The sequence below is a fragment of the Micromonospora sp. SL4-19 genome (genome assembly GCF_047921475.1).
GTDB lineage: Bacteria > Actinomycetota > Actinomycetes > Mycobacteriales > Micromonosporaceae > Micromonospora.
Genome location: NZ_JBLROB010000001.1, coordinates 171,914 through 399,410, shown reverse-complemented (window position 1 = coordinate 399,410; position 227,497 = coordinate 171,914). Strand labels below are relative to the sequence as shown.

Here is a 227,497-nt window from a genome sequence, read left to right as displayed (position 1 = left end):
CCGAACGCGGAAACCGTACGGATCGTCGAGGCGAGCCGGCCCACGGCGGTGAGCTGCCCGGAGTTGCGGGCCAGCGAGGCGCGCAGCAGCTCCAGGTCGGCGATCAGCTCGGCCGAACCCCGGTAGTCCCGCCCCGGCACGTGCATGGTGCCGGTACGCAGCCGCTCCCGGGTGTTGGCCAGCTTCGCCTTCACGCATCGCGCCTTGAGTCGGTACGGCTCCTCGGCGTTCACCCGGCGGAACCGGGGCGCCACCTCGGGCAGCGCGTCCAGGTCGGTGGCGAGGCTGGCGGAGAGGTCCAGCGAGACAGCGCGTAGCCGGCGGGAGACGGAGACCTCGCTGATCAGCTCGTCCATCGCCTTCTCGGTGGCCTCGATGCCGTGCTCGTGCTGGATCCGCAGCACCTCGCGGGTGACCGCGGGGGTGACGAAGGGGTTGCCGTCCCGGTCACCGCCGATCCAGGTGCCGAAGGTCAGCGGGCGGGCGGTCGGCGAGGTCTCCACGCCCAGGGTGCGCAGCGTGTCGGCGAGGTCGTCGAGGACCTGCGGGGCGGCCTCCGCGTAGAGGTCGCGCAGGTAGTAGATGGCGTTGCGGGCCTCGTCGGTCGGGTCGGGCCGGTCCAGCCGCAGCTCGTCGGTCTGCCACATCAGGTCCAGCAGCTCGGCCAGGCGCCGGTTGGCCGGCCCCTCGTCGCTGGCGCCGTAGAGGATCGCGTTGGCGGTCTCGGCGTCCAGCTCGTCGGCGACGGCGCGCAGCTTGGACAGGATCGAGCGGCGGGCCGCCTCGGTGGGGTGGGCGGTGAAGACCGGGCGGACCGCGAGCCGGCGGGCCGCGGCAGCGATCTCCTCGGCCGCCACCCCGCGTTCGGCGATCATCCGGGCCGCCTGGTCCAACCAGCCGCCGTGGATGGCCCGGCGTCGACGAAGGTCGCGGGCCCGGTGCACCTGCTCGGTGATGTTGGCCAGGTGGAAGTAGGTGGAGAAGGCCCGGGCCAACTTGGTGCCGGTGGTGACGTCGAGTCCGGCGAGGCGCTGGGCCGCGGCGGGGGCGTCGGAGCGGACCTGGGCGCGGATCTCCTCGACCAGGTCGAGCAGCGGGCGGCCCTCCTGCCGGGCGAGGGTCTGCCCGAGCAGCCTCCCGAGGCGGCGGATGTCGGCCCGCAGCGCAGCGTCCGGGCCGTCGTGGTCATGCTGGTCGGTCACGGTGCGCTCCTTACGAGAGTACGAAGGACAGCGCTGTCCGACTCCCTGGATCGTATCCGCGTACGGCCCGACGGCAGGAGGGGGACCACGTGACGAAGTGCACTCTCGGACGAGCGCCCCTGCTCAGCCATCGGCGACCGGCCTGTCGGCAGCTGTCGAGCGGGCCCTCGCGGCGCGGATCCTCCGTCGGTGCGCCTGGAAGACCGCCGAGGTGGCCAGCCCGAGGATCCCGAGCACGGCCCAGCTCAGCAGCCCGACCAGCGGCCAGCGCCCGGACCGCCAGTCGAAGTAGACGGCCGACTTGAGCAGGTCGGTGGCGAGCCCGGGAACGTTCCACCGGTGCATCCCGCGCAGGAAGGTGGGCAGGAACTCCGGTGCGTAGATGCCGCCGGAGCCGGGATTGCCGAGCACCACCAGCAGCAGGATCACCAGCCCGGTGCCGAGCAGCCCCAGCCACCCCTGCACGGCCGCGGCGACCATGCCGGCGGCGAACACGGTGAGCGCGCCCACCAGGGCGACCGCGACGACATCGTGGTCCCAGATGTACATCACCGGCCCGACCAGGACCGCGCCGATGATCCCGAGCAGCACGGAGTGCACCGCGAGGGTGCCGATCCGCAGCGCGGCCCGGGGCAGGCTGCGGGGTGCGGTGCCGAGCGAGATGCCCAGCGCGGTGGACGCCAGGTAGCCCCCGAGCACCAGGCCGACCGCGAGATAGAACGGCACCAGCCCGCGCGGGTCCTCGGCGGAGACGGGCACCGCGTCGGTGACCTGGAGCGGCAGGTTGGCCTGCCGGGCGGCCTGGCCGAGCACCTGGCCGACCAGGTCGGTGGCGGCGGGCGCGGCCGCGCTGGCCGTGGTCAGGGTCAGGCTGCCGCCGGGGCCGGAGTGGAGCACCGCGTAGACCTCGCGGGAGGTCAGGGCGTCGATGGCCCGGTCCTGGCTGTCGTACCCGACGGGTTTGATCGTGTGGGTCCGCGACCGGACGGCGGCCAGCACGGCCTCGGCGCGTTGGTCGCTACGGACCACGCCGACCGGGACGTCGCGCGGGGTCGGCTTGTGCAGCGCCCCGACGTACGCCGCGATGAACGCGGTGGCCAGGGCGAGCGTGCCGACCAGCAGCGCCGCCGCGCGCGGCAGCCAGTCGCGTACCGGAAGCTCCCGCCCCTGCTCGCCCACGTCGCCAGCCTAGGGCGGCGCTTCGCCTGGGTTGGTGGTTTCGCCACCTGAGAAGGTGCCCGGCGGCGGTGTGCGCCGTCACCCGGTCGAGGTCGAGCGGACACCCGGAAAACCCACTGGTGGGGGTGGATAGCGTCGGGGCATGACGTCGTTGCGATATCCCGCCAAGCCGAAGCCGGGAGACCGGGTCGCCGTGGTCTCCCCGTCCGCCGGGCTGCCGGGCCTCTTCCCCCACGTGTACGAGCTGGGGGTGCGCCGGCTGCGCGAGGAGTTCGGGCTGGAGCCGGTGGAGTATCCGACGACCCGGCAGACGGGTGCCGAACCGCGGGACCGGGCGCGGGACCTGACCGCCGCCTTCGCCGACCCGACGATCACCGCCGTGCTGGCCACCGTCGGCGGGGAGGACCTGATCACCGTCACGCCCTACCTGGACGATGCGGTGCTGCGGGCCAACCCGAAGCCGTACTTCGGCTACTCGGACAACACCAACGTCCTCAACCACCTGTACCGGCTGGGGAACGTCGCGTACCACGGCGGGTCGGTGATGGTGCACCTCGGCCGGCCCGGCAAGCCGCACCCGCTGACCTTCGACTCACTGCGCGCCGCCCTCTTCACCTCCGGCTGGTACGACCTGACCCCGGCTGCCGACTGGGGTGACCAGCCGAACGACTGGCGGGACCCGGCCACCCTGGCGGACGAGCCGGTGATGTTCCCCGGCACCGGGTGGCGCTGGCAGGGGCCGGCGACCGTGGTGCAGGGCCGCGCCTGGGGCGGGAACCTCGAGATCCTGCACTGGCTGCTGGCCACCGACCGGGTCGGGACGGTGGCGGACCACGCGGGCGAGGTGCTGATCATCGAGACGTCGCAGGAGTTGCCCTCGGCCACCGAGGTCTTCCGGATCCTGCGCAACATGGGCGAACGCGGGCTGCTCGCCGGCTTCCCGGCCGTGCTGGTCGGTCGGGCCAAGGCGTGGGAGTTCGACCGTCCGCACACCATGGCGCAGCGCCAGGAGTTCGTCGACGCTCAGCGGGACGCGGTTACCCGGGCGCTGGCGGCGTACCACCCGGACGCCGTGGTGGTCTTCGACGTCGACCTGGGCCACACCGACCCGCAGTTGATCATTCCGTACGGCGGGGAGGTCCGAGTCGACGCGGTCGAGCGCCGCATCTCGGTGCGCTACTGATGAGCGACTCGCGGGCGTACCCGGTCCTGCGTACCTCGGACGTCGACCGGGCGCTGCACGCCGTCGGCCATCTGCTGAACGTGGCCGACCTGCGCAACACCGAGGTGGAGCTGTGGGCGCGTACCGGGCGGCACTCAGGTCTGCCGCGTTACCTCGACGCGTACGGCCATTGGCTGGGGGCCGATGGGGAGGACCGGATGTGGGTGGACGCGGCCAGCGAGAAGGAGACCGGACCGCAGGACCCGGCGGATCCGCGGGTCGACGTCGATGTGCAGGTGCGCGGGCTCGGCCTGGTGGAGGGGCATTTGGCGGAGACCGTCGGGCCCGACCAGGCGTACGTGCAGTGGTTGCTCAACGCCTGGCCGGCGGTGTGCTGCCTCGACCTGGGGCGGCAGGCCAAGCACGCTCACGTCCAGTTGGTCCTCAACGCCTCCGACATCTGGGCGACCGAGCCCGCCGACGGGCATACGGTTTTCGTGCATGTCGGCGGCCGTGAGCGGGAGGCGGACCGGGCCGAGTGGCTGGCCCGGCGGGCCGGCCTGACCGTTATCGGCCCCAGTCGGCACGGCTTCTGACCGGTTCCGTCCTGCTGGTGGGCTGAGCTGTCAACGCTCAGGCGTGGAGCACGGCGAATGCGCGGACCGGGAAGGTGCCCATGCCGGCCACCCGCGGGGGCGCGGCGGTGAACCGGAAGCCCTCCGGGGGCAGGGCGGCCAGGCCGGTCAGGTGCTCCACGATCGGGATGCCGGCGGCGAGCAGGGTGCTGTGTGCCGGGCGTTCGCCGGCGGCGGCCGGCGTCATGTCGTCGATGTTGATCGAGTCGATGCCGACCAGGGCCGCGCCCGCCTCGACCAGCCACTCCGCGCCGTCCCCCGTCAGGTAGGGGGCGTCGGGGCCGGCGTACCGGTCGGTGCCGAAGTGCGTGTCCCAGCCGGTGTGCAGCAGCACCGCCCGCCCGGCCACGTCGTACGGGGCGAGCATCAGCCGGTCCACGGCCCGGGTGCCGGCCGGCGCCCGCACCACGATCCCGGGCAGGTCGGCGAGCCGGTCCAGCGGGACCCCGGTGAGGTCGGCGCCGTTCGCCCAGCGGTGCGCGGGGGCGTCGACGTACGTGCCGGTGTTGGCGATCATGTCGATCCGGGCGACGTGGAACTCCACGCCCGGCGCGTACCTCAGCCGGGACTCCTCCCGAGTGAGCCAGTCGGTGATCCGGGGCGGCTGCCAGCCAGGCAGGGTGGTCATCCCGTCGGTGATCACGTGGCTCAGCTCGACAAGTCGCCGGCTGCCGCCACCCGGCGGGACGGTGACTCCCCGGCCGCCCTTGTGCGGCTCCTCGACGACCGTCTTGTTGGTGATCCGCACATCGGCGACCATGAGCAGCCCGAGGTGCCGGACGAGGAGCGCGCCCAGCGTCACGTCGTCGATCTCCGGGCCGGCGATGTCCAACCGGAAGCCGTCGGTCCGCAGCCCTCCGCCGTTGGCGAAGCCGACCTCCGCGTCGAACACCGCCCGGTATTCAGCCATACCGCCACCGCACCACGCTCACCTGCCCCGGTCAAGATCCGTCCCCCCCGGCGCGGCGCGGAAGGGCGGGGCGGCTGGGGCCCGGAATGTCCGGGGAGGGGGATAGTCTCGATGGGTGCACCCCCCGTCCGGCCGGACGCGGGGTCGTCGTCGTGCGTCGACCTTCCTGGAAGTGATCACAGATGCTCACCGGACTCTTCTCCGCCGCCCTGGCCGACCCCGGGCTGGCCCGGGCGCGTGACCTGGCGCGCTCCGGTGCCGCCCAGGTCGACGGTCTCGACGTCACCGCCCCGGCCGCGCTGCGCCCGTTCGCCGTCGCCGCGGTCGCGGCCGACGAGCCCGTCGGCGGCGCGGGGCGCCCGGTGCTGGCGGTGACGGCGACCACCCGTGAGGCCGACGACCTCGCCTCCGCGCTGGGCAGCCTGCTGCCGCCGGAGCAGGTGGCCGTCTTCCCGTCCTGGGAGACGTTGCCGCACGAGCGGCTCTCGCCCCGATCCGACACGGTCGGGCGGCGGCTGGCCGTGCTGCGCCGGCTGGCCCACCCGGACTCCGCCGACGCGCAGGGGCGTACGGGACCGCTGCGGGTGGTCGTGGCGCCCGTCCGGTCGCTGCTCCAGCCGCAGCTCAAGGGGCTCGGTGATCTGGAGCCGGTGCAGCTCGCCGCCGGCGACGAGGCGGATCTGGAAGAGGTCGCCCGCCGGCTCACCGACATGGCGTACGCCCGGGTGGACCTGGTCACCAAGCGCGGCGAGTTCGCCGTGCGCGGCGGCATCCTGGACGTCTTCCCGCCCACCGACGAGCATCCGTCCCGGGTCGAGTTCTGGGGCGACGAGGTGGAGGAGATCCGCACCTTCGCCGTCGCCGACCAGCGGACCATCGAGGGCGTCCCGCAGCTGTGGGCGCCGCCCTGCCGGGAGCTGCTGCTGACCCCGTCGGCGCGGCGGCGGGCCGCCGCGCTCGCCGATGAGCACCCGGAGCTGGCCGAGATCCTCGACAAGCTCGCCGAGGGCATCCCGGTCGAGGGCATGGAGTCGCTCGCCCCGGCGCTGATCGGCGCCGACTCGATGGAGCTGCTGCTCGACTGCATGCCGCCCGGCACCCACGTCCTGCTCTGCGACCCGGAGCGGATCCGCACCCGGGCGCACGACCTGGTCCGTACCTCGGAGGAGTTCCTCCAGGCCAGCTGGGCCGCGGCCGCCGTCGGAGGCCAGGCCCCGATCGACCTCGGCGCCGCGGCCTTCCGCAGCCTGGCCGACGTACGCACGGCCGCCCGCGCCCTGCGCCAGCCCTGGTGGACCGTGGCGCCGTTCGGCCTGGTCGAGGCGGAGGCCGCCCCGGCCCGGCAGCCGTGGGAGGACGAGCCGACCGAGGTCGACATCGCCCCGGACGACGCGATCGCGGTGGCCCTGGCCGCCCAGCCCGCTCCGCTCTACCACGGCGAGACCGCGCGGGTGGTCGACGACCTCAAGCGGTGGGCCGGCGAGGGCTGGTCGATGGCGCTGGTCTTCGAGGGCCACGGCCCCGCCCAGCGGGCCGTCGAGGTGCTCCGCGACGCCGGCCTCGGCGCCCGGCTCACCGAGGAGGTGCCGGCCGCGCCCGCCCCCGGCGAGCTGCTGGTCTCCTGCGGCTGCCTGACCGCCGGCTTCGTCGACGAGGCGTCCCGCTTCGTGCTGCTCACCGGCAACGACGTCACCGGCGGCCGGGGCGCCACCACCCGGGACATGCGCAAGATGCCGAGCCGGCGGCGCAACACCATCGACCCGCTGGAGCTGCGGGCCGGCGACCACGTGGTGCACGAGCAGCACGGCATCGGCCGGTACGTCGAGCTGGTGCAACGCACGGTCAACGGCGCGAGCCGGGAATACCTGGTCATCGAGTACGCCCCGAGCAAGCGCGGCCAGCCCGGTGACCGGCTCTTCGTCCCCACCGACCAGCTCGACCAGCTCTCCCGGTACGTCGGCGGTGAGCAGCCCACCCTGCACAAGATGGGCGGCTCGGACTGGCAGAAGTCCAAGGCCCGGGCCCGCAAGGCGGTCCGGGAGATCGCCGCCCAGCTCATCCAGCTCTACGCCGCCCGCAAGGCGTCCAAGGGGCACGCGTTCGGCTCGGACACCCCGTGGCAGCGGGAGCTGGAGGACGCCTTCCCCTGGCAGGAGACGCCGGACCAGCTCGCCGCGATCGAAGAGGTCAAGCGGGACATGGAGCAGACCGTCCCGATGGACCGCCTGATCTGCGGCGACGTCGGATACGGCAAGACCGAGATCGCGGTCCGCGCGGCGTTCAAGGCGGTGCAGGACGGCAAGCAGGTGGCCGTGCTGGTGCCCACCACCCTGCTCGTGCAACAGCACTACAACACCTTCGCCGAGCGGATGAGCCAGTTCCCGATCGCCATCCGGCAGCTCTCCCGGTTCCAGACGCCGAAGGAGGCCGAGCAGACCCTGGCGATGGTCGCCGACGGCACCGCGGACATCGTCATCGGCACCCACCGGCTGCTCCAGGCGGCCACCCGGTTCAAGCAGCTCGGCCTGGTGATCATCGACGAGGAGCAGCGTTTCGGCGTCGAGCACAAGGAGCACCTCAAGACCCTGCGCGCCTCGGTCGACGTGCTGGCCATGTCGGCCACCCCGATCCCGCGCACGCTGGAGATGGCGATCACCGGCATCCGGGAGATGTCCACCATCGCCACCCCGCCGGAGGAGCGGCATCCGGTGCTCACCGCGGTCGGGGCGTACGACGACCGGCAGGTGGCCGCCTCGATCCACCGTGAGCTGCTCCGTGACGGGCAGGTCTTCTACCTGCACAACCGGGTCGAGTCGATCGAGCGGGCGGCCCGCCGGCTCCGCGAGCTGGTGCCCGAGGCCCGGGTCGCGGTGGCGCACGGCCAGATGAGCGAGGAGGCGCTCGAGAAGGTGATGGTCGGCTTCTGGGAGAAGGAGTTCGACGTCCTGGTCTGCACCACGATCGTGGAGTCCGGCATCGACATCCCGAACGCCAACACGCTGATCGTGGAGCGGGCCGACCTGCTCGGCCTGGCCCAGCTGCACCAGATCCGGGGTCGGGTCGGCCGGGGCCGCGAGCGGGCGTATTCGTACTTCCTCTACCCGCCGGACAAGCCGCTCACCGAGAACGCGCACGAGCGGCTGGCCACCATCGCCCAGCACACCGAGCTGGGCGCCGGCATGTACGTGGCGATGAAGGACCTGGAGATCCGGGGCGCGGGCAACCTGCTCGGCGGTGAGCAGTCCGGCCACATCGAGGGCGTCGGCTTCGACCTGTACGTCCGGATGGTGGGCGAGGCGGTCTCCGCGTTCAAGGGCGAGCACCCGGAGGAGGAGACCGAGGTCAAGGTGGACCTGCCGGTCGACGCGCACCTGCCGCACGACTACGTCGGGGTGGAACGCCTGCGGCTGGAGATGTACCGCAAGCTCGCCGAGGCCCGCGACGAGGAGCGGCTGCGCGAGGTGGTCGCCGAGATGACCGACCGCTACGGGGAGCCGCCCGCTCCGGTGCAGAACCTGGTCGCGGTGGCCCGCTTCCGGCTGCTGGCCCGGCGGTACGGCCTCACCGACGTCTCGATGCAGGGCAAGCACATCCGGTTCGGCCCGCTGCCGCTGCCCGACTCGAAGCAGCTGCGGCTCAAGCGGTACCACCCGGATTCGGTCTACAAGCAGGCGCTCGACCAGGTCAGCGTGCCGCGGCCGAGCACCCGCCGGGTCGGCGGCGAGCCGCTGCGCGATCAGGCGCTGCTGGAGTGGTGCGCCCAGCTGCTCTCCGACGTGCTGGGTGAGCCGGCGACGGCCCAACCGGCCGGGGCCCGGGGGCGGTGAGCTCGGCGGGGTGGGCGGCGTCACAGCAGCTTGCCGGGCATGAGAGAGTGGCCGGCATGCTTGCTCGCCGTCTCATCGCCGTCGCCAGCGTGGCGGTCGGCCTCGTCGCCCTCTCCGGTTGCCGTACCGAGCCCGGGGTCGCCGCCTACGTCGGTGATCACCGCATCACCGAGGATGCGGTGACCAGCCTGCTCGACGAGCTGAGGGCCAAGATGCCCACGCCCAGCCCGGAACCAGGCGCCAGCCAGGAGTCGACTGCCAGCCCCGAGCAGGCCGCGCCGAGCCGGCCGCCGCTGCCGTCCCGCAGCCAGGTGGTCACCAACCTGGTGCTGCTCGACGTGTGCCAGCGGCTCTCCGCCGACAAGGGCTACCAGCCGCCGGCGCGGGCCACGGCGGAGCAGATCGCGCCGCAGCTCGGCGTCCCGGCCGACACCGCGTACGCCGAGCGGGTGGCCGAGCTGGCCACCTGTATGAACGGCCTGCCCGCCGAGTCGGTCGCGCCGACCGAGCAGGACTTCGCCGACGTGCTCGCCGCCGGCAAGGCGGCCGGGGTGATTCCCGCCGAGGTGACTGTCCAGGAGGCCGCCGCCCAGCTTGACGGTGACCGGCTGCGTGGGGCCCTGGGCAGCAAGAAGGTGCTGGGTGAGGCCGTCGCCGGATACCAGGTCACGGTCAGCCCCCGGTACCGCCCGCTGGAGATCCCGCTGCTCAGCTTCTCGGCCGAGTATGCCGCGGTGAGCGTACGGCTGGGTGAGCCCGGTTCCGACTCGGTGATCGACGTTTCCACGCCCGAGCCGGAGGCCACCCCGTCCGCAGGCACGGTCGCGCCCTGAGCATGACCGCGCGGATCGTCCTGCTGGTCACCTCGCCCCGGCTGCCGGCCGGCCTGCTGACCGCGCCGGCCTGGGACGTCGTACGCTCCGCGCCGGTGCTGGCCGGCGCGGAGAGCGAGCTGACGGCGGCGCTCCGGGCGGCGGGCGCCGAGGTCACCGTGCGGGGGACCGAGAGCGCCACGCAGGCGCTGCTCGACGCGGTGGCGGCGCACGGCACGGCGGTCTGGCTGGCCGGGCCGACCGGTGACGAGGCGCTGGCCCGGGAGCTGGGGCTGCGGCTGGCCCGCCAGCCGGGCCTGGCCGAGTTGGAGCTGATGTACGGCTCGTGGGACCCGCCGGGCGCCCGGCTGCTCGACGCGGTCGAGGTGATGGACCGGCTCGCCTCACCGGGCGGTGACCCGTGGAAGCGGGCGCAGACCCATCGCAGCCTCGCCGGTTTCCTGCTGGAGGAGTGCTACGAGGCGTACGACGCGATCAGCGCCGACGACACCGACGCGCTCCGCGAGGAACTCGGCGACGTGCTGCTCCAGGTGCTGCTGCACGCCCGCCTCGCCGAGGAACTGCCGGACGGGAAGCGCTGGACCGTCGACGACGTGGCCGGCGGCCTGGTCGACAAGATGGTCCGGCGCAACCCGCACGTCTTCTCCGGGGAGAAGGCCGGCTCGCTGGAGGAGATCGAGGCGAGCTGGGAGCGGATCAAGCGGGCCGAGAAGGCGCGCGAGTCGGTGCTGGACGGCATCGCGTTGAGCCAGCCGGCCCTGGCGCTCGCCGCGAAGATCCTGGACCGGGCCGGCCGGATCGGCCTGGCGGTGCCGCCACCGCTGGCGGAGTCGCAGGTGGATCCGGAGGCGCGGCTCGGTGCCGGCCTGCTGGCCACGGTCGCCGCCGCCCGGGAGGCCGGCATCGACCCCGAGGCCGCCCTCCGCCGCGCCGCCCTCGCGTACGCCGACGCCGTCCGCGCCGCCGAAGCCGGGGCGCCGGGAGATCGGTAGGGTCGTCGGCATGGAGTCGTTCGTGCCGCTCGCCGAGCGGATCGTCGAGGCGTTGCTGGAGAGCCGGCCTGGGCTGGCCACCGCAGCCGGGGACCACCGGTACGACGATCGACTGCCCGACCTCTCCGCCGACGCGCTCGCCGCCGACCAGGCGATGCTGCGGGACGCGGCCGACGCGCTCTCCGAGATCGACCCGGACTCGCTCGACGTCGAGGAGCGGGTCGACCACGCGCTGCTCAGCAGCATGGTCGACCAGGGGCTGTTCGAGCTGACCGAGATCCGCGCCCACGAGTGGGATCCGTTGCGGCACAACCCGGGTCCGCTGCTGCACGCCATGCTGGCCCGGCCGTACGCGCCCGTCGAGGAGCGGCTGACCCAGCTCGCCGGGCGGCTGGCGGCCGTACCCGACGCCCTGGCGACCGCGCGCGCGACGCTGCGCGACATGCCGCGGATCCACGCGGAGACGGCGGTCGGCCAGTTCACCGGCACGGCGGCGCTGATCCGCGACGAGTTTCCCGCGTTGCTCGCCCAGGCGCCGGCGCTGTACGACCGGGTGGAACCGGCGGCGACCGCCGCGATCGCCGCGCTGGAGGAGTTCGTGGCCTGGCTGCGGATCGGCCTGGCCGCCGACGCCGGGCCGGGGCGCGACCCCCGGCTGGGCCGGCGGCGCTGGGAGGCGCGGCTCTGGCACACCCTCGACACCGAGCTGAGCGCCGCCGAGATCCAGCGCCGCGCCTGGGACAACCTGGACCGGGTGACCGCGGAGATCCGCGAGGCGGCCGTCGAGCTGGTCGGCGGCCCGGCCGACGACGCGACGGTGCGGCGGGCGCTGGACCTGCTCGCCGCCGAGCACCCCGACGACGCCACCATCGTGGACCTCGCCTCGGTGACCCTGGACGAGGCGACCGACTTCGTCCGCGCGCACGACCTGGTCAGCCTCGTCGACGATCCGTGCGTGATCCAGGAGATGCCGGAGTTCGCCCGGGGCGTCGCCGTGGCCTACTGCGACTCGCCCGGGCCGCTGGAGACGGCGGACGTGCCGACCTTCTACTGCATCGCGCCCACTCCGCTGGACTGGCCCGCGCAGCGGGTCGAGTCGTTCTACCGCGAGTACAACGATCACATGATCCGGAACCTGACCGTGCACGAGGCGATGCCCGGTCACTTCCTCCAGCTCGCCCATGCCCGCCGGTACGCGGGCCCGACCCGGGTCCGGGCGCTCACCGAGTCCGGGGTGTTCGTCGAGGGCTGGGCGGTCTACACCGAGGAGCTGATGGCCGGCCTCGGCTTCGGCGGCCTGCCGGTCCGGCTCCAGCAGCTCAAGATGCAGCTCCGGATGACCATCAACGCCCTGCTCGATCAGCTCGTGCACTGCGAGGCGATGCCCGAGGCGGAGGCGATGGCGCTGATGATCGGGCGCGGCTTCCAGGAGGAGGGCGAGGCGGCCGGCAAGTGGCGCCGGGCGCTGCTCACCTCCACCCAGCTCTCCACGTACTTCGTCGGGTACAGCGAGATGGCCGGCATCGCCCGCGCCCGCCCCGACGGCGTGTCGGTCCGCGAGTGGCACGACGCGATGCTGGCGCACGACTGCCCGCCGCCACGGCACCTGCGCACCCTGCTCGGGGTGTGAGGAAAGGCCCCTTCTGGCGCCTCGGGCCGAGCAGGGCCCTGTCAACCCCTCTGCGCGCGGGCGGCGACCGCGTCGATCAGCCAGCGCGAGATGGAGTACGCCGGGGGCAGCTCCACCGGCAGGGCGTTCACCGGGAACCAGCGCGCCTCGGTCAGTTCCTTCGCGTCGACCACCGGCTCGGCGTGCGGGTCCACGACGGTGGCGGTGAAGCCGGCGAGCAGGGTGCCCGGCCCGGAGATCGCCCAGGGCTGGCTGTCGACGTAGGCGGGCCGCCCGATGGTCAGCCCCACCTCCTCGTCGACCTCCCGGTGAGCGGCCGCCTCCAGCGACTCGCCCGCCTCGACGAACCCGGCCACCAGCGCCCACAATTCCGTCGGCCCGTACGCGTGCCGGACCAGCAGGAGCTCGTCGGGGCCGCCGGCCCGGCCGGGGCGGGTGATCGCCACCAGCACCGCGACGGAGAGCGGCAGCGGCACGTAGTGGTCGCAGCCGGGGCAGCGCCGCGCGGTCTCGCCCGGCACGTCGGCCAGCTCCGCCCGGCACGCCCCGCACCAGCGGTGCGTACGCCGCCAGGTGACGACGGCGAGGGCCCGCCCGGCGAGGGTGGCCAGTGGCTCCGGCAGCTCGGCGGCGATGGCCCGCCAGCCGCGCCAGCGCCCGGGCAGCGCCTCGGCGTCGACCACCTCGGCGGCCCAGGCCGGCACCCCGTCCAGCGTCCCGACCGGCACCCAGGCGATGCCGGAGGGCAGCTCGCCGATCCGGGGGAAGTGCCCGTCCGGGCCGGTCAGCAGCCTGCGCCCGGCCACCGGCAGGGCCAGGTCGTCCGGCGCGGGCGGCCGGCTCCGGTCGGCGCCGGGACGGAAGCCGCCCCGGGCCGCCGCCGCCCGGATGCCCGGCGCGTCGGCTGCGGCGCCGGTCCCGGCCGGGGCGCCTGCTCCGGTGTGGCCGTACGCGGTCGGGGCTTCATCGGGCCCGTCGGTCACGACGTCGCCGAGCGGCGGTCCACCACGCTTGCCCCGGCCGGTACGTCGAAGGCGGCCGAGTCGACCGTGTCGGTGTACCGGCTCAACGTGACCTCCGCCGGCTTGCCGTCCAGGGATCCGGTGAAGCTGCCCAGCACCCCCTCTGTGGTGACGCAGGCGGCGAAACGCTCCCCGGCGCGGGTGACGTCGACGCAGGTGGCGTGGTGCCCGGCCAGGGTGGTGTCGCTCTGCTCGATGGTCGCCTCGGGATCGAGGGCGGCGCCGGTCAGGAGCCGGATCACCGCCGGTGGGGTGACCAGGCCGTGCTTGCGCGACTCGGTGTAGACCACCACGGACGGCTTCCCGGCGGTCAGCACCGGCGGTGACACGATGCAGGACATCCGTCCGCCGCTCTTCTCACAGCGCGTCACCGCCTGCTGGGTCACGATGATCTTGCCGTCCGGCCAGGTGTACGCGGACCGGAGCGGCAGCTCGGTCTGGGCGATCGAGGCCGTCTGGCCGCCGGCCAGCTGGTAGTCGGCGGCCCAGGTCTGCTCCAGTGCCCGATCCATCCGGGCGGCGAGGTCGTTGACCAGGTCGGCCCGCCCGAGCGCGGTCCCGGCGTCGCCGAGGGCCTGACAGCCGGTGACCGTGAGCGACGCGATGACCGAGGCGGCGAGCGCGCGGAGATTCGTCGAGGCGGCGGGCATGGCGCCCAGCCTTGTCGATCGGGGCAACCTCTCGCAAACCCGTTGCCGGTTGGCACCCGAGAATTCGGGAATGTCCGTCCAACTCGCCGTCCGATGAGGGGTTCGAGTGCGGCTTGGTGGGCCGGTGGGGCGCCGGGTGGAGGCGTGCGGCCCGCCGCCGCCCGATACGCTGCGTTCAACACCTGCCTCAGCCGCACCGTCGCGGCCCATACCGGACCGGAACACACAAACGAGGAGCGACTCAGTGGCAACCATCGAGGGAATCGTCGCCCGGGAGATCCTGGACTCGCGGGGCAACCCGACGGTCGAGGTCGAGGTCGGGCTCGACGACGGCACGATCGCCCGCGCCGCGGTGCCGTCCGGCGCCTCCACCGGCGCGTTCGAGGCGATCGAGCTGCGCGACGGTGACAAGGACCGCTACCAGGGCAAGGGTGTCGAGAAGGCGGTCGCCAACATCGAGGACAAGATCGTCGACGAGATCATCGGCTATGAGGCCAGCGAGCAGCGGCTGATCGATCAGAAGATGCTCGACCTCGACGGCACCGACAACAAGGCCGAGCTGGGCGCCAACGCGATCCTCGGCGTCTCCCTGGCGGTGGCGAAGGCCGCCGCCGGCAGCGCCGAGCTGAGCCTCTTCCGCTACCTGGGCGGCCCGAACGCACACCTGCTGCCGGTGCCGATGATGAACATCCTCAACGGCGGCGCGCACGCCGACTCGAACGTCGACATCCAGGAGTTCATGATCGCGCCGATCGGCGCGCCCACCTTCCGCGACGCGCTGCGCTCCGGTGCCGAGGTCTACCACGCGCTGAAGTCGGTGCTGAAGAAGAAGGACCTGTCGACCGGTCTCGGCGACGAGGGGGGCTTCGCCCCGAACCTGCCGACGAACGCCGCCGCGCTGGACCTGATCGCCGAGGCGGTGGAGAAGGCCGGTTACCGGCTCGGTACCGACATCGTCTTCGCCCTCGACGTGGCCGCCACCGAGTTCTTCGACAACGGCGCGTACACCTTCGAGGGCAACGCGAAGACCGCCGAGGAGATGAGCAACTACTACACCAAGCTCGTCGGCGACTACCCGATCGTCTCCATCGAGGACCCGCTGTCGGAGGACGACTGGAGCGGCTGGGCCACGCTGACCGCGGCCCTCGGCGACCGGATCCAGATCGTCGGCGACGACCTGTTCGTCACCAACCCGCAGCGCATCGCCCGGGGCATCGCCGAGAAGGCCGCCAACGCGGTGCTGGTGAAGGTCAACCAGATCGGCTCGCTCACCGAGACGCTGGACGCGGTGGACCTGGCCCACCGGGCCGGCTTCAAGTGCATGATGAGCCACCGCTCCGGCGAGACCGAGGACACCACCATCGCCGACCTGGCGGTCGCCCTCGGCTGTGGCCAGATCAAGACCGGCGCCCCGGCCCGCTCCGACCGGGTCGCCAAGTACAACCAGCTCCTGCGGATCGAGGAGGAGCTGGCCGACGCGGCGCGGTACGCCGGTGCCGGCGCGTTCCCGCGCTACCGTTCGGCCTGAGCCGAGAGCTCCGGGGGAGGGGTGTGACGATGCAGCAGCGCCGCACACCGGGTGGTCAACGACCCGCCCGCCGGCCGGGTGGGGCCCGGGTCCGGTCGTCGGCCCGCGACGGCGGCGTCCGCGCCGAGCCGCGCGCCGCCGGCCGGTCGCCCGGCGGTGCCCGCGGCACCGACGGCGTACGCTCCGCGAGCCGCCCCGCGGCGGCTCGGCGTACGGCGGCCGGCGGCACGGTCAAGCGGCTCACCGCACCCCAACCCCGGCGCTTCACCGGGCGCGCCACCGTGCTCTTCGCGGTGCTGATCGCGCTCGCCCTGGCCTACACCTACCCGGTCCGGGTCTACCTGGACCAGCAGGCGGACATCGCGCGGATGGAGGCGTCCCAGGCCGACCAGCGCAAGCTGATCGAGGACCTCTCCGCCGAGGCGGCCAAGTGGCAGGACCCGGCGTACATCGAGACCCAGGCCCGGGAGCGCTTCTTCATGACCCGGCGGGGGGAGACCCTGCTGGTGGTGCTCTCCGACCCGGCCGGGGCCGCGAAGGACGCCGGCAAGGGCGCGCGGTCGGGGCCGCCGAAGCCACCCGATCCCTGGTACGGCACCCTGTGGTCGAGCGTGCAGGCGGCCAACGCCGAGCGCCCCGACAAGTGAGCATCAGCCCAGCACCCCGACGAGCGACAGGCGACACCGTGAGCGCGAGGAGTGAGCCGGGTCTGCGAGCCCCGCAGTCGCGAACGAAAGGCGACACCGTGAGCGTCGTACCACCGCAGGACCCGGCGGCGGACTCCGTAACCCCGCCGGAGCGGCAACCGGCCACCGAGGCCGACCTGGCCGCGGTGGCCGCGCAGCTCGGACGCCCGCCCCGCGGCACCCGGGCGGTGGCCCACCGCTGCCCGTGCGGCCTGCCCGACGTGGTGGAGACGACGCCCCGGCTGGCCGACGGCACGCCCTTTCCGACGCTGTTCTACCTGACCTGCCCGCGCGCGACGGCGGCGTGCAGCCGGCTGGAGTCGGCCGGGCTGATGAAGGAGATGGCCGAGCGGCTGGCGGCCGACCCCGACCTGGCCGCCCGCTACCGGGCCGCGCACGAGGACTACCTGGCCCGCCGGGAGGCGATCGGCGAGGTTCCCGAGATCGCGGGCATCTCGGCCGGCGGCATGCCCGGGCGGGTGAAGTGCCTGCACGTCCACCTCGGGCACGCGCTCGCTGCCGGGCCGGGGGTCAACCCGTTCGGCGACGAGACACTGGCGCTGGTGGAGAAGTGGTGGGCGGCCGGCCCGTGCGTGGACGTCACCGCGGCGGAATGACGTGACCGCCGTCGACGAGATCGTGGTCCGCCGGGCCCGCACCTCGGACGTGCGCGGCATCCGTCGGCTGGTCGACACCTACACCCACGACCGGCGGCTGCTCAGCAAGGCGACCGTCACGCTCTACGAGGACGTGCAGGAGTTCCGGGTGGCGGTGACACCGGGCGGCACGGTGGTCGGCTGCGGCGCGCTGCACGTCATGTGGGAGGACCTGGCCGAGATCCGTACGGTGGCCGTCGACCCGGCCTGCCGAGGGCACAAGATCGGGCACCGGATCGTCGGCGGGCTGATCGACGCGGCCCGCGAGTTGGGCGTGGCCCGGATCTTCGTACTGACCTTCGAGACCCGGTTCTTCGGCTCGTTCGGCTTCCGCGAGATCGACGGCGCGCCGGTGCCGCAGCCGGTCTACGAGCAACTGCTCCGCTCGTACGACGAGGGCGTGGCCGAGTTCCTCGACCTGGAACGGGTCAAGCCGAACACCCTCGGCAACACCCGCATGCTGCTGCGCCTGACGGCTGCCTGACCGGCTCGGCTCGCCGGTTGTTCCTCGCCGCCGAGCACCTTGCCGTGCGGTCCGCCCGCCGAGACCCCCGCCGGCCGACCGTCGGGCTCCGTCGACCGCGCTGCCGTAGGGTTGCTGCCGTGACGACGCGCGTGGCCGCCATCGACTGCGGGACCAACTCGATCCGACTGCTGGTCGCCGACCTGCCCGACCCGTCCGCCGGCCCGCAGGCGCCGCTGGTGGACCTGAGCCGCCGGATGGAGATCGTCCGGCTGGGCCAGGGCGTCGACCGGACCGGCCGGCTCGCCCCGGAGGCGATCGAACGCACCCGGGTGGCGCTCGCCGGCTACGCGGCCGAGATCGAGAAGCTCGGCGCCGAGCGGGTGCGGATGTGCGCCACCTCGGCGACCCGGGACGCCGCCAACGCCGAAGACTTCCGCGCCATGGTGGAGCAGACCCTCGGCGTCGCGCCCGAGGTGGTCACCGGCGACGAGGAGGCCCGGCTCTCGTTCACCGGTGCGGTGCGTGGACTCCCCGCCGACGCCGAGCCGCCGTACCTGGTGGTCGACATCGGGGGCGGGTCGACCGAGTTCGTGGTCGGCACCCGCGAGGGTGGGGTCGAGGCGGCCGTCTCGATGGACATCGGCTGCGTCCGGATGACCGAGCGGCACCTGCACGGCAACCCGCCGAGCCTCGACGAGATCGCGGCGGCGCAGGCCGACATCGCGGTGGCGGTGGACCGCGCCCTGGCGGTCGTGTCGGGACGCGAGGCCGCCACGCTGGTCGGGCTCGCCGGTTCGGTCACCACCGTGGTCGCCATCGCCCAGGGCCTTCAGGAGTACGACCCGGAGCGCATCCACCACGCCCGGGTGTCGTACGACCAGGTCGCCGAGGTCACGGCCGACCTGCTGGCGAAGACCAGCGAACAGCGGCTGGCCATCCCGGTGATGCACCCCGGCCGCGCCGACGTGATCGGCGCGGGCGCCCTGGTGCTCAGGGTGATCATGGAGCGCGCCGGGATGCCCTCGGTGGTCGCCTCCGAGCACGACATCCTCGACGGCATCGCCTGGAGCCTCGCAGGAGCCTCGGGATAGGTGGTTTCCCCTCGTACGGGCGGTATGATTCCCATATGGTTACCACGGTCAATCTGCCTGATGGACTGCATGAGCGGCTCAAGCAGCTCGCCGAGCAGGAGCACCGGTCGATGAACGCCACCATCGTTGTGGCGGTCGAGGAGTATGTCTCGGCCCGCAGTCACCGTGCCCGTGTGCGGGATCTTGCGCGGGAGGTTGCCGGGCGTGACGCCGAACTGCTGCGCCGGTTGGCGGAGTGATCAATTATCTCGAGGTCGACGACCTCGTGGAGATCGCCTCGATCGTGTTGGGGGAGACGCCCCAGGTCCGTGATGTCGGTCTGCTCTCGTCGGCGGTGGTCCGCCCGGCCACCGTGGCGTTCGGCCAGGAGGCTTACACCGATCTCTGGAGCAAGGCCGCCGCGCTGCTGCACTCGGTCTGCCTGAACCACGCCCTGATCGATGGGAACAAGCGTCTCGCCTGGGCGGCGGCGCGGGTGTTTTTGGCCCTCAACGAGGTGCCGATCCGGGATGTCGACGTTGATCAGGCCGAAGCTCTCGTGATGTCGGTGGCGAGCGGCACCCTGACGGAGGTCTCTGACATCGCCCGCGAGCTGCACAAGCTCTATGTCTGATCCATCGCACAATTTCTGTCGCAGCTGCCGCACGGCATCGCCTGGAGCCTCGCGGTGGGCGGTGACTGAGTGCCCCCTGTCGTCGCAGTGAGCCGCCAACGGCTCACTGCGACAGCGACGGGGCTAACGGGGCCAGTCCGACGAGCGCCCGGAACGGCCCGACAGCGAGCCGGCCCAGTCCGAAGCGCCGGACCCGTCCGAACCGCCGGTCCGAACCAGCTCCGGCTCGGGCTTCCTGCCCGGGGTGTTCAGGCCGAGGCCGTCCACGCCCAGTGGGCGGTCCCCCTGCGTTGTGGACGGGAGGATCTCGTCCGGTAGCAGCGCCGCGTCGGTTTCGGGCTGAGGCCACCGCTGCCACCGCTGGATGCTCACGACCCCGACGAGCAACAGCGCGCCCACCAACAGCGCCGTCCCGCTGCGGAGGGGGGCCGCCAGATCGACCTGGTAGCCGCCCAAGGTTGGTTTGTGGTCGAGCAGTCGCATCAGCGAGGCCGGGCTGACCAGCAGGCCCAGGTAGCTGCCCGCGTAGGCCAGCCCGGTCAGCGTCGCGCCCAGCGGGGAGAACCGGAGCGTGGCGAGGAGCCCGAGCAGGATCCCCGCAGCGGCCAGCACCAGCGCGGGCCGAACGAGATCACCGCCATCCACCGTGCCGCCGTCTGGTACATCTGCGAACGCCTGCGCCGACCGGGTCTGGCCGAGGGCCAGGAGGATCCAGGCCAGCGGACCCACGATGGCCGCGGCGATCACGGTTCCGATGTGTCGCATTCGGGCAACCTACCGATCTCTTTGGTGGATCAGCAGGCTTCATAAGCGAAACTTAATCGCCGGCAAAGAACGGATCCGCCTGCGGCCGGCGGATCGTCACGTTGCGGACTCCGCGCGTGACGCAGCGCCGCCTAGGCTCACCGAATGACCGTCAAACGCATCATGCCGAACATCCGCTCCGACGACTTCGACGGCAGCCGCCGCTTCTATCGGGAGCTGATCGGCCTCGACGGCGGCGACGGCCTCGACTGGATCCTCTTCTTCCGTGGACCGACCCGGGAGGTCCAGCTCTCGGCCATGAAGCTGGACGTCAAGGCGGGCGTCCACCCCGACGTCTCGATCGAGGTGGACGACGTTGACGACGTGCACCTCCGATGCGTCGCGGCCGGTGCCGAGGTCGTCTATCCGCTCACCGACGAGCCGTGGGGGCTGCGTCGATTCTTCGTGCGGGACCCGAACGGCGCGATCATCAACGTGACCCAGCACGACGAGTAGCGCCCGGCATGGCGGCGGTCAGGCGCTTCAGGTGGCGAGGCTACCGTTTTCTTGACGGTATTCCGCAATCCACAGTACTGTGCGAAGTGTGGATACGACGCAGCTCCTGAAGGGCGTGCTCGACCTGGCGGTTCTCGCCGTGCTCAAGGACGAGGACGGCTACGGTTACGACATCCTCCGCCGGCTGCGTGAGGCGGGGCTGGAGGAGGTCGGCGACGCCTCGGTCTACGGCACCCTGCGCCGGCTCTTCGCCGCCGGCCTGCTGACCACGTACGTGGTGCCGAGCGAGTCCGGACCGCACCGCAAGTACTACGCGCTCAACGCCGCCGGCCGGGACCAGCTCGCCCGCTCCGGCAAGACCTGGCGCTCGTTCGCGACCACCATGGACGCGCTGCTCGACGATCGGGGGATGGCGGCATGACCGTCACGGAGCAGGAGATCACGGACTACGTCGACCGGGTGCGAGCCGCCCTGGCCGACCTGCCGCCCGACGTTCGCGACGAGTTGACCGAGGAGCTGCCGGAGCATCTGGCCGAGGTGGCGGCCGAGACCGACGGCGCGCTGGTCGACCGGCTGGGCGAGCCGGAGGCGTACGCCGCCGAACTGCGGGCCGCGGCCGGGGCGGACGGCCGCGTCGACCGGTCGTCCCTCGACAACCGGCTCGCCGCCGTCCGGGCCCGCCTCGCCGTCCGGCTGCGCCGCGTCGACAACCGCCTCGGCCCGCTCCTCGGGTACGGCACGGCGAGCGAGTTCCTCCGCCCGCTGCGCCCGGCGTGGTGGCTGGTCCGCGGCTGGCTGGTGGCGTTGCTGGTCTCCGCCGTGCTCGGTGAGCCGTCGGGGCTGCTCCCCCGACTCAGCGGCAGCGTGCTGGCCGGTCTGTTCCTGCTCGCCGGCACGGTCCTCGCCTCGGTCTGGCTGGGCCACCGCTCGGCCGGCTTCCGGGGCTGGCCGCGCCGTCTGCTGCGGTTCGGCACGGCCGCCCTGCTGCTCTTCTCCCTCGCCATGCTGGTCAACGTGGACCAGCACGCCAGCTCGGACGAGTTCGCCTCTTATCACGAGGTCTCGGTGGGCAGCCCGTACGACTCGGTCGAGGACGTCTTCGTCTACGACGAGCAGGGGCGCCTGGTGCCCAACGCCCGGCTCTTCGACCAGAACGGCGTGCCGATCCGGCTCGGCTACCCCACCTGCGTCGGCCCCGACCGCGCGGCGGGCCCGCCGCGCAACGTCTACCCGTACTGCCCGGAGCAGGCCCCCTTCGCAGCGCCGGTCCCGGCGCCGCCCACAAGCGCGTCACCCACCGCGACCCCGACCGGGACCGCACCGGCCACGCCGGGCAGCGTGCCGACCGGGACCGCGCCGGCCGCGCCGGGTGGGTCGCCGATCCCGACGGCTGGTACGCCGGAGCCGACGCCGCCGGTCCCGGAACCGACCCGCTGAGAATGTCCCGAGGGGTGCCCGTCGGCCGACGGGCACCCCTCGGTGTGTCCATCGTGGACTGATCGCCCGGGGGACGTCGACGCGGCCGAATTCACTGCCGCTACGGTGTCGTCTGCCCATCGATTCCCACGAAAGGACCGCAGTGTCAGAGCAGGCCGCCCTCGCGCCCGTATGGCCGGAAACCGGCGCCGTCAGCGCAACCGCCCCATCGTCCCGCCTCGGCGCCGTGCTCGGGGTGGTCGTGCTCCTGCTCGGCGTGGCGGCAGCCCTGCTGGTGGGGCTGCTGATCCGGATCGGGCCGGGCGGGGAGCTGCGCGACGCGTTCGGCGGCGGCGACGGCACCGCCGAGGCGAAGGCCGGTGACTGCGTCGCCGAGCTGCCCATGATCGCCGGCATGGAGGCGAAGCCGGCCGATGACGCCCGGGTGGTCGGGTGCGGCTCCGCCGAGGCCGCGTACTCAGTGGTCGGCCGGGTACAGGACGCGTCGGCGGCGCGGAATCGCTCGGCGAGCGCGTGCGAGCCGTATTTCCGCCCCGGCGACGACGGATACCTCCTCTACCGCGTCGGCGACGGCGACGGGTACGTCCTCTGTCTTGTCCGAGGAGCGAACGGGAGGTGAATGCCACTGTCCGCGCGTCTTCCCCGGGCCGGTGACGGCGTGGCACGCTACCCGCACGTAACACCCACTGGGCGACCAGCCAACGATGACTGACCGCTAGGAGGACGGGTCAATGGGCGAGATGGTGAGCTTCACCGGCAACGGGGGGACGAGCGAGGGGTATCTCGCGATACCCTCCGGCGGTGCGGCCAGCCCGGCGGTCATCGTCATCCAGGACTGGTGGGGTCTGGTGCCCCACGTCCGGGCGGTGGTGGACCGCTTCGCGGAGGCCGGCTTCGTCGCCCTGGCGCCGGACTTCCGGCATGGCGGCCCGGCGAGCCGGCCGAGTGAGCCCCGGCAGATGCTGAACAGCACCCAGATGGACGAGGCGGCGACGGACATCGCCGCCGCGGCGGAGTACCTGTCCGGCCGGCCGGAGGTCGCCGGCAAGGTGGGGTGCGCCGGGTTCTGCGCCGGCGCGAGCCTGGCCCTCTGGTCGGGGACGTTCTCCGACCGGATCGTCGCCACCGCCGGCTTCTACCCCCGCCTGCCGTGGGAGGGGATGCGCACGGACTGGGCCGACTACGCGGGCAAGGAGGCGCTCATTCACTGCTCAGAGGCGGACGGCACCTCCGCCGCCGACGGGGTGCAGAGCGTACGTCGGGCCATCGAGGCCAGCGGGGGCGCCTGCCAGACGTACGACTACCCGGGCACCGCGCACGCGTTCTTCAACGAGGACCGGCCGGAGCACTTCGACCAGCGGGCCGCCGCCACCGCCTGGGCCCGCACCCTGGAACTCTTCCGGGCCAAGCTTGGCTGAGCCGCGTACCCCCGAGGAGGTGGTCGCCCGCGCCGCGCGGGCGACCGACCTGGCCGACCTCGACGGCGCGGTGAGCGACTGCTTCGCCTGCCCGCGCCTGGTCTCCTGGCGGGAGGAGGTCGCCCGGACGAAGCGGGCGGCCTTCCGTGACCAGGAATACTGGGGGCGACCGGTGCCCGGGTTCGGCGCGCCCGACGCGCGGATCGCCATCCTCGGTCTGGCGCCGGCCGCGCACGGCGGCAACCGCACCGGCCGGATCTTCACCGGCGACCGCTCCGGCGACGTGCTCTTCGCAGCGCTGCACCGTGCCGGGCTGGCCAACCAGCCGACCAGCGTCGCCGTCGACGACGGGCTCACCCTGCCCGACACCCGGATCTTCTCCGCTGTGCGTTGCGCGCCGCCGGACAACAAGCCCACCCCGATCGAGCGGGACACCTGCGCCCCCTGGGTGCACCGCGAGGTGGCATTGATCCGGCCCACCCTGCGGGTCGTGGTCGCGCTGGGCGCCTTCGCCTGGGCCGCGTGGTGGCCGATCCTGCGGGACGTGTACGGCCAGCGCCCGCCCACGCCGCGACCGACCTTCGGCCATGGGGCACACTGGTCCCGCACGTCCGCACCGGCTCTGCTCGGCTGCTATCACGTAAGCCAGCAGAACACCTTCACCGGGCGGCTGACACCAGCGATGTTGGACGACGTGTTCGCCCGGGCGAAGCGGCTGGCCGGGGTGGACTGACGACTGCGTAGGGCGGTGGGATGGACCTCGGCATACTGCGCAGGTGGTGGCCGGTCGCGGCGGTGACCCTGCTGCTGGCCGTCGCCGCGCTCGCGGCCGGGCACTCCGCGGTCGGGGCCAGCCGGATCCCGTCCGCGGTGGACACCATCCCGTACGTCGAGGAATACCCTTCCGCCGAGCCGGATCCCTCACCCATGGCCGATCCCGGGGAAATGGGGGAGCCGTCCTCCACCGAGATTCCCCCGTGGATCCTGACCGCCGCGTTGGTCGTGCTCGGCCTGGCCGTTCTGACTGCCATCGGGTACGTCCTCTGGACGGTGGTCAGCGGAGCGTTGCGGCGGACCACCCGGGCCATCCCGACACAGCGGGCTCGGCGTACCGCCGAGGGCACCGCGCGGGAGGTGGTGGCCGCACTGGACGCCGGCCTGGTGGACCTGGACGACCGGTCCACCGACCCGCGGACCGCGGTGATCGCCTGCTGGGTCCGGCTGGAGGAGGCCGCCGAGGAGGCCGGTGTGCCCCGGCTCCCCGGGGACACCCCCACCGATCTGGTCAGCCGGCTGCTGCGCGGCGACCCGGCGGCCGGCGTCCCGGCGATCGTCAGCGCCGACGTGCTGGACGGCTTCGCGCACGTCTACCGCGAGGCCCGGTACGCCACCCACACCGTCGACGAGCGGATGCGCGACCAGGCCCGGGCCGCGCTGCGCCGGCTGCGCGGGGAGCTGACCAGCAAGGTTGACTCATGACCGCGCGAATCGGTGTGGTGGTGCCATGAGCACCAGCATCGACGACCTGCTGTCGTTCGAGGAGCCGGCCGAGAGGCCGTCCGGCTCGCGGGGCGGACGCGCACGCTGGGTGCTGCGTACGCTCGCGGTCATCGCGGCGATCGTTGTGGTGGTCGTGGTCGGCCTGCGCGCGGCCGGCTTCCAGATCTCGCTCTGGATCATCGTGGCGGGCGCGCTCGCCGTGGTCGCCGTACGCCGGGTCACCGCCGCGTTGTCGCCCCCGCCGCCGCCCCGGGCCGGTGGACGTGCCCCTGCCGGTGAGGAGCCGGACACCTGGAACTGGGCCGCCCGGGACGCGCTGCGCGCCGCGGTGAACGGCTGGGCGTGGCCGCTGGACTGGTCCAACACCCGACCGGAACGGTTCGCCAGCGTGATCCTGCCCCGTCTCGGCGAACTGACCGACGAGCGGCTGCGCCTCAAGCACGGCGTGACCCGAGAGTCGGATCCCGTTCGCGCCCGCGCCCTGCTGGGGGAGCGGGTCTGGACGTTCCTGGAGACCCCACCCCGCCGCACCCCGTCGCCGCGCGACCTTGCGGTGATCGTCGCCGAACTGGAGAAGCTGTGATGAACGACGTGGACCGGAGCATGCCCCCCGCCGAGGTGGGCCGGCTGGCCCAGGCGGTGCTGGACGCGGTCGGCACGGTCGTGGTCGGCAAGCGGGATGCTCTGGAGCTGGTCCTGTCCGGCATCCTGGCCGGCGGCCACGTACTGCTGGAGGACCTGCCCGGCCTGGGCAAGACGCTGACCGCGCGCTCGTTCGCGCAGGCCCTCGGGCTGGACTTCCGTCGCCTCCAGTTCACTCCGGACCTGCTGCCGGCCGACGTCACCGGCTCCTTCCTGTACGACCAGCGCAGCGGCGACTTCTCGTTCCGCGCCGGGCCGGTGTTCACCAACCTACTGCTCGCCGACGAGATCAACCGGACCCCGCCGAAGACCCAGTCGGCGCTGCTGGAGGCGATGCAGGAGAAGCAGGTCTCCGTCGAGGGCGTGACGTACCGGCTGGACGAGCCGTTCCACGTGCTCGCCACCGCCAACCCGATCGAGTACGAGGGCACGTATCCGCTGCCCGAGGCGCAGCTCGACCGGTTCCTGCTCCGGGTGTCGTTCGGCTACCCGAACCACGAGGAGGAGTGGGACGTGCTGCGCCGGCGGATCGCCCGCCGCCGCGAGGAGGCCGAGATCACTCCGGTGGTCGACGCCGGCACGCTGCGCGCCATGCAGGCCGCGCTGGAGGACGTGGTCGTCGAGGACTCGATCGGCCGGTACATCGTGGCGTTGACCGCGGCCACCCGGGAGCACCCGTCCGCGTTGGTCGGCGCCTCGCCGCGCGGCTCGCTGGCGCTGCTGCTGCTGTCCCGGGTCCGGGCGGTGCTCGCCAACCGCGACTACGTGGTGCCGGAGGACGTCAAGGCGGTGGCGGTGCCGGCGCTGGCCCACCGGATCACCCTGCGTCCGGAGATGTGGCTGCGCCGGGTCGATCCGTCCTTCGTCGTCGGTGAGGTACTGGAATCCACGCCCGCCCCGGCCAGCGGCGCGCTGCCCAGCTACGCGGCCGGGCACGCCGGGCGCTGATGGCCGACCGTCACGAGCCGGCGAGCGGCTGGGCACCCACCGGGGCGCTCGGCCGGGCCGTGCTGCTCACCGGGCTGCTGTTGATCGCGGCCGTGCTGCTCGGCCGGATCGACCTGGTCGTGCTGGCCACGCCGTTCGCACTGGGCACCGCGTTCGGGCTGCGTCGCCGGCCCGCCGCGCTGCCCGAGTTGGAGATCGGCACCGGGGACGCGCACCTGGTCGAGGGTTCGCCGATGGCTGTTGCGGTGGCCGTCGCCAACCCGGACATCGTGTCGTACGACCTCGCGGTGGTCCGGACCCGGATGTCGCGCTGGCTGCGGGTGGAGAAGGTCGGGTTCGGTGGGGCCGGGGTGGACGTGAGCCGGTCCGGTGGTGCCGACCGGCCCTTCGTCACCTCGGTACCGCACGGCACCGCGGTCGACGTGGAGCTGACCGGGACGGCGCTGCGGTGGGGCCGGCACCCGATCGGTCCGGCCGGCACCCGGGTCGCCGTCGCCGACGGGTTGCTGGTCTCCCGGGCCGTGGTCACCGAGTCGGTCCGGGCGCGGGTCTATCCGATGACCGAGCCGTTCGAGGCGGTCGAGGCGATGCCCCGGGCCGCCGGGCTGGTCGGCGCGCACCACTCCCGCCGGCCGGGCGAGGGCGGCGAACTGGCCGGCGTACGGGTCTTCGCGCCCGGGGACCGGCTGCGCCGGATCGACTGGCGGGTGTCGCTGCGGGCCCGGCAGCTGCACGTGGCGGCCACCCTCTCCGACCGGGACGCCGAGGTGGTCGTGCTGCTCGACGTGCTGGCGGAGGCGGGCCGCTCCGGCGGCGTACGCGGTCCGGCCTCCGTGCTGGACACCACGGTCCGGGCCGCCGCCGCGATCGCCGAACACTACCTGCACCGCGGCGACCGGGTGGCGTTGCAGGAGTACGGCCCGGCCGCCCGCCGGCTCCGCCCGGCCACCGGGCGCCGGCAGTACCTGACCGTGCTGGAGTGGTTGCTCGACGTCAAGGCCGAGCACTCCCCGCACGAGCCGTACGACCAGGTTTTCGGCCCCCAGCTGCTCTCCTCGGACGCGCTGGTGGTGGTGCTCACCCCACTGCTGGACGAGCGTTCCGCCCAGATGCTGGCCCGGATGACGAGGGGCGGGCGGTTCGTGGTGGCGGTGGACACCCTGCCGGCCGACCTGCCGATGCTCAGGGACCGGGGCTGGGCCGAGGTGGCGTACCGGCTGTGGCGGCTGGATCGGGACACGATGATCAGGCAGCTCCGCGAGCACGGCGTGCCGGTGGTGCGCTGGGCCGGCGCCGGCAGTCTCGACCAGGTGCTGCGGGACGTGGCCCGCCTGGCCACCGCCCCGAGAGGTGGCGTGCGGTGAGCGCGAGGAATGCAGCGGAGCGGAGTCCCGCAGTCGCGAACGAAGGCGGGCACCGGTGAGCGCGAGGAATGCAGCGGAGCGGAGTCCCGCAGTCGCGAACGAAGGCGGGCACCGGTGAACGACATGGTCGAGGCGCTGAACGAGCGGATGCGCGCCCTGCGGTACGCGGTCAACCGGCTCAGCCCCACGCCGCTGCTGGTCCGTGCCGGCATCTTCCTCACCGTGCTGGTCGGTCTCCTGGTCGCGTACCCCCAGGAGGCCCTGGTGCCGCGGGGCCTGCTGGCCCTGGTGGTGGTGGCGGTCCTTCCGGCGGTCGGGCCGCGCCGGCTCTGGGCGACCTTCGCGGCGCTGGTCACGGTCGGTGGCTGGCTGGTCGCCACGCTGGGCTTCGACCGACCGTCGGAGCTGTGGCGGCTGCTCGCCGTGGCAACCCTGCTCTATCTGGCGCACACGCTCTGCGCGCTGGCCGCGCTGCTGCCGCTCGACGCGGTGGTCGACCCGGACGTGGTGCTCCGGTGGTTGACCCGGGCCGGCGGAGTGGTGCTGGCCAGCGCGGTGCTCGGCACCGTGCTGGCCTGGCTCGGTGGGGTAGGTGGGGACCGTGGTTCCCAGGTGGCGACCGTGGCTGGCCTGCTGGTCGCGGTGGGGCTCAGCGCGTTGCTCGGCTCGCTTCTGCGTCGCAGATAGCGGGAACGCACCGGGACGTTGCGCAGGTCACAGGGGTTGTGCTCGGTCACAGAAGGGGGTCTCGACCGGGATTAGCTGAGCCCCCCGGGGAAAGATAGATGATGTGAATCCGAAGCGGATCCTTGTCGTGGGTGCCGGGCACGTCGGCCTGTACGCCGCTCTGCGCCTCTCCAAGAAGCTGAGCTCCCGTGAGGCCGAGGTCATCGTCGTCGACCCGCAGCCGCACATGACCTACCAGCCGTTCCTCCCGGAGGCTTCGGCGGGCAACATCTCGCCCCGGCACGCGGTGGTGCCGCTGCGGCGGGAGCTGCGCCGGTGCACGGTGGTGGCGGGTGCGGTGACCCGGATCGACCACGATCGGAAGACCGCGACCGTGCAGCCGATCAGCGGCCCGACCCGGGAGATCCAGTACGACCACGTGGTGGTCGCCCCCGGCTCGGTCTCCCGCACCCTGCCGATTCCCGGCCTGCACGAGCACGGCATCGGGTTCAAGACCATCGGCGAGGCCGTCTTCCTGCGCAACCACGTGCTGGACCGGCTCGACGTGGCGGCTGTCACGACCGACCCGGAGGTCCGCCGGCGCGCGCTGACCTTCGTCTTCGTCGGCGGCGGCTACGCCGGCATCGAGGCGCTCGCCGAGATGGAGGACATGGCCCGGGACGCGCTGCGCTACTACCCGGAGCTCCAGCCGGAGGAGATGCGCTGGGTTCTGGTCGAAGCCACCCAGCGGGTGCTGCCCGAGGTCGACCGGGACATGGGCGCCTACACGGTGCAGCAGCTGCTCAAACGGAACATGGACATTCGGCTGGACACTCGCCTCGAATCCTGCGTCGACGGGATCGTCAAGCTCTCCGACGGCGACAGCTTCGCCACCGACACCATCGTCTGGACGGCCGGCGTCAAGCCGTCGCCGATGCTGGACGCGACCGACTTCCCGCGCGACGAGCGTCGTCGGGTCACCTGCCTGCCCACCTTGCAGATCGTGGACGGCGACCGGGCGGTCGAGGGCGCCTGGAGCGCGGGCGACTGCGCCGCGGTGCCGGATCTGACCAAGGAGCCGGGCAACTTCTGCTCACCGAGCGCCCAGCACGCGGTCCGGCAGGCCGGGCGGATGGCCGACAACATCGTCAACGTGATCCGCGGGCGGGAGCCGGTCAACTACAAGCACAAGCACGCGGGCAGCGTGGCCAGCCTCGGCCTGCACAAGGGCGTGGCGCAGGTCTACGGCGTGAAGATGACCGGCTGGCCGGCCTGGTTCATGCACCGCACGTACCACATGTCGCGGATCCCGTCGTTCAACCGCAAGGTCCGGGTCGTGGTGGACTGGTCGCTGGCGTTCTTCCTCAAGCGTGAGGTGGTCGCGCTGGGCCAGCTGCACGATCCGCGCGAGGAGTTCGCCGAGGCGTCCCAGCCGGTCGGCACGCGCCGCTGAGCTCGCAGGCGAGGGCCCTTCCCGTTGGGGGAGGGCCCTCGACCGTGTCCGGGTTCAGAACCGCCAGGTCCAGGCGTCGGCGATCCGGGTGCCCGGGCCGAAGAGCTGCTCCAGCGTCCGGCGCAGGGCCTCCGCGTGCGGCGCGTCATCGGTCAACGCCACGCAGGAGGCGCCCCAGAAGCGGACGTCCCGGACGGCCTGCCGGCGCTGCTCGTCGCCGATCGTCGGCGGCACCCCCTGCTTGGCGACGTCGGCCAGCAGGGCCGAGGTGGGGCGCTGGTAGGTGCCCATGGCCGGCGAGCCGTTCCTGCCGTACGGGCCGATGAAGAAGCCCTCGGGCATGCCGAACGCGGCGTTCGCGGCGGTGGCCCAGCGCATCGGCCACGGGTCCTTCGGGGTGGCCGTCGGCACCGGCACCAGCACCCCGCCCGGGCGTACGCACTGCCGCCAGTGGCCGGCGGTGACGAACTCCGGCAGCGCCGGCCGGTCGGCGGTCGGCAGCGGCGCGGGGAGGACGCTGAGCAGGCTCACGCCGACGGCCAGCGGGACCAACCGCCGGGCCCGGCCGCGTTCCGCCATGGCCCGGTCCACGGCGAGGGTCAGCAGTGTCCCGACCAGTGGGAGCACCGCCAGGGCGAACCGCGTCGGCAGCGCCCCGTCCACCACCGGCAGCCCGGCCAGCAGGGCGTACGGGGCTGGCAGCGTGGTCCGGCTGCCGGAGACCACCACCTCGGGGCCGAGCGACAGCACGCCCATGACCAGTGCTCCGGCCACGCAGGCGACCACCAACGGGCGGCGGCCCAGCCAGACCACGCAGGCGACGGTGACCAGCAGCAGCGGCCAGCCCAGGAAGGTGTTGAACTCGGCTGGGCCGGTGGTCAGCCGGGACGAGGCGTCGCTGCCCAGCACGGAGAGCGGGGACAGTGCCGACCAGCTGGTCAGGTCGGCGGAGTAGTAGCCGGGGCTGAACATCCCTTCGGAGACGCCCTGCGGCCCGCCGAACTGGTACCACAGCGGGTACGCCAGCACGACGAGGGCGAGGCCGGCGGCCACCATCAGCCCGCCGGCGAACGTGGACAGTGCCCGGCGCAGTAGCGCCCGATCGGCCGGGCCGTACGCGACGGCCATCACCAGCAGGGTGACCACGGTGAGGAAGAGCACCTCCTCGCCGATGAAGATCTGGACGGTGACCGTCGCGGCCAGCCCGAGCGCCGAGGTGGCCATCCGCCGGTGGTCCGGCCCGTCCGGCCGGTCGGCCGGGTCGGCGGCCCGGAGCAGCCGGACCACCAGCCAGACGATCACCGGGACCAGCCACTGGGCGGTCATGTGCAGGTGGGCGTTGGTCTGCGACACGATGCCGGGGCCGAAGCCGCAGAGCGCTGCGCCGAGGCCGGCGGCGAGCCGGCGGGCGTGCAGCGTCCGGGTGAACAGCAGGTACCAGGCGATCGCCGTGCCGGCCAGGTTGCCGGCGGCCAGCAGGGCGAAGGTGACCGGCGCCCCGAACGCCCAGGTGACCGGGGCGAGCAGCACCCCGAGCGCGATCACCGTGGTGTTGGCCATCAGGTTGACCCCGTCCGGCGCGTTGAGCCGGTCGGTGAGCAGGCTGAAGTCGCCCAGCAGGGCGCGCGAGTCGACGGCCAGGAACCACTCGTAGAGGGTCTGGTCCGCCGGGTTGAGTGCGAGCATCCGCTGCCCCGGGGCCGGCCACAGGCCGTGGGTGAGCCATCCGGCGAGCAGGGAGAAGAGCAGCCCAGCCAGCAGGTCCGCGCGGTGTCGGGCCACGGTGGCCAGCAGGCGGGCGGTCCGGGTGGGACGGGCGACCGCCGGATCGAGGCGGACTGCCTGGTCGGGGTCGAGGGCCGTACGGGCGGCGCTGGTCACGGCCTCGACCATAACGGCGGGGCCCGCGTGGGGTACGCCAGCGCGCCGCGCAACGACTACGGTGAGACTGCGCCGCCGCGCTTCGACGCGTCGGTGTCACCCGCCCGGGTGGTGGAACGGCAGACACGGCCGCCTTAAAAGCGGCTGCCGCAAGGCGTGCGGGTTCGAGCCCCGCCCCGGGCACGAGACTCTCAGGTTTCCCACAGCTTCGCGCCGGGCGCGGGGGTGTGAGCGCCGTTTACCCTGGAGGATGCACGTTCACGTGCATCGACCCCCTGAGGGAGGCCTGAGAAGTGAAGACCTCGAACCCGGTGCTCGCCCGGCTCGGCCAGGCGGCCGAGCGTGAGCGGGCGGCCGGGTACGCCCAGCCCGGGCCATACGGTCAGCCCGGATACCCGCCGCAGCAGTACCAGCCGTACCCGCAGCAGCAGCAGCCGTACCCGCCTGGTTACGGCTACCCGACAGCTGCACCCGCCACGACCTCCATGACCCTCGACGACGTCGTCGTCAAGACGGTCATGATGCTGGCGATCCTCGGTGCCGCCGCGGCGGCCACCTGGACCCTCGTGCCGGACCAGTTGCTGGGCCTGGCCTGGGGCGGCGGTGCGCTCGTCGGTCTCGTGCTCGGCATGATCATCTCGTTCTCCCGGATGGCCAACCCGGCGCTGGTGGTGGTCTACGCCGTCGTCGAGGGTGTCTTCGTCGGCGCGGTGAGCAAGGCCTTCGATCACCTCTACGAAGGCATCGTGCTCCAGGCCGTGGTGGCGACCTTCGGTGTCTTCTTCCTGATGGCCATGCTCTACAAGGCACGGGTCATCCGGGCCACCCCGAAGTTCATCAAGATCATGATCGCGGTCATCGGTGGCCTCTTCGCGGTCATGATGATCAACCTGGTGTTCTCCCTCTTCGGGGTCAACACCCACCTGCGCGACGGCAGCCCGCTGGCCATCGGCTTCAGCCTGGTCTGCATCGTGGCCGCCTCGCTGAGCTTCGTGCTCAACTTCCACGAGATCGAAGAGGGCGTCCGGATGGGATTGCCGCAGCGCTACGCCTGGACGGCGGCGTTCGGCATCGTCGTCGGCCTGGTCTGGCTCTACCTGGAGGTGCTGCGCCTGCTCAGCTACTTCCAGGGCGACGACTGACCGCCGCCTGACCTGGCGACGCCCGCCTGCCGCGACCGCGGCGGCGGGCGTCGTCGTTTGTCCGGCACCGTTGAGCCGCCCGGGGCAGAGTGGGAGCGGGGTGCGTCGGCGAGGAGGTCGCGGTGCGGAGTACCAACCCGGTGCTGACCCGACTGGACGACGTCGGCCGGACCGAGCGCCAGGTACTCGGCGCGGCCGAGACGATGACCGTGGCCGACGTGGTCAGCCGGACGGTCGGCCTGCTGCTGCTCACCGCCGCCACCGCGGCGGTCGCCTGGGTGTTCGTGCCGCAGGCGGTGTGGATACCGGCGGCACTGGCCGGCAGCTCCCTGGCCAGCCTGGCGCTGGTGCTGGTCATCTCCCTGAAGCAGATCACCAACCCGCCGCTCATTGCCGCGTACGCGGTGCTGCAGGGGGTGCTGCTCGGGGTGGCGAGCCGGGCCTTCGAGCTGGTCTACCCGGGGATCGTGGTGCAGGCCGTGATCGGCACCTTCGGCGTCTTCCTCGGCATGGCGCTGCTCTATCGGGCCCGGGTGGTCCGGGCCACCCCGCGCCTGGCCCGGCTGGTCGTCGGCACGCTGCTCGGGATCCTGGTGCTCGGCCTGGTCAACCTGATCGCCTACCTGCTCACCGGGCGACAGGGGCTGGTGGTCTACAGCCTGACCGCGCGGGTGGGCTGGCTGCCGTACCTCTTCTCGGTGGTGGCGATCATCGCCGGGGCGCTCAGCTTCGTCCTCGACTTCGACCTGGTCGAGCGGTCGGCCCAGGCCCGGCTGCCCCGCCGGTACGCCTGGTTCTGCGCGTTCGGGCTGCTGGTCGGCTTGATCTTCCTGTACTGGCAGATCCTCCGCCTGCTCAGCTACGTCCGGCGCTGACCGTCCGACAACTCCAGCTCGGCGCGTCTGCCGCCGCGCCGCGACCTGGAGCCGTCGTAGACTCGGCCGCGATGAGCGCAGCGGAACTGGACCGGGCGGTGGAGCTGCTCGTCCGTCAGGTCGGGCACTGGCAGCAGCCGCGCTGGTCGGCGGTGGCCGAGGGCGGCAACGTGTCCCGGGCCGACCTGGTGCACAAGCTGGTGCAGGAGATCGCCAACCTGGCGGCGGACGCGGAGGGCGAACCGCGCCGGGAGGTGCCCCGGCTCGGCAACGACCTGGTCCTGCCCGACCAGCTCCGGGTGGTCGCCGCCGACCTGGTGGCGGCCGGTCCGCCCAACACCGTGACGGCCCGGGCCGCCGCCGCGGTGGCCGCGACCCGCTCCGTGCTCTAGATGATTGAGTCCGAAGTTCGGGCTGGTCAGTGGTCGTACGCGATGAGTGATCGTCTTCTTGGTGCGCCGATGTTGGTGTTGTGCCAGATGCAGGTGGCCATCGCGAGGAGGCGCTGGCCGACGCGGGCGTAGATGCCGTGTCGGCGGCGTGCTCCGTGTTGTTCGAGGCTGAGCTGGCCCTTGAGCGTGTCGAAGATCGCTTCGATCCACTGGCGCATGCGCAGCAGGCGCCGCTCGGCGGGGCTCGGGGCCGGGTCGCCGGTGTTCTTGCGGGCGGGTCGGACCAGGTGGACACCGAGGTCGTCGAGGAACGTCTCGAACGCCTGGCCGGCGAAGCCCCGGTCGGCCAGGATCACCTGCCCGGACTGGACGAGGCGGTGGTCGACTTCCAGCAGGGCTGCCATGACGTCGCGTTCGTCGAGTTTCGGGTGGGCCAGGCACCAGGTCACCGGCATGCCTTCGATGGTGGTGACCAGGTACAGGCGCATGCCCCAGAAGTAGCGGGTGTGGGAGGCGCAGTAGCCGTAGCCGGCGTCGCCTGCCAGGTCGGAGCGTTTGGCGGTCTCGCGGGAGGCTCCGCAGGGCACGGGCGTGGAGTCAACCAGCCGCAGGATCGGTACGCCGGTGGGGGTGTTCTCGGCCAGGTGCCGGATCGCCTTGGCGATCAGCGGGCCGGCAGCTCGTAGCCGTTTGCCGTATCCGGACTGGTCGGGAATGTAGGGGAACAGGTGACGCAGATGCTTGCGGGCGTAGCGGATCCAGTGCCGTTCACGGGGGAAGTCGAGCAGGACCTGTGCGATGGCCAGGCACAGCAGTTCGGCGTCGGACAGCAGGGGCGGACGACCGATCCGGCGACGGCCGATGACGTGATCGTCGAGGAACACGTAGAGTGCGGTCAGAAGGGTATCGAGGTCTGTCTTCACAAACTGACATCGATACCCTTCGCCATGCCTCAGTCAAGCCCGCCCTGCCGTACAGCTCAGACTTCGGACTCAATCATCTAGGTCTGCGGCGCGCACCGCCGCAGCCAGCGCCGGACCTTCCGCCGCCGGGCCCGGTCCCGCGCCCGGACCAGACCCGGCACGGACTGGTCGGCCGCCACGGCCTGCCGGGCGTGCAGCACCCCGTACGTGAAGGCGTTCTCGCCCTCCGCGTACGCCCGCTCCGCCTGCCGGAGCAGCACCTCGCGGGTCACCACCGAGTCCTGGTGCGCGCCGAGCAGGTCCTGCAGTTCCTTGAGCCGCGCCACCAGCCGGGTGGCGGGCTTCCCGACGGCCGGCTCGCGCACCTCCACCGCGTACCGGGCCGCCTTGTCCGCCTTCCGCGCCTCGTGCAGCGCCAGGTCGTCGGTCCCGCCGGTCGCTTCTCGCTCGGCGCGTCCGGCTGACAGCGCCCGGTCCAGGCGTTCGTCCGCACGGGCCACCGCGCGGCGTACCCGGCGGGCCACCCAGCGGGCGTCCACGGTCCGGGCGGTCGGCCCCTCCACCAGCGCGTCCAGCCGGCGTAGCAGGTCGGTGTAGCGGCCGGAGTCGAGCGCCACGCGCAGGTTGTCGAGGGCGGCGGCCAGTTCGGCGGCGAACCGCCCGGCGAGCCGTGCCGCGACCGGGCCGAGCACCAGCTCGTCGGGTTCCGCGCGGACGGCGTCGGCGAGCCGGGCGGCCATCACCTGGCCGTCCCGGACCGGCCCGAGCTGGCCGCCCAGCCAGCGCAGTTCGGCCCGCAGCCGTTCGCTCTCCCGCCGGTCCCACAGCCCCCGGAAGGTACGCAGGGTGGAGCGCAACCGCCGGGCGGCGACTCGCATGTCGTGCACCGCGTCCTCGTCGCCGCTCCGCGCGCCCGGGTGGTTCCCGATCAGCGCGTCGCGCTGGGCGGTGGTGTAGTCGAGGACGGGTGCCGCCCCCGGGTCGGCGGGCGCCAGCCCGGCGGCGGCGAGCCGGCGGCCGAGGGCGCGGTGCGACTTGGTGACCGGCACCGCTCGCGCGCCGGCCTCGCGCAGCCGTGCGTCCACCGCGTCGAGCAGGGCGTCGTCGCCGTCGACCAGCTCGACCTCGACCTCGTGCCAGGCCTGCCGCTCGCCGCTGACCAGGTCGTGGGCCTCGACGCTGTCCTCGGCGACCTCGGCCAGCGTGCGGCCGGCCTCGTCGAGAAGGCGGCGTTCCCGGCGGCTGGTGGCGATCCGGGCGGCCGGGGCGACCGGTCGCCCCCGGGACGCGGCCCGGAACAGTGCGACCAGCTCGGGCGGCGGGTCGCCGTCCGCCGCCCCGGCGGGGAACTGGTATTCGGTGCGGGCACCCCCGACGGCCCCGACCTTGAGGTGCCAGCCCGCGTCGTGTCCGCCGGTGCGTCGGCGCAGCGCGAACCCGCTGCGGGCCAGCCGGAGGTCCGCGGTGTCCAGGTAGACGGCGTCCAGGTCGAGCACCGTGGCGTCGGACGTCGTCGCGATGCCACCGCACCCCGTCAGGTCGGGCAGCCGGAATCCCTCGTCCCCGGAGTATTTGAGCTCCCGTTCCACCACCGTCGCCATGGCGCCTCCGGTACCCGGGTCAGTCTCCGTCGAATCCGTTCAGCTCAGCCGTTCGAGCACCATGGCCATGCCCTGGCCACCGCCGACGCACATGGTCTCCAGACCGATGGTCCTGTCGTGCCACCGAAGGGCGTTGAGCAGGGTGCCGGTGATCCGGGCGCCGGTCATGCCGAACGGGTGACCGACGGCGATCGCGCCGCCCATCACGTTCAGCTTCTCCTCGGGGATGCCGAGCTGCCGGTACGACGGGATGACCTGGGCGGCGAACGCCTCGTTGATCTCGACCAGGTCGACGTCGTCGATGGTCATGCCGGCCCGCCTGAGGGCCTGCTTCGACGCCTCGACCGGACCGAGGCCCATGATCTCCGGCGACAGTGCGGTGACGCCGGTGGAGACGATCCGTGCCAACGGGGCGAGGCCGAGGTCCTTCGCCCGCTGCGCGCTCATGATCACCACGGCGGCGGCGCCGTCGTTGAGCGGGCAGCAGTTGCCGGCGGTGATCCGGCCGTCCGGACGGAAGACCGGCTTGAGGCCGGCGACGCCCTCCAGGGTCACCCCCGGGCGCGGGCCGTCGTCGGCGCTGACCACGGTGCCGTCCGGCGTGGTCACCGGGGTGATCTCGCGGGCCCAGAAGCCGTCGGCGATCGCCTTCTCGGCCAGGTTCTGGCTGCGTACCCCGAAGGCGTCCATGTCCTCGCGGGTGATGTCGTGGACCTGGGCGAGGTTCTCCGCGGTCTGCCCCATGGCCAGGTAGATGTCCGGGAGCTGGCCGGCCTCACGCGGGTCCGTCCACGTCTCGGCGCCGCCCTGGGCGCGGGCCCCGGAACGCTTGCGCGCCGCCGCGAAGCGGGGGTTCTCCCAGCCGCCGCCGACCAGCGCCTGCGCCTCGGGTGGCAGGGTGTCCGAGTTGCCCCGGGCGTACCGGGAGACGGTCTCGACCCCGGCGGAGATGAACACGTCGCCCTCGCCCGCGCGGATCGCGTGCATGGCCATCCGGGTGGTCTGCAGCGAGGAGGCGCAGTATCGGGTCAGCGTGGCGCCGGGCAGGCCGTCCAGGCCCAGCAGGGTGGCGACCACGCGGGCCATGTTGAAGCCCTGCTCGCCTCCGGGCAGCCCGCAGCCCAGGTAGAGGTCGTCGATCGTGGTGGGATCGAGCGCGGGCACCTTGTCGAGGGCGGCCTGGACGATGGTGGCGGCGAGGTCGTCCGGGCGGACGTCCCGCAGGGAACCCTTGACCGCCCGACCGATGGGGGAGCGGGCGGTGGTGACGATGACGGCGTCACGGGGCGACTCAATCGGCATGAACCAACGTTAACTCGTGGGTAACTTGCCGTGGAAGCTGGCCGTCGGGCGGGAAATTTCACCCTCGCCGGGCGGGTCAGTGATGCCGGGAGGCGACCGTCGCCGCGGCCCCGACGGCCGGTAGCAGGGCGTGTGCCCAGACCCGGTAGCCGTCCGCGGAGGGGTGGTAGCCGTCGTGGCAGAGCGTCCCCGCGTCCGCCCGGAACACCGGGCCGGTCTCGGTGGCCAGGTCGACCACGCTGCCGCCGGCGTCGAGCACCGCCGCCGTCTGGGCGCGGGCGATCCGTCGCCCCGCCCAGCCGAGCACCTGCCGCAGCGGGGACGCGACCGCGCGGACCGCGCCGAGATCGGGGCAGGTGCCCACGACCACCTCGACGTGCGCCTCGCGCAGCCGGCGTACCGCCGATCCCAGGTACGCCGCGGCGTCCGCCGGCCGGGCCATCCCGGTGGCGTCGTTCGCCCCGATCAGGATCACCGCCACGTCGGGACGCTCCCCGAGCAGCGCCCGGGCCACCTGGGTGGCCAGGTCGGTGGAGCGGGACCCGGACACGCCCACGCAGGACAGCTGCACCCGCCGGCCGGTCGGCCCCTCGGCGAGCAGGTGGGCCAACTGGCCGCCGATGGTCTCCTCGAAGCGGTCCACCCCGACGCCGAGCGCCGAGGAGTCGCCGAGCAGCACCAGTCGCAGCGGGGGCGCTTCCGCCCGGCCGACCGTGGCGCGCAGCGCGAGGCTCAGCTCGGGCTGGGCGTACTGGCGGTTACGGGCGGCGATTGCCTGGCCGGCGAGGATGGCCGCCCCGCCCACCGTGCCGGCCACCAGGGACAACGCGGCTGCCCGGCCCAGCCGGACCACAAGCTCGTTACGCTGCGTCATGACGGCACCTCCCCAGTTCCGGCGGCGCGGGCCGGTCCGCTCGCGGCGCCGACCGCTGCCGCCGACGCTGCTGAAGGGCGCCGACGTGAGCGTGACCCGCGTTGTGCCTGCTGATGATGCCCCCGCTGCCCCGCTCACGCCAGCCCCTCAAGGGTCGGAGACTCGGTGGAGTCGGGCTGCGGCACCGCGCCGACGCCGAAGAAGGCGCGCCGTCGAAGCTGCGCCCAGCGCCCGCCGGGCCCGTGGTCGCGGCCCCGAACCTGGGTGCCGCTGACCTCGGTGCCGGCGTGCCGGGCCGCCTCGACGGCCGCCTCCGGGAGCGACCGCACGCCTTGCCGGGCGGCATGCAGGGGCCTGCGTTCCTGACCGGTGTCGAGCGCGGAGAGCACGGTGGGCAGCAGCGCTGCCGCGGCGACGGCGTATCCCTCGGCGGACGGGTGGAACCGGTCCCAGGCGAACATCCGGGCCGGCTCCGCGGCGAACCGCGGACCGAGCAGGTCGCCGAGGGAGACCGTCCAGCCGCCCGCCTCGACCACCGCCACCGTCTGGGCGGCGGCGAGCTGACGGCTCCAGCGGCGGGCCAGCCAGCGCAGCGGCGGGTGGATCGGCCGGATCGCCCCCAGGTCGGGGCAGGTGCCGACGACCACCTCGCAGCCCGCCGCACGCAGCGTGCGGACCGCGTCGACCAGGTAGCGCACGGCCACCGACGGTGACGTGCGGTTGGTGACGTCGTTGCCGCCGACCAGGATGACCGCGATGTCCGGCTCGACCTCCAGGGCCGACTCGACCTGCGGCTTCAGCCCGGACGACAGGGCGCCCACCACGGCGAACCGGTGCAGCCGCACCGGCCGGTGCAGTCGGCGGGACAGCCCGGTGGCCAGCAACGCGCCCGGCGTCTCCCGGCGGCGGTACACGCCGTAGCCGGCGGCCGAGGAGTCGCCGAGGACGACCATGGTGACCGGTGGGCCGGGGAGCTTCGCGCCGTATACCCCGTCGCAGCGGGGCGGGGGCGCTTCGGCCATCGGGATGGTGCGCCGGGCCTGCCGGGCCTGGCCGAGCAGCACCCCGCCGGTCGCCACGGTGGCCGCCACGGTGGCGCCCGTGCCGATCGCCGCCAGGCGGGCGATCCGCCGGACGTCCCGCCAGCTGGCAGGTGCGACGGAACCAGCGTCCCCCATGAACCGACATTATCGCGCCGCCCCGACACCCCGCGCTCCACATGATCGGGTGGCTGGGGAACGGCGGTCCGGGGTACCTGTTTGGCGACGGTGGCGCGCACTTGCGCCGGCACCGCACGCTGGTGGAGGGGAAAGGGGCGACGAGAATGGGTAAGACGTTGAAGCGGACCGCGGCCTTCGCCGCGCTGGCCCGGGCACTGTCGGCGGGGGCACGGGGTGGCCCGTCGGTGGGTGCCCGGCTGACGGCACTGCCCCGGATGATCCGGGCCACCATGAAGGGTGAATACGACGGCGGCCTGCGGCTGGCCCTGATGACCGCGGCCACGGCGTACATCGTGTCCCCGATCGACCTGCTGCCGGAGATCCCGCTGGCGGTCTTCGGCCTGGCCGACGACGCGGTGATGGTCACCTGGCTGGCCGGCAGCGTGCTCGCCGAGACCGAGCGGTTCCTGGAGTGGGAGGCACGTCGCAGCTCCGTCATCCCCGGCCATGTGGCGCCCTGACGGCCCGTACCCTGGGCGACGAACAGAAGTCTTCCCGGGCCGCCGTCGCGGCGGCGCAACGAAGGGCACAACGAGGTGCAGTACTACGACAACGTCGTCGAGCTGATCGGCAACACCCCGCTGGTCCGCCTGCGCAACGTCACCGAGGGCATCCAGGCGACCGTGCTGGCGAAGGTGGAGTACCTCAACCCGGGTGGTTCGGTGAAGGACCGGATCGCGCTGCGGATGGTGGAGGACGCCGAGAAGGCGGGCATCCTTCAGCCCGGCGGCACGATCGTCGAGCCGACCAGCGGCAACACCGGCGTCGGGCTGGCCCTGGTGGCCCAGCTCAAGGGCTACAAGTGCGTGTTCGTCTGCCCGGACAAGGTCAGCCAGGACAAGCAGGACGTGCTGCGCGCGTACGGCGCCGAGGTGGTGGTGTGCCCGACCGCCGTCGCGCCGGAGGACCCGCGCTCCTACTACAACGTCTCCGACCGGCTGGCCCGGGAGATCCCCGGCGCCTGGAAGCCCAACCAGTACAGCAACCCGGCCAACCCCCGCTCGCACTACGAGACCACCGGGCCGGAGATCTGGCAGCAGACCGGCGATCGGCTCACCCACTTCGTGGCGGGCGTCGGCACCGGCGGCACCATCTCCGGCATCGGCCGCTACCTGAAGGAGGCGTCCGAGGGTCGGGTCAAGGTCATCGGCGCGGACCCGGAGGGCTCGGTCTACTCCGGCGGCACCGGCCGGCCGTACCTGGTCGAGGGCGTCGGCGAGGACTTCTGGCCGGAGACGTACGACCGGACCGTCGCCGACGAGATCGTCGAGGTTTCCGACAAGGAGTCCTTCGAGATGACCCGGCGGTTGGCCCGCGAGGAGGGGCTGCTGGTCGGTGGCTCCTGCGGCATGGCCGTGGTGGCCGCCCTGGAGGTGGCCCGCAAGGCCGGCCCGGACGACGTGGTCGTGGTCCTGCTGCCGGACAGCGGCAAGGGCTACCTGTCGAAGATCTTCAACGATCAGTGGATGGCCCGGTACGGCTTCCTGGACAACTCCGGCACCGAGCCGACCGTGGCCGACGCGCTCAGCGGCAAGCCGGGCGGCCTGCCCGAGCTGGTGCACGTCCACCCGACCGAGACGGTCCGGGACGCCATCGACTACATGCGCGAGTACGGCGTCTCCCAGCTCCCGGTGCTCAAGGCCGAGCCCCCGGTGGTCACCGGCGAGGTGGCCGGCTCGATCGCCGAGAAGGACCTGCTCGACGCCCTCTTCACCGGGCAGGCCCACCTGCACGACATGATCGAGCGGCACATGGCCGAGCCGCTGCCGATGATCGGTGGCGGGCAGCCGGTCAGCGAGGCGGTCGCGCTGCTGGAGAAGGCCGACGCCGCCCTGGTGCTGGTCGACGGCAAGCCCAAGGGCGTGCTGACCCGGCAGGACCTGCTCGCCCACCTCGGCGCCCGCTGAGTCCACCGATGAGGGCCGCTCCCGACGGGGGCGGCCCTTTTCGCGTCAGCGGCCCCGCTTGTGCCTGACCGGGATGGCCCTCACACCTCGCGGCTGTAGCGCAGCTGGGGAGCGAGTGCCGTGCCGATGTGTTCGTCCCGCTGCTCACCGGTGGGGGACCAACCGCCGCGCTCGTAGAAGCGCCGGGCGGGGCCGTTCTCCCGGAGCACCCAGAGCACCGCGTGCGCCCACCCGCGCGAGCGCATCGCCGCCAGCGCGTCGATCATCAGCGCCCGTCCGGTGCCCCGGCCCTGCTCGTCCGGCTCCAGGTGGATCGCGTTGAGCAGCCCGGTGGCCGGGTCACCCTGGTCGTCCGGGCCCAGATAGCTGAACCCGACCAGCCGGCCGTCCCGCTCGGCCACCGTCATCCGGTGGTCGTCGTGTTCCCACGCCCACCGCTGGACCCAGTATCCGCCCATCGCCTCCGGCGTCGGTTCGGCCAGCGCCTCCGCCGGCAGGAACGAGGAGTATGCCGCCACTCGGGACCGCTGGTGCAGGGCGCCGACCGCCATCAGGTCGTCCTTGGTCGCGGGCCGGAGGGATACGGTCACCCGGCCGAGGCTACCCGCCGCGGCGGCACCTGGACGGTCATCAGGTCCTCGGCGATCACCAGTTCGCCGGCGAAGTGCTCGCGGGCCTCGTCGGCGAATCGGCGCGGATCGGAGTACCGCTGGGAGAAGTGGGTGAGCACGAGCGTGCGTACCCCGGACTCCGCCGCCACCCGCGCGGCCTGCGCCACGGTGAGGTGGCCGACCTCGGCGGCGACCGCGGCCTCCGACTCCAGGAACGTCGACTCGATGACCAGCAGGTCGGCGTGCTCGGCCAGCGCCCACACCCCCTCGCAGAGCCCGGTGTCCATCACGAAGGCGAACCGCTGCCCCGGCCGGGTCACGCTCACCTCGTCCCGGGTGATCCGGCGCCCGTCCAGGTCGAGGTGGCCGACGCGGAGCAGCTCCCCGACCGCCGGGCCGGCGATGCCGTACGCGGCCAGCTTCTCCGGCAGCATCCGGCAGCCGTCCGGCTCGATCAGCCGGTAGCCGTACGTCTCGATCGGGTGCCGCAGCCGGCGGGCCTCCAGCGTGCCGATGCGCGTGCTGATCCGCTGCCCGTCGGTGTCGATCGGCTCGACGGCCAGCTCGGCGGTCTCGTGGAAGCTCGCCGCGTGGTGCAGGCGGGCGAAATAGTCGGCACCGCCGGCGGGGAAATGCACGGCCACCGGGTGTGGTACCCGGTCCAGCGAGAGGCGCTGGATCATGCCGGGCAGGCCCAGGCAGTGGTCGCCGTGGAAGTGGGTGACGCAGATCCGGGTGAGGTCGGTGGCGGAGATTCCGGTGTGCAGCATCTGCCGCTGGCTGCCCTCGCCCGGATCGAAGAGGAGCACCTCGTCGTCCCAGCGCAGCAGGTAGCCGTTGTGGTTGCGCTGTCGGGTCGGGGCCTGGCTGGCCGTACCGAGCACCACCAGCTCGCGCATGGACACGGCGGATCTCCCCTGAGCATGAAGCGACCCCCGGGGTTTCCGCGCTCGCGCGGGCCGGCTGGACTGGGCCGGCGCCCCGGGGGTCGGGTGGCTGTCGTGGTTTCGCCGTACCGCTGCCACACGGTCTCGACGATCGTGCCTGGTGCCCGCCTCGTGGCGGACGGGATCACTGTCGAGGACAGCGGCTAGCGGACAGCCACCTCACGAGTCCGATTGCTATACAAAGCTGGACCACCTCCTTTCCCGTGTACCGCCACGCTATCCACTTCCGCCGGACCCGGGCAACGGATTTCGATCACAGACCTGGCGGGGCCTGCGGGACGACGGCCAGGGCATCGACCTCGATCCGAACCGCGGCGTCGCCGACTTCTGTCGAAATCGACGAAAGTTCGGTCTTCTCCGCTCTATCTTCTGTCCGTCCCGAGCATTACTGTATGCGCCAAAGCGGTAACTCTGAGGACTCTGCTCTCTGCATCACCAACGTGCCCAGCAGTCCGGTGCGCACCGTGCCGACGCGCCCTCGTGAGGTGAAACCTTGTCCGTCCTGCCCGCGTTCCGCCGAAATGCTCCTCGGTTCCTGCTCGCGCTGGGCCTGACCGGCGCGTTGACCGTGCCTCTCGCGCCGTCCGTGGCGGCGGCCGACCGCATCCCCCCTGGGGTGCCCCATCCCTCCACCGCCACCGGCGCGAGCGTCGCGGCCCCGCTGGTCGCGGGACCGATCGCCAACACCTCCGCCGTCGGGCATCCCAGCCACGGCTACCCCTTCCTCGCCACCGACGTCGATCTCGCCGCTGTCGGCTACGTCGAGCAGGAGTTCTTCATCTCGGGCACGGCGACCCGCTACGCGACGCGGGGTACGGACACCGCGGTGGTGACCAGCACCGACCACCCGTACGCCACCCGGATCATGGTGCGCCGGCCGGTCTCCGACGCGAAGTTCAACGGCGTGGTGATCGCCGAGTGGAACAACGTCAGCAACCAGTGGGACCAGGAGGTCGACTGGTTCCAGTCGCACGAGCACCTGATCCGGCAGGGGTACGCGTGGGTCGGCGTCTCCGCCCAGCGGGCCGGGCTGCACTCTCCGACGGGGCTCAAGGCGTGGAGCCCGGCCCGCTACGGCGCGTTGGACGTCACCGTGGGCGGGACGGTCACCGACGACAGTCTCTCGTACGACATCTTCAGCCAGGCGGTGAAGGCGGTACGCAGCCGGACGGGTGTCAGCCCGCTCGGCAAGCTGTCGTCTCCCCGGTACGTGATCGCCACCGGTCACTCCCAGTCGGCCGGGCGCCTCGCGAACTACTACAACGGCATCCAGCCGCTGGCGAACGTCATCGACGCGGTCGTCCTGCACGGTGGCGGTGGAATCCTCCGTACCGACCTCACCACGCCGGTGTTCCGGATCAACTCCGAGGGGGACGTGGCGAGCGGGATCCTCTCCGCGGCGGCCCGGGCCCAGGCCGACTCGCCGGTACTTCGTTCCTGGGAGGTGGCCGGCGCCTCGCACGGGGACTGGAAGCTCATCACCGACTACGGCCCGTTGCGGAAGCGGGACATCGGCAGCTACCCCGGTGGCTACCCGGGTGAGCCGCAGACGTGCGCGCTTCCCTCGCTCTCGCGCGTCCCACAGCACATGGTGCAGAACGCGGTGTACGACCACACCGTCAACTGGGTCGCGTACGGGGCGCAGCCGCCGACCGCGCCGAAGATCCAGATGACGGGCACCACCCCGCCGGCCGTCGCCCGCGACGATCTCGGGCTCGCCCTCGGTGGCATCCGGCTCGCCCAGCACGAGGTGCCGCTGCGGATCAACAGCGGCAGCAACACCGGACCCGGCTTCTGCTTCCTCGACGGCAGTTCGGTGCGTCTGACCGACGCGCAACTCGCCGCGCTCTACCCGACCGTCGAGTCGTACGTGGACGAGACCGTGGCGGTGACGTTGGCCAACGTCAGGGCCGGCTACCTCCCCGAGGGGACAACTCGCGACCCGGCCTGGTACTCGGACATCCACCACCTCATCGCCGAGCACGTCGCTGCCGGCCGCATCACCGAGCAGGTCGCGGCCAGACTCGAGGTCCACCTTCGGCCCGCCGAGCGGGCGGGCACCGCCGGCCACATGCGCCCCGCGATCGTTCTGCTGGGGCACGTCGCCGACCAGGCGGAACGTTCGATCACGGGTGACCCGGCTGCCCGCGACGCGGTGCTCCGGGAGACCGCCGCGCTCGTCGCGCTCCTCGGCGAGGCGGAACGCATGGCCCGGTGAGCGGCAAGGGGCAAGGGGAGGGCTCTGGTCAGTCGACGCCGATCGGGCCCTCCCGCGGGCCCTCCTCGGAGGCCGGCTGGACGGCCAGCGACGGGAAGTCGGCCAGGTCGCCCTCCGGCTCGGCGTCCCATTCGGGGAAGACCAACGGGCTCTGCAGGTAGAGGCAGAGCAACCGGGCCAGGTGGTGCAGCCCGTCCAGGTGGGTGCGCTCGTGGCCGTGGGTGGCGTCGACGCCGAAGCCGAGCAGCGCCACCCGGGCGTGGGCCCCGGCCTCGACCGCCGCGGCCACGTCCGAGCGGTAGTAGTCGAAGACGTCCCGGACCAGGTCGACGCCGTGCTCTCGGGCGATCGACGCCAGGTTGCGGGTGAGGTGGTAGTCGAACGGGCCGACCCCGTCGCCCATGGCCAGGGTGGCCGCGTTCTCCCGGGACTGCTGGCCCGGGGCGACCACCGCCGCGTCCACCGAGACGATCTCCGCCACGTCCGGGTCGAGGCCGTGGCTGGCCCCGTGCCCGATCTCCTCGGTGACGGTGACCAGCAGGTGCGCGGTGACCGCCGGGGTGACGCCCGCGTCGACCATCGCCTTGAACGCGGCCAGCACCGCGGCCACCCCGGCCTTGTCGTCGAGGTGCCGGGACTTGACGTAACCGCCGGGGGTGATCGCCGGGTCGGCCAGCAGCGCGACGAAGTCGCCCGCGTCGATGCCGAGGGCGCGCAGGCCGGCGACGTCGGTCACCGGCTCGTCGACGCGTACCTCGACCAGCTCCCAGCCGACACCCTGGAGGTCGACGGCCTCGTTGTAGCGGTGCCCGCTGGCCTTCAGGGGCAGCACCTGGCCGGTGATCACCCGGTCGAGGTCGTCGGTGAAGATCCGGACCTGGGCACCCTCGGCGAAGCGGGCGCTGTGCGTGCCGATCGGCTTCAGCTCCAGCCGGCCGTTCTCCTTGAGCCGCTTCACCATGCCGCCGATGGTGTCGGTGTGCACCACGATCGCCCGGTCGGCGCCGGTCGCCCGCGGCCCGGGCAGGCAGGCGCTGAGCGCCCCGCGCCGGGTGAGCGTGGAGCTGATACCGAGCGCGGAGAGGCGTTCGCCCACGTACTGCTGGATGTGGTCGGTACGTCCCGACGGGCTGGGGATCTCCAGCAGCTCCACCAGCACCTGGCGGAGGTAGTCGAGGTCGATCGCGGGCGGCCGTGGGCTCACGTGGTGCCTCCCGTACCGGCGGGCGACCAGAGCCGCTGTGGCCCGCGGGTGCCGGGGAAGAGCAGGTCGACGAAGCGTTCGGCGGTCGGCTGCGGTTCGTGGTTGGCCAGGCCGGGCCGCTCGTTCGCCTCCACGAACACGTGCTCCGGGCGGTCGGGGGATCCGACCAGCAGGTCCAGCCCGGTGACCGGGATGTCCAGCGCCCGGCTGGCCGTCACGCACGCCTCGGCGAGGTCCCGGTGCAGCTCCGCGGTGACGTCGTGGATGGTGCCGCCGGTGTGCAGGTTGGCGGTCCGGCGTACGGCGAGCACCTGCCCCTCGGGAAGCACGTCGTGCATCCGGTGGCCCGCCTCGGCGACCACCTCGCGGGTCATGTCGTCGATCGGGATCCGGGACTCACCCCCGGTGGCGCCGGCTCGGCGCCGGCTCTGCCGCTCGATCAGCTCGGTGACGTCGTGCACTCCGTCCCCGGTGATCTGGGCGGGCCGGCGGACGGCCGCGGCCACCACCTCGTGGTCGATGACGATCACCCGTAGGTCCTCGCCCTCGCACTGCTCCTCGATCAGCACGTCCGGGCAGAACCCGCGGGCCAGCTCGACCGCCGCGGTCAGCGCCTGCGGCGTACGCACTCCCACGGTGATGCCGTTGCCCTGCTCGCCCCGGGCCGGTTTGACCACCAGCGGGCCGACGTCCCCCAGAAAGGCCAGGTCGTCGGCGTCGCCGGTGGCGGTCCGGCCGCGTGGCACGGACAGCCCCGCCTCGGCGAGGATCCGCCGGGTGACCCGTTTGTCGTCGCAGCGGCTCATCGCCACCGCCGAGGTCAGCTCCGACAGCGACTCCCGGGTGTGGATGGTCCGGCCGCCGTTGGTCAGCCTCAGCTCACCCCAGTGCGGATCGGTGACCTCCACCCGGATGCCGCGCCGCATCGCCTCGTCCGCGACGATCCTCGCGTACGGGTTGAGTTCGTCGTACCCCTGCGGGGTGGCGGGGAGGAAGAGCCGCTCGTTGATCGGGTTCTTCCGCTTCACGCACAGCGTGCCGGTGCGGCGGAAGCCCAGCCGCTCGTACAGCCGGATCGCGCCGGAGTTCTCGGCCAGCACCGACAGGTCCACGTACGCGCGGCCCCGCGCGTCGAGCCGGTCGGCCAGCGCGGTGAGCAGGGCCTGGCCGGTGCCGGGCGGCGCGGTGTTGAAGTCCACGGTCAGGCACCAGAGGCTGGCCCCCTGTTCCGGGTCGGCGAAGACCGCGACGTGGTCCACCCCGGTGATGGTGCCGACCACCTCGCCGGCAGCGTCCTCGGCGACCAGGTGCAGGAACCGGTCGTCGCCGGCGTTGTCGACCAGCACCTCGACCGGCGCGGGGACCATGCCGTTGCGGGCATAGATCCGGTTCACCGCTTCCGCGTCGTCGGCGTCGCGCAGCGGCCGGATGGTCAGGCCGGGGATGTCGCCACCGTCGGTGGCGGCCGGCCGGCGCTTGCCCAGCGACAGCCGGTAGGTCAGCGACGGGTCGATGAACAGCTCGTCCGGGAGCCGGGACACCAGCACGTGCGGGTCGCGCAGGTAGATGCAGATGTCCCGGGCGCCGTCCGCCTCGGAGCGCAGCACGTCGGCGACCTCAACCTGCTCGGTGAAGGTCTGGCCGAAGACCAGTCGGCCCCAGCCGCAGTCCAGCACCACCCCGCCGGAGGTGGGCTTGCGGCGGGGCGCGGGGGTGCCGGGCGCGACCGGATCGCCCCCCGGGCCGACGCGTTCCCAGCGGCGGCCGGGCTCCCGCTCCCGGTCGATACGGGCCGTACCGATGACGAGGGTGTCGGCCACGGTCAGTCGATTCCGTGGCTCTGGAGCCACATTTCCAGGAGTCCGAGTTGCCACAGCTTGTTTCCGTTCAACGGGGTCAGTTCGGCGTTCGGGTGCGCGAGCAGCGCGTCGACGTACTCCGGGCGGAACAGGCCGCGGCGGCGGGCCTCGGGCGCGGAGAGGGCGTCGCGTACCCGGTCGAGGAGCTCGCCCTCCAGATGGGTGAGGCCCGGCACCGGGAAGTAGCCCTTCGGGCGGTCGATCACCTCGTGCGGGAGGAGCCGGCGGCCGATCTCCTTGAGCACGCCCTTGCCGCCCTGGGCCAGCTTCAGCTCCGCCGGGCAGCTCGCGGCCAGCTCCACGAACTCGTGGTCGAGGAACGGCACCCGGGCCTCCAGGCCGTGCGCCATGGTCATGTTGTCGACCCGCTTCACCGGGTCGTCGGTCAGCATCACCTGGGTGTCGATCCGCAGGCCGGCGTCCACCGCGAGCTGCGCCCCGGGCCGGGCCAGGTGCGCGGCGACGAACTCCCGCGCCGGGTCGCCGTCGGCCAGCCAGGCCGGGTTGAGCACCCGGGCCAGGCCGGCCGCGTCGCGGTCGAAGAACGCCTTCGCGTACGTCTCGAGCGCGCCTTCCCGGTCGACGCCGGCGAGCGGCGGGTACCAGTGGTAGCCGCCCAGGATCTCGTCCGCGCCCTGGCCGGACTGGACCACCTTGACGTGCCGGGACACCTCCTGGCTGAGCAGCCAGAAGGCCACGCAGTCGTGGCTGACCATCGGCTCGCTCATCGCCGCGACGGCGGCCTCCAGCGGCGGCAGCAGGTCGTCGGTCGGCACCCTGATCTGGTGGTGGTCGGTGCCGAACGTCTTCGCGACCAGGTCGGACCAGACGAACTCGTCGCCCTCCCGGCCACCGACCGCGTCGAAGCCGATGGAGAAGGTGGCCAGGTCGGGCTGCCCCTCGCCGGCCAGCAGCGCGACGACCAGGCTGGAGTCCAGCCCGCCGGAGAGCAGCACACCGACCGGTACGTCGGCGACCATCCGGCGGCGTACGGCGGTGGTCAGCGACTCCAGCAGCGCGTCCTGCCAGTCCCGCGCCGACCAGTCGGCCCGCTCCGGGAGACGGGTGAAGGAGGGCTCCCAGTAGACCCGCTCGTGGGTGGACCCGTCCGGTTCGTACACCCGCACGGTGGCCGGGGGGAGCTTGGTGACGCCACGCAGGATGGTCCGCGGCGGCGGCACGATGCTGTGGAAGCTCAGGTAGTGCGCGAGGGCCACCGGGTCGATCGTGGTGTCGATCCCGCCGCCCGCCAGCAGCGCCGGGAGGGTGCTGGCGAAGCGGACCGCGCCCGGGGTCTCGGCCAGGTAGAGCGGTTTGATGCCGAGGCGGTCCCGGGCCAGCACCAGCCGGCCGGTGTCCCGCTCGCTGATCGCCACCGCGAACATGCCGACCAGGTGGTCGACGAAGTCCAGCCCCCACTCGGCGTACGCCTTGACCACGACCTCGCTGTCGCCCGAGGAGAAGAAGCGGTGGCCTCTGGTTTGGAGTTCGTCGCGTAGCTCACGGTAGTTGTAGACGCAGCCGTTGAAGACGGCGGTGAGGCCGGCGGCGGGGTCGACGAGCGGCTGACCGCTCGCTGCGGAGAGGTCGATGATCTTCAGGCGGCGATGTCCCAGGGCCGTCGGCCCCTGGGACCAGACTCCGCTGTCGTCGGGCCCTCGGTCACTCATCGTGGCCGCCATGCGCTCGACCGCTGCCACATCGGCAGGTGAGCCGTCACGGCGGAACTCTCCGGCAAGTCCGCACATGCCGGCCCATGCTGCCAGAGGCCGGTGCGATTCGCCGCTTGAGCTGATGACGATTGGCTGATGCACTGCTATTATCCGCGCCCGCGCGGTTTCTTCGGCGAGGCGGTTGCTGAACGTCACGTGGTCACCTTGGCTCCCGCCTCGGTGCTGCCAGTCTGGCCGGATTCCCGGGCCGCCTCCTGTGAGGTATGTCCCAGTAGCGGAATGGCCTTTCTGTGGCTTATGCCGATGGAGGGCAGTCGCTACGGTACGGACACCGACACCGCCCGAGGAGGTGAGCGCGCGAATGCCGTCTCCCGATCGCCCCGAGGACGAGGAGGAGATTCCACCCCAGTTCCTGGACTTCGCGGGCCGGCACGGTCTCGTCGGCTTCTACACGCCCTGGGCGATCCTCCTCTGCCTCGGCTGCTATCCGATGCTGGTCGCGGTGATGTCTGTCGGCTCCCCCGAAGACCACGAGCTGGTGTTGGGATGGGGCGGCGTCGGGCTCCTGATGTGGGCCGGATCGCTGGTGGCCTTTCGCCGCAAGCGGCGCGCGGACGAGGCACGAATGGCCGCCTACCGCCAGTGGCGGGAGAGCCAGGAACCGCCGCCGTCACCGGGATGGGACCGGATCCGGCGGTTCGACGGCCGGATCGCCGACGTCCGCAGCGACCGGCAGGCGACCGGCTACCTGTACGTCAGGGTTGACGAAGTCACCCGCGGTGACGGCCGGCGAGAGCTGTCCGTGGACCTCAGCACCGTGCTGGCCGACGCAGCGGAGCCGGGGCGGTGGCGGTTGGGAGGTCGGGCCGACGTCGACCCCGATGCTGTCCGCGAGGAACTCCGGACCGGGGTCGTCCGCTGGTTCGGGGAGCACCTGCACGTCGTCCGCTGGCTCGACGCGACCGAGGCGGAGACGGTGGCCGGCACACACTTCGGCTGACCGGCCACCGGCCGCCGAGCGGCTGGCTCGGCGGCCGGTGGCACGGCTCGAAGATGTTCAGCCGGCGGTACGGGCCACGCCGACCGGGCAGCTCAGCCCGTTCGGTCCGTGGTTGCAGTACCCGTTCGGGTTCTTGGACTCTGGCGCAGGGTGTAGTGCTTCGAAGCTGGGACCTCCGACTCCCCACTCACTCCGGGCTGCGGCCGAACCGTCGGACCTCCTGGGGCCAGCCGCATGCTTCCGCGAGCTTGCCGGCCCACATCCGGGCTGTTTCCTCGTCGGCCACGTCCACCACCGTCAGCCCGCCCAGCCACTCCTTGGTTTCGACGTAGGGTCCGTCGGTGAACATCAACGTGCCACTCGTGGCGTCGGCGCTGAAGACGGGGCCGTCTTCCTCCAGTCCCCCGGCGAACACGTAAGCCCCGGCTGCCTTGATCTCGTCCACGACCGCCGCGGCGAGTGGCCCACGCCCGCGGAACCACTCCTCGGTGTGGTCACCAACCCACTGCTGGTTGAAGTAGATGAGGTACTCGGCCATGTCTGCTCCCTCGTCCCGGGCGGACCCGTCGTCCACCTCCATCTTCGCTACGAACGGCGTCGGGCGGATACGACACTCAGGCCGGAAATTTCCAGACCCCAACACGGAACAAGGCCACCGGGTCGGAACCCAGTGGCCTTGCCAGTTACCGCAATGGGTGGTCAGTGAGCGGCGCTGGACGTGCGGGCCACCCCGACCGGGCAGGTCATGCCGTTGGGGCCGTGGTTGCAATAGCCACCCGGATTTTTGGACTCTGGCGGACGGTGAGGTACTTCGGGGGCCCGCAGCGAGGGCTCCCACCGGCTCGTTCAGGACCGCTGCGATGATGCGGGCGTGGACATCGACGAGATCCGGGCCGCGTTCGACGATGTATTCGATCAAGCCATCGTGTTCCACGGCTTCGCCGACTACATGCGTGACTACGACGTCTTCGTCTACGCGACCGCCGACCCCCGCACCGGAATCACGCCAAAGCACCTGAGGTACCGGTTCAAGTACTGCGTCCGAGCCGTGGCCACGTCCGCCGTGCCGCCTGAGGTCTGGATGCGATCACTGGACGAGCGGCTCGTTGACTATGAGCAGGGCGTCGACCTCGACGGCTACGTGTGGGGCGTCAAGTGGCAGGTGCTGTACCCGGGAATGAAACTTCTGCGGGACTCGCCTGACGCAGAGCGGTGGTCACAGCTCCTCGATCTTCCGTTTCACGAGGCCATTATCGAGACGAATGGCCACAACATCTCGCTAGTCTTCTCGGACCTGGCCGTCGACACGGTCGACCGTGGGTACGCACCGTTCGTGGTGGCTGGAGGGGGACCGGACTTCAAGATCCCCCTCCCGTAGGTCGCGAGACGCGCTCAGTGCGCTTCGGTGACCCGCGCGACTCCGACCGGGCAGGTCAGCCCGGTCGGGCCGTGGGTGCAGTAGCCGTTCGGATTTTTGGTCGGCGCCAGGTACTGCTGGTGGTAGTCCTCGGCGAAGTAGTAGTCGCCGAGCCGGGCGATCTCTGTCGTGATCTCGCCCTTGCCGGCGCGCGCCACGATCGGCGCGAACGCGTCCCGGGACGCCTGCGCGGTGGCGAGCTGATCGTCGGTGGTGGTGTAGATCGCCGAGCGGTACTGCGTACCGACGTCGTTGCCCTGGCGCATGCCCTGGGTCGGGTCGTGGTTCTCCCAGAAGACCTTGAGCAGATCCTCGTAGCTGATCCGGGTGGGGTCGTAGACCACCTGGACCACCTCGGCGTGCCCGGTCATGCCCGAGCAGACCTCCTCGTACGTCGGGTTCGGGGTGCTGCCACCCGCGTAGCCGGCCGAGGTGGTGATCACGCCGGGGAGGGTCCAGAACAACCGCTCGGCGCCCCAGAAACAACCCATCCCGAAGACGGCGACCTGCGAGCCCTCCGGGAACGGGCCCTTCAACGGGGAGGGGAGCACCTCGTGCCGGTCGGAGATCGGCATCGCGATCGACCGGCCCGGCAGGGCCTGGTCGGGGGTGGGCAGCTCGGCCTTCATGCGGCGAAGGAACACGGTGGGACTCCTCTCTTGCCTCTCCCAGCGTGCAACACCGCCGGTCCCCGCTTTCTTACCCGCCCGTGCCGTGCTCAGGCCAGGGCGGCGGCGATCCGTCGGGCGAAGTCGGTCGCCTCGGCGTCGTCGGTGTAGCGGGTCCGCGGCCAGAAGAAGCCGCGCAGGCCGTCGCCCTTCGTGCGGGGCACCACGTGGGTGTGCAGGTGCGGGACGGACTGGGAAACCTTGTTGTTGACCGCCACGAACGTCCCGCCGGACCCCAGACCGGTCTCCACGGCCACGATGAGCCGCTGCACCAGCCGGAAGTAACCGGGCAGCGCCTCGGCCGGCAGCGTGTCGAGGGTGACCAGGTGGGCGCGCGGCACCACCAGCACATGCCCCTTGAAGACCGGCCGGGTGTCCAGGAACGCCACGCCGTCCGGCTCGTCGGCGACGGTGAACGCGGGCACCTCGCCCGCCACGATCCCGCAGAACACGCACCCGCTCACCGCGCCAGGCTATAGCGCCGGTCTCCGGGTGACCCGCGGCCGGGTTACAGCCGTCGAGACGGGAGGTCGGACTAACGTCTCGGGAATGAGTCACGGCTTCGAGACGCTCGCGATCCACGCCGGCCAGGACCCGGAGGCCCGCACCGGCGCGGTGATCCCACCGATCTATCAGACCAGCACCTACGCCCAGGACGCCGTCGGCGCGCCCCGGCAGGGCTACGAGTACAGCCGCTCCGGCAACCCCACCCGGGACGCGCTCCAGGAGTGCCTGGCCGCGCTGGAGGGCGGTCCGGTGGGACTCGCCTTCGCCAGCGGCCTGGCCGCCGAGGACACCCTGCTGCGCACCGTCTGCAAGCCCGGTGACCACGTGGTCATCCCGGACGACGCCTACGGCGGCACCTACCGGCTGTTCGCCAAGGTCGCCGAACGGTGGGGGCTGGACTTCACCCCGGCGAAGGTCTCCGACCCGGACGCCGTGCGGGCCGCGATCCGTCCCGGCACCACGAAGATCATCTGGGTGGAGACGCCGACCAACCCGCTGCTCGGCATCGCCGACATCGCTGCCCTGGCCGCCGTCGCGCACGACGCGGGCGCGCTGCTGGTGGTCGACAACACGTTCGCGTCGCCATACCTGCAGCAGCCGATCGCGCACGGCGCCGACGTGGTGGTCCACTCCACCACCAAGTACGTGGGCGGACACTCCGACGTGGTCGGTGGCGCCCTGGTCGCCGCCGACACCGGGCTCGGCGACCAGCTGCGCTACCACCAGAACGCGATGGGCGCGGTCAACGGCCCGTTCGACGCCTGGCTCACCCTGCGCGGCATCAAGACCCTCGGCGTACGGATGGACCGGCACTGCGACAACGCCGAACGGATCGCGGCCTATCTGGACAGTCACGCCAAGGTCGGCGAGGTCCTCTACCCGGGCCTCCCCTCGCACCCGGGGCACGAGGTGGCCGCCAAGCAGATGCGGCGGTTCGGCGGCATGATCTCCTTCCGGGCCGCGGGCGGCGAGGAGCACGCCGTGCAGATCTGCAACCGGGCCAAGCTCTTCGTGCTCGCCGAGTCCCTCGGCGGCGTCGAGTCCCTGATCGAGCACCCGGGACGGATGACACACGCGAGTGCTGCCGGCTCGCCGCTTGAAGTTCCCGGCGATCTCGTGCGACTGTCTGTCGGCATCGAGACGGTCGACGACCTGCTCGCCGATCTGGAGCAGGCGCTGGGCTGACCGCTGGCTGGGGAGGGTGGCCGTGCAGGAGTTCATGCCGACGACCTGGGTGGGGGCGACCGCCAAGCAGATCGCCCGGGGCGTACGCCGGGGTGACGTCTCGGCCACCCAGGTCGTGGCCGACCACCTGGACCACATCGCGCGGGCCGACGCCGAGCTCGCCGCGTTCCGCACGGTACGCGGCGGGGAGGCGATCACCGAGGCGGAGAAGGTCGACGAGCAGGAGGACCTGGCCAACCTTCCCCTCGCCGGGGTGCCGGTCGCGGTCAAGGAGAACACCCCGGTCGCCGGGCTGCCGACCTGGCACGGGTCGGCCGCCGTGCGTACCCCGGTGGCGGAGGCCGACCACGAGGTGGTCCGGCGGTTGCGCGGCGCCGGCGCGGTGATCCTCGGGGTGACCCGGATGCCGGAGCTCGGCCTCTGGGCGGTGACCGACGACGAGACGGCGGTGACCCGCAACCCCTGGGACCGGGGGCGTACCCCCGGCGGCTCCTCGGGTGGCGCGGCCGCCGCGGTGGCCGCCGGGCTGGTGCCGATGGCGCACGGCAACGACGGCCTCGGCTCGATCCGCATCCCGGCGGCCTGCTGCGGCCTGATCGGGCTCAAGCCGGGCCGGGGTGTGGTGCCCTGCCAGCTCGGCGCGGAGGACTGGTTCGGCCTCACCGAGCACGGCGTGCTGACCGGCACGGTGGCCGACGCGGTGGTCGGCTTCTCGGTGCTGGCCGGGCGCCGTCCCGACAAGCTGGAGCAGCCGCCCCGCCTGCGGGTCGGCGTCTCGCTGCGCTCCCCGGTGCGTGGTGTTTCGCCGGACGCGCCCAACCGGGACGCGGTGGCCGCCGCCGGCCGGCTGCTGGCCGCCGCCGGGCACGACACCGTCCCCGCCGATCCGGTCTACCCGACCCGGCTCGGCCTGCAGGGGATCGCCACCTGGTTCGCGGCGGCCGCCGCCGACGTGCAGGCCGCCGGCATCGAGCGCCGTGGTCTCCAACGGCGCAGCCGCCGGCACGTCGCGCTCGGCGAGTGGGCGCAGCGCCGGGGGTACGTCCGGGAGGCCGACCGGCGTGCCTGGCGCGAACGCTCGGTGGCCTTCTTCGCCGACCACTCGATCGACCTGCTGCTCACCCCGGCGTTGGCCGGGCCGCCGCCGGAGGCCGCCGGCTGGTCCGGCCGCTCCTGGTTGGCGAACATGAAGGCCAACATCCGGTACGCCCCGTACGCCGCCCCGTGGAACATCGCCGGGCTGCCCTCGATCGTGGTGCCGATCGGCCGCCGCCCGGACGGCCTGCCCGTCGCCGTGCAGTTCGTCGGCCCGCCCGGCTCCGAGCTGCTGCTGCTCGGCGTCGCCGGCCAGTTCGAGATGCAGGCGCCCTGGCAACGGCACGCGCCCGGCTACCCCCGGATCGGAACGGGGTCGCCGGCGCACGCATGATTTAGCGTTCACCCCCAACGCGCGCCTTGGACGGCCGTGCCGGCCTGGCCGGTTTACCCCGGTTGGCCCACGCCCGGTGCGCCCGCCGGGTATGCCCCGCCGTATCCGGCGCAGCCCGTCACCGGGCCGTCGCCGCAGGTGGTGGCCGATCCGACGGCGGCGTCGCCGCAGGTTCCGCCGGGGGCGGGTGGCACGATCGGGGCATGACGGAAATGGTCGGTCTCGCCGACGTACAGGCCGCGCGGGAACTGCTCGCCGGCGTCACCCGCACCACCCCCCTGGAGCCCTCCCGGCCGCTGAGCGCCGCGCTGGGCGGCCCGGCGTGGCTCAAGTGTGAGAACGTCCAACGCGCCGGGTCGTACAAGGTGCGCGGTGCGTACCTGCGGATCTCCCGGCTCTCCGCCGAGGAGCGGGAACGCGGCGTGGTCGCGGCGAGCGCCGGCAACCACGCGCAGGGGGTGGCGCTCGCCGCCGGCCTGGTCGGCACCCACGCCACCGTCTTCATGCCGGTCAACGCGCCGCTGCCCAAGGTGGCCGCCACCAAGGGGTACGGCGCCACCGTCGAGCTGGTCGGCAACACCGTGGACGAGTCGCTGGTGGCGGCCCAGACCTTCGCCGACCGGACCGGGGCGGTGTTCATCCACCCGTTCGACCACCGGGACGTCATCGCCGGCCAGGGCACGGTGGCGTTGGAGATCCTCGAACAGTGTCCGGACGTGCGGACCATCGTCACCGGGGTGGGCGGCGGTGGCCTGATCTCCGGCATCGCGGTGGCGGCCAAGGCGCTGCGTCCCGACGTACGCGTGATCGGGGTGCAGGCGGCGAGCGCCGCCGCCTTCCCGCCCTCGCTCAAGGCCGGCGAGCCGGTGCGCCTGCCCGCGTTCTCGACCATCGCCGACGGGATCGCGGTGGGCCGTCCCGGCGAGCTGACCTTCACCCATGTCCGCAAGTTGGTCGACGAGGTCGTCACCGTGTCCGAGGAGGACATCTCCCGGGCGCTGCTGATGCTGCTGGAACGCGGCAAGCAGGTGGTGGAGCCGGCCGGCGCGGTCGGGGTGGCCGCCCTGCTGGCCAGGGTGGTCGAGGTGGAGGCGCCGGTGGTGGCCGTGCTCTCCGGCGGGAACATCGACCCGCTGCTCATGCTCCGGGTGATCGAGCACGGCCTCGCGGCGGCCGGCCGCTACCTGCGGTTCACCGTGCGCTGCTCGGACCGGCCGGGTCAGCTCGCCTCGCTGCTCCGTGAGATCGCCGAGCACCGGGCCAACGTGGTCGACGTGGAGCATCAGCGGGCCAATCCGCGCCTGCGCCTCGGCGAGGTGGAGGTCGCGCTCTCGGTGGAGACCCGCGGCGTGGAGCACTCGGACACGCTGATCAGCGCCCTGCGGGCCAGCGGCTACCAGGTGGTCTTCGCCGCCGAGGCGTGATCGCGCCCCCGGGGCCCGGAACGACGCGACCGCCCCGGCCGGGAGGCTGGGGCGGTCGGTGTGGCTCGGGTCCGAGGAGTCTGTCAGCCTCGGTCGGGTCGGACCCGAGCCATCCGGCGCGGGTCCGGTTGGCGGTTAGCCGGAGAACGGCTCGAACTTGACGACGGTCACCTTGATGTCGGCGCCGCTCGGCGCCGTGTAGGTGCAGCTCTGGCCCGCCTTGCCGCCCAGGATCGCCTGGCCGAGCGCGGACTCGGGGCTGTAGACGGTGAGGTCGGTGGTGGAGGCGATCTCCCGGGAGCCGAGCAGGAAGGTCTCCGTGTCGTGGGCGTCGTCGTCGAAGTAGATCGTGACGACCATGCCGGGCGACACCGCGTCGGCTGTCGGCGCCTCGCCGACCTTGGCCGTGCGGAGCAGCTCCTTCAGGTAGAGGATGCGGCCCTCCGCCTTGCCCTGCTCTTCGCGGGCGGCGTGGTAGCCGCCGTTCTCCCGCAGGTCGCCCTCCTCGCGCCGGGCGTTGATCTCGGCGGCGATGACCGGCCGGTTGGCGATCAGCTCGTCGAGCTCGGCCTGCAGACGGTCGTGTGCGTCCTGGGACAGCCAGGTGGCGGGCGCCTCGTTGCCATTCGTGGACACAGGCGATCTCCTTGGTAGTGCGGGGCTGGCTGACAGGTGAAACCACCAAACTACCAGTGCCGGACCCGTCTGGGTGCCGTCGATGATCCGGGGTGCCGGCGGCGGGACCCCGGGTAGGCGTTCGGCAGGTGGGTGCGGTCGGGGTCAGGCGGCCGGCCGGCAGCGCAGCACCTCGCCGATGAACGGGCGGGCGGTGGTGGGCACCTCGTGCCGGGCCGTGACGTGCCGGTCGCCGGGCCGGGCGGTCACCGTGACCTCGGCGTGGCCCACCTCGGCGCCGTCGTGGGAGCGGGCCCGCAACAGGCAGGTCGCCGAGCCGCCCGGGGGCACGGTGACCCGGAAGTCGACCACCACCCGGGAGTCGGTGATCTCGGCGTAGGTGATCACGTCGGCCCGGTACTCGGGGTCACCGTACTGGTTGTAGAGCTTCGTGGCGACCAGGCCCAGGACCGCCAGCAGGACGGCCACCAGCAGCGCCAGCAGGACGGGGCGACGGTGCCCCGGTTCCCGGCGACGGCCGTAGCGGCCGGGCGGGAAGACCGGCGCACCCGGTGCGGTTGTGGCGTGCGTCTCGCTCACCGGCGGGTATCTCCTGGCGTTGTTGTCGGCGGCATCGGCAAGAATGGCAGAGTCCATCTTCCCAGCCCGGCGCTGAGTCAAGGATGGCAGGTCGGCCTCGTCGCCGGCCGGCCGACACGGGGCCTTGCGTGGGCGCGGGGGAGGATTCCGGCAGGTCAGCCGGTCGGTCCCGGGCGGGTCCGGCCGACGGGCACAGACGAGGAGCGCCGAAGGTGGCAGAACAGCTACGTCTCATGGCCGTGCACGCCCATCCCGACGACGAGTCGAGCAAGGGTGCCGCGACCATGGCGAAATACGTCGCTGAGGGGGTGGATGTCCTGGTCGTGACGTGCACCGGCGGCGAGCGGGGCAGCGTGCTCAACCCCAAGATGGACCGGCCGGACGTCTGGGCCAACATCGGCGAGATCCGCCGCGCCGAGATGGACGCGGCCCGGGCGATCCTCGGCATCGAGCAGGCCTGGCTCGGCTTCGTCGACTCCGGGCTGCCCGAGGGCGATCCGCTGCCGCCGCTGCCGGAGGGCTGCTTCGGCCTTCAGGACGTCGAGGCCGCCGCCGTGCCGCTGGTGCGGCTGATGCGTCAGTTCCGCCCGCACGTCGTCACCACCTACGACGAGGATGGCGGCTATCCGCACCCGGACCACATCATGACCCACAAGGTGACCGTCGCCGCCTTCGAGGCCGCGGGCGACCCGGAGCGCCACCCGGAGCTGGGCGAGCCGTGGCAGCCATTGAAGCTCTACTACGACGTCGGCTTCTCCAAGGGCAAGATCATGGCCCTGCACGAGACCATGCTCGCCGCCGGCCTGGAGTCGCCGTACGAGGACTGGCTCAAGCGCTGGGAGGACCGCCCCGACAAGGGCCCCCGGATCACCACCCGGGTCGAGTGCGCCGACTACTTCCCGGTCCGTGACGACGCCCTGCGCGCTCACGCCACGCAGATCGACCCGGACGGCTTCTGGTTCCACGTGCCGATGGAGCTTCAGCGGCGCGCCTGGCCGACCGAGGACTTCCAGCTCGCCCGCTCGCTGGTGGACAGCCCGCTGCCGGAGTCCGACCTCTTCGCCGGGGTCCGCGAGACGTGCCATGCCCGCTGATTCCCCGGCGGGCTACGCTGGTTGGCAGCCGCACATCGGAGGAACACCATGCTGACCGCCACCGCCCAGGTGCTCGCGGAGAACAACTTCGGTGACACCCGCACGGGTGGTCTGGCCGGACCGATGGGCCTCTTCCTCATCGTGCTGCTGGCCACCGCCACCGTCCTGTTGATCCGCAACATGAACGCCCGGCTGCGCCGGCTGCCGGACCAGTTCCCGCGGCAGGGCGGCCCGGCCGAGTCGAGCCGGACCGACGCGACGGCCCCCGATCCGACAGACGGCATCGTCCCGCAGGAATCATCCACGAACGCTCCCAACGGCTCCCAGCAGCACCGGAACGGGTAGTCGGCACGTGAATCACGCCGAAGCCGGTCGTCGCCCCCTGTTGCGACCACCGGCTTTGGCTTAGCCTTCCGCCGGGGGACCAGAAGTCCTCGAGCCGTGCGCGGGAGGAGGGCGCCGATGTCCGTGGCAGCAGTGGCCGCCCGCCGTGCCCGCGGACCGTCGGTGGACAGGGTGGGTCCGTGATCCCCGCCAGGGACGGTCATCCCCCCGATCGGCTGGGCCTCCGTGGCACGCCGACCGGAGTGCTCCTGCTGGCCGCCGCCGTCGCGGTCACCGCCTTGGTGGCCGCCGTGCTCGGCCTCACCGTCACGGCGTCCCTGCCGCCGGACGACCCGCTGCCGGCCCCCGTCAGGTTCGGCATCGCGGTCGCCGCGTTCGCCGTGGCCCAGCTCGCCCGCCTGCGTTTCCGCACCGCGTCGGGGATGGTCAGCATCACCTGGGGCGAGGCGGCTCTCATCGTCTGCCTCTATCTCGTACCGGCCGGCTGGCTGCCCGGCGCGGCCCTGCTCGGCGCCGGCGTGGCCTGGACCGCGATGTCCCTGTTCGCCGACCGTCAGCCCGCGCTGGAACTGGTCCGGATCGTCGGGTCGCTGACCGCGGCCACGGCCCTCGCCGCCGCGGTGGCCAACGCGCTCGGCCGGCCGCTGCTCGCCGCGCCGACCCCGGAACTCGCCGTCGCGCTCATCGCCGGCTCGGTGACCTATCTGCTCACCACCGCCTGGCTGGGCGGCGCCAGCCGCGCCCTGCGGCACGGCATCTCGATCGGGCCGCCGGTGCTCGCCGCGCTCCGCGGCAAGCTGCTCATGTTCGTCGGCAACGTGGCCGTCGGCCTGGTGGTGGTCGCGCTGCTGGAGCTCGACGTCCGTTGGTTGCTGCTCCTCCCGCCGCCGCTCTGGCTGCTCCAGCAGACCTACCGCCACCGGCTCCGGGCAGACCAGGAGCGGCGCACCTGGCGAGTCTTCGCCGAGGCCACCGCCGCGCTCAACCAGCTCGACGAACGGGGCGTGGCGACCGCCGCGGTGACCGGGGCGCTCACCCTCTTCGGCGCCCAACTGGTCGAGGTGGACGTGGCCCGGGGCGACGGCCGGTGGCGGCGCTACCGGGCAGACACCGGCGGCCAGGTACGCGACCGCGAGGTGAAGCCGCCGGCACGTACCGAGCCGAGCGAGCAGGAGTTGGTCCGCGCGCTGACCGTGGGCAGTGTCCAGGTGGGACGGCTGCGAGTCCACTTTCCTCGATCGGCCCCGCCGGACCCCCGGGAACGGGACGCCGTCGCCGCCTTCGGCGATGCCCTGGCCGCCGCCCTGCACGACGCCGCGACCCACCGCGAGCTGCGTCTGGTCACCGCCCGTTCGTCGTACGAGGCGGTGCACGACCAGCTCACCGGGCTGCTCAACCGGGCCGCGATGCTCAGCAAGGGCGACAAGGCGCTGCGGCAGCACGCCCACGACCACCCGGTGGCACTGCTGCTGCTCGACATCAACCAGTTCAAGGAGGTCAACGACACGCTCGGGCACGCCGCCGGCGACCAGCTGCTGCGGCTGACCTCGAACCGGCTGGCCGCCCTGGCCCGCCCGGGCGACCTGCTCGGCCGGCTCGGCGGCGACGAGTTCGCGCTGCTGCTGACCGCGGTCCCGGTGGTCGACGACCGGACCGCCCCGCTGGCGTACGCGCTGCGCCAGGCCCGGGAGATCGCCGAGCGGCTCGCCGCGCCGACCGAGGTGGCGGGCGTACGGATGTCCGTCGAGGTGGCGGTCGGGGTGGTGGTCGCCGACGCGGGCACCGCCGACCTGACCGAGCTGCTGCGCCGGGCCGACATCGCCATGTACCAGGCGAAGGAGGGCGGCGGCAGCGTCGCCGCGTACGACAGCTCCCGGGACGCGGCGAGCACCGACCACCTGGCCCTGCTCGCGGAGCTGCGGGAGGCCCTGAAGGCCGATGACCAGCTGGTGCTGGCGTTGCAGCCGGCGGTGGACCTGGCCACCGGCGCCCCGACCGGGGTGGAGGCGCTGATCCGCTGGCGGCACCCGCGGCGAGGCTGGCTCGGCCCGGCCGACTTCATCCGCCCCGTGGAGAACAGCGAGCAGCTCGGCACCTTCACCCGGTATGTGCTGGACAAGGCGCTGGCGGTGGCCGCCGGGTGGGCCCGCGAGGGGTTGGAGCTGCCGATCTCGGTGAACCTCTCGGCGCGCAGCCTGCTCGACCCGCGGCTGCCGGCGGAGATCGGTGAGGCGCTGCGCCGGCACCAGGTGCCGGCGCACCGGCTGGTGCTGGAGATCACCGAGACGGTGGTGATGAGCGAGCTGGAGGTCATCGACGAGGTGCTCGCCACGCTGCGGTCGATGGGGGTGCAGCTCGCCGTCGACGACTTCGGCACCGGGTTCTCGTCGTTGACCTTCCTGACCCGGATCGCCGTCGACGAGCTGAAGGTCGACCGTTCCTTCGTCATCCGGATGACCGACTCACCGGAGGCGGCGGCGATCGTCCGGACCACGGTCGGGCTCGCCCACGAGCTGGGGCTGCGGGTGGTGGCCGAGGGGGTGGAGACCGCCGAGCAGCGGACCGCCCTGGCCGAGCTGGGCTGCACCGCCGCCCAGGGTTACCACTTCTTCAAACCGATGCCCGCGGACAAGATCGGGGCGGTGCTGGGGTCGCTGCTGGACACCGCCCGCGGCAACGTCTTCCCGCTCCGCGCCGACGGCGCCTCCTGACGGAGTCGGGGTTAACAACTTCTGCGCAGTGTGATGCGCTTGCGGAAACGGACGGTGGGGCGGTAAGTTCCTACTGCCTACGGGACTGCGGCTTCCGGTAACGGTGGTCTACATCAGGCGGCGTGAGCCTGCCCAAAAAAGCCGTGCCCCGGGCGGCATGCAAAGCAGAGGCGGACCCGGGGCTTACGGGGCCACCGTACCACGCCAGCCCATCCGTGCAACCCCTCCTGGACGGAGTGACCGAGCATGACCTCTGCCGACCTGCCGGGCTGGATCCGCCGGGCGTTCTCCGCGCCGCGGATGCGTCCATACCTGACGATTACCAACGATGACGACCGTCAGGCGGTGGCACTCTACTGGTGGAACATCGAGGTCTCGGCGGCTTTTTACGGTCCGCTCCACTGCCTGGAGATCGCGTTGCGTAACGCGCTTCACGATCAGCTCAGCGTCGGGTACGACCGGTCCGACTGGTGGATGTCGGCCCCGCTCACCGACCACGGCGCACGTCTCGTGCAGGAAGCCGAGCAGAAGTGTCGGCGTCGGTGTCGCAATCGAGGATTGGTTCCGCCGACTGCGGACGATGTGGTGGCGGAACTCAGCTTCGGGTTCTGGGTTTCCCTGCTCAGCAACCACCATGGCTCGTTGTACGACCGCCACCTGTGGGTGCCGACCCTACACAAGGCGTTTCCCCGCTACTCCGGGCCTCGCGCGAGCCTGCACGAGGCATTCGAGACGATGCGGCTGCTGCGCAACAGGATCATGCATCACGAGCCGATTCACCACCGCGACCTCGTTGCCGACCATCGGAAGCTCTACCGTCTCCTAGACGCGATCGACGGGGTGCTCGCCATGGAGGTACGAGTGTTCGACCGGGTACCCACTGTCCTGTCGAGACGAGAAGACGTGCGGTCCTGCGTCGCGCAGCCCTGGTTCTGAGGACAGGCATGGACTCGCGACCAGGCTTCCTCACGCGCTCCGAGATTGCGCAACTCGCCGGCGTCGAACGGCCCGCCGTGACGAACTGGCAGCGCCGGTACGAAGACTTCCCCCAACCTGTGACAACACCGGACGGGGAGCATTTTCGGAGCGACGAGGTGATCGCCTGGCTGTCGCCGCGGCGGATTCCCGCCAAGGTGCTGCGGCCGGACGAGGCGCCGGGTACCACGTATGGGGATCGGCTGGCCGCAGGTGGGCCGGGGAGCGGGCAGCGGCGTTCCGTGCCTTCCGGCTCCCGCAGTCCGAATCTTTCGCACGGCCTAACCTCCTTCCTTACCGACCTGCCACGGATGGCGGTGCGAGACAGCGGGTACTGGCACGTCCTGCTGGCACTTGCCTTCGTTCGACGGTTCCGGCCGGTGGCGTGGCAGCATCTCGCGTTACGTCCCGAACCGTCAGAGGTTCGCCACGTCCTTTCGCGCGCTTTCGCCGCAGCGGAGTTGCCGGAGGCGTCGCGGACCGCGGAACGGCTGGTAGCCGTCACACCTGTCCTCGGGCATTCCCTGACGCGGATCATCGGTCTGCTCGGGGACATTCCCGTGCCGTCGGTCGGCGGTCCTGGCGCGACCGGTGAGGACGAGTTGACCGAGCTGTTCGACTACGCCTTCGATCGGTTGGCCGACGAGGTCAGATACGCCTTCGTCACCCCGCGGTCGATCACCCGTCTGGCCGCCAAGCTCTTGGGCCCAATCACTGGGGGAGAACGTTGCTTTGATCCCTTCTGTCGTAGCGGGGAACTGTTGGTCGAGCTCTTACGGCACGCGGTGGACCTCTCTCCGAAGCCGTTGAGGATTGATGGGTCACATCCGTCTTCCATCATGGTGGAGTTGGCTCAAATGAACGTCGCCATGCACAGTTCCGGCGAGTTCTCGGTCGGTGCCATCCGGCAAACGAGCGAGCTCTCCGCCGACGGCTTGGCTGATGTCGTCGTCACCAATCCTCCTTTCGGACTCCTGGCCCGCGATGAGGCGGAGGCGGAGCGCTTTGGCCCCTCCCGCCGAAGGGAGATGATCGTGCTGCAGTCAGCGGTCGCCTCACTCGGCAGCAACGGCCGCGGGGCGGTCGTCATGCCCAATGTCGCTGCCTTCAGCCGAGCCTCGGCCGATCGGGCAGTACGGCAGGCGCTGATCGACGCAGGAGCGGTGACCGCGGTGGTGGCACTGCCGTCGAGCCTCTTTGCCGAGACCAATATAGGTGTGACGCTCTGGCTCGTACGGAGGCCGACGGGCCAGCCGAGCGACGTGCTTTTCATCGATGCCCGAGCGGGCGGTGCTATGGCGTCCAGGAACCGTAGGGAGCTTCGGCCCGACGACATCGAGAAGGTCGTCCATGAATACCGGCGCTGGCAAGCCGCCGACCGGGACCGAAACCAGTTTGATCATCTGCTCGGATTCAGCATGGCAGTGGCACCCGAGATCATCGCTGCCCATGACTACTCGCTCCTGCCGTCGGTGTATGTGGGGGCCGAACCAGCTGGAGCCTGCACTGCGCGACCCGGCGAGTTGGGCTCCCTATACCGGGAGTTGGCCCGGCTAACCGAGCTGGCGAAAGGCGTGGATGCTCGGGTGCAAGAGCTGTTCGATCGATTGGGTGGGGAATGAGTCTGCTCGGAGTCACGCCGGGAGGATGGGTCGAGTCGGCGTTGGGTGAACTGGCCGATATCCGCTCCGGCCCGTCGGGTGCCGCGATCAGTGCGGAGGACCGTCGGCCCGACGGCCATCCCATGATCGCGCCTAAGGACCTCGCGGATGGACGAGTCCGCTCAAACGACGTATACCGCATTCATCCCGATGTTGCGGCTGGCCTGTCACGGTACTTGGTGTCGCCGGGCGATGTTCTGGTGACTCGTGCCGGTACGGTGGGGCGGGCTGCCTGGATTCCGCAGGAGTGCGACGGCTGGTTGTACTCCACTGGCCTGGTGAGAGTGCGACCGCAAGGGGTCGCTGCCCGCTACCTTGCCTACTACCTGGCCCTACCCGAGGTTCAGGACTGGCTGAAACGGCACGCCAGGGGCACCGCTGTACCGTCCATCAGTGCTGCGGCCCTCGGTGAACTGCCCGTCCTCATACCGCCCCCGGAGCGACAAGCTGACATTGTGCACCACCTCGGCCTGCTGGACGAGCAGGCCGAGGTGCACGCCGAGATCAGCCGCGTCGCCGCCCGTACCCGAGACGGCCTGGCATGGTCCCTGTTGCGGGGAGAGAAGCTGCAACTGCCTCGCTGAGCAGGCGGGCCACCGGTCAGGCGGGGGCGCAAACTGATACAGGCGAATGAGGAAGGCTGCCTGGGTGACCGGCGGTGGCCGCCTTCGCGGGCTGGATATGGTCGTCAAATGAACCGACTCGCCAGCGCGACCTCGCCGTACCTGCTCCAGCACGCCGACAACCCGGTCGACTGGTGGCCCTGGTGCGACGAGGCGTTCGCCGAGGCGAAGCGGCGGGACGTCCCGGTGATCATCTCGGTCGGGTACGCGGCCTGCCACTGGTGCCACGTGATGGCGCACGAGTCGTTCGAGAACGAGGGCGTCGCCCAGCTCATGAACGAGGACTTCGTCTCGATCAAGGTGGACCGGGAGGAGCGGCCCGACGTCGACGCCGTCTACATGACCGCCACCCAGGCGATGACCGGGCAGGGCGGCTGGCCGATGACGGTCTTCGCCGCGCCGGACGGCACCCCGTTCTTCTGCGGCACGTACTTCCCGCGGGCGAACTTCATCCGCCTGCTCGGCTCGGTCACCACCGCCTGGCGGGACCAGCGGGAGGCGGTGCTGCGCCAGGGCGCCGCCGTGGTCGAGGCGATCGGCGGCGCCCAGGCCGTGGGCGGTCTCTCCGCCCCGCTCACCGCCGAGCTGCTGGACGCCGCCGCGGACCAGCTCGCCGGGGAGTACGACGAGACGAACGGCGGATTCGGTGGTGCGCCGAAGTTCCCGCCGCACATGAACCTGCTCTTCCTGCTCCGGCACCACCAGCGCACCGGGTCGGCCCGGAGCCTGGAGATCGTCCGGCACACCTGCGAGGCGATGGCCCGAGGCGGTCTGCACGACCAGCTCGCCGGCGGCTTCGCCCGTTACTCCGTGGACGGGCACTGGACGGTGCCGCACTTCGAGAAGATGCTCTACGACAACGCGCTGCTGCTGCGGGTCTACACCCAGCTCTGGCGGCTCACCGGAGATCCGCTGGCCCGGCGGGTGGCCCGGGACACCGCCCGGTTCCTCGCCGACGAGCTGCACCGGCCGGGCGAGGGCTTCGCCTCCGCGCTGGACGCGGACACCCAGGGCGTCGAGGGTCTCACCTACGTCTGGACGCCGGCCCAGCTGACCGAGGTGCTGGGGGAGGAGGACGGCCGCTTCGCCGCCGACCTGTTCGGGGTGACCGAGTCCGGCACCTTCGAACACGGCACCAGCGTGCTGCGGCTGGCCCGGGACGTGGACGCCGCCGACCCGGCGGTCCGGGCCCGCTGGCAGGAGGTGGTGGGGCGGCTGCTCGCCGCCCGGGACACCCGCCCCCAGCCGGCCCGGGACGACAAGGTGGTGGCCGCCTGGAACGGCCTGGCGATCACCGCGATCGCCGAGTTCCAGCAGGTCGCCGCGCTCTACGCGTCCCCCGACGACGAGGACGCGAACCTGATGGAGGGCGTCGTCATCGTGGCCGACGGTGCGATGCGGGACGCCGCCGAGCACCTGGCCGCGGCGCACGTCGTGGACGGGCGGCTGCGCCGGGTGTCCCGGGACAAGCTCGTCGGCGAGCCGGCCGGCGTGCTGGAGGACTACGGCTGCGTGGCCGAGGCGTTCTGCGCGATGCACCAGCTCACCGGCGACGGACGGTGGCTGGCGCTGGCCGGTCAGCTCCTCGACGTCGCGCTGGCCCGGTTCGCCGCCCCGGACGGCGGCTTCTACGACACCGCCGACGACGCCGAGCGGCTGGTCACCCGGCCGGCCGACCCGACCGACAACGCCACCCCGTCCGGCCGGTCGGCGATCATCGCGGCACTGGTCGCGTACGCGGCGTTGAGCGGCGAGACGCGGTACCGGGAGGCGGCCGAGGCCGCCCTGTCGACCGTCGCGCCGATCGTCGGCCGGCACGCCCGGTTCGCCGGGTACGCGGCCACGGTCGGCGAGGCGCTGCTGTCCGGGCCGTACGAGATCGCGGTGGTGACCGACGACCCGGTGGGCGACCCACTGGTGGCGACCGCCCGCCGCCACGCCCCGCCCGGCGCGGTGGTGGTGGCGGGTCGGGCCGACCAGCCGGGCGTGCCGCTGCTGGCCGAGCGGCCGGCCCTGGACGGGCGTTCCACCGCGTACGTCTGCCGGGGGTTCGTCTGCGACCGGCCGGTCACCTCGGTCGACGACCTGGTCGCCCGACTGGCCGGTTGAGTCACGCCGGCGGCCGGCCCGGTTCGTCCGCCGGGCCCTCGTCGTCGCCGCGCAGGGCGGGCGGCAGGGTGGTGAACCAGTCCAGCACCGCGCGCTCGTAGGCCAGCCCGAAGCGCAGCGTCGCCACCGAGTACGGGTCGACAACCTCCGCCTCCTCGGGGAGCGCGGCGGCGACCTGCTCGTATTCGGCCAGCCGGGCGGCGTGGGCGACCCGGTGCTCGGCGAGGAACGCGGCCAGCCGGTCCGCCGGCAGGTGCCGGCCGAAGAGCACGGTGAGCAGCATCGGGAACCGGATCGTCTCCTCTGCCGGTGGCTTCGCCGCCCACCCGGCGAACGCCGCCCGGCCGGCGTCGGTGATCTCGTACGGCTTGCGGTCGCGGGGTCCGCGCTCGCCGGCGCGCACCAGCCCGGCCGCGGCCATCGCGGTCAGCTCCCGGTAGACCTGGCTCTGCGTCAGCGACCAGAACGCCCCGATCCGCTGCTGGGCGTACTCGACCAGGTCCCAGCCGGTCATCGGGCCGTCGTGCAGGAAGCCCAGCAGGGAGGCGGCGGTGGCGTTGAGGGGCCGGTCCGGCATTCGGTGCTCCTTCACGTATCGCTTGACATCCCATTGTGTCAGGTTGCACGATGGCCTTGGCGACCTCCCATAGTGGGAGGTCAAGGGGGGGCCTCATGCACACCGTCCTCGTCGTGATCCACGCCGCCAGCGGCACCGTCGGGCTGCTGCTCGCCGTGCCCGTGCTGCTCGCGCCGAAACGGCGCGGCCGGCACACCCTCCTCGGCCGGATCTATGCGGGGGCCGCCGTCGGCCTGAGCCTCAGCGCCTTCGGCCTGTTCGCCTACCACCCGGCCCGGCTCTGGGGGCTGGCCCTGCTCGGCGCGCTCACCCTCGGCTGGCTCGTCGGTGGCCTCTGGTTCGCCCGCCGCCGGCCGCGGGTGATGGGCGGTCGCGGTTGGCGGATCTGGCACCTCAACCTGATGGGCAGCACCGTGATCGCCTTCGTGACCGGCTTCGCGGTGCAGATGAGCGACGGGCACCTGGTGGCCTGGCTCGCGCCCACGGTTGTCGGCTCGTTCCTGATCGCGCGCGCCACCGCCCGCGAGGTGGCCCGGCGTCCGCGCCGGATCGGCGTCACCGCCTCCAGCTGAGCGGATGCTGGGGGCGGCCCGGAGAGGCGGCTCCGGCACCCGCCCGGATAGGCTGGCGGCGCTATGGATTCCCGTACCGGACTGCCTGTCGTCGGCATGGTGGGCGGTGGCCAGTTGGCCCGGATGACCCACCAGGCCGCCATCGCCCTCGGCCAGTCGCTGCGCGTGCTGGCACTCGCCCCGGACGACGGCGCGGCTCTGGTCGCGGCCGACGTCCAGTACGGCGACCACACCGACCTCGCCGCCCTGCGCACCTTCGCCAAGGGCTGCGACGTGATCACCTTCGACCATGAGCAGGTGCCCACCGCGCACATCCGTACCCTCGCCGACGAGGGGGTGAAGCTCTTCCCACCGGCCGAGGCGCTGCTGCACGCGCAGGACAAGCGGGTGATGCGCGAGCGGCTCGGCGAGCTGGGCGCGCCGAACCCCGCCTGGCGTCCGGTCGAGGAGCCGGCCGAGCTGGTCGCCTTCGGCGAGCAGATCGGCTGGCCGGTGGTGCTGAAGGCGGCCCGGGGCGGCTACGACGGCCGGGGCGTCTGGCTGGTGGACGACGCCGCACAGGCCGGCGAGCTGGCCGCGACCCTGCTCGCCGGGGGCACCCCGTTGATCGTGGAGGAGCGGGTCGCACTGCGCCGGGAGCTGGCCGTGCAGGTGGCCCGCTCGCCGTTCGGGCAGGTCGCCGCGTATCCGGTGGTGGAGACGGTGCAGCGGGAGGGCATCTGCGTCGAGGTGCTCGCCCCGGCGCCGGGCCTGCCGGAGGAGCTGGCGGTCGCCGCCCAGCAGCTCGCCATCGACCTGGCCACCGCGCTCGGCGTGGTCGGCCTGCTCGCCGTGGAGCTCTTCGAGACGCCCGCCGGGCTCGTGGTGAACGAGCTGGCGATGCGCCCGCACAACTCCGGGCACTGGACCATCGAAGGGGCCCGCACCTCGCAGTTCGAGCAGCACCTGCGGGCCGTGCTGGACTACCCGATGGGGGACACCTCGCTCGCCGCGCCGGTGGTGGTGATGGCGAACGTGCTGGGCGGTGAGCCAGGCGGGATGTCCATCGACGAGCGGCTGCACCATCTGTTCGCCGCCGAACCCGGGGCCAAGGTCCACCTGTACGGCAAGCAGGTGCGCCCCGGCCGCAAGATCGGGCACGTCACGGTGCTCGGGGACGACCTGGACGATGTTCGGGCCCGGGCCGCGCGAGCGGCCCGCTGGCTGCGGGAGGGGCACGAGTGAGCATCGTCGGGCTGATCATGGGCAGTGATTCGGACTGGCCTACCATGAAGGCCGCCACCGAGGCGCTCGACGAGTTCGCGGTGGCGTACGAGGTCGGTGTGGTGTCGGCGCACCGCACACCGGTCAAAATGATCGAATACGGCCGCGCCGCCGCCGACCGGGGGCTCAAGGTGATCATCGCCGGTGCCGGCGGGGCGGCTCACCTGCCCGGCATGGTCGCCTCGGTCACCCCGCTGCCGGTGATCGGCGTGCCGGTGCCGCTCAAGCACCTCGACGGGATGGACTCCCTGCTCTCCATCGTGCAGATGCCGGCCGGCGTGCCGGTGGCCACGGTGTCGATCGGCAACGCCCGCAACGCCGGCCTGCTCGCCGTGCGCATCCTGGCCGCGAGCGACCCGGCGCTGCGCCAGCGGATGGTCGCCTACCAGGCGAGCCTGGAGAAGCTGGTCGCCGAGAAGGACGCGGCGCTCCGCGCCTCGCTCGGCTGACCCTCGCGGGCTCCGCCGTCGCCGGCTCCGCGAGCCTGATTCCTGCCCGAATCAGGTGGGCTGATCACGTTCCGTCATGACGTGCTGGCGTCACTCTCGGTTGATGCGCGTGCCTCTCCTGGCCCGACCCCGCGCCCGCCCTTGCTCTGCACCCAGATACGCAGCACCCGCTCGAGCTGGGCCTAACCGGTCGGAGCAAAGCTGCCTGTCCCCTGCCTCCATCACCGTAGGTTGCTGCTGCGTTGATGGCTGCAGAGCAAAGGCGGTGCGGAGCGCCCTCTTGGGCGCGGCGATCGACGACGAAGCGTGACCGGTGCGCCGAAGGCCACCACTGTGTGCCGGCGCCGCCCACCGCCGACACCGGCGCCCACCGCCGGGTCCTGGCGGCGGCCCGTCATCTCATGCCGCGCAGGGCGGTCTGCAGCCGCTCCTGGGCGCGGCGGCGGCGCTCGTTGCTGGCGCCGAGCACCAGCAGGACGATGCCGACCGGGATCAGCACCAGCCACGGGCCGAGGCTGATCAGCGCGTGCACCGCGACGATCGCGGTGACCGTGGCCCCCACGATCACCGGTGCCTGCTGCCGGCTCATCGAGCCGAAGATCAGCACCGCCACCGCGCCGAGCAGCAGCAGCACGCGCCGCAGCATGGTGGTGTCGGTGGCCAACACGATCGCCAGGGTCGGCAGGAAAGCGGCGACCAGCGCCGGCCCGTAGGCCACCCAGCTCGACAGGTCCGGCCGGTGCCGCAGCTCCAACACTCCCACCAGCAGGGCGAGCGCGGCGAACGGCAGGGTGTACGCCTCGGGCAGCGCCACGTCGGCCGCCCGCATCATGATCCACCAGGCGCTGATCTCGCAGGCCACCACCGACCAGAACAGGATCCGCCGCTCCGCCGGCCGGCGGCCCGGGCGACCGGCCGCCACCCCGAGAACGGCGCCCCAGGCGGCCAGCAGCGCGGCGATGTGCCGGGGCGAGTCGTACGCCAGCGCCAGCGCGATGAGAGCGGCAGCGTACCCGCTCCACTCCACGGTGGCCGCCTCCCGGTACGCCTCGGGGCGACGCAGCCGGGGGAGGGTGGCGGCGAAGACCTGGAGCGCCGCCCCCACCGCCAGTACCCCGAACGCCGACCAGACCGCGGCGAGCCCGGCGACCAGGCCGAGAGTGAGGACGAACAGCTCGGCCATCACCGAGGCGAACAACCAGCCGAGGATGCGGGCCCGCTGGGTGGTGCCGAAGAGCGCGGCGACGGCCCCCACGCCGACCGCGCCGCCGAGCGCGAGGAGGGTCAGCTCCCGGGTGGCGAGGCTGCCGGCCAGCCCGGCGCCCCCGGCGGCCAGCCCGATGGCGAACACCAGCACCCGGGCGACGCGGAGCGAGCGGGCCGGCTCGACCAGCGGCGGGGGTGGGGTCAGCGCCAGTCCCAGCATGGCGAGGGCGAAGACCGCGAGCCCGGCCAGCGCGCTCTCCGGCCAGCCGTGACCGAGGGCCACCGGCGTGATCAGCAGGGTGACGGCCGCGCCGGGCAGCACCACCGGGACGGCCCGGGAGCGCCGGCCCTCGCTGAAGCCGCTGGCGGCGAGCGCCGCCGTCGCGGTGAGCACCACCGCGGTCAGCACGTGCGTGGGATCGACCGCCGCGGCGGGCGGGGTGAGCAGCTCGGGCGGTGCGCCCTGCCAGATGCGCGGCAGCACCCGGAAGGGCTCGCCCAGGGCCACCAGTAGCGGCGGCGCCAGGGTGAACAGGGCGAGTGCGGTGGGCAGCGTCGCCGCCGCGAGCGCCCCGGCGGCGGGACTGACCCGCCAGCGCAGCTCGGTGCCGTCGTCCGGCAGCCGGCGAAGCGCCCCGTCGAACAGCACCGACCAGCGGCGTACCGGTCGGGCCGAGCCGACCGGCGGTGCGGTGGCGGCGCGGACCAGCTCCGCGAGCACGCCGAGCAGCGCCGCGGCGGCGGCGTAGACCCCGGAGGGCAGGTGGGCGACGACGGCGGCGATCGCGCTGGCGGTCGCGCCGCCCACCACGGCCACGCTCGTGTAGGGAAGGTACTGCGGGACCTGCCGGCGGACCACCGCCACCGCAGCGAGGCCGATGCTGGACGCGGCGAGCGCGGCGGTGAGCACCACCTGCGGTGAGCGGCCGAACTCGGCGGCGAGTGCGGCGACCGCCCCGGGCAGGGCGAGCAGGGCGGCGCCCGCCGCCGCGCTGCCCACCTGCACCAGGTGGGGCGGCATCCCCTCGGTTCGGACGTCCTCGACGAGGGACGGCGCGAGCGCCCGAGCCAGCGCGGCCACCACCACCCCGATCAATGCGATGCTGCCCAGCGCCAGCGCGGTGGTCCACGGGCGGACCAGCCCCGCGCCGGCGGCGTGCAGGGCGACCACCCCGGCCACGGTGACCCAGGACAGTGCGGCCCGCGGGTCCACCGTGGCCGCTGCCGCCATCCCGAAGACCGTGGCGACCATGGCGCCCACCAGCACCGGCGACCACCAGGGCAGGTCGAACGCGGCCGGGGCGCCGATGGTGGCGAGTACGGCGGCCGCACCGGCGACGTCATACCGCCAGGGCGGCGGCAGCAGGATGCCGGCGGCCACCGCCAGCAGCGCCAACGCGACGGGTGCCTGCCAGGTCGACCCGCCGGTCGGCGTGGCCGGCCAGCCACTCAGGTCGCCGGCCCAGATCGGGCCGGGCGTCGCCAGGACGCCGACCCCGCCGCGCAGGGCGCTCCAGCCGGCGATCAGCCCGACCAGCGCGCCGCCGACCGCGAGGCCGAGGATGGGTCCACGCCGCCATTCCTCGGGCATCGCCCGGGCGGCGACGGCGACCACCAGCACCAGCCCGGCCGCCACCACGAGTTGGCCGCCGGGTGCGAGCACCGCGGCGATCCGGACCAGGGTGGCGATCAGCGCCGCCGTGGTGGCGGCGAGAGCGAAGTCCGACCCGTCCAGCGACAGGTCGGGGCGGCGGCCGGCGTCGACCCGCGGGGCCAGGGCCAGCAGCGCGGCGGCGAGCAGCAGCAGTCCGCCCACCCAGCCGTCGGCGGGGGTGGCGCCGGGCGCGCCGAACCCGGCCGCGGCGACGGCCACCGCGCCCAGCACGGTGCCGACCGCGTGCGGTGCGCTGAGGCGCCGTTGTGCGACCTGGACGACGGCGGCGTAGCCGAGGGTGACGCAGACGCCGAAGAAGCTCGCCGCGAGGATCGGGACGGTGACCTCGCGCAGGCTCGCCGGCGTGGGGGCCGGGCCGGCCGGCACGCCCGCGGCGACGAACGCGGCGACCGCCCCGGGCAGCGCGAAGGCCGCCCCGCCGGCCGCCCAGCCGCAGATCGTGTCGGCTGCCCCGGCGGCGCCCCTGGCCCGGGGCGCCAGCGACACGAGCGCGCCGGCCAGGCAGAGGGTGGCCAGCGCGGCGGCGGTGAGCGCCGGCCGGGCCAGCGAGGCCCCGGCACCGATCACCCCGAGCGCGGCGGCGGTGATCGCGTGGATCACGGCGGAGCGCTTGGTGTCCGCGGTGAGCCCGAGCACGCCGATGCCCACCGCGGTCAGCAGCATCGGCCAGCAGGCCGCCGTCCAGGCCAGCCCGAGGGAGGCCGGCACGGCGAGCGCGGTCAGCGCCGCCCCGATCACCGCGAACTCGCGCCGGATCTCCGGCGGCAGGGCGATCACCGCGGCGATCGTGAGCAACAGGGCGCTCGCCGCGAGCTGCCAGCCGGCCGGCCCGACCGCGGCGGCCAGCTCGGCGTGCCACCGGCTCAGATCCGCCGACCAGGCGGGCAGCGCCGCGCGGACCGGCGCCAGCCCGGCGCGCAGCGCGCCGCCGGCCACCACCAGGCCGCTGACCGTCAGCGCCACCGCCGAGGCGAGCTGCGGCCCACGCCGGGCCGCCTCCGGTACGGCGCGGACGGCGAACCCGGTCAGCGCGATGACCGCGGCGATGAGCAGCAGCGATCGGCCGGGGAAGGCGACCGAGGCGACCCGGCCCAGCGCGCCGATCACCGCGAGGGTGACGATGCCGGCGCCCACCTCCGGCAGCGGCGGCCGGTGCAGTACCAGGGTGCCGGCCAGCCCGACCAGCGCGGCGAGCAGCAGCACCAGGCCCGCGCCGGCGGCGACCGGCACCGCCGCGGCGCGCAGCAGCGCGGTGACCGCGTACGCCAGGGCGACGGCGACGGCCACCCCGTGCAGCACCCAGGTCAGCTCCCGCAGCCAGGGCACGGGGCGGGCCGGCGGGACGGCCGGGGCGTCCGCGTCCGCGCCGAGCACCTCGGCGGACTCCTCGGGGTCCGCCTCGGGCCGGTCGTCGGCGCCGCGCTGTCGGGGCGGGGTGGGTGCCGGCGGCGGGGTGGGCAGGTCGCGCCTGACCGGCCGCTCGAGGACCACCGCCGAGCGGGCCAGCGTGAGGTCGACGACGGCCACCACGGTCAGCGCCAGCGCCCAGCCGGCCGGCCCGGTGATCCGCTCGTACGCCAGCAGCGGCAGCACCGGTTGGGCGGCCAGCACGGTGGCGAAGCGGGGTGCGCGCAGACCGGTCCAGTGTGCGTACCCGAAGGCGACCACGGTGGTGACCAGGAAGATCGATCCGGCGAAGGTCGAGCCGGACGCGCCGCCGACGATCCGGTCGACGGCCCAGAGCGCGTACCCCGCCAGCGGCAGCAGCAGCAGGCCCACCGAGGCGATCGTCTCCGCGGTCGAGGTGAGCCCTCGCCGGGCCAGCACCGGCGGGGCGAGCAGCATCAGCACCGTCGCCACCAGCAGCACACCGAGCCGGGCCAGCGCGTCCATCGAGCTGGTGGCGACCGCAGCGAAGACCACCGCGGCGACGCCGAGGAGCAGCGCGCCGAGCCCGAGGGGGATGTTCTGCACCTCGCGGGAGGACGCCTCCGGCGGGTGCTCCGGGTCGTCCGCGCCGAGCCAGTGCGCCCTGGGCTGGGGTGGAAGGTCGTCGGGGCCGGGCGGCGGGGTGCCCTGACGGGGCACGCGCGGCGGTGCCCCGGCGGTGGCCGTCGGCGGGCGGCGGTCCGGCCGCCGGCGCAGCACCCGGCGCGGCCGGGTGGCCTGCTTGTGCCGTTTCTCACCGGCGTGCGCGAGGATGTCCCGCTGGAAGAGTGCGGCCTGCATCTTGGCGGCGATCTGCCGCTGTTCGCGGGCGATCGCGGCGTCGCGCGCCTTCATCTCGGCGATCGAGCGCTCGATCTCCGCGAGGTGCTCGGCCCACTGTGGCTGGTCCGCCCCGCAGTGCGGGCAGACGACGGCAGGCTTGATCTCCCGCCCGCACGAGGCGCACCTGAAGGACTGCACGACACCCCTCCGTCCGGCCGGCCCGCACTGTGGACCTCCATGTCGCAGCATGCCTTGACCGGGCGCGGATTTCGACCGTTTGCCGGCGCGTTCGGAGCAACAAAAAGAACCGGCCGGCCGAGGAACGGATCCACGGCCGGCCGGGCGGGCTCACCGGGGTCGCGGCGTCGCGTCGGACGCGCCGAGCCGGAAAGGTCGAAGGTCTCCGGTGGGGTCAGGGGCGGCCCAAGCCGCGGTACTCCCAGCCCGCCTGCGTCCACAGTGTGGAGTCCAGGCAGTTGCGGCCGTCGACCACCTTGCGGCCGTTGACCAGTTCACCCAGGGCGACCGGGTCGGCGTTGCGGAACTCGGCCCACTCGGTGAGGACGCAGACCAGGTCGGCGTCGCGTACGGCGTCGCCGGTGCTCGCCTCGTACGTCAGCTCGGGCACCGCCCGGCGGGCGTTCTCCATGCCCTGCGGGTCGAACACGTGCACGTCGGCGCCGGCCTTGCCGAGCAGCGCGGCGACCGAGAGCGCCGGGGCGTCCCGGACGTCGTCGGTGTTCGGCTTGAAGGTGGCGCCGAGCACGGCGATCCGGGTGCCGGAGAGGTCCGGCCCGGCCGGGCCGGAGCGGCGGCCGAGCAGCTCGGCGGCGAGCTGGACCACCCGGGTACGCCGGCGCAGGTTGATCAGGTCGACCTCGTGCAGGAACCGCAGCGCCTCGCCGGCGCCGAGCTCCTGGGCACGGGCCTGGAACGCCCGGATGTCCTTGGGCAGGCAGGCGCCGCCGAAGCCGAGGCCGGCCTGCAGGAAGCGGTTGCCGATCCGGGGGTCGTACCCGATGGAGCGGGCCAGCTGGGTGACGTCGCCGCCGGCGGCCTCGCAGACCTCGGCCATCGCGTTGATGAAGGAGATCTTGGTGGCCAGGAAGGCGTTCGCGGCGACTTTGACCAGCTCGGCGGTGGCGAAGTCGGTGACCACCAGCGGCACCTCGCGGTCCTCGGTGGCGGCCAGGTCGAAGACGCCCTTGTGGGCGGCGTAGAGCATGCCGTTGGCCCACTCGCTCTTGACGCCGACCACGATCCGGTTGGGCCGCAGCACGTCGTCGACGGCGAAGCCCTCCTGGAGGAACTCGGGGCTCCACGCCACCTCGACGCCCAGGTCGGCCGGGGTGTGCTTGCCGACCAGCTGCTCCACCCACTCGGCGGTGCCCACCGGAACGGTGGACTTGCCGACGATCAGCGCCTTGCGGGTCAGGTGCTGGGCGAGGCTGGTCACCGACGCCTCGACGTACGACAGGTCGGCGCCCATGCCGTCGGCCCGCTGCGGGGTGCCGACGCAGATGAAGTGCACGTCGCCGAAGTCGGCGGTCTCCTTGATGTCGGTGCTGAACCGGAGCCGGCCGGCGGCCAGGTTGCGCCGGAGCAGCTCGTCCAGGCCGGGCTCGTGGATCGGGACCTCGCCGGCGTTCAGCTTGGCGATCTTGTCAGCGTCGACGTCGTAGCCGAGCACTTCGTAGCCCAGCTCGGCGTAGCAGATGGCGTACGTCGCACCGAGGTAGCCGGTGCCGAGGAAAGTCACCCGGGGCCGGGCCGCGCCAGAGGGCGGGGTCACCGCTGCGATGGCCGGCACCGGCTGGGTGTTCGGGTACGGGATCGTCACGCCTGTCTTCTCCGCTCGCACTGGCGGCGCTACCTTGCGTCGCATTCGGCTGCGGCGCCTGGCCGGGCACCGGGTGGGGGGACTTGCTGTGGTTATGTGGTCGCCGGTCGGCTTCGACGCCCATCATGCACGAGCCTACGCGGCGGTAAGGAACCAGATCCTCGGTCGCTATCCTTCACTCTGTGCGGGCTGCGGTGCGTCAGGCGCTCCGGACTGCGCATTTTAGCGGTGAAGGGGAGGGGCCGACATGGCCGCGGAGCAGTCGTTCGACGTTTACCGGTTGCCGGAGGAGCACGAGGCGGTCCGGGACGCGGTCCGTGAGGTCTGTGCGGCGAAGGTTGCCCCGCATGCCGCTGAGGCTGATGAGACGGGTGAGTTCCCGAAGGCGTCGTACGACGCGCTGCGCGCCGCTGACTTCCATGCCCCGCACATCCCCGTCGAGTACGGCGGCGCCGGGGCCGACGCGCTGGCCACGGCCATCGTGATCGAGGAGGTGGCCCGCGCCTGCGCTGCCTCCTCGCTGATCCCGGCGGTGAACAAGCTGGGCACCATGCCGCTGCTCCTGGCCGGTTCGGAGGAGCTGAAGCGCAAGTACCTGACCCCGGTCGCCGCCGGCGAGGCGATGTTCTCGTACTGCCTCTCCGAGCCCGAGGCGGGCAGCGATGCCGCCTCGATGACCACGAAGGCCGTTCGGGACGGCGATCACTGGGTGCTCAACGGCGTGAAGCGGTGGATCACCAACGCCGGTGTGTCGGACTTCTACACGGTCTTCGCTGTGACAGATCCCACAGCCCGGTCCAAGGGCATCTCGGCCTTCGTGGTGGAGAAGTCCGACGCCGGGGTCAGCTTCGGGGCGCCGGAGAAGAAGCTCGGCATCAAGGGCTCGCCCACCCGCGAGGTGTACTTCGACAACGTCCGGATCCCGGCCGACCGCATGATCGGCGCCGAGGGCACCGGCTTCGCCACCGCGATGCGCACCCTGGACCACACCCGGGTCACCATCGCCGCCCAGGCGGTCGGCATCGCGCAGGGCGCGCTGGACTACGCCAAGGGGTACGTCCAGGAGCGCAAGCAGTTCGGCAAGCCGGTCGCCGACTTCCAGGGCATCCAGTTCATGCTTGCCGACATGGGCATGAAGCTGGAGGCGGCCCGCCAGTTGACGTACGCGGCCGCCGGCAAGTCCGAGCGGGGCGACGCGGACCTGACCTACTTCGGCGCCGCCGCGAAGTGCTTCGCCTCGGACGCCGCCATGGAGATCACCACCGACGCCGTCCAGTTGCTCGGCGGCTACGGCTACACCCGTGACTACCCGGTGGAGCGGATGATGCGGGACGCCAAGATCACTCAGATCTACGAGGGGACCAACCAGGTCCAGCGCATCGTCATGGCCCGCCAGCTCCTCAAGTAGGCACTGATCTGTGAGAACCCCGTCTCCGCTGCTTGGGAGGCGGGGTTTTCTGTTGCCGGGGACCAGCCGCAGGTAGGCACTGAGGACGCTCGGGCGGCATCAACCGGATGGTGGATTCTCGGGTCAGCAGCATCCACCGCTGAGCATGGCTGGCAGATCGATTCGCCCGGCGGGCGGGCAGAAGATCCTTGAGCCATGGCAGTCATCGAAGTCAGAGACCTCCGCAAGAGCTACGCGGACCTGGCCGTTCTGGACGGGGTGTCGTTCTCCGTGGAGGAGGGCGAGATCTTCGGCGTCCTCGGGCCGAACGGCGCCGGCAAGACCACGACCGTGGAGTGCGTGGAGGGGCTGCGGCGGCCCGACGGCGGGTCGATCAGGGTGCTCGGGCTCGACCCGGTGAAGGACAGGCGCAAGGTCCGCGAGCAGATCGGGGTGCAGCTCCAGCACACGCAGTTGCCGGAGAACATCAAGGTGTGGGAGGCGCTCGACCTGTACGCCTCCTTCTACGCCCGGCCCCGCGACTGGCGTGAGCTGCTCGCGGAGTGGGGGTTGACGGACAAGCGCAATGCCCGCTTCGGGAAGTTGTCCGGTGGCCAGAAGCAGCGGCTGTTCATCGCACTGGCGCTGGTGGGCAATCCGCGGGTGGCGTTTCTCGACGAGTTGACCACGGGGCTCGATCCGAAGGCTCGTCGTACCACCTGGGAGCTCGTCAAGCAGGTCCGGGCGAGCGGCGTGACGGTGGTGCTGGTCAGCCATTTCATGGACGAGGTGGAGGAGCTCTGCGACCGCGTCGCCGTCTTCGACCAGGGCAAGATCGTCGCGATCGACACTCCGGGCGGCCTGGTCGACGGGGTCGACGCCGAACACCAGCTGCGGTTCACGCTGACGACGACGGACCTGGTCGAGGTGGAAGGGCTGCCCGGGGTGACCGGCGTGACCAGGACCGGAAACCGGGTGGTCGTCACGGGCAGGGGTGATTTCGCCACGGCGGTCACCGCCCAGCTCGCCCGCGACCACGTCCTGGTCAGCGATCTGCGCATCGACAAGCGCACCCTCGACGACGCGTTCGTCGCCCTGACCGGCCGCTCGTTCGACGCCACCCACTGACGGAGGAACACCATGACCAAGCTCGCCATCGTCGAACTCAAGCTGCTGACCAGGGAACCCGGAGCGATCTTCTCGCTGCTCATCCCGCTGTTCATCCTGGTGGTCTTCGGAAGCTCCATCGAGCCGGGCGACACCGTGCTCCTGCCGATGGCACTGGCGATCGCCGTGGGGCTCGTGGCGCTGTACATGCTGCCCACCACCATGGCCACCTATCGCGAAAGGGGCATCCTGCGCAGGCTCTCCACCACGCCGGTCCGCCCGGGAAACCTGCTGGTGGTGCAGCTGCTCCTGCAGCTCGTCCTCGCGGTTGCCGCCTGCGGCCTGCTGCTGGCGGTGGCCGGCACCGTCCTCGGCGCTCACCTGCCCACCCGGGTGCTGCCCGGTGTGCTGACCTTCCTGACCGGAACGGCGGCCCTGTTCGCCGTCGGCCTGCTCATCGCGGCCGTCGCGCCGAACGGCCGAGCCGCCAACGGAATCGGTGTCCTGCTGTACTTCCCGATGTCCTACCTCGCCGGGCTCATGCAGCCCACCGATCAGATGCCCGATGTCGTGGCCCGGATCGGGGAGTACACCCCGCTGGGCGCCCTCCGGCAGAGCCTGCGGGACGTCTGGGCGGACGGCGCTCCCAGCCCCCTGCTGCTCGGTGTGATGGCCGCGTACGCTGTGGTCGTCAGCATCGCCGCAGCCAGGTTCTTCCGCTGGGAGTGAGCTATGACCAGCCGGCTCGACCAGTGGGAGCGGCTGCTGGAGCGTCAGATGGCGGCTGCGCCGTACGTCCTGCTGGCGACCTCCACGGTGCTCGCCCTGCTGACCGACGGCCGGTCGTGGGCCACGCTCGGCCTGGTCGCGCTGGCAGCCGCCTGGATCTGGCTGGTGCCCAGGGGCACTGTCTACGTGGCCGGGCTGGTGGTGCTGATCGGCGCGCTCTGCACGCAGGGGATGTGGTTCGCCGGCTTCTTCGGCTTCACCGGGCACCTCCACTCCTGGCATTACCTGAAGGGGAGTTGGCGCTTCGTCGGGGTGACCGCCACGGCGGCGATCAGCGTCGCGACCTACAACGGTGGCCTGCCCGAGCCGACCCCGTCCGGAATCCTCACCTACCTGTTCTTCACCGCCGCCATCGTGGCGCTGGTCGTCCTGTTCAGCTTCGTCGGCGAGGTCACGGCCGAGCGGAGCGCCGAGCGCAAGCGCATGGTGACGCAGCTCGAGGAGGCGCTGCGGGAGAACGCGGGACTGCACGCCCAACTGCTGGTCCAGGCCCGGGAGGGGGGCGTGCTCGACGAACGGCAGCGGATGGCGGCGGAGATCCACGACACCCTCGCCCAGGGCCTGACCGGCATCGTCACCCAGTTGCAGGCAGCGCAGCAGGCCGAGGACTGGCGGCGCCATGTGGACAACGCGGTACGACTGGCGCGGGAGAGCCTCGCTGAGGCCCGGCGTTCCGTGCACGCGGTGGGACCTGGTCAGTTGGCGGCGGCGCCACTGCCCGAAGCGCTGAAGGACGTCGTCACCCAGTGGGGCGAGCTCCACCGCGTACGAGCCGATTTCACCACCACTGGTACGGTCCGCGCCATGCATCCCGAGGTCGAGGAGACGCTGCTCCGCACCGCGCAGGAGGCCCTGGCCAACGCGGCCAAGCACGCGGGCGCGTCCCGGGTCGGGCTGACCCTGTCGTACATGGAGGACGTGGTCACCCTGGACGTGCGCGACGACGGCGCCGGATTCGACCCCGAGCGCGTCCGTGACGGCGGCGGCTTCGGTCTGACCTCGATGCGCAAGCGGGTGAGCCGCCTGGCCGGCACGCTGGAGATCGAGTCGGAGCCCGGCGTCGGCACCGCGATCTCCGCGAGCGTTCCGGCGGTGGCACGTGGCTGAGGCCCCGATCCGGCTGCTGATCGCCGACGACCATCCCGTCGTCCGGGACGGCATCCGCGGCATGTTCGTCGGCGACCCGGCCTTCGAGGTGTTGGGCGAGGCCGGCGACGGCACCGAGGCCGTCGCACTCGCGCGCGCGCTGGGCCCCGACGTGATCCTCATGGACCTCCGCATGCCCCGGATGGACGGCGTCGCGGCCATCAAGGAACTCGCCAGGCTGGGCGTCGCGACCCGGGTCCTCGTTCTGACGACCTACGACACCGACCGGGACGTCCTGCCCGCCATCGAGGCCGGGGCCACCGGCTACCTGCTCAAGGACGCCGGCCGTGACGAGCTCGTCCGTGCCGTCCGTACGGCGGCGCGGGGCGAGGCCGTGCTCTCCCCGTCGGTCGCCACCCGCCTCCTCGGCCAGGTCCGCGCGCCGGCCGACCCGCTGAGCGCCCGGGAACTGGAGATCCTCCGCCTCATCGCCGACGGCACCACCAACCGCGAGGTCGCCGCGCGCCTGTTCATCAGCGAGGCGACGGTGAAGACCCACGTGCTGCACATCTACGCGAAGCTCGGCGTCAACGACCGGGCGGCCGCCGTCGCCGTCGCCTTCCGACGCGGCCTGCTCACCCTGGAGAACGGCTGACCAGACCGGGCGCAGGTCGTACGCCGGGTGGCGAGGGTGAGCTGACACCGACGCGATGATCGGGCGGGCGGGCCGGAGCACCGGCCCGCCCGCGGCTGTCAACGGGTCTCGATGGTGCCCTCGGGCCGGCTGGTACGCGGGGGCGCGGACCACGGCGAATCGCCGCCGCTGCGGCGGGGCAGGGGTTCGGTGGGGGTGATGTCGGGATAGCCCAGGGTGAGCGGGGCGGTGTCCTTCTCCTTGGCCGGGTCGGCCGGGGGCCAGTCGCTGAGCGGGTGGGTGGCGTCGATCGGCTTGTCGACCGGGGTCGACGCCGCCTCGGCCGCCGGCGTGCCGGCCCACGGCCGCCAGCGCTGCCCGCTGAACACGGCCATCAGCAGCAGCACGCCGATCAGGAACAGCGTGCCGTTCTCCAGCGGCTGGCGCAGCGGCAGCGGGTCCCCGAACATCTTCCAGCCGTCGGGGATCTGGTCACGGACGCTGAATGGCGCGACGAACATCCCGACGTAGGGGATGACCAGCAGCAGGCCGGCCACGAACGGACCGAGCGGCGAGAAGCGCAGCGTGCCGAGCAGGCCGAGCAGGATGCCGGCGACGCCGAGGTAGACGGCCGGCTCGATCAGGTTGGGCGTGCTGTACGTACCGATCTCCACCCAGCGGTGCACGGTCCGTCCAGACCCGTCCTGACCGAGGGCGACGAGCACCCAGGTGACAGGCGCCACCACCAACCCGGCGAGGAAGCTCCAGAGATGTCGCATCCGCGCACCGTACCGTTTTCCGCATGACAGATCACCCCTCCGCCGGGCCGGCGGGTAAGCCGACCTCGTACTCGCGGGTCACCCTGAGCCGGATCATGACCGCCGTCGACGTCAATCTGTACGGGACCGTGCACGGTGGGGTACTGATGAAGTTCGTCGACGACGTCGCGGGGGCGGCGGCGGCCCGGCACAGCGGCGGCACCGCGGTCACCGCCTCGATCGACGAGATCGTCTTCTCCGAGCCGGTCCGGGTGGGGGATCTGGTCCACGCGCACGCCCAGGTCAACTGGACCGGGCACACCTCGATGGAGATCGGGGTGAAGGTGGTCGCCGAGCGCTGGGACTCGGCCGAGGACGAGCCGATCCAGGTCGCCACGGCGTACCTGGTCTTCGTGGGTGTGGACGTCAGCGGGTCGCCGCGGCCGGTCCGCCCGGTGCTGCCGGAGACCGCCGACGACGAACGGCGCTACCGGGAGGCGGAGATCCGCCGGGCCCACCGCCTGGCCCGGCGCCGCGCCATCCAGGCCCACCGCGCCGGCTGAGGCATGCAGGCAGGTCTCGGCCACACAATGGGGCGCTGTGAGGTGTGGGCGGGGCCTGCCCCGTCGGTGGGACCCGGTGCGGACAATGGCGTCGCGAGGTAGGGCAAGATGGCGCCACGGCCCATGCACAGTGTCGTGACCGGGCCTGAGGGAGGGTGGAGCAGTGGGTGACGTGCTGTGGACGCCGCCGGCCGACGTGCGCGAGCGGTCCCGGATCGGTGACTACCTGCGCTGGCTGGCCGAGCACCGGGGGCTGGAGTTCGCCGACTACGACGCGCTGTGGCACTGGTCGGTGACCGACCTCGACGCCTTCTGGCGGTCGATCTGGGACTACTTCGAGGTGGTCGCGCACACCCCGCCGACCGGCACGCTGGCCGACCGGGCCATGCCGGGTGCCCGCTGGTTCCCCGGCGCGACCCTCAACTACGCGGAGAACGTGCTGCGGATGCCCGGCCGGGGCGACGACGACCCGGTGGTGATCGCGCACGGGCAGACCCGCGCGCCGGAGACGCTGAGCGCGGCCGAGCTGCGCGAGCGGGTCCGCCGGGTGGCGGCCGGGCTGCGCCGGCTCGGCGTCGGCCCGGGCGACCGGGTCGCGGCGTACGCGCCGAACATCCCGGAGACCTTCGTCCTGCTGCTCGCCACCGCCAGCCTGGGCGCGATCTTCTCCTCCTGCGCCCCCGAGTTCGGCACCCGCAGCGTCACCGACCGCTGGCAGCAGATCGAGCCCAAGGTCCTGGTGGCCGTGGACGGCTACCGGTACGGCGAGAAGCCGATCGACCGCCGCGCCGAGGTCGCCGCGATCCGGGCCGCGCTGCCGTCGCTGCAGCACACCGTCGGCATCGCGTACCTCGATCCGGCCGGCGCGCCCTTGGAGGGCGCGATCTCCTGGGCCGAGCTGGCGGCGGAGACCGACGAGCCGTTGACCTTCACCCCGGTGCCGTTCGACCACCCGCTCTACGTGCTCTACTCCTCGGGCACCACCGGCCTGCCCAAGCCGATCGTGCACGGCCACGGCGGCATCCTGCTGGAGCACCTGAAGATGCTGGCCCTGCACCACGACCTGGGCCCGGCGGACCGGTTCTTCTGGTTCACCACCACCGGCTGGATGATGTGGAACTTTCTGGTCTCCGGGCCGGCGGTGGGCGCGGCGATCGTGCTCTTCGACGGCAACCCGGGCCACCCGGACCTGGGCGCGCTCTGGCGGCTGGCGGAGCAGACCGGCACCACGTACTTCGGCACCTCCGCGCCGTTCCTGCTGGCCTGCCGCAAGGCCGGCCTGGTTCCGAAGGAGATCGCCGACCTCTCCGCGCTGCGCGGCCTCGGCTCGACCGGCGCGCCGCTGCCCGTCGAGGGCTTCACCTGGGTGTACGAGACCGTCGGCGACAACCTCCAGCTCCAGTCGCTGTCTGGCGGCACGGACGTCTGCACCGGTTTCGTCGGCGGGGTGCCGCTGCTGCCGGTGCACGCCGGGGAGATCACCTGCCGGGCGCTCGGGGCGAAGGTGGAGGCCCGCTCCGCCGACGGCACCGCGGTGATCGGGCAGCTGGGTGAGCTGGTCATCACCGCGCCGATGCCGAGCATGCCGGTGGGTTTCTGGAACGACGCCGACGGCTCCCGCTACCGGGAGGCGTACTTCGACCTCTATCCGGGCGTCTGGCGGCACGGCGACTGGATCACCGTCAACGAGCGGGGCGGCTGCGTGATCACGGGCCGCTCCGACGCCACCCTCAACCGGGGCGGCGTCCGTCTCGGCACCGCCGAGTTCTACTCGGTGGTCGAGGGACTGGACGAGGTGGTCGACTCGGTGGTGGTGCACCTGGAGGACGACGAGGGCGGCGCGGGTGAGCTGCTGCTCTTCGTGGTGCTCGCCGAGGGGCTGGAGTTGGACGACGAGCTGCGGAAGAAGATCTGCCGCGAGCTGCGTACCGCCCTGTCGCCCCGGCACGTCCCCGACGAGATCCACCAGGTCCGCGCGGTCCCCCGCACCCTCTCCGCGAAGAAGCTGGAGGTGCCGGTCAAGAAGATCCTGACCGGCACCCCGGTCGACAGCGCCGCGGCCAAGGGCGCGCTCGCCAACCCCGACTCCCTCACCGCCTTCGCCGCCTTCGCCCAACGCCGCACGCAGACCGGCGACCCGGCGCCGGCCTGACCCGCCTGGTCCCCACGATCATGGGGTTGTGGCACCTCGTGAAGGGGCGGGTCGGCCTCTTCCGGGCACCACAACTCCATGATCGCCACTAGGTCAGGGTGTGGGTGGTCTTCTCGGACTCTGTGCGGGGGGCGAGGCGGGCGGGGTCCAGGTTGGCGCAGAGGACGACGGTCGCGCGTCTCAGCAGCGGGGCGAGGAGCCAGTCGACCGGGTCCGGGTGGGCCGCCGCGTCGACCAGGACGCGCGCGCCGGTCGCGATCCCCAGCTCCGCGGCGCGGGCGTCCGCGCGGGCCAGCAGCTCCGCGTCCGCCTCGCCCCCCTGCGGGTACGGCGTGAAGTGGTCGCCGTGCCCGCGTACCTCGACCACGTAGTCGGCGAAGCCCGGCGGCACCTGGCGCAGCGGGGCGGCGAACGGGGCGAGCGCGAGGACGTAGCGCTCGCCGGCCGACCAGGCCGCCGCGGCGTCGACCCGATCGGCGGCGGCGAAGAGCACGTCCACGTCGCTCGGGGCGTCGACCACGGTCAGCTTCGCCGACCAGCAGCCGAGCAGCACGGCGGCGGTCTGCCAGTGCGGCGGCAGCAGCACGCCGGACGTGTCGCCGGGGGCGAGGGCGACCTCGTCGACGAGCAGGTTGGCCGTCTTGGCCACCCAGTTCGCCAGGGTCGTTCCGGACAGCTCCGTGCGCTCACCGGTGGCGTCGTCGTACCAGGTCAGCAGGGGACGGGTGGGGTCGGTCGCGATCGCGTCGGCGAAGACCCCGGCAATGTTGTCGGCCATCGGCGCGAACGATACGCGCCCGGGAGGCGTACTCGATGACAACGACAACTCGGCGTACCGTCGGGTCGCAGTCAGCGTCGGGACCCCGGCCCGGCGTAGGCTTGCCGACAGTGTCGTACCCCACAGACCCGCCTGCCTGAGGAGTCGCCCCGTGACCGCCGGTCGCCCGCCCCGCGTGCTCATCGACGCCACGAGTGTCCCCGCCGACCGTGGCGGCGTCGGTAGATACGTCGACGGTCTACTCGGTGCCCTCGGCAGCGTCTGCGGCTCCGGCGTGGACCTCGCCGTGGTGAGTCTCCGCACCGACCTGGAGCGCTACACCCGGATGCTGCCCGAGGCCGAGGTCATCCCCGCCCCCGCGGCGGTCGCGCACCGCCCGGCCCGCCTCGCCTGGGAGCAGACCGGCCTGCCGCTGCTGGCCCAGCAGGTGGGCGCGGAGGTGCTGCACTCGCCCTTCTACACCTGCCCGCTGCGGGCCGGCTGTCCGGTGACGGTCACCGTGCACGACGCAACCTTCTTCACCGAGCCGGAGCACTACGACAAGTCGCGCCGGACGTTCTTCCGCAGCGCGATCAAGACCTCGCTGCGTCGGGCCGACCGGGTGATCGTGCCCAGCAAGGCCACCCGGGACGAGCTGATCCGCCTCCTGGACGCCGACCCGACGCGGATCGACGTGGCCTACCACGGTGTCGACCAGGCCGCCTTCCACGCTCCGAGCGAGGAGGAGAAGGCCCGGGTCCGGGCTCGCCTGGGGCTGGGCAGCAGCAGCTACATCGCGTTCCTCGGGGCCAAGGAGCCGCGCAAGAACGTGCCCAACCTGATCCGTGGCTGGGCCCGGGCCGTGGCCGACCGGGAGAACCCGCCGGCGCTGGTCATCGCCGGCGGCCAGGGGCACGACGACGACATCGACCGCGCGGTGGCCGAGGTCCCGTCACACCTGCGGCTGCTCCGCCCGGGCTACCTCCGCTACGCCGACCTGCCCGGCTTCCTCGGCGGCGCGCTGGTCGCCGCCTACCCGTCGTACGGCGAGGGTTTCGGGCTGCCGATCCTGGAGGCGATGGCGTGTGCGGCGCCGGTGCTGACCACGCCGCGGCTCTCGTTGCCCGAGGTGGGCGGCGACGCGGTGGCGTACACCAGCGAGGACCCGGATCAGATCGCGACCGATCTGGCCGCGCTGCTGGACGACGAGCAGCGCCGGCTCTCCCTGGCCAAGGCCGGCTTCGACCGGGCCAAGGAGTTCACCTGGGAGTCCAGCGCGGAGGTGCACATCGCCGCGTGGAGCCGGGCCCGTTCCTGATCGGACGTCGCGGGTACCGCCGACCCTCCGTCCGGTGGCGGCCGGTTCGGGCATGATGTGCTGATGTTCTACGCCGTCATCCCGGCGGGTGGCAGTGGCACACGGTTGTGGCCGCTGTCCCGTGCGGGCCATCCCAAGTTCCTCCACCCGCTGACCGGCACCCCGGCCTCGCTGCTCCAGGCCACGGTCGACCGGCTGTCGCCGCTGACCACACCCGAGCGCACGCTGGTGGTCACCGGTGCCGCGCACGTCGCGGCGGTGGCCCGGCAACTGGCTGGCCTGCCCGAGGAGAACATTCTCGTCGAGCCGTCGCCGCGCGACTCCTGCGCGGCGATCGCGTTGGCCGCGGCGGTGATCGCGGAGCGCGCCCCGAACGCGGTGATGGGCTCGTTCGCCGCCGACCACCTGATCGGCGACCCGGCGCGCTGGGCCGAGACCGTACGCCACGCGATCCGAGGCGCGGAGCAGGGGCTGCTGATGACGGTGGGCATCACCCCGACCCGGCCGGAGACCGGTTACGGCTACCTGGAGACCGGGGAGCCTGCGGGCGACGGCCTGCTGCGCCCGGTGGTCGAGTTCAAGGAGAAGCCGGCCGCCGAGGTGGCCGAGGTCTACGTCCGGTCCGGGCGGCACCTCTGGAACGCCAGCATGTTCGTCTGGCGGGTGGACGTCTTCCTGAGCGAGCTGGCCCGGCAGCAGCCGGCCCTGCACGCGGGGATCATCGCGATCGCCGCGGCGTGGGGCACCCCGGAGCAGGATGACGTCCTCGGCACGGTCTGGCCGACCCTGCCGAAGATCTCCGTCGACTACGCGGTGATGGAGGGCGCGGCGACCGCCGGCCGGGTGGCGACCGTGCCGGGCGACTTCGGCTGGAACGACATCGGCGACTTCCACACCCTCGGCGAGGTGCTCCCCGCCGACGAGGCGGGCAACGTGGTGCTGGGCGCCGAGGCCAAGCCGGGCGTGCTGCTGCGGGACAGTGTCGGCACGGTGGTGGTGCCGCATTCGGGTCGCCTGGTGGCGGCCCTTGGCGTACGCGACCTGATCGTGGTGGACACTCCCGACGCGTTGCTGGTCTGCCCGCGCGATCGGGCCCAGGACGTGAAGAAGCTGGTCGACGAGCTCAAGGAGCGCGGCGAGGAGGGCCTGGTCTGACTGGCGCGGCGGCACGTCCGCCGGGTGCCCACCGGCCCGTCGGGTCAGCCCCGGCGGGCCAGCGCGGCGAGGGCCGGCGCGACCAGCTGGACGGTGCCGTCGGCCAGCGGCTCGGGCAGCCGGTCCGGCGGGAACCAGCCCAACGCCTCGGACTCCTCGCTGACCCGCTCGGTCGCCCCGGGCGGGGCGAGCACGGCGAACCGTACGTCGTAGTGCAGTGACCCGCCCTGGCAGGCGACCGGGTGGATGTCCACGTCGATCGGCTCCGGGTCGACCACCAGCCCGGCGATCCCGGACTCCTCGGTGGCCTCGCGCAGCGCGGCCGTCGCCAGCGTCCGGTCGCCGGGCTCGCAGTGCCCGCCCAGCTGCACCCATTTGCGGAACTTGCCGTGCAGGCAGAGCAGCACCCGCGCGCCGGTGGCGTCGAGCACCAGCGCGCTCGCGGTGACGTGCCCGACCCGGTGGTCGCGGCTCATCGCCACCGGACCGGCGGCCAGCAGCTCCAGGGTCCGGTCGCGGGCCGCGGCGGCGGCCGGGCTGGTCGGCGTCCAGCGGCTCAGCACCGCGCTGGCGTCGGCGTGCAGGTCGGCGTACGTCGGGAGGTCGGTGCGGCGGTCGGGCACCTCGACACTCTACGAGCTTGGCTGAGGTGGCCGGAGCGGGCCGGACGACCGGATGGCACCTCTGCGGAGAACGCCGCAGACCCTCGTGGTGCCGCCCGGCCATCCGTCTCCTCGCTGGAGGCGGGTCACCCCGGCTGGGATGCCGCCCACCGGCCCCGACGGGCAAGAGGAAGTCTGGCCGAATGGCCCGCTCGCCGTCGAGGTCTTTCAGCTCACGCTTAAAGATGGAGATTAGTTGCGCCAGGTACAGTGCCAATGGTGGCGGGCGTTGCCGCTGTCCGCCCCCGGGAGCGCTCCATGTTGAAGGTCATCTTCTCGAGCGAGGACATCCTGCGGACCAGGGTGGCGTCCGCCGCGGACCCGGTCTGGGAGCTGGTCCTCAGCCTGCACCTGCTTCAGGGGCGACGGCATGACCCACTGCTGACCGAGTGGCGACGCACCGTAGCCCGCACTCTGCGGATGGAGAGCGAGAACGCCGCCGAACGGTTCCGCCTGCTCCTGGCCCTCAACCCGCCGCGCGGCTACTTCCCCGACTTCCTCACCCCGTACGCCAGCAAGGAGGGCTTCGAGGCAGGGCTGGAGGCCGTTCGGGGCATGCCCGTCGGCTTGCTACGCCGGGACCTGACCCGGCTCGCCGGGGAGAACGCGTTGCCCGGCTCCGCCGCCGCGCTGGCCCGAGGCGAGCCCGAGGTGCTCCACCACCTCACCGACTCGATGGCGCGATACCACTCGCTCGCCGTCACCCCGTTCTGGTCGCGGATCCAGGCCGCGGTGGAGGCCGACCGGGCGCGGCGGGCGCGGGCGATGCTCGACGGCGGGGCCGAGGGCCTGCTGGCGAGCTTCCGGCCCAGCATGCGGTGGGCGGACGGGGTGCTCGAGGTCCTGGACTACCCGGACAGCCGGGACCTGCACCTGGACGGCCGGGGCCTGCTACTGGTCCCGTCGTTCTTCTGCGCGCGGACCCCGGTCGCGCTCCTCGACCCGGCACTGCCCCCGGTGCTGGTCTATCCCGTGGACCGGCTCGGCGGCCTCGAGGCGAAGCCGGGGTCCGGCACCGGGCGCGGACAGGACGGCGGCCGGGATGCCGTCGCCGCCCTGCTCGGCCGCACCCGCGCCGCCGTGCTGGAAGCCGCCGACGACGGCTGCACCACCAGCGAGCTGGCCCGCCGGCTGCGCATCTCCGCCGCCGCGGCCAGTCAACACACCACCGTGCTGCGCAATGCCGGCCTGCTGGTCAGCCACCGCGACCGCAACCGGGTGCTGCACACCCTCACCCCCCTGGGCCGCGCCGTCCTCGACGCCTGACACCCCTCGGCCGCGCCCCGGCGGCGCTCCTCCACCTCGCCGAGGGCGCGTCTCGCCTCGCGGCCGGTGGGTGGTGGTCAGATGGCCAGGGTGGCGCCGGCGCTGCTGCCGGCCGGTGGCGGAAGCAGCGCCGAGGAGATCCCCTCCGCGGCCAGCGCGGTCCGCAGCCGTTGCAGGTCGGCGCCGAAGCGCACCAGATCCGCCTGGTCGACCGGGGCCGGTGGGGCTCCGAGGACGAGCCCGCCGGCCTGCTCGGGCCAGCCGGGCACGTGGGCGACCAGGCCGGCGCGTACCGCGTCGTCGCTGACGTGGGTGAAGACCGTGCCGGGCGCGACCACGTCGGCGACCGCGGCGATCGCCCGATCCACGGCGGCCGGGTCGGCCGGCGCCGGGCCGGGGCCGTCGGCCAGGGTGGCGGCTTCCCGCAGCCCGAGCGCCCTCGCCTCGGCGGTGCCGAGCGAGAACAGGTCCAATGAGGCGTCCCGGACCAGCGCGCGGGCACCCTCCTCGTCGGCGGCCCGCTCCACGCCCAGGTAACCACGGACGACCGCGACCGGCACCTGGTCGCACTTGCCCTTGATCAGCTCGGCGGCCCCGGCCAGCTCGTCCACCACCGCCATCTGGGTGAGGTGGAGCTCGTTGCCGTACGGGTCGATCTCACCTCGGTGGTCACGGATCGCCGGCATCCCGGCCACCCCGAGCGCGACGTCGGTGAGCCCGTTGCGCCACGGCCGGCCCATGGTGTCGCTGATGATGACCGCGACGTCCACGTGGTACTGCTCGCGCAGCGCCGCCCGCAGCGCCCGCGCGGACGCGTCCGGGTCCCGGGGCAGCAGCACCAGCCGGGTCTTGTCCACGTTCGAGGCGTCGATGCCGGCGGAGGCCATCACGAAGCCGTGGTGGGTCTGCACGATCCGGGTCGCCCCCCGGGTGGCCACCACCCGCGCGGTCTCCCCGGCAAGCACCTCGTCCCGGGCGGCGAGTCGTTCGGGCCCGTCCGCCGGCACGTCGACCAGCCGGCCCTCCGCCTTCGAGACGATCTTGCTGGTCACCACCAGCACATCGCCGTCGCGCAGCCACGGCGCCGCGGTGGCGATCAGCGCCGCCAGGTCGTCGCCCTCGGTCACGTCGCCGATGCCCGGCACCGGCAGGATCTCCAGCCTCACACCAGCTCCAACGCGGCCCGGACCATCGTCGCCGTCGCCGCCTCGTCGGTCATCCGCAGCGGTGCCGGCCGTACGGTCACCTCCGGCACCAGCGTCCCCTCGTCCTCGGGCGCGACCAGCCAGCCGTCGAGCAGCCCGCCGGCCGACCGGCCACCGTAGAGGCCGCCCACCCCGGCCGCGCTGCACTCCACGCCGAGCACGGCGAGGCAGCGGTCCGCCATGCCGCGTACCGGGGCGCCGCCGATGATCGGGGACACGCCGACCACGGGTGCCGGCCCGTCGGCGACCGCGTCGCGCAGCCCCGGCACGGCCAGGATCGGGGCGATGCTCACCACGGGGTTGCTCGGTGCGATCAGCACCACGTCGGCCGAGCCGATCGCCTCCAGCACGCCCGGCGCCGGCTTCGCCGTCTCCGCGCCGACGAACACGAACCGGTGGGTCGGGAGGTCCGCTCGGTACCGTACCCACCACTCCTGGAAGTGGATCGCCCGCTGCCCCTGCTCCCCGTCCACGACCACGTGGGTCTCCAGGCGGTCGTCGGTGGCCGGCAGCAGGGCCAGGCCGGGCTGCCACCGGGTGGCCAGCGCCGCCGTCACCGCGGAGAGCGGGTAGCCCGCGTTGAGCATCGTCGTCCGCACCAGGTGGGTCGCGATGTCCTTGTCGCCCAGGCCGAACCAGGCGGGCTCGGCACCGTACGCGGCCAGCTCGGACCGGACCGTCCAGGTCTCGCCGACCCGGCCCCAGCCCCGCTCCGGGTCGGCGCCGCCGCCCAGGGTGTACATCACGCTGTCCAGGTCCGGGCAGACCTTCAGCCCGTGCAGCAGCAGATCGTCGCCGACGTTGACCACGGCGGTCACCTCGGCCCCCACCTCCCTGGCGTAGGCCCGGACACCGAGCAGGAACCGGGCGCCCCCGATCCCGCCGCTCAGAACCACGATGCGCATGGCGTCCATCCTTGCGCACGTGCCGCCGTCGGTCGGCCGGTGGCCGGGAGACTAGGCTCACGTTGGCAACTGTCCGTTTTCGTGCCCCAGGGGGAGTTCGTGACCAGCCCTGCCGACCCGGCGTCCGGCGACGCCACGCAGGCCAGCCAGGTGACCAGACCACTGCGCGAACTGGCCGCGCCCGTCCTGCTCGGCGCGAACGCCGTGCTGCTCTTCGTCGGCCTGCTGCAACTGTTGGTGCCGATGGACGCCTACAGCACCTTCGGCGGCCGGGCGAGCGGCACGTTCTTCGTCTTCGTTGGCGTCGAGTCGATCGTGGTGCCGGTGCTGGCCGTCCTGCTCGCCACCCACGTGCGCCCGGTGCTGTCCAGGGCGAAACTGATCACCGAGGTGGCCCTCGGCGAGTACGCCTTCGCCGCCCTGTTCGGCGCGTTGACCTTCCTGATCTGGCTGGTCAGCCGGCTCGCCGAGGGCCAGGTGCTGGACGCCTTCCTCGGCCTGCTGGTCCGGGTGGCCTGGCTGGCGATCTTCACCGTCGCCGCGTTCGTCACGTACAAGATCTGGCGCACCCTCTACTACGTCCCCAAGCCGAAGCCGCAGCCCGGCGTGTACGGGCAGGCCCAGCCGGGCTGGCCGCAGCAGCCGGCCGGCTATCCCGCGCCCGGCCAGCCGGGCGGGTACCCGACCGCCGGTCCGCCGAACCAGCCCACCAGCTTCCCGCCCGGCCAGTACGGCCAGCCGCAGTCGGGCCAGTACGGCCAGCCGCAGTCGGCGCCGCCGTTCAACACCGCCCCGCCGCACACCCCGCACCCGGCCCCGCCGTTCGGCGCCCCGCACCACCCGGCACCGCCCTTCGGCCAGCCGCCGTCGGCGGACCCGACCCAGGCCATCCCGCGCCAGTCGGTCGAGCCCGGCCAGCAGGCCCCGCAGGACAGCGACCGTACCCAGCGGTTCGACCGGGACGACCCGAACCACCCGCGCTGAACCGTCGCCCCACGGCGACATCCGTCGTGTCCGGGCGGTGCCCCGGCACCGCCCGGCCAAACGCGACACTTTCCCGGAAAGAGTGGCCTCCCGGCCTGGGAAGGCCACTCTTTCCGTGTATCTGCGTCCTGGTGGACGCCGCGCGTGGTGGGTGGGCGTGCGGGCGGTGGCGGGTCGGGGCGAGGGTGCAGCGAATAGGGTGGACGGATGGTTGATCGCGAGCCTGTCCCGACCGAGGCGAGCGTGCGGCGGGCCCTGCGCCGGGCAGCGACCGGCCGGGCGTTGGACGCCGACGAGGCGAGCGCCCTGCTGACCGCGCGTGGCGACGCGCTGGACGAGCTGCTCCGGACCGCCGGCGAGGTGCGCGACGCCGGGCTGCGGGAGGCTGGCCGCCCGGGGGTGGTCACCTTCTCGAAGAAGGTCTTCATCCCGCTGACCCGGCTCTGCCGGGACCGCTGCCACTACTGCACCTTCGCCACGGTCCCGCACCGGCTGCCGGCCGCCTACCTGGATCGGGACGAGGTCCTCGCGATCGCCCGGGAGGGCGCGGCGCAGGGCTGCAAGGAGGCGCTGTTCACCCTCGGCGACCGCCCGGAGGAGCGCTGGCCGGCGGCCCGCCGGTGGCTGGACGAGCGCGGCTACGACTCCACTCTCGACTACTTGCGGGCCTGCGCGGTGGCGGTGCTGGAGGAGACCGGCCTGCTGCCGCACCTCAACCCGGGCGTCCTGTCCTGGTCGGAGCTGCAACGGCTCAAGCCGGTCGCCCCGAGCATGGGCATGATGCTGGAGACCACGGCGACCCGGCTCTGGTCGGAGCCGGGCGGCCCGCACTTCGGCTCACCGGACAAGGAACCCGCCGTCCGGCTCCGGGTCCTCGACGACGCCGGCCGGGTCGGGGTGCCGTTCACCACCGGCATCCTGATCGGCATCGGGGAGACCCTGCCCGAACGGGTCGACGCGCTCTACGCGATCCGCCGGGGCATGCGGGAGTACGGCCACCTCCAGGAGGTGATCGTGCAGAACTTCCGCGCCAAGCCGGACACCGCGATGCGCGGCATGCCCGACGCGGAGCTGCACGACCTGGCCGCCACGGTGGCGGTGGCCCGGCTGCTGCTCGGCCCGAAGGCCCGCGTCCAGGCCCCGCCGAACCTCATCGAGGGCGAGTACGACCTGCTGCTGCGCGCCGGCATCGACGACTGGGGTGGCGTCTCGCCGGTCACCCCGGACCACGTCAACCCGGAGCGCCCCTGGCCGCAGCTCGACGAGCTGGCCCGGCGTACGGCGCGGGCCGGCTTCGCTCTGCGCGAGCGGCTGACCATCTACCCGGAGTATGTCCGGGCCGGCGACCCGTGGCTGGACCCGCGCCTGCTGCCGCACGTCACCGCCCTCGCCGACCCGGAGACCGGACTGGCCGTCGAGGCGGCCCGCCCGGTGGGCCGGCCCTGGCAGGAGCCCGAGGAGGTCTTCGGCGGGCGCACCGACCTGCACACCACCATCGACACCACCGGGCGGACCGGGGACCGCCGGGGTGACTTCGACAGCGTCTACGGCGACTGGTCCGAGGTCGCCGGCAAGGTCGCGCCCGAGGCGTCCGCGCTCCGCGCGGGCCCACCCTCGCCCGGGGCCGGGACCGGCGTGGGCGGTGACCTGCGCGCCGGGCTGCGGCTGGCCGGGGACGATCCCGCGGCGCTGCTCGACCCCCGGCACACCGACGCGGCGCTGGCGCTGTTCGCCGCGGACGGGCCGGCGCTGGACGAGCTGTGCCGGATCGCCGACGACGTCCGCCGGGACGCGGTCGGCGAAGACGTCACCTACGTGGTCAACCGCAACATCAACTTCAGCAACGTCTGCTACGTCGGTTGCCGGTTCTGTGCGTTCGCGCAGCGGGAGACCGACGCCGACGCGTACCGGCTCTCGGTGGAGCAGGTCGCCGACCGGGCCGAGGAGGCCTGGGCGGCCGGGGCGAGCGAGGTCTGCCTGCAGGGCGGCATCGACCCGAAGATGCCGGTGACCGGCTACGCCGACATCGTGCGGGCGATCAAGGCCCGGGTGCCGGGGATGCACGTGCACGCGTTCTCGCCGATGGAGATCGTCACCGCCGCCGCCAAGGCGGGGGTGCCGGTGAAGGAATGGCTGCTCCAGCTCCGCGACGCCGGCCTGGACACCATCCCCGGCACCGCCGCGGAGATCCTCGACGACGAGGTCCGTTGGGTGCTCACCAAGGGCAAGTTGCCGGCCGCCGCCTGGGTCGAGGTGGTGAGCACGGCCCACGAGCTTGGCATCCGGTCCAGCTCCACGATGATGTACGGCCACGTCGACCACCCCGGCCAGTGGCTCGCCCACTTCCGTGTGCTGGCCGGCGTGCAGGACCGGACCGGCGGGTTCACCGAGTTCGTGGCGCTGCCCTTCGTGCACACCAACGCGCCGATCTACCTCGCCGGCATCGCCCGACCCGGGCCGACCTGGCGGGAGAACCGGGTGGTGCACGCGATGGCCCGGTTGCTGCTTTACGGCCGGATCGCCAACATCCAGTGCTCCTGGGTGAAGCTCGGCGACGAGGGCAGCGTGGCGATGCTCCAGGGCGGCTGCAACGATCTCGGTGGCACGCTGATGGAGGAGACCATCTCCCGGATGGCCGGCTCGGGCAACGGCTCGGCCCGGACCGAGGAGCAGCTCAGGGCGATCGCGGCGGCGGCGGGTCGACCGGCCCGCAGGCGGACCACCGCGTACGGTCACGCGGGCGCGTGACGCCGGACCTTTCCCCCCGGGACACGGCCACGCTGATCGCCAACCACGGGCCGGTCATCCCACGGCCAACTTCTTCGAGTTCGACGACGACGTGTTTCACCTCGACAACGACCGTGGCGGTTATCCCGATATCACCTGGTGCCTCGAATTTCACCGCCGAGTTCACAAACCGAACAGTTTTCTCCACGCCTCGGGGCTGATCGATGGCATCGCCGTCGCCGCGGCGGCGTCCGGGCCGACACGCTGCGGTCTGCGCACCGCCATCCGGCCGGCCGTCGGCCGGACCGGCGGGCTCGGTGGCGGCCTGACCGGGCTTCCCGACGTCGGTGACGACGTGGTCGGCATCGCGCTGCCGACGTGACGGGCCGTCCTCGGCGGCTCCCGCGCGCTGATCGTCCATGCCGGACGCGGACCGCACGGACGCAGGACCGGGGCCGGCCGAGCCCATCATGTGGACAGGGTGTGGTCGGCATGGACCGGCTCGACGGGCGGTTGGGCCGGAGCCGCGTTAACCTTTTGTCACCACAATGCTGATCTTGGACCGTGTGTCGCGAGGGCCGCCCGGGTACGGCCTGCCGGAGCCTCCACCGGGGCTGAAGGCGGGGTCCGCTCCGGATGCGCCGTCGCAGAAAACTTCGGGCGACTCGCCGGAGAGGGCGTTACCCGTGCGGGGTCTGAATCGATAGGGCAGGTTGCGAGGCTCGGGCGGCGAGGATGGTCGCCCGGAACGTGTCGGGAGGGCGACTCCATTATCAAGTTTGGCTTGACGGCGCACGTATTACACGCGTGTAATTTGAATGGGGTTGTTCGCTCGGAACTCAACAAATTGTGACCGGACGGACAAGCACGCCTTTCGCGTGGGGGGTTGCAGCGGCGATGACGCCGGTGCGCGACAAGGAGGCATCTGATGGACGGCCAGCTCGAGGTGGCCGACCTGCTCGGGAACGCGCCGGAGTGGCAGGAGCGGGCGCTCTGCTCGCAGACCGATCCGGAGGCGTTTTTTCCCGAGAAGGGCGGCTCGACCCGCGAGGCGAAGCGGATCTGCTCGCGGTGTGAGGTCAAGACGGAGTGCCTGGAATACGCCCTCGGGCACGACGAGCGGTTCGGGATCTGGGGCGGGCTCTCCGAACGGGAGCGGCGCAAGCTGAAGCGGCGGGTCGCCGCCTGACGCGTACCGGGCCGGGGCGGTGGGGGCCGCCCGGCTCGGTCCGACCAGCTCGGCCGGTGGGGGCCGGCCGGGCTCGGCGACGGCTGGTCGGCTCAGGCCAGCTCGTCGGGATCGACTCCGAGCAGGTTCGCCACCTGCTCGATGATCACGTCGTGCACGAGGTCCGCGAGGTCCTCGCGATCCATGGCACGGAACTCCAGGGGCCGCCGGTAGAGCACGATCCGCGGCGGCACCTCCTGCCGGCCCGGGCGCCCCGGCAGCAGCCGGGCCAGCGGCACCTCACCGTCCTCCAGCACGTCCGAGTCGTAGACGTTCAGGTCCGGTGGGACGTCCTCGACGGCGAACTCCACGCCCGCCAACTCCTTGGCGAAGCGGCGCTCCAGCGCCTCGACCGTGTCCAGCACCAGGTCGTCGAAGACCTCGGCCTTGGTCCGGGCCAGCGGTACGGTGGCCGGCACCAGCCGCCCCCGCAGCCCCCGCCCGTGCCGGTCGCGGTGGCTGCGCCGGCCGGAGCCGGGGCGGCGGTGTTCCGGGCTCGTCATGACGCAAAGGGTAGCCCCCGCCACCCGGCCACCCGCGGTTGCGCCGCCGGTGCGGCGCGCCGGTGATCCGATCGGATGAATTGTGATCACCATGACGGGCGTGTCGTAACGCGAAGCGGTGCGCCGGACCCGGTAATGGAGATACCCTGCCGCCGTGAGGTCACCACGGCGCTGCTCCCGTAACGGCTGCCCCCGGCAAGCGGTCGCCACATTGACCTATGTCTACAACGAGTCCACCGCCGTGGTGGGGCCGCTGGCGGCCTTCGCCGAGCCGCACACGTACGACCTGTGCGAACCGCACGCCCGCAGCCTGACCGCGCCGCGCGGCTGGGACGTGGTCAGGCACGAGGGCGAGTTCGAGCCCCCGCCGCCCACCACCGACGACCTGGTCGCCCTGGCCGAGGCGGTTCGCGAGGCCGCCCGACCCGCACCCCCACGCCCTCCGGAGGACGACCACACCCTCCCCCAGGGCCCCCAGCAGACCGGCCGCCGCGGCCACCTCCGCGTCATCCCTCCCCACCACTGACCGCGCCCCGGCGGATGCCGTGGGCGCGGCGTGGCGTCGGCGGTCAGTGGCCCAGGAGGCGGGAGAAGGCCGCGGCGCGGCGGGACGGGCGGCCGGTGCGGAGTTCGGCCTCGTCGGCGGAGAACATGATCCTGAGGCCGGCGTTCACGGCCAGCCAGCGGAGGGGTTCCGGCTCCCATCTGGGGGAACGGTGGTTGACCCAGGGGAGCGCCGTCAGGTCGCTCGCCACACCGCGGATCAGGTCGGCGAGCGTGCGGCCGGCCAGGTTGCTGGAGCCGACGCCGTCGCCGACGTATCCGCCGGCCCAGGCAAGGCCGGTCGTCCGGTCCAGCCCCACCGAGGCGGTCCAGTCCCGGGCCACGCCGAGCGGCCCGCCCCAGGTGTGGCTCACCGGCACCTCCGGCCCGAGCACGGGGAAGAGTTCGCCTAGCACCCGGCGTAGCGCGGTGAAGACCCGTGGCTCCCGGTCGTAGCCGGGGCGGACCCGGGAGCCGAAGTGGTAGGGCGCGCCCCGCCCGCCGAAGGCGAGCCGACCGTCCGCGGTGCGCTGGCCGTAGATGATCACGTGCCGGTAGTCGGAGAAGGTCTCCCGCTCGGCCAGCCCGATCTCGGCCCAGGTCGCCTCGGGCAGCGGCTCGGTGGCCACCATGAGCGAGTAGACCGGCGCGACGGCCCGCCGCTGCCCCGGCAGGGCGGGGGTGAAGCCCTCGGTCGCCCGGACCACCACCGGGGCGCGGACCACCCCGGCGGGGGTCACCGCGGCGCCGGAACGCACGACCGTCACCGGGGTCCGTTCGAAGATCCGTACGCCTCGACGTTCCACCGCCCGGGCCAGCCCGCGGACCAGCTTCGCCGGGTGCACCGCGGCACAGTGCGGGGTGTAGGTGCCGCCGCGTGCCCCGTCGGCGCGGCAGCGGGCGGCGGCCTCGGCGGCGTCCAGCAGCACCAGGTCCTCGCCGGCCAGGCCGTACTCCCGAGCCTCGGCCACGGCGGCCCGGGCCCGACCGAGCTGGACCTCGCTGCGGGCGAGTACCACCGTCCCGCCGGCCCGCCAGTCGCAGTCGATCCCCTCGGCGGCGATCACCCGGCCGACCTCGCGGACGGTCTCCTGCATGGCCCGCTGCATGTCCAGGGCCCGGTCCCGGCCGTGCCGGCGGGCCAGCGCGGGCAGCGAGGTGGGCAGGAGCGCCGAGCACCAGCCGCCGTTGCGGCCGGAGGCGCCGTACCCGGCGATCTCCTTCTCCAGTACGACGATCCGCAGCGACGGGTCGGCCACCGCCAGGTAGTACGCCGTCCACAGACCGGTGTAGCCGGCGCCGACGATCACCACGTCCGCGTCGGTGTCGCCGGGCAGCCCGGGGCGCGGGGTCAGCGGGTCGTCCACGCAGGACAGCCAGTACGAAAGATCCTGGTAGCGCATCACCACTCCGGTGGGGGAAGGTCGTGGCGCAGCCGCGGATCGGGCTGCGGAACGTCGTACGCCTCGACGATCGGCACCACCCCGGCCCAGACCGGCCGGTCGAGGTCGTCCTCCGGGTCGTCGGGCGGGCCGGCGCTGATCTTCACCGAGCACTCGTCCAGCGGCAGGGCGAGCAGCAGCGTGGCGGCCAGCTCCTTCGCCGACGGCGGTCGGATCTGCGCCCAGCGGCCGGGAAGCAGGTGCTCCGAGAGGCGTTCGAGGGCGGCCAGCTTCTCGTCGCCGTGCAGCGCGACGAGGTTGCCCAGCACCATCGCGCAGCGGTAGTTCATCGAGGACTCGAACGCGCTGCGGGCCAGCACGAGGCCGTCGAGCAGGGTGACGGTCAGGCAGGCCGCAGCGCCGGCGGCGAGGTGCCGGAACAGCCGGCTGCCCGTGGAGCCGTGCACCAGCACCCGCTCCCCGTCCCGCGCGTACGCCACCGGCAGCGCGTACGGCTGGGCGCCGTCGGCGATGGCCAGATGGGCGACCCGGCCGGCGTCGAGGACGGCGTGCAGGGCCGTCCGGTCGTGGACGGCGAGGTCGGGCAGCCGGCGTACCCGGGTCCGGTCGGTGCCCCCGACAGCTGCGGGCCCGGCCCGGTCCCCGTCGCCGGTGGCGGTCCTGACGGTACGGAGCCGGTCCCCGCCGTCGCGGGTCCCGGCCCCGTCCGACCCTGAGCCGCCGGTCAGAGACGCGACCATGCCTCGGTCAGCACCGCGCGCAGGATCTGCTCGATCTCGTCGAACTGCTGCTGGTCGGCGATCAGCGGCGGGGCGAGCTGCACCACCGGGTCGCCCCGGTCGTCGGCGCGGCAGTAGAGCCCGGCCTGGAAGAGCGCGGTGGAGAGGAACCCGCGCAGCAGCCGCTCGGACTCGGCCTCGTCGAAGGTCTCCCGGGTCGTCTTGTCCTTGACCAGCTCGATGCCGTAGAAGTAGCCGTCGCCCCGGACGTCGCCGACGATCGGCAGGTCGTTGAGCTTCTCCAGGGTGGACCGGAATGCGCCCTCGTTGGCGCGGACGTGCCCGACCAGGTCCTCGCGGGCGAAGACCTCCAGGTTGGCCAGGGCCACCGCGCAGGAGACCGGGTGGCCGCCGAAGGTCACTCCGTGGGCGAACATGCCGGTCTCGGTGAGGAACGGCTCCATCAACCGCTCGCTGGCGATCATCGCACCGAGCGGGGCGTAGCCGGAGGTGATGCCCTTGGCGGTGGTGATGATGTCGGGCTGGTAGCCGTACCGGGTCGCGCCGAAGTATTCGCCGAGCCGGCCCCACGAGCAGATGACCTCGTCGGAGACGAGCAGCACGTCGTACGCGTCGCAGATCTCCCGGACCCGGTCGAAGTACCCGGGCGGCGGCGGGAAGCAGCCGCCCGAGTTCTGCACCGGCTCCAGGAAGACCGCGGCGACGGTGTCCGGCCCTTCCCGCTCGATGGCGCGGCCGATCTCCTCGGCGGCCCAGCGCCCGAACGCCTCCGGGGAGTCGCCGTGCTCCGGGGCGCGGTAGAAGTTGGTGTTCGGCACCTTGATGCCGCCAGGCACCAGCGGCTCGAAGTCGCTCTTGATGCCGGGCAGACCGGTGATCGACAGCGCGCCCATCGAGGTGCCGTGGTACGCGATGTAGCGGCTGACCACCTTGTGCTTGTTCGGCTGGCCGGTGCGCTTGAAGTAGGCCCGGGCCAGCTTCCACGCCGCCTCGACGGCCTCGGAGCCGCCGGTGGTGAAGAAGACCCGGTTCAGGTCGCCGGGGGTCAGCGAGGCGACCTTCTCGGCCAGCTCGACGGCCTTCGGGTGGGCGTACGACCACAGTGGGAAGTAGGCCAGTTCGGCGGCCTGCTTGGCGGCCGCGTCGGCGAGTTCGGTCCGGCCGTGGCCGGCGTTGACGACGAAGAGCCCGGCGAGTCCGTCCAGGTAGCGGCGGCCCTGCGAGTCCCAGACGTATGCGCCCTCGCCGCGCACGATTGTCGGTACCTCGCCGTCGGAGTAGCTGGCCATCCGGGTGAAGTGCATCCAGAGGTGGTCGGTGGCGTTGGCCATGTCAGCCCCATCGGGTCTCGGGCCGGTCAGGGGGTGAACACCGGCCGCTCTGCCCACGGTTATCCCACAGCCCGGACCAGGAAAGCAAGTGGGATCGATAGTGCAGTGGCTTTTGAGCGACGGAATTAGCGAACTGTTGGGTAGATGGCAACGGATTCCGTACTACACGCGGTCGCTGGAGCGTCGGTGATCCTGGATCAGGCCGTGCCCCAGCTGTAGGTCTGCTTGCGCAGCTTGAGGTAGACGAAGGCCTCGGTGGACTGCACGCCCGGGACCGTGCGCAGCTTCTGGAGGATCTCCAGCAGGTGTGCGTCGTTGCGGCAGACCACCTCGGCCAGCAGGTCGAACGAGCCGGCCGTGATCACCACGTAGTCGATCTCCTCGAACTCGGCGAGCCGGTCGGCCACCGTCTCCAGGTCCCCGTCGGTACGCAGGCCGATCATGGCCTGGCGGGGGAAGCCGAGCTGGAGCGGATCGGTCACCGCGACGATCTGCATGACCCCCGCGTCGAGCAGTCGCTGCACCCGCTGCCGCACCGCCGCCTCGGACAGGCCGACCGCCTTGCCGATGGTCGCGTACGGGCGTCGGCCGTCCTCCTGGAGCTGCTCGATGATCTGCTTGGCCACGTCATCGAGCAGTGCGTGACTGGCACCTTCACGCACGGTGACGCGGCGGGCGCCGTTGCCGTTCTCCAGTTGCCGGTTGGCCATCGTGCGCTCCCCTTGTCCGAAATCTTCGAGCTGAGCGTAGTGCCCGGCCGAAGTCTGGCGTATTTCGTGGTCCATAGCTATTCCCGCAACGGAATCCCTTGTAAGGGAGGTCACCTCATGTCAGGATCAGTCGTCCATCGCCATTGACCTCCCGCCGGCGCGCCATCCCCCGTCCCGCCGCCGGCGATGCCCCCCTAGGAGTCGTCACATGCGTAGTCGTCCCCTCCGGCCGCTCACCCGGCGTGGTCTGCTCACCGGCACCCTCGGCTCGGCCGCGCTGCTCGCCACGGTGGGCACCCTGGCCGGCTGCGGCACCAAGGGTGCCCAGCAGACCGAGGCCGGCTGCAAGAGCGACGACCTCTCCGCGACGGAGAAGAAGCTGGCGTTCTCGAACTGGCCGCAGTACATCGACGTCGACGAGAAGGACGAGTCGAAGCGGCCGACCGTGGACGGGTTCGTCGCCAAGACCGGCATCCAGGTCACCTACACCGAGGACATCAACGACAACAACGAGTTCTTCGGCAAGGTGCAGAACCAGCTCGCCGCCTGCCAGCCCACGGGACGCGACCTCATGGTCCTCACCGACTGGATGGCGGCCCGGATGATCCGGCTCGGCTGGATCCAGAGGCTGGACAAGGCCAAGCTGCCCAACGTCGAGGCCAACCTGCTGCCCACGCTGCGCAACGTCACCTTCGACGCGGAACGCCAGCTCTCCGTCCCGTGGCAGTCCGGCCTGTCCGCACTCGCGTACAACGCCAAGGTGACCAAGGAGATCCGCACGGTCGACGAGCTGCTCACCCGCCCGGACCTCAAGGGCAAGGTGACCGCGCTGTCCGAGATGCGGGACACCATGGGCCTGCTGCTCCAGTCCAACGGCCACGACCCGTCGAACTTCACCGCCGCGCAGTTCGACGATGCGCTGGCCAAGCTGAAGCGGGCCGTCGACTCCGGGCAGATCCGCAAGTTCACCGGCAACGACTACTCCCAGGACCTCAACAAGGGCGACATCGCCGCCTGTATCTGCTGGTCCGGCGACGTGATCCAGCTCGGCTTCGAGAACGAGAACATCAAGTTCGTGGCGCCGGAGTCCGGCGTGATGCTCTGGTCGGACAACATGCTGGTGCCGAACAAGTCCACTCACAAGGCGAACGCCGAAGAGCTGATGAACTACTACTACGAGCCGGCTGTGGCCGCGAAGCTCGCCGCGTACGTCAACTACATCTGCCCGGTCAAGGGCGCGCAGGCCGAGATGGAGAAGATCGACCCGGACCTGGCCAAGAATCCGCTGATCTTCCCCGACGAGGCGATGCTGTCGAAGGCCAAGCCGTTCATGGCCCTGGACGAGAAGCAGGAAAAGGACTACGAGACCAAGTTCCAGAAGGTCATCGGGGCGTGAGAACTATGGGACACGAGACACCAGCCGGCGACCTGCGCCTGGCAAACCTGACCAAGCGGTTCGGCGTCTTCACCGCGGTGGACGACCTCAGCCTGACCATCCCGCAGGGCTCGTTCTTCGCCCTGCTCGGCGCGTCCGGCTGCGGCAAGACCACCACCCTGCGGATGATCGCCGGGCTTGAGGAACCGACCAACGGGCAGGTGCTGCTCGGCGACCGGGACATTGCCGGGCTACGGCCGTACAAGCGGCCGGTGAACACCGTGTTCCAGAGCTACGCGCTCTTCCCGCACCTCGACATCCACGAGAACGTGGCCTTCGGGCTGCGTCGGCGCGGCATCCGCAACGTCACCGACCAGGTCGAGCGGATGCTCGCCCTGGTGCAGCTCGAAGGGTACGGCCGGCGCAAGCCCGCCCAGCTCTCGGGTGGTCAGCAGCAACGGGTCGCGCTGGCCCGCGCGCTGATCAACCACCCGCAGGTGCTGCTGCTGGACGAGCCGCTCGGCGCGCTCGACCTGAAGCTGCGCCGGCAGATGCAGATCGAGCTGAAGCGGATCCAGACCGAGGTCGGCATCACCTTCGTGCACGTCACCCACGACCAGGAGGAGGCCATGACCATGGCCGACACCGTCGCGGTGATGAACGCCGGCCGGATCGAGCAGCTCGGCCGGCCCGCCGACATCTACGAATACCCGGCCACCGCGTTCGTGGCGAACTTCCTCGGCCAGTCCAACCTGCTCGCCGGCGAGGCCGCCGGTCGCAGCGGGGACGACGTGCCGGTCACGGCGCACGGCCTACGCTTCTCGGTGCCCGCCGGGCGGTCCCGTCTCGACCGGGGGCCGGTCTTCCTCGGGGTACGCCCCGAGAAGCTGCATCTGGTCGAGCGCCCCGACCAGGTGCCCGCCGGCCACCAGCACGTCGGCGGCGTGGTGACCGACGCCTCCTACGTCGGCGTGAGCACCCAGTATCTGGTGCGGACCGCGTGGGGCAGCGAACTGTCCGCGTTCTCGGCCAACAGCGGCCTCGGCGGCCAGGTGCCGGTCGGCGCCGCGGTGGTGGCCCACTGGGACCCACGGCACGCGTTCCTGCTGCCCCGCGAATCCGGCGACGACGACCAGACCGCCCCCCTTCTGAACGAGCCGCCGGTGGGTGTGGCGTCGTGACCGCCCTGGCCCACGTACCGACCTCGTCGGGGCAGCCGGCGGCGCCGCCGGCGCCCCGTCCGGGGCGCGCCAGGCTGCTGCCGTACCTGCTGCTGCTGCCGGGTGCCGCCTGGCTGCTCGTCTTCTTCGCCCTGCCGCTGCTGCAGCTCGCCGCGGCCAGCCTGTACGACCCGAGCGGATCGCTCTCCACCGGGTACGCGATGACCTGGGCCATCAGCAACTACCCGGAGGCGTTGCAGGCGTACTGGCCGCAGTTCCTCCGGTCGTTCGGCTACTCGGCGATCGCGTTGGTGCTGGCCCTGCTGATGGGCTACCCGCTGGCGTACGCGATCGCGCAGAAGGCCGGCCGCTGGAAGAACCTGCTGCTGGTCGCCGTGGTCGCGCCGATGTTCACCAGCTTCCTGGTCCGCACGCTGGCCTGGAAGACCATCCTGTCGGACAACGGCTGGGTGGTCGGGCTGCTGCGCGACGTGCACCTGCTCGGGCCGGACGGGCGGCTGCTGGCCACCCCGGTCGCGGTGGTGCTCGGCCTGACGTACAACTTCCTGCCGTTCCTGGTGCTGCCGCTGTACGCGAGCCTGGAGCGGCTGGACCCCCGGCTGCTGGAGGCGGCGAGCGACCTGTACGCGAGCCCGCTGCGGGCGTTCCAGAGGGTCACCCTGCCGCTGTCCATGCCCGGGCTGATCGCCGGCACGCTGCTCTTCTTCATCCCGGCGACGGGTGACTACATCAACGCCGAACTGCTCGGAACCCCGAACCAGTACATGATCGGCAACGCCATCGACTCGGCGTTCCTGGTCCGGCTGGACTACCCGCAGGGCGCGGCCCTGTCGTTCCTGCTGATGGCGGCGATCCTCGCGATCGTCTTCGTCTACCTGCGCAAGGCCGGCACGGAGGAGGTCCTGTGAGCGGGAGGAGTGCAGCGAAGCGGAGCCCCGCAGTCGCGAACGGAGGGCGGGCACTGTGAGCGGGAGGAGTGCAGCGAAGCGGAGCCCCGCAGTCGCGAACGGAGGGCGGGCACTGTGAGGATCTCGCGTTGGCTGGCCGACCGGTGGGTGATGGGTGTCGCCCTGCTGGTCCTCGGCTACCTGTCGCTGCCGATCCTGGTGGTCGCCGGTCTCTCCTTCAACCGGCCGGCCAGCCGGCTGTCCTACGACTTCAACGAGTTCACCCTGGACAACTGGACGCAGCCCTGCGCCACGTCCGACATGTGCGACGCGGTGATCCGCAGCATGGAGATCGGACTGATCGCCACGGTGGTCTCCACCGTCCTCGGCACGCTGATGGCGTTCGCCCTGGTCCGGCACGGTTTCAAGGGCCGGGCCGGGATCAACGGGCTGATCTTCCTGCCGATGGCCACCCCGGAGCTGGTGATGGGCACCTCGCTGCTCGCCCTCTTCGTCGCCGCCGGGGTGCCGCAGGGCTTCTGGACCATCGTCATCGCGCACGTGATGTTCTGCGTGTCGTTCGTGGTGGTCACCGTGAAGGCCCGGCTCGCCGGCATGGACCGGCGGCTGGAGGAGGCCGCCATGGACCTGTACGCCAGCGAGTGGCAGACCTTCCGGCGGATCACCCTGCCCCTGGTGCTGCCCGGCATCGTGGCCGCCGCGCTGCTCGCGTTCTCGCTCAGCTTCGACGACTTCATCATCACGAACTTCAACGCCGGCACCACCGTCACCTTCCCGATGTACGTCTGGGGTGCCGCCCAGCGTGGTATCCCGCCGCAGGTCAACGTCATCGGTACGGCGATGTTCGCGATCGCGCTGCTGCTGGTCGGGGTCACCTCGCTGCGGGGCCGGCGGGCCCGTCGCGCCGCTCTCGCGGCCTCCGTCGCGCCCCGGCCGACTGCCAAGAGCGGATCATGAAACTTCCGCATACCGGCCGGGCGCTGGCCGACGCCGCGCCCGGCCCGTACTGGCTCGACCGACCGGAACGCCCCGACCCGCTGCCGCCCCTGACCGGTACGCACGACGCCGACCTGCTGGTGGTCGGCGGCGGGTATTCGGGACTCTGGACCGCGTTGCAGGCCAAGGAGGCCGACCCGGACCGGGACGTGCTCCTGGTCGAGGCGGGCACCTGCGGCTGGGCGGCGTCCGGGCGCAACGGTGGGTTCTGCGCCGCCTCGCTCACCCACGGCCTGGCCAACGGCGTCGACCGGTTCCCCGGCGAGATCGACGAGCTGGAACGGCTCGGCCGGGAGAACCTGGACGCCATCGCCGCCACGGTCGCCCGGCACGGCATCGACTGCGACTTCGAGCGGACCGGCGAGCTGGCGGTGGCCGTCGAGCCGTACCAGCTCGCCGGGCTCGCCGAGGACACCGAGCTGGCCCGCCGGTACGGCCACGACGTCCGCCTGCTCGACCGGGACGAGGTACGCGCCGAGGTGGACTCGCCCACCTACCTCGGGGGCATGTGGGACCGGGACCGGGTGGCCATGCTCGACCCGGCGCGGCTGGCCTGGGGGCTGCGCCGCGCCTGCCTCGACCTGGGCGTGCGGCTGCACGAGCACACCCGGGTCACCGGGCTGCGCCGGGACGGCGACGCGCTGCGTGCGGCGACGGCCGGCGGCCCGGACGGGGCGCCCGGCACGGTCCGGGCCCGGCGGGTGGTGCTCGCCACCAACGCGTTCCCGCCGCTGCTGCGCCGGCTGCGCGCCTGGCTGGTGCCCGTCTACGACTACGCGCTGATGACCGAGCCGCTGTCGGAGGAGCAGCGCAAGGCGGTCGGCTGGGCGAACCGGCAGGGGCTGGCCGACGTCGGCAACCAGTTCCACTACTACCGGATCACCAACGACGACCGGATCCTCTTCGGCGGCTACGACGCCGTCTATCACTACGGCAACCGGATGGCCCCCGAGCTGGAGCAGCGCCCGGCCACCTTCACCGCCCTCGCCGAGCACTTCTTCACCACCTTCCCGCAGCTCGCCGACGTGCGGTTCAGCCACCGCTGGGGCGGCGTCATCGACACCTGCACCCGGTTCTGCCCGTTCTTCGGCACGGCGTACGAGGGGCGGCTGGCGTACGCCGCCGGATTCACCGGGCTCGGCGTCGGGGCGACCCGGTTCGCCGCCCGGGTGATGCTGGACCTGCTGGGCGGCGAGCAGACCCCGCTGACCCGGCTCGACCTGGTCCGCAGCAAGCCGCTGCCGTTCCCGCCGGAGCCGTTCCGGGCCACCGGCATCAACCTCACCCGCTGGTCGCTCGCCCGCGCCGACGCGCGCGAGGGGCGGCGCAACCTGTGGCTCCGTACTCTCGATCGTCTTGGACTGGGGTTCGATTCCTGATGCGCATCCTGCTCGTCGGCGCCGGCGGGGTCGGCTCCGCCGCCGTCGCCATCGCCGCCCGCCGCTCCTTCTTCGAGACCATGGTCGTCGCCGACCACGACCTCGGCCGCGCCGAGCGGGCGGTGGCCGGCCGCGGCGACCGCTTCGTCGCCGCCCACCTCGACGCCTCCTCGGCGGAGGCGGTCACCGCGCTCTGCCGGCAGCACCGGATCACCCACGTGCTCAACGCCGTCGACCCGCGCTTCGTCATGCCGATCTTCGACGGCGCGTTCGCCGCCGGGGCCGACTACCTGGACATGGCGATGTCCCTGTCCCGCCCGCACCCGTCGGCGCCCTACGCGGAAACCGGCGTGAAGCTCGGCGACGAGCAGTTCGCGGCGGCCGACCGGTGGGCGGCGGCCGGCCGGCTGGCGCTCTGCGGTATTGGCGTCGAACCGGGCCTGTCCGACGTCTTCGCCCGCTACGCCGCCGACGAGCTCTTCGCCGAGATCGACGAGATCGGGGTACGCGACGGTGCGAACCTGACCGTCGACGGCTACGACTTCGCCCCGTCCTTCTCCATCTGGACCACCATCGAGGAGTGCCTGAACCCGCCGGTGATCTGGGAGGACGGCCGGGGCTGGTTCACCACCCCGCCGTTCTCCGAACCGGAGGTCTTCGACTTCCCGGAGGGGATCGGTCCGGTCGAGTGCGTCAACGTGGAGCACGAGGAGGTGCTGCTCATCCCGCGCTGGGTGAAGGCCAGGCGGGTCACCTTCAAGTACGGCCTCGGCGACGAGTTCATCGAGGTGCTGAAGACCCTGCACAAGCTGGGCCTGGACTCCACCTCTCCGGTCAGCGTGCGCGGCGTCGAGGTGTCCCCGCGCGACGTGGTGGCCGCCTGCCTGCCCGACCCGGCCACCCTCGGCGACAGGATGCGCGGCAAGACCTGCGCCGGCACGTACGTGACCGGCACCGGTGTCGACGGTCGGCCGCGGCGGGTCTACCTCTACCACGTGGTCGACAACGAGTGGTCGATGACGGAGTACGGCCACCAGGCGGTGGTCTGGCAGACCGCGGTCAACCCGGTCGTCGCCCTGGAACTGCTGGCCAGCGGCGCCTGGTCCGGCACCGGCGTGCTCGGCCCGGAGGCCCTGCCCCCGGTGCCCTTCCTGGACCTGCTGACCGGCTACGGCTCGCCGTGGGGGATGGAGGAGCGTTGACCCGCTACGGCCCGATGTTCGGCCCCGACGTCACCTTCCTCGGGGTTCCGCCGTGCACCCTCGAGGAGCCGGTCACCTACGCGGACGCGGACGTGGTGATCGTCGGGGCGCCGTTCGACGGCGGCACCTCGCACCGGCCGGGCACCCGGTTCGGCCCGTCCGCCATCCGCCAGGCCTGCTACCTGCCGCACGACGGCTCCCGTCCATCGCTGGCCCTGCGCGTCGACGGCCTGCGGGACCTGCGGGTGTACGACGCGGGCGACGTGGAGATGTTCTCCGGCGACATCGAGCGATCGCTGTCCTCGTTGGAGACCGCCGTGCACGCGGTGGCCGCCGCCGGGGCGATCCCGATCGTGCTCGGCGGGGACCACTCCATCGCCCTGCCCGACGCCACCGGGGTGGCCCGGCAGCACGGGTTCGGCCGGGTGTCGCTGGTGCACTTCGACGCGCACGCCGACACCGGGGACATCGAGTTCGGCTCGCTGCACGGGCACGGCCAGCCGATGCGCCGGCTCATCGAGTCCGGCGCGGTACGCGGCGACCGCTTCCTCCAGATCGGCCTGCGCGGCTACTGGCCCGGCCCGGAGACGCTGTCCTGGATGGCCGACCAGCGGATGCGGTCGTACGAGATGACCGAGCTGGTTTCGCGCGGCCTGGACGAGTGCCTGACCGAGGCGTTCGGGATCGCCACCGACGAGTGTGAGGGGGTCTTCCTCTCCGTCGACGTGGACGTGGTCGACCCGGGCATGGCCCCCGGCACCGGCACCCCGGAGCCGGGCGGGCTGACCTCCCGGCAGCTCCTCGACGCCGTCCGCCGCTGCTGCTACGAGCTGCCGATCGTCGGGGTGGACGTGGTCGAGGTCGCGCCGCCGTACGACCACGCCGACATCACCGCGTACCTGGGCAACCGGGTGGTCCTGGAGGCCCTCTCCGCGATCGCCCGCCGCCGCCGCGACGCCACCGGCGGCCCACCCTGGAACCCGCGCCAGCCCCTCCTCGACCGGTAGCGGCTGACGGGCGACCGGTCCGGGTGGGGCGCACCTCCGCCACCCGGACCGGTCGTCGGGGCGCTCAGCCCGGCCCGTCGACCGGCGGATCCGCTCGCCGCGTTCCGCCCGCCGATCGAGCGACCCGTACCGGGCCGCCGGATTTCATCAGACCGCACAAAAGGTCTGTAAGCGGATGAAATTCGGATATCTCCCCGGTTGGGTCGCCGCAGCGCCGAGCAGTGCCGGACGGCCGGGGTGGCGTGGGCGGAACACCACGGGTGAGTCCTGGGGGGATCGATTCCCGTGGTGTTCCACGATCAGCGGGCTGACCACGGTCAGCCGAACGCGGCCTCCAGGATGTCCAGGCCGCGAGCCAGCTCGTCGTCGGAAATGACGAGCTGGGGCAGGAAGCGCAGCACGTTGCCGTACGTGCCGCAGGTGAGGGTGAGCAGGCCGGCGGCGTGGCAGGCCGCCGAGATCGCCGCGGCGGCGGCCGGGTCCGGGGTCAGGGTGCCGGGCTGCACGATCTCCACGGCGAGCATCGCGCCCCGGCCGCGTACCTCGGCGATCCGTGGGTCGCGGGCGGCGATCGCACGCAGCCGGTCGCCCATCACCGAGCCGATCCGCCGGGCGGCGGCGGCCAGGTCCAGCTCGTGCATGGTCTCGATGGCCGCCAGGGCGGCCGCGCAGGCGATCGGGTTGCCACCGTAGGTGCCGCCGAGGCCGCCCACGTGCACCGCGTCCATCAGCTCCGCCCGGCCGGTCACCGCGGCCAGCGGGAGCCCGCCGGCGATGCCCTTGGCCAGGGTGATCAGGTCCGGCTCGACGCCCTCGTGCTGGCAGGCGAACCAGTCCCCGGTCCGGCAGAACCCGGTCTGGATCTCGTCGGCGACGAAGACCACCCCGGCCGCCGTCGCCCACTCGCGCAGCGCCGGCAGGAACCCCGTCGCGGGTACGACGAAACCGCCCTCGCCCTGGATCGGCTCGATCAGCAACGCGGCCACGTTCTCCGCGCCGACCTGCTTCTCCACCATCTCGATCGCCCGGGCGGCGGCGGTCGCGCCGTCGAGCCCGCCGTCGCGCAGCGGGTACGACATCGGCACCCGGTAGACCTCACCGGCGAACGGCCCGAACCGGTGCTTGTACGGCATGTTCTTCGCGGTCAGCGCCATCGTCAGGTTGGTCCGGCCGTGGTACGCGTGGTCGAAGACCACCACCGCCGGCCGCCCGGTGGCGTGCCGGGCGATCTTGACGGCGTTCTCCACCGCCTCGGCGCCCGAGTTGAACAGCGCCGAGCGCTTCTCGAAGGTCCCCGGCGTCAGCGCGTTGAGCTGCTCGCAGACTGCCACGTACGACTCGTACGGCGCGACCATGAAGCAGGTGTGGGTGAAGCGTTCGACCTGTGCCCTGACCGCCTCGACCACCTTCGGTGCGGAGTTGCCCACGTTGGTGACCGCGATGCCGGCGGCGAAGTCGATCCACTCCCGCCCCTCGACGTCGGTGATGGTGCCGCCACCCGCGTAGTCCACGTAGGAAGTGATCGTGCTGCCCACGCCGCGGGCCACCGCCGCGCTCCGGCGCTTGTGCAGCTCGTCGGAAGAAGCCATGAGTATCAGCCCTCGATGTTGTGCATGACGTGCTTGATCCGGGTGTAGTCCTCCAGGCTGTAGACCGAGAGGTCCTTGCCGTGGCCGGAGTGCTTGAAGCCGCCGTGCGGCATCTCCGAGACGAACGGGATGTGGGTGTTCACCCAGACGCAGCCGAAGTCGAGCCGGCGGGTCATCCGCATCGCCCGGCCGTGGTCCTTCGTCCAGACCGAGGCGGACAGGCCGTAGTCCACGCCGTTGGCCCAGCGCACCGCCTCGTCCTCGTCCGAGAAGCGCTGCACGGTGATGACCGGCCCGAACACCTCCTGCTGAATGACCTCGTCGGCCTGCCGTACGCCCGAGACCACGGTCGGGGCGTAGAAGTAGCCGCGCTCGCCGACCTGAGAGCCGCCGGTCTCGACCTTCGCGTGGTCCGGCAGCCGGTCCACGAAGCCGCGCACCCGGGCGAGCTGGTTGGCGTTGTTCAACGGGCCGTAGAGCACGTCCTCGTCGTCCGGGGCGCCGGTCTTCGTGTTGCGCGCCTGGTCGGCGAGGGCGGCGACGAAGTCGTCATAGATGCCCGGGCCGGCGAGCACCCGGGTGGCGGCGGTGCAGTCCTGGCCGGCGTTGAAGTAGCCACCCACCGCGATCGCCTCGGCCGCCGCGGCGATGTCCGCGTCGTCGAAGATCATCACCGGGGCCTTGCCGCCCAGCTCCAGGTGGGTCCGCTTCAGGTCCGGGGCCGCCGCCGCGGCGACCTCCATGCCGGCCCGGGTCGAGCCGGTGATCGACACCAGCTGCGGGGTGGGGTGGGAGACGAGGGCACGACCGGTGTCCCGGTTGCCGCAGACCACGTTGAACACGCCCGGCGGGAAGAACTCGGACGCGATCTCGGCCAGCAGCAGCGTCGACACCGGCGTGGTGTCCGACGGCTTCAGCACCACCGTGTTGCCGGCCGCGAGGGCCGGGGCGATCTTCCAGACCGCCATCATCAGCGGGTAGTTCCACGGGGTGACCTGCGCGCAGACGCCGATCGGCTCGCGCCGCACGTACGAGGTGTGGCCCGCCATGTACTCGCCGGCCGAGCGGCCCTCGAGCAGGCGGGCGGCGCCGGCGAAGAAGCGGAACTGGTCCACGGCCGGCGGCAGCTCCTCGTCGGCGGTGAGCTGGCGGGGCTTGCCGGTGTTGCGTACCTCGGCGTCGACCAGGTCGGCCGCCCGGGCCTCCACCGCGTCGGCGAGCTTGAGCAGGGCCTTCTGCCGCTCACCCGGGGTGGCGTCCCGCCAGGTCTCGAACGCGGTGGCGGCGGCCTTCATCGCCGCGTCCACGTCCGCCGCCCCCGAGACCGGTGCCTGGGCGAAGACCTCGCCGGTGCACGGGTCGATCAGGTCGGCGTAGCCGCCGTCCACCGGGTCGACGTACTCGCCGTTGACGAAGTTCCGCAGCTGCTGCTGATCGCTCATCAGAAAGTCTCCGAGGGGTGGCCGGGGGAAGGTCGGGCGGAGGTTATCGCAATCTGACTGCCATCTTGGCTACTGAATCCGAACCAGACAAGGCCTTGAGCAACTGTTTCCGCGCGGGCTTGCGTCGTCTACGCTGCCGGACGTGGAGCCGAGAGCATTCTTTGTCGCCGGTCGACCCGTCCACGGCGAGGGCGAGCTGACCGTCACCCACCCCTACGACGGCCGGACGGTGGGGCGTACCACCCTCGCCACGCCCGACCAGGTCGAAGCCGCCGTCGCGGCCGCCGCCGGGGTGGCGCCTGCGGCCGCGGCCCTGCCCGCGCACGTGCGCGCGGCGGCCCTGGACCACGTCTCCCGGCGGCTCGCCGAACGCGCCGACGAGATCGCGGCGTTGATCACCGCCGAGAACGGCAAGCCGGTCAAGTGGGCGAAGGCCGAGGTGGGCCGGGCGGTCTCCACGTTCCGGTGGGCGGCCGAGGAGGCCCGGCGCTTCTCCGGCGAGCTGCAGCGGCTGGACACCGACCCGGCGGCCACCGGGCGGATCGCGCTGGTCCGCCGGGTGCCGAAGGGGCCGGTGCTGGGCATCGCGCCGTTCAACTTCCCACTGAACCTGGTCGCGCACAAGGTCGCCCCGGCCATCGCCGTCGGCGCGCCGATCGTCGTCAAGCCGGCCCCGTCCACCCCGCTGTCGGCGCTGCTGCTGGGCGAGATCCTCGCCGAGACCGAGCTGCCCGAGGGGATGTTCTCGGTGCTGCCGCTGCCCAACGAGCGCGCCGCCGAGCTGGTCGCCGACCCCCGGCTGCCGGTGGTGTCGTTCACCGGCTCCGGACCGGTCGGCGCGGCCATCCGCCGGGCCGCTCCGGACAAGCACGTCACCCTGGAACTCGGTGGTAACGCGGCGGCGGTGATCTGCGAGGACTGGTCGTCGGACGAGGACCTGACCTTCGCGGCGCACCGAATCGCCACCTTCTCCAACTACCAGGCCGGGCAGTCGTGCATCGCGGTGCAGCGGGTGTACGTGCACGAGTGGCTCTACGACGGCTTCCTGCCCCGGCTCGTCGCCGCGGTGCAGGCGCTGCGGACCGGGGATCCTGCCTCGGAGCTGACCGACGTCGGGCCGCTGGTCTCCGTCGAAGCCGCCGAGCGGGTCGAGGCGTGGGTCGACGAGGCGGTCGACGCCGGGGCCACAATCGAGGTCGGCGGACGCCGGGAGGGCGCCACCTACCCGCCGACCGTGCTCTCCGGAGTGCCGTCGTCCGCGAAGGTCTGCCGGGAGGAGGTCTTCGGGCCGGTACTGGTGGTCACCCCGATCGAGAACGACCAGGCCGCGTTCGCCGCGGTCAACGACTCGGCGTACGGGTTGCAGGCGGGCGTCTTCACGCACAACCTGCAGACCGCGTTCCTCGCGTCCCGGACGCTGGAGGTCGGTGGCGTCATCGTGGGAGACGTGCCGTCGTACCGGGCCGATCAGATGCCGTACGGCGGGGTGAAGGGGTCCGGCGTCGGGCGGGAAGGGCTGCGCAGCGCGATGGATGACTACACCGAGCCGCGCGTCATGGTGCTGACCGGGCTGGCGCTGTAACTTGCCGACGCGCCTGGCACGCTGGGCCGGTGGACGAATCAGCGTGGGGCGAGGTGTCGGCGGCGGTGGCCACCGCGCCGTACCCGGTTCAGGTGTTGCCGGCCGAACCGGCGCGGGCATCCGCCTGCCTGGCCGCCCTGGAGATCACCACCCGGTCCTGGCTGGGCGCGGTGGTCGCCAACACCGGGGGACTGCTGGTCGACCACGGCTGGCTGCGCGTGCTCGGCAGCGGACACGGCGGCCTGCCGGACGTGTACACCGAATCCGACCCGGGCACCGGCCTCGTCGTCGTCGGCTACGACGTGCTGGGTGGGCAGTTCGCCTGGGCCCAGGCGCGGGCCGGTGCCAGGCCGACCGTCCACTACTTCGGGCCGGACGACCTGGGCTGGCTCGACCTGGAGCAGGGCTACGCCGACTGGCTGTACGCGGTCCTCGCCGGATCGTTGACCCGCTTCTACGAGAACCTGCGCTGGCCCGGTTGGGAGGCGGAGGTCGCGGACCTCGCCCTCGGCCAGGCGCTCAGCGTCTGGCCGCCCCCGTTCACCAAGGAGGGCAAGGACCTCTCCGCGGTGTCCCGGAAGGCGGTGTCGCTCGCCGAGGTGGTGTCGTTCTACCACGACGCCGCGCGGCAGCTCGGCTCCTGACCGCGCCTGTTTCCGCCCAGCGGCTCACCAGGTGCCGTCGTCGCGGACCCGGGCGGGGGCGCGGCCGAGCAGCAGCGTGGTCAGAGCGGCGTCGATGTCCGGGCCGAGGAACCACTCGCCGGCCTGGTCGAGTGCGAAGATCCGCCCGTGCTCGTCCACGGCGATGATGCTGTCGCCGCGCTCCGTCCCGAGTGGAAAGAGCCGTACGCCGAGCACGGCACCGAAGTCAGCGAGCGTGTCGGCGCTGTGAGCCACGCGGCGCGGATGTAGATCGAACCGCGATATCCAAACGTCCTCGCCTGGCCCTTTGCGCCCCGTCGCGAGACCTGGAAACGCGGTGAGGGCCGACATCACCGCTGGGAATACCGAGTGTGACTGCGTCCTGCCGGCTACGGCGGTCACGTCGCGAATGGAGGCGGCGGCCAGCACCTCGTCCCCGAAGTGGGGATGCCAGCCGGCAAGCACCAATGCATCGGCAACCTCGCGGGGAAACCGTCCTGGGTCCGGGTCGGTCTGTGGTTCTGAAAGCCGAGGGTGGGTGTAGCCGAGGTCGGGCCACGAAAGCATGTTGAAGTGCACCAGGAAGTTGATGCAGGAATCGCAGGGCAACTCCGCCGGTCCGCCTGCGGGGTCGCCGGATTCCCGGATCCGGAAGAACTCGAGCTGGCCGCTGCCGAGGGCCTGCCTCGCCGCTTCGATCGTCAGTGGTGGAAGGCCGTCGGTTGCCCGCTGGTGGTCTCGCTCGTGCAGCACGTCGGAGACGACGACCAACTCGGCGTGCCGCTCACCGCCGCGGACGAGGTGGCCGGCGGGCAGGCCGGCCAGATAGGACTCGACCAGGGGATGGTGGTGCAGCTCGACGTCACCCTTCACCCCGTGGGCGACATGAACGCGGCCGGCCAGGGTGAGATGCGCCGCAGCTCCGGGCGTGGGCAGCCGGGTGATCTCGCGTAGCAACTGGCTGGCGGGATCGACAGTGCGCGGCGCACGCGGCTCCAGCGGCCGGCGCTGGCGGAACATCTGCGCGACGGCGGCGAGCGGCAGCCTCGGCCAGGTCGACACCTCCCCGGTGTCCTTGTCGACCACTGTGGCCGGTAGGTCGCCCGGAAGGGCGCGGGCCTCGGGCGGGAGCGTGGACGTGATCAGGTAGCCGAGGTCGAACTCCTCGATCAGCGGCGTGCACGGGTGCCCCAGGCGCTCGGAATCCCGGCGTGCCCAGACGGCGGCGAGTTGCTCGGCCTGCTGTCGCTCAATCACAGACCGAAATTACCGGACCCCACGGATTTCGTGGCGCCCGGTATGGTCGTCCCTACCGACGGTGATGGGAGGGGTGACGGTGGCCGAAAGCGCGGATCGGGACGCCAACCATGCGCTGCGTGCGCGCTTCGACGAGGTGTATGGCCAGTACCAGCGGCTCCGTTCCGGATTGGACGAACTCCAGGGCAAGCTCGCCGAGCTGCGGGTGACCGAGCGATCCGATGACGGCCAGGTGACCGCCGTGGCCGGGGCCCGGGGCGAGCTGATCAGCGTCGAGGTCGCACCCTCGGTCTTCCACGATCGGGACGCCAAGGCGCTGAGCAGGAAAATCACCACGACCGTGCTGCGGGCATCCGCCGCCGCGGTCGCCGCGACCCAGGAACTGGTCGCCGGCTATCTGCCGCCCGGCTCGCCGTCGGTGGAGTTCCTGCGTACGAATGACTTCGGCGCACTGCTCGGCCGGGCGGACGCCGTTCTCTCGCGCGGCGAGTGACCACAGTGGCCGATGGGTGGATCTGGCTGGACCCGGACCGGGCGCGCCGTGGCGGCGCCGACCTGACCCTGGCGGGAGAGGCGGTCAGCGCCTCCCGGCGGGAGGCCGGCGGTGCGATCGCGGGGGCGAGCGCACAGCGACCGTGGGGCCGGGACGACATCGGTGCCGCCTTCGACAAGCAGTACCGCGGCTACGAGGAGACCCTGCTGCGTGCCTGGGAGCTCCTGGGCCGATCCATCGAAGGGTTGGGCTCCGACGTGGTCCGGTCCGTTGCCGCCACCGTCGAGACCGACGAGATCAACGGTCGCCAGCTCGGCGAGATCCCGCACCAGCACCACACTTCGCACCGGCACTGGCGCTGACCACCGGAGGATCGCGCGTGAGCCTGCTGCCAAGCCCGATCCCGCATCCGCTCGATTACTGCCCCTGGGACGTGCCCGGCTGGATCTACGAGGCGCTGGACTGGGTCGTCGGTGTGGAGTGGCCCGACGGGAGCGAGCGTGCCGTCTGGGACCTTGCCGACCAGTGGTACGCCGTCGCCGACGTCCTCGCCGGCCCGGGTACTGACGCGACCGCCGCAGCCGGGGAGGTGCGCAGCGGCTACGGCGGCGTCGGGCTGGTGGCCGAGGCGTTCGACGCCGCCTGGCACAGGGTGGCCGAGGGCAAGGACGCCCCGCTGTCCGTCCTGCTCGCCGTCACCGGCGAGCTGGGAAAGCTGGTCGAGTCCTGCGGCTGCGATATCGAGGGCGCCAAGCTGGAGGCCTGGATCGAGCTGGGCATCCTGGTCGTCGAGCTGCTCTCGTTGGCGGTGGCGACCGTGCTCACCGCAGGCGCCGCCTCACCGGCCGCCGGGGCCGCCATCGCCGCCAGCCGGATGGCTGTGCAGCAGATCTTCAAGCGACTCGTGGCGCAGCTGGCGCGCAAGGCCCTCAAGGAGGGGCTGAAGGAGGCCGGCGAGCGGGCGGCAAAGGAGGTCGTCAAGAGCGGCGTGCGGGGGCTCACCCGGCGCGCCGCACTCGGCGGTCTGGTCGAGGCCGGGCAGGAGGCAGGCACCAGCCTGGCGACGCAGGCGTACCAGAACTCCACGGGGCGCCGGGACGGGCTGGACCTGGCTGATATCGGCATGTCGGGGGTCGGTGGCTTCGCGGGTGGCGCGGTGGCGCCGCTCGCCGGGCTCGGGCGGCACGCCGACGGGCGCCTCACGCAGATCGGGGAGCACCTCGGGCGGGAGATGGTCGGCGAGACCCTGGCCGAGACTGCCGCAGGGCTGGCCACCGGGCAGAACGTCTCACTGGAGGATCTGGCCCGGGCGGCGGTTTCCGGAGCCACCGGTTCCGCCACCGGTCAGGCCGACGCCGCCCTGCACCACCGGATCGACGGAAAGCTGGCCGGCCTGCCGTCGGTGCCGGTGGATCTGGCCCTTCCGCTGCCCGGGACCGCCGACACGGGTGGCCTCGTCCCGGCCCAGCGGGCGCCCGAGCCGCTCGGCCCGGCGGCAATCCCGCCGCTCGGGGCTGCCGCGTCCGTGACTGACGCCGGCAGCATCCTGCACTCCGGCCTCACAGACCCTCGCGTCGCCGCAATGGCTGAATCCCGACGGCTGGACGACGTAGCTTCGACGCCAGGCCACCTCTCCCCGTCTGCCGACCTGGAACGGTCGGTGGATGCCGCCGCGCCACTGGTGCATCCGGTGACCGATCTCGGCGGTTACCGGCCGCACCACGAGGTGGCGACCAGTCCCACGCTCTCTTCGATCGCCGTCGAGTCACCGGTCGCGGCCACTCACCTGGTCTCTGCCGACCCGAAGCTCGGTCCGGTCGCCGGGGCCGACACAGGCACGCCGAGCCAGGTTGCTCCGGTGCAGGCGGGCGTCGCACCGACGGTGGCGGGCGGGTCGAACGCCCCTTCGCCAGGTCCGGCCGACCGCCTCTCGGCCGGCGCCCTGGCCCCGCAGCCCAGGCCACCGATCACCTCACCGTCCAACCGGCCGGCCCCAGATCCGACGATCGGGCCGGCGGTCACCGGCCCGGACAACCCGCCTGCGCCGAACCCACGTTTCCCGCTGCTCGAGGCATTGGCCCCGGCGCCGCGCCGGCCCGCCGACGGACCGTCGCCGGCCCTACCGGGTCCCTTCGATCCGCTACCACCCCGCCGGAACGCACCCGCCCCCGAGGAGTTGGCAGCCCGTCGCGCCGCCGATCGGGAAGCGCTCGACCGACGCCGCTACCAGGGCTACCTGCAAGCCCAGCGGGAGTGGTACGAGGACAGGCGGCGCACTGAGGAAGCCAGCTGGCTCCACACGCGTGCCGACATCCACGAACAGCGGGCAAACGAGTGGGATGCGCAAGCCGACAACGCCAAGCGCGCTGGCCGTGACCTGTTGGCTCAGCGATGGCACTACGAGGCGTACGAGGCTGCCGTCGAGGCCCACGAGTTGCGCGAACAGGCCCGTGAGATCCGAGCTGGTTCGCTGGTGCCGGCTGAGGTGACGATCGAGGACGACGCCGACTTCTACCGGATCAATGACGACGTCGCCGAGCTCGCGCCCGGCGCCGTGGAGTCGCCGGACCGCTCCGCCCTCACCGGCGATGGTCACCCGCCGCCGATCGACCGCTCTCGGCGGTACGGCCTGCGGGGTGGGCTGCGTCCGCCGCTCGCGCTGCATCAGACCGACCTGGAGCGGCAGATGCCCCGCAACTCGGACGGCACCGTGATGCGTACCGCCGATCCCCGGTACGGCGGCTGGTTCCGGCTTGCCAACGACGGCGGCCCGGCGGCGGACGCCACCCGAGGAATCAACTGCCTCGACTGCACCCTGTCGCTCTATGAGACCTGGATGCACGGCCGGCCGCGGGTCTCCGCGCCGCGTACCTTCGACGGCTACCTTCAGGGGGACGTCCGCAGCCCCGTCGGCGGCGAGGAGGACGGGCCGCGCCGGGTCGAGGAGGTCACCGGAGGGCGGTTCCAGAAGCTGTGTGCCGACGCGGCTGCGAGCACCGACCGCGGAGTCCGGCAGATGGTCGAACGGGGCTACCAGGACCTGCATGGACATCTGCTGGCGGGTGGCCACGGCAGCTACGCCTTCCTCATCACCAGTTGGCAGGGCGGCGGATCGCACGCCTGGGTGGCGGTCAACCAGAGTGGGACTGTCCTCTACCTCGACCCGCAGTCAGGTTTCGTCTCGGACCGCCCGCTCTATCCCCACATCGACACGTGGCAGAAGAGCAACCCGGTCGGGATCGACGCCCTCGTGCTCGGACCGGACGGGCGACCGATGCCGCTCGCCGGCCGGCCGCCCGGTGACTTCAACGTCCTGCCCGATCCGCTGGCACGACCTGACCCACCACAGCCGCCCGGCCCGCCACGGCCGCGTGAGGGCGCGGACGACGCGCCGGACTTCAACCACGTCCACCTGCTCGGGGAGTCGACGACGTTCCACCGGGCCGACGCCGGCCCGCCGCCTGGAAGCACGCCGACTCCTGATTTGCACGCCGTGCGGCGTGCGCACCTCGACGCCCACGCCGAACGAATCTCGGCCGGCCGGTTCGTCCGGGACGCGATCGCCGCCAGCCGCAGTCTCGACGAGGTCTTCGCCGCCGGGGTGACCCCCGTCGAACTGGCGCAGCACATCGACCCCCCGACGCTGGCGCGGCTGGCACCAGCGCTGGACGAGGCGGCGGCCGGCGACATGACGCGGCTACTCGCGGACCCCCGGGTCCGGCAGATGCTCGACCAGACGTGGGAGGCGCCGCCGCGCGGCGAACCGCTGCTGGGCGAGAAGCTCGTACAGCAGCTGGCGCAGCGGCCTGATCTGGTCCGGATGATCCTGGCCACCCCGGAACTCGCCAGTTCGCTGACTGCGAGGCCGTTGACGCTGTACCACCTCGCCAGCCATCAAGAGGCGATCGACGTGCTCCGCGACGTCCTCGACGACATCGCCGAGCACGGGCCCGAGGCGGTGATTGAGGAAGGGGCGCCGACCCCACGCCCGACGTCGCTCACGAAGGAACAGCGCCAGATCAGTGCTGCGGTGGCGGCTCGACAACAGTCAAACCTGCAACCGGGCTTCGACAACGTCCGGCGCGATGACGAGAACTATCGGCTCGCCTATGTTGATCAGCTCTATGCCGACGCGGCAGTGGCGCAGCGGGAGCTCAACGGCATTGCGGTCGGTGTCGCGAAAAAGCACGGGCGGCCGGACTGGCGGATGGAGCCCAAGGGTCGAGACCGGGTGCTGGACAAGCTTGTGGAGTACCAGAACGATGCCTCCCGGCTGAAGGACTTGGCCGCTGCGAAGGTGCAGTTCGTCAAGATCGATGACCTATATCGAGCCTTGGGGCAGCTTGCTGCCGATCCGCAGGTGGTCATACTTCAGATCAAGGACCGGTTCCTCTCACCGCAGCTCAGCGGCTACCGAGACGTGCTACTGAATCTGAGCATGTCGAACGGGCATGTGGCCGAGCTTCGGCTGCACCTTGGTTCGCTTGACGGCGTGGCGGAATGGGAGCATGCCTTGTACGAGGTCCGCCGTGATCTCGAAGCGACGTCCGAGGCCGACGGCCGGCCGCTGACCAGTACTGAGCGAGCCATTCGGGATGGACTGTTACGACGTGTACAGGATATCTATTGGCATGCACTGACAGAAGCGCTCGGGGAGATGCCACCACGATGAGCCGAGTGACGGGCCTGGTGCTTCCCAGGTTTTTCAGCTACTACGAGTCGCCGGTGAAGCTGGTGGAAACCTCAGATGGCGGGGTTGCCGGGTGGCGGCTGTCCTGGGACACGGGCGGCTGGCAGCCAGCCAACAGTCTGATCGACAAGCTTCTCTTTGTTGGCGGGGATGAGATCGATGAAATCACGCGTGACGAGTTCGTCTGGAGGACCGAGCAGGACCGGGGCCGGAACCTACGAGGTGAGGGGCCGGTCTTCGCGCTCTACGAGACCGTGCAGGCGATCGAGGAGACCATCCGCCAGGAACGACGTTATCCGACGCCGCATGAGCAGGCGCTGATCAAGGGCATCCGGCGACGGACGTTCGTGATGTTCGAGGAGCAGCTGCAGCGGGCCGGAGACCCGGGCGCCGACCCGACCATCGCGGCCTCCTGACGGTGGCGGGTAAATGCGTTGCGGGCGGGGCTACGGGCGAGGGTCCGGGCATGGCTGACGCGCGTACCAGCACCGAGACCGACCAACCCGCACCTCAGTTCGCCTGGTCGAACATGTTCGTCAAGGCGGAGGACGATCCGCGCTCCGACGGCGGCTTCGACGACGAGCTGGTGGCCGCGACGCCGGACCGCGGCATTCCTGCCCGGATGGCCGACGGGGAGGAGATCAGCCCGCGAGCTGCTGGTGCACTTGACATCCTCCCGGCCCTGAAGAGGCCGGGATTCTCACGGTCGCCCGTGAGGTTTCCTGTTTCATCGCCGACTGCCTTTCCGGGAGGAGTTCCCTTGAGGCCTTACACCAGCTCCGCAGGCGTTTTACCTCTCCGCCAGCCCGGCGGCGAGGATGTTCTTGGCAGCGTTGATGTCCCGGTCGTGCTTAACCCCGCAACCCGGGCACGTTCAAGCGCGGTCGTTGAGGGCGAGGGTGGTGTTGATCCGCCCGCACGCCGAACAGGCCTTGGAAGACGGGTACCACCGGTCGACGGGAATCACCTCACGCCCGTACCACTGGGCTTTGTACTCCAGCATGTCACGGAACTGGGACCAGCCCGCGTCGGAGATGACACGGGCCAGGCGCGGGTTGCGCAGCATGTTCCGCACGCTGAGGTCCTCGATCACGACCGTTTGGTTCTCACGGACAAGTCGAGTGGTCAGCTTGTGCAGGTGGTCCCGACGCCGATCAGCGATCCGGGCATGAATCCGGGCCACCCTGAGCCGGGCCTTCGCCCGGTTCAGGGAGCCCTTCCGCGTGCGGGCCAGGTTCCGCTGCGCCTTGGCTAGCTTGCGCCGGTCAGCCTGCCCGAAACGCGGATTGGCCACCTTCCCCTGCTCGTCACTCACCCCTGGGAGCGGGTGGGACAGGGTAAGCAGGCTGGTGATACCGGCGTCCACCCCCACCTCCGCGGTGACCGACGGCAGCGGCTGCACGGTCGGGTCCTCGACCAGGATGGACACGAACCAGCGGCCGGCAGCATCCCTAGACACGGTGACCGTGGACGGCTCCGCCCCTTCCGGCAGAGGCCGCGACCACACGATGTCCAGCGGAGCACCCATCTTGGCCAGGATCAGCTGACCATCACGCCATCGGAATGCAGAGCGGGTGAACTCCGCCGACGCCCGCGACTTGCGCTTGGACTTGAAACGCGGGTACCGGGACCGCTTGTCCCAGAACGCCACGAACCCGGCCTGCAAATGCCGCAGCGTCTGCTGCAGCGGAACCGACGACACCTTGTTCAGGAACGCCAGATCCTCGGTGCGTTTCCACTCGGTCAACCACGCCGAGGACTGCACATACGTGGTGCGTTGACGCTCAACCGCCCACGCCCGGGTGCGGGCCTCCAGCGCCCGGTTGTACACCAGACGCACACACCCGAAGGTGCGGTTCAGCAGCTCGGCCTGCTCAGCAGACGGGTAGAAGCGGTATTTGTACGCCCGCGTCACCACCCCACCCACGCCTCACACCATAGCAACCGTCCATATAAGACAACCCATCGAGGGGCGGCGTTTCCTCCCGGCCATGAACGGCCGGGTCTCCGCGCCGCAGTACAGATGATCGAGGAGTACGCCCGACACAATGGCCACGCCGATCTGCTACGGGAGCGGATCGGCGGCCGGGTGGGCCAGTAACCGACGACAGGGGCGGGAGCGGGTAATGGATCGGATCGAGCGGGCGCGGGAGCTGTACGAGGAGGCGGTGTTCGGCGGCAGGGGTGCCGCGCTGGCCACCGCCGACCGGACTCTGGACGCGGTCGAGGCGGATCTCGCGCTGGCGCGGGGCCGGGTGCTGCACGCGCGCTACCTGGAGGAGAAACTTGAGGACCCGCGGGAGCTCGAGCTCTTCGAGCGGGCAGCCGAGTTTTACGAGCGGCTCGGCGACCCGCGCGGTGAGGGGGAGGCCCGGTTCTGGGTGGGCTGCGTGCACCAGGTGATCCGCGGCGACGAAGAGGCGGCAGCTCCGGCCTTCGCACGCGCCCGGGAGTTGGCCACGCTGGCCGGCGACCGGGTGACCCTGTCGTACGTGCTGCGGCACCTCGCGTTCCTGGACCGCGCCGCTGGCCGGCTCGACGTGGCCAGGGAAGGGATGGAGGAGTCGACCCGGTTGCGCCGGGAGGCGGGGTTCCTGCCCGGCGTGGCCGCGAACCTGGTCGCGCTCGGCTACCTCGCCGCCGAGCAGGGGCACCTCGACCGGGCGCTTGCGATGGTCGACGAGGCCACGGCGGTCGCCGAGGCCTCCGCAGCGCGCGCCATCGTGCGGTGGGCTGAGGAAGCACGGGCAAACCTCTCTCCGCTGAGCAACTGATCTGCTGGCTACGGTGGGCGGGTGACGGGTACGCGGAAGGATCAGGTCCCGTACGTGCCGCCTGCGGACGTCGCGGAGGCGCTGCGCGTACAGGAGGAGCTGCGGTCGCGGGTGGACCTGGTCGGGCCGGGCCCGACCGCGCCCGCGACGGTGGCGGGCCTGGACGTCGCGTACGCGGAGACCGGTGACCGGTTCGCAGCGGCCGTGACGGTGCTGGACGCCGCCACCCTGGCGGTGGTCGACGAGGCGGTCAGTGTGGGCCGGCCCGCCTTCGGGTACGTGCCGGGGCTGTTCGCGTTCCGCGAGCTGCCGGCGCTGCTGGCCGCCCTGGACCGGTTGACCGTCCGCCCCGAGCTGCTGGTCTGCGACGGGCACGGGCTGGCGCACCCGCGCCGGTTCGGGCTGGCCTGCCATCTCGGACTGGTCACCGGCCTGCCCGCGATCGGGGTGGGGAAGACGCCGCTGGTCGGCGAGTGGGCGGAGCCGGGACCGGAGCGGGGTGCCTGGACGCCGCTGCGTGACGGCGGTGAGGTGGTCGGCCGGGTGCTGCGTACCCGGGGCGGGGTCAAGCCGGTGTTCGTCAGTGTCGGCCACCGGATGAGCCTCGCCAACGCCGCCGACCGGGTGCTGTCGCTGACGCCCCGGTACCGGCTGCCAGAGACCACCCGGACGGCCGACCGGCTGTCCCGGCGGGCGCTGGCCTGACCGCCGGTCCGGCGTGTCGCGGCGCACATGCTGAGCGCTCGATGGGCGGGTACCACTCCGAGCCGGTAGTAGCCTGACCCGGCGGACCCCGTCGGGGTGGGAACGGTGAGGTGGAGATGTCGGTGAGGCGGCACGCGGCGCGGCTGGCCACGGTCAGCGTGATGCTGGGTGGCCTGGTGACCGTGGGGGCGGCCCCGGCGCTGGCCGCCGAGGACCGGGTGCACGTTCGCTCGGCGAGCACCTTCACGGCCGGCGGGTCGCCGGGCATCGTCGCGATCGAGGTGCGCAAGCGCACCGACGGCTGCGTTCTGCTCCGCACTGGTCTGGGGATGCGGCTCGACGGCGTCCGGCCCGACCAGGTCCAGGTGGAGGTCAACACCGGTGGACGGTGGGTGCCCGTCGGGGTGTCCGGCGGTGACGGCGGGGTCGCCACGGCCCCTACCTCGCCGGCCGAACCGACCCTTTGCAAGGGCAAGGGGAAGACGGTCCGCTACCGGGTCGCCTTCCTGGCCGGCGCGCCGGGCGGTCGGCTGACCGTGGTCGGCGAGGCGTCCGCGGCGTCGGGCCGGTCCCTCGGCCGGGCGGACACCTCCGCCCGGGTGGTCGGTGGGGCGAAGGCAGCGAGCCCGACGCCGACCCCGACGCGGAAGCCGTCCCCGACCCCGAGCGCAGCCGCCCTGCCGAGCGACCCGCCGGCCGCCGCGGCCGCCGCGGTCGGCCCGGCCGTCGGGTCCAGCGCCGCTGCCGCCGACTCGTCCTCCGGAGGTTCCCCCGTCATGTGGTTCGGTATCGCCCTGGTGCTCGTCGGCGCCGCCTTGATCGTGTTGCTGGTCCGGCGCAACCGCGCGGACAAGGTCGACGAGTACACCGCCGTCCACCCGCAGGTCCCGCTGTCGCGGAACGCGGGTGGCACCACGTACCGCTCGGGGGCTCCGGCGGGTCAGGTGTACGGGCAGCAGCCGCCCACCCCGACCGTCTACGGCACCGCCACGCCCCGCCCGACCGGCAGCGTGTACGGCGCTCCCGCCGCCACGGCCGACCGTCCGGCGGGCGAGCCGCCGGCGGTCCCCGGCGGCGACGCCACCAGCATGCTGCCCAGCTGACCCGGGGCCCGGCCGGTCGCCGCGGGTTACGGTGACGGTGTGTGGCGGCGACCTACCCGAGTCGGCGCCCACGAAAGCCGGTGGGCGCCGACGGCATCGAGATGATCTCGCTCTGTGGCGCGGTGCCCGCGCCGGTTCGCCGATAAGATCGCGTGCGCCGGACGGCACCGCCGACCGGTGAGACCGCATACGTGGAAGGAGCCGCGCCGTGGCCCTGGACCCGCAGTTGCTCGAGATCCTCGCCTGCCCGGACACGCACCACGCCCCGCTCGACTACGACCCGCAGGCGCAGACGCTGACCTGCACCGAGTGCGGCCGGATCTTCGAGGTTCGCGACGACGTGCCGGTGCTGCTGCTGGACGAGGCGCGCGGCGGACCCGTCGCGGACGACGCGCGCGGCGGCTCCGGGCCGCAGCGGTGATGGAGGGTACGGCCGGAGTCAGCGGGCACCGGCACGCCGACGAGTCGCTGCTGGACAACCCCGATCGGCTGGCCGAGCAGGACCCGGGCGGCATGCTGCGGTTCACCGCTTCCGGGGGCGCCCAGGTACGCGAGTCGGCCGCGCTGGCCGCCGAGGCGAACCTGAGTGTGCTGGCCGACGAGGGGCGCCCGCGCGCGGTGGTCATCGCGGGCATCGGCACCGCCGGGCGTACCGGGGACGTGCTGGCCACGGTGGCCGGGCCGCGCTGCCCGGTGCCGGTGATCCCGCACCGCAGTGCCGGTGTGCCGGGCTGGGTGGGCGCGGCGGACGTGGTGATCGCGGTCAGCGCCTCCGGGCGTAGCCCCGAGGCGCTGGGCGCGGCCGAGGCCGCGCACCGGCGGGGCGCCCGCCTGGTCGCCGTCGGCGCCCCGGATTCGCAGCTCCAGTCGGTGGCCGAGCGGGCCCGGGCGCCGTTCATCCCGGTGCCGCGGCGGGCCCCGGCCCGAGCCAGCCTCTGGGCACTCACCGTGCCGGTGCTGCTCGCCGCCCGTACGCTCGGGCTGGTGAAGGTGAACGAGGCGGACCTGGCCGAGACCGCGGCCCGGCTGGACGCCGACGCCGACCGGTGCCGCCCCACCGCCGAGTCGTTCGTCAACCCGGCGAAGTCGCTGGCCCTGGGCCTGGCCGGGTCGATCCCGATCGTCTGGGGCTCGTCCCCGCTGGCGACAGTGGCCGCCCGCCGGTTCGGCGACACGCTGTCGGCGAACGCCCGCTACCCGGTGGTGACCGGGGCGTTGGGTGAGGCAGGGCGGGGCCGGGTCGGCCTGCTCGACGGCGTCTTCGGCGGGCTGGCAGAGGGGCAGCGGGACATCTTCGCCGACCCCGACGAGACCGCCGGCGGCGCCACCCGGCTGCGGCTGGTGCTGCTGCGTGACGGCGGGCTCAACGCGGGGGACGACACCGATGAGCCGCTCGCCGTGGAGGAGCGGCGGGCCGACGCGGTGCAGACCCTGGCCGAGCGGCGCGGGGTGCGCTGCGACGTGGTCACCGCCGAGGGTGGCTCCGCGCTGGAGCGGCTCGCCTCGCTGATGGCGGTCCCGGACTTCGCCGCGGTCTACCTCGCCCTGGCCCACGGGCTGGATCCGATGGCCGTCCCGGCCATCACAGAGATGAAGGAGCTGGCGAACCAGTGAGCGGACGCAGAGGGCGGGCCGGCGAGCCCGCCGGTGCGGCGACCCGTATGGGCCGGAGCGGGGTGGCCGCGTGAGCGCGAACGGTGGGACGAGGGCGATCGTCGCCGCTCTCGCGGCCAACATCGGCATCGCCGTCACCAAGTTCGCCGCGTTTCTGCTGACCGGCTCCTCGTCGATGCTGGCCGAGGCGATCCACTCGGTCGCGGACTCCGGCAACCAGGGCCTGCTGTTGCTCGGCGGCCGGCGGGCCAAGCGGGTGGCCACCCCGCAGCACCCGTTCGGCTACGGCCGGGAGCGCTACATCTACGCGTTCATCGTGTCGATCGTGCTGTTCAGCATCGGTGGGCTGTTCGCGCTCTACGAGGCGTATCACAAGTGGTCGCACCCACTGGCGATCACCAAGTGGCAGGCGGTGCCGGTGATCGTGCTGGTGGTCGCGATCGCGATGGAGGGCTTCTCTTTCCGTACCGCCATCAAGGAGTCCAACCAGATCCGAGGCAGCCAGTCGTGGGTGAAGTTCATCCGGCGGGCCAAGGCGCCCGAGCTGCCGGTGGTGCTGCTGGAGGACTTCGGCGCGCTGGTCGGTCTGGCCTTCGCGCTCTTCGGCGTCGGCATGACGCTGGCCACCGGCAACGGCAAGTGGGACGCCCTCGGCACCGCGATGATCGGTGTGCTGCTGGTGGCCATCGCGATCGTCCTCGCCATCGAGACCAAGAGCCTGCTGCTCGGTGAGGGCGCCGAGGCGACGGAGGTGTCCGCGATCGAGCGGGCGGTCACCAGCGGCCCGGAGGTCGAGCGGATCATCCACATGAAGACGCTCTACCTGGGCCCGGAGGAGCTGATGGTGGCCGCGAAGATCGCCGTGCCGCCGTGCGAGACGGCCGAGGACCTGGCCCGGGGCATCAACGCCGTCGAGGCCCGGATCCGTGCCGCCGTGCCGATCGCCCGGGTCATCTATCTGGAGCCCGACATCTACAGCGCGGCGGCGGACCGGGCCGGCACCGGTGCCGCCTCGCACACCGCTGTGTCGCAGCCCGACGAGTCCGGACCGGGCGAGACGGCCGGGCAGCCCGGGAGCTGAGCGTGGAGCTACTGCAGGGCCGGATCCGGGACTACGCCTGGGGCTCCCGTACCGCGATCGCCGAGCTGCAGGGGCGTCCGGTGCCGAGCGACGGGCCGGAGGCGGAGCTGTGGCTGGGCGCCCATCCGGGTGCCCCGGCGACGGTGGACCGGGACGGCAGTCCGGTCAGCCTCACCGAGCTGTTGGTCGCCGAGCCGGCGCACTGGCTGGGGGAGCGGCTCGTCGGCCGGTTCGGTATCCGGTTGCCCTTCCTGCTGAAGGTGCTGGCCGCGGAGACCCCGCTGAGCCTGCAGGCCCATCCGGATGCCGAGCAGGCCCGGGCGGGGCACGCGGCCGACGGTGAACGGGTGAACTACGTGGACCCGTACCACAAGCCGGAGCTGCTGGTCGCGCTGTCGGAGTTCGACGCGCTCTGCGGGTTCCGCCCTCCGGCCGAGTCGGCGGCGGCGATCGCCGCGTTCGGCGTACCGGCGTTGGATCCGGTGGTCGCGGCGCTGCGGACCGGGCCGGCGGGGCTGCGGGAGGCGGTACGCCTGCTGCTGAGCTGGCCGAAGGCGGAGCGGGCCGGACTGGTGGCGGACGTGCTGGCGGCGGAGGTCACCGGTGCGGACGCGGCGCTGGTCCGCGGCCTGGCGGTCGACTACCCGGCCGACCCGGGGGTGCTGGTGGCGTTGCTGCTGCACCACGTCCGGCTGGCCCCTGGCGAGGCGATCTGGATGCCGGCGGGCAACCTGCACGCCTATCTCCGGGGCGCCGGCGTGGAGATCATGGCGGCCAGTGACAACGTGCTGCGCGGCGGCCTCACGCCGAAGCGGGTCGACGTGGACGAACTGCTGCGGGTGCTGCGGTTCGAGGTGCTCGCCGAGCCGGTGGTCGCGCCGGTTCCGGTGGCGCCCGGGGTGGTGACCTGGCCCGTGCCGGTCGAGGACTTCGCGCTGCACCGGGTCGAGGTGGCGGCCGGCGGTCCCGGGACGCGGCTGGCGCTACCGGGCCCGCGCGTGGTGCTCTGCCGCGCCGGCAAGCTCGCCGTGGACGACGGGGTGAGCAGTGTCGTCCTTGGGCCCGGGCAGGCGGCGGTGGGCACCGCCGCGGCCAGCGGCCCGCTGGTCATCGGCGGCGAGGGCGAGGCGTTCGTCGCCACCTGCGGCCTGAACTGACCCGGCCGTTTCCCGGCACGGCGATCGACCATGCCCTGACGAGTCCGACTTTCCCGAAATGGCTTGACGCGATCCTTGCTCGGTGTGACTCTATGAGTACGCAGCGTTGTCGCGACGAAGTCCGGTAACGCGCGGGGAACCAAACCGGGGGGATGCACGGGGCGGCCGGGCCGTGGGCGGAAAGTCCGTTCACGACCGACCGCCCCGTGCGCTGTCCGCCGACCGCGGGCCGTCCGTCCTCGGCCAACCGGGCACGGCCGAAGAACTCCACGCGCGTAAGGTGGAAGGCTGCGCAGCACTTCGTCCGACAGGAGCTTCCATGACCAGCACCCTCCCGGCGGCCCCCAGCGGCGCGTCGTCCGGAGCCCGGCCGAGCACCCTCGCCGAGGGCGACTACAAGGTGGCGGATCTGTCGCTCGCCGAGTTCGGGCGCAAGGAGATCCGGCTCGCCGAGCACGAGATGCCCGGGCTGATGGCGATCCGGCGCGAGTTCGCCGACGCCCAGCCGCTCGCCGGCGCCCGGATCACCGGCTCGCTGCACATGACCATCCAGACCGCCGTCCTGATCGAGACCCTGGTCGCGCTCGGCGCGCAGGTCCGCTGGGCGTCCTGCAACATCTTCTCCACCCAGGACCACGCCGCCGCCGCGATCGTCGTCGGCCCGAACGGCACCCCCGAGGCCCCGGCCGGCGTCCCGGTGTACGCCTGGAAGGGCGAGAGCCTGGAGGAGTACTGGTGGTGCACCGAAATGGCCCTGACGTGGCCGGACGGCTCAGCTGGCGATGCCGGCGGAGCCGGCGGTGGCCCCAACATGATCCTCGACGACGGCGGTGACGCCACCCTGCTGGTGCACAAGGGCGTCGAGTTCGAGAAGGCCGGCGTCGTGCCGCCGGTCGAGTCCGCCGACTCCGAGGAGTACGCGGTCATCCTCGGGCTGCTGCACCGCTCGCTCGCCGAGGACGGCCAGCGGTGGACCCGGATCGCCGCCGGCATCAAGGGCGTCACCGAGGAGACCACCACCGGCGTGCACCGGCTCTACGAGATGCACCGCGCCGGCACCCTGCTCTTCCCGGCCATCAACGTGAACGACTCGGTGACCAAGAGCAAGTTCGACAACAAGTACGGCTGCCGCCACTCGCTCATCGACGGCATCAACCGGGCCACCGACGTGCTGATCGGCGGCAAGATGGCCGTCGTGCTCGGCTACGGCGACGTGGGCAAGGGCTGCGCCGAGTCGCTGCGCGGCCAGGGCGCCCGGGTCGTGGTGACCGAGGTGGACCCGATCTGCGCGCTCCAGGCGGCGATGGACGGCTACCAGGTCGCCACCCTGGACGACGTGGTCGAGCAGGCCGACATCTTCGTTACCGCCACCGGCTGCTTCAGCGTCATCACCAACGAGCACATGGCCCGGATGAAGCACCAGGCCATCGTCGGCAACATCGGCCACTTCGACAACGAGATCGACATGGCCGGCCTGGCCAAGCGCTCGGACGTCACCCGGGAGAACATCAAGCCGCAGGTCGACCTGTGGAAGTTCGACGACGGCCACGCCATCATCGTGCTCTCCGAGGGCCGCCTGCTGAACCTGGGCAACGCCACCGGCCACCCGAGCTTCGTGATGTCCAACTCGTTCGCCAACCAGACCATCGCCCAGATCGAGCTCTACACCAAGACCGACGAGTACCCGATCGGCGTGTACGTGCTCCCCAAGCACCTGGACGAGAAGGTCGCCCGACTGCACCTGGAGGCGCTCGGCGCCAAGCTGACCACCCTCAGCAAGGAGCAGGCCGCGTACCTCGGCGTGGCGCAGGAGGGCCCGTTCAAGCCGGAGCACTACCGGTACTGAGCCACGTTTGGAGGGGACCGGGGTCGGCCGCCGCGCGGCCGTCCCGGTCCCTTTCGCGTACGCGGGCGCCCGCCTCCTCCGGCGCTGCGCGCCGGCTCCCGATGGTCGGGTGGGTCGACCGACCCTGGTGACCTGCGCCACCAGCGGGAGCAGCGGGAGCGTCCACCTGCTGTTCTGCCGGGTGACGTTGCCGCGAACGACTTGACGCGATGCCCGATCGGGGGGAAGGTATGGCTGCCCTAACTTAACTGAGGCGTGCCTAACCAACGACGGAGTACCGATGTTCGCCACGTACCTGATCGGCCTGCGGGAGGGCCTGGAGGCGACCCTGGTGGTCAGCATCCTGGTCGCGTTCCTGGTCAAGTCGAACCGCCGCAACCGACTGCCGCACGTGTGGCTCGGGGTCGGTCTCGCCGTGGCCCTGTCGGTGTTCTTCGGCTGGGTGATCGAATACACCTCGACCGCGCTGCTCAACACCTCGAAGCAGCGCGAACTCTTCGACGCCGTCACCTCCGTCGCCGCCGTGGTCTTCGTCACCTTCATGATCTTCTGGATGCGCAAGGCCGCCCGGAGTATCGCCGGTGAGCTGCGGGGCAAGCTCTCCGACGCGCTCGCCGTCGGCGCGTTCGCCGTGACCGGGATGGCCTTCCTCGCCGTCATCCGCGAGGGCCTGGAGACCGCACTGATCTTCTACTCCGCCGCCGAGAGCGCGGCCGGAGGCGCGGGCCGCGGCCCGCTGCTCTCGCTGATCGGCGGCATCGCCACGTCCGTGGTGATCGGCTTCCTGCTCTACCGCAGCGCCCTCAAGCTCAACCTGGGCAAGTTCTTCACCTGGACCGGCGCGCTGTTGATCCTGGTCGCCGCCGGCATCTTCAAGTACGGCGTGCACGACTTCCAGGAGGCCGGCCTGGTGCCCGGCCTGAACAACCACGCCTTCGACATCTCCTCGGTGCTCGACCCGAGCAGCTGGTACGCGACCCTGCTGAGCGGCATGTTCAACATCACCGCCACGCCGAGCGTGCTCGAGATGGTCGCCTGGGTGGCGTACGCGGTGCCGGTGATGCTGCTCTTCCTGCGCAAGCCGGGTAAGCCGGCGGCCCCGGCCAAGCCGGCCGCGGCGGCGAAGTCGGCCACCGAAGCACCCGTCAGCCCCGTGCAGCCCGCCTGATCGCCCGTTTCCGAGGAGACACAGCCCGATGCGTACCACCCGATTCGTCGTGCCCGCTGCCGCCGGGGTGCTCGTCGTCGCCGGCCTGGCCGGTTGCAGTGGCGACGACAAGAAGGACGCGAAGGCCGGTGGGTCGATCGTGGTCAAGGCCACCGACACCGCCTGCGAGGTCGGCACCACCGAGGTCGAGGCCGGGCAGGTGACCTTCGCGGTGACCAACTCGGGGTCCAAGGTCAACGAGTTCTACGTCTACGCCGCCGGTGACCGGGTGATGGGCGAGGTGGAGAACATCGCGCCCGGGCTGCGCCGCGAGCTCCGCGTCGAGCTGTCCGCCGGGACGTACGAGACGGCCTGCAAGCCCGGGATGAGCGGCCGGGGCATCCGGGGCGCGCTGAAGGTCAGTGGCACCGCCGCGACCGTCGCGCCCGACGCCGCGCTGAGCCAGGCCACCGAGAGCTACCAGCGCTACGTCAGGAGCCAGACCGCCGCGCTGCTGGCCAAGACCGAGGAGTTCGCGGCCGCGGTCAAGGCCAACGACGTGGCGAAGGCCAAGGCGCTGTATCCGGTAACCCGCACCTACTTCGAGCGGATCGAGCCGGTCGCGGCGAGCTTCGGCGACCTCGACCCGAAGATCGACGGCCGCGAGGAGGTCGTCGAGGAGGGCATGGAGTTCACCGGCTTCCATCGGATCGAGAAGGACCTCTGGACCAGCGGCGACATCAGCAAGGACGGCCCGATCGCCGACCAGCTGGTCACCGACGTCAAGGCCCTGGTCGCGAAGGCCAACGCCGAGAAGCTCACCCCGCTCCAGCTCGCCAACGGCGCCAAGGGGCTGCTCGACGAGGTCGCCAGCGGCAAGATCACCGGCGAGGAGGAGCGGTACTCGCACACCGACCTCTGGGACTTCAGCGCCAACCTGGAGGGCTCCAAGGCAGCCATCGCCGCGCTGCGCCCGGCGCTGGAGCAGCGCTCGCCCGAGCTGATCAGCCAGCTCGACACCGAGTTCGCCAACGTCGAGGCTGCTCTCGGCAAGCACCGGGCCGGTGACGGCTGGAAGCTGCACACCGAGCTCACCAAGGCCGAGCTGAAGGAGCTGTCGGACAGCATCAACGCGCTGGCCGAGCCGATCAGCAAGGTGGCCGCGGTCGTCGCCCGCTGACGACCGGACAGGGAAGCGGCGGCATGAGCGAGCGCAGCGAGCGAATCATCGGGCACAGTGCGGCCGAGCCTCATGGCGGCGCCGACCGCAGGGAGGCGGCGGCATGAGCGAGCGAATCATCGAGCAGGGCATCGGGGCCGCAGGCGCCGAGGCACCGCGGGGGGTCACCCTGTCCCGCCGGCGGGCCATCACCCTGGCCGGCGTCGGCGTGGCGGGCGTGGCCGGGGTGGCGGGCGCCGCGGGCGCGCTGGCCCGCGGCGGCGACCATGCGGCGGCCAGCGACACGGCCGCCGGAGTGGTGCCCTTCCTCGGCGAGCACCAGGCCGGCATCACCACCCCGGCCCAGGACCGGCTGCACTTCGTCGCGTTCGACGTGATCACCAAGGACCGGGCGAAGCTGGTCGCGCTGCTGCAGGAGTGGACCGCCGCCGCGGCCCGGATGACCGCAGGCAAGGACGCCGGGCTGATCGGCGCGGTCAACGGCGTGCCGGAGGCTCCGCCGGACGACACCGGCGAGGCACTCGGGCTGCCCCCGTCGCAGCTCACCCTCACCGTCGGCTTCGGCCCGACGCTGTTCCGCGACGCCGAGGGCCGGGACCGGTTCGGCATCGCCGACCGTCGTCCCGCCGCCCTGGCCGACCTGCCGCACTTCGCCGGGGACGCGCTCAAGCCGGAGATCTCCGGCGGCGACATCTGCGTCCAGGCCTGCGCCAACGACCCGCAGGTGGCGGTGCACGCCATCCGCAACCTCGCCCGCATCGGCATGGGCGTGGTCAGCGTCCGCTGGTCCCAGCTCGGCTTCGGGCGGACCTCGTCGACGTCCAGGGACCAGGCCACGCCGCGCAACCTGTTCGGCTTCAAGGACGGCACCGCCAACCTCAAGGCCGAGGACGCCAACCTGCTCCGCGAGCACCTCTGGACGCAGTCTGGCGACGGGCCGGACTGGATGACCGGCGGGTCGTACCTGGTCACCCGCAAGATCCGGATGCAGATCGAGACCTGGGACCGCAGCTCGCTGATCGAGCAGGAGCAGATCGTCGGGCGGACCAAGGGCAGCGGCGCGCCGCTGGGCCGGCGCGACGAGTTCGACGAGCCGGACTTCGCCGCCAAGGGCGACGACGGGCAGCCGGTGATCGCCGAGACCTCGCACGTCCGGCTCGCGCACCCGAGCCAGAACGGCGGCGCCCGACTGCTGCGCCGCGGCTACAACTTCGTCGACGGCTCGGACGGACTGGGCCGGCTCGACGCCGGGCTCTTCTTCATCGCCTACCAGCGGGACCCGCGCAAGCAGTTCGTGCCGATCCAGACCCGGCTCGCCCGGCACGACGCGATGAACGAGTACCTGCGGCACGTCTCCAGCGGGCTCTTCGCCTGCCCGCCGGGCGTCCGCGACGCCGCCGACTGGTGGGGCCGCGCGCTCTTCTCCTGACCGGCTCGCCCGTGCCCGACGGGTCCGGCACCGGGCGTGACCGGGCCGATGGCGCGTCGATCGCTGACGCCGTAGCTGTGCATCCGGCGGTGTGTCGAGTCGCCCAGCCGTCAACGATCAGGGGCACGGGCCTGGGTCAGCGGGGCGAGTGCTCCGCCTCGACCGGAGTGGGCTGTCCGCGTACCGGATGGGGCTGGGTGGGGACGGCGGGCCGCAACAGGCTCGCGGGCGGCGCTGGCGGCACGGCCGGGGCCGGGGCCGTGGGCGGCGGGGCCAGCTCCGGCCAGAGCGTGGCGGTGACCGCCCGGGTCCGCCCCAGCCGGTACGCCGCCCGCCGGCTTCGCTCGGCCAGCACGGCGGCCAGGTACGCCGCCTCGGGCGCGGCCCACGGCGGAGGCGGCGAGGTGAGCGCGGCGACCTCGGCCCACAACTCCCGCCCCAGGCGGGTACGGTCCGGCTCGGCGAGCTGGTCCACCCGGCCGAGGTACTGCCGGACGGCCAGCGCCAACCCGTCGTCCAGTCGGGTCAGGTCGAGCATCCCCGCCCAGCCGAGCAGCGGCGGTACGGCCGGCGGGACCGGCCGCCAGGTCCCCGCGCCCCGGGTGTGCACCACCAGGGTGCCCGCCACCAGGTCGCCCAGCCGCCGGCCGCGCGGGTCGGTCAGCATCACCGTCACGCTCGCCACCCAGCTCAGCAGCGGCAGCACCAGGCCCGGCCACTCCACCGCGACGCCCACCAGGGCCCGGGTGAGCGACTGGCCGACCCCGACCGGGCCGCCGTCGGCGCGGACCACCCGCAGCCCCACCGCCAGCTTGCCCAGCGTCCGGCCACCGGCGAAGCGCTCCATCAGCACCGGGTAGCCGACCAGTACGAGGATCACCAGCACGGTCTGCAACGCGCCCCACAGGGCGGCGTCCACGGCCTCGCGCGGCAGCGCGAGCAGCGCCACCATCAGCACCGCGCCCAGCAGCAGCGCCACCGCCACCTGGGCCACCAGGTCGATCAGCAGGGCGAGCACCCGGGAACCCAGCCGGGCGGCGCGGACATCCAGCTCCACCGCCTCGCCGCTGACCAGACCGGCGTCGGCCCACCCGGCCGGTGGGGGAGGTTGCGCACGCACGCCCCCAGTGAACACTATGAGCGCCGGACGGGGGAGGCAGCAGAGTGGATCTCGACGCGTACGTGGCGGAGCACGGTGCCGAGTGGCGGCGGCTGGAGCAGTTGACCGGGCGACGCCGGCTCGACGCGGCCGAGGTCGACGAACTGGTCGTGCTCTACCAGCGGGCCGCCACCCACCTGTCCGCGCTGCGCAGCCGCTCACCCGACCCGGTGCTGGTCACCCGCCTGTCCCAACTGGTGCTCGCGGCCCGGGCCCGGATCGCCGGCCGGCCGCGGCCCTCCTGGGCGGCGGTGGGCCGGTTCCTGCTCGCCGACCTGCCGGCCGCCCTCTACCGGGCGTGGCCCTGGTGGTGCGCGGTGGCCACCGGGTTCACCGCGCTGAGCCTCTTTCTCATGTGGTTCGTCGCCGGCCACCCGGAAACCGCCGCCGCGTTCGTCGGCGAGGACGCCGCCGAGCAGCTGGTCGACTCGGGCTTCGCCGGCTACTACACCGAGTTCTCCGCGCCGACCTTCGCGTTCCACCTGTGGACGCACAACGCGTGGCTCGCCGCGCAGTGCCTCGCGTCCGGGGTGCTGGTGGTGCCGGTGTGCTACCTGCTGTGGCAGAACGCCCTGAACATCGGCGTGGTCGGCGGCGTGATGATCTCGTACGGTCGGGCCGATGTCTTCTTCGGCCTGATCACCCCGCACGGGCTGCTCGAACTGACCGGGATCTTCGTCGCGGCCGGGGTGGGCCTGCGTACCGGCTGGGCGTGGATCGCACCGCCGGCCCACCTCAGCCGGGGTCGGGCGGTCGCCGAGGCGGGCCGGTCGGCGATCGTGGTCGCCGTCGGCCTGGTCGGGCTCTTCGCGGTCTCCGCGCTGCTGGAGGCGTTCGTGACCCCGGCGCCGCAGCCGGTCGCGGTCCGCGTGGCGGTCGGCGCCACGGTCTGGTTGGCCTTCCTGGCGTACGCCCTGCTTCTCGGCCGCCACGCCGCCCGGCCCACCCCCGCACGGACACCAGGAACGGGGCGGCGAGGGTCAGAGCTGGCCGAGAGATTTGAGGCGGAGGTAGATGTCGGCGACCGTCGGGGCGAGGCGGTCGGCGGGGGCGTCCACCACGGTCACGCCGTGCCGGGACAGGGCGGCCCGGACCCGGTCGCGCTCGGCCAGCGCCCGCCAGGCGGCAGCGGCGGCGTACGCGTCGTCCGGGCTGGTTGGCGGGGCGAGGGTGAGCCCGGTGAGCACCGGGTCGTGGGTCGCCGCGATCACCACCCGGTGCCGGGCGGCCAGCCGGGGCAGCACCGGTAGCAGCCCCTCGCCGAGCGCGCCCGCCTCCAGGGCGGTGAAGAGCACCACCAGGCTGCGCCGCCGCTCCCGGCGCAGCACCTCGCCGGCGATCAGTTCGAAGTCGGTCTCCACCAGCGCCGGCTGGAGCGGGGCGACCGCGTCCACCAGCCGGGAGAGCAGCGCGGGCCGGCCGCTGCCGGTCACCGTCGCCCGGACCGTGGTGTCGGCGGCGAGCAGGTCCACCCGGTCACCGGCCCGGGCGGCGAGCGCGGTGAGCAGCAGCGCCGCGTCGATCGCGGTGTCCAGCCGCGGCTCGTCGCCGACGCGTACGGCCGAGGTGCGGCCGGTGTCCAGCACGCAGACCAGTCGCCGGTCCCGCTCCGGCCGCCAGGTACGCACCAGCACGTCGGAGCGGCGCGCGCTGGCCCGCCAGTCGATCGAGCGGACGTCGTCGCCGACCACGTATTCGCGCAGGGTGTCGAACTCGGTGCCCTGACCCCGCCCGCGGGTCACCTGGACCCCGTCGATGATTCGCAGCTTCGTCAGCTTTTCGGGCAGGTGCCGCCGCGAGTCGAAGCGGGGCAGCACGCGCAGCGTCCACGGTGGTGTGGCGGGGCGGCCGGCGCGCTGCCGGAACGCGAGCCGCAGCGGGCCGAGGGAGCGTACGGCCAGCGCCGCCGCGGGCCGGTCGCCGCGCCGGGTCGGAGTGAGGCGGACCGGTAGCGCCGCCGTCCCGCCCGGCTCGACCGTCAGCACCCGTCCCGGCGGTACGTCCGGCCGGGCTCCCGCCGAGGGCACCCACGCGTCGCGTACCTGGGCGTGCAGCGTGCGGCCGGAGGTGTTGGCCAGGTGCAGGATGACGGTGGCGGTGTCGTCGAGCCGGACCGTCCGGTCGCCGGCACGGGTGGCGGCGAGCGCGCGCAGCGGCGCGGCCAGCGCCCAGTCGACGGCGACGAGCAGCAGCACCGCGCCGGTCATCACGGCGACGCCGAGGAACGGTGCCGGCCAGAGCGGCAGGGTGACCGTGCCCGCCGCGAGCAGCAGCGCCGCCCGCCAGGTCATCGGGGCGTCGGCACGGTGGCCAGCACCGTGTCCAGCACCGCGTCGACGCTCAGGCCCTCCAGTTCGACCTCGGGGCGCAGCCGGAGCCGGTGCCGCAGGGTGGGCCGGGCCACCGCCTTCACGTCGTCCGGCGTGACGTGGTCGCGGCCGGCCAGCCAGGACCACGCCTTTGCGGCGCTGAGCAGCGCGGTGGCGCCCCGAGGCGAGGCGCCCAGCTCCAGCGCCGGGGTGACCCGGGTGGCCCGGCACAGGTCCACCACGTAGCCGAGGAGCGGCTCGGCCACGTGCACCCGGCGGACCGCGTCCCGGGCCGCGGCCAGGTCGGCGGCGGTGGCCACCGGGCGTACGCCGGCGGCGTGCAGGTCGCGCGGGTCGAAGCCGGCGTGGTGCGCGCGGAGCACGCCCAGCTCCTCGTCCCGGCTGGGCAGCGGCACGGCCAGCTTGAACAGGAACCGGTCGAGCTGCGCCTCGGGCAGCGGGTAGGTGCCCTCGTACTCGATGGGGTTCTGGGTGGCGGCGACGATGAACGGCTCGGGCAACGGGCGGCGCTCGCCCTCGACGGAGACCTGCCGCTCCTCCATCACCTCCAGCAGCGCCGACTGGGTCTTCGGGGGCGTTCGGTTGATCTCGTCGGCGAGGAGCAGGTTGGTGAAGACCGGCCCCTCGCGGAAGGTGAACGCGGCGGTGCGCGGGTCGAAGATCAGCGACCCGGTGACGTCGCCGGGCATCAGGTCGGGGGTGAACTGCACCCGCTTGGAGTCCAGGTCGAGCGCGGTGGCCACGGCCCGAACCAGCAGGGTCTTGGCCACCCCCGGTACGCCCTCCAGCAGCACGTGTCCCCGGCACAGCAGCGCGATCACCAGGCCGGTGACGACGGCATCCTGCCCGACGACGGCCTTGGCCACCTCGGCCCGCAGCCGGTGCAGGGCGGCGCGGGCGTCGGTCGGTGCGGCGGCGATGACGGGTCCGGTCACCGGGGATCTCCTTCGGTCGGATGGGCGACGGTACGGGTCAGGGCGTCCAGGTCGCGGGCCAGCTCCAGCAGCTCCCGGTCGGTGGTCGGCTCGGCGCCGTGCAGCAGCCCCGCCACCTGTTCGGCGCCGGCGCCGGTGTGCCCGGCGACCCGGGCGGCCACCTCGGCGGGCGGGGTGTCGGGCGGCAGGTTGAGCCGGGGCAGCAGTCGGGCCAGTGCGGCGGCGCGCAGGGTCTGCGCGGCTGGTCCCCGGGCGCCGGCCCGCCGGTAGAGCCGGGCCCGGCCGAGCACCGTCTCGGCAGAGCGGACGGTCACCGGCAGCGGCTCCGGAACGGGCGGGCCGAGCCGGCGGGCGCGCCAGAGCACCGCCAGCAGCCCGGCCAGCGCGAGCTGGACCAGCAGTGCCCAGAACCAGGCCGGGAAGGCGTCCCAGAGCGGGTTGTGCCACGGCCGGCGGTTGTCGTCGGAGCGTTCCCGGTGGGGCGGCGTGCCGTCGCCGTTGCCGTTCCCGTTGCCGTTGCCGTTTTCGGCGGTGGGGCCGGGCGACCAGTTCGGTCCGTCGGGCGCGGGGGCCGGGCCGGGCAGGTCGAGCCAGACCAGCGGGCGGTCGCCGCCGAGCAGACCGGTGGCGAGGGCGCGGTTGCCCCACTCGTCGATCCGGTCGTTGCGGAACGGGTCGCTGGCCCCGATCACCACCACCTCGGTACGCCACGGCACCCGGACCAGTCCGCCCGAGTAGCAGCGGCCGGCCGACGAGCTGTCCTGAACGGCGTACCGCTGCCGGTCGGCGGCGGCGGCGCCGGCGCGGTCGGCCTCGCCCAGTGGGCAGCGGTGTCCGTCGGCGTCCGGGGAGGTGACCCGGGTGGCCCAGCGACGCTGGGCCGGCCCCAGCGGCACGCCCAGCGCTGCCAGCACCCGGCGGGACGGGTCGACCAGCACCAGTCGGCTGTCGGGCGGCAGGTTGGTCAGGGCGGCGAGGGTGTCCGGGTGCACCAGTTCCGGGGCCGGCACGAAGAGGGTCGCGGGGCCCGGCGCGGTGGCCTGCAGCGCCCGCAGGGTGTCGGTCTCCCGGCGTACGGTCACGCCCTGTCCGCGGAGCGCCTCGGCCAGCCGGCTGCCCCCGTCGTCGCCGGAGGCGACCGGGGAGAGGAAGCCCTGGTCGCCGGCGTCGGGCTGGTCGACCGCGTGGAAGACCAGGGTGGCCACGATCAGCAGGACGGCCAGTCCGAGCGGGATCAGCACGCGGTGCCGCCGGCGCCGGGCCGGTGGCGGGGTGATCGGGCGGGGCGGGTCGAGGGTGGCGGTCACCGGCGTTCACCGTCCCCGGCCAGTTCGTGGTGCAGGTCCGTGGCGAGGTCGCGCATCCGGTGGTCGTGCTGTGGGGTGGCGGGACGTTGGGCGTACCAGAGGTCGGAGAAAATGGTGCCGGCCGCGTGCAGGGTGGGGTGCACCCGGGGGCGGGCCCGGGCCGCCGCCGTGGTCAGCTCGGTGACGGTCATCCCTGGGCGCGGCTCGATCACCTGCCGGGCCACCAGTTCGCCGACCATCTCGCGGAGCCGTTCCCGGACCGCCTCGGCGTACCGGCCCTCTGCGGCGAGCCGGTCGGCGAGGCTGGCCTGGCCGGCCGCGACCGGCTCGGGTGCGCGGGGTGCGGGCACCGTCAGCGCCTCGTCCACCGGCCGGGTCTTCGGCCGCCGCCGGCGGCGGGGGAGCCGCAGCCTGGGGAGCCGCAGCCGCAGCCGCAGCCGCAGCCGCAGCCGCAGCCGCAGCCGCAGCCGCAGCCGGAGCCGGGGCAGCCGCGGCCGGGGGATCCGGCGGGGCACCCAGGCCGGGAAGAAGTACCAGGCCAGGGCGGCCAGCAGCGCGGCGAGCAGCAGGAGCAGGGCGGCCAGCGGCAGCGGTACGACGTCCCCGAGCGCGGCGACCGCCTCGGTCCACCAGCGGCTCACCGCGGGACCGCCAGCAGGGCGGGTTCCGGGGCCCCGGCCGGCGCGCGGGCGAGCCGGATGTCCAGCCCCTCGGTGCGCATCCGGGTCTCCAGGTGCAGCACGGCGTCGAGGCAGGCCAGCGCCGGGTACGCGAGCGCGTTCACGCCTACCCAGGTGGCCGTGGCGACCGGCAGCGCCCACGCGGAGAGGTCGAACAGGCCGAGCAGCCCGAGACCGTGGTAGGCGCCGACGCCGATGCCGAGCCGGATCAGCCACCAGCCCAGGTAGCCGAGGAGCCGGATGCCGGCGGCCCGCCCACCGGCGCGCACCGCGAGGGCGAGCGCGCGCCGCGGTGCCCGGTGCGCCGGGACCCGGTCCACCACCAGCGCCGGGACGACGGCGCCGAGCAGCCCGTACGCGACGAACCAGGCCGGCCCGGCCAGCCCGGCGAGGCAGACGGTGAGCCCGACCGCCGCCGCGGCCGGCAGCGTCGCACCCCACCGGGCCTGGTCCGGGCGCACCAGTTCGCGCGGCCCGGACCGGCGGCCGAGCAGCGCCGCCGCGGCGCCCCGGGCGGCCGGGTTGCCCAGCACGGCGATGATCAGCGCTTCGGTTCCGGCACCGACCGCCAGCAGCAGCCAGGCCCAGCCGAGCCGGTCGAGGTCGGGCCACCATTCGGGTGGTCGGGCGTCGGCCAGCAGTCGCAGCGGGTGCAGCAGCAGTTGCTCGCCGACGGCCAGCAGGACGGCGAGCGGGACCAGCAGCCGGGCCTGGCCGCGCAGCAGCAGGACGGCCGAGTCCAGCAGCTCGCCCACCGTCAACGGGCGGCGCGGGAGCACGGTGGTCGGGCCGACGTCGGGCACGCGTACTCCTGGCGGACGGGCGGTGGTGGCGGGCGACGACGCGCCCGAGGGATCATGGTTGCACGGCCGGTCCTGTTCCGGTGGACCTGTCCGCCGCGGGCGCGCCTCGCAGGAGGTCCGCCCGGTCGGCGGTGGTGCGGGGCGTCCCGTAGCGGTTACGGTGCCGTGATGACGCCGATCCCTTCGAATAGAACGGGGATGGAACGATAAACCCCATGAGAGCCCGGGTACTGGTGGTCGACGACGACCCCGCGCTCGCCGAGATGCTCGGCATCGTCCTGCGCAGCGAGGGCTTCGTGCCCTCCTTCGTCGCGGACGGGGAACGGGCGCTGGCCGCGTTCCGTGACGGTCGGCCCGACATCGTCCTGCTCGACCTGATGCTGCCCGGCATGAGCGGTATCGACGTGGCCCGGGCGATCCGGGCCGAGTCCGGCGTGCCGATCGTCATGCTGACCGCCAAGAGCGACACGGTGGACGTGGTGCTCGGGCTGGAGTCCGGGGCGGACGACTACGTGGTGAAGCCGTTCAAGCCCAAGGAGCTGGTGGCCCGGATGCGGGCCCGGCTGCGCCGGGGCGAGGATGTGGCCCCGGAGCTGCTCACCATCGGCCCGCCCGGCAACCAGATCTCGATCGACGTGCCGGCGCACACGGTCACCCGGGACGGCGAGGAGGTGAAGCTGACCCCGCTGGAGTTCGACCTGCTGGTCGCGCTCGCCCGCAAGCCGCGTCAGGTCTTCACCCGCGAGGTGCTGCTGGAGCAGGTCTGGGGCTACCGGCACGCTGCCGACACCCGCCTGGTGAACGTGCACGTCCAGCGGCTGCGGGCCAAGATCGAGCCGGATCCGGAGCGACCCGAAATCATCCTCACCGTGCGGGGCGTGGGCTACAAGGCGGGCACGGGATAGCCTGGTCATCACTGTGGTGACCTCCCCGCCCCCCGACTCCCCGGCTGCCGCGTCCCGCCGGCTACGCGCCGCGCGGGCGCTGTGGCACGTCCTCGTCGACCGTGCGGCCCGGCTGGCCGGCGGGGTCCACCAGACCTGGCGGCGGTCGCTGCAGCTCCGCGTGGTGACCATCACCCTGGTGGCCTCCAGCCTGCTGGTCGGTGGGTTCGCGTACGTGATCGCCGACAAGATCACCGGCATCCTGGTGGAGAACGCCCAGAACGACGTCCTGGCGCGGCTGCGCAACGGCAGCGAATACGCGGGCAAGCAACTCCGCACCTTCAACCAGCCGGCGGAGGCCCAGCTCCAGGACACCATCGACGGCACGGTCAACTACCTGGCCGGCGGTGACCCGGCGCAGACCAGCGGGGTGGTCGTGGCCATCACCGCGGACAGGCACGCGGGCATCATCGAGGCCCGGACCTCCCCGGTGACGGACCTCGGGCCGCTGATCAGTCCGGAGATGCGGGCCAAGGTGGCCGACGGCTGGGTTTCCCACCAGATCCGCACCGGCACGCTCGGCGGTCAACGCACCAAATACCTGGTCTACGGCTCACCGGTGCCGACCGGGTTCGGGCAGGTGGAGCTCTACTACCTCGTGCCGCTGGCCCGGCAGGATGCCACCGCCGCCGACGCCCGGGCCACCGTGGTCGCCACGGGCGTGGCACTGGTGCTCCTGCTGGGCCTGCTCGCCGCCCTGGTCACCCGGCTGGTGGTGACTCCGGTACGGGTGGCCGCCCGGACCGCCCAGCGGCTCTCCGCCGGCCTGCTCGACCAGCGCATGGTGGTCAACGGCGAGGACGACCTGGCCCTGCTGGCCGCCTCGTTCAACCAGATGGCGACCAACCTGCAACGGCAGATCCTCCGGCTGGAGGAGATGTCCCGGTTGCAGCGTCGCTTCACCTCGGACGTCTCGCACGAGCTGCGAACCCCGCTGACCACGGTCCGGATGGCCGCCGACCTGATCTTCGCCGAGCGGGACGAGTTCGAACCGGCCGTGGCCCGCAGCGCCGAGCTGCTCCAGGCCGAGCTGGACCGGTTCGAGGAGTTGCTCACCGACCTGCTGGAGATCAGCCGCTTCGACGCCGGCTTCGCCATGCTGGATGCCGAGCCGACCGACCTGGTGCCGGTGGTGCACCGGGTGGCCGAGCGACTGGCCGGGCTGGCCGAGCGGGTCGGCGTGGCCGTCGAGCTGGACGTGCCGAGCACGCCGGTGATCGCCGAGGTGGATCCGCGCCGGGTCGAGCGGGTACTCCGCAACCTGATCGGCAACGCGGTGGAACACGGTGAGGCCAAGCCGGTCCTGATCACCCTCGGCATGGACCAGAGCGCGGTGGCGATCACCGTGCGGGATCACGGCGTCGGGCTCAAGCCGGGCGAGGAGAAGCTGGTCTTCAACCGCTTCTGGCGGGCCGACCCGTCCCGGGCCCGGCAGACCGGCGGCACCGGCCTCGGCCTGTCCATCAGCCTGGAGGACGCCCGGCTGCACGGCGGCTGGCTGGAGGCGTGGGGCGCGCCCGGCCAGGGCGCCCAGTTCCGGCTGACCCTGCCCGCCCGGGCCGGCGACCGGCTGACCACCTCGCCGCTGCGGCTGGTTCCGGCCGACGCGGCGCTGCCGTTCGGCGGTCCGCGCCAGGGCGGCCTGCTGGCCATCAGCTCAGGCAGCCCCGGGGCCCTGGTCATCGGGCCGGCCGAGGGCGGCGACCGCGCCGAGGTGACGTCGTGAGCGCGAGGAGTGAGCCGGGGTTGCGAGCCCCGCAGTCGCGAGCTGAGGTGATGGCGTGAGGCCGCGGCTGCTGCCCATACTCCTGGCCGGCGTGCTGCTGCCCGCCGGGCTGGCCGGCTGCGGCATCCCGCACGAGACCGACGTCCACGTGGACGGGCGGTTCGGGCAGGCGGCCGAGTCCGGTGCGCTCGGCGGCAGTGCCTCCCCGCCGCCCGGCCCGACGGCCAAAGACCCGAAGGAATTCATCCTCAATTACCTCTCCGCCGCCGCCGGGGAGCGGGAACAGGCGTACAACCGGGTCAAGCAGTTCACCGCGCCCGAGGCGCAGGGCTGGTTGAAGGGGAAGCAGAGCAACGATCCTCTGTACGTGATCCGCCTCCGGGAGCAGCCGGAGGCCACCCGGAACAACGAGGGCACCTACAAGGTCACGGTCAAGGTCCAGCAGCTCGGTGTGCTCCGCGCGCAGGACGGTGTCCTGGCGTCTCCAGGGACCCCCGTCGCCGATACCGAGTACACGTTCATGCTCCGCGAGGCCCGCGAGGGCGAGGGTGAGTCCGGGTGGCGCATCACCGGCGACCCGCCGCAAAAGCTGCTGCTCAGCGACGAGGCGTTGGGGTCTTACTACGCCCCGCAAACCATCTACTTCTGGTCCGGAACGAACCAGACGCGGTTGGTGCCGGACCAGCGCTACCTGCCGAAGGCGCTGCCGGTCGAGCGCCAGGTCACCGAGGTGGTCAAGTGGCTCGCCGCCGGCCCGCAGGACTGGCTCGCGTCCGGCGTCCTCCGGCTGCCGGACCAGACCAGTCCGATCAACAACGCCACCCGCTCGGACGGGCGGTGGGAGGTGAACCTCAGATCGGGGGCGGACGACAAGCGGCTGGCCCGGCTCGCCACCCAGCTCGCCTGGTCGGTGCCGGAGCAGGTCACCGGCGAGCTCGATCTCAAGATCCAGGATCAGAGCCGGACGATCGTCGACATCAATCAGGAGAAGTCCGCGCACCAGAATTACCCGTTCGAAGGCAACCCGCAACGGTTCTGTATCTACGACGGTGCGATCCACCCCCTCTCCCTGACCGACGGGCCCCCCGGAAGCGTGCCGGTGGACGCCCCCCAGAACCGGAGCATCGTCACCGCGGCGCTCAGCCGATCGGACGGGAAGATCGACGGGAAGATCCTCGCCGCGCTCGTGACCACCCGGGCGGATCGCCTCCAGCAGCTCAAGGTCGGCTCCGGGCCGGGCCCGGTCACCGACTTCCGCGCCGAGAAGAGGTGGTTCACCAGTGTGAGCCGGCCAACCTGGCTCCGCTCGCTCGACCCGCAGCACCCGTACGGGCTGGTTGCCGCCGACGGCGACCTCTACCGGTTCGACGGATCGGGGAAGCTGACCCAGGTCCCGCTCGGCGTGGGCGGCAAGGTGACGGCGGTGGCCGCCTCGGCCGACGGCCACCGGGTGGCGCTGGTCATCAACCGGGCGCTCTACGTCGCGGTGGTCAGCACCGACGGGGGCCTGGGCTCGCCGCGTCCTGTGGTCACCAAGCTGACCGACATCACCGCCGTCGACTGGTACGCGGAGAACCGCCTCGTCTTCGCCGGCTCCGAGCCGCGCGGGGGGACGCGTGAGGGGCGGCCCGCGATCAGCGCGAGCAACATCGACGGGGCGCGGGAAGCCGCACTCGACACGGACATCGGCGCTCAGGTCACGAACTTGTCCGCGTACCCGGGGCCGGAGGTGGCTGGGGTCATGTACGAGGCGAACAAGGTTGCCTACCGGAGCAATCCGTCCAAAACCCCCATCGTGCGGGCGCAGGTCCAGGATGTGACGCCGCCACCGACGGGGACCAAGGTCGCCGATCCGACGGCCCCCTTCTTCCTCTACTGAGGCGCGTAGCGGTGCGGGACCTGGGCGGGCTCTGGTCGGACCTGACCGACCTGGTGCTGCCGACCGGGTGCGCCGGCTGCGGGGAGCGGGTCGCAGGGTTGCGGCAGGGCTTCTGCCCGCGCTGCGTCGACGAGCTGACGGCGTTGCGCCCCGCGCCGACCCGCCCGGACCCGGCCCCACCGGGCCTGCCGCCCTGCGTCGCCCTCGGCCCGTACGCCGGCGCGCTGCGGGAGGGGTTGCTGGCGTACAAGGAGCGGGGCCGGCACGGGCTGGCGCGGCCGCTGGGCGCGCTGCTCGCCGAGGTGGTGGCCACGGCGGTGGAAACGGCCCGGCCGGTGACCCTGGTGCCGGTGCCGGACACCGCGCGGGCGGCCCGGGCCCGGTACGGCGACCACCTGGACCGGTTGACCCGCCACGCGGCGGACCGGCTGCGGGCGGCCGGCTGGCGGGTGCGCGTGCTCCGGCCGCTGCGGGCGCTGCCCCGGCCGGACTCGGTCGCCCTGGACAGTGCCGGACGGGCCGCCGCAGCCGACGCGGCGTTCCGGCTGCGCGGAACCGGCGGTGTGCCGGTGGACGGGCCGGTGGTGCTGCTCGACGACATCGTCACCACCGGGGCGACGCTGGCGGCGGTCAGCCGGGTTTTGCGGGCTGCGGGAATGACGCCAAAGGCCGCGGTGGTGCTCGCCGCAACGCAAAAGCGACCCCATCGGTAACGCTTCGTGTTTCCGTTTCACCCCATGGTGTATGACCTGCGGCCAGTCTCGACAACGAGGGGTGACGACCGGGGAAACAGGCGTTAGCGTTCTTGTGTCGGGGGTAGGAGGTTTGCCCAACCGCCCCCGACGTGGGAAGGGAGGCGTAGCCGTACCAATCGGTCGACGCCGAGCGGGATGCTCCCAGGGCACGTCGACCGACGACTGATTCGAACGACCGTCCGAACAAGGGAGGTCACGTGGACATCGTGGTCAAGGGCCGTAACGTCGAGGTGCCGGACCATTACCGGGTGCATGTAGCCGATAAGCTCGCGAAGATCGAACGCTACGACCACAAGCTCATTCGCGTGGACGTCGAGCTGTTCCACGAGCGCAATCCGCGCCAGGCCGATCACTGCCAGCGGGTGGAAATCACCTGCGTGACGCGTGGCCCGGTGATCCGGGCCGAGGCCTGCACGAGTGATTTCTACAGTGCGCTGGACACGGCAATCGCCAAGCTGGACACCCGGTTCCGCCGGGCGGCCGACCGGCGTCGGGTCCATCGCGGGCGGCACGCGCCGCTCTCCGTCGCCGCCGCCACCGCCGACCTGCCCGTCGCCGACCTGAACGGGCCGGGCCTGGCCGTGCTGAACGGTGCGGGGGCGGCCACCGCGGTCGCCGTACGCCCTGACGAGGACGGCGACCAGGAGCACGACGACCAGCCGTGGCACATCGCGCGGGCGAAGGTGCACCCCGCCGAACCGATGACCGTCGACGACGCCCTGTTCCAGATGGAACTGGTCGGCCACGACTTCTACCTGTTCCAGGACAAGGAGTCCGGGCGTCCGAGCGTCGTCTACCGCCGGCACGCCTACGACTACGGGATCATCTCCCTCGACACCGGGCTCTGACCCCCTGCGACACCCGCCGGGAGCCGTGGCGGTCGACCGCCACGGCTCCCGCGAGGCGCGGCACCCCGGCTAGCGGGGGCCGCCGGTCAGCGCGGCAGGTCCGACGCGAGCAGGCCGAACAGGAGCGAGTCGGTCCGGGTGCCCTCCGGGCCCGGCAGTCGGCCGCGCAGCAGCCCCTCGCGGGTGAAACCGACCTTCTCCAGCACCCGCTGGGAGGCGACGTTCTCCGGACGGGTGCCGGCCCAGAGCCGGGCCAGGCCGATGTCGAACGCCCAGCCGGCGAGAAGGCCCACCGCCCGGGTGGCCAGGCCCCGGCCGCGCGCCTCCGGCAGCAGGCTGTAGCCGAGCATGGCCTGGCCGCTGGCGGGCTCGTCGTACACCAGGGCGCAGCCGCCGGCCACCGTGCCGGTCGCCGCGTCCAGGATCGCGAGGTCGGCCGAGCGGCCGGCCAGCCAGTGGCTCTCCGCGAGGCGGCAGCGCCGCTCGATCGACTCCCGGGTCGGGGCCGCCGGCGGCAGTCGGTTCGCCACCACCTCGGGCAGCGTGTGCAGCCGGTGCAGCGGGTCGGTGTCCGCCGGGGCGAGCCGGCGCAGGGCCACCACGCCGTCGGTGAGCCGGCCGTCGGGCAGGTCGGGCAGCAGCCTGTCGGCTGGGCCGGGCGGGTCGTCGGCGAGGCGGACCCAGGCGATCAGGTCGTGCCGGCCGCCACCGCGAGGCGTCAGCGAGTCGCGGCCGGGGTTGGCCGACCGGCGTACCCCCTCGTGCCGGAACCCGGCGGCCAGCGCGACCCGCTGGCTGGCGGTGTTCTCCTCGTTGGTGAGCAGTTCCAGGCGGGCGCAGCCGGCGGCGAAGGCGTGCTCCGCGAGGGCGCGGGTCGCCGCGGTGGCCACGCCTCGACCGCGTGCCCAGGGCGCGACCCAGTAGCCGATTTCCAGCTGGGCGCGGGCCGGCACCGGGTGGCTGAGGCCGATGCCGCCCAGCAGCCGGTCGGTGGCCGGGTCCGCGATCGCGTACGCGGCGCCGCCGGCGGCCCAGGCCGCGGGTGCGCCCTCGGTGATCCACCACCGGGCGCTCTCCTCGGTGTACGGGTTCGGCATGCCGGAAACGCCCCGCTGGGTGACCGGATCCGCGCAGGCGACGACCGTGTCCGGCACGTCGTCGAGGCGGAACGGCCGCAGGCGTACCGCGTAAGAGTCGATCGTCTCCGGCGTCACGTCAGGTCCGTGGGGAGCAGCGCGGCCACCCAGACGTCCGGCCGCTCGCTCCGCTGCTGGATGCCGCTGCGGGTGGTGCCCTCGAAGACGAATCCCGCCTTCTCGGCCGACCGGCGGGAGGCGGTGTTGCCCACGTTGGCCCGCCACTCCACCCGGGCCAGGCCGAGCGTGGTGAACCCCCAGGCGCTGAGCGCGCCCAGCGCGGCCGGCATGTAGCCCCGGCCCCGGGCGTGTGGGGCGGTCATGAAGCCGACGTCGGCGACGAGCGGGTCGGCAGGAGAGATCCGCAGGTCGATCGAGCCGGCGTACCGGTCGTCGGCATCGGCGATGGCGTAGTTGGCGCCGGTGCCCCGGGCCCAGGTCGGCTGGGCGATGTCCCGCAGGAAGCTCGCGGCGTGCTCCGGCTGGTAGGGGTGCGGGACGCTGGTCCAGCGCACCGTCTGGTCGTCCTGGCAGGTCGCCACGAGCGCGTCCAGGTCGCGCTCCTCGAGCGGGCGCAGCCGCAGCTCGGTGGCGCCCGCCGTGGCGAACAGGACGGGCTGCGGGCGGCCGAACACGGCGGCCCGGCGGGCCGCCAGGGTGCCCGGGCCGGCGGGGCCGGGTTCGCCGGGCGCGGGCAGCTCACCCGGGAGCAGCGAACCGAGCCAGCCCTCCCGGCGCCCGCCGACGGCCGGCGTGGCCAGCCGCAGCTCGCCTTCGATCAGGAAACCGGCCCGCAGCGCGACCAGCCGGGAGGCGTGGTTGCCGATCTCGGCCTGCCAGATCAGCCGGCGCAGCTTGCGGACGTCGAAGGCCCAGCGGGCGACCGCCCGGGTGGCGCGGACCGCGACGCCCCGGCCACGCGCCCAGGGCGCGGTCCAGTAACCGATCTCGGCGCTGCCCAGGCCCCGGTCGATCGAGACCAGGCCGCAGGAGGCCAGCAGTTCGCCGGTGGCCGCGTCACAGACCGCGAACTCCGCCCCGGTGCCGTCGGCCCAGGCCGCCTGGCTCCGCCGGCTGACGAAGTCGAGGGCGTGTTCGGGCAGGTACGGGCGGGGTACGGTGGTCCAACGCTGGATGTCCGGATCCTGGCAGGCGCGGTGCACCGCGTCGGCGTCCTCCGCCCGCCACGGTCGCAGCAGCAGGCCGTCCTCGATGATCTCCACGGGCTCCATTCGGGTCATCGTGCCGGACCGTTCGCGCTGGGCGTAACCCGATTACCCGCCCGCCGGCGTGTCGGTGAGGCGTTATGTCGGGTTCGGGGAGCCGGACCACCGCCACCAGTGACCACCACCGCGATGGAGCGCCTACGATGGTTCGAGACCGTCTAGGGGAGCGTTGATCCGTGTCGATTCTGGAAAAGGTCCTTCGCGCCGGCGAGGGCCGTATGGTGCGTCGGCTCAAGGCCATCGCTGCCGCCGTCAACTCGATCGAGGACGACTACGTCAACCTCAGCGACGACGAGCTGCGCGCCATGACCGACCAGTTCAAGGAGCGGCTCGCCGATGGCGAGACCCTCGACGACCTGCTGCCCGAGGCGTTCGCGGTGTGCCGGGAGGCCGCCTCGCGGGTGCTCGGCCAGCGGCCGTACGACGTGCAGGTGATGGGCGGCGCGGCGCTGCACTTCGGCAACATCGCCGAGATGAAGACCGGTGAGGGCAAGACCCTGACCTCCGTCATGCCGGTCTACCTCAACGCGCTGTCCGGCAAGGGCGTGCACGTGATCACGGTGAACGACTACCTGGCCGAGCGCGACGCCGCGTGGATGGGCCGGGTGCACGAGTTCCTCGGCCTCACCGTCGGCGTGGTGCTGCCCAACCGGCCGGCCAGCGAGCACCGCGCCGCGTACGAGTGCGACATCACCTACGGCACCAACAACGAGTTCGGCTTCGACTACCTGCGCGACAACATGGCCTGGTCGAAGGAGGAGCTGGTCCAGCGCGGCCACTTCTTCTCGGTGGTCGACGAGGTCGACTCGATCCTCATCGACGAGGCCCGGACCCCGCTGATCATCTCCGGCCCGGCCGAGCACTCCGCCCGCTGGTACCAGGAGTTCGCCGCCGTGGTGGCCCGCCTCCAGGTGGGCACCGACGGCGAGGGCGACTACGAGGTCGACTACGCCAAGCGCACCATCGCCATCAGCGAGCGCGGCGTGGCCAGGGTCGAGGACCGACTCGGCATCGACAACCTCTACGAGTCGGTCAACACCCCGCTGGTCGGCTACCTCAACAACGCGATCAAGGCCAAGGAGCTCTACAAGCGCGACAAGGACTACATCGTCAGTGAGGGCGAGGTCCTGATCGTCGACGAGTTCACCGGACGCATCCTGCACGGCCGCCGCTACAACGAGGGCATGCACCAGGCGATCGAGGCCAAGGAGGGGGTGGAGATCAAGCAGGAGAACCAGACCCTGGCCACCATCACCCTCCAGAACTACTTCCGGCTGTACGAGAAGCTCTCGGGCATGACCGGTACCGCCCAGACCGAGGCCGGCGAGTTCAACAAGGTCTACAAGGTCGGCGTGGTGACCATCCCGACGCACCGGCCGATGGTCCGGATGGACCGGCCGGACGTCATCTACAAGACCGAGAAGGCCAAGTTCAACGCGGTGGTCGAGGACATCGCCGAGCGGCACGAGCAGGGCCAGCCGGTGCTGGTCGGCACGGTCTCGGTGGAGAATTCCGAGATCCTCTCCCACATGCTGCGCCGCCGCGGCATCCCGCACTCGGTGCTGAACGCGAAGTTTCACGCCAAGGAGGCGGAGATCGTCGCCCAGGCCGGGCGCAAGGGCGCGGTCACCGTCGCCACCAACATGGCCGGCCGTGGTACGGACATCCTGCTCGGCGGTAACGCCGAGTTCCTCGCCGCCAACGAGCTGCGCCAGCGCGGCCTCGACCCGGTCGAGCAGCCGGAGGAGTACGCCAAGGCGATGGAGGAGGTCCTGCCCGAGTGGAAGCAGGCCTGCGACGCCGAAGCTGAGGAGGTCGCCGCCGCCGGTGGTCTCTACGTGCTGGGCACCGAGCGGCACGAGTCCCGCCGGATCGACAACCAGCTCCGCGGCCGGGCCGGCCGCCAGGGTGACCCGGGCGAGTCCCGCTTCTACCTCTCCCTGCAGGACGAGCTGATGAAGCGCTTCCGGGCCGGCGCGGTCGAGGCGGTGATGGACCGCTTCAACATCCCGGAGGACGTGCCGATCGAGTCGAAGATGGTCACCCGCCAGATCAAGAGCGCGCAGGCCCAGATCGAGGGCCAGAACGCCGAGATCCGCAAGAACGTCCTCAAGTACGACGAGGTGATGAACAAGCAGCGCCAGGTGGTCTACGCCGAGCGCCTGCGGGTGCTCAACGGCGAGGACCTCTCCGACCAGGTCCGCAACATGATCGACGACACGGTCACCGCGTACGTCACCGGCGCCACCAGCGACGGTTACGCGGAGGACTGGGACCTCGACCAGCTCTGGTCGAGCCTCAAGCAGCTCTACCCGGTGGCCGTGACCGTCGAGGAGCTGGAGGAGGAGGTGGGCTCGCGGGCCGGCCTCGACCAGGACTTCCTGCTCGCCCGCCTCAAGGAGGACGCGCACGCCGCGTACGACCGGCGCGAGGAGCAGCTCGGCGAGGACGCGGTACGCCAGCTCGAGCGGATGGTCCTGCTCCAGGTGATCGACCGCAAGTGGCGTGAGCACCTCTACGAGATGGACTACCTCCAGGAGGGCATCAGCCTGCGGGCGTACGCCCAGCGCGACCCGGTCATCGAGTACCAGCGCGAGGGCTTCGACATGTTCGCCACCATGATGGACGGCATCAAGGAGGAGACGGTCGGCTTCCTCTACAACCTCGAGGTTCAGGTCCAGGAGCCGGAGCCGGAGGCCGAGGAGGTGCAGCTGCTGGAGAAGCCGGTGGAGATCCGCGCCAAGGGCCTCAACCGCGCGCCGCAGCAGCAGGGCCTGCAATACTCCGCGCCCGCCGTCGACGGCGAGGCGGGGCGGGGCGCACCGATCATCGAGAACTCCGATCAGCAGGCACCGGCCCTCGGTGTCGGCCGCACCGAGGCGCCGGAGCGTCCCGCCGCGTCGACCCCGCGCCGGACGACCGCCGGGATGAGCGGTCAGGCGGTCGCGGCCAGCACCGCCCGGCGCGGCGCTCCGGGGCAGGTGGACGCCGGTGAGGGTCCTTCCCGCAACGCGCCCTGCCCGTGCGGCTCCGGCCGCAAGTACAAGCGGTGCCACGGCGCCCCCAACGGCGGCAACTGACCCCACCGCGCGAGCGACGACGGGCCCCGGCCGGGTACGGCCGGGGCCCGTCCACGTCTCCGGGTCTCCCCTGGGCGGGCCGCCCGCTCGGGCGCCCCGGCCGGCCGGCGATGCCCTCCCGCAGTCGTCGGTCGAACCGAGGATCAGAGGACGTCGAGGGTGACGCAGAGCCAGGTGCCCCGCCGATGCTCCAGGCGCAGGGCGACGGCCCAGCTGGCGCCGGTGCCGGCGAGCACGGCTGCGGCCTCGACGGCGCCGGCGCGCGGCTCGCACACGCGCAGCCGGCGGAGCTGGAGGGTCGGCCGGGTGGAGCGGCGGCGGACCGGGCCGCCGCGCCGGGCCGCCCGGACCAGTTCGGCGGCCACCCGGGCTGCGGCGTCGGGGACGCAGAGCGGCCGGAGCTGCCCGGGCGGCCGGTAGCCGTTGACGATTTCCAGGAAGGTGCGGACGAACCGGTGGGCGGCCCGAACGGCCTCGGGTGTGGCGGTGACCAGGGCGGCCGCCGGCGGTCCACCGGTGCGTCGCCCCGGGCCGGCCGGGGCCGGCCGGAGGTCGGCGGGGCGCCCGGTGGGGCGGCCGGGATCGCGGCGGCGGGGGTTGAACAGGTCGAGGGCGAGCTGGTCGACGTCGCCCCACGACGAGCCCTCGTCGACGCAGGGTGGGTCGATCGGCGGAGCGGGGCGGAGACGGACCGGGGGCCGCGGTGCCAGCGGGCGGCGCGTGTCGACCATCCTCAACCCCTGTTCGTTGCGTTTGCCTTCGTTTGCCTCCGACAGTTGTTCATTCTGGGGCAGGGCAACGCCGACCGTCAATGCCGGTGTGGAATCGGGCGATCACTCCGTGTCGCGGTCGGCGAGTGGGTTGTCGCGTACCCATTCGGCGGTCTCCGCGTACTTGCGCTGGATGTACTCCTCGAGCTGAGTGCGTTCGACCCGCCACTGCCCGCGGCCACCGATCTTGATCGCGGGCAGCTCGCCGCTGCGCACCATGTGGTAGACCTGCGAGTCCGAGACATTGAGCTCGGCGGCCACGTCGGAAAGGAGCAGGAACCTCGGCTCCACGGTGACTCCCCAGGTCGGCTACGTTTGCCTCAGTTTGCCATCAGCCGCCGCCCCGCCCCAGCCGCCGTTGCGGCGATCCGGCCGGGACACACCGGTGGGGAGCTTCTCCCGGGCGGGTGCAAGGTGTATGACGGTCACGCGTACGGCATGATCGGCACCCGGAGCCGGCATCCGCCGGACGGGCCTGAGCAGGGGAGAGACCGGTGACCGACGAGCTTGTCCGGGTGTACGTGCCGGCGACCGTCCCGATGCTGGCGCTGCTGCGCGAGCAGGGGCTCGCGGTAGACGAGGCACACGCGGTCACTCCGGAGCTGCGGGAGTGGTACGCCGAGGGCGACGAGGAGGAGCTGGAGTACGTCGCCTTCACCCGGGCCGCCCAGGACGCGCTGATGCTGCTCCGATCGGACCCGGCGGCACCCCGGCGGCGGGTGGTCGTCTCGGTGGACCTGCCGGCCGTGGCGGTCGGGCGGGTCGACGGCGAGCTCGGCTCCAGCGTCGTCCGGTTGGCCGGGCCGGTGCCGGTGGCCGCGGTCGCCGCGATGCACGTGGACGGCGCGGAGGCGGTCGACGACGTGGCCGCTGCCGCCGAGGTGGTCGCCGACGCCCGGGCCGGCGATCCGGACGCCCAGTTCACGGTCGACGGCGCCGAGGACCACGAGCTGGAGTGGTACGACGTGACCGAGCTGGACCTGCTGCTGCGCGAGGTCTCCTGAGCCGGATCGCCGGAAACGGCGGTCAGGCGGCCGGCTCGTCCTCGTCCTCGGCGGGACGCGGGCCGAGCGTGCGGCCGAACGCGACGAGCGCGGTGAGCGCCCCCACGAAGAGCACCCAGATGCCGTTGTCGATCCGCGAGGTGCCGAGCGTGGTCTGCGCCACCTCGTCCGCGTCGCTGAGCGCGGCGGCCAGGTCGAGCAGCCCGCGCCCACCCACTCGGATGATCACCTCGGTGAGCAGCAGGAGCAGCCCCGGCCCGGCCCCGGCGACCAGGTAGGCGGGCCAGCGCAGCGGCGACAACTCCAGCTCGGCGCGTCTGACGCCGCGCCGCGACCTGGAGCCGTCGTCCGCCGACCCGTCACGACGGGCCGCGCGACGGCGGGCCCAGGCGAGGTAGCCGAAGGCCACCAGGCCGGCGATCAGCCCGGCGAGCAGCGACTCCGTGCGGGACACCCACTTCGCGGCGTCGAGCATCGACTGCTGGGTGTCCCCGGCCCCGAACAGGTCGGACAGCGGGTCCCGGGCGCGGCTGAACAGCACCACGAACACCTGTGCGGCCAGCGTGGCGGCGGCGAGGCCACCCACCATCCTCGCGTTGCGGGCGCCCGCCATCGCGCCGCCGACGATGGCCGCCGCGGCGGTGGTGCCGGCGATGGTGTTGGTGGTCGCGTTGTCGGCGTACGTCAGGTTGATCGCCACCGCGGCGGCGAGCCCGACCAGCAGGCCGGTGCCGACGGCGGCGAGGAAGCGCAGGGTGGCCCGGCCGAGCCGGTTGGTCGCGGCCAGGGCGACCGCGGCCCCGGCGATCAGCGCGGCGGCGATGACGCCGGGCAGCGCGTAGGCGGAGAGGCTGATCGCGGTGACGCCGGCCGTGGTGCTGTTGATCGCCGCCCGGGTGGACCAGAGCATCGCCGCCAGCCAGCCGACCGCGATCACCGCCAGCACCACCGCGCCGGGGGCGTACGTCGGCTGTCCGGTGCCCTCCGCCGCCGCGACCGCCTCGTCGACCGGGGCGGGCGCCGGCTGCTCCGACACGTCGGCCTCGGGCTGGTCCGGCTCCGCGGCCGTGGAGCTGCCGGGCTGCTTGCTCATCGTCTTCCCTTCGACGGACGCCGAAATCGGCCGCGACGGGCCGGGCAGGTCACCGGCAATCCAGGGTACGCGTCGCCCCCGGAGGCCCTTCCGAACCCGCCTCACGTGCCCGTGCATCAGGGCGCACGGCGATGCCGGTGGCGATCCGGGCCGATGACGGATCGCAGGTGGAGAGGCGGCCTGGCTGATGGTTCGTCGGATGAGGATGGGTTCCTGCCTACGGTCCGGTGTGTGGGGGTGCGTCCCGGTCTCTCGAGTCGACCTCCGGGCGGGGCGGCCGGAGGAGGGACGGCGGGGGTGGGGCGGGCGTGTCGCATGAAAGAATCGGCCGAGGTCCCGCCGCCGCGACCGGTCCGCCGCGCGGTGTCCGGCACCCGGCCGCCCGGCCGGTGCCGCGGGGCCGGTTTCGCCATCGCCGTCGAGATCGCACAGGAGCTGTGATGGACGCCGTGTTCTCCGTACCCGAGCCGCGCAACGAGCCGGTCAACACCTACGAGCCCGGCAGCGCCGACCGGGAGCGGCTCCAGCGACGGCTGGCCGAGCTCGCCGCCGAGCAGATCGAGCTGCCGATGACCATCGCCGGCGAGCAGCGGATGGCCGGTGGCGAGTCGATCAACGTGGTCCAGCCGCACAAGCACGCCCACGTGCTCGGCGTCACCGGGCACGCCACCCACGACGACGCCCGCGCCGCGGTCGAGGCCGCGAAGGCCGCCGCCCCGATGTGGCGCGCGCTGCCGTTCGAGGAGCGCGCCGCGATCTTCCTGCGCGCCGCCGACCTGCTCTCCGGCCCCTGGCGGGACACCCTCAACGCGGCCACCATGCTCGGCCAGTCCAAGACGGCCGTCCAGGCCGAGATCGACGCTGCCTGCGAGTTCATCGACTTCCTGCGGTTCAACGTCTACTTCGCCCGCAAGCTGCTGGCCGAGCAGCCGATGTCCTCGCCGGGCGTGTGGAACCGGTTCGATCACCGCCCCCTCGAAGGCTTCGTCTACGCGGTCACCCCGTTCAACTTCACCGCGATCGCCGGCAACCTGCCCTCGGCGCCGGCCCTGCTCGGCAACACCGTGGTCTGGAAGCCGGGCCCGACCCAGCAGTTCGCCGCGCACTTCACCATGCGGCTGTTCGAGGCGGCCGGCCTGCCGCCCGGTGTGATCAACATGGTCACCGGGCGCGGCGAGGAGGTCTCCGAGGTCGTGCTCGCCGATCCGGACCTGGCCGGCATCCACTTCACCGGGTCGACCAAGGTCTTTCAGCACCTGTGGCGGACCGTCGGCGAGAACATCGCCCGGTACCGGGGCTACCCGCGTCTGGTCGGCGAGACCGGCGGCAAGGACTTTGTGGTCGCGCACACCAGCGCCGACGTGGACGCCCTGCACACCGCGCTCATCCGCGGCGCATACGAGTACCAGGGGCAGAAGTGCTCGGCCGCGTCCCGGGCGTACATCCCCCGGTCGATCTGGGAGGGCGGGCTGCGGGACCGGCTGGCCGCCACCGCCGACTCGCTGGCGTACGGCGACGTCACCGACTTCCGCAACTTCGGCGGCGCGGTGATCGACGACAAGGCGTTCGGCCGGCACACCGCCGCGCTGGAGCTGATCAACGGTGACGACACCTGCCGGGTCCTGGCCGGTGGCACCGCCGACGACTCGGTCGGATACTTCGTCCGGCCGACGCTCTTCGAGTGCTCCGACGCCGCGCACGAGACCTTCACCACCGAGTACTTCGGTCCGATCCTCGGCGTGCACGTCTTCGACGACGCCCGCTTCGACGAGGTGGTCGCGCAGGCCGAGTCGATCGCCCCGTACGCGCTGACCGGGTCGATCTTCGCGACCGACCGCCGGGTGGTCGACCAGGTGGCCGAGAAGATGCGGTACGCGGCCGGCAACTTCTACATCAACGACAAGCCGACCGGCGCGGTGGTCGGGCAGCAGCCCTTCGGCGGCGCCCGGGCCAGTGGCACCAACGACAAGGCGGGCTCCTGGCACAACCTGGTCCGCTGGATGTCGCCGCGGACGATCAAGGAGACCTTCGTCCCGCCGACCGACCACGGGTACCCCCACATGGGCTGAACCGGCGAAGGCCGCCGGTGGCGCGCGGAGTGCCACCGGCGGCCCGGCCGGGCCATCCGGCGGCCCGGCGGCCACCAACGGTGACCGCCCGGGGGAGTCTCCGGCGGTCCCCGGCGGACTGTCGTCCACCGACAGTGCACATCGGACGACCCAACCGGTGCCGAAAACGGCAAATCCTGGACGCCGGGTCGGGCAAAGTGGCAGCTTAGAGGGCATGGCGGAAACCGGAGTCAACCCGACCGCGGCGGCCCTGCTGGGGCTGCTGCACGAGGGCCCGATGACAGGCGGCCAGCTCATGGCCGCCGCCGAGCGCCGACTGGCGCCGTACTGGTCGATGACCCGCAGTCAGGTCTACCGGGAGCTTCCGGTGCTGGCTGAGAAGGGCATGGTGCGGCTCGGTAAGCCCGGCCCGCGGATGAGCCAACCGTACGCGATCACGGCGGCCGGAAAACGGACATTCTCCCGCTGGCTGGCCGAAAACCCCGGCAAGGACACCATCCGTAACCCGGTCGCGCTGCGGATCGCCTTCGGCGGCCTGCACTCCCAGACTCAGCTCAAGAACCTGTACGCGTCGGCGAACGAGTACCACGCCGAGGCCCTCGCGGCGGCGCGTGAGCAGGTCAAGAACGCCAAGAAGGAAGGCGACAACTACGACGCCAGCGCGTTGGAGTTCGCCGTCGCCTACCACAAGGCGGCCCTGTCCTGGCTCAAGGCCGCACCGGTCGGCTGACCGCCCCGGGCGGGCCGGGCGGCCGCGGTGAGCGGCCTTCGGGTGGTGCCGCGCGGACTTTTCGCGGGTGACCGCGGGGCAGGCACGCTGAGCGCTCGCCCGCGCAGTACGCTTGTCTGTCGTGACCGCTGCCGATTACGCCGAACAGCTCAAGGAACTCGACGCCACCCTGCGCAACATCGAGGCCGTCCTCGACCTCGACAAGCTCCGCGAGCAGAAGGCTCGCCTGGAGCAGGAGGCCTCCGCGCCGGATCTCTGGGACGACCAGGCCAAGGCGCAGCAGGTGACGTCGCAGCTGTCGTACGTCAACGGCGAGATCAGCAGGCTCGGTAACCTCCGCTCCCGGCTCGACGACGCCGGGGTGCTGCTGGATCTCGCCGAGGCCGAGTCCGACCCCGGCACGCTCGCCGAGGTCGAGTCGGAGATCACCGGGCTGACCAAGGCCGTCCAGGAGATGGAGGTCCGCACCCTGCTCTCCGGCGAGTACGACTCCCGGGAGGCGCTGGTCGCCATCCGGGCCGGTGCCGGCGGCGTGGACGCGGCGGACTTCGCCGAGATGCTGCTGCGGATGTACCTGCGCTGGGCCGAGCGGCACGGTTACCCGACCGAGGTCTACGAGACCTCGTACGCCGAGGAGGCGGGCCTCAAGTCGGCCACCTTCACGGTCAAGGTGCCCTACGCCTACGGCACGCTCAGCGTCGAGTCCGGCACCCACCGGCTGGTGCGGATCAGCCCGTTCGACAACCAGGGCCGGCGGCAGACCAGCTTCGCCGGCGTCGAGGTGCTGCCGGTCGTCGAGCAGACGGACCACATCGACATCCCCGAGAACGAGATGCGGATCGACGTCTACCGCTCCTCGGGCCCGGGTGGGCAGAGCGTCAACACCACCGACTCGGCGGTCCGGATCACCCACATCCCGACCGGCATCGTGGTCACCTGCCAGAACGAGAAGTCGCAGCTGCAGAACAAGGCCTCCGCGCTGCGGGTGCTCCAGGCCCGGCTGCTGGAGCGTAAGCGCCAGGAGGAGCAGGCCAAGCTCCAGGGCCTGAAGACCGAGGCCGCCGGCTCGTGGGGCGACCAGATGCGCTCGTACGTCCTGCACCCGTATCAGATGGTGAAGGATCTGCGTACCGAGCAGGAGACGGGCAATCCGTCCGCGGTCTTCGACGGTGAGCTGGACGGCTTCATCGAGGCGGGCATTCGCTGGCGCAAGCAGCAGCAGCTCACCACTGACGGTGCGTGACCGGGCTCGGACGGAGCGCGTCATCGATCTTTGCCTGACCGGCTGAATCGATGACGCGACTCGCAACTACGGGGCGGGGGGCTTGGCTCTCCGGTTACACCGCGTAGACTCTCGACCCGTGATTCAGCTTGAGCAAGTGACGAAGACGTACCCGAAGGCGTCCCGGCCTTCGCTCGACAGCGTGTCCGTCTCGATCGAGAAGGGCGAGTTCGTCTTCTTCATCGGTCCATCCGGCTCCGGCAAGTCCACGATCATCAAGATGCTGCTGCACGAGGTCACCCCCAACAAGGGGCGGATCATCGTGAACGGCAAGGACGTCACGTCGATGCGCTCCTGGAAGCGACCCCAGTTCCGGCGTTCCATCGGCTGCGTCTTCCAGGACTTCCGCCTCCTGCCGAACCGCACGGCGTACGAGAACGTGGCGTTCGCCCTGGAGGTGATCGGCAAGACCAAGGCGGTCGCGCGTCGGGTCGTTCCGGAGGTGCTGGAGCTGGTCGGGCTCGGGGGGAAGGAGCACCGCTACCCCCACGAGCTCTCCGGTGGTGAGCAGCAGCGGGTGGCGGTGGCCCGGGCGTTCGTGAACCGGCCGCTGATCCTGCTGGCCGACGAGCCCACCGGAAACCTGGACCCGGACACGTCGATCGAGATCATGCGCCTGCTGGACCGGATCAACCGCACCGGCACGACCGTCGTGATGGTCACGCACGACTCCAACATCGTGAACCAGATGCGCCGCCGCGTCATCGAGATCGAGAGCGGCCGCATCGTGCGCGACCAGGCCCGCGGCGTCTACGGCTGATCCGTCCTCGTTGACGATCCGTAGACCCTGACGACGAACACCTCACGCCGGAGAGCCGGAGGAATTCCCGATGCGGATGAAGTACGTCCTGTCCGAGGTACTGGTCGGGCTGTGGCGCAACGTCACCATGACCATCGCGATGATCATCACGATGGGGGTGTCGCTGTTCATGCTGGGCGGTAGCGGCCTTCTCTATCAGAAGGTCGGCGACATGAAGGACCTCTACTACGAGAAGGTCGAGGTCTCGATCTTCCTCAAGACCGACGCTCCGCCGGAGCAGCGCGACGCTCTCAAGGCCAAGCTGGACGGCGACCCGCTGATCAAGAACGTCACCTACGTCGACAAGGCGGAGGCGTACAAGCGCTTCCAGCAGATGTACGCGGACGCCCCGGACCTGGTGAACGCCATCAAGCCGGACCAGCTGCCCGAGTCGTTCCGGCTCACGCTGGTCAACCCTGAGCAGTACAAGAACATCTACGACCAGTACAAGGACTCCGAGGGCGTCGACGAGATCGTCGACCAGAGCAAGTTGCTCGACAAGGTCTTCGGCGTCCTCACCGGCATCCAGAACTTCGCGCTGGCCATCGCGATCGTGATGGCGGTGGCCGCGTTGCTGCTGGTCGCGAACACCATCCAGGTGGCCGCGTACAGCAAGCGGCGCGAGGTCGCGGTCATGAAGCTGGTCGGCGCCTCCAACTGGTTCATCCAGGCGCCGTTCGTGCTGGAGGCCGTGGTCGCCGGCCTGATCGGCTCGATCCTCGGCCTGGTGGCGCTGATCGGCTTGAAGGTCGTGGCGGCCGGTGGGTCGATGGCCGCTCTGGAGAGCCTGATCACGCCGGTCTCCTGGTCCGAGATCTTCCTGATCTTCCCGCTGATGGCCGGCGTCGGCGGCCTGGTGAGCGCGGTCACGGCCTGGGTCACGCTCCGCTTCTACCTGCGGGTCTAGTCACCGCGACGGGCTCTCCAAGGGCCCTCCCGTGCCGGAATAAACGGCGCGGGAGGGCCCTTGTCATTCGGGTAGCATGATCCCCGCTCCGCGGCCGGTGGCCGTGGACCGATGAGGAAGGAGGTGGCGCCGATGCCACGGGAAAAGGGCCGCAAGGTGGTCGCCTCCAACAAGAAGGCGCGCCACGACTACGCCATCCTCGACACGTACGAGGCGGGCATGGCGCTGACCGGCACCGAGGTCAAGTCGCTGCGGGCCGGGCGGGCGTCGCTGGTCGACGCGTTCGCCCAGGAGCGTGACGGCGAGCTCTATCTGCACGGCATGCACATCCCGGAGTACACGCAGGGCACCTGGACCAACCACGAGCCCCGGCGTACCCGGAAGCTGCTGCTCAAGCGGCTGGAGATCGACCGGCTGATCGGCAAGAGCCGGGAGAGCGGTCTCACCATGGTGCCGTTGCAGGTCTACTTCTCCGACGGCTGGGCCAAGGTGGAGATCGGCCTGGCCCGGGGTAAGAAGTCGTACGACAAGCGTCAGGATCTTGCCAAACGGGACGCCGATCGGGAGATCGCCCGTGTGGTGGGCCGACGCGGCAAGGGGATGGGCGACTGAAAAGTCTGGTTTGTCCGGGGGTCGGTTTCCGGCCGGCCTCGGGATGAATCCGGTTGCGCCAGGCGTTAGGCTTGGTGACGCTGCCGACAGGGGCAGCCCTTCGAGGGGGTGACAGGTTTCGACTTCGTACGTTGCGGCAGGGGAAGCGAGCCGAGGAAGCCGACGTCGTCTCGTGAATCGGTCGTCGGAAACCAATAAGCGCCAAGAACAATCGCGCTGACTTCGCTCTCGCCGCCTGAGGCGAGTAGCAAGTCTGTCGGCCTGGGAGCGCCTTCGACCCAGTTAGCCGGCATCAGCTAGAAGGCTGGCCAATCGGACCCGGTCGCGGGGTCCGTGCGGCGAGATCAATCAGCGACTGGGCCCGTCACACCGACTCGCTCGCGTGATCGGAGGGGCCGAGTAGAGGCACAGCGAGCTGCGCTCGGAGAAGCCCTGACAAGGCGGCGAAGGACCCGGGTTCGATTCCCGGCACCTCCACCACCTGACCTGTGCGCCCCGGTCCACCCGGACCGGGGCGCACAGTCGTATCCGGCCCGGTTGGCGGTCCGGTCTACGCTGCCGCCTGTGACGAACGAGAAGATTCAGCTCTCCGTGGGCGCCGGGTCCGGCCAGCGGGCCTTCGCCGCAGTGGTGGGCGGCCTGTTCACCGTGTTCGGAGCGATCTTCGTGCTGTTGCCGGTGATCGCCGACCGTCTGCTGGCGCGGCTCACCGGCTACGGCGACCCCTTCCCGTCGTACGACGACGCGCGGGACCTGCCGCCCGGCATGCTTCCGCCGGACCTGACCGACGGCTCCGGCGGCGCCCCCTCACCCTCACGGTTCGTCGGGCTGTGCGGGCTTCCGTTCGTCCTGCTCGGGCTCTATCTGCTGCTGCGGATGCTGCGCACCGCCGCCTGGCTGGAGGGGACCCGGGCCTCCGTACGCGGCGCGCTCGGCACCCGCACCGTCGACCTGGCCACCGCCGACGTGCACGGCGGGGCGGTCGCCTATCAGGCCGGCGGCAACGCGGTGGTGCGGGTGCCGACGGTGGTCGCCCGCGACCGGGACACCGGTCGCCGGGTCACCATCCCGTTGCAGGGCATGGGGCTGGCCACCCTGCCGCCGTACGAGCTGCGGGCGCTCGCCGACGCGATCACCGCCGGCCGCCCGAACGGCGGTCGGGACGCCGACGTTCACGTGCTGGCCGGACAGCTGCGCAGCATGGCGGACAATCCGCTGGGTCGCTGAGGCCATCGGGACGGATGGGGCTGACGGGGCGGTTGGGGCAGATGAGGCATCCGGGAACCCTGGACAGCCCGTCCGGCCGGGTCCACCATCGCTGTACGCGCTAGCGCAGCAGCGGGAGGTGCCCATGGTCACCGGTCCGATCCAGCAGCCGTCCACGGTCGCCGCGGCGGCCCGGCCGCCGGCCGCGCGCCAGCCCGGGCCCACCCCCCTCGGCGACCTGCACGCCCTCGCCCGGCCGCTCGTCACACTCGGCGGGGAGCCGCGCTGGCGGGAGCACCTGGTCGTCCAGCTCGGCCCGGTCCGGCGGGGGTTCGCCGAGCACGTCCGGCTCACCGAGGGCCCCGCCGGCCTCTACGCCGAGCTGCTCCACCAGGCGCCCCGGCTCGACCGGGGGGTACGCCTGCTGACCCACGAGCACGCCGCCATCGCCGCGGCGATCGTCGCTCTCCAGCGTGCCGCCGAGCTGACCAGCGGGACCGCCGAGGAGCTGCGGGAACGGGTCGCGCACCTGCTGCGGGCCCTCGACCGGCACCGGCAGCGGGGTGCGGACCTGCTCTGGGAGGCCTACCAGGCGGACCTGGGCGGGGAGGACTGACCGCGGGAACCGGTGGCGGTCGCGTGGCGTCCAACCGGCATGCGACGCACGCTCGCCCTGCTGGGGTTGCCGCTTCTGCTCCTCGCCGGCTGCGCCGCGCCCGGCTCCGATCCGGCCGGGCCGTCCGTCGACCCCCTCAACCACCGCTGGGAGGCGTTCTACCAGCGGGCCGGTGAGGTGGCCGACGCCTGGCGGCCGGGCGAGGTGTGGCGCAGCGGCTACGTGCCGCTCGAGGAGGCCACCGTGCTGACCGGTGAGCCGGGCTTCAACGGCGACACCAAGCAGGCGTTCCTCCTCGGCTGGTACCGGGACCAGATCGCCCTGCCGACCGCCACGCCGGCCGACGGCACCATCCGGTTCCCGGACGGCACGCTGCGGGTGCCGCTGATCAGCGCCGCCGAGGCGTACGCCCAGCTCCACCAGGGCGACCCCCCGGCCTGCGACGGGCGGCCGATGGCACCACCGACCACCGGGCCGGGGCGGCTCAAGGACGGAGGGCCGACCATCGAGCCGGGGCCGGACGGCCTGTTGCCCACCCGCCCCGGGCCGGACAGCCCGGTCGCCACCCACCTGGACACCCCCTGCGTTCCGCTGACGGTCACCGGGGTGAAGCTGGGCAGCGCGCCGGCGCGGACCAGCCGTGGCCTGGCGGAGGTGCCGGCCTGGCTGTTCACCGTGGCGGAGCTGCGGGTGCCGGTGGCCCGGCTGGCGGTCGCGCAGCGCGCGGTCGGCGCCCGACCGGAGGCCGTGGCGCCCGACCGGCCGCTGCCCGACGGAGTGGTGGCCGTGCAGACCCTCGACGCGGTGGACGGCGCCCGCCTGGACTACCGGGTCGGGGTGGGCGCGTGCGACAGCGATGTCACCCCGCTGGTGCTGGAGCGGGACGACGTGGTGGTGCTCGGCGGCGGGGTGATTCGGTCGACCGAGATGTGCACGGCGCAGCTGGTGGCGAAGCCGGCGAGCGTCACCCTGAAGGCGCCGCTCGGTGACCGGGTGGTGCTCGACGTGGGCAGCGGCATCCCGATCACCCTGGTACGGCGGTGAGGCTCACAAAAGCCGCGGCAGTTCGGTGCTGATCGGCACCGGCAGCACCGTCGGCCGGCCGGCGGCCAGCGCCGCGTCGAGCGCCTCCCCGAGCTGGTCCAGCGGATCCACCACGGCGGACGCGCAGCCGTAGCCGTGGGCGATCGCGGCGATGTCCAGCCCGGGCAGGTCGAGCGCGGGCACCCCAGGGGTGTGCTTCAGCTCGGCGAACGCCTTGAGGATGGCGTACTGGTGGTTGACCGGGACCACGACGGCGAGCGGCAGGCGCAGCTGGGCGGCGGTCCACAACGCCTGCACGGAGTAGTGGAAGGAGCCGTCGCCGACCACGGCCACCACCGGTCGGCCGCGGCCGGTGTCCCGCTCGGCCAGGGCGATCCCGACCGCTGCGGGCAGCCCGAACCCGAGGCCGCCGCTGGCCATGGTGAAGTACGACCGCGGCCGGTTGATCCGCAGCCGACGGCGCAGCGCGGCGAGGTTTGACGGTGACTCCTGCACCAGCACCCCGTCGGCCGGCCAGTGTCGGGCCAGTGCGGCGAAGAGCGCGTCGGCGCTCGGCGGGCTGGTGGCCTCGGGCGTTTCCGGCTCCGCGCGGATGGGTGGTGCTGGCCGGTCCGTGGGCGGCAGCAGCTCCACCAGGCCCGCCAGGGCAAGCCCGGCGTCGCCGAGCAGGCTCTCCCCGACCGGGGCGCGGGCCGACTCGTCCGGGTCGTCGGTGATGTGCAGCAGGCGGGCGTCGTCGGGCAGGTAGTCGCCCGGCACGTGCGGGTAGTAGCGGAAAACCGGGGCGCCGACCACCAGCACCGTGTCGTATCCGCGCAGCGCCTCGGCGAGCGGACCGATCGCGTACGGCAGGACTCCCCGGAAGTGCGGGTGGTCCTCGGGGAAGACGGCCCGCTCCGGCGCCGGGGCGGCCCAGACCGGGGCGGCCAGCCGCTCGGCCAGCGCCACGGCCGCCGGCCAGGCGTCGGTCCGATCCACGGCCGCGCCGAGCACCAGCACCGGGGCGCGGCTGGCGGCCAGCGTGGCGGCGAAGCCGCGCAGCCGGTCCGGGTCCGGGGCGAACCGGGCGGCCACCGTGCGCACCTGCGGTGGCGGGTCGGTGGGCTGGTCCCAGTCGTCCATCGGCACGGAGAGGAACACCGGCCCGGCCGGCGGCTGCACCGCGATCGCGTACGCCCGCATGAAGGCCGCCGGGACGTCCTGCGCGCGGGCCGGCTCGTGGGCCCACTTGACGTACGGCTGGGTCAGCTCCGCCGCCCGCCGGTTCACCAGCCGGGGTTCGAGCAGCAGCATCTCCCGGGCCTGCTGGCCGGCGCTGATGATCAACGGGGTCTTGTTGTGCCAGGCGGTGACCAGGTTGCCCATGCCGTTGCCGGTGCCCGGGGCGGTGTGCAGGTTGACGTGCGCGGGCCGTCCGGTGGCCTGGGCGTACCCGTCGGCCATTGCCACGGCCGTCGCCTCCTGCAGCGCGTGCACATAGCGGAAGTCGGCCGGGAAGTCGCGGAGGAAGGGCTCCTCGGTGGAGCCGGGGTTGCCGAAGACGGTGGTCAGGCCCAGGTCACGAAGCAGGTCGTACGTCGTGTCGCGGACCGTTGCCATCGCCCACCGCCTCCGTCTTTCGCGGTGCCGGAGACAGCGTGGTGATCAGTTCCCCGACCAGCCGAATCTATCGGGCGCCAGTCGACTTTTCGGGCGCTTCCCGGGCTTCGTGACGGCGGGCCGGCCAGGCCGCGGTCAGGGCAGCGGGAAGGGGAGCTTGATCCCGTCGAGTGCATGCCCGCACGGGCAGTCCCGCTCGGCGGGCAGGGCCTCGACCGCGTCCAGCAACACCCCGCGCAGCCGGTCGGTGTTCTCCGCGAAAACCCGGAAGACCTCCTCCTGGGTGACCGATTCGCCGGCCTCGACGCCCGCGTCCAGGTCGGTGACCAACGCGATCGAGGTGTAGCAGAGGGCGAGCTCGCGAGCGAGCACCGCCTCCGGGTGGGCGCTCATGTTGACCACCGTGCCGCCGATCGCGGCGAACCAGCGCGACTCGGCCCGGGTGGAGAAGCGCGGTCCCTCGACCACCACCACCGTCCCGCCGTCCACCGCCGGCACACCGCGCCCGGCCGCCGCGTCGAGCAGCGTCCGTCGCCCCGCCGGGCAGTACGGGTCGGCGAAGGGCACGTGCACCGCGCCCTCGTCGTAGTAGGTCTGGGGGCGCCCGCTGGTGCGGTCGATGAGCTGGTCCGGCACCACGAACGTGCCGGGACCCAGCTCGGGCCGCAGCCCGCCGACCGCGCAGGGGGCGAGCACCTGGCGTACGCCCAGGGACCGCAGCGCCCACAGGTTCGCGCGGTACGGGATCAGGTGCGGCGGGTAGCGGTGGTCGCGTCCGTGCCGGGGCAGGAACGCCACCTGCCGACCGCCCACCTCGGCGATGGTGACCGTGTCCGAGGGCGGCCCGTACGGCGTGTCCAGCGCGTGTTCGGCGGCGCCGTCGAGCAGGGCGTAGAGGCCCGACCCGCCGATCACCGCCACTTCGGCCGTGGGGCCCATCGGTCCTCCCTCGATCCTGTCGCGATCACCCGCCGGTCAGACCTTAACCAGCGGGCGAGCCGCAGGCTAATGTGCGTGGCATGGTGTTGACCGCGCGGATGGTCGACGACGTCGGTTTCGCCACACGGGCGTACGGCTGACGGGTGTCGGACATGCAGGGTGAGGGACAGGCGATCGGTGGCCGAGCCATGGAGTCGATGACCGGGCGGCTGCTGGTGGCGACTCCCGCGTTGAAGGACCCGAACTTCGACCGTACGGTCGTGCTGCTGGTCGCCCACGAGCCCGGCGGCGCGCTCGGTGTGGTGCTGAACCGCGCCACCGAGGTGCCGGTCGCCGACGTCCTGGGCGACTGGAGCGACCTGGCCCGATACCCCGCGGTGCTTTTCGAGGGCGGCCCGGTGCAGCCCGAGTCGGCCATCTGCCTGGCCCGGATGCGCCACCCGATCAAGCCGGTGAAGGGCTTCCACCGGGTCGCCGGTGCGGTGGGCACCATCGACCTCTCCGTCGACCCGGAGCGGTTGCGGGAAGCCGTCGGCGGGATCCGGGTCTTCGCCGGCTACTCCGGCTGGGGCGCCGGCCAGCTGGAGGAGGAGATCGAGCAGGGCTCCTGGTTCGTCCTCGACGCCCTACCCGGGGACGCCTTCGTCGATCGGCCGGACGATCTCTGGCCGATGGTGCTGCGCCGGCAGGGCGGCATGATGGCCGCGGTCGCCCACTTCCCGCCGGACGTGGCCCTGAACTGATCCCGCGGCGGGGGTACCCCCACGAGATGACCATGCCAACCGGCGTGTGTATAGTTCTCTCCGTGCCCGGGGCGACCGGGGACGACAGCAAGGGGCCGTGGCGCAGCTGGTAGCGCACCACACTGGCAGTGTGGGGGTCAGGGGTTCGAGTCCCCTCGGCTCCACCCAAGCACAAAAGCCCTGGTGAGGGATTCAAACCCCCACCAGGGCTTTTGTCGTTTCTAGTGTGCTCGGGCCGTATTCACCGCCCACGGACCCGCCCTTGCGCGCGTTCATCGCCCACGCCGCTTCGGTGTCGCCGACCGAGCCTTAACTGGTCACCGCGCATCCTGGCTCAGGTGGCCTTCACTCCGCTGCTGGCCGCCTGGTCGATCTGGCTCGGCATCGGCATCTCGGCACGGGTGAGCGACATCCGGGTCGCGCAGCAGCTCGGCACGCTCGCGAGCATCCCGATGGTCGTGGTCACGTCGCTCGTCGCGTTCGACGTGATCCACGGGACGATCGGGCTCGCCGTCGGGTGTGCCGCCGTACTGCTGATCCTCGACGGGTTCGGCTGGCGGATCCTGTCGGGCACCCTCAACCGTGAACGGCTCATCACCGGCACCCACTGACGGGAACCGCTGAAGCCTCGCCCAACGGTGTGCGCGATAGCGCCGGAGCGGACAAAGAACGAGCAGGCCAGCGGCAATTAACCTGGGTGCGGACTTCTGTCCGCTCGCCCGACGGGCACCACGCTCAGTCTCAGTCTCGGTGTCGCGGTCCCCGCCGGTGCCTGACCCGATCCGGGGCAGGTGGGCGGTCGGGGTTCGAGTTCCCTCGGCTCGACCCGTGCGGTACGCCCTGGTGAGGGACGAACCCCTCGCCAGGGCGTCGCCTCGCTCAGGCGTCAGCAGCCGCAGGTGTAGTAGAGGATGTCCCAGTGGTTGCCCTCGTCGGTGTAGAGGTTGCCCGACGGGGCTCGCCACTGGTAACCCCAGCCGGATATGTAACCCACGTAGGTATAAGCGCTGGTGATCCAGTTGTAGACGCAGGTCGTCTTGGCGATGTCCACCTTGTAGCCGTTCCAGTGGCTGTACGTTCCGCCGGCGTGCCCGGTTTCCGTGCCGCCGGTGATGGTGATGGCGCAACCGCTGGCCCGCTTGAAGGTGATGATGCCGCTGATCGTGGCCTGCCGGATGCCCTCGAACGAGGTGCACGTCGGGTTGTTGCGGTTGCTGCAGTTGCCGCTGGAAACCCAGCCGATGCCGGCGGCGCTCAGTTGGGAGGTGGCGCTGCTGTGGGTGATCGCGAAGGCGGGGGTGCTGAAACCGAGGGCGGTGACGATCGCCGCGACGCCCGCGAGGAGCAGGGTGAGCATGCGGCGGCGCAGGGCACTACGGGTCGTTGACATGGCGTCTCCTGATTCGCAGCAGGGGTAGATGTTTGCGAAGCGGAGGCCGGCCCGTGAAATTTCTACCACGCATCGATGTCTATGACTAGAAGCAAGCGATGGTCATCGATCGATGTTCAAGAGCGTTTCAAGCTGTCGCCGCTCAGCGGCTGCGGGCCTGCGGGGCGCGGTTGAGCGTTCGTGCGAGGTCGCCGGCGGCAGTTGCGGCGGCGGCTGTCACGTCGCGGACGATGTCCGCAGCGGGCCGTTCCGCGGTGAGGGGGAAGCCTTGGCCTGCCCAGAGGTTGATCGAGTCGAGGTCGTCGGCCTTCCTCGCCGCCGCGCGGATCGGCGTGGTGAGGTGATGGAGTTCGGGGTAGGCGTACGGCGCGAACGCTCCGTGGTCGGCGTGGAAACGGTTGTGGAGACCGCGAGCGGTTCGGCCGGTGAAGGCGCGGGTGAGGACCGTGCGGCCCGGCTGTCCGAGCGCTCGCCGATGGGCTGCACTGGTGCCCGCCTCCGGGCAGCGCAGGAACGCGGTGCCCATCTGCGCCGCCACCGCACCCGCTGCCAGGACCGCGGCCAGTGACCGGCCGTCGATGACGCCACCGGCGGCGATCAGGGGGCGGTCTGTCTGTGCTGCGACCAGCCGCAGCAGTACGAGTAGACCGAAGTCGTCGTGGCCGTCGTCGGCGAACCCGCCGCGGTGGCCGCCGGCCTCGATTCCTTGCACGACGAGGGCGTCCACGCCGTGCTCGGCGGCGGCAGCGGCCTCTTCGGGGCGGGTCACGGTGACGATGACCGTGCTGCCGACGTCGTGGAGTGCGCCGATCGCATTCCGCTCGGGCAGCCCGAAGGCGAAGGACACCACCGGCACCGGCCGGGCCAGTAGCAGGTCGATCTTCTCCGTCCACCAGTCGTCGTCGTGTCGTGGTGTCCCTGGTTCGATGCCCCAGCGGCTGGCTTCCCGGGCCATCCGCCCCGCGTACTCATCGATCTGCCGCTGCGTCGCCGCCGGAGGCGTGGGGACGAAGACGTTGACCCCGTACGGGTGGTCGGTGAGGGTGCTGATGCTCTCCAGTTCCGCCTTGACCTGGTCGGGTTCTTGTAGCCGGCGGCGAGGAAGCCCAGGCCACCCGCGTTGCTGACCGCGGCGGCGAGGGTCGGTGTCGACGGACCCCCGGCCATCGGCGCCTGCACGATCGGCGCCCCGAGAGAAGAAAGTCGCATCACACACCCCCAGGGCAGCATATGCACGCCGTCGGTCCGACCACGCGATCACGATGCACGGGGTGACCTGGCGCGGCCAGCCGTCACGGCCATGGCCGCACTCATATTCTCTCGGGATATATACGCGGGGTATACCCTCAGTGTATGGTCTCGGCATGAGCGTTCCCATGACCCTCCTCGGCCTGCTCGAACGTGAGCCGAGCCACGGCTACGACCTCAAGCGCGACTACGACTCCTTCTTCAGCCGGGGCAAGTCGCTGCCGTTCGGCCAGGTCTACGCGACCCTCGGCCGACTCACCCGCGACGGAAAGATCGTGGTCGGCGAGGTCGAGCCGGGCGTCGGCCCCGAGCGCAAGCGCTACGTCATCACCGAACGGGGCGCGACCGAGTTCGAGTCGTGGCTGACCGAGCCGGTCGAGGCCGAGCCCAACCTGCAGAGCGTGCTGTTCACCAAGGTCGTGCTGGCCCTCATGCTCGACCGCCCCGCCGAGGAATACCTCGACATGCAGCGCGCCACCCATCTGCGGCGGATGAAGGAGCTCACCGACCTGCGGCGCAGCGGCGACCTGGTCGACACCATGCTGGCCGACCACGGCCTGTTCCACCTGGACGCCGACCTGCACTGGATCGACACCACGATCGCCCGGCTGGACGCCCTTCGGAAGGTGGTACGCAAATGAAGGCCGTTGAGGCGCGCGACGTCCACCTGTCCTTCGGCGAGACCCCGGCGCTGCGGGGCGCCAGCGTCTCGGTGGCCCCGGGCGAGATCGTCGCCATCATGGGCCCGAGCGGGTCGGGCAAGTCGACCCTGCTGCACTGCCTGGCCGGGATCCTGGTCCCCGATGCGGGGGAGATCCACTTCGACGGCCGCCGGATCGACACGCTGAGTGAGCACGAGCGCAGCATGCTGCGCCGCGACCAGTTCGGGTTCGTGTTCCAGTTCGGGCAGCTCGTGCCGGAGCTGACCGCGGAGGAGAACGTCGCGCTGCCGCTGCTGCTCGGCGGCGTCAAGCGCGCCGCCGCGCTGAAGCAGGCGCGGCCCTGGTTCGAGCGGCTCGGCCTGGACGGGCTGGAGCGCCGCCGCTCGGGCGAGCTCTCCGGCGGTCAGGCGCAACGGGTCGCGTTGGCCCGTGGCCTGGTCGCCCGGCCCGGGGCGCTCTTCGCCGACGAGCCGACCGGGGCGCTCGACTCGTTCACCGGCGAGCAGGTCATGGACCTGCTGGTCGCCTCGGCCCGCGAGGAGGGCACGACCGTCGTGCTCGTCACCCACGAAGCCCGCGTCGCCGCGTACGCCGACCGGCAGGTCATCGTGCGCGACGGCAAGGTGAACGCGTTGGTGCTCTCATGATCCGATTCGGTTTGCGGCTGTCGCTGGCCGGAGGGCGGGAGGCCGCCACCCGGCTCGTCATCATCGCCGCCGCGGTGGCGCTCGGCGTCGGCATGCTCCTGACCACGGTCGCCGGCATGAACGCGGTCGGCGCGCAGAACCAGCGGTACGGCTGGCTCAACACCGCCACCGTCCCGGCGGACTCCCCCGAGGCGTCGGCCGGCCAGCTGTGGTGGCTGCTGCGGGAGGACTATTACCACGGCCGGTCCATCGGCCGGGTCGAGGTCGCGGTGGCGGGCCCGGACGCGCCCGTACCACCGGGCATCGCGCACCTGCCCGGGCCGGGCGAATACTACGTCTCGCCCGCCCTCGGCGAGCTGCTGCGGACCACCCCGGCCGCGGAACTCGGCGACCGCTTCCCCGGCCACGAGATCGGCACGATCGGCTCGGCGGCGCTGCCCTCGCCCGAATCGCTGCTGATCGTCATCGGCCGCACCCCGGCAGAGCTGGAGCCGCTCGGGGCCCGGAAGGTCCCCCAGATCATGACCCTCTCGCCGAGCGACTGCAGCCACGGCTGCTATGTCGGGATCAACCACGACGGCATCACGCTCGTGCTGTCCATCGTCGCCGCCGCGCTGCTCTTCCCGGTGCTCATCTTCATCGGCACCGCGACCCGGTTGGCCGCCACCCGCCGGGAGCAGCGCTTCGCCGCGATGCGGCTGGTCGGCGCCACCCCACGGCAGATCTCCCGCATCTCGGCCGTGGAGTCGCCCCTCGCCGCCTCGGTGGGCACCGCCGTCGGGTTCGGCCTGTTCTTCGCCGCCCGGCCGGGACTCGCCGCCATCCCGTTCACCGGCGAACCGTTCTTCCCCGGCGACCTGTCGCTCACGATCGTCAACGTCCTGGCGGTCGCGCTCGCCATCCCACTCGGCGCGGTCGTGGCCTCCTGGCTGGCGCTGCGCCGGGTGCAGATCTCGCCGCTGGGCGTGAGCCGACAGGTCACCCCGAAACCGCCGCGCGTCTGGCGGCTGGTCCCGCTGGTCGCCGGGCTCGCCGAGATGGCGTACTTCATCGGCCGGCGTCCGCCGACCGTCAACGGCCAGATCACCGCGTACCTCTCCGGGTTTGTGCTGATCATGATCGGGCTCGTGCTGGCCGGGCCGTGGCTGACCATGGTCGGTGCCAGGGTGCTGGCCGGGCGTGCCAGTCGACCCGCCACGCTCATCGCCGGGCGGCGGCTCGCGGACAACCCGCAGGCCGGCTTCCGGTCGGTCAGCGGGCTGATCGTGGCGCTGTTCGTGACCAGCGTGGCGACCGGCACGATCACCACCTTCGTCGCCAACCGCGGCGCGCCGCACCCCGACATGGTGGAGGCCACCTCACTGGCCAAGGCGTTCATGCCCGAGGAAGGGCCGGCGCCGGCCGCGGACCAGATTCCGGCCGGGCTCAGCACGATCCCCGGGGTACGCAGCGTGACCGTGGTCCACGCCAATCCAGTCGACCACCCACCGGTCGACTTTGTGCGGAAGCCGACGGATTCCGTATCCGCCGCCAATCGGGCGTGGTGGCCCGGCGTCATCACGTGCGCCGAGCTGGACCGATTGGCCGTGTTCGGCAGCTGCCCCGCCGGCGCACAGGTCGTGGCCGTGCCCGACGACCTCATCGGCATGCATGCGTGGGACCTGACCAGCGACAACTACGTCTGGTCTGCCGCCGACATCGCCCCCGCGGACGTGGACCGGCAGCCCATCCGTTCGGTGGTCGTCAACACGACCAGCCGCTCCGCGTTCGAGCAGGCCCGGACGATGCTGATCAACGCGTTCCCGCAGGGACGCTTCCCGGCGAGCATCGGCGAGTGGAAGTCGAAATCCGCCCGGCAGATGAACCAGTTCCAGCAGCTGGCCAACGTGATCATGCTGGCCAGCCTGCCGATCGCCGGCTGCAGCCTGGCCGTCAGCGTGGCCGGCGGGCTCAGCGACCGGAAGCGGCCGTTCAGCATGCTGCGCCTGACCGGGATGCAGCTGCGTACGCTGCGCCGGGTGGTCGCGCTGGAGACCGTCGTACCGCTGCTGCTCGTCGCGGCGGTGGCGATCGGGATGGGCTTCCTGGCCGCGCATCTGTTCCTGCGGGCGCAGCTGGGCTACACACTGCTGCCGCCGCACCTGCCGTTCTACCTCATGGTCGCCGGTGGGCTGGCGGTGTCGTTGGGAATCATCGCCTTGACGCTGCCGCTGCTGGGCCGGATCACCGGCCCCGAGACGGCCAGGAACGAGTGAGCCCCCGCCGGCGTGCGGGTTCACGTCTTGGCGGTGGCGGCGTCGCGGACCTGCTTGTTGGCCTGCTCGGGGGGGATCCCGGTGGCGCGTAGCAGGTCGCTGGCGGCGCTGCGGATCTGCAGGACGACGGTCTCGCCGAACATCCCGGCGTGCTGGCCGTCGACCTGTCCGGCCCGGCGTGCGGCTTCGAGGATCGTGTTGCGGGCGCGCCCGGCTGCCGGGACGGTGGCGCAGTCGCGGTGCAGGTGGGCCACGGCGTCGCCGAGAGCCTCGATGGCCTGGTGCAGTGCCGGTGGGACCGGTTCGTGGTACTCCAGCAGGGTGACTATGCGACGGATCAGCACCCGGGCGTCGATGATGAAGGCGTCGAACTGGTCGGCGGCGGCACGGTACTGCTGATATCGGTTCTGTAGGTGGCGCCACCACGGGGCGAGGGTCACGATTTCCTCGGTGGCCCGCAAGGCCTCGTTGAGTTGCGCGGCGTTGCTGGTGACGGACGAATTGAGGCGGTTCAACGCTTGTGCGGCGAGGTCCCGGTCGCCGGTGGCCAGGGCCCGGGCGGCGGTGTGGATGGCGGTGGTGAGGGTCTCGAAGAACGGTTTGGCGGCGCGGTCGATGCCCCGCAGGGGGTTGAGGGGCCACAGCAGTGCCACGGCGAGGAAGCCGACCGCCGCGCCCACGGCGGCGTCCAGGATGCGGGGTACCTCGAGGGCCTTTTGGCTGCCGGAGAGGGTGGCGAACAGAGTGGCGGTGGCGCCGGACTGACTGACGAGGGCACCACTGCGGCCGGCGACGAGGAGGCCGAGCGCGATGGAACTGGAGACGACCACGGCGATCTGCCACGATCCGGTGCCGATGAAATAGAGCAGCACGTCGGCCACCGTGATGCCCAGCCCTACGCCGATGAGCAGTTCCACGGTCTGCCTGGTGCGTTGGCCGGTGGCCGAGGCGATGGTGGCGAGAGCGGCGACGGGCGCGAAGACGGGCGCGTTGCGGCCCAGGAAATCCGTGGCGATGAGCCATGCGCCGGCCGTGGCGAGCCCGGCCTGGGCAGAGATCACCGCGATGGCCGCCACGGAGCGGGTGGCTCTGAAGCGCTGAAAGGCCCGTACCGGCAGTGAGCGGTCGCGGCGCTCCTCCTGGGCGCTCGGCCGCTCGTCCCGGGTGCCCGGCGAGGCCATGGTCGGGTCATCCCCGCTCCTGCGGGAAACAATCCCAGCTCAGGCCCGCATTACGGCAGACGCCGGTCGTCCTGCCATGAGCCAGTCCTGGACCCACCCGGGAGGTGGCCGGGGTCGGTCCCGCGCCCGCCGACCGCAGTCGCGGTCAGTGGGCGCGGGACGTTCACGACGGCTCCGGCCAGTTCCTCCGCGTACACCGTTACCTGTCCGGCTTCCGGGCCCGCGGCTGGCCGCGGATCACCGCGTACGGCTGGTCTTGGGCAGGTCGAACTGATCGGCCTTGCGGCAGTCCTTCGGCCCGCCGATCGCGCCCGGGCCGATCCGGTCGAGGGCCTGACGGGCCCGGTACCGGCCGAGGTTCCAGGCGTACCAGGGGTCGGACTCGTCGAGGTCGTCGGCGATCCAGCTCAGCGTGCAGCGGCGTACCGGGTCGGGGAGCTGGGTCAGCGCCGGCGTGGCGTCGGCGGAGAGCGCTCGCAGGTACCAAGCGTCGATCTTGCCGGTCTGCTCGTACCGGACGATGTTGCGCCGCGCCGCGTAGTCCTCGGGGTTGAGCACGGCCAGGCTGAGCAGCATCACCACGGCCATCGCCACCGTCGTGCCCGGGATCCACCGGCCCCGCCACCGCACCCCGGCGGCCAGGATCATCAGGAAGACCGACCCGAGCAGCAGCTCGAACGCCATCACGAAGATCCGCTCGCCGGTGAAGCTGTAGACCTTCTGGTAGGTCCACATCCGGGACAGCGCGGACACGACGATCACCACGCTGAGCGCGCTGAGCAGGCCCAGCAGGATCCGCAGCGCGGTGCGCTCGACCGGCAGATCCCGACTGGCCCAGCGGCTCACCCCGGTGAGCACGGCCAGGGTGAGCAGGGTGACGAAGAGCAGCTGCCAGAAGCCGCTGCGGGCGTATTCGGAGTAGCTCAGCCCGGCGACCTTCTGGACGTGCTGCTGGCCGCCGAAGAGCACGGTGAACTGCACGACGACGAAACCGGCGAAGAGCAGCGCCAGCGCCCCGATGGCGGGCGCCCACTCCAGCAGGCCGAGGCGGCGGGTGCTCGGCTTGTCGACGGTCGACAGGTCGGGCGGGGCGGCCAGGGTGTAGACCGCCGCGACGGCGGTCAGCCCACCGACGGCCGCCAGGAAGATCCAGCGGAACACCGTACCGACGTTGGTCTCGGGGACCGCCGTGTCGAGCAGCTCGGAGAACTTCGCGTCGGCCGAGGCGAGCAGGCTGCCGAAGACCAGCAGCACCAGCACGGTGGCGGCCACCGAGCCGGTGACCCGGCGAACCGTTCCGGCGTTGGGGGAGGCGGTGATGTGCCGGCGTACCCAGGGCAGGCCGCGGACGGCCGCGAACGGCGCCGCGACCAGGCCGAACAGGATCGAGCGGACCAGCCGGCCGCCGACGATGGCCAGGGTCGCGCAGCCCAGCGCGCCGAGAACGCAGAACGTCACCAGCCACCAGGCGTTACGGAAGGCGAGGACGGCGAGCAGCGCCAGGGCCGCCGCCGCCCAGCCACCGCGGATCAGGCGTTCGGTGCGGGGCAGGTCGGCGGTGCGCCGCCGCACCGCCACCAGCACGCCGAGAGTCAGGGTGAGCCAGCCGAGGAACCAGCCGATGCCGACCCGGCTCAGCGGTACGAAGAACGCGGTGCCGAGGGCGCCGGCCAGGACCGCGAGCGGTACCGCCCGTCCGGTGGCCTGCTTCGGCCCAGGCCAGCGCGCGCTGAGGAACGACGTCCGGGGGGTCGGCGGGCGGGGCGCCCAGCCGGCCCCGGGCTGGGGCGGGAACGTCGTCCAGGGCGGCGGGCCCGCTGCGTGGTACGGCGGCGGGGCAGGGGAGCCGGGCGGGGGAGCCGTCGGCATCGCGCCCACCGCCGGCGGGGCCGTGGCGGTGGCTGCCGGCGTGCCCGGTTGCTCGTCGGTCGCCGTTGCGTCGGCCGTCGTCTCCGACGTCGCCGCCGGGTCGCCGCTGGGCGCGGTGGTCCCACCGTCGGCCGTGCCGGTGGTGTCGGCGGTGGCCGTGCCGGGGGTGCCGGCGGTGGGTCGGGCGGTCGGGGCTGGCGCCGCGCCGGTGACCTCGACGGCGGGCGGGGTCGCCTGGGCGGGAACGCCCGGCGCGGGCGCCGCCACCTGCGGGGCCGCCGGCTGCGAGGCAGCCAGCGGCGCGGCCGACGGCTGCGCGGGGACCGGCTGGCCCTCGCCCGCCGGCACCAGCGGCACGAAGAGCGCGTAGCCGCGGGTTCCGGGCGGCACGGCGACCGGGATGGCCCAGGCGGGCTGGTCCTCCGGGCCGGGCCACGCCACGGTCGGCGCTCCGTCCACGGTGGGCATGACGAGAAGGTATGGCGTCACGTCGGCGGGGATTCCGCCATCCGTGGGTCCGGCCGCCGGGGCGGTCCGGGGGGAATCAGGCGCCGGTGGCGTCTCTGGCACGGCACGCTCCTTGAACACAGGGTGCCGTCACTGTAGGGCCAACGCCGTTCCGGGGTTGTCCCTACCGGCGCGGCGGCCCGGTCGGCAGAACCGCGGGCGATCCCGGAGCCGCCGCGTGAGCGCCGCCGGGTCAGCTCAGGTGGCGGTCGATCTCGGCCAGTTCCTCGGCGGTGAAGTCGAGGTTGTCCAGCGCGGCCACGTTCCCCTCCAGTTGGGCCACGCTGCTCGCCCCGATGATCAGGCTGGTCATCCGTGGGTCGCGCAGCGCCCAGGCCAACGCGAGCTGGGCCAGCGACTGGCCGCGCCGCTCGGCGATGGAGCCGAGGCCGCGGATGGTCGCCATCTTCTCCTCGGTGAGGTCGCTCTCGTTGAGGAAGACGCTGGTCCGCACCCGCGAGTCCGCCGGGATTCCGTTCAGGTAGCGGTCGGTGAGCAGACCCTGGGCGAGCGGGCTGTACGCGATGCAGCCCGCCCCGACCTTCTCCAGCGTCTCCAGCAGCCCGTCCTGCTCGGTCCAGCGGTTCAACATCGAGTACGACGGCTGGTTGATCAGCAACGGCGTGCCGAGGTCGCGCAGGATCGCGGCGGCGCGGGCCGTCTGCTCGGAGGTGTAGTTGGAGATGCCGACGTAGAGCGCCTTGCCCGAGCGGACGACGGCGTCCAGCGCGCCCATCGTCTCCTCCAGCGGGGTGTCCGGGTCGAAGCGGTGCGAGTAGAAGATGTCGACGTAGTCGAGCCCCATCCGGCGCAGCGACTGGTCCAGCGACGAGATCAGGTACTTGCGGGAACCCCACTCGCCGTACGGGCCGGGCCACATCAGGTATCCGGCCTTGCTGGAGATGACCAGCTCGTCCCGGTACGGCTTCAGGTCGGTGGCGAGCAGCCGGCCGAAGTTCTCCTCCGCGGCGCCGGGCGGCGGTCCGTAGTTGTTGGCCAGGTCGAAGTGGGTGATCCCGAGATCGAAGGCGCGCCGGACGATGTCGCGCTGTCGCTCGTGCGGCCGGTCCGGCCCGAAGTTGTGCCACAGCCCGAGCGAGACGGCGGGCAGGCGCAGCCCGCTCCGCCCGCTGCGCCGGTAGGCCATCGAGTCGTAACGCTCATCCGCGGCGAGGTAGATCACGCCAGCGACCCTAATCCCTATTCGGCCGACCGCATCCCTGCGGGGGTGGGGTGGAGGTTCAGCGGTCGTAGTGGGGGCGGGGGGATAAGGGTTCCGCCGGGCCATTGTGTCGGGTCGCCGGAACGGGCGTGCCGGCCCGTCACGCGGGGTAGCTTCGAGGCCATGCGCGTCGTGCGGCTGGACACCCCGAAGCCCATTTCCAAGATCGGCCTCGGCACCTGGCAGTTCGGGTCGAAGGAGTGGGGTTACGGCCGCGACTACGAGCGCCGGGCGACGGACATCGTCCGGTGGGCGCTCGATCTCGGCGTCACCCTCTTCGACACCGCCGAGCTGTACGGCTTCGGTCGCAGCGAGCGGATCCTCGGCGCCGCCCTCGGCGACGACCGGAGCCGGGTCGTGGTGGCCAGCAAGATCTTTCCGGTGCTGCCGGTCGCCGCGGTCGTGCAGCAGCGCGCGGTCGCCTCCGCCGCCCGGCTCGGCGTCACCACCATCGACCTCTACCAGGTGCACCAGCCCAACCCCGTGGTCGCCGACGCCACCACCATGCGGGGCATGCGCGGCCTGCAGGACGTCGGGCTGGTCGGCGAGGTCGGGGTCAGCAACTACAACCTGCGCCGCTGGCAGGTCGCCGAGGCCGCGCTCGGTCGCCGGGTGTTGAGCAACCAGATCCGCTACAGCATGATCGACCGCGGCCCCGAGGAGGACCTGATCCCGTACGCGGGGCTGGCCGGCCGGATCGTCATCGCGTACAGCCCGCTCGCGCAGGGCTTCCTCTCCGGGCGGTACGACGCGAAGCACCCGCCGAGCGGAGCGGTCCGTCGGGCCAATCCGTACTTCCTGCCGGAGAACCTGGAACGCGGCGCCGCGCTGATCGCCACCCTGCGCGAGGTGGCCGACGCACACGACGCCACCCCCAGCCAGATCGCCCTGGCGTACGTGCTGCGCCACCCGAACGTGGTGGCCATCCCCGGCGCCTCCGGCGTGGAGCAGATGGAACGCAACGCCGCCGCCGCCGAGATCGACCTGGGCGACGACGAGTACGCCGCGCTGGTCACCGCCGCCCGCCAGTTCCGGCCGGTCACCGGGCTGCCCGCCGTACCCAAGCTGATCCGTGCCCGATTCGGGAAGGCCCGAAATGGATGACATCACCGCGCTGATCCTGGACGACCACGCCGCCTTCCGGCGGGGCTTCGCCCGGCTCGACGACGCCCGCGACCCGGCCGAGATGCTGGCCGTCTGGGAGGCGCTCGCCCTGCACCTGGACATCCACGCCGAGGCGGAGGAGGCGATCCTCTACCCGCACCTGGTGCGCCACGGCGACGACGGCGAGGAGGAGACCGAGGACGCCATCGGCGACCACAACAAGATCCGCGACGCGATCGCCGAGTCGAAGCGCCACGAGGTCGGCTCGGACGCCTGGTGGGCGGCGGTGTGGCGGGCCCGCCGGGAGAACAGCGAGCACCTGGCCGAGGAGGAGGACGAGGCGCTGCCCGACTTCCGCCGGCACGCCGGCGTCGAGCTGCGCGCCGAGCTGGGGGCACGCTGGCTGACGTTCTACGGCGAGCACAAGAACGGCCGCAACCTGCCGTTTCTGGACAAGGACCCGGAGAAGTACGTGCGGCAACACCGCTGAGCTGCCCCGACCGTGGGCGGCCCACCGGCGCGCCGGCCAGGGCAGCCGGATTCCGCTGGGACGGACAGGTGGAGGCTGCCCAGGACGGGTGAGGAACCGTAGGCGACGGACAGGTCGTCGATCGCCACGGCGAGGGCGGACACGATCTCCCCGGTGCGGGGGAGTCGGTCGCGGTGGGCAGGCGCGAGAATGAGCGGATGAGGCTCGCGGCGGTGGTGGGGCCGCTGGTGCGCGGGAGCACCTGGCGGCGTGCCGTGTTCCTGCTGCTCGGCGGGGTGCTCGCGCTGCCGTACGCGCTGCTCGCGGCGACCTTCGCCCAGATGCTGGCCCTCGACACCGTACCCCGGACGGTGGTCTTCGGGCTGCTGCTGGTGGCCGTGGTGCTCGCGGCGGTGCCGGTGTTCCTCGCCGGCAGCCGGGCCCTGGAGATCGCCGCCGCCCGGGCGCTGCTCGCGGTCGACCTGCCCGAGCCGGCGGTGGGTCACCGGATCGACCGGGAGACCCGGCTGCGCGCCGCGCTCTGGATCGCCCTGCACCTGCTCAGCGGCGGTCTGGTGCTGTTCGCCGCGATCAGTGCCCTCCCGATGGCACTGGTCTTCCTCGCCGGGCCGTTCGGCCTCGACACGAATTCGCTCCCCGACGACGGGTTCGGAACGCCGATCGCGAACCCGGTCGGGGCGACGTTGACCGGGGTGGTGATGCTGGTCGGGCTCGGCTACGCGGTGGCCGGGCTGGGCGCGCTCGCCGCGTCGATGGCGCCGGTGCTGCTCGGCCCCTCCCAGGGCGAGCGGATCGCCGCGCTGGAGGCCCGGACCGCCCGGCTGGCCGAGCGGAACCGGCTGGCCCGCGAGCTGCACGACTCGGTCGGGCACGCGCTGACCGTGGCCACTCTCCAGGCCGGCGCCGCCCGCGAGGTGCTCGACGTCGACCCGGAGTTCACCCGGCGCGCGCTGCGCGCCATCGAGGAGACCAGCCGGCACGCGATGGACGACCTGGACCACGTGCTCGGGCTGCTGCGGGAGACCGAGGACGGTCGCCCCCGCGTCCGCCCGGCGCCCCAGCCCACGCTGGATCGGCTGGACCGGCTGGTCGCCGACACCCGGGCCACCGGCCTGCCGGTGGAGTTGCGGGTCAGCGGGGCGGTGGGGGAGTTGCCCGCGGCGGTCTCCCGGGAGGGCTACCGGATCGTGCAGGAGGGGCTGACCAACGCGGCCCGGCACGGCCGGGGCCCGGTGACGCTGCGCCTGGAGGTGCCCCTGACGACGGATCCAGGTCGTGGCGTGGACGCGCCGGGCCGGAGCTGCCGCCGGTTGGAGATCGAGCTGGTCAACGACCTGCATGCCGCGCCGCGGCAGGGTCGCGGCGGACGCGGGCTGGCCGGTATGCGGGAACGGGTGCTGCTGCTGGGCGGGCGGCTCACCGCCGGCCCGGAAGGTGAGCGGTGGCGGGTCCGGGCGTCGTTGCCGCTGCCGGGAGGGGAGACCGGGTGAGCATCGACGTGTTGATCGTCGACGACGACGAGCTGATCCGGCTCGGGCTGCGGGCGATCATCGACGCCCAGCCGGACCTGCGGGTGGTCGGCGAGGCCGCCGACGGCGCGGAGGTGCCGCCGCTGGTGGCGAAGCTGCGCCCCCGGGTGGTGCTGATGGACGTCCGGATGCCCGCGATCGACGGCATCCAGGCGACCCGGCGGCTGCTCGCCGCCTCCGCCGACCCGCCCCGGGTCCTGGTGATCACCACCTTCGCCAACGACGAGTACGTCTACGACGCGTTGCGCGCCGGAGCCAGCGGCTTCCTGCTGAAGCGGGCCCGCCCGCACGAGGTGGTGGAGGCGATCCGGGTGGTGGCGGCCGGCGAGTCGCTGCTCTTCCCGTCGGCGATCCGGCAGCTCGTGGGGGCGTACGGGGGCCGGGGCGGGGACGGGCTGCGGTCGGCGCGGCTCACCGAGCGGGAGGCCGAGGTGCTGCGGCTGATGGCCACCGGGCTGTCCAACACCGAGATCGCCGACCGGCTGGTGGTCGGGGTGGAGACGGTGAAGACGCACGTCGGCAACGTGCTGGCCAAGCTGGGCGTGCGCGACCGGACCCAGGCGGTGATCGCCGCGTACGAGTCGGGTTTCGTGGTGCCGACCGGCTGAGTTCCCTCGGCCAGGGGAGCGGGTTCCCCTCGGCACGGGAGGGCGCCGAGGCTCGGCCGGCCGAGGGTGGAGTCATGACGACGACATCGATACGCCGACCGGGCCGGACCGCTCCGCTGGCCGCCGGTTGGCTCGGGTTGTGGGGCGGGCTCGCCCTGGTCGGGACGCTCGCCGGCGCCGGTTACCCGTTCGGCGCGAACGACGCGTACGGCGAGGCGAGCCTGCTGCGGTTGCTGCCGGTCCGGTACGGGCCACCGGTCTTCGCCGCGGTGCTGCTCAGCGCCGCGGTCGCCGCGCTCGCCATGGCCGGCACCGCCCGCCCGCCCCGGCCGCTGCGGGGCCTGCTGCTCGGCTACGGGTGGGTGGTGGCCGTCGCGCTGGCCGTGGTCGTGCCGGACGTGCGGGTGCTGATGATCCTCGGTTACCTGCCCATGTTGGTCATCGGCGCGCCGTTCGGCTGGCCGCCGGTCGACTACGCCCAGATCTTCGACTGGACGCTGGCCGCCAAGTTCTCCGCCCTGGCCGCGGGCCTCCTGCTCGCCGCCGCGGTGCTCGCCTGGCAGCGGCGTACCGCGGGTGCCTGTGCGGCGTGCGGCCGGGACGGCGACGAGGCCGGCTGGACCGCACCGGAGGCCGCCGCGCGGTGGGGCCGCTGGGCGGCGTGGACGGCCGCCGCCATCCCGCTCGTCTACGCGGCGACCCGCCTCGCCTGGGCGCTGGGCTTCCCGCTCGGCATATCCCGGGACCTCTTCGAGGAGCTGCACCAGACCGGCCTGGTCTGGGCCGGTGTCGGGCTCGGCACCTTCGCCCTGCTCGGCGCGGTGCTCACCCTCGGGCTGGTCCAGCGGTGGGGCGAGGTGTTCCCGCGTTGGATGCCGGGCCTGGCCGGGCGTCGGGTGCCGCCGATGCTCGCCGTCGTCCCGGCCACCCTGGTGGCGGTCGCGGTGACCGCCGGCAGCCTCGGTGAACTGGTCACGCCCGAGTTCTGGCACGTGGAGGGCGGGCTCACCTCGGCCACGTTCCCGGTGCTGTTCTGGCCGCTGTGGGGGCCGGCGCTGGGTGCGGCGACCCTCGCGTACAACCTGCGCCGGCGGGGGGCCTGCGCCCGCTGCCGGCGGCCCTGACCTGGCCCGGTTCCCGGCCGGTGATCGGCGCCGGATTCCCGGCGGAGGTGAAGACGGGCGCAACGTCATCCGGTCGCAGTACCGTTGGCCGGGTGACTGCGCCCCACCAGGTTTCCCCGGTCCCGCCCGCCGACCTGCCCGGCACGCTCGGTGAACTGCGGGCGTCCGGGCACCACTACCGCACGGTCAAGCAGGAGATCCGGGCCAACCTCCTCGCCCGGATGCGCTCCGGCGCGGACCGCTTCCCCGGCATCGTGGGCTACGAGGACACGGTGCTGCCGGAGGTCGAGCGGGCCCTGCTCGCCGGCCACGACATGGTGCTGCTCGGCGAGCGGGGCCAGGGCAAGACCCGGCTGATCCGCTCGCTCGGCGCGTTGCTCGACGAGTGGACCCCGGTCATCCCGGGTTCGGTGCTCAACGAGCATCCGATGCACCCGCTCACCCCGGCGTCGCGTGCCCTGGTCGCCGAGCGCGGCGACGAGCTGCCGATCGGCTGGCTGCACCGTTCGATGCGGTACGGCGAGAAGCTGGCCACCCCGGACACCAGCGTCGGCGACCTGATCGGCGACGTGGACCCGATCCGGATCGCCCAGGGGCGTACCCTCGGCGACCCGGAGACGATTCACTTCGGACTCGTGCCCCGGACCAACCGGGGCATCTTCGCCGTCAACGAGCTGCCCGACCTGGCCGAACGGATCCAGGTGGCGCTGCTGAACGTGCTGGAGGAGCGGGACATCCAGGTCCGCGGTTACCAGCTGCGGCTCCCGCTCGACCTGCTCCTGGTGGCCAGCGCCAACCCGGAGGACTACACCAACCGGGGCCGGATCATCACCCCGCTGAAGGACCGCTTCGGAGCCGAGATCCGCACCCACTATCCGGTCGACCTGGAGCTGGAGCTGGCCCTGATCCGGCAGGAGGCCGACCTGGTCGCGCAGGTCCCGGAGCACGTGCTGGAGGTGCTGGCCCGGTTCGCCCGCGCGGTCCGTGAGTCGCCGTCGGTGGACGCCCGCTCCGGCGTCTCCGCCCGGTTCGCCATCGCCGCCGCGGAGACCGTCGCGGCGGCCGCGCTGCGCCGCTGCGGCCTGCTCGCCGCCTCCGCTGCCGCCCCTGGCGAGGCCGCGGTCGCGCGGGTGGGGGACGCGGTGTCGGTGACCTCGACGTTGCGCGGGAAGGTGGAGTTCGAGAGCGGTGAGGAGGGGCGGGAGATCGAGATCCTGGCCCACCTGCTGCGTACCGCCACCGCCGAGACGTTCCGGGCCCGGTTGGCCGGGCTGGACCTGTCCGGGTTCACCGCGCTGGTCGCCGAGGGCGGGGTGATCGAGACCGGGGAGCTGGTCTCGTCGGCCGAGCTGCTGGGTCAGGTCGGCACCCTGCCCGGGCTGGCCAAGGTGCTCGACCGGCTCGGGCTGGGCGACGCGCCGAGCCCGGAGGAGGCCGCCGCCGGGGTCGAGTTCGTCCTGGAGGGGCTGCACCTGACCCGCCGGCTGGGCAAGGACGTCACCGATTCGGGGCGCACGGTCTATGGCGGTCGGGGCTGACCATGGCCGGCAACCGGTTCCGGTACGGCCAGTGGCGCGGCGGGCCCGACCCGCTCGCCCCGCCGTACGACGTACGGGCCGCGGTGGACGCGGTCGGTGCGGAGGTGCTGGCCGGCGGCAGCCTGCGGGAGGCGCTGCGCGACCTGTTGCGGCGTGGCCCGCAGGGACGCGGCGGCCTGGACGAGTTGGCCGCCCGGGCCCGGCGGCTGCGCCGGGAGGCCCTGTGCCGGGGCGACCTGGACGGCGCGGTGACCCGGTCCCAGGCGCTGCTGGACCAAGCCCTCGCCGCCGAGCGGGAGGAGCTGCGCGGCCGGGACGGCGACGACGCGCGCTTCGCCGAGGCGGTGCTGGACGCTCTGCCCCGCTCGACCGCCCGGGCGGTGGCGGAGTTGGCCGGGTACGACTGGGCCAGCGACGAGGCCCGGCGGACGTACCAGCGAATCCTGGACGGGCTGCGCGGCGAGGTGCTGGAGCAGCGCTTCGCCGGGCTGCGGGACGCGGCGCGGGCGGCCGCCGATCCGGCCGCCCAGCAACGGCTCGCGGAGATGATGCGCGACCTCAACGACCTGCTCGCCCGGCACGCCCGCTCGGAGGACACCACCGACGCGTTCGCCGAGTTCATGCGCCGGCACGGCGAGTTCTTCCCGGAGCGGCCGAAGGACGTCGACGAGCTGGTCGACGTCCTGGCCCGGCGGGCGGCGGCGGGGGAGCGGCTGATGCGGTCGCTGTCGGACCGGCAGCGCGAGGAGCTCGCCGGGCTGATGCGCCAGTCCCTGGGCGAGCAGCTGGCCGGGGAGTTGTCGCAGCTCGACGCCCAGCTGCGGGCGCTGCGCCCCGACCTGAACTGGCAGCGCGGCGAGCGGATCCGGGGCGACCAGCCGCTCGGCTACGGCGAGGCGACCGGGGCGCTCGGTGAGATCGCCGAGCTGGACGAGCTGCTCGACCAGCTCGACCAGGACCAGCCCGGCGCCACCCTGGACGACGTGGATGTCGACGCGGTGGCCCGGACGTTGGGCCGGGACGCCGCGGACGACGTACGGCGGCTGCGGGACCTGGAGCGGGAGCTGCGCCGCCAGGGTTGGGTGACCCGGGACCCCGACGGGCTGACCCTCAGCCCGAAGGCGTTGCGCCGGCTCGCCGGCACCGCGCTGCGGCGGGTCTTCGCCGATCTGACCGCCGGCCCGCGGGGCCAGCACGACCTGCGTTCGGCCGGTGCCGCCGGCGAGGTCAGCGGCGCGTCGCGGCAGTGGGAGTACGGCGACGAGCAGCCCCTCGACGTGGTGCGCACGCTCACCCGCGCGGTACGCCGGTCGGGACCGAGCGTGCCGGTGCAGCTCGCGGTCGAGGACTTCGAGGTGGTGGAGACCGAGCGGCGGGCGTCGGCGGCGGTGGCGCTCTGCGTCGACCTGTCGTACTCGATGATCTCGCAGGGCCGCTGGGGGCCGATGAAGCAGACGGCGCTGGCGCTGTCGCACCTGGTGGCGACGCGCTTTCCGCAGGACGCGTTGCAGATCGTCGGGTTCGGCCGGGAGGCGAGGCCGCTGACCCAGCAGGAGCTGGCGGCGGTGGAGCCGGACCTGCAGCAGGGCACCAACCTGCAGCACGCGCTGCGGCTCGCCGGCCGGCACCTGCGCCGGCACCCGGGCGCCGAGCCGGTGGTACTGGTGGTCACCGACGGCGAACCCACCGCGCACCTGGACCCGGAGGACGGCGAGGCGTACTTCCACTGGCCGCCGCTGCCCGAGACGATCGAGGCGACCGTCCGGGAGGTGGACCGGCTGACCCGCTACGGTGCCACGCTGAACCTGTTCATGCTGGGCGACGACCCGGGCCTGCGCCGCTTCGTCGACGCGGTGGCCCGCCGATCCAAGGGCCGGATGTTCACCCCCGACCTCGACGACCTCGGCGAGTACGTCGTCTCCGACTACCTGCGCGCCCGTCACGGCCGACGTTGACGCGCACCGACAGAGGTGCCCGGACCCCGTCCGGGTGAACCCGGCGCGGTAGTCGCGGCGGCGCCGTCCGCGGGCGCGGTTGGATGCGGGCATGGACGGCGTGGACGCCGCGGAGCTGCGGCGGGTGTACGAGGCGGTGCTCGTGGAGGTGGACGCGGGCGGGTTCGGGCCGCCCGAGGACGGGGAGCTGAGCGCCGAGCAGATCGTCGCCCACCTGGCGGCCAACGACGAGTTGATGAGCGAGGCGACCGAGGCGGTGCTGGCCGGCTCGCCGTTCGCGTACTACGACCTGGAGACCATTCACCGGCCGCAGCTCGACGCGCTGGTGTCCGAGTGCGGCGGGTTGGACGCGCTGGCCGCGCTGCTGCGGGCCACCAGCCAGAAGCTGTGCACCCTCGCCGAGCGCCTCGGCCCGGCCGCGGAGACCCCGGTCGACACCGTGCTGCGGGAGGGCTTCGACCTGGACGTGGACGAGTCGCTGCCCTGGGGGCGGGCCTTGGACCTGCACACCCGGGTCCACCTCCCGATGCACCTGGCCCAGCTCCGCGCGCTGCGCCACCATCCGCAGCCCGCCTGACGGGCGGCTCAGGAGATGCGGCGGAAGGTGCGCCGGTAGGCGGTGGGGGCGACGCCGACGCGGTGGTGGAAGTGCTGGCGCAGGGCGGCGGCGGTGCCGAAGCCGGCGTGCCGGGCGATCTGGTCGACGGTCAGGCCGGTGGTCTCCAGCAGCAGCCGGGCGTGGTCGGTGCGCTGTTGGAGCAGCCACTGCGCCGGGCTGAGCCCGGTTTCGGAGCGGAAGTGCCGGGTGAAGGTGCGGACGCTCATCCGGGCGTGCGCGGCCAGGTCGCGCAGGGCGACCGGCTCGTGCAGCCGCTGCCGGGCCCATTCCCGGGTGGCCGCGGTGCCCGCCTCCGCCGTGCGGGGGATCGGGCGTTCGATGTACTGGGCCTGGCCGCCGTCCCGCCACGGTGGCACCACGCAGCGCCGAGCGGACCGGTTGGCCACCGCGCTGCCGTGGTCGGTGCGGATGACGTGCAGGCAGAGGTCGATGCCGGCGGCCACCCCGGCCGAGGTGAGCACCCCTTCGGAGTCGAGGAACAGCACGTCCGGGTCGAGGTCGACGCCCGGGTGGAGCCGGCGGAAACGGTCCGCGTACGCCCAGTGGGTGGTGGCCCGACGGCCGTCGAGCAGGCCGGCGGCGGCCAGCACGAACGCGCCGGTGCAGATCGACATGATCCGGGTGCCCCGCTGGTGGGCGGCGCGCAGCGCCGCCGCCACCTGCGGATCCACCGTCCCGTCGACCATCGGCGGGCCGTCGTGGATGCCGGGGACGATCACCGTGTCCGCCGCCTCGACCAGCTCCAGCCCGTGCTCGGGAAGGACCTGGAAGCCGGCGGTGCTGCGGACCGGGCCACCACCGGGGGTGCAGACCTCGACGGTGTAGAGCTGATCGAGGTCGCCGGTGCGGGCGGTGCCGAAGACCTGGGACGGGGTGCCCAGGTCGAGGCCGACCACGTCATCGAGGGCGAGCACCGCGATCCGGTGCGGGACGACAGCCATGGCCCGATTATTGCGCATGATGGCTTTCCGGCCACTCGTCGTGCCGGCGGCCGACCCGGAGACTCGGTGCGTGACCCGACACCGTCTCCACCCGGCCTGGACCGTGGCCGCCGTCGCCTTCGTGGCGCTGGTCGGCGCGGCCGGCTTCCGCGCCACCCCCGGGGTGCTGCTGCACCCGCTGCACGCCGAGTTCGGCTGGCCGCTGGCCACCATCTCCGCCGCCGTCTCGGTCAACCTGATGCTCTACGGGCTGACCGCCCCGTTCGCCGCCGCGCTGATGGACCGGTTCGGCATCCGCCGGGTGGTGGCCGCCGCGCTGGTGCTGGTGGCCCTCGGCAGCGGGCTGACCGTCGTGATGAGCGAGAGCTGGCAGCTGATCCTCTGTTGGGGCGTCCTGGTCGGGCTGGGCACCGGTTCGATGGCGCTGGCGTTCGTGGCGACGGTGACCGGGCGCTGGTTCGTCCACCGCCGGGGCCTGGTCACCGGCGTGCTCACCGCGGGCGGGGCGGCCGGGCAACTGGTCTTCCTCCCGCTGCTCGCCGTGCTGGTGCGCGACCACGGCTGGCGGCTGGCGGCGCTGGTCGTCGCCGGGGCCGCGCTGGCGGTCGTACCCCTGGTGGCCTGGCTGCTGCGCGAGCACCCGGCGGATCTCGACCTGCCCGCCTACGGCGCGACCGAGGTGTCCCCGCCGGCGCCGCCGGCCGGCGGGGCGGCGGCCCGGGCGGTCGGCGCACTCGCCGCCGCCGCGCGGACCCGGCCGTTCTGGCTGCTCGCCGGCGGTTTCGCCATCTGCGGAGCGACCACCAACGGCCTGGTCGGCACCCACTTCGTGCCGGCCGCGCACGACCACGGCATGCCGGAGACCACGGCCGCGGGTCTGCTCGCCCTGGTCGGGATCTTCGACATCGTCGGCACGGTGGCCTCCGGCTGGCTCACCGACCGGGTGGACAGCCGGCTGCTGCTCGGCGCCTACTACGCGCTGCGCGGCGCGTCACTGCTCGTGCTGCCGGGTCTCTTCGCCGGCACCGCCGAGCCCAGCATGCTGGTCTTCATCGTCTTCTACGGCCTGGACTGGGTGGCCACGGTGCCGCCGACCGTGGCGCTGTGCCGGGAGTACTTCGGCGCGTCCGGCGCGGTGGTCTTCGGCTGGGTGTTCGCCGCCCACCAGGTCGGCGCGGCGGTGGCGGCGACCGGAGCCGGGCTGGTCCGTGACCAGCTCGGCGACTACGCCCTGGCCTGGTACGCGGCCGGAGCGCTGTCGATCGGTGCGGCCGGGCTCTCCCTGTTGCTGCGCCGCCGGGAGCCGGTGCCGGTGCTGGTCGAACCGGTGCCGGTCGCCGCCGGTCGGCGGGCGTGGAGCTACCGGGGCTGACCCCTCAGCCGAGCGCCCACTGCTGTTCGGGAGCGCCGGTGCAGGGCGCCTGTTCGAGTGGGCCGCCCGCTTCGGTGCCTGCGCCGTGGACCTGCGCGCACTTGCCGCTGTGCACCGCGACCAGCAGCACCGCTCCGCCGTCGGCCGGGGCGAGCCGCCACTGCTGGTTGGCCTGCCCGTTGCAGGACCACTGCACCACGTTCGTCCCGTCGTCGGTGCTCTGCCCGTAGACGTCCAGGCACATGCCGCTGACCGCGTTGGTCAGGCTGAACACGTCGGCGGCGACCTGCGTGGCCACCCACTGCTGCTCCGGGCCGCCGGTGCAGTCGGCCAGCGCCGCCTGCGCACCCTCCGGGTTGTCGCCGATCGCCGCGACGCAGCGCCCGGAGGGCACCCCGCGGAACACCTTCGGCCCGGCCGCGGGGGCCGGCGGGGGCGCCGGCGGCGGCGCCTCCGTGGTGGGCGCGGCCTCGGTGCTGGGTGCCGCTTCGGTGGTGGGCTCGGCCTCGCTCGACTCGCTCGCCGTCGGGCTCGGCGCGGCGGCGGCTGCGGGCACCATCGGCTGGTCGCCGCCGCCACCGAGCACCCCGCTGACGAAGAGGACCCCCACGAGTACGCCGACCACGGCGACGCCCAGCGCGATCCGCATCAGCGGGTCCTGCGGCAGGAGAGACGCGACCGAACGGCGGGTGCCGTAGACGGTGCCGGGCGGGTCGGTGCGTGGCTCGGACATGGAGGCATCCTCACCCACGGCGACCGTGGGTGGCCAGTCGCCCCGGGGCCGGGTGACTCAGTCGACGACCCGGACGTCCTTCCAAAACGCCACCCGATCGCGCACCATCTCCGCCTCGGGCTTCGGGTCGGGGTAGTATCAGACGGCGTCGGCGCTGGTCCGGCCCTCGTGTTCGAGCGTGTAGTACGACGCGGTGCCCTTCCACGGGCAGAACGTGTGGGTGGCGGAGTCCCGGATCAGGTCCGCGCGCAGCGCCGTACGCGGGAAGTAGTGGTTGCCCTCGACCAGCACCGTTTCGTCACTCTCCGCGACGATCAGGTCATTCCAGACGGCTCTCGGCATGCCCCCACGCTATGCCCGCGGGCGAACCGGCCACCGTCAGCGGGCGGGTTCCGGGTCGGTGACGTCGGCGACCGTCGCGCCGAGCGTGGCGATGGCGGCGTCGGCGTCGACCGCCACGGCGACTCCGTGCTCGCCCGCGCCCAGGGTGATCTCCCGGCCGCACAGCCGCTCGTCGGCGACCACCGGCCAGGCGGTGGTCGAGCCGAACGGGGTGATGGTGCCCCGCTCGTAGCCGGTGGCGGCCCGGGCCGACTCGGCGTCCGGCATGGACATCCGGCTCACCCCGAGCAGGGCGCGCAGCTTGGGCCAGGAGATGACCCGGTCGCCGGGGGTGAGCACGAAGAGATGGTCGTCCTCGCCCCGGCGCACCACGATGGTCTTGACCACGTCGGGGACCGCGACGCCGCGCGCCCGCGCCGCCTCGGCGAGGCTGCGCACCGGGCCGTGCCGGATCACCCGGTAGGGCAGTCCGGCGGCGTCGAGAGCGGCGATCGCGGTGGATGGCATGCCGGCCACGTTAGCTCGCCGGCCGACCGGAGGACCCGAAAAGGCCATGGTGGACATCCCGCCACGGCAGCCGAGCAGGCGTAATGTGATCTCATGCGTGCACAGCGTGTGGATCATCCGGTTGACCATGATCAAGCGGTGGACACGCTGCGGCGGTCGTACGCCGCGGTGCCCGCCGGAGAGCCCGTACGGCTCGCCAAACGCACCTCGAACCTGTTCCGCCCGAGATCGGCACCGCGCAGCCCGGGTCTGGACGTGAGCGGCCTGACCGGGGTGCTCTCCGTCGACCCGGCCGCGCGGACCGCCGACGTGCAGGGCATGTGCACCTATGAGGACCTGGTCGACGCCACCCTGCCGCACGGGCTGATGCCGCTGGTCGTGCCGCAACTGCGCACGATCACCCTGGGGGGCGCGGTCACCGGGCTGGGCATCGAGTCCACCTCGTTCCGCAACGGGCTGCCGCACGAGTCGGTGTGCGAGATGGACGTCCTCACCGGGGCCGGCGAGATCGTCACCGCCCGGCCCGGGGGCGAGCACGCCGACCTGTTCCGGGTCTTCCCCAACTCGCTGGGCAGCCTCGGCTACGCCACCCGGCTGCGCATCGAGCTCCAGCCGGTCCGCCGGTACGTGGCCCTGCGCAACATCCGGTTCACCCGGCTGGAGGAGTTGGCCGAGGCGATCGGCGAGGTGGTCGCCAAGGGCTCCTGGGAGGGCGACCCGGTCGACGGGATGGACGGGGTGATGTTCAGCCCCGGCGAGGCGTACCTGGTGCTCGCCACCTTCGTCGACGACGCCACCGGGCGGCCCAGCGACTACACCGGCCAGGACATCTACTACCGGTCGCTGCGCCGGCGCACCCGGGACGTGCTCACCACGTACGACTATCTGTGGCGTTGGGACACCGACTGGTTCTGGTGCTCGGCGGCGTTCGGGGTGCAGCACCCGACGGTCCGCCGGCTCTGGCCGGCGCGGTGGCGGCGCAGCGACGTCTACCACCGCATCGTCCGGCTGGAGCACCAGCACCAGGTGGCCGCCCGGATCGACCGCTGGCGGGGCCGTCCGGCCCGGGAACGGGTGGTGCAGGACGTGGAGATCCCGCTCGACCGCACCCCCGAGTTCCTGCGCTGGTTCGCCCGGGCGGTCCAGATGACTCCGGTCTGGCTCTGCCCGCTGCGGCTGCGCGAGCCGGCCGGCCCCGGATCCGCACGCGCCTGGCCGCTGTACCCCCTCCGGCCCGGCGAGACCTACGTGAACATCGGCTTCTGGGGGAGCGTGCCGATCACCGAGGGCGCCGCCGACGGCGACGTCAACCGGGAGATCGAGCGCGCGGTGTCGGAGACGGGCGGGCACAAGTCGCTCTACTCCGACGCGTACTACGACCGGGAGGTGTTCGACCGGCTCTACGGCGGGGAGACCTGGCGCGCCGTGAAGCACCGCTACGACCCGGATCACCGGCTTACCGGACTGTACGAGAAGGCGGTAGCGCGAGCATGAGTCTGATCGATCGAGAACAGGGGGCGGCGAACGCCCCGGCCGACCCACCGGCGGGCGGCCGGCGTACCGGACCGACCGTGGCGGACGTGATCCGCGCGGTCACCACGGGCGACCTGCCCATTCGCATCACCGGATACGACGGCAGCGCCGTCGGCCCGGCCGACGCCGGGATCACCCTGACGATCCATTCCGAGCGGGGGCTGTCCTACCTGCTGACCGCGCCCGGCGACCTGGGCATGGCCCGTGCCTACGTGAGCGGTGATCTGGGGCTGGAGGGCGTGCACCCGGGCGACCCGTACGAGGCGCTCAAGGTGGTCAAGGACGAGGTGCACCTGCGGATCCCGCCGGTGGGCGAGGCGCTGCCCCTGGTGAAGGGGCTGGGCTGGGAGCGGCTGATGCCGCCGCCGCCCCCGCCACAGGAGGCCGCGCCGCGTTGGAAACGGGTGATGACCGGGCTGCGTCATTCACGCCACCGGGACAGCAGCGCGATCTCCCACCACTACGACGTCTCGAACGCCTTCTACGAGAAGGTGCTCGGCCCGTCCATGACGTACACCTGCGCGGTGTACCACAGCCCCGACGACACGCTGGAGCAGGCGCAGCGGGCCAAGTACGACCTGGTCGCCGGGAAGCTGGCGCTCAAACCGGGGATGCGGCTGCTCGACGTCGGCTGCGGCTGGGGCGGCATGGTCCGGCACGCGGCCCGGGAATACGGCGTCAAGGCGCTCGGGGTGACCCTGTCGTGGGCGCAGGCGCAGTGGGCGCAGGCGGCGATCGAGCGGGAGGGGCTGGGTGAGCTGGCCGAGGTGCGGCACCTGGACTACCGGGACGCGCCGCACGAGCAGTTCGACGCCATCTCCTCGATCGGGCTGACCGAGCACATCGGGGTGCGCAACTACCCGGCCTACTTCGGGGCGCTGCGCAGCCGGTTGAAGCCCGGCGGACGGTTGCTCAACCACTGCATCACCCGCGCGGACAATCGTGCCCCGCACCGCTCCGGCGCGTTCATCGACCGGTACGTCTTCCCCGACGGCGAGCTGGCCGGGCCGGGCCGGCTGATCAGCGAGATCCACGACGCCGGGCTGGAGGTGCACCACGAGGAGAACCTGCGGCAGCACTACGCGCTGACGCTGGCCGGCTGGTGCCGCAACCTGGTCGAGCACTGGGACTTCTGCGTCGGCGAGGTGGGCCCGGGCACGGCCCGGGTGTGGGGGCTCTACATGGCCGGCTCCCGGATGGCCTTCGAGCGCAACGAGATCCAGTTGCACCAGGTGGTCGCCACCCACAACGCCGCGCAGGGCGTCAACCGCTACCCGCTGCGTCCCGACTGGACGCCCTGACCTCATCGGATCAGCGAAGGGCCGCGCGGTTCGCGCGGCCTTTCGTCGAACCTATTGACAAAGAAGTTTTGTACGTACAAACTGATTTTGCCATGAGAGACGTCCTGTACCTGGAAGAACGTGAGCAGGCAGAGGCCCTGCTCAAGCCGCAGCGCATCGAGGTGCTGAGGCACCTCGCCGAGCCCCGCACCTGCACCGAGGTCGCGGGCCTGCTGGGGCAGACGCCGCAGCGCGTCTACTACCACGTCAAGCAGCTGGTCGCGGCCGGGCTGGCGGAGCAGGTGTCCGAGCGGCGGGTGCGCGGCATCACCGAGGGCATCTACCAGGCCGTTGCCCGGTCGTACTGGCTGTCACCCCGCCTCGTTGGACGGATCGGCGGGGCGCGGCGGGCGCAGGACGAGTTGAGCCTGGGCTACCTGCTCGACCTGATGGAGGAGGTCCAGGCCGACATCGCGGCCCTCGACCGCGCCGCGCCCGAGCTGCCGTCGATCGGCGTCTCCGGCGAGATCCGGGTGCCGGCCGAGCGGCGCCAGGAGTTCCTGCACGACCTGCAGTCGACGCTGCAGGACCTGTTCACCCGCTACGGCGGCGCCGAGGGAGACGCCTTCAAGCTCGCCGTGGCCTGCTACCCGAAGGGCGAAAACAATGAGTGATCTGCTGACCATCCGGGTTCGGCTCGCCGCGCCGGTGGAGCGTGTGCGGCGCGCGCTGACCGACCCCGCCGAGCTGCGCGTCTGGTTCGCCGAGCACGCCGAGGTCGAGCTGCCGCAGCGGTACGTGTTCTGGGGCCGCTTCACGCCGGAGGGCGACGCCCCGCACCAGCGACTGCTGCACGCCGACGACCACACCCTGCGCTTCGCCTGGCTGCTCGGCGACGTGGAGACCACCAGCGAGATCGAGCTGACGCCGCAGGGGGAGCACACCGAGCTGACCCTGCGGCAGAGCCACTTCGTCTTCAGCGAGGCGCTCGACGGCAGCACCATCCGGGGTGTGCTGCAGACCTGGTGGAGCCTGGCGCTGGCCAACCTCAACGCCCACCTGGAGGGGCGCGACCTGCTGCCCCGCACCGACTTCACCTCGGCCGACCTGCGCGGCGAGCTGATGATCAACGCCCCGTTGGACCGGGTGTGGACCTCGCTGACCGACTCCGAGCAGGCCAGCGCCTGGTTCGGGTTCCCGATCGGCATCGAGCCCTGGGTCGGCGGCCGGTACGCCATGGGCGGCTTCGAGAACGGGTACGCGGCCAAGGTGGTCGACCTGGAGCCGGGCCGCAAGATGTCCATCGACTGGGGACCGACCGGCGTCAGCACCTGGGAGCTGGCCGAGTCCGGCGGGAAGACCCGGCTGACCTTCGTGCAGAGCGGCTTCGACGAGGGCAACCCCCCGTACGCGGCGTGGACCGGGTCGGTGTCCGGGCTGTCGGAGCTGCGCCGCTTCCACGAGATGGCCGACTGGCAGCCGATCTGGCTCGCCGAGGAACTGCCGGCGGGCAGCTCGACCAGCTGACCACCCCCTGCGCGGCGGGCGGCCAGCTCGGAAAACCGCGAGGGCCCGGGCAGACGTCAAGTGCGTCTGCCCGGGCCCCTGGTGTGGATACTTACCGCACCGGCTGGCCCGGGGGCACGTTCAGGACGAGAAGCTGGCCCTTCTCGACCAGCTCCGGGTCCGCGGACTTGGTGTGGTTCTGCACGTCCAGCAGGTACTTGCCCTCACCGAGGAACGGCACCGGGATGATGCCCGACGACTCCTCGTCATTGGTGTCGAAGTACTTGCCGCCGGCGAGGAAGCGCTGCGGGTCGTGGTCGGTGATCCGGCGCACCGCGCCCGAGGCGATGTCGTACTGGTAGACGCCCGCCAGGTAGACCTGGTTGCCCGGGTCCTCCTGCATGAGCACCTGGCCGCGGTCGTTGATGGTGATGTTGTCCATCATCTTCGGGCCGCTGGCCTGGTCCGCCGGGCCCTCGAACACCATGGTGAGGGTGCCGCCCTTGGCCGGGTCGGTCACGTCGTTGAACGACAGCTTCCACAGCCGGCTGTGCTTGGTCATGCTGGCGGTGGTGGCGAAGTAGAAGTCGCTCGGGTTGTTCGGGTCCCAGGCGCCGTCCTCGGGCCGGTCGAACGAGGTGCCGCCGGTGGACGACAGCGTGAAGGGCAGGGAGCCCTTGGTCCACGCCGTGGTGCTGTCCTCCACCGCCATGCTCGGCACGGCGATGGTGTAGCTCCTGCCGCCGGCGAGGCCGGCCTTCTCCACCGGGTTCCCGGTGGTCTTCTTGTCACCGACGTAGAGCGTGACCTCGCCCGCCCCGCCGTCGCTGGTGCCCATCGCCACGGTCTTGTCGCCGCTGGCCGGGTTGGCGACGATGTTCTCCCAGCTCCCGGTGCCGAAGCCGGGCAGCTCGTAGGACTCGCCGGTCTCGACGACGTGGCCGAAGGCGCGCCCGCCGGTCGACTCCTCGCCGTTGGTGAAGATCCGGCCGTCGTAGCCCTTGCCCGTGACCGGGTTGAAGTACGCGGTCCGGGCGGCCAGGTCGGCCGAGCAGAGCCGGTTGAACACGGCACCCGGCGTGTCGACGTACTGCCCGTTGCTGGACAGGAAGACCTTGCGGATCAGGTCGCTGCCCGACAGCACCCGCAGGGTCTTCTTGTCGATGACCCACTTCGAGATGAAGGCGCCCTTGCCGCCGTGCGCCCGGAGCACGCCGGCGTTGTTCGCGAACTCGTGGTTCATCAGGACGGTGAAGGTGCCGTCGCCGTTGTCGAACGCGCCGAGGCCGTCGGGGATGCCGGCCATGCGGTAGCCGCCGACCGAGTCGCCGGTGGTGAGCAGCGACGTCAGGGTGATGCCGGGCGTGGCGCGGACCTGGTACGGGGCGTCGCTGCTGCTCGGGCCGGTCGAGCCGCCCGGCGCCGCCGACGCGGCACTGCCGACGGCCAGGGCAGCCGCTCCGGCGATGGCGACGGCCGACAGCCGCCGCTTGGAAAAGATGTGCATCGTTGCTTCCTCCTAGCGGGGGAGTGCCCGCGACCGCGGACGCGTCGGCGACGCTACGAGGACCAGGTGAAGCGATCGGCGGTCCGCTGTGACGAGCGGGTGAACAGCATGCGTGCCTCGCTCCAACAGTCGGCGGCCGGCGCCCTGTTCGTCCAGTTCAGCGCTCTCCCGGTCGGACGAGACCGCTCTCGTACGCGTACACGACGGCCTGCACCCGGGTACGCAGATTCAGCTTCATCAGCACCCGGGAGAGGTGGGTCTTGACGGTGGCCTCGCCAAGAAAGAGGCGACCGCCGATCTCGGCGTTGGTGAGCCCCTCCGCGACGAGGCGCAGCACGTCGATCTCGCGGGCGGTGAGCTGGTCGAGTTCGCTGGACCGGAGGCGGACCGGTTCCGGTTGCGCGGCGAAGCCGCGGATGACCCGGAGGGTGACCGCCGGGTCGAGCAGTCCGCGCCCGGCCGCCACGGACCGCACTCCCTCGACGAGTTGCTCCGGTGGGGAGATCTTGAGCAGGAACCCGCTCACGCCCGCCCGTAGCGCCGCCGCCACGTGCTCGTCCTCGTCGAACGTGGTCAGAATGATGATCTTCGTGTCCGGTGCCGCGGCGAGCAGCCGCCGCGAGGCCTCCAGGCCGTCGACGCGCTGCATCCGGATGTCCATGAGCACGACGTCCGGTCGCGTACGGGTGACCAGGTCGACCGCCTGGTCGCCGTCCGACGCCTCGCCCACCACGGTGATGTCGGGCTCGCCGCTCAGCACCATCCGCAGGCCGACCCGGACCATCGCCTCGTCGTCGACCAGTACGACCGAGATGCTCATGATCGACTCCTACCGGCCCGGCACCGCGAAGTGGGCCCGCACCGCGTACCCGCCCTCCGGCAGCGGTCCCGCGTCGAATGACCCGTCGAAGAGCGCCACCCGCTCGCGCATCCCCACCAGGCCGTGGCCGCCCCGGCGATGGTGAGCGCGGGCCGGCACGAGATCGCCGGGCTCGTTGACGACGGACACGGTGACCCCGTCCCCGGCGTAGGAGATGGTCACCGCCGTCGGTACGGAACCCGCATGGCGAAGCACATTGGTCATCGCCTCCTGCAGCACCCGGTAGGCCGAGGTGTCCAGGCTGCGGGGCAGGGGCACCGGCTCGCCCTCCACCCGTAGCCGCACCGGCAGGCCCGCCCGTTGCACCTCGGCCAGCAGGGCGTCGGCCCGCTCCAGCGTGGGCTGCGGGGCGGCGGCCCCGGCCGTGCCGCTCTCCCGCAGGATGCCCACCAGCCCCCGCATCTCCTCCACGGACTGGCGGCCGAGGCGCTCGAGTCCCAGCACGATCTCCTGCTGTTCCGGGCGATCGGCAAGCTGCCGGCGCAGCCCACCCAGCTGCAACGTCATCACGCTGACCGAGTGGGCGACCGCGTCGTGGACCTCCCGCGCGATGCGCGCCCTCTCCTGGATCACCGCGGCCTGCGCGTTGGCCTCGCGTTCGGCCTCCAACGCCGCGGCCAGGTCCGCGAGCTGGGCCGCACGGGCGGCGTTGCTGCGGGCGAGCAGCCCCAGGAACCAGCCCGGCACCAGGATCGCCGGGACGAACAGCAGCTCCCAGGAGGGTTTGCCGGTGACCACCGAGGTGAGGGCGAGCGCGACGGCCCCAACGCCGAGCGCGATCGACGAACGCCGCGGCGGCTCCCGCCACCCGACCCAGCCCACCACACCGATCAGCCCGATCATGGCCGCCCCGCCCGGGCCCGGCGCGCCCAGCAGCGCCCCGACGGGGTAGCAGCCGGCGGCGAGCACCGTGCCGGTGAGCGGGAACCGCCGCGCCAGGACGATCCCGCCGCCGAGAAGCACGCCCGACACCCAGGTGGCGACCGCGGCGTCCCCGAAGAACGGGTCCAGGGTGGTCTCCACGACCGCGAGTACGCCGATCAGCGGCCCGAGGACGAACGGGATGAGGCCGGGATCGCGTAGCCGGGCGAGGGTCATGGTTGGCACTGTAGGTGGCCGATTCGCCGCTGCCGTCCGCCGTGCGGTGGATGGCGACCGGCTCCAGGTCCACCGTTCGGTGAGCGCGGGAGGGGCGCGTATCCACTGGTGGGGTGGTCCGACCCGGTGCGCCGCGACGGACGCGCCCGAACGCCCGTGGACGGCATCGTCAGCACCGACACGCCAACGGCCGCCCGAGTGCGGCCCGCGACAGGGAGTGACGATGATCAGCAACATCAACAGCGCCGGCCTGACCGAGCCGACGGCCACCGGCGGCGGTACCCGCGGCCAGAACGCGCTGCGCCGTCTCGGCGCGGGCGCGCTCATCGGCGGTCCGGTCCTATTCCTCGCCGGGATGCTGACCTGCCCCCCGCAGGCCAGCGAGTCCACCGCCGACTACGTGCTCTCGCTCGCCCAGGACAGCGGGCAGACCCAACTCTCCGCGATCCTGCTGCACTACGGCACGCTGATCGGCGCGCTCGGCCTGCTCGCGGTGCCCGGTTTGGTCCGTGGCGCGCGGGGGCGGGCGCTCACCCTGGTCGGCGTGCTGCTCGCCGCCGTCAGCCTGCTCAACATCTCCGGGGCGGTCAAGGACGACTGGTGGCGGATGGAGATCGGCCAGCGGCTGCCACTGGACGTCGCCGTCGGCATCTCCGACGCGGTCGACAGCGCCAGCCTCATGCCGCTGTGGCGAGGAACCACCATGTTCGCCCAGCTCGGCCTGCTGCTGATCTGCATCGGCCTGGCCCGCGCCGGCGTGGTCGGATGGTGGATGACGTTCGCGTTCGTGGGCACCTTCGCGGCCGTCATGTTCATCCCGGTGCACCTGACCCTCGTCATGGGTGCGGTGTTCTCGCTGCTGTTGCTGCCCCTGGTGGTCGCCGGCGTCCGCATCGCCGGACGCGAGCGGGAGAACATCGCCTGATCGCGTGTATGGCTCCGGCGGCTGGGTGGGTCAGCAGGCGCTGACCCACCCTCCAACAGCTGTGGTGACGGCCGGGCTCACACCCGCCTGCGGACCCAGGCGACAATGGCGGTCGCGGCGAACAGGATCGCCCCGACCACGAACAGCCAGAACAGGCCCTTCGCCACGAGCCCGATGACCACCAGCACCAACCACACCAGCAACAGGGCAACGAGCAGCGCGATCATGGCCGCCGCATACCCACGGGTGACCTGCGCAAACCGGGGTGGACGTCTCCTCACCGACCCACGTCGGCCGCCCGGCGCAGCAGCGCCCGCCGCTCCGGTGCCGAGCCCACCGCCTCGGCGGCTGCTCGGAACAGAGCGGCGGCCCGGTCGGGGTCGCCGTGCCGGGCGGTCAGCTCGGCCTCGGCGGCCAGCGCCGGCGGGTACCCGTCCAACGCGCCGCCGGCGCGGGCCTCCGCGAGCAGCGCCAGCCCGGCCGCCGGTCCGTAGGCGTAGCCGTGGGCGACCGCCCGGTTGAGCCGGACCACCGGGGTGGGGTGGAGCCGGACCAGGTCGTCGTACCAGCCGGCGATGGCCGGCCAGTCGGTGTCGGCGCCGGTGGGGGCGGTGGCGTGGCAGGCGGCGATGCGGGCCTGCAGGGCGTACGGGCCGTGGCCCGCCCGGTCCAGCAGGGCGACGCCCTCGGCGACGACGTCCCGGTCCCACCGGGAGCGGTCCTGCTCGTCGAGGGTGAGCAGGTTGCCGTCCGGGTCGCGGCGGGCGGCCCGGCGAGAGTGGTGCAGGAGGAACAACGCGAGCAGCCCGGCCACCTCCGGCTGGCCCGGCATCAGCGCGGCGAGCAGCCGGGCCAGCCGGATCGCCTCGGTGGCGAAGGCAGGCTCACCGTCGGCGTCGTACCCCCGGGTGAAGAGCAGGTAGAGCACGGCCAGGACGCCCGGCAGCCGCTCGACCAGCGCGGACCCGGTCGGCACCCGGTACGGGACGCCGGCGGCGGCGATCCGGGTCTTCGCCCGGGTGAGCCGTCGGGTCATGGTCGACTCGCTGACCAGGAACGCGCGGGCGATGTCCGCGGTCGGCACCCCGGCCACGGTGCGCAGGGTCAGCGCCACCCGGGCCTCCAACGCCAGCGCCGGGTGGCAGCAGGTGAAGATGAGCCGCAGCCGGTCGTCCACCACGTCTCCTCCCGTCGGTGCCGGCTCGGGATCGGTGAGCAGCGCGAGCTCGCGCAGCTTGCGGCGTTCCACCGTGGCGCGGCGCAGGGTGTCCATGGCCCGGTTCCGGGCGACCGTCATCAGCCAGCCGCCCGGATTCGCCGGTACGCCGTCGCGGGGCCACCGCTCCAGCGCGGCGGCGAGGGCCTCCTGGGCGCAGTCCTCGGCGAGTGTCCAGTCGCCGGTGACGCGGATCAGGGCGGCCACGATCCGCGGGTACGCCTCGGTACCCGCGTCGGCGACCGCCCCGGCCGCGTCGGTCACCGGCGTCAGTCCAGGTCCACGAGGGGACGCAGCTCGATCCGGCCGGCGTACGCCATCGGGTGGGCGCGGGCCACCTCGACCGCCTCGTCCAGGTCGGCGCAGTCGAGCAGGTCGAAGCCCACGATCACCTCCTTGGTCTCGGCGAACGGGCCGTCGGTGAGCAGCAGTTCGCCGTCGCGGACCCGGACCGTGGTGGCCGCCGACGGCGCGGCGAACCTGCTGCCCGTCACGCGCTGGCCGCTGGCGTCCCGCTCGGCCACCCACTTCTCGATGTCGGGCGCGGCGCTCGGGTCCTTGTCCGGCTCGGTGTCGGTGCAGACGAGCATCATGTACTTCATCGGTTCGCTCCTCCGTGTCGTGTCGTGGTTCCGCCCAGCTGACGAACGAGGGACCTGGATCCGGACACCTGCGTACCAGAAATTTCCGGCGGTCATGTCCCGGGCCCGGCTGCGCTGTTCAGCGGAGAGTCACGCCGTCGTGGTCCGTGCGCGGCTGTTCGGCGCCGGTCGTGGTCGTACCGGTCGGCCGACCCTGACGAACGGTGGAGCTCTCCTCACGCGTTGTTCATCTCTTGCATGTCTGGCGTGAGCCGATGGATGCGGGAGACGACATCCCTGCTCCCGAACCTGATCCCGTCCTGGGGATGAGCGGTTCCGCATGAGGAAGGGGTCGTGGTGCAACTCGCGCGCTTCGTGTTCCTGACCGTGCTTCCGTCCGCCGGTTCGCAGGGCGACTCGCCCGGCGGCGTGGTGTGGATGCTGGTCTCGCCAAACAACCGCGCCCTCGGGCGGGGCGCCGGCGTCCACCGCAGCTACGCCGACTGCCGTGACGCCGTGCTGATGCTGCGCGAGGGTGGGCCGCGCTGCCACCCGCTGCTGAGCAACGTGGAGGAGACCGGCCAGTGGACCTGGCGGGTCGAGCTCGACGACCGGCAGGTCGCCGGGGCCAGCCGCTCCTACCTGCGGATGCGGGAGTGCAGCTACAACCTGGAACGATTCCTGGAGGCGCTGCCCGCCGCCGAGGTGGTGCCCGGCACCCGCACGGTGCGGCGGGGACGCTGGCACGGTGGCCCGGGCGAGGGCGACACCCGACCGGGCACGCCGGTGCGTCGGGTGCTCCGGTGACCGCCACCATGCTGCCGGTCGAGGTCGACGCGCCGTCCGACCGGCCGCGGCGGATCCGCCAGCGCCGCGGCCCGGCCGACCTGCTCTTCCGCGGCGGGGTCCGCGGCGCGGGGCTGCTGGTCCTGCTCATCATGACGATGGTCGGGGTGTTCCTGACGTACCGGGCGGCGCTGGCGCTGCGGGTGGCCGGACCGGACTTCCTGACGACCCGGACCTGGGAGCCGGATTCCGGCACCTTCGGCATCGCCGCGGTGCTCACCGGCACCGTGCTGATCGCCGCGGTGGCGATCAGCGTGGCGGTGCCGCTGGCCACCGGCACCGCGCTCTACATCTCCGAGTTCGCGCCCCGGCGGCTGCGGCGCACCCTGGTCAGCCTCGTCGACCTGATGGCCGCGGTGCCGAGCGTGGTCTACGGCCTGTGGGGCGCGTTCCTGCTGCAGGGTCAGGTGATCGGCCTGTCCCGCTGGATCTCCACATGGTTCGGCTGGATCCCGCTGTTCCGGGTGCCGGGCGCCGATCCGCGTGACCCGCTGTCGCCGGCCGCCGCGTACACCTCGTCGACCTTCATCGCCGGCCTGGTGGTCGGGCTGATGATCACCCCGATCGTGTGCTCGGTCATGCGCGAGGTCTTCTCCCAGGCCCCGGTGGGGGAGCGGGAGGGCGCGTACGCCCTGGGTGCCACCCGCTGGGGCATGATCCGCGCCGTCGTGCTCCCCTTCGGTCGAGGCGGGATGATCGGCGGCTCGATGCTCGGGCTGGGCCGGGCACTCGGTGAGACCATCGCCGTTTACATGATCATCTCGCCGGTCTTCGCCATCCAGCCGCACCTGCTGGCCAACGGTGCCAACAGCGTCTCGGCGCTGATCGCGCTCCGCTACGGCGACGCCTCGAAGATCGGCATCTCCGCGCTGATGGCGGCCGGTCTGGCGCTGTTCGCGCTGACCCTGGTGGTCAACTTCGTCGCCTCGTCGATCATCGCCCGGAGCCGGTCGGGTGCCGCAAGTGACGCCTGAGGAGAGTCGATGAGCACCGACACGGTCCCGACCACCGTTCCCACCGCGCCACCGCCGGCCGCCACCACCACCGTTCCGGTACGCGAGCCGCGCCCCGCCGGACCGGAGCCGCGCCGCCGCATCGGCGGGGTGCGGCGCAGCGACGTGCTCGCCCTGCTCGGCGCGGCGGCGGCGGCGCTCGCACTGACCACCGTGGTCTTCGTCCGGCTGGCCCCGTTCAACGGCCCGCTCGGCTTCGTCGTGCTGGCCTGGCTGACCTTCGTCGGCTGCTACGCGCTGCTGGTCTCGCTGGACGAGGACGGGCCCACCGTCCGGGACCGGACGGTCGCCGTCGTCGTGCACAGCCTGGCGGCTCTGCTGCTGCTCGCCCTCGTGGTGGTGGTCGCCTACCCGGTTTCCCGCGGTGCCAAGGCGATCTTCTGGCACGGCAACTTCTTCACCGAGGACCTCTCCTCCGCCGGCCCGCTGCTCCCGCTGAACCGGGGCGGCATCCTGCACGGGATCGTCGGCACCCTGGAGCAGATCACCATCGCGCTGATCATCACCATCCCGCTCGGGCTGGCCAGCGCGGTCTTCCTCAACGAGGTGCCGGGCCGGTTCACCCGGGTGGTGCGTACCGTCTGCGAGGCGATGACCGCGCTGCCGTCCATCGTGGCCGGCCTGTTCATCTACGCGACCGTGATCGTCACGCACCGGGTGGAGCGGTCGGGCTTCGCCGCCGGCCTGGCGATCACGGTGATGATGCTGCCGATCGTCATCCGCGCCGCCGACGTGGTGCTGCGGCTGGTCCCCGGCACGCTGCGCGAGGCGTCGCTCGCCCTGGGGGCGCCGCAGTGGCGGACCGCCCTGTTCGTGCTGCTGCCGACGGCCCGGTCCGGGCTGGCTACCGCGGTGATCCTGGGCACCGCCCGGGGCATCGGGGAGACCTCGCCGGTGCTGCTCACCGCGGGCTTCGCCGACGGGCTCAACCTCGACCCGCGCCACGGCCCGCAGGTCTCCCTGCCGTTGATGACCTTCAAGCTGGTCGGCTCCGCCTCGGCGTACGACGTGTCCCGCGGCTTCGGCGCGGCCACCGTGCTGCTCGTACTGGTGCTGCTGCTGTTCGTGCTGGCCCGGCTCGTCGGCGGACGGGGACCGGGCCAGCTCAGCCGCGGCCAGCAGGCCAGCCGGGTCCGCGCCTCCCGTCGCGACGCGCTCCGATACGCCCGTCGCGCCTCCGCCGCCCCCGATTCCGGATCCACCCCAGAGTGAGGACACCCATGTCGACACGCGCAGCGCGCCGCCGGGTCACCGCGGCGGCCCTGGTCACCGCGGTGCTGGCGGCCGTCATCGGCTTCGCCACCCCCGCCTCGGCCGCGAAGTACGTGCCGATCTCCGGCGTCGGCTCCACGTGGAGCGAGATCGCGATCCGCGAGTGGAAGTCGAACGTCTACAAGAACGGCATCAAGGTCACCTACACCGGAACGGGCTCGTCCGACGGGCGTAACCAGTTCCGCAACGGCACCGTCGACTTCGCCGTCTCGGAGATCCCGTACGGGCTGCGCGACGCCGGCGCCGGCACCACCGATCCGCCCCCGGCCCGCAGCTTCGCGTACATGCCGATCGTGGCCGGTGGCACGGCGTTCATGTACCACCTGCGCATCGGCGGGAAGCTCGTGACCAACCTGCGGCTCTCCGGGGACGTGCTCACCAAGATCTTCACCCGGAAGATCACGGTCTGGAACGACCAGCAGATCAAGGACGACAACCCGGGGCTGGCCCTGCCGGCCCGGCGGATCGTGCCGGTGGTCCGCTCCGACGGGTCCGGCACCACCGCCCAGTTCAGCCTCTGGATGAGCACGCAGTACCCGGATCTGTGGAACGACTGGTGCCGCCGCACCCAGCGAGCCGCCCCGTGCGGAGTGACCTCGTACTACCCGTACCCGACCGACGGGTCGGTGGTCGCGCAGGCCGGCTCGCTCGGCGTCGCCGGCTACGTCGGCCAGGCGCTCGGCGAGGGCTCGATCACCTACGTCGAGTACGCGTACGCCAACACCTCCGGCTTCCCGGTCGCCAAGGTGCTCAACGCCGCCGGTTACTACGTCGAGCCGAAGGCGCCCAGCGTGGCCGTCGGCCTGCTCGGCGCGCGCATCGACCCGGCGGACCTGACCCAGAAGCTCGAGGGCGTCTACAACAACAAGGACAAGCGGGCGTATCCGTTGTCGTCGTACTCGTACATGATTCTGCCGATCAAGCTGGAGAACGGCTTCACCAACGACAAGGGATACACCCTCGGCGAGTTCGCCAAGTACTTCCTCTGCGAGGGACAGCGGCTGGTCAGCGGCCTGGGCTACTCGCCGCTTCCGAAGAACCTGGTCGAGGCCGGAATGGAGCAGGTTCTCCGGATCCCCGGTGTGAGCCCCGACAAGAAGGACATCCGCAACTGCAACAACCCGACCTTCTCCTCGGACGGGTCGAACGCGCTGGCGAAGACCGCGCCGTACCCGCCGGAGTGCGACAAGAAGGACGGCCCGACCCAATGTTCGACCGGCACCGGCGGTGCCCGGCAGGACACGCCGACCAGCGGCAGCCAGGGCAGCCAGGGCAGCACCGGGGGAACCGGGACCGGCGGCACTGGTCCGCGCGCCACCGCCACCCCGACCGCCGCGGGCACGGGCGGTCCGGGCGGCGCGTCGGCTCCGGGGGCACAGGTCGACCCCGACACCGGTGAACTGGTCGGCGAGGGTGCCGGCGCCGGCGGCCAGTACGTCGACGGTGTGCCGGTGGCGCTGGCCGCCGGCGGCGACTCCGGGCTGGTCCGGGTGCTGATGATCCTCTCCGGGCTGCTGCTGGTGCTGGTGGTGGCCGGGCCGCCGCTGCTGGCCCGGGCGTTGGGCCGGCGCGGCGAGGGCGGACAGCGATGAGCCGCCGTCGCGCGCTGGCCGTCGCCGGGCTGCTGCTCGCCCTCGCCGGGCTGATCGCCGTGGACGTGCGGCCCCCGGACGCCACGGCCGCCACCGGCGGTCCGCAGGACCCGGTCACCGACTCGGCGGTGACGGTGCACGGGCGGAAGGGTGTCTTCGGCGACGACTTCACCGGCCTGACCATCACCGTCGCCCAGACCAGGGAGCTGACCAGCCAGGGCGTCGTCGTCAGCTGGAGCGGTGGCCGGCCGAGCACCCGCCGCGACGACGACCCGGCCGCGACCAACTACCTCCAGCTCATGCAGTGCTGGGGCCCCGACCCGACGGCGCCGGACTTCCGGGAGACCTGCCAGCTGGGCGGCACCTCCATCCCGGCCCGGGCGCCGTCCGGGGTGGATCCCCGCTGTCCGGGTGACGACGGGGGGCCCTGCGAGAGCCTGCCGCGGGACGCCCAGATGGTGCCGTTCCGGCCGGTCGAGGGCAAGCCCACCCCGCACGGCGGCGCGGATCAGCCGTGGCCGCGCAAGCCGTGCGGTCCGCCGGAGCAGAAGCTCGACTGCGCGTCGACCGAGGCGGATGTCCTCGCCGACTACTACAGCGTCTATACCACCAACGAAATCTCCAAGGCGGTCACCGCGGCCGACGGCACCGGCCGGGTGGTCTTCGAGATGCAGACCGAAGTCGAGGCGCCCCATCTGGGTTGCGGCAGCCCCGGGCACCTCACCTGCTGGCTGGTGATCGTGCCCAGAGGCGACCACGACCGGTCCCAAAACCCGACGACGCAGGTCGAGGGGAGCCCGCTGGGCGCCTCCGTCTTCCGCGACGCGATCCCGGTGCCCCTGCAGTTCCAGCCGGTCGAGGCGTTCTGCCCGCTGGACCGCGCGGAGCGGCGCACCACCGGGACGGAGCTGGTGGCCGGCGCGATGCTGTCCTGGCAGCCGGCGCTCTGCGCGAACGACGGCCCGGTCTTCGGCTACTCCACCGCCGCCGACGACAACGCGGCACGCCAGTTGCTGGCGCCCGACGGCCCCGGCCTGGTCTTCACCAGCGACCCGGTGGTGCCGCCGCCGGACGGGCCACGGGTGGTGCACGCACCGGTCGCTCTGTCCGCAGCGGTGATCGCCTTCAACATCGACTTCCAGATCGATCCCGGCAACACCGACAGCCGCGCCGGCACGATGATCCGCGAGCTCAACCTCACGCCGCGGCTGGTGGCGAAGCTGCTCACCCAGTCGTACAAACGGGATATCCCCGGCAGCACCCAGGAGGCCTACGCCTACCTGAAGGACAACCCGCGCACGATTCGCCAGGATCCCGAGTTCGCCGAGGCCAACCCGCAGTTCGAGGGTTTCACCTCGATCGCCAAGTTCGACGGGCTGATGGTCCCCATCGGGAACTCAGCTGTGGCACGGGAGGTGTGGCAGTGGATCCTGGCCGACCCGGATGCCCGCGCCTGGCTGGGCGGCAAGCCGGACGAACACGGCATGGTGGTCAACAAGGAGTACCTGCAGATCTTCGCCACGTCGGTGGCGCCGGCGTACTTCCCCCGCGCCGACCTCGGTTGTGAGCAGCCGGTCGAACAGGACAAGTACTGCGCCCTGGACCTGCGCCCGTACATGGGCTCGTTCGCCGACGCCGGCTACCAGACGCTGCGCGCCGACGCGAAGAACCGGACGTTGTGGGATCAGTTCGCCTATCCCAAGGCGTACAAGGCGTTCCCGCCGCAGCAGGTGACCCAGCGCTTCTCGGCCTCGATCACCGACGCGGCCACCGCCGCCCGGTACGGGCTGCTCACCGCCCGGCTGCGCAACCGGGCCGGAGAGTTCGTCGCCCCCACCGACCAGGCGCTGCTGGCCGCGGCGGCCGCGATGGTGCCCAGCGGCACCCCGGGCGTACGCCGGATCGACCCGGACGCCAGGGTGGCCGGGGCGTACCCGCTCGGGATGGTCGCCTACGCCGTCGGCGACACCACCGACGAGCCGGCGGCGCGGCGGGACTACGCCAACCTGATCCGGTACGCCGTCGGCACGGGGCAGAACCCGGGCGTCCAACGGGGACAGCTGCCCGGCGGGTACGTACCGCTGCCGGCGGCACTGCGGGCCGAGGCCGGCGCGGCCGCCGACGTCCTGCAGAACGCGGCGCCGGCCGGGTCCTCGTCGTCGCCGCCGCTCGTCGCCGAGCCCGGCGGTGCGCCGCCGCCGGCCGCCGCGGCACCCGACGGCACGGCCACGCCCGCGTCCGGCGTCCGCCCGGTCGCCCAGCCGACCGCCCCGACCACCCCGGCCGCGCCGGCCCGCCCGTCAGGCACGCCGGTCGCGGCGCTCACCCAGGGGCAGCCGCTCGGCGCGATCCGGTACGCCCTGCTCGGCGCCCTCGGTCTCGGCGCCGCGGCCGCCCTCGCCGGTCCGCTGGTGCGCCTGATCGGACGGCGTCGCGCCCCCGGAGTCGGGTCATGACCCCCGCGCGCCCGCCCCGGCCGGCCCGTTCATCCGGCGTGCATGTTGGCGAGGCACTGCGGAGCAAACGTTCTCCGGCGCGCGGTATCAGCCGCCGGTCCGTCGTGACGAGCATGGTCCTGCCCAGACCCGATCGGCGCTGGGCGGCCCAAATCCTGTGCGGAAAGGGAGACAGCATGCAGCTGACACAGATCGCCCGGGCGCTGGCGGCGTCGCTCGGTGCGCTGATGGTCGCCGTGGCGGTGGGGGGACCGGCGTACGGCGACCCGAGCCCGGCCACCGACTACCGGACCCTGGCCGGCGTCGGGTCCGACACCACCCAGGACGTGATGAACGGCCTCGGTGACGCCATCACCGCGGCCGGCGGTGCCAAGATCATCGCCTCCTGGGACGCCCGGGGCAGCGCCAACATCAAGACCAGGGCCAGCAACTGCCAGTTCCCGCGGCCGGACGGCTCCGGCGCGGGCCGCACCGCGTTGCGCGCCTCGGAAGGCGAGAGTGGGGGCATCTACCAGAGCGCCAACGTCCTCGGGTGCGTCGACTTCGCGCGCTCGTCCAGCGGCCCGTCCGGCACGCCCGGCACCACCGGCCTCTACACCTACGTCTCCTTCGGCGTGGACGGCGTGACCTACGCCGTCAACGCCGACAGCGACCTGCCCAGCAACCTCACCCTGGTCCAGCTCCAGCGGATCTACCGGTGCCTGACCACCAAGATCAACGGGGTCGCGGTGACCCCGCTGCTGATCCAGTCCGGCTCCGGCACCCGGTCGTTCTGGAACAGCAAGATGGGCATCTCCGAGTCGGAGATCAGCGCCGGTGACTACCCGTGCCTGCAGAGTCTCAACAACACGGTGCAGGAGCACGACGGGCGGGTGCTCAACGGGCAGCTGAACTACCTGGTGCCGTTCTCCATCGCGCAGTACATCGCCCAGGAGAACGCCGGCAAGACCATCGGCGGCGTGCAGGTCAACGTCCAGGACCGGCGCGGCCAGGCGGCGCTCGGCAAGATCAACGGCGTGGGCCCGCGGGTCGGCGCCGGCGGCTTCACCGGCAGCCTGAACATCGGCTTCCCGCTCACCCGGGACGTCTACAACGTCATCCCGACCGCCCGGCTCAGCAACCCGACGGTGGCCAGCACCTTCGTCGGCGCCGGCTCGGCGGTCTGCACCCGCGACCAGGTGATCACCGCCTTCGGCTTCGGCTACCGCGCCCCGACCGGCAGCCAGCCGGCCGACCTGCTCCAGCAGGGCTGCGGCGACACGTACCTGAAGGCCAACGGCTGAGCCGTGCCCCACGAGGGTCCGGCGTGACCACGGTGGCCGGGCGCCCGACAAGGGCGTCCGGCCACCCCGCGTCCCCGACGAGAGGTGTCCTCATGCGACAGTCGACAACCCTGGCGGCGGCCCTGACCGGCCTGCTGCTGGCCCTGGTGGTGCCCGCCGTGCCCGCGTACGCCGCCGATCTGGGCACGCTGACGATCACGCCGACGAGCGGGTCGGTGGGTTCGGGGGCGGGCGACGCGACGCCGATGTTCACCTCGGCGGCGACGTCGGCGCCCTGCCCGACCGGTTACGGCACGAACGCCGTGGCGAAGGTCGGTCCGGTCGGTGGTCCGTACAACAACCTGAACAAGATCGGCAGCGAGAACAACTACGACGCGGGTCCGTTCTCGCTGGACACGAACCGGTCGATGGCCAAGGCACTGGGCGGGGTCCCGGCCAACGGCAACTACGAGATCGTGATCCAGTGCTCCGGGGAGATCCTCGGGGACAACCCGAACTACTTCCGGGCCCCGATCACGGTGCGGGACGGGACCTGGACGGTGTCCGCCGCGTCCCCCCAGCCGTCCAACCCACCCGGCGGCCCGTCGGGATCCATCGGCCTGCGCGCGGAGGTGGCCCCCGCCCCGGGCGGCAGCAGTCCGGCCGACCCGAGCGCCAGTCCCACCGCCCGGCCCGGCAACCCCGGCAACGGCGGAACGCTGCCGCGTACCGGCCTTGCGGTCGCCGCAGTGGTCGCCGCCGGCCTGCTGCTGGTCGTCGCCGGCACCGTGCTGCGGGCCGCGGCCCGCCGACGCGCCGCCTTCATCGGCGACGACCTCGCCGGCTGACCCCGGAGGAACCCTGTGACCGCCGCCCCGCTCTCGCCACCGCCCCCATCGGCCGACGCGCCGCGTCCCGCGGTCCGCCCGGCCGCCGCGCCACGCCTCGCACCCCGGCCGGCCGCCACGGCGCAGGTCGTGGCCACGACGCTGACCCTGCTCGCCGTCGTGCTCCTCGGCTTCGTGGCGCACCTGACCCTGCTGAGCCGGTTGCAGTACGCCCGCGACCAGCAGACCGCCTACGCGGACCTGCGCGGCCAGCTCGCCAGCGCGACCGCCCCCACCGGCCAGGTCGACCCTGCCGGGCGACTGCTCGCCCCGGGCACCCCGGTCGCGGTGCTGCGCATTCCACGGCTGAAGCTGCGGCAGGTGGTCCTGGAGGGCACCGCCGGTGGGGTGCTCACCTCCGGTCCCGGGCACCGGCGGGACACCGTGCTGCCCGGCCAGCCGGGCACCAGCGTGCTGCTCGGCCGGCGCGCCGCGTACGGCGGGCCGTTCAGCGACCTGGACCTGCTCGACACCGGCGACATCATCACCATGGTCACCGGTCAGGGCGAGCACACCTACCGGGTGCAGTCCGTCCGCCGCACCGGCGACCTGGCGCCACCGCCGCTGGCCACCGGCGCCGGACGGCTCACCCTCATCACCGCCGACGGGCAGCCGTTCCTGCCGCACGATCTGGTCCGGGTCGACGCCGACCTGATCTCGGCGCCGCAACCGACCGGCCCGCGGCCGCTGACCGCCGCGAGCCTGCCACCCGCCGAGAAGCCGATGGCCAGCGACCCCGGGGCGTGGACCCCGCTGCTGCTGTGGTGCCAGGCGCTCGCCGCCGCGGCGCTCGGTTTCGCCTGGCTGCGCACCCGCTGGGGGCGGTGGCAGGCGTGGGTCGTCGGTGTTCCCGTCCTCGGCGCGCTGGGCGCTGCCGTCGCAGACCAGCTCAGCCGGCTGCTGCCGAACCTGCTGTGAGAAGAGAGGCCGTCATGACCACCTCCCTCGACCTGACCCGGATCGACGCCCCCGCGGTGCCGCCCCTCTCCGGCCAGCTCGACGCCCGGGCCGTCTCCGCCTGGTTCGGCGGGCACAAGGTGCTCGACCGGGTCTCGCTCACCATGCCGGCCGGCCAGGTGACCGCGCTGATCGGGCCCTCCGGCTGCGGCAAGTCCACCTTCCTGCGCATCCTCAACCGGATGCACGAGCTGGTGCCCGGCGCGTCGCTCGCCGGCGAGGTGCTGCTGGACGGGGTCGACATCTACGAGCCCTCCCGCCGGCTCACCGCAGCCCGCCGGCAGATAGGCATGGTGTTCCAGAAACCCAACCCGTTCCCCGCGATGTCCATCTACGACAACGTTCTCGCCGGCCTGCGGCTCACCGGGATCCGGGCCAACCGGCGGGCCAAGGACGACCTGGTGGAGGAGTGCCTGGTCCGCGCCGGGCTGTGGAAGGAGGTGAACGCCCGGCTGCGGCAGCCCGGCGGGGCGCTCTCCGGCGGGCAGCAGCAACGCCTGTGCATCGCCCGGTCGCTGGCCGTACGCCCCCGGGTGCTGCTGATGGACGAACCCTGCTCGGCCCTCGACCCCACCTCGACCCGACGGATCGAGGAAACCATCGCCGAGCTGGCCAGCGACGTCACCATCGTGATCGTCACGCACAACATGCAACAGGCCGCCCGGGTCTCCCAGCAGTGCGCGTTCTTCCTCGCCGAGCAGGGCACCCCGGGCGTGATCGTCGAACACGGCCCGACCGAGGCGATGTTCTCCCGCCCCCTCGACAGCCGCACCGCCGACTACGTGCACGGCCGGTTCGGCTGACCCGGGCGCGGTCACCGCGAATTCGCCTCGCGCATGTCCGGCGTATGAGTTGGCCTGTTCAGCGGGTCACAGGCCACCCGAAACCTAAGCCCCGGTGCCCGCCGGGCACCGGCGTTCACTTCGAGTAGAGGAAGTGATTCATGAAGGCTCCGTCCTCCCGCGCGGCCCGGATGGCCGCGCTGCTGGGAGCGGCAGTGCTCTCCTCGGTGGCGGTGGTCGGGGTGTCCAGCCCGGCGTTCGCCGCCGATCTGGGCACGCTGACGATCACGCCGACGAGCGGGTCGGTGGGTTCGGGGGTGGACGACGCGACGCCGATGTTCACCTCGGCGGCGACGTCGGCGGCCTGCCCGACCGGTTACGGCACGAACGCGGTGGCGAAGGTCGGCCCGGTCGGTGGTCCGTACAACAACCTGAACAAGATCGGCAGTGACAACAACTACGACGCGGGTCCGTTCTCGCTGGGGACGAACCGGTCGATGGCCCGGGCGCTGGGCGGGGTCCCGGCCAACGGCAACTACGAGATCGTGATCCAGTGCTCCGGGGAGATCCTCGGGGACAACCCGAACTACTTCCGGGCCCCGATCAAGGTCAACAACGGCACCTGGACGGTGGCCGGCGTGGTGGTCGCCGAGCCGACCACCACCACCCTGGCCGCCTCCCCGGCCGGCACCGCCGCGTACGGCGCGCCGGTCACCCTGACCGCCACGGTGACCCCGTCGGCCGCGACCGGCACGGTCGCCTTCAAGCGTGGCGCCACCACCGTGGGCACCGCTCCGGTCTCCGGTGGCACCGCCAGCCTGGCCGCCAGCAACCTGCCGATCGGCACCCTCTCGCTGACCGCGGTCTTCACCCCGGCCGGCAGCGACTACGCCGGCTCCACCTCCGCCGCGGTGTCCTACGAGATCACCGCGCCGGTCGGCGGCGCCAGCGGCTCGCAGACCATCCTCGCCGACGTCGCCCCGGGCGCCTTCTCGCTCGGCCTCGCCGGTGACACGGTCAACCTGACCGGCGGTGTGGTCGGCGGGCAGGCCACCGGTGGGCTGAACAAGGCCACGGTGACCGACCTGCGCGGCACCAACGCCGGCTGGAACCTGGTCGGCCAGGTCCAGGACTTCGCCAACGGCGGCACCCAGATCCCCGGTGACAACCTGGGCTGGGCGCCGAACGCGGCGAAGGTCGACGCCTCCGGGACCGTGGTGGCCGGTGCCACCGCCGCCCCGGGCACCGGGAGCGGCCTCGGCTCGGCCCGCACCCTCTGCAAGGCCGACTCCGGCGCCAGCGCCGGCGTCTTCGAGTGCGGTGCCGGGCTGACCCTGGACATCCCGGACTCGGCGGTCCCGGGCAGCTACGCCGCGACGCTCACCCTGACCCTGGCCTGACCGACCGCTCCGGGCGCCGTACCGGCCCGGACACCACGCGGAGGTGCCGTCCTCCCGGTCTGCCGGGATCACCCGGCGGCACCTCCGCACCTCACCTGCCGCCCCGAGCGTGCTCGGGCACTCGAAACCAGCAGAGACGGAGTTCCGCATGGGCCACCGCCCGTCCCGCCGTACGCGCGCCGTGTCGTTGCTGGCCGCGGTACTGGCCGTCGGCCTGTCGGCCGGGCCCGCGCCGGCGCTCGCCACCCCGGCGGCGGTCCCCGCCGGCGCCACCGTGCCCGCCGTGGCCGGTCCCGTCGCCGCGGCCGGGCCACGCGGCGGCGCCGCCGACGCCGAGTTGCGCTGGGCGGTGCAACCGGCCAGCGGCACGGGCACCCCCGCCCGCAGCCTGTTCGAGTACCAGAGCGGCGCCGGCACCCACGTGGATGACCGGGTCGCGATCAGCAACCTCAGCGACCGGCCACTCACCTTCGCCGTCTACGCCACCGACGCCTACAGCGCCGCCGACGGGGCGTTCGCCCTGCTGCCCGCCAGCGACAAGCCGGCCGATCTCGGCTCCTGGATCCAGCTGCCCCGGCGGTCCTGGACCGTGCCCGCCGGCAAGCGGCTGGAAATCCCGTTTCGACTGACCGTGCCGGCCCGGGCCACCCCCGGCGACCACGCGGCGGGGATCGTCGCCTCCGTCACCGAGCACCGCACCGACGCCCAGGGCCAGCGGGTCAACCTGGACCGCCGGGTGGCGGCCCGGGTCTACCTGCGGGTGGAGGGCGAACTGGCGCCCGAGGTACGCATCGAACGGCTGGAGACCACCTACCGGACTCCGGGCCTGCCCTTCGCCGACGGCCGGCTGGGCGTGCAGTACCGCGTCCGCAACACCGGCAACGTCCGGATGGTCGCCGGTGAAGCCGTGGTACGCGTACGAGGACCCCTCGGCCTCTCGCTCGCCGGCCCGCAGCGGGTCACCCTGCCCGAACTACTGCCCGGCGGGGAGATCGTGCTGGACCGCGACGTCGACGTCTGGCCGGCGGGACGACTGGACGCGGTCGTCACGGTGAACCCGATCACCGCCGAGGGGCGGTTGCCGGCGACCAGCCGTTCGGCCGGTAGCTGGGCGGCGCCCTGGTCCACCATCGGTGCCCTGCTGATCGTGGTGGCCCTGGCGGCGCTCGGGGTGATCGCCTGGCAGCGCCGGCGCGTGCTCGACGAGCCCGAGGGCACCGTCGCCCCGTCACCGACCGCCTGAACGGGCGCGCCTGCTCCGCCGGCTGGCCCGGCCTGTGATCTTCGACCCGGAACGGATCCCGCCGCAGGCCACCGAACTACGCTGGGGCAGCCGTCCGAACGGGGAGACTTTTTGCGCAATCACCCGGCCGTCGTGCTGGTGGCCGTCCTGCTGTCCACCCTCGCGCTGCCGGTCTCGCTGACCGGCGCCTCCGTCGCGCTGCCGGACATCGGCCGGGACCTGGACGCCGGGCTGGCCGGCGTCCAGTGGGTGGTGAACGGCTACAACGCCACCTTCGCCAGCTTCATGCTCGCCACCGGCGCGCTCGCCGACCTGTTCGGCCGCCGCCGGGTCTTCGCGATCGGCGTGGCGGTCTTCGCGGCCGGCGGGCTGCTCGCCTCGATCGCCGAGGGCATCGTGCTGCTCGACCTGGCCCGCGCCCTCGCCGGTGTCGGCGCGGCCGCCGCCGCGACCAGCGCGTCCGCCATGCTGGCCGGGACGTTCCAGGGCCGGGCCCAGGCCCGCGTCTTCGGCGTGTTCGGGACCACCATCGGCGTCGGCCTCGCCTTCGGTCCGTCGATCGCCGGGCTGCTCATCGAGGGCTTCGGCTGGCGGGCCGTCTTCGCCGCCCCGGCCCTGGCCGCCTGCGCGGTGCTCGCCCTGGTCCCGCTGCTGCCGGAGTCCCGCCAACCGCACCCCGGACGGGTCGACTGGCCCGGCACTGTCTCGTTCACCGCCGCGCTGCTGCTGGCCATCTTCGGTTTCGTGCAGGGCCCCGAGTACGGCTGGGCCGCCCCGGTGATCCTCGCCGCGTTCGTCGCCGCGGCGGCCCTGCTGGTGGTCTTCGTCCGGGTGGAACGCCGCCGCGCCGACCCGATGTTCGACCTGACCCTGCTGGCCAGCCCCCGGTTCGTCGGCATCTGCCTGGCGGCGGCCACCATCGTGGCGGTGCTGGTGCCGCTGCTGGTCTACCTGCCGTCGTACCTGACCACCGTGGTCGGGCTCAGCCCCGGTGCGGCCGGTGCCACCCTGATCCTGCTCACCGCGCCGACCCTGGTGCTGCCGCTGCTCAGCAGCACGCTCACCCGGCTGGTCCCGGCCACCGCGGTCACTGTCGTGTCGGTGGTCGTGGTCGCCGCCGGAGCGGCCTGGGCCACGGTGCTCGGCCCGGACGCGGACACCGTCACCCTGGCCGGGCCGCTGCTCACCATCGGCGTCGGGGTCGGGCTGTCCATCGGGCTGCTGGACGCGATCGCGATCGGCAGCGTCGCCCCGGCCCGCGCGGCCACCGGCGCCGCGATGATCAACACGGCGCGGCTGACCAGCGAAACCGTCGCCATCGCCGTGGTCGGCGCGGTGCTGGCCAGCACCACCGCCGGCCGGCTCGCCGATCCGGGTTTCACCGGCGGGCTGCGTACGGTGCTGTGGTCCATGGCCGCTCTGGCGCTGGCCGCCGCCGTGACCGTCGGCGTGCTGGTCCGCCGCAGCGCGGCCCGCGCCGAGCCGACGACGGTCTCCGCCGGGGCAGGGTCGATGACGTGATCGTCAACAGGGGCGAACCCCGAAAGGACGATGCCGCGTAGGCGTCCGAACGCCCTGCGGCTGGCGTCGGCTGCGGGACCAGTGAGCGGGCGGCGACTATCGTGGCCTGTCGTGACGGACACCGCGCAGCGCCTGGCCGAGATCCGGGGTGACGTGCCGCCCCGGCGGCACAACGCCCGCACCATCGCCGCGCTGACCGGCAATCCGGGCTGCACCCGCCGGGCGGTGCTGGACAGCGCCGGGGTGGACAAGCCGAAGCTGGCCGAGCGGATCGGCTTCCCGTCCCGGTTCGGCCAGTCCCGCTTCGCCATCACCCGGGGCAACGCGTTCGAGGCCCAGGTGAAGGCGGACGGTGGGGTGGAGCTGCTGCGGCTGGTCGCGGAGCGGCTGGGCGTACCGGTGCCGGCGGGGGCGACCTGGACGGACCTGGGTGGCGCCGACGACCTGCCGGATCGGCACGAGCGGTCCCGTGCGGCGCTGACCGCACCTGGCGACGAGGCGGCCCTCTTCGACCACCCGCTGCTCGGCCTGGACGTGGCCGGCCGGCGGGTACACCTGGAACCGGACCTGGTGGCCGCCCGGCTCGCCGGCCGCTTCCACGTGGTGGAGGTCAAGTCCTTCCCGGTGATCGACGGGCAGGCCGACCCGGCCAAGGTGTCCGCCGCCGCCATCCAGTCCGCCGTCTACGTGCTGGCGCTGCGCGAGCTGCTGGCTGCCGCCGGACACGACCCCGAACTGGTGTCGCACGAGGTGGTGCTGGTCTGTCCGCGCGACTTCGCCAACCAGCCGGTGGCCAGCCTGCTCGACGTACGCAAGCAACTGCTGGTGCTGCGCCGCCAGCTCGACCGGATGGCCCGGATCGACGCCCTGCTCGCCGACGTGCCGGCCGGCTTCACCGCCGACCTGGCCGCCGACCCGGCGGCCCTGACCGCCGCGCTGTCCGACGTGCCGGCCCGCTACGCGCCGGAGTGCCTGGCCGCCTGCGAGCTGGCGTACTTCTGCCGGCACGAGGCGCGCGGCCACACCGGCGCGCTGGGCCGGCCGGTGCGGGAGGCGCTGGGCGGCATCGCCGACATCGGCGAGGCGCTGGCGCTGGCCGACGGCGTCCGCGCCCCGGACCCGGAGCAGGCGGAGGCCGCCGCGCTGCTGCAGGCCGCTGCCCGCCTGCGCGCCGACGCCCTGGCCGCAAACCCCGCATGAGTACGCTCCGCCGGCCCGGCCGGCCCGTCCCGTCCCGGAGGTCCCGGTGAGTACGCTGCGCGCCCTCGCCAAGGCGCAGGCGGTCGCCGCCGGGGTGGCCCAGCCGGTGGCCACCGTCCGGCACCTGCACCTGTCGGACCGCCCGCTGGTGCTGGTGCCGCTGGCGATGGCGGGCGAGGCGAACGCCCCGCTCGCCGCCATGGTCGGCACCGCCCGCGACGAGGCGCGGCTGCTGGTCGTACCGCAGCCCCGCAACCGGGACCAGCGGTTCGCGTTCGCCGCCGAACTGGCCGCGATCGTGCTGCCGTACCTGGACTCGTTGCGGGGGGTCAGCGAGGCGGTGCCGGTGGACCGGGGAAAGGACGTGCGGTACCGCTACGTCGACGCACCGCAGGTGCTGGTGCCGAACCCGGCCGGGGTCACCTTCCTGCGGCTGTTCGGCCGCTCCACCCGGTTCCGCCGACCGGACGGCGACTATCCGGTGCATCCGTCGGTGCCGCTGCTCGGCCGGTGGCTGACCTTCTTCGCCGAGCGTGCCGAGCACCCCGGCTCGGCGGCGCTGGTGGCGATGACCGAGGCGCTGACCCTGCACTGGGCGACCGGGCAGAGCGCGGTGGAGGATCTGCACCTGCCGGCGCTGCTCGGCTGGATCGACCCGCCGACCGGGTCGACCGGCGCCGAGGCGGCCGCCCGGGCCGAGGATCCGACGGTCTGCCCGCCGGCCGGCCCGGCCACCGACCCGGACTTCGACAACCGTCGGCTCGCCCCAGCGATGGCCGCGTACGCCGAGGCCGAGGACGACCCGGCCGCCCGAGCGGCGGCGTACGCGGAGCTGGAGCGGCTGCTGCGCGACCAGCTCGCGCCCACCTGGGAGCTGATGTGGCGCGGCGTGGGGTTGCTGCGCGCGCTGCCGCCCGGCGCCCGGGTGGCCGGCCGGTGGGACGGCGACAAGGACGCCTTCACCGGCTACGCCGAGCACGTCGACGACGGCGGTCGGCCGCAGCCGCGCCGGGACGGGGCGGTGGCCGCGGCGGTGCGGCTGCACCGGCTGGAGCGGGCCCTGGCCTCCTACGCGGTGCAGCGCGCCTACGACGATCCGCTCGTCATGGCCGAGCACCGGCTGACCGGGGAGGCGTTCGTCGGCGACGTGACCCTGGCCGACCCGAAGCGGGTGGACGACTCCGGCAAACGGCCGGTGCTGCGCCCGCGGATCCAGGTGGTCACCACCGAGCCGGTGGCGGTGCCGGTCGGTGCGACGGTGTACTCGCCGGCCCGGCCGAGCCAGAAGGCGAAGGTGGTCTTCCTGACCCCGGGCGCGGACGGCAAGACCGAGGTGGTGCTGGAGCTCTCCGGAGGGATGGGGCGCGGGCTGACCGCGCCGCCGGGCACGGTGCCGGAGGTGGGGGAGCGGCTCTGCTACACCACCCTCTCGGACGCGTACCTGCCGGCCGGGAACTTCCCCGCCACGGAGGAGACGCCGTGGACGCACGGGGGCCCGCCGGCCGCCGCGCCCGCCACCGACGCCCCGGCGCGCGACCTGGCGGAGAGCGGCGACGGCGACCCCGCAGAGGAGTGGTCGTGACTGCCCGCCGCGGACCTGGCAGCCTCGGGCACCTGAGCGAGGAGCGCGAGCGGACTCGGCGCAGCTACGACACCGTGGCCGCCGAGTACCAGGCGCGGCTGGCCGACGAACTGACGGACAAGCCCGTGGACCGGGCCTTGCTGGCCGCCCTGGTCGAGCTGGCGGTGCCCGGGGCGCCGGTGGCGGACCTTGGTTGCGGGCCGGGCCACGTCACGGACTGGCTGGCCGGGCGGGGCGTGCCGGCAGTGGGGATCGACCTGTCGCCGCGGATGGTGGCGGTGGCCCGGCGCGCGTACCCGGGTCCGGAGTTCCGCGAGGGTGACCTGCTGCGGCTGCCCGCCGCGGACGGCGAGTTCGGCGCGGCGGTGGCGCTGTACTCGGTGATCCACCTTGCGCCCGACGAGCTACGTCCGGCCCTCGCCGAGGCGCGTCGGGCGCTGCGGCCGGATGCGCCGCTGCTGGTCGCGGTGCACCTGGGCACTGAGGTTCGGCATCTGGACGAGTGGTGGGGTCACCAGGTGGATGTCGATTTCCGCTTCCTCCCGGCGGAGACGCTGCTCGGCGCACTGGACGACGCCGGATTCGTGGTCCAGGCCCGGCTGGAGCGGTCCAGCTATCCCCACGAGGTCGAGACCCGGCGGCTGTACGTGCTGGCCCGCACTCCCTCGTAGCCGTACGACACCTCCATGCGGGAACCGCCCGCGTCAGGGGAGGGTGGCCAGGGCCTCGCGCGCCTCGTCCGACGTCGGCCGCTGCGGGTCGGCGGCCAGCAGGGCCTCCAACGCCCTGCGGTACGCGACGTCGCGCGCCGCGTCGGCCGCCACCTCGACGTCCGGCGTCACTCCGCAGCCTTCCCAGTTGGTGCCGGTGAGCGGGTTGATCGGCCGGGCCACCGGCACGGTCAGCTCCAGGTGCGGGTGGACGCGGTGGCCGACGCAGGGATGGGCTCCTCCCCGGGTCCGTTCGCCGATCACGGTGGCCCGGCCGAGCTGTTGCAGGTCGTACGCCAGCTCCTCGCCGCCGGAGAACGTCTGCGCGGAGGTCAGCACGTGGACCGGTTTGTCGGCCGCGTATCGCGGCACCGGGAGGTAGGCGGCGCTCCAGAACTGGTGGGTGTTGCCGGCCCGGTCGTGCATGGTGTGCAGGTGCGCGGGCTCGGCGAAGAACCAGCCGCAGATCAGGGCGACCATGTCCGGGCTGCCGCCCCGGTTGCCGCGCAGGTCGAGCAGGAGGGCGTCGGTGCCGCCGAGCAGCCGCAGCGCGGCCATCATGGCGTCGCCGGCGACCTGCGGCGGGAACAGGGCCGGCCGGATGTCCAGCAGCCCGACGTTGCCGGCCAGCCGCTCGACCCGGGCGACGCCACCCATGGTGGCGGCGGCCTGTAGCGCCCAGAACTCCTCCTCGGCTTCCTCCTCGCGCTCGGACGCGGTCTTGGCCCCGTGGCGGAGCCGCAGGTGCAGGTCTCCGTTGACCGACTGGAGGTCCTCGGTGACCAGCGCGCCCAGCGCCGCCGGGTCGGTGACGTCGGCATACCGGCCGTCGCGGAGCCGGTCACCCAGGTGCGCGGCGATGTGCTCAGCGGTTTCGGGAAAGACGTAGTGCTCGGTGACCAGCTTCGCGGCCCGTTCGATGATCGCGGTGACCTCGTCCTGTCGCATGGGCAGCCCCCGTCCCTGGATCCACTGTGATGAGGGCAGTAGAGCAGCCGGTTGACAAAGCGTCAAGAGAAGTGGACGCTTTCCGGGTGTCCGACGAGATCACCGACATGCTGGAGGTCCGCACCCCGGCCCACTTCAAGGCGCTGGCCCACCCGTTCCGGCATCGGCTGCTCTTCGCGCTCGGATCCGGCCCCGCCACCATCAGCCAGCTCGCCGCCGGGCTCGGCGCGGCCAAGGGCACCGTTGCCCACCACCTCAAGGTGCTCACCGAGGCCGACCTGGTGCGGGCCGCCCACACCCGGCAGGTGCGCGGTGGCACCGAGCAGTACCACGAGCGCAGCTTCCGCCGCATCGTTGGCGAGGACTCCGTCGCCACCGCCGCCATGCTCGGCGCGGTCGCGGACGAGTTGGCCGGCGACGACGATCCGTTGTTGCACCTGCGCCACCTGCGGCTCACTCCGGCCCAGGTGCAACGGCTGCGGGCCACTCTGGAAGACCTCGTCGACAACCTCGAGGAGGCCGACCCGGCGCAGCCGAGATACGGCGTGCTGGTGTCCCTCTACCGCCGCCGCGACACGCCGTCACCTGGCTGACCGGGTGATGACGCACGCCGATCCGCTCTGGCGGTGGCGCCGCGCGGGTGACTAGGCTTTCCGCGTTCGCTGACCGCAACCGGTCCTCATCGTCGAGGGTGCGCGTCTGAGAGGGATCCGGAGCGAATCGTTGTGTCCCAGCAGGACGTGAGCCGCGTGGTGATGGCGGCCGCACGTCGCCCGCTCCACGGCCGCGTCGGCCTCGTCGCGGCCGTGGTCGTCGTGCTCGGGGAGGCCGGCTGGCTGATCGCCGGCCTGCCGGGCGCGGCCCTGGTCAGTGACCTCGGCGCGGTGGCGGTGTCGAGCTGGGCGGCGGTGGTCTGCGCCGGGGTGGCCCGGCGGCACCCGGCGCCGCTGCGGCGGTTCTGGGCGCTCCTGGCGCTCACCATGGCGC

The 227,497-nt window shown here is 72.7% G+C and carries 202 protein-coding genes, 2 tRNA genes, 1 other RNA gene and 6 pseudogenes (2 of these 211 cut by a window edge); 142 read left to right on the top strand and 69 right to left on the bottom strand.

The features are described 5' to 3' along the window. Both ppc and ACNAVT_RS01750 read right to left on the bottom strand, forming a co-directional pair. A protein-coding gene (ppc, locus tag ACNAVT_RS01755; RefSeq protein WP_416292142.1) for a phosphoenolpyruvate carboxylase crosses the window boundary here: on the bottom strand, positions 1-1,202 show its start. Its footprint begins 1,585 nt before the window's first position; the window shows 1,202 of its 2,787 coding nt (coding positions 1-1,202); it begins with the start codon at positions 1,200-1,202; the stop codon falls past the left edge of the window. Between the two features lie 123 nt (positions 1,203-1,325). Then, on the bottom strand, positions 1,326-2,381 hold the full coding sequence (locus ACNAVT_RS01750) for a hypothetical protein (protein ID WP_416292140.1): 1,056 nt from the start codon (positions 2,379-2,381) through the stop codon (positions 1,326-1,328). A gap of 142 nt (positions 2,382-2,523) precedes the next feature. On the opposite strand from ACNAVT_RS01750, the gene ACNAVT_RS01745 reads away from it, so the two are divergent. After that, positions 2,524-3,564, top strand: coding sequence for a S66 family peptidase (locus ACNAVT_RS01745; protein WP_416292138.1), 1,041 nt, complete (start codon positions 2,524-2,526; stop codon positions 3,562-3,564). Continuing rightward, positions 3,564-4,139 carry a hypothetical protein gene (locus tag ACNAVT_RS01740; RefSeq protein WP_416292136.1) on the top strand — a complete coding sequence of 192 codons (576 nt, stop codon included), beginning with the start codon at positions 3,564-3,566 and terminating at the stop codon, positions 4,137-4,139. The genes ACNAVT_RS01745 and ACNAVT_RS01740 overlap by 1 nt, the downstream gene beginning before the upstream one ends. A 37-nt stretch (positions 4,140-4,176) precedes the next feature. Here the strand turns inward: ACNAVT_RS01740 and ACNAVT_RS01735 are convergent, their stop codons facing one another. After that, positions 4,177-5,088: a cyclase family protein gene (locus tag ACNAVT_RS01735; protein WP_416292134.1), complete on the bottom strand. Its 912-nt coding sequence runs from the start codon at positions 5,086-5,088 to the stop codon at positions 4,177-4,179. Between the two features lie 182 nt (positions 5,089-5,270). Between ACNAVT_RS01735 and mfd the strand changes: the two genes are divergently transcribed. The 4 genes from mfd to ACNAVT_RS01715 are packed head-to-tail and all read left to right on the top strand — an operon-like array spanning position 5,271 to position 12,370. After that, complete coding sequence (gene mfd, locus ACNAVT_RS01730) at positions 5,271-8,915, top strand: transcription-repair coupling factor (RefSeq protein WP_416292132.1); 3,645 nt, start codon at positions 5,271-5,273, stop codon at positions 8,913-8,915. Between the two features lie 56 nt (positions 8,916-8,971). After that, the gene (locus ACNAVT_RS01725) at positions 8,972-9,748 is read left to right on the top strand and encodes a hypothetical protein (RefSeq protein ID WP_416292130.1); all 777 of its coding nucleotides are present in this window, start codon (positions 8,972-8,974) and stop codon (positions 9,746-9,748) included. A 2-nt stretch (positions 9,749-9,750) separates the two neighbouring features. Next, positions 9,751-10,740 carry a nucleoside triphosphate pyrophosphohydrolase gene (locus tag ACNAVT_RS01720; RefSeq protein ID WP_416292128.1) on the top strand — a complete coding sequence of 330 codons (990 nt, stop codon included), beginning with the start codon at positions 9,751-9,753 and terminating at the stop codon, positions 10,738-10,740. 10 nt (positions 10,741-10,750) lie between these two features. Further along, positions 10,751-12,370 carry a DUF885 domain-containing protein gene (locus tag ACNAVT_RS01715; protein WP_416292126.1) on the top strand — a complete coding sequence of 540 codons (1,620 nt, stop codon included), beginning with the start codon at positions 10,751-10,753 and terminating at the stop codon, positions 12,368-12,370. Positions 12,371-12,411: 41 nt separating this feature from the next. Here ACNAVT_RS01715 and ACNAVT_RS01710 read toward each other — a convergent pair whose 3' ends face one another. Together ACNAVT_RS01710 and ACNAVT_RS01705 are read right to left on the bottom strand one after the other, a co-directional pair. Beyond that, complete coding sequence (locus ACNAVT_RS01710) at positions 12,412-13,353, bottom strand: NAD(+) diphosphatase (protein WP_416292124.1); 942 nt, start codon at positions 13,351-13,353, stop codon at positions 12,412-12,414. Next, positions 13,350-14,042, bottom strand: a complete 693-nt coding sequence (locus ACNAVT_RS01705; RefSeq protein WP_416292122.1) for a hypothetical protein — start codon at positions 14,040-14,042, stop codon at positions 13,350-13,352. The genes ACNAVT_RS01710 and ACNAVT_RS01705 overlap by 4 nt, the downstream gene beginning before the upstream one ends. Before the next feature lie 244 nt (positions 14,043-14,286). Here ACNAVT_RS01705 and eno point away from each other — a divergent pair, with 244 nt between their 5' ends. The 7 genes from eno to ACNAVT_RS01670 all read left to right on the top strand — a co-directional run bounded on the left by eno (position 14,287) and on the right by ACNAVT_RS01670 (position 19,082). Beyond that, positions 14,287-15,570 (top strand): phosphopyruvate hydratase, encoded by a 1,284-nt coding sequence (eno, locus tag ACNAVT_RS01700; RefSeq protein ID WP_416292121.1) that lies wholly within the window; start codon positions 14,287-14,289, stop codon positions 15,568-15,570. Between the two features lie 29 nt (positions 15,571-15,599). Beyond that, positions 15,600-16,217 (top strand): FtsB family cell division protein, encoded by a 618-nt coding sequence (locus tag ACNAVT_RS01695; RefSeq protein ID WP_416292119.1) that lies wholly within the window; start codon positions 15,600-15,602, stop codon positions 16,215-16,217. 98 nt (positions 16,218-16,315) lie between these two features. After that, positions 16,316-16,873, top strand: a complete 558-nt coding sequence (locus ACNAVT_RS01690) for a DUF501 domain-containing protein (RefSeq protein ID WP_416292117.1) — start codon at positions 16,316-16,318, stop codon at positions 16,871-16,873. Position 16,874: 1 nt separating this feature from the next. Then, positions 16,875-17,396, top strand: a complete 522-nt coding sequence (locus ACNAVT_RS01685) for an amino-acid N-acetyltransferase (RefSeq protein WP_416292115.1) — start codon at positions 16,875-16,877, stop codon at positions 17,394-17,396. A 131-nt stretch (positions 17,397-17,527) separates the two neighbouring features. After that, entirely contained in the window at positions 17,528-18,469 is a 942-nt protein-coding gene (locus tag ACNAVT_RS01680; protein ID WP_416292821.1) for an exopolyphosphatase, read from the top strand. Between the two features lie 35 nt (positions 18,470-18,504). Continuing rightward, complete coding sequence (locus ACNAVT_RS01675) at positions 18,505-18,708, top strand: ribbon-helix-helix domain-containing protein (RefSeq protein WP_126711885.1); 204 nt, start codon at positions 18,505-18,507, stop codon at positions 18,706-18,708. Further along, positions 18,705-19,082: a type II toxin-antitoxin system death-on-curing family toxin gene (locus ACNAVT_RS01670; protein ID WP_416292113.1), complete on the top strand. Its 378-nt coding sequence runs from the start codon at positions 18,705-18,707 to the stop codon at positions 19,080-19,082. Before ACNAVT_RS01675 ends, ACNAVT_RS01670 begins: the two co-directional genes overlap by 4 nt. Before the next feature lie 123 nt (positions 19,083-19,205). On the opposite strand, the gene ACNAVT_RS01665 is transcribed toward ACNAVT_RS01670, so the two are convergent. Next, the gene (locus tag ACNAVT_RS01665; protein ID WP_416292111.1) at positions 19,206-19,847 is read right to left on the bottom strand and encodes a hypothetical protein; all 642 of its coding nucleotides are present in this window, start codon (positions 19,845-19,847) and stop codon (positions 19,206-19,208) included. A 144-nt stretch (positions 19,848-19,991) separates the two neighbouring features. Between ACNAVT_RS01665 and ACNAVT_RS01660 the strand changes: the two genes are divergently transcribed. The 12 genes from ACNAVT_RS01660 to ACNAVT_RS01605 all read left to right on the top strand — a co-directional run bounded on the left by ACNAVT_RS01660 (position 19,992) and on the right by ACNAVT_RS01605 (position 29,770). Then, positions 19,992-20,342: a VOC family protein gene (locus ACNAVT_RS01660; RefSeq protein ID WP_416292109.1), complete on the top strand. Its 351-nt coding sequence runs from the start codon at positions 19,992-19,994 to the stop codon at positions 20,340-20,342. Between the two features lie 88 nt (positions 20,343-20,430). Beyond that, complete coding sequence (locus tag ACNAVT_RS01655; protein WP_416292107.1) at positions 20,431-20,763, top strand: PadR family transcriptional regulator; 333 nt, start codon at positions 20,431-20,433, stop codon at positions 20,761-20,763. Beyond that, positions 20,760-21,779: an HAAS signaling domain-containing protein gene (locus tag ACNAVT_RS01650; RefSeq protein ID WP_416292105.1), complete on the top strand. Its 1,020-nt coding sequence runs from the start codon at positions 20,760-20,762 to the stop codon at positions 21,777-21,779. The genes ACNAVT_RS01655 and ACNAVT_RS01650 overlap by 4 nt, the downstream gene beginning before the upstream one ends. A gap of 142 nt (positions 21,780-21,921) precedes the next feature. Further along, the gene (locus ACNAVT_RS01645; RefSeq protein ID WP_416292103.1) at positions 21,922-22,398 is read left to right on the top strand and encodes a hypothetical protein; all 477 of its coding nucleotides are present in this window, start codon (positions 21,922-21,924) and stop codon (positions 22,396-22,398) included. Positions 22,399-22,510: 112 nt separating this feature from the next. Beyond that, positions 22,511-23,197, top strand: coding sequence for a dienelactone hydrolase family protein (locus ACNAVT_RS01640; RefSeq protein WP_416292101.1), 687 nt, complete (start codon positions 22,511-22,513; stop codon positions 23,195-23,197). Positions 23,198-23,216: 19 nt separating this feature from the next. Further along, positions 23,217-23,930 (top strand): uracil-DNA glycosylase, encoded by a 714-nt coding sequence (locus tag ACNAVT_RS01635; protein ID WP_416292819.1) that lies wholly within the window; start codon positions 23,217-23,219, stop codon positions 23,928-23,930. 20 nt (positions 23,931-23,950) lie between these two features. Then, positions 23,951-24,676, top strand: coding sequence for a DUF4129 domain-containing protein (locus ACNAVT_RS01630; RefSeq protein WP_416292099.1), 726 nt, complete (start codon positions 23,951-23,953; stop codon positions 24,674-24,676). A 25-nt stretch (positions 24,677-24,701) separates the two neighbouring features. Continuing rightward, positions 24,702-25,280, top strand: a complete 579-nt coding sequence (locus ACNAVT_RS01625) for a hypothetical protein (RefSeq protein WP_416292097.1) — start codon at positions 24,702-24,704, stop codon at positions 25,278-25,280. After that, positions 25,280-26,287: an AAA family ATPase gene (locus ACNAVT_RS01620; RefSeq protein ID WP_416292095.1), complete on the top strand. Its 1,008-nt coding sequence runs from the start codon at positions 25,280-25,282 to the stop codon at positions 26,285-26,287. The genes ACNAVT_RS01625 and ACNAVT_RS01620 overlap by 1 nt, the downstream gene beginning before the upstream one ends. After that, a complete protein-coding gene (locus ACNAVT_RS01615; RefSeq protein ID WP_416292093.1) occupies positions 26,287-27,651 on the top strand; it encodes a DUF58 domain-containing protein in 1,365 nt (454 codons plus the stop codon). The genes ACNAVT_RS01620 and ACNAVT_RS01615 overlap by 1 nt, the downstream gene beginning before the upstream one ends. Before the next feature lie 123 nt (positions 27,652-27,774). Next, positions 27,775-28,338 (top strand): hypothetical protein, encoded by a 564-nt coding sequence (locus tag ACNAVT_RS01610; protein WP_416292818.1) that lies wholly within the window; start codon positions 27,775-27,777, stop codon positions 28,336-28,338. Between the two features lie 103 nt (positions 28,339-28,441). Further along, positions 28,442-29,770: an NAD(P)/FAD-dependent oxidoreductase gene (locus ACNAVT_RS01605; RefSeq protein ID WP_416292091.1), complete on the top strand. Its 1,329-nt coding sequence runs from the start codon at positions 28,442-28,444 to the stop codon at positions 29,768-29,770. 54 nt (positions 29,771-29,824) lie between these two features. Here the strand turns inward: ACNAVT_RS01605 and ACNAVT_RS01600 are convergent, their stop codons facing one another. After that, complete coding sequence (locus ACNAVT_RS01600) at positions 29,825-31,651, bottom strand: hypothetical protein (protein ID WP_416292089.1); 1,827 nt, start codon at positions 31,649-31,651, stop codon at positions 29,825-29,827. A 102-nt stretch (positions 31,652-31,753) separates the two neighbouring features. Between ACNAVT_RS01600 and ACNAVT_RS01595 the strand changes: the two genes are divergently transcribed. The 4 genes from ACNAVT_RS01595 (at position 31,754) to ACNAVT_RS01580 (ending at position 34,060) form a co-directional block, all read left to right on the top strand. Continuing rightward, positions 31,754-31,834: transfer RNA gene (locus ACNAVT_RS01595), tRNA-Leu, on the top strand. A 110-nt stretch (positions 31,835-31,944) separates the two neighbouring features. Further along, entirely contained in the window at positions 31,945-32,793 is an 849-nt protein-coding gene (locus ACNAVT_RS01590; RefSeq protein WP_416292088.1) for a Bax inhibitor-1/YccA family membrane protein, read from the top strand. Between the two features lie 122 nt (positions 32,794-32,915). After that, positions 32,916-33,668: a Bax inhibitor-1/YccA family membrane protein gene (locus ACNAVT_RS01585; RefSeq protein WP_416292087.1), complete on the top strand. Its 753-nt coding sequence runs from the start codon at positions 32,916-32,918 to the stop codon at positions 33,666-33,668. Positions 33,669-33,739: 71 nt separating this feature from the next. After that, positions 33,740-34,060, top strand: coding sequence for a hypothetical protein (locus ACNAVT_RS01580; protein ID WP_416292085.1), 321 nt, complete (start codon positions 33,740-33,742; stop codon positions 34,058-34,060). Positions 34,061-34,086: 26 nt separating this feature from the next. Here ACNAVT_RS01580 and ACNAVT_RS01575 read toward each other — a convergent pair whose 3' ends face one another. The 5 genes from ACNAVT_RS01575 to ACNAVT_RS01555 all read right to left on the bottom strand — a co-directional run bounded on the left by ACNAVT_RS01575 (position 34,087) and on the right by ACNAVT_RS01555 (position 39,938). Next, a complete protein-coding gene (locus tag ACNAVT_RS01575) occupies positions 34,087-34,983 on the bottom strand; it encodes an IS982 family transposase (RefSeq protein ID WP_416292083.1) in 897 nt (298 codons plus the stop codon). A gap of 77 nt (positions 34,984-35,060) precedes the next feature. Then, the gene (locus ACNAVT_RS01570) at positions 35,061-36,584 is read right to left on the bottom strand and encodes a CHAD domain-containing protein (RefSeq protein ID WP_416292081.1); all 1,524 of its coding nucleotides are present in this window, start codon (positions 36,582-36,584) and stop codon (positions 35,061-35,063) included. 39 nt (positions 36,585-36,623) lie between these two features. Then, the gene (locus ACNAVT_RS01565) at positions 36,624-37,886 is read right to left on the bottom strand and encodes an acetyl-CoA C-acetyltransferase (protein ID WP_416292079.1); all 1,263 of its coding nucleotides are present in this window, start codon (positions 37,884-37,886) and stop codon (positions 36,624-36,626) included. Between the two features lie 76 nt (positions 37,887-37,962). After that, on the bottom strand, positions 37,963-38,760 hold the full coding sequence (locus tag ACNAVT_RS01560) for an SGNH/GDSL hydrolase family protein (RefSeq protein WP_416292077.1): 798 nt from the start codon (positions 38,758-38,760) through the stop codon (positions 37,963-37,965). A 134-nt stretch (positions 38,761-38,894) separates the two neighbouring features. Further along, positions 38,895-39,938 carry an SGNH/GDSL hydrolase family protein gene (locus tag ACNAVT_RS01555; RefSeq protein ID WP_416292075.1) on the bottom strand — a complete coding sequence of 348 codons (1,044 nt, stop codon included), beginning with the start codon at positions 39,936-39,938 and terminating at the stop codon, positions 38,895-38,897. A gap of 146 nt (positions 39,939-40,084) precedes the next feature. On the opposite strand from ACNAVT_RS01555, the gene ACNAVT_RS01550 reads away from it, so the two are divergent. Continuing rightward, the gene (locus ACNAVT_RS01550; RefSeq protein WP_416292073.1) at positions 40,085-40,441 is read left to right on the top strand and encodes a YkvA family protein; all 357 of its coding nucleotides are present in this window, start codon (positions 40,085-40,087) and stop codon (positions 40,439-40,441) included. Between the two features lie 75 nt (positions 40,442-40,516). Continuing rightward, complete coding sequence (locus ACNAVT_RS01545; RefSeq protein ID WP_416292071.1) at positions 40,517-41,887, top strand: cystathionine beta-synthase; 1,371 nt, start codon at positions 40,517-40,519, stop codon at positions 41,885-41,887. Between the two features lie 80 nt (positions 41,888-41,967). Here ACNAVT_RS01545 and ACNAVT_RS01540 read toward each other — a convergent pair whose 3' ends face one another. Beyond that, positions 41,968-42,477: a GNAT family N-acetyltransferase gene (locus ACNAVT_RS01540; RefSeq protein ID WP_416292069.1), complete on the bottom strand. Its 510-nt coding sequence runs from the start codon at positions 42,475-42,477 to the stop codon at positions 41,968-41,970. Next, a complete protein-coding gene (locus tag ACNAVT_RS01535; RefSeq protein WP_416292067.1) occupies positions 42,474-43,403 on the bottom strand; it encodes a ribonuclease Z in 930 nt (309 codons plus the stop codon). The genes ACNAVT_RS01540 and ACNAVT_RS01535 overlap by 4 nt, the downstream gene beginning before the upstream one ends. Before the next feature lie 535 nt (positions 43,404-43,938). Here ACNAVT_RS01535 and ACNAVT_RS01530 point away from each other — a divergent pair. Further along, positions 43,939-45,663, top strand: a complete 1,725-nt coding sequence (locus ACNAVT_RS01530) for an alpha/beta hydrolase domain-containing protein (RefSeq protein WP_416292065.1) — start codon at positions 43,939-43,941, stop codon at positions 45,661-45,663. Positions 45,664-45,691: 28 nt separating this feature from the next. Here ACNAVT_RS01530 and ACNAVT_RS01525 read toward each other — a convergent pair whose 3' ends face one another. Genes ACNAVT_RS01525 through ACNAVT_RS01515 form a run of 3 tightly spaced genes read right to left on the bottom strand, consistent with a single transcriptional unit; the run spans position 45,692 to position 50,474 of the window. Next, complete coding sequence (locus ACNAVT_RS01525) at positions 45,692-46,867, bottom strand: osmoprotectant NAGGN system M42 family peptidase (RefSeq protein WP_416292063.1); 1,176 nt, start codon at positions 46,865-46,867, stop codon at positions 45,692-45,694. Continuing rightward, positions 46,864-48,687 carry an N-acetylglutaminylglutamine synthetase gene (gene ngg / locus ACNAVT_RS01520; protein WP_416292061.1) on the bottom strand — a complete coding sequence of 608 codons (1,824 nt, stop codon included), beginning with the start codon at positions 48,685-48,687 and terminating at the stop codon, positions 46,864-46,866. Before ngg ends, ACNAVT_RS01525 begins: the two co-directional genes overlap by 4 nt. A 2-nt stretch (positions 48,688-48,689) precedes the next feature. Next, a complete protein-coding gene (locus tag ACNAVT_RS01515) occupies positions 48,690-50,474 on the bottom strand; it encodes an N-acetylglutaminylglutamine amidotransferase (RefSeq protein ID WP_416292059.1) in 1,785 nt (594 codons plus the stop codon). A gap of 286 nt (positions 50,475-50,760) precedes the next feature. Here ACNAVT_RS01515 and ACNAVT_RS01510 point away from each other — a divergent pair, with 286 nt between their 5' ends. Continuing rightward, positions 50,761-51,399, top strand: coding sequence for a hypothetical protein (locus tag ACNAVT_RS01510; RefSeq protein WP_416292058.1), 639 nt, complete (start codon positions 50,761-50,763; stop codon positions 51,397-51,399). A gap of 57 nt (positions 51,400-51,456) precedes the next feature. On the opposite strand, the pseudogene ACNAVT_RS01505 reads toward ACNAVT_RS01510, so the two are convergent. Further along, a pseudogene (locus ACNAVT_RS01505) lies at positions 51,457-51,537 on the bottom strand (peptide-methionine (S)-S-oxide reductase); the annotation flags it as partial. Between the two features lie 49 nt (positions 51,538-51,586). Further along, positions 51,587-51,937, bottom strand: a complete 351-nt coding sequence (locus ACNAVT_RS01500) for a YciI family protein (RefSeq protein ID WP_416292056.1) — start codon at positions 51,935-51,937, stop codon at positions 51,587-51,589. Positions 51,938-52,270: 333 nt separating this feature from the next. Between ACNAVT_RS01500 and ACNAVT_RS01495 the strand changes: the two genes are divergently transcribed. Beyond that, positions 52,271-52,777: a hypothetical protein gene (locus tag ACNAVT_RS01495; protein ID WP_416292054.1), complete on the top strand. Its 507-nt coding sequence runs from the start codon at positions 52,271-52,273 to the stop codon at positions 52,775-52,777. 14 nt (positions 52,778-52,791) lie between these two features. Here the strand turns inward: ACNAVT_RS01495 and msrA are convergent, their stop codons facing one another. Further along, the gene (gene msrA / locus ACNAVT_RS01490; RefSeq protein ID WP_416292052.1) at positions 52,792-53,460 is read right to left on the bottom strand and encodes a peptide-methionine (S)-S-oxide reductase MsrA; all 669 of its coding nucleotides are present in this window, start codon (positions 53,458-53,460) and stop codon (positions 52,792-52,794) included. Positions 53,461-53,534: 74 nt separating this feature from the next. Next, positions 53,535-53,948 carry an HIT family protein gene (locus tag ACNAVT_RS01485; protein ID WP_416292050.1) on the bottom strand — a complete coding sequence of 138 codons (414 nt, stop codon included), beginning with the start codon at positions 53,946-53,948 and terminating at the stop codon, positions 53,535-53,537. Between the two features lie 85 nt (positions 53,949-54,033). Here ACNAVT_RS01485 and ACNAVT_RS01480 point away from each other — a divergent pair, with 85 nt between their 5' ends. The 3 genes from ACNAVT_RS01480 (at position 54,034) to ilvA (ending at position 58,029) form a co-directional block, all read left to right on the top strand. Continuing rightward, positions 54,034-55,176, top strand: a complete 1,143-nt coding sequence (locus tag ACNAVT_RS01480) for a cystathionine gamma-synthase (RefSeq protein ID WP_416292048.1) — start codon at positions 54,034-54,036, stop codon at positions 55,174-55,176. Between the two features lie 16 nt (positions 55,177-55,192). Further along, positions 55,193-56,605, top strand: coding sequence for an amidase (locus ACNAVT_RS01475; protein ID WP_416292047.1), 1,413 nt, complete (start codon positions 55,193-55,195; stop codon positions 56,603-56,605). Between the two features lie 203 nt (positions 56,606-56,808). Then, the gene (gene ilvA / locus ACNAVT_RS01470; RefSeq protein WP_416292045.1) at positions 56,809-58,029 is read left to right on the top strand and encodes a threonine ammonia-lyase; all 1,221 of its coding nucleotides are present in this window, start codon (positions 56,809-56,811) and stop codon (positions 58,027-58,029) included. Positions 58,030-58,164: 135 nt separating this feature from the next. On the opposite strand, the gene greA is transcribed toward ilvA, so the two are convergent. Beyond that, positions 58,165-58,665, bottom strand: coding sequence for a transcription elongation factor GreA (gene greA, locus ACNAVT_RS01465; RefSeq protein ID WP_416292043.1), 501 nt, complete (start codon positions 58,663-58,665; stop codon positions 58,165-58,167). 144 nt (positions 58,666-58,809) lie between these two features. Beyond that, the gene (locus tag ACNAVT_RS01460) at positions 58,810-59,244 is read right to left on the bottom strand and encodes a DUF4307 domain-containing protein (protein ID WP_416292041.1); all 435 of its coding nucleotides are present in this window, start codon (positions 59,242-59,244) and stop codon (positions 58,810-58,812) included. Between the two features lie 212 nt (positions 59,245-59,456). Here ACNAVT_RS01460 and mca point away from each other — a divergent pair, with 212 nt between their 5' ends. The 7 genes from mca (at position 59,457) to ACNAVT_RS01425 (ending at position 68,762) form a co-directional block, all read left to right on the top strand. Further along, a complete protein-coding gene (gene mca, locus ACNAVT_RS01455) occupies positions 59,457-60,338 on the top strand; it encodes a mycothiol conjugate amidase Mca (RefSeq protein ID WP_416292039.1) in 882 nt (293 codons plus the stop codon). 48 nt (positions 60,339-60,386) lie between these two features. Continuing rightward, entirely contained in the window at positions 60,387-60,683 is a 297-nt protein-coding gene (locus ACNAVT_RS01450; protein WP_416292037.1) for a hypothetical protein, read from the top strand. A 215-nt stretch (positions 60,684-60,898) separates the two neighbouring features. Then, a complete protein-coding gene (locus ACNAVT_RS01445; RefSeq protein ID WP_416292816.1) occupies positions 60,899-63,394 on the top strand; it encodes a putative bifunctional diguanylate cyclase/phosphodiesterase in 2,496 nt (831 codons plus the stop codon). Positions 63,395-63,640: 246 nt separating this feature from the next. Next, complete coding sequence (locus ACNAVT_RS01440) at positions 63,641-64,330, top strand: hypothetical protein (protein WP_416292035.1); 690 nt, start codon at positions 63,641-63,643, stop codon at positions 64,328-64,330. 8 nt (positions 64,331-64,338) lie between these two features. Further along, a complete protein-coding gene (locus ACNAVT_RS01435) occupies positions 64,339-65,991 on the top strand; it encodes an N-6 DNA methylase (RefSeq protein WP_416292034.1) in 1,653 nt (550 codons plus the stop codon). Next, complete coding sequence (locus ACNAVT_RS01430) at positions 65,988-66,614, top strand: restriction endonuclease subunit S (protein WP_416292032.1); 627 nt, start codon at positions 65,988-65,990, stop codon at positions 66,612-66,614. Before ACNAVT_RS01435 ends, ACNAVT_RS01430 begins: the two co-directional genes overlap by 4 nt. A gap of 108 nt (positions 66,615-66,722) precedes the next feature. Next, on the top strand, positions 66,723-68,762 hold the full coding sequence (locus ACNAVT_RS01425) for a thioredoxin domain-containing protein (protein ID WP_416292030.1): 2,040 nt from the start codon (positions 66,723-66,725) through the stop codon (positions 68,760-68,762). Position 68,763: 1 nt separating this feature from the next. Here the strand turns inward: ACNAVT_RS01425 and ACNAVT_RS01420 are convergent, their stop codons facing one another. Then, positions 68,764-69,339 (bottom strand): PadR family transcriptional regulator, encoded by a 576-nt coding sequence (locus tag ACNAVT_RS01420; RefSeq protein ID WP_416292028.1) that lies wholly within the window; start codon positions 69,337-69,339, stop codon positions 68,764-68,766. Between the two features lie 95 nt (positions 69,340-69,434). On the opposite strand from ACNAVT_RS01420, the gene ACNAVT_RS01415 reads away from it, so the two are divergent. The 3 genes from ACNAVT_RS01415 (at position 69,435) to purE (ending at position 71,623) form a co-directional block, all read left to right on the top strand. Beyond that, complete coding sequence (locus ACNAVT_RS01415) at positions 69,435-69,911, top strand: hypothetical protein (RefSeq protein ID WP_416292026.1); 477 nt, start codon at positions 69,435-69,437, stop codon at positions 69,909-69,911. Between the two features lie 63 nt (positions 69,912-69,974). Then, complete coding sequence (locus tag ACNAVT_RS01410) at positions 69,975-71,135, top strand: 5-(carboxyamino)imidazole ribonucleotide synthase (RefSeq protein ID WP_416292025.1); 1,161 nt, start codon at positions 69,975-69,977, stop codon at positions 71,133-71,135. Beyond that, positions 71,132-71,623 (top strand): 5-(carboxyamino)imidazole ribonucleotide mutase, encoded by a 492-nt coding sequence (gene purE / locus ACNAVT_RS01405; RefSeq protein WP_416292024.1) that lies wholly within the window; start codon positions 71,132-71,134, stop codon positions 71,621-71,623. Before ACNAVT_RS01410 ends, purE begins: the two co-directional genes overlap by 4 nt. A 394-nt stretch (positions 71,624-72,017) precedes the next feature. Here the strand turns inward: purE and ACNAVT_RS01400 are convergent, their stop codons facing one another. Both ACNAVT_RS01400 and ACNAVT_RS01395 read right to left on the bottom strand, forming a co-directional pair. After that, complete coding sequence (locus ACNAVT_RS01400) at positions 72,018-76,964, bottom strand: SCO7613 C-terminal domain-containing membrane protein (RefSeq protein ID WP_416292022.1); 4,947 nt, start codon at positions 76,962-76,964, stop codon at positions 72,018-72,020. A gap of 163 nt (positions 76,965-77,127) precedes the next feature. Further along, positions 77,128-78,555: a UDP-glucose dehydrogenase family protein gene (locus tag ACNAVT_RS01395; RefSeq protein WP_416292021.1), complete on the bottom strand. Its 1,428-nt coding sequence runs from the start codon at positions 78,553-78,555 to the stop codon at positions 77,128-77,130. A gap of 247 nt (positions 78,556-78,802) precedes the next feature. Here ACNAVT_RS01395 and ACNAVT_RS01390 point away from each other — a divergent pair, with 247 nt between their 5' ends. The 5 genes from ACNAVT_RS01390 (at position 78,803) to ACNAVT_RS01370 (ending at position 83,579) form a co-directional block, all read left to right on the top strand. Next, on the top strand, positions 78,803-79,963 hold the full coding sequence (locus tag ACNAVT_RS01390) for an acyl-CoA dehydrogenase family protein (protein ID WP_416292019.1): 1,161 nt from the start codon (positions 78,803-78,805) through the stop codon (positions 79,961-79,963). Positions 79,964-80,158: 195 nt separating this feature from the next. Then, positions 80,159-81,070: an ABC transporter ATP-binding protein gene (locus ACNAVT_RS01385; protein WP_416292017.1), complete on the top strand. Its 912-nt coding sequence runs from the start codon at positions 80,159-80,161 to the stop codon at positions 81,068-81,070. Between the two features lie 12 nt (positions 81,071-81,082). Beyond that, positions 81,083-81,778 carry an ABC transporter permease gene (locus tag ACNAVT_RS01380; RefSeq protein WP_416292015.1) on the top strand — a complete coding sequence of 232 codons (696 nt, stop codon included), beginning with the start codon at positions 81,083-81,085 and terminating at the stop codon, positions 81,776-81,778. A 3-nt stretch (positions 81,779-81,781) separates the two neighbouring features. Beyond that, on the top strand, positions 81,782-82,945 hold the full coding sequence (locus tag ACNAVT_RS01375; protein ID WP_416292013.1) for a sensor histidine kinase: 1,164 nt from the start codon (positions 81,782-81,784) through the stop codon (positions 82,943-82,945). Next, positions 82,938-83,579 carry a response regulator gene (locus tag ACNAVT_RS01370; RefSeq protein WP_416292011.1) on the top strand — a complete coding sequence of 214 codons (642 nt, stop codon included), beginning with the start codon at positions 82,938-82,940 and terminating at the stop codon, positions 83,577-83,579. The genes ACNAVT_RS01375 and ACNAVT_RS01370 overlap by 8 nt, the downstream gene beginning before the upstream one ends. Positions 83,580-83,677: 98 nt before the next feature. On the opposite strand, the gene ACNAVT_RS01365 is transcribed toward ACNAVT_RS01370, so the two are convergent. Further along, entirely contained in the window at positions 83,678-84,337 is a 660-nt protein-coding gene (locus tag ACNAVT_RS01365; RefSeq protein WP_416292009.1) for a hypothetical protein, read from the bottom strand. Between the two features lie 23 nt (positions 84,338-84,360). On the opposite strand from ACNAVT_RS01365, the gene ACNAVT_RS01360 reads away from it, so the two are divergent. Together ACNAVT_RS01360 and ACNAVT_RS01355 are read left to right on the top strand one after the other, a co-directional pair. Next, a complete protein-coding gene (locus ACNAVT_RS01360; RefSeq protein ID WP_416292007.1) occupies positions 84,361-84,879 on the top strand; it encodes an acyl-CoA thioesterase in 519 nt (172 codons plus the stop codon). A gap of 163 nt (positions 84,880-85,042) precedes the next feature. After that, positions 85,043-87,031, top strand: a complete 1,989-nt coding sequence (locus tag ACNAVT_RS01355; protein ID WP_416292005.1) for an acetoacetate--CoA ligase — start codon at positions 85,043-85,045, stop codon at positions 87,029-87,031. Between the two features lie 88 nt (positions 87,032-87,119). Here ACNAVT_RS01355 and ACNAVT_RS01350 read toward each other — a convergent pair whose 3' ends face one another. Further along, positions 87,120-87,809, bottom strand: coding sequence for a TIGR03089 family protein (locus ACNAVT_RS01350; protein WP_416292003.1), 690 nt, complete (start codon positions 87,807-87,809; stop codon positions 87,120-87,122). Positions 87,810-87,960: 151 nt separating this feature from the next. On the opposite strand from ACNAVT_RS01350, the gene ACNAVT_RS01345 reads away from it, so the two are divergent. Together ACNAVT_RS01345 and ACNAVT_RS01340 are read left to right on the top strand one after the other, a co-directional pair. Then, positions 87,961-89,106, top strand: a complete 1,146-nt coding sequence (locus tag ACNAVT_RS01345) for a glycosyltransferase family 4 protein (protein ID WP_416292001.1) — start codon at positions 87,961-87,963, stop codon at positions 89,104-89,106. A gap of 63 nt (positions 89,107-89,169) precedes the next feature. Then, on the top strand, positions 89,170-90,261 hold the full coding sequence (locus ACNAVT_RS01340) for a mannose-1-phosphate guanylyltransferase (protein WP_416291999.1): 1,092 nt from the start codon (positions 89,170-89,172) through the stop codon (positions 90,259-90,261). A gap of 44 nt (positions 90,262-90,305) precedes the next feature. On the opposite strand, the gene ACNAVT_RS01335 is transcribed toward ACNAVT_RS01340, so the two are convergent. Beyond that, positions 90,306-90,884, bottom strand: a complete 579-nt coding sequence (locus tag ACNAVT_RS01335) for an NUDIX hydrolase (RefSeq protein WP_416291997.1) — start codon at positions 90,882-90,884, stop codon at positions 90,306-90,308. A 297-nt stretch (positions 90,885-91,181) separates the two neighbouring features. On the opposite strand from ACNAVT_RS01335, the gene ACNAVT_RS01330 reads away from it, so the two are divergent. Continuing rightward, the gene (locus ACNAVT_RS01330; RefSeq protein ID WP_416291995.1) at positions 91,182-92,189 is read left to right on the top strand and encodes a winged helix-turn-helix domain-containing protein; all 1,008 of its coding nucleotides are present in this window, start codon (positions 91,182-91,184) and stop codon (positions 92,187-92,189) included. A gap of 77 nt (positions 92,190-92,266) precedes the next feature. On the opposite strand, the gene ACNAVT_RS01325 is transcribed toward ACNAVT_RS01330, so the two are convergent. Next, on the bottom strand, positions 92,267-93,355 hold the full coding sequence (locus ACNAVT_RS01325; protein ID WP_416291993.1) for a coenzyme F420-0:L-glutamate ligase: 1,089 nt from the start codon (positions 93,353-93,355) through the stop codon (positions 92,267-92,269). Continuing rightward, complete coding sequence (gene cofD, locus ACNAVT_RS01320) at positions 93,352-94,299, bottom strand: 2-phospho-L-lactate transferase (protein ID WP_416291991.1); 948 nt, start codon at positions 94,297-94,299, stop codon at positions 93,352-93,354. Before cofD ends, ACNAVT_RS01325 begins: the two co-directional genes overlap by 4 nt. 99 nt (positions 94,300-94,398) lie before the next feature. Here cofD and ACNAVT_RS01315 point away from each other — a divergent pair, with 99 nt between their 5' ends. The 4 genes from ACNAVT_RS01315 (at position 94,399) to ACNAVT_RS01300 (ending at position 99,199) form a co-directional block, all read left to right on the top strand. Next, entirely contained in the window at positions 94,399-95,283 is an 885-nt protein-coding gene (locus ACNAVT_RS01315; RefSeq protein WP_416291989.1) for a hypothetical protein, read from the top strand. A gap of 207 nt (positions 95,284-95,490) precedes the next feature. Beyond that, a complete protein-coding gene (locus ACNAVT_RS01310) occupies positions 95,491-98,031 on the top strand; it encodes a bifunctional FO biosynthesis protein CofGH (protein WP_416291987.1) in 2,541 nt (846 codons plus the stop codon). Positions 98,032-98,122: 91 nt separating this feature from the next. Further along, a complete protein-coding gene (locus ACNAVT_RS01305) occupies positions 98,123-98,392 on the top strand; it encodes a hypothetical protein (RefSeq protein WP_416291985.1) in 270 nt (89 codons plus the stop codon). Positions 98,393-98,938: 546 nt separating this feature from the next. Then, the gene (locus ACNAVT_RS01300; protein WP_013284161.1) at positions 98,939-99,199 is read left to right on the top strand and encodes a WhiB family transcriptional regulator; all 261 of its coding nucleotides are present in this window, start codon (positions 98,939-98,941) and stop codon (positions 99,197-99,199) included. Positions 99,200-99,291: 92 nt separating this feature from the next. On the opposite strand, the gene ACNAVT_RS01295 is transcribed toward ACNAVT_RS01300, so the two are convergent. After that, positions 99,292-99,741: a metallopeptidase family protein gene (locus ACNAVT_RS01295; RefSeq protein ID WP_416291983.1), complete on the bottom strand. Its 450-nt coding sequence runs from the start codon at positions 99,739-99,741 to the stop codon at positions 99,292-99,294. A 154-nt stretch (positions 99,742-99,895) separates the two neighbouring features. Between ACNAVT_RS01295 and ACNAVT_RS01290 the strand changes: the two genes are divergently transcribed. Further along, on the top strand, positions 99,896-100,267 hold the full coding sequence (locus tag ACNAVT_RS01290) for a DUF3499 domain-containing protein (protein WP_416291981.1): 372 nt from the start codon (positions 99,896-99,898) through the stop codon (positions 100,265-100,267). A gap of 43 nt (positions 100,268-100,310) precedes the next feature. Here ACNAVT_RS01290 and ACNAVT_RS01285 read toward each other — a convergent pair whose 3' ends face one another. From ACNAVT_RS01285 to ACNAVT_RS01270, 4 genes are all read right to left on the bottom strand, one after another. Further along, the gene (locus tag ACNAVT_RS01285; RefSeq protein WP_416291979.1) at positions 100,311-101,687 is read right to left on the bottom strand and encodes an NAD(P)/FAD-dependent oxidoreductase; all 1,377 of its coding nucleotides are present in this window, start codon (positions 101,685-101,687) and stop codon (positions 100,311-100,313) included. Beyond that, positions 101,687-102,427: a pyridoxamine 5'-phosphate oxidase family protein gene (locus tag ACNAVT_RS01280; protein WP_416291977.1), complete on the bottom strand. Its 741-nt coding sequence runs from the start codon at positions 102,425-102,427 to the stop codon at positions 101,687-101,689. Before ACNAVT_RS01280 ends, ACNAVT_RS01285 begins: the two co-directional genes overlap by 1 nt. Next, positions 102,412-103,758 (bottom strand): aspartate aminotransferase family protein, encoded by a 1,347-nt coding sequence (locus ACNAVT_RS01275; RefSeq protein WP_416291975.1) that lies wholly within the window; start codon positions 103,756-103,758, stop codon positions 102,412-102,414. The genes ACNAVT_RS01280 and ACNAVT_RS01275 overlap by 16 nt, the downstream gene beginning before the upstream one ends. A gap of 197 nt (positions 103,759-103,955) precedes the next feature. Then, on the bottom strand, positions 103,956-104,468 hold the full coding sequence (locus ACNAVT_RS01270; RefSeq protein WP_416291973.1) for an Lrp/AsnC family transcriptional regulator: 513 nt from the start codon (positions 104,466-104,468) through the stop codon (positions 103,956-103,958). 208 nt (positions 104,469-104,676) lie between these two features. Between ACNAVT_RS01270 and ACNAVT_RS01265 the strand changes: the two genes are divergently transcribed. The 7 genes from ACNAVT_RS01265 (at position 104,677) to speB (ending at position 112,516) form a co-directional block, all read left to right on the top strand. Continuing rightward, a complete protein-coding gene (locus ACNAVT_RS01265; protein ID WP_416291971.1) occupies positions 104,677-105,864 on the top strand; it encodes an ABC transporter substrate-binding protein in 1,188 nt (395 codons plus the stop codon). A 5-nt stretch (positions 105,865-105,869) separates the two neighbouring features. Further along, on the top strand, positions 105,870-107,024 hold the full coding sequence (locus tag ACNAVT_RS01260; protein WP_416292814.1) for an ABC transporter ATP-binding protein: 1,155 nt from the start codon (positions 105,870-105,872) through the stop codon (positions 107,022-107,024). Next, on the top strand, positions 107,021-107,932 hold the full coding sequence (locus ACNAVT_RS01255) for an ABC transporter permease (RefSeq protein ID WP_416291968.1): 912 nt from the start codon (positions 107,021-107,023) through the stop codon (positions 107,930-107,932). The genes ACNAVT_RS01260 and ACNAVT_RS01255 overlap by 4 nt, the downstream gene beginning before the upstream one ends. A 114-nt stretch (positions 107,933-108,046) precedes the next feature. After that, the gene (locus ACNAVT_RS01250) at positions 108,047-108,889 is read left to right on the top strand and encodes an ABC transporter permease (RefSeq protein WP_416291966.1); all 843 of its coding nucleotides are present in this window, start codon (positions 108,047-108,049) and stop codon (positions 108,887-108,889) included. Beyond that, positions 108,886-110,307 carry an NAD(P)/FAD-dependent oxidoreductase gene (locus ACNAVT_RS01245; RefSeq protein ID WP_416291964.1) on the top strand — a complete coding sequence of 474 codons (1,422 nt, stop codon included), beginning with the start codon at positions 108,886-108,888 and terminating at the stop codon, positions 110,305-110,307. The genes ACNAVT_RS01250 and ACNAVT_RS01245 overlap by 4 nt, the downstream gene beginning before the upstream one ends. After that, positions 110,307-111,509: a saccharopine dehydrogenase family protein gene (locus ACNAVT_RS01240; RefSeq protein ID WP_416291962.1), complete on the top strand. Its 1,203-nt coding sequence runs from the start codon at positions 110,307-110,309 to the stop codon at positions 111,507-111,509. The genes ACNAVT_RS01245 and ACNAVT_RS01240 overlap by 1 nt, the downstream gene beginning before the upstream one ends. Beyond that, the gene (speB, locus tag ACNAVT_RS01235; RefSeq protein WP_416291960.1) at positions 111,506-112,516 is read left to right on the top strand and encodes an agmatinase; all 1,011 of its coding nucleotides are present in this window, start codon (positions 111,506-111,508) and stop codon (positions 112,514-112,516) included. Before ACNAVT_RS01240 ends, speB begins: the two co-directional genes overlap by 4 nt. Positions 112,517-112,833: 317 nt before the next feature. On the opposite strand, the gene gabT is transcribed toward speB, so the two are convergent. Together gabT and ACNAVT_RS01225 are read right to left on the bottom strand one after the other, a co-directional pair. After that, on the bottom strand, positions 112,834-114,105 hold the full coding sequence (gene gabT, locus ACNAVT_RS01230) for a 4-aminobutyrate--2-oxoglutarate transaminase (protein ID WP_416291958.1): 1,272 nt from the start codon (positions 114,103-114,105) through the stop codon (positions 112,834-112,836). A 5-nt stretch (positions 114,106-114,110) separates the two neighbouring features. Then, positions 114,111-115,547: a gamma-aminobutyraldehyde dehydrogenase gene (locus ACNAVT_RS01225; protein ID WP_416291956.1), complete on the bottom strand. Its 1,437-nt coding sequence runs from the start codon at positions 115,545-115,547 to the stop codon at positions 114,111-114,113. A 142-nt stretch (positions 115,548-115,689) separates the two neighbouring features. Here ACNAVT_RS01225 and ACNAVT_RS01220 point away from each other — a divergent pair, with 142 nt between their 5' ends. Beyond that, a complete protein-coding gene (locus tag ACNAVT_RS01220; protein ID WP_416291954.1) occupies positions 115,690-117,129 on the top strand; it encodes an aldehyde dehydrogenase family protein in 1,440 nt (479 codons plus the stop codon). A 29-nt stretch (positions 117,130-117,158) separates the two neighbouring features. Then, positions 117,159-117,773, top strand: coding sequence for a DUF2625 family protein (locus ACNAVT_RS01215; RefSeq protein WP_416291952.1), 615 nt, complete (start codon positions 117,159-117,161; stop codon positions 117,771-117,773). 24 nt (positions 117,774-117,797) lie between these two features. On the opposite strand, the gene ACNAVT_RS01210 is transcribed toward ACNAVT_RS01215, so the two are convergent. Next, a complete protein-coding gene (locus tag ACNAVT_RS01210) occupies positions 117,798-119,030 on the bottom strand; it encodes an SUKH-3 domain-containing protein (protein ID WP_416291950.1) in 1,233 nt (410 codons plus the stop codon). Between the two features lie 79 nt (positions 119,031-119,109). Between ACNAVT_RS01210 and ACNAVT_RS01205 the strand changes: the two genes are divergently transcribed. From ACNAVT_RS01205 to ACNAVT_RS01190, 4 genes are read left to right on the top strand one after another with little or no spacing between them, the layout of a single operon-like run. Then, positions 119,110-119,523: a YbaB/EbfC family nucleoid-associated protein gene (locus ACNAVT_RS01205; protein WP_416291948.1), complete on the top strand. Its 414-nt coding sequence runs from the start codon at positions 119,110-119,112 to the stop codon at positions 119,521-119,523. A gap of 5 nt (positions 119,524-119,528) precedes the next feature. Then, positions 119,529-119,885: a hypothetical protein gene (locus tag ACNAVT_RS01200; protein ID WP_416291946.1), complete on the top strand. Its 357-nt coding sequence runs from the start codon at positions 119,529-119,531 to the stop codon at positions 119,883-119,885. 17 nt (positions 119,886-119,902) lie between these two features. Beyond that, positions 119,903-124,195: a toxin glutamine deamidase domain-containing protein gene (locus ACNAVT_RS01195; RefSeq protein ID WP_416291944.1), complete on the top strand. Its 4,293-nt coding sequence runs from the start codon at positions 119,903-119,905 to the stop codon at positions 124,193-124,195. Then, positions 124,192-124,629 carry a hypothetical protein gene (locus ACNAVT_RS01190; RefSeq protein WP_416291942.1) on the top strand — a complete coding sequence of 146 codons (438 nt, stop codon included), beginning with the start codon at positions 124,192-124,194 and terminating at the stop codon, positions 124,627-124,629. The genes ACNAVT_RS01195 and ACNAVT_RS01190 overlap by 4 nt, the downstream gene beginning before the upstream one ends. Positions 124,630-125,003: 374 nt before the next feature. Here the strand turns inward: ACNAVT_RS01190 and ACNAVT_RS01185 are convergent. Next, a pseudogene (locus tag ACNAVT_RS01185) lies at positions 125,004-126,128 on the bottom strand (RNA-guided endonuclease InsQ/TnpB family protein). Between the two features lie 93 nt (positions 126,129-126,221). Between ACNAVT_RS01185 and ACNAVT_RS01180 the strand changes: the two are divergent. The 12 genes and pseudogenes from ACNAVT_RS01180 to efeB all read left to right on the top strand — a co-directional run. Further along, a pseudogene (locus ACNAVT_RS01180) lies at positions 126,222-126,314 on the top strand (DUF664 domain-containing protein); the annotation flags it as partial. A 25-nt stretch (positions 126,315-126,339) separates the two neighbouring features. Continuing rightward, complete coding sequence (locus tag ACNAVT_RS01175) at positions 126,340-126,987, top strand: tetratricopeptide repeat protein (RefSeq protein WP_416291940.1); 648 nt, start codon at positions 126,340-126,342, stop codon at positions 126,985-126,987. 21 nt (positions 126,988-127,008) lie between these two features. Beyond that, on the top strand, positions 127,009-127,692 hold the full coding sequence (nfi, locus tag ACNAVT_RS01170; protein WP_416291938.1) for a deoxyribonuclease V: 684 nt from the start codon (positions 127,009-127,011) through the stop codon (positions 127,690-127,692). 116 nt (positions 127,693-127,808) lie between these two features. After that, a complete protein-coding gene (locus ACNAVT_RS01165; RefSeq protein WP_416291937.1) occupies positions 127,809-128,795 on the top strand; it encodes a hypothetical protein in 987 nt (328 codons plus the stop codon). A 208-nt stretch (positions 128,796-129,003) separates the two neighbouring features. Then, positions 129,004-129,216, top strand: coding sequence for a Trm112 family protein (locus tag ACNAVT_RS01160; protein WP_416291935.1), 213 nt, complete (start codon positions 129,004-129,006; stop codon positions 129,214-129,216). Beyond that, positions 129,213-130,409, top strand: a complete 1,197-nt coding sequence (locus ACNAVT_RS01155) for an SIS domain-containing protein (protein ID WP_416291933.1) — start codon at positions 129,213-129,215, stop codon at positions 130,407-130,409. The genes ACNAVT_RS01160 and ACNAVT_RS01155 overlap by 4 nt, the downstream gene beginning before the upstream one ends. A gap of 70 nt (positions 130,410-130,479) precedes the next feature. Then, positions 130,480-131,490 carry a cation diffusion facilitator family transporter gene (locus ACNAVT_RS01150; RefSeq protein ID WP_416291931.1) on the top strand — a complete coding sequence of 337 codons (1,011 nt, stop codon included), beginning with the start codon at positions 130,480-130,482 and terminating at the stop codon, positions 131,488-131,490. 2 nt (positions 131,491-131,492) lie between these two features. Then, positions 131,493-132,647, top strand: a complete 1,155-nt coding sequence (manA, locus tag ACNAVT_RS01145) for a mannose-6-phosphate isomerase, class I (RefSeq protein ID WP_416291929.1) — start codon at positions 131,493-131,495, stop codon at positions 132,645-132,647. Between the two features lie 319 nt (positions 132,648-132,966). Further along, positions 132,967-134,493 (top strand): adenosylhomocysteinase, encoded by a 1,527-nt coding sequence (gene ahcY / locus ACNAVT_RS01140; RefSeq protein ID WP_416291927.1) that lies wholly within the window; start codon positions 132,967-132,969, stop codon positions 134,491-134,493. Between the two features lie 280 nt (positions 134,494-134,773). Then, complete coding sequence (efeU, locus tag ACNAVT_RS01135; protein WP_416291925.1) at positions 134,774-135,661, top strand: iron uptake transporter permease EfeU; 888 nt, start codon at positions 134,774-134,776, stop codon at positions 135,659-135,661. 28 nt (positions 135,662-135,689) lie between these two features. Beyond that, positions 135,690-136,820: an iron uptake system protein EfeO gene (efeO, locus tag ACNAVT_RS01130; protein WP_416291923.1), complete on the top strand. Its 1,131-nt coding sequence runs from the start codon at positions 135,690-135,692 to the stop codon at positions 136,818-136,820. A 103-nt stretch (positions 136,821-136,923) separates the two neighbouring features. Beyond that, a complete protein-coding gene (gene efeB / locus ACNAVT_RS01125; RefSeq protein ID WP_416291921.1) occupies positions 136,924-138,249 on the top strand; it encodes an iron uptake transporter deferrochelatase/peroxidase subunit in 1,326 nt (441 codons plus the stop codon). Positions 138,250-138,385: 136 nt separating this feature from the next. Here efeB and ACNAVT_RS01120 read toward each other — a convergent pair whose 3' ends face one another. Next, on the bottom strand, positions 138,386-139,369 hold the full coding sequence (locus tag ACNAVT_RS01120; RefSeq protein ID WP_416291919.1) for an RDD family protein: 984 nt from the start codon (positions 139,367-139,369) through the stop codon (positions 138,386-138,388). 44 nt (positions 139,370-139,413) lie between these two features. On the opposite strand from ACNAVT_RS01120, the pseudogene ACNAVT_RS01115 reads away from it, so the two are divergent. Further along, a pseudogene (locus ACNAVT_RS01115) lies at positions 139,414-140,241 on the top strand (stage II sporulation protein M); the annotation flags it as partial. Between the two features lie 147 nt (positions 140,242-140,388). Here ACNAVT_RS01115 and ACNAVT_RS01110 read toward each other — a convergent pair. The 5 genes from ACNAVT_RS01110 to ACNAVT_RS01090 are packed head-to-tail and all read right to left on the bottom strand — an operon-like array spanning position 140,389 to position 145,463. Continuing rightward, positions 140,389-141,699, bottom strand: coding sequence for a DUF58 domain-containing protein (locus ACNAVT_RS01110; protein WP_416291917.1), 1,311 nt, complete (start codon positions 141,697-141,699; stop codon positions 140,389-140,391). After that, entirely contained in the window at positions 141,696-142,673 is a 978-nt protein-coding gene (locus ACNAVT_RS01105; RefSeq protein ID WP_416291915.1) for an AAA family ATPase, read from the bottom strand. The genes ACNAVT_RS01110 and ACNAVT_RS01105 overlap by 4 nt, the downstream gene beginning before the upstream one ends. Further along, positions 142,670-143,980 (bottom strand): DUF4350 domain-containing protein, encoded by a 1,311-nt coding sequence (locus tag ACNAVT_RS01100; protein WP_416291913.1) that lies wholly within the window; start codon positions 143,978-143,980, stop codon positions 142,670-142,672. Before ACNAVT_RS01100 ends, ACNAVT_RS01105 begins: the two co-directional genes overlap by 4 nt. Further along, on the bottom strand, positions 143,977-144,621 hold the full coding sequence (locus ACNAVT_RS01095) for a DUF4129 domain-containing protein (protein ID WP_416291911.1): 645 nt from the start codon (positions 144,619-144,621) through the stop codon (positions 143,977-143,979). Before ACNAVT_RS01095 ends, ACNAVT_RS01100 begins: the two co-directional genes overlap by 4 nt. Next, entirely contained in the window at positions 144,618-145,463 is an 846-nt protein-coding gene (locus ACNAVT_RS01090; protein WP_416291909.1) for a hypothetical protein, read from the bottom strand. Before ACNAVT_RS01090 ends, ACNAVT_RS01095 begins: the two co-directional genes overlap by 4 nt. A gap of 215 nt (positions 145,464-145,678) precedes the next feature. Here ACNAVT_RS01090 and mtrA point away from each other — a divergent pair, with 215 nt between their 5' ends. From mtrA to hpf, 5 genes are all read left to right on the top strand, one after another. Next, positions 145,679-146,368: an MtrAB system response regulator MtrA gene (gene mtrA / locus ACNAVT_RS01085; protein WP_416291908.1), complete on the top strand. Its 690-nt coding sequence runs from the start codon at positions 145,679-145,681 to the stop codon at positions 146,366-146,368. Positions 146,369-146,447: 79 nt separating this feature from the next. Continuing rightward, positions 146,448-148,133 (top strand): MtrAB system histidine kinase MtrB, encoded by a 1,686-nt coding sequence (gene mtrB, locus ACNAVT_RS01080; RefSeq protein ID WP_416292812.1) that lies wholly within the window; start codon positions 146,448-146,450, stop codon positions 148,131-148,133. A gap of 55 nt (positions 148,134-148,188) precedes the next feature. Next, positions 148,189-150,012, top strand: a complete 1,824-nt coding sequence (locus ACNAVT_RS01075) for an LpqB family beta-propeller domain-containing protein (RefSeq protein WP_416291906.1) — start codon at positions 148,189-148,191, stop codon at positions 150,010-150,012. 11 nt (positions 150,013-150,023) lie between these two features. Then, positions 150,024-150,725, top strand: a complete 702-nt coding sequence (locus tag ACNAVT_RS01070) for a ComF family protein (protein WP_416291904.1) — start codon at positions 150,024-150,026, stop codon at positions 150,723-150,725. A gap of 239 nt (positions 150,726-150,964) precedes the next feature. Continuing rightward, the gene (gene hpf / locus ACNAVT_RS01065) at positions 150,965-151,615 is read left to right on the top strand and encodes a ribosome hibernation-promoting factor, HPF/YfiA family (RefSeq protein WP_416291902.1); all 651 of its coding nucleotides are present in this window, start codon (positions 150,965-150,967) and stop codon (positions 151,613-151,615) included. 86 nt (positions 151,616-151,701) lie between these two features. Here hpf and ACNAVT_RS01060 read toward each other — a convergent pair whose 3' ends face one another. Continuing rightward, on the bottom strand, positions 151,702-152,829 hold the full coding sequence (locus tag ACNAVT_RS01060; RefSeq protein WP_416291900.1) for a GNAT family N-acetyltransferase: 1,128 nt from the start codon (positions 152,827-152,829) through the stop codon (positions 151,702-151,704). Beyond that, positions 152,826-153,983, bottom strand: coding sequence for a GNAT family N-acetyltransferase (locus ACNAVT_RS01055; protein WP_416291898.1), 1,158 nt, complete (start codon positions 153,981-153,983; stop codon positions 152,826-152,828). Before ACNAVT_RS01055 ends, ACNAVT_RS01060 begins: the two co-directional genes overlap by 4 nt. Positions 153,984-154,153: 170 nt before the next feature. Here ACNAVT_RS01055 and secA point away from each other — a divergent pair, with 170 nt between their 5' ends. Beyond that, the gene (gene secA / locus ACNAVT_RS01050; RefSeq protein WP_416291896.1) at positions 154,154-157,057 is read left to right on the top strand and encodes a preprotein translocase subunit SecA; all 2,904 of its coding nucleotides are present in this window, start codon (positions 154,154-154,156) and stop codon (positions 157,055-157,057) included. 143 nt (positions 157,058-157,200) lie between these two features. Here secA and ACNAVT_RS01045 read toward each other — a convergent pair whose 3' ends face one another. Continuing rightward, positions 157,201-157,788, bottom strand: a complete 588-nt coding sequence (locus ACNAVT_RS01045) for an Rv3235 family protein (RefSeq protein WP_416291894.1) — start codon at positions 157,786-157,788, stop codon at positions 157,201-157,203. 102 nt (positions 157,789-157,890) lie between these two features. After that, positions 157,891-158,118, bottom strand: coding sequence for a helix-turn-helix transcriptional regulator (locus ACNAVT_RS01040; RefSeq protein ID WP_416291892.1), 228 nt, complete (start codon positions 158,116-158,118; stop codon positions 157,891-157,893). Positions 158,119-158,321: 203 nt separating this feature from the next. Here ACNAVT_RS01040 and ACNAVT_RS01035 point away from each other — a divergent pair, with 203 nt between their 5' ends. Beyond that, entirely contained in the window at positions 158,322-158,831 is a 510-nt protein-coding gene (locus ACNAVT_RS01035; protein ID WP_416291890.1) for a DUF6912 family protein, read from the top strand. 22 nt (positions 158,832-158,853) lie between these two features. Here ACNAVT_RS01035 and ACNAVT_RS01030 read toward each other — a convergent pair whose 3' ends face one another. Then, positions 158,854-159,924 carry a hypothetical protein gene (locus tag ACNAVT_RS01030; RefSeq protein WP_416291889.1) on the bottom strand — a complete coding sequence of 357 codons (1,071 nt, stop codon included), beginning with the start codon at positions 159,922-159,924 and terminating at the stop codon, positions 158,854-158,856. 440 nt (positions 159,925-160,364) lie between these two features. Between ACNAVT_RS01030 and pruA the strand changes: the two genes are divergently transcribed. The 10 genes from pruA to ACNAVT_RS00980 all read left to right on the top strand — a co-directional run bounded on the left by pruA (position 160,365) and on the right by ACNAVT_RS00980 (position 169,189). Beyond that, positions 160,365-161,993 (top strand): L-glutamate gamma-semialdehyde dehydrogenase, encoded by a 1,629-nt coding sequence (pruA, locus tag ACNAVT_RS01025; protein ID WP_416291887.1) that lies wholly within the window; start codon positions 160,365-160,367, stop codon positions 161,991-161,993. 214 nt (positions 161,994-162,207) lie between these two features. Further along, positions 162,208-162,723: a PadR family transcriptional regulator gene (locus ACNAVT_RS01020; protein WP_416291885.1), complete on the top strand. Its 516-nt coding sequence runs from the start codon at positions 162,208-162,210 to the stop codon at positions 162,721-162,723. Between the two features lie 121 nt (positions 162,724-162,844). Then, complete coding sequence (gene prfB, locus ACNAVT_RS01015) at positions 162,845-163,966, top strand: peptide chain release factor 2 (protein WP_416291883.1); 1,122 nt, start codon at positions 162,845-162,847, stop codon at positions 163,964-163,966. 118 nt (positions 163,967-164,084) lie between these two features. After that, entirely contained in the window at positions 164,085-164,765 is a 681-nt protein-coding gene (gene ftsE / locus ACNAVT_RS01010) for a cell division ATP-binding protein FtsE (RefSeq protein ID WP_416291881.1), read from the top strand. A 70-nt stretch (positions 164,766-164,835) separates the two neighbouring features. After that, entirely contained in the window at positions 164,836-165,711 is an 876-nt protein-coding gene (gene ftsX / locus ACNAVT_RS01005; RefSeq protein WP_416291879.1) for a permease-like cell division protein FtsX, read from the top strand. A gap of 132 nt (positions 165,712-165,843) precedes the next feature. Continuing rightward, positions 165,844-166,323 (top strand): SsrA-binding protein SmpB, encoded by a 480-nt coding sequence (gene smpB / locus ACNAVT_RS01000; RefSeq protein ID WP_416291877.1) that lies wholly within the window; start codon positions 165,844-165,846, stop codon positions 166,321-166,323. A 104-nt stretch (positions 166,324-166,427) separates the two neighbouring features. Next, positions 166,428-166,803: a transfer-messenger RNA gene (ssrA, locus tag ACNAVT_RS00995) on the top strand. A gap of 84 nt (positions 166,804-166,887) precedes the next feature. Next, the gene (locus ACNAVT_RS00990) at positions 166,888-167,550 is read left to right on the top strand and encodes a hypothetical protein (protein WP_416291875.1); all 663 of its coding nucleotides are present in this window, start codon (positions 166,888-166,890) and stop codon (positions 167,548-167,550) included. A gap of 124 nt (positions 167,551-167,674) precedes the next feature. Then, positions 167,675-168,145 carry a hypothetical protein gene (locus tag ACNAVT_RS00985; protein ID WP_416291874.1) on the top strand — a complete coding sequence of 157 codons (471 nt, stop codon included), beginning with the start codon at positions 167,675-167,677 and terminating at the stop codon, positions 168,143-168,145. 39 nt (positions 168,146-168,184) lie between these two features. Further along, positions 168,185-169,189 carry a hypothetical protein gene (locus tag ACNAVT_RS00980; protein WP_416291872.1) on the top strand — a complete coding sequence of 335 codons (1,005 nt, stop codon included), beginning with the start codon at positions 168,185-168,187 and terminating at the stop codon, positions 169,187-169,189. Positions 169,190-169,192: 3 nt separating this feature from the next. Here ACNAVT_RS00980 and mdlC read toward each other — a convergent pair whose 3' ends face one another. Together mdlC and ACNAVT_RS00970 are read right to left on the bottom strand one after the other, a co-directional pair. Next, the gene (mdlC, locus tag ACNAVT_RS00975) at positions 169,193-170,788 is read right to left on the bottom strand and encodes a benzoylformate decarboxylase (RefSeq protein ID WP_416291870.1); all 1,596 of its coding nucleotides are present in this window, start codon (positions 170,786-170,788) and stop codon (positions 169,193-169,195) included. 135 nt (positions 170,789-170,923) lie between these two features. Then, the gene (locus ACNAVT_RS00970; protein ID WP_416291868.1) at positions 170,924-171,727 is read right to left on the bottom strand and encodes an S-methyl-5'-thioadenosine phosphorylase; all 804 of its coding nucleotides are present in this window, start codon (positions 171,725-171,727) and stop codon (positions 170,924-170,926) included. A 152-nt stretch (positions 171,728-171,879) separates the two neighbouring features. Between ACNAVT_RS00970 and ACNAVT_RS00965 the strand changes: the two genes are divergently transcribed. From ACNAVT_RS00965 to ACNAVT_RS00955, 3 genes are all read left to right on the top strand, one after another. Further along, positions 171,880-172,470 carry a YqgE/AlgH family protein gene (locus ACNAVT_RS00965; RefSeq protein ID WP_416292810.1) on the top strand — a complete coding sequence of 197 codons (591 nt, stop codon included), beginning with the start codon at positions 171,880-171,882 and terminating at the stop codon, positions 172,468-172,470. Positions 172,471-172,561: 91 nt separating this feature from the next. After that, a tRNA-Ala gene (locus ACNAVT_RS00960) sits at positions 172,562-172,634 on the top strand. A gap of 174 nt (positions 172,635-172,808) precedes the next feature. Next, a complete protein-coding gene (locus ACNAVT_RS00955; RefSeq protein ID WP_416291866.1) occupies positions 172,809-173,081 on the top strand; it encodes a hypothetical protein in 273 nt (90 codons plus the stop codon). Positions 173,082-173,356: 275 nt separating this feature from the next. Here ACNAVT_RS00955 and ACNAVT_RS00950 read toward each other — a convergent pair whose 3' ends face one another. Together ACNAVT_RS00950 and ACNAVT_RS00945 are read right to left on the bottom strand one after the other, a co-directional pair. Continuing rightward, complete coding sequence (locus ACNAVT_RS00950) at positions 173,357-173,860, bottom strand: hypothetical protein (RefSeq protein ID WP_416291864.1); 504 nt, start codon at positions 173,858-173,860, stop codon at positions 173,357-173,359. A 142-nt stretch (positions 173,861-174,002) separates the two neighbouring features. After that, a pseudogene (locus ACNAVT_RS00945) lies at positions 174,003-175,027 on the bottom strand (nitronate monooxygenase). A 197-nt stretch (positions 175,028-175,224) separates the two neighbouring features. On the opposite strand from ACNAVT_RS00945, the gene ACNAVT_RS00940 reads away from it, so the two are divergent. The 3 genes from ACNAVT_RS00940 to ACNAVT_RS00930 are packed head-to-tail and all read left to right on the top strand — an operon-like array spanning position 175,225 to position 178,672. Next, positions 175,225-175,749 (top strand): PadR family transcriptional regulator, encoded by a 525-nt coding sequence (locus ACNAVT_RS00940; RefSeq protein ID WP_416291862.1) that lies wholly within the window; start codon positions 175,225-175,227, stop codon positions 175,747-175,749. After that, positions 175,746-176,417, top strand: coding sequence for an ABC transporter ATP-binding protein (locus ACNAVT_RS00935; RefSeq protein ID WP_416291860.1), 672 nt, complete (start codon positions 175,746-175,748; stop codon positions 176,415-176,417). The genes ACNAVT_RS00940 and ACNAVT_RS00935 overlap by 4 nt, the downstream gene beginning before the upstream one ends. After that, on the top strand, positions 176,414-178,672 hold the full coding sequence (locus ACNAVT_RS00930; protein ID WP_416291858.1) for an FtsX-like permease family protein: 2,259 nt from the start codon (positions 176,414-176,416) through the stop codon (positions 178,670-178,672). The genes ACNAVT_RS00935 and ACNAVT_RS00930 overlap by 4 nt, the downstream gene beginning before the upstream one ends. A gap of 20 nt (positions 178,673-178,692) precedes the next feature. On the opposite strand, the gene ACNAVT_RS00925 is transcribed toward ACNAVT_RS00930, so the two are convergent. From ACNAVT_RS00925 to mgrA, 3 genes are all read right to left on the bottom strand, one after another. Then, complete coding sequence (locus ACNAVT_RS00925) at positions 178,693-179,853, bottom strand: FUSC family protein (protein WP_416291856.1); 1,161 nt, start codon at positions 179,851-179,853, stop codon at positions 178,693-178,695. A 237-nt stretch (positions 179,854-180,090) separates the two neighbouring features. Further along, positions 180,091-182,190: a DUF4153 domain-containing protein gene (locus ACNAVT_RS00920; protein ID WP_416291854.1), complete on the bottom strand. Its 2,100-nt coding sequence runs from the start codon at positions 182,188-182,190 to the stop codon at positions 180,091-180,093. Positions 182,191-182,422: 232 nt separating this feature from the next. Continuing rightward, entirely contained in the window at positions 182,423-183,412 is a 990-nt protein-coding gene (gene mgrA / locus ACNAVT_RS00915) for an L-glyceraldehyde 3-phosphate reductase (RefSeq protein WP_416291852.1), read from the bottom strand. A gap of 162 nt (positions 183,413-183,574) precedes the next feature. Here mgrA and ACNAVT_RS00910 point away from each other — a divergent pair, with 162 nt between their 5' ends. The 8 genes from ACNAVT_RS00910 (at position 183,575) to ACNAVT_RS00875 (ending at position 192,376) form a co-directional block, all read left to right on the top strand. Further along, entirely contained in the window at positions 183,575-184,555 is a 981-nt protein-coding gene (locus tag ACNAVT_RS00910) for an aldo/keto reductase (protein ID WP_416291851.1), read from the top strand. Continuing rightward, complete coding sequence (locus tag ACNAVT_RS00905; RefSeq protein ID WP_416291849.1) at positions 184,548-185,045, top strand: hemerythrin domain-containing protein; 498 nt, start codon at positions 184,548-184,550, stop codon at positions 185,043-185,045. Before ACNAVT_RS00910 ends, ACNAVT_RS00905 begins: the two co-directional genes overlap by 8 nt. Positions 185,046-185,242: 197 nt before the next feature. Further along, a complete protein-coding gene (locus ACNAVT_RS00900; RefSeq protein WP_416291847.1) occupies positions 185,243-186,535 on the top strand; it encodes a sensor histidine kinase in 1,293 nt (430 codons plus the stop codon). Beyond that, on the top strand, positions 186,532-187,182 hold the full coding sequence (locus ACNAVT_RS00895; RefSeq protein ID WP_416291845.1) for a response regulator: 651 nt from the start codon (positions 186,532-186,534) through the stop codon (positions 187,180-187,182). Before ACNAVT_RS00900 ends, ACNAVT_RS00895 begins: the two co-directional genes overlap by 4 nt. A 74-nt stretch (positions 187,183-187,256) precedes the next feature. Then, positions 187,257-188,306 carry a hypothetical protein gene (locus tag ACNAVT_RS00890; protein ID WP_416291844.1) on the top strand — a complete coding sequence of 350 codons (1,050 nt, stop codon included), beginning with the start codon at positions 187,257-187,259 and terminating at the stop codon, positions 188,304-188,306. A 92-nt stretch (positions 188,307-188,398) separates the two neighbouring features. After that, on the top strand, positions 188,399-189,844 hold the full coding sequence (locus ACNAVT_RS00885; RefSeq protein WP_416291842.1) for a magnesium chelatase: 1,446 nt from the start codon (positions 188,399-188,401) through the stop codon (positions 189,842-189,844). Between the two features lie 2 nt (positions 189,845-189,846). Continuing rightward, the gene (locus ACNAVT_RS00880; protein WP_416291840.1) at positions 189,847-191,799 is read left to right on the top strand and encodes a VWA domain-containing protein; all 1,953 of its coding nucleotides are present in this window, start codon (positions 189,847-189,849) and stop codon (positions 191,797-191,799) included. 100 nt (positions 191,800-191,899) lie between these two features. Beyond that, the gene (locus ACNAVT_RS00875; RefSeq protein ID WP_416292808.1) at positions 191,900-192,376 is read left to right on the top strand and encodes a hypothetical protein; all 477 of its coding nucleotides are present in this window, start codon (positions 191,900-191,902) and stop codon (positions 192,374-192,376) included. Positions 192,377-192,384: 8 nt separating this feature from the next. Here the strand turns inward: ACNAVT_RS00875 and ACNAVT_RS00870 are convergent, their stop codons facing one another. Further along, on the bottom strand, positions 192,385-193,359 hold the full coding sequence (locus tag ACNAVT_RS00870; RefSeq protein WP_416291838.1) for a GlxA family transcriptional regulator: 975 nt from the start codon (positions 193,357-193,359) through the stop codon (positions 192,385-192,387). A 70-nt stretch (positions 193,360-193,429) separates the two neighbouring features. Here ACNAVT_RS00870 and ACNAVT_RS00865 point away from each other — a divergent pair, with 70 nt between their 5' ends. Next, positions 193,430-194,731 carry an MFS transporter gene (locus ACNAVT_RS00865; RefSeq protein WP_416291836.1) on the top strand — a complete coding sequence of 434 codons (1,302 nt, stop codon included), beginning with the start codon at positions 193,430-193,432 and terminating at the stop codon, positions 194,729-194,731. 4 nt (positions 194,732-194,735) lie between these two features. Here the strand turns inward: ACNAVT_RS00865 and ACNAVT_RS00860 are convergent, their stop codons facing one another. The 3 genes and pseudogenes from ACNAVT_RS00860 to ACNAVT_RS00850 all read right to left on the bottom strand — a co-directional run bounded on the left by ACNAVT_RS00860 (position 194,736) and on the right by ACNAVT_RS00850 (position 196,313). Next, entirely contained in the window at positions 194,736-195,464 is a 729-nt protein-coding gene (locus ACNAVT_RS00860) for an RICIN domain-containing protein (protein WP_416291834.1), read from the bottom strand. Between the two features lie 57 nt (positions 195,465-195,521). Next, positions 195,522-195,806, bottom strand: a pseudogene (locus ACNAVT_RS00855) (DUF427 domain-containing protein). A gap of 36 nt (positions 195,807-195,842) precedes the next feature. Further along, complete coding sequence (locus ACNAVT_RS00850; RefSeq protein ID WP_416291832.1) at positions 195,843-196,313, bottom strand: aminoacyl-tRNA deacylase; 471 nt, start codon at positions 196,311-196,313, stop codon at positions 195,843-195,845. A 93-nt stretch (positions 196,314-196,406) separates the two neighbouring features. Here ACNAVT_RS00850 and ACNAVT_RS00845 point away from each other — a divergent pair, with 93 nt between their 5' ends. The 4 genes from ACNAVT_RS00845 to ACNAVT_RS00830 all read left to right on the top strand — a co-directional run bounded on the left by ACNAVT_RS00845 (position 196,407) and on the right by ACNAVT_RS00830 (position 200,653). Continuing rightward, a complete protein-coding gene (locus tag ACNAVT_RS00845; protein ID WP_416291830.1) occupies positions 196,407-197,807 on the top strand; it encodes an FAD-binding oxidoreductase in 1,401 nt (466 codons plus the stop codon). Then, the gene (locus ACNAVT_RS00840) at positions 197,804-199,147 is read left to right on the top strand and encodes a class I SAM-dependent methyltransferase (RefSeq protein ID WP_416291829.1); all 1,344 of its coding nucleotides are present in this window, start codon (positions 197,804-197,806) and stop codon (positions 199,145-199,147) included. Before ACNAVT_RS00845 ends, ACNAVT_RS00840 begins: the two co-directional genes overlap by 4 nt. Before the next feature lie 92 nt (positions 199,148-199,239). Continuing rightward, positions 199,240-199,800, top strand: a complete 561-nt coding sequence (locus ACNAVT_RS00835; protein WP_416291827.1) for a helix-turn-helix domain-containing protein — start codon at positions 199,240-199,242, stop codon at positions 199,798-199,800. Beyond that, a complete protein-coding gene (locus tag ACNAVT_RS00830) occupies positions 199,793-200,653 on the top strand; it encodes an SRPBCC family protein (RefSeq protein WP_416291825.1) in 861 nt (286 codons plus the stop codon). The genes ACNAVT_RS00835 and ACNAVT_RS00830 overlap by 8 nt, the downstream gene beginning before the upstream one ends. Positions 200,654-200,744: 91 nt before the next feature. Here ACNAVT_RS00830 and ACNAVT_RS00825 read toward each other — a convergent pair whose 3' ends face one another. From ACNAVT_RS00825 to ACNAVT_RS00815, 3 genes are all read right to left on the bottom strand, one after another. Continuing rightward, positions 200,745-202,139, bottom strand: coding sequence for a hypothetical protein (locus tag ACNAVT_RS00825; protein WP_416291823.1), 1,395 nt, complete (start codon positions 202,137-202,139; stop codon positions 200,745-200,747). A 157-nt stretch (positions 202,140-202,296) separates the two neighbouring features. Then, positions 202,297-202,959 (bottom strand): response regulator, encoded by a 663-nt coding sequence (locus tag ACNAVT_RS00820; protein WP_416291821.1) that lies wholly within the window; start codon positions 202,957-202,959, stop codon positions 202,297-202,299. Positions 202,960-202,968: 9 nt separating this feature from the next. Further along, entirely contained in the window at positions 202,969-204,117 is a 1,149-nt protein-coding gene (locus ACNAVT_RS00815) for a sensor histidine kinase (protein WP_416291819.1), read from the bottom strand. A gap of 223 nt (positions 204,118-204,340) precedes the next feature. On the opposite strand from ACNAVT_RS00815, the gene ACNAVT_RS00810 reads away from it, so the two are divergent. Beyond that, positions 204,341-205,042, top strand: coding sequence for a hypothetical protein (locus ACNAVT_RS00810; RefSeq protein ID WP_416291817.1), 702 nt, complete (start codon positions 204,341-204,343; stop codon positions 205,040-205,042). Between the two features lie 77 nt (positions 205,043-205,119). On the opposite strand, the gene ACNAVT_RS00805 is transcribed toward ACNAVT_RS00810, so the two are convergent. Genes ACNAVT_RS00805 through ACNAVT_RS00795 form a run of 3 tightly spaced genes read right to left on the bottom strand, consistent with a single transcriptional unit; the run spans position 205,120 to position 206,860 of the window. Then, positions 205,120-205,269: a hypothetical protein gene (locus ACNAVT_RS00805; RefSeq protein WP_416291815.1), complete on the bottom strand. Its 150-nt coding sequence runs from the start codon at positions 205,267-205,269 to the stop codon at positions 205,120-205,122. Positions 205,270-205,319: 50 nt separating this feature from the next. Next, positions 205,320-206,522 carry an RNA polymerase sigma factor gene (locus ACNAVT_RS00800; RefSeq protein WP_416291813.1) on the bottom strand — a complete coding sequence of 401 codons (1,203 nt, stop codon included), beginning with the start codon at positions 206,520-206,522 and terminating at the stop codon, positions 205,320-205,322. A 5-nt stretch (positions 206,523-206,527) separates the two neighbouring features. Further along, complete coding sequence (locus ACNAVT_RS00795; protein WP_416291811.1) at positions 206,528-206,860, bottom strand: YciI family protein; 333 nt, start codon at positions 206,858-206,860, stop codon at positions 206,528-206,530. A gap of 333 nt (positions 206,861-207,193) precedes the next feature. Between ACNAVT_RS00795 and ACNAVT_RS00790 the strand changes: the two genes are divergently transcribed. From ACNAVT_RS00790 to ACNAVT_RS00720, 15 genes are all read left to right on the top strand, one after another. Further along, on the top strand, positions 207,194-207,646 hold the full coding sequence (locus ACNAVT_RS00790; protein WP_416291809.1) for a hypothetical protein: 453 nt from the start codon (positions 207,194-207,196) through the stop codon (positions 207,644-207,646). Beyond that, positions 207,643-208,659 (top strand): phosphate ABC transporter permease subunit PstC, encoded by a 1,017-nt coding sequence (gene pstC, locus ACNAVT_RS00785; RefSeq protein WP_416291807.1) that lies wholly within the window; start codon positions 207,643-207,645, stop codon positions 208,657-208,659. Before ACNAVT_RS00790 ends, pstC begins: the two co-directional genes overlap by 4 nt. A 9-nt stretch (positions 208,660-208,668) precedes the next feature. Further along, on the top strand, positions 208,669-209,910 hold the full coding sequence (pstA, locus tag ACNAVT_RS00780) for a phosphate ABC transporter permease PstA (RefSeq protein ID WP_416291805.1): 1,242 nt from the start codon (positions 208,669-208,671) through the stop codon (positions 209,908-209,910). Positions 209,911-209,918: 8 nt separating this feature from the next. Next, complete coding sequence (locus ACNAVT_RS00775; RefSeq protein WP_416291803.1) at positions 209,919-211,562, top strand: phosphate ABC transporter substrate-binding protein PstS; 1,644 nt, start codon at positions 209,919-209,921, stop codon at positions 211,560-211,562. Beyond that, entirely contained in the window at positions 211,559-214,018 is a 2,460-nt protein-coding gene (locus ACNAVT_RS00770) for a hypothetical protein (RefSeq protein ID WP_416291801.1), read from the top strand. Before ACNAVT_RS00775 ends, ACNAVT_RS00770 begins: the two co-directional genes overlap by 4 nt. 176 nt (positions 214,019-214,194) lie before the next feature. After that, positions 214,195-215,301: a hypothetical protein gene (locus ACNAVT_RS00765; protein ID WP_416291799.1), complete on the top strand. Its 1,107-nt coding sequence runs from the start codon at positions 214,195-214,197 to the stop codon at positions 215,299-215,301. A 92-nt stretch (positions 215,302-215,393) separates the two neighbouring features. Beyond that, positions 215,394-216,128, top strand: coding sequence for a hypothetical protein (locus tag ACNAVT_RS00760; RefSeq protein ID WP_416291797.1), 735 nt, complete (start codon positions 215,394-215,396; stop codon positions 216,126-216,128). Between the two features lie 15 nt (positions 216,129-216,143). Then, a complete protein-coding gene (locus ACNAVT_RS00755; RefSeq protein ID WP_416291795.1) occupies positions 216,144-217,085 on the top strand; it encodes a sortase in 942 nt (313 codons plus the stop codon). A gap of 14 nt (positions 217,086-217,099) precedes the next feature. After that, the gene (locus tag ACNAVT_RS00750) at positions 217,100-217,927 is read left to right on the top strand and encodes a phosphate ABC transporter ATP-binding protein (protein WP_416291793.1); all 828 of its coding nucleotides are present in this window, start codon (positions 217,100-217,102) and stop codon (positions 217,925-217,927) included. Between the two features lie 140 nt (positions 217,928-218,067). Continuing rightward, positions 218,068-219,306 carry an Ig-like domain-containing protein gene (locus ACNAVT_RS00745; protein ID WP_416291792.1) on the top strand — a complete coding sequence of 413 codons (1,239 nt, stop codon included), beginning with the start codon at positions 218,068-218,070 and terminating at the stop codon, positions 219,304-219,306. Positions 219,307-219,454: 148 nt separating this feature from the next. Beyond that, positions 219,455-220,549, top strand: a complete 1,095-nt coding sequence (locus ACNAVT_RS00740; protein ID WP_416291790.1) for a WxL protein peptidoglycan domain-containing protein — start codon at positions 219,455-219,457, stop codon at positions 220,547-220,549. Positions 220,550-220,660: 111 nt separating this feature from the next. Continuing rightward, the gene (locus ACNAVT_RS00735; protein WP_416291788.1) at positions 220,661-222,070 is read left to right on the top strand and encodes an MFS transporter; all 1,410 of its coding nucleotides are present in this window, start codon (positions 220,661-220,663) and stop codon (positions 222,068-222,070) included. A gap of 111 nt (positions 222,071-222,181) precedes the next feature. Further along, positions 222,182-223,270, top strand: a complete 1,089-nt coding sequence (locus ACNAVT_RS00730) for a hypothetical protein (protein WP_416291786.1) — start codon at positions 222,182-222,184, stop codon at positions 223,268-223,270. Positions 223,271-223,316: 46 nt separating this feature from the next. Next, positions 223,317-224,852, top strand: a complete 1,536-nt coding sequence (locus ACNAVT_RS00725) for a hypothetical protein (RefSeq protein WP_416291784.1) — start codon at positions 223,317-223,319, stop codon at positions 224,850-224,852. Then, positions 224,849-225,523 (top strand): class I SAM-dependent methyltransferase, encoded by a 675-nt coding sequence (locus ACNAVT_RS00720; protein WP_416291782.1) that lies wholly within the window; start codon positions 224,849-224,851, stop codon positions 225,521-225,523. Before ACNAVT_RS00725 ends, ACNAVT_RS00720 begins: the two co-directional genes overlap by 4 nt. Positions 225,524-225,556: 33 nt before the next feature. Here the strand turns inward: ACNAVT_RS00720 and ACNAVT_RS00715 are convergent, their stop codons facing one another. Further along, the gene (locus ACNAVT_RS00715; protein ID WP_416291780.1) at positions 225,557-226,510 is read right to left on the bottom strand and encodes a S41 family peptidase; all 954 of its coding nucleotides are present in this window, start codon (positions 226,508-226,510) and stop codon (positions 225,557-225,559) included. An 86-nt stretch (positions 226,511-226,596) separates the two neighbouring features. Here ACNAVT_RS00715 and ACNAVT_RS00710 point away from each other — a divergent pair, with 86 nt between their 5' ends. Further along, positions 226,597-227,103 (top strand): ArsR/SmtB family transcription factor, encoded by a 507-nt coding sequence (locus ACNAVT_RS00710; protein ID WP_416291778.1) that lies wholly within the window; start codon positions 226,597-226,599, stop codon positions 227,101-227,103. A 132-nt stretch (positions 227,104-227,235) separates the two neighbouring features. Further along, positions 227,236-227,497 carry the beginning of a putative bifunctional diguanylate cyclase/phosphodiesterase gene (locus ACNAVT_RS00705; protein WP_416291776.1) on the top strand. Its footprint extends 2,033 nt past the window's final position, so only the first 262 of its 2,295 coding nucleotides appear in the window; the start codon lies at positions 227,236-227,238; the stop codon falls past the right edge of the window.

Excerpts from the sequence above, each read along its gene's own strand:
- ACNAVT_RS01175 (WP_416291940.1), top strand. The coding sequence starts at position 126,340 with ATGGATCGGATCGAGCGGGCGCGGGAGCTGTACGAGGAGGCGGTGTTC.
- ACNAVT_RS01295 (WP_416291983.1), bottom strand. The coding sequence starts at position 99,741 with ATGACGAGCCCGGAACACCGCCGCCCCGGCTCCGGCCGGCGCAGCCAC.
- ACNAVT_RS00930 (WP_416291858.1), top strand. The coding sequence starts at position 176,414 with ATGATCCGATTCGGTTTGCGGCTGTCGCTGGCCGGAGGGCGGGAGGCC.
- ACNAVT_RS01430 (WP_416292032.1), top strand. The coding sequence starts at position 65,988 with ATGAGTCTGCTCGGAGTCACGCCGGGAGGATGGGTCGAGTCGGCGTTG.
- ACNAVT_RS00810 (WP_416291817.1), top strand. The coding sequence starts at position 204,341 with ATGATCAGCAACATCAACAGCGCCGGCCTGACCGAGCCGACGGCCACC.
- ACNAVT_RS01280 (WP_416291977.1), bottom strand. The coding sequence starts at position 102,427 with ATGGTCGCGTCTCTGACCGGCGGCTCAGGGTCGGACGGGGCCGGGACC.
- ACNAVT_RS00715 (WP_416291780.1), bottom strand. The coding sequence starts at position 226,510 with ATGCGACAGGACGAGGTCACCGCGATCATCGAACGGGCCGCGAAGCTG.
- ACNAVT_RS00935 (WP_416291860.1), top strand. The coding sequence starts at position 175,746 with ATGAAGGCCGTTGAGGCGCGCGACGTCCACCTGTCCTTCGGCGAGACC.
- ACNAVT_RS01165 (WP_416291937.1), top strand. The coding sequence starts at position 127,809 with ATGTCGGTGAGGCGGCACGCGGCGCGGCTGGCCACGGTCAGCGTGATG.
- ahcY (WP_416291927.1), top strand. The coding sequence starts at position 132,967 with ATGACCAGCACCCTCCCGGCGGCCCCCAGCGGCGCGTCGTCCGGAGCC.
- ACNAVT_RS01340 (WP_416291999.1), top strand. The coding sequence starts at position 89,170 with ATGTTCTACGCCGTCATCCCGGCGGGTGGCAGTGGCACACGGTTGTGG.
- ACNAVT_RS00970 (WP_416291868.1), bottom strand. The coding sequence starts at position 171,727 with ATGGGCCCCACGGCCGAAGTGGCGGTGATCGGCGGGTCGGGCCTCTAC.
- ACNAVT_RS01300 (WP_013284161.1), top strand. The coding sequence starts at position 98,939 with ATGGACGGCCAGCTCGAGGTGGCCGACCTGCTCGGGAACGCGCCGGAG.
- ACNAVT_RS01650 (WP_416292105.1), top strand. The coding sequence starts at position 20,760 with ATGACCGTCACGGAGCAGGAGATCACGGACTACGTCGACCGGGTGCGA.
- ACNAVT_RS01415 (WP_416292026.1), top strand. The coding sequence starts at position 69,435 with ATGCACACCGTCCTCGTCGTGATCCACGCCGCCAGCGGCACCGTCGGG.
- ACNAVT_RS01515 (WP_416292059.1), bottom strand. The coding sequence starts at position 50,474 with ATGTGCGGACTTGCCGGAGAGTTCCGCCGTGACGGCTCACCTGCCGAT.
- ACNAVT_RS00740 (WP_416291790.1), top strand. The coding sequence starts at position 219,455 with ATGGGCCACCGCCCGTCCCGCCGTACGCGCGCCGTGTCGTTGCTGGCC.
- ACNAVT_RS01665 (WP_416292111.1), bottom strand. The coding sequence starts at position 19,847 with ATGCGACACATCGGAACCGTGATCGCCGCGGCCATCGTGGGTCCGCTG.
- ACNAVT_RS01375 (WP_416292013.1), top strand. The coding sequence starts at position 81,782 with ATGACCAGCCGGCTCGACCAGTGGGAGCGGCTGCTGGAGCGTCAGATG.
- ACNAVT_RS01745 (WP_416292138.1), top strand. The coding sequence starts at position 2,524 with ATGACGTCGTTGCGATATCCCGCCAAGCCGAAGCCGGGAGACCGGGTC.
- ACNAVT_RS01620 (WP_416292095.1), top strand. The coding sequence starts at position 25,280 with ATGAACGACGTGGACCGGAGCATGCCCCCCGCCGAGGTGGGCCGGCTG.
- mtrA (WP_416291908.1), top strand. The coding sequence starts at position 145,679 with ATGAGAGCCCGGGTACTGGTGGTCGACGACGACCCCGCGCTCGCCGAG.
- ACNAVT_RS01030 (WP_416291889.1), bottom strand. The coding sequence starts at position 159,924 with ATGAGCAAGCAGCCCGGCAGCTCCACGGCCGCGGAGCCGGACCAGCCC.
- ACNAVT_RS00795 (WP_416291811.1), bottom strand. The coding sequence starts at position 206,860 with ATGAAGTACATGATGCTCGTCTGCACCGACACCGAGCCGGACAAGGAC.
- efeU (WP_416291925.1), top strand. The coding sequence starts at position 134,774 with ATGTTCGCCACGTACCTGATCGGCCTGCGGGAGGGCCTGGAGGCGACC.
- ACNAVT_RS01420 (WP_416292028.1), bottom strand. The coding sequence starts at position 69,339 with ATGCCGGACCGGCCCCTCAACGCCACCGCCGCCTCCCTGCTGGGCTTC.
- ACNAVT_RS01720 (WP_416292128.1), top strand. The coding sequence starts at position 9,751 with ATGACCGCGCGGATCGTCCTGCTGGTCACCTCGCCCCGGCTGCCGGCC.
- ACNAVT_RS01425 (WP_416292030.1), top strand. The coding sequence starts at position 66,723 with ATGAACCGACTCGCCAGCGCGACCTCGCCGTACCTGCTCCAGCACGCC.
- ACNAVT_RS01580 (WP_416292085.1), top strand. The coding sequence starts at position 33,740 with ATGAGCGCAGCGGAACTGGACCGGGCGGTGGAGCTGCTCGTCCGTCAG.
- ACNAVT_RS01020 (WP_416291885.1), top strand. The coding sequence starts at position 162,208 with ATGGCGGAAACCGGAGTCAACCCGACCGCGGCGGCCCTGCTGGGGCTG.
- ACNAVT_RS00820 (WP_416291821.1), bottom strand. The coding sequence starts at position 202,959 with ATGAGCATCTCGGTCGTACTGGTCGACGACGAGGCGATGGTCCGGGTC.
- ACNAVT_RS01440 (WP_416292035.1), top strand. The coding sequence starts at position 63,641 with ATGACCTCTGCCGACCTGCCGGGCTGGATCCGCCGGGCGTTCTCCGCG.
- ACNAVT_RS00925 (WP_416291856.1), bottom strand. The coding sequence starts at position 179,853 with ATGGCCTCGCCGGGCACCCGGGACGAGCGGCCGAGCGCCCAGGAGGAG.
- ACNAVT_RS01260 (WP_416292814.1), top strand. The coding sequence starts at position 105,870 with ATGGGACACGAGACACCAGCCGGCGACCTGCGCCTGGCAAACCTGACC.
- ACNAVT_RS01610 (WP_416292818.1), top strand. The coding sequence starts at position 27,775 with ATGGTCGAGGCGCTGAACGAGCGGATGCGCGCCCTGCGGTACGCGGTC.
- pruA (WP_416291887.1), top strand. The coding sequence starts at position 160,365 with ATGGACGCCGTGTTCTCCGTACCCGAGCCGCGCAACGAGCCGGTCAAC.
- ACNAVT_RS00745 (WP_416291792.1), top strand. The coding sequence starts at position 218,068 with ATGAAGGCTCCGTCCTCCCGCGCGGCCCGGATGGCCGCGCTGCTGGGA.
- ACNAVT_RS01435 (WP_416292034.1), top strand. The coding sequence starts at position 64,339 with ATGGACTCGCGACCAGGCTTCCTCACGCGCTCCGAGATTGCGCAACTC.
- ACNAVT_RS01360 (WP_416292007.1), top strand. The coding sequence starts at position 84,361 with ATGACAGATCACCCCTCCGCCGGGCCGGCGGGTAAGCCGACCTCGTAC.
- mfd (WP_416292132.1), top strand. The coding sequence starts at position 5,271 with ATGCTCACCGGACTCTTCTCCGCCGCCCTGGCCGACCCCGGGCTGGCC.
- ACNAVT_RS01245 (WP_416291964.1), top strand. The coding sequence starts at position 108,886 with ATGAAACTTCCGCATACCGGCCGGGCGCTGGCCGACGCCGCGCCCGGC.
- ACNAVT_RS01365 (WP_416292009.1), bottom strand. The coding sequence starts at position 84,337 with ATGCGACATCTCTGGAGCTTCCTCGCCGGGTTGGTGGTGGCGCCTGTC.
- ACNAVT_RS00840 (WP_416291829.1), top strand. The coding sequence starts at position 197,804 with ATGAGTCTGATCGATCGAGAACAGGGGGCGGCGAACGCCCCGGCCGAC.
- ACNAVT_RS01740 (WP_416292136.1), top strand. The coding sequence starts at position 3,564 with ATGAGCGACTCGCGGGCGTACCCGGTCCTGCGTACCTCGGACGTCGAC.
- ACNAVT_RS00905 (WP_416291849.1), top strand. The coding sequence starts at position 184,548 with ATGGATGACATCACCGCGCTGATCCTGGACGACCACGCCGCCTTCCGG.
- gabT (WP_416291958.1), bottom strand. The coding sequence starts at position 114,105 with ATGGCTTCTTCCGACGAGCTGCACAAGCGCCGGAGCGCGGCGGTGGCC.
- ACNAVT_RS00750 (WP_416291793.1), top strand. The coding sequence starts at position 217,100 with ATGACCACCTCCCTCGACCTGACCCGGATCGACGCCCCCGCGGTGCCG.
- ACNAVT_RS01055 (WP_416291898.1), bottom strand. The coding sequence starts at position 153,983 with ATGGAGCCCGTGGAGATCATCGAGGACGGCCTGCTGCTGCGACCGTGG.
- ACNAVT_RS00770 (WP_416291801.1), top strand. The coding sequence starts at position 211,559 with ATGAGCCGCCGTCGCGCGCTGGCCGTCGCCGGGCTGCTGCTCGCCCTC.
- ACNAVT_RS01390 (WP_416292019.1), top strand. The coding sequence starts at position 78,803 with ATGGCCGCGGAGCAGTCGTTCGACGTTTACCGGTTGCCGGAGGAGCAC.
- ACNAVT_RS00775 (WP_416291803.1), top strand. The coding sequence starts at position 209,919 with ATGTCGACACGCGCAGCGCGCCGCCGGGTCACCGCGGCGGCCCTGGTC.
- ACNAVT_RS01630 (WP_416292099.1), top strand. The coding sequence starts at position 23,951 with ATGGACCTCGGCATACTGCGCAGGTGGTGGCCGGTCGCGGCGGTGACC.
- ACNAVT_RS00805 (WP_416291815.1), bottom strand. The coding sequence starts at position 205,269 with ATGATCGCGCTGCTCGTTGCCCTGTTGCTGGTGTGGTTGGTGCTGGTG.
- mdlC (WP_416291870.1), bottom strand. The coding sequence starts at position 170,788 with ATGGCAACGGTCCGCGACACGACGTACGACCTGCTTCGTGACCTGGGC.
- ACNAVT_RS01660 (WP_416292109.1), top strand. The coding sequence starts at position 19,992 with ATGACCGTCAAACGCATCATGCCGAACATCCGCTCCGACGACTTCGAC.
- ACNAVT_RS01450 (WP_416292037.1), top strand. The coding sequence starts at position 60,387 with ATGCTGACCGCCACCGCCCAGGTGCTCGCGGAGAACAACTTCGGTGAC.
- ACNAVT_RS01110 (WP_416291917.1), bottom strand. The coding sequence starts at position 141,699 with ATGACCTGGCGGGCGGCGCTGCTGCTCGCGGCGGGCACGGTCACCCTG.
- ACNAVT_RS00920 (WP_416291854.1), bottom strand. The coding sequence starts at position 182,190 with ATGCCCACCGTGGACGGAGCGCCGACCGTGGCGTGGCCCGGCCCGGAG.
- ACNAVT_RS01555 (WP_416292075.1), bottom strand. The coding sequence starts at position 39,938 with ATGGGGGACGCTGGTTCCGTCGCACCTGCCAGCTGGCGGGACGTCCGG.
- pstA (WP_416291805.1), top strand. The coding sequence starts at position 208,669 with ATGAGCACCGACACGGTCCCGACCACCGTTCCCACCGCGCCACCGCCG.
- ACNAVT_RS01640 (WP_416292101.1), top strand. The coding sequence starts at position 22,511 with ATGGGCGAGATGGTGAGCTTCACCGGCAACGGGGGGACGAGCGAGGGG.
- efeB (WP_416291921.1), top strand. The coding sequence starts at position 136,924 with ATGAGCGAGCGAATCATCGAGCAGGGCATCGGGGCCGCAGGCGCCGAG.
- ACNAVT_RS00880 (WP_416291840.1), top strand. The coding sequence starts at position 189,847 with ATGGCCGGCAACCGGTTCCGGTACGGCCAGTGGCGCGGCGGGCCCGAC.
- cofD (WP_416291991.1), bottom strand. The coding sequence starts at position 94,299 with ATGCGCATCGTGGTTCTGAGCGGCGGGATCGGGGGCGCCCGGTTCCTG.
- ACNAVT_RS01225 (WP_416291956.1), bottom strand. The coding sequence starts at position 115,547 with ATGAGCGATCAGCAGCAGCTGCGGAACTTCGTCAACGGCGAGTACGTC.
- ACNAVT_RS01625 (WP_416292097.1), top strand. The coding sequence starts at position 24,702 with ATGAGCACCAGCATCGACGACCTGCTGTCGTTCGAGGAGCCGGCCGAG.
- ACNAVT_RS01510 (WP_416292058.1), top strand. The coding sequence starts at position 50,761 with ATGCCGTCTCCCGATCGCCCCGAGGACGAGGAGGAGATTCCACCCCAG.
- ACNAVT_RS01190 (WP_416291942.1), top strand. The coding sequence starts at position 124,192 with ATGAGCCGAGTGACGGGCCTGGTGCTTCCCAGGTTTTTCAGCTACTAC.
- ACNAVT_RS00815 (WP_416291819.1), bottom strand. The coding sequence starts at position 204,117 with ATGACCCTCGCCCGGCTACGCGATCCCGGCCTCATCCCGTTCGTCCTC.
- ACNAVT_RS00870 (WP_416291838.1), bottom strand. The coding sequence starts at position 193,359 with ATGGCTGTCGTCCCGCACCGGATCGCGGTGCTCGCCCTCGATGACGTG.
- ACNAVT_RS00860 (WP_416291834.1), bottom strand. The coding sequence starts at position 195,464 with ATGTCCGAGCCACGCACCGACCCGCCCGGCACCGTCTACGGCACCCGC.
- ACNAVT_RS01385 (WP_416292017.1), top strand. The coding sequence starts at position 80,159 with ATGGCAGTCATCGAAGTCAGAGACCTCCGCAAGAGCTACGCGGACCTG.
- ACNAVT_RS01615 (WP_416292093.1), top strand. The coding sequence starts at position 26,287 with ATGGCCGACCGTCACGAGCCGGCGAGCGGCTGGGCACCCACCGGGGCG.
- ACNAVT_RS01270 (WP_416291973.1), bottom strand. The coding sequence starts at position 104,468 with ATGGCCAACCGGCAACTGGAGAACGGCAACGGCGCCCGCCGCGTCACC.
- ftsX (WP_416291879.1), top strand. The coding sequence starts at position 164,836 with ATGCGGATGAAGTACGTCCTGTCCGAGGTACTGGTCGGGCTGTGGCGC.
- ACNAVT_RS01330 (WP_416291995.1), top strand. The coding sequence starts at position 91,182 with ATGTTGAAGGTCATCTTCTCGAGCGAGGACATCCTGCGGACCAGGGTG.
- ACNAVT_RS00940 (WP_416291862.1), top strand. The coding sequence starts at position 175,225 with ATGAGCGTTCCCATGACCCTCCTCGGCCTGCTCGAACGTGAGCCGAGC.
- ACNAVT_RS01715 (WP_416292126.1), top strand. The coding sequence starts at position 10,751 with ATGGAGTCGTTCGTGCCGCTCGCCGAGCGGATCGTCGAGGCGTTGCTG.
- efeO (WP_416291923.1), top strand. The coding sequence starts at position 135,690 with ATGCGTACCACCCGATTCGTCGTGCCCGCTGCCGCCGGGGTGCTCGTC.
- ACNAVT_RS01045 (WP_416291894.1), bottom strand. The coding sequence starts at position 157,788 with ATGGTCGACACGCGCCGCCCGCTGGCACCGCGGCCCCCGGTCCGTCTC.
- ACNAVT_RS01695 (WP_416292119.1), top strand. The coding sequence starts at position 15,600 with ATGCAGCAGCGCCGCACACCGGGTGGTCAACGACCCGCCCGCCGGCCG.
- smpB (WP_416291877.1), top strand. The coding sequence starts at position 165,844 with ATGCCACGGGAAAAGGGCCGCAAGGTGGTCGCCTCCAACAAGAAGGCG.
- ACNAVT_RS00850 (WP_416291832.1), bottom strand. The coding sequence starts at position 196,313 with ATGCCATCCACCGCGATCGCCGCTCTCGACGCCGCCGGACTGCCCTAC.
- ACNAVT_RS00760 (WP_416291797.1), top strand. The coding sequence starts at position 215,394 with ATGCGACAGTCGACAACCCTGGCGGCGGCCCTGACCGGCCTGCTGCTG.
- ACNAVT_RS00825 (WP_416291823.1), bottom strand. The coding sequence starts at position 202,139 with ATGCACATCTTTTCCAAGCGGCGGCTGTCGGCCGTCGCCATCGCCGGA.
- ACNAVT_RS01480 (WP_416292048.1), top strand. The coding sequence starts at position 54,034 with ATGAGTCACGGCTTCGAGACGCTCGCGATCCACGCCGGCCAGGACCCG.
- ACNAVT_RS01410 (WP_416292025.1), top strand. The coding sequence starts at position 69,975 with ATGGATTCCCGTACCGGACTGCCTGTCGTCGGCATGGTGGGCGGTGGC.
- ACNAVT_RS00890 (WP_416291844.1), top strand. The coding sequence starts at position 187,257 with ATGACGACGACATCGATACGCCGACCGGGCCGGACCGCTCCGCTGGCC.
- ACNAVT_RS01725 (WP_416292130.1), top strand. The coding sequence starts at position 8,972 with ATGCTTGCTCGCCGTCTCATCGCCGTCGCCAGCGTGGCGGTCGGCCTC.
- ACNAVT_RS00985 (WP_416291874.1), top strand. The coding sequence starts at position 167,675 with ATGGTCACCGGTCCGATCCAGCAGCCGTCCACGGTCGCCGCGGCGGCC.
- ACNAVT_RS01570 (WP_416292081.1), bottom strand. The coding sequence starts at position 36,584 with ATGGCGACGGTGGTGGAACGGGAGCTCAAATACTCCGGGGACGAGGGA.
- ACNAVT_RS00965 (WP_416292810.1), top strand. The coding sequence starts at position 171,880 with ATGCAGGGTGAGGGACAGGCGATCGGTGGCCGAGCCATGGAGTCGATG.
- ACNAVT_RS01565 (WP_416292079.1), bottom strand. The coding sequence starts at position 37,886 with ATGCCGATTGAGTCGCCCCGTGACGCCGTCATCGTCACCACCGCCCGC.
- ACNAVT_RS01350 (WP_416292003.1), bottom strand. The coding sequence starts at position 87,809 with ATGGCCGACAACATTGCCGGGGTCTTCGCCGACGCGATCGCGACCGAC.
- ACNAVT_RS00830 (WP_416291825.1), top strand. The coding sequence starts at position 199,793 with ATGAGTGATCTGCTGACCATCCGGGTTCGGCTCGCCGCGCCGGTGGAG.
- ACNAVT_RS01310 (WP_416291987.1), top strand. The coding sequence starts at position 95,491 with ATGGTTGATCGCGAGCCTGTCCCGACCGAGGCGAGCGTGCGGCGGGCC.
- ACNAVT_RS01275 (WP_416291975.1), bottom strand. The coding sequence starts at position 103,758 with ATGGCCAACGCCACCGACCACCTCTGGATGCACTTCACCCGGATGGCC.
- ACNAVT_RS00980 (WP_416291872.1), top strand. The coding sequence starts at position 168,185 with ATGCGACGCACGCTCGCCCTGCTGGGGTTGCCGCTTCTGCTCCTCGCC.
- ACNAVT_RS01380 (WP_416292015.1), top strand. The coding sequence starts at position 81,083 with ATGACCAAGCTCGCCATCGTCGAACTCAAGCTGCTGACCAGGGAACCC.
- ACNAVT_RS00950 (WP_416291864.1), bottom strand. The coding sequence starts at position 173,860 with ATGTCAACGACCCGTAGTGCCCTGCGCCGCCGCATGCTCACCCTGCTC.
- ACNAVT_RS00765 (WP_416291799.1), top strand. The coding sequence starts at position 214,195 with ATGCAGCTGACACAGATCGCCCGGGCGCTGGCGGCGTCGCTCGGTGCG.
- ACNAVT_RS01400 (WP_416292022.1), bottom strand. The coding sequence starts at position 76,964 with ATGCTGCGACATGGAGGTCCACAGTGCGGGCCGGCCGGACGGAGGGGT.
- ACNAVT_RS00835 (WP_416291827.1), top strand. The coding sequence starts at position 199,240 with ATGAGAGACGTCCTGTACCTGGAAGAACGTGAGCAGGCAGAGGCCCTG.
- ACNAVT_RS00900 (WP_416291847.1), top strand. The coding sequence starts at position 185,243 with ATGAGGCTCGCGGCGGTGGTGGGGCCGCTGGTGCGCGGGAGCACCTGG.
- ACNAVT_RS00910 (WP_416291851.1), top strand. The coding sequence starts at position 183,575 with ATGCGCGTCGTGCGGCTGGACACCCCGAAGCCCATTTCCAAGATCGGC.
- ACNAVT_RS01705 (WP_416292122.1), bottom strand. The coding sequence starts at position 14,042 with ATGCCCGCCGCCTCGACGAATCTCCGCGCGCTCGCCGCCTCGGTCATC.
- ACNAVT_RS01265 (WP_416291971.1), top strand. The coding sequence starts at position 104,677 with ATGCGTAGTCGTCCCCTCCGGCCGCTCACCCGGCGTGGTCTGCTCACC.
- ACNAVT_RS01550 (WP_416292073.1), top strand. The coding sequence starts at position 40,085 with ATGGGTAAGACGTTGAAGCGGACCGCGGCCTTCGCCGCGCTGGCCCGG.
- ACNAVT_RS01240 (WP_416291962.1), top strand. The coding sequence starts at position 110,307 with ATGCGCATCCTGCTCGTCGGCGCCGGCGGGGTCGGCTCCGCCGCCGTC.
- ACNAVT_RS01560 (WP_416292077.1), bottom strand. The coding sequence starts at position 38,760 with ATGACGCAGCGTAACGAGCTTGTGGTCCGGCTGGGCCGGGCAGCCGCG.
- ACNAVT_RS01500 (WP_416292056.1), bottom strand. The coding sequence starts at position 51,937 with ATGGCCGAGTACCTCATCTACTTCAACCAGCAGTGGGTTGGTGACCAC.
- ACNAVT_RS01285 (WP_416291979.1), bottom strand. The coding sequence starts at position 101,687 with ATGCGCTACCAGGATCTTTCGTACTGGCTGTCCTGCGTGGACGACCCG.
- ACNAVT_RS01735 (WP_416292134.1), bottom strand. The coding sequence starts at position 5,088 with ATGGCTGAATACCGGGCGGTGTTCGACGCGGAGGTCGGCTTCGCCAAC.
- ACNAVT_RS00845 (WP_416291830.1), top strand. The coding sequence starts at position 196,407 with ATGCGTGCACAGCGTGTGGATCATCCGGTTGACCATGATCAAGCGGTG.
- ilvA (WP_416292045.1), top strand. The coding sequence starts at position 56,809 with ATGACGGAAATGGTCGGTCTCGCCGACGTACAGGCCGCGCGGGAACTG.
- ACNAVT_RS01675 (WP_126711885.1), top strand. The coding sequence starts at position 18,505 with ATGGTTACCACGGTCAATCTGCCTGATGGACTGCATGAGCGGCTCAAG.